This window comes from Pseudomonas sp. TWRC1-2, assembly GCF_049896685.1.
Taxonomy (GTDB): Bacteria; Pseudomonadota; Gammaproteobacteria; order Pseudomonadales; family Pseudomonadaceae; genus Aquipseudomonas.
The window spans coordinates 229,667-460,352 of the sequence record NZ_JAFCUU010000001.1 but is presented as its reverse complement, the minus strand read 5'-3'; the positions used below and the strand labels follow the sequence as shown (position 1 = coordinate 460,352).

Genomic DNA, 230,686 nt, shown 5'->3' with positions numbered 1-230,686 from the left:
ATTGAATGGCGCGCCTGGCCCGACATCGGTAATGCCGAAGACGTGGACTACCTGGCCGCCTGGCAGGCGCCCGACAACCTCATGCAATTACTGCCCAACCTGAAAGTGCTGTTTGCTTTGTCGGCCGGGGTCGACCAACTGGACCTCTCCCGCCTCCCGCCCGGCCTGCCCGTGGTGCGCCTGCTCGACCCGGGCATCACCCGCGGCATGTGCGAATACGCCAGTTGGGCGGTGCTCAGCCTGCACCGCGATATGTTGCGCTACCGCCAGCAGCAAGCAGCGCGCTGCTGGCAGGCACACCTGTTGCAACCGGCCGTGAATCGCAGGGTCGGCGTGATGGGCTTGGGCACCCAGGCCCAGCAGATTCTGGCAACGTTGGCGCCGTTGGGGTTTGCGCTGTCGGGCTGGGCGCGCAGTGCTCATCAGTTGCAAGGTGTGGACTGCTACGCCGGTGAACACCAATTGCCGTCGTTTCTCAGCCAGTGCGATATTCTGTTGTGTGTGCTGCCGTTGACCGAGCAGACCCAAGGCATTCTCGACCGGCAGCTGTTTGCACAGTTACCGCGTGGGGCGGCGCTGATCAACATGGGCCGTGGCGGGCACCTGGTGGAGGAAGACTTGCTGGAGGCATTGGGCAGTGGGCAACTGAGCGGTGCAGTGCTGGATGTGCTGCAGGAGGAACCTGCGCAAGCGGATCATCGATTCTGGGATCACCCGCAGATTGTGCTGACGCCCCATATCGCAGCGATGACCCAGCCGGCGAGTGCGTTTGGGGTGTTGCTGGAGAATATCCGGCGTTATGAACGTGGGGAACAGATGGTGGGTGAGGTGGATCGGCGCAAGGGTTATTGACGCGTGGAGATCCAAATGCGGGAGCACCTGTCTTGATGTGGGAGCCGTCGAGCTTTAGCGAGGCCGCGATAGCGGTGGGTCACGCAACATCGATGTCGATTGTGCCGACGTCATCGCAGCTTCGCTGGGGCTCGGCAGCTGCTACGGTGTCAGTGCCAGGCCGCGCTCCTCCAGCAACCGCACAAAACTGTTCAAGCTCTGCGACGCCGTGCCCCGGCGCCAGATCAACCGAATGCGGGGGGTCAGCCAAAGATATTTCAACTGCCCCCTGCATTCGCGAGCAAGCCCGCTCCCACATTTTCGAGCTTGCTCGCTTTAGATCTGAAGCCTTTGGGCAATCGCCAGCCCGACATCCTGAGTAGAGCCCTTCCCGCCCAGATCTGGCGTCACCACGCCCTCGGCAATGACCGCCTCAATCGCCCGCAAGATCCCGTCATGGGCCGCCCGATACCGCGCCTCCCCATTGCCAAGGAAATCCAGCATCAACGCACCCGACCAGATCATCGCTATGGGATTTGCAATGTTCTGCCCATAAATATCCGGGGCCGAACCGTGCACCGGCTCGAACAACGACGGAAAGCGCCGCTCGGGGTCGAGGTTGGCCGACGGCGCAATACCGATCGTCCCGGCGCACGCCGGCCCGAGGTCGGAGAGGATGTCGCCGAACAGGTTCGATGCCACCACCACATCAAACCGGTCCGGTTGCAGCACAAACCGCGCGCACAGGATGTCGATGTGCTGCTTGTCCCAGCTCACTTCGGGGTAGTTGGCGGCCATCAATGCGGTGCGCTCATCCCAGTAGGGCATGCTGATGGAAATGCCATTGGACTTGGTCGCCGCCGTGAGCTTCTTGCGCGGGCGGGACTGGGCCAGGTCGAAGGCAAACTTGAGGATGCGGTCGACGCCGCGCCGGGTGAATACCGACTCCTGCAGCACGAATTCATGCTCGGTGCCCTCGAACATCTTGCCGCCCACTGACGAATATTCGCCCTCGGTGTTTTCGCGGATCACCACAAAATCGATGTCCCCCGGCTCGCGCCCGGCCAAGGGGCACGGCACCCCAGGGAACAGCCGCACCGGGCGGATGTTCACGTACTGGTCGAAGTCGCGGCGGAACTTGAGCAACGAGCCCCACAGGGAAATATGGTCGGGCACCTTGCCCGGCCAGCCTACGGCGCCGAAGTAAATCGCGTCAAAGCCCTTGAGCTGCTCAAACCAGTCCTCAGGCATCATCTGCCCGTGCTCCAGGTAGTAATCGCAGTGGGCCCAGTCGAGCACCTCGATGCTCAGGTTCAAGCTCCAGAGACTGGCCGCCCGTTCCAGTACCCGCAGCCCTTCGGGCAGCACTTCCTTGCCAATGCCATCGCCGGCAATCGCGGCGATTCTGAATGCCTTGCTCATGGTGCATGCCTCGTGGGAATTCAGTTGAGCCCGCCGATGTGGAAGGCTTTGACTTCAAGGTACTCATCCAGGCCATATTTGCTGCCTTCACGGCCCAGGCCCGATTGTTTGATACCGCCAAACGGCGCCACTTCCATGGAGATGATCCCGGTGTTGAGCCCGACCATGCCGAACTCCAACGCCTCGCCAAAACGCCACGAGCGCTGCAGGTCCTGGGTGAAATAGTAGGCGCCCAGGCCATACGGCGTGGCATTGGCCAGGGCCAGCGCCTCGGCTTCATCCGTAAAGCGCATCAGCGGGGCCACCGGGCCGAAGGTTTCTTCATTGGCAAGCAACATGCCGGCGTGGGCGTCACTCAGCACCGTGGGCTGCACAAACTGGCTGTCACCCGTGGGGATCGCGCCACACAACAGCTTCGCGCCCTGGCTCAGGGCATCGTCGATATGCCGTGCGACCTTGTTCACCGCCGCCGGGTTGATCAGCGGGCCGATGGTCACGCCCTCCTCCAGACCGTTACCGACCTTGAGCTTGCTCACCTCCTCCACCAGGCGCGCGGCGAAACGCGCGTAGATACCGGCCTGTACCAGGATGCGGTTGGCGCACACGCAGGTTTGCCCGGCATTGCGGAACTTGCTGAGCATCACCCCGGCCACGGCCTTCTCCAGGTCGGCGTCGTCGAATACGACAAACGGCGCATTGCCGCCCAGCTCCAGGCTCAGGCGCTTGATGTGCTCGGCGCTCTGGCGCATCAGCAAGCGGCCAACGGCGGTGGAACCGGTAAAGGAGATCTTGCGCACCGCCGGGTTGCCGGTCAGCGCCTCGCCGATGCCGGCAGGCAACCCGGTGATCACGTTGAACACCCCGGCCGGAATGCCGACTCGCTCAGCCAGCACCGCCAGGGCCAATGCCGACAACGGGGTAAGGTCCGACGGCTTGACGATGATCGGGCAACCAGCAGCTAACGCCGGTGCGCATTTGCGGGTGATCATCGCGTTGGGGAAGTTCCACGGCGTAATGGCAGCGCATACGCCCACCGGCTGCTTGAGGGTCAGCAGGCGTCGGTCGCCGCTGGGCGCCGGCATGGTTTCGCCATAGACCCGGCGCGCTTCCTCGGCGAACCATTTGACGAAACCGGCACCGTAGCGAATCTCGCCCTTGGCTTCAGCGAGCGGCTTGCCCTGTTCCCAGGTCATGATCAGCGCCAGGTCATCGAGGTTGTCGAGCATGGCCTGGAACCAACGTTCCAGCAGTGCCGCACGCTCTGCTGCCGGGCGTGCGCGCCAGGCGGGCCAGGCCCTTTCGGCGGCGGCGATGGCGCGGTGGGTATCCACGGCGTCCATGGCCGGCACCCGCGCCAGCAGGTGGCCGGTGGCAGGGTCGTGGATGTCCAGGGTGGCGCCGCTGTCGGCAGCGATCCACTGGCCATCCACATAGGCGAGTTCAGCCAGGAGGCTGGGGTCTTGCAAGCGATTATTGAGCATGGTCGAGTCCTGATCCGAGACACGCTCCAGTCTAGGGAGGTGCCGCGAATCAGGATGCCGAAAGCGCAGCTTAAGCAGCGTCCCGTGCTGAAATTGGCCCCAGGACGGCAGGCTCTGCTAGGCCGTAAGCGAACCCAGCAAACCTTGCAAAAAGCGCTCGCCGGCGTCCATTTGGCTGATCTCGATAAACTCGTCGGGCTTGTGCGCCTGCTCGATCGAACCCGGCCCGCACACCACCACCGGCACATCCAGGCGCTGCTTGAACAGGCCGCCCTCGGTACCGAACGAGACCTTGGAAGTGCCGGTGCCTGGCGCGGCGAATTGCTTGAGAAAACGCACGGCTTCTACACTGGGGTGGGTGTCGAGGCCGGGATACACGTTGACGGTTTCGATTTCGATGGCCGCCACGCTGGACAACTTCTGTGCCTCGCGCACGATCACTTCAGCGCGCTCGCGCATCTGCTCCAGGAATTGCTCCAGATCGTCGGCCGGCAGGTTGCGCACTTCGAAATCCAGGGTGCACAGGTTAGGCACGATATTCAGCGCCTTGCCGCCGACAATCTGCCCCACGTGCACGGTGCTATAGGGCACGTCGTAGTCGCTGTCCTGTGCGCCGTGGTGTTGCAGTTGCTGCTGGCTCTCGCGCAGGGCAGCGATAAAGTCGCACGCCACATGAATCGCATTGACCGAGCGTGGCGCCAGGGACGAATGGGCTTCCTGGCCCCGGCAATACGTGCGGTAAGATCCCTTGCCCTTGTGGCCCAGCACAAACTGCATGTTGGTGGGTTCTCCGATCACGCACAGAAACGGCCGCACCGGTGCCAGGTGCAGCACGTCGAGCAGGCGCCGTACGCCGACGCAACCGATCTCTTCGTCATGGGAAAGGGCCAGTTGCAGCGGGCGGTTCAGGCGGTGGTCGGCGGCATCCAGCATGGCGTCGATGGCCAGGGCGATAAAGCCCTTCATGTCGCAACTGCCGCGCCCATAGATGCGCCCGTTCTGCACGGTGGCGGCGAAGGCGGGAAAGGTCCAGGCCTGCCCCGCTGCCGGTACCACGTCGGTGTGCCCGGACAGCAACACTCCTGGCTGCTCCTTGGGCCCGGTGCTGGCGAACAGGTTGGCCTTCTTGCCGCTCTGGTCTTTGACGATCAGCGACTCGATGCCTTTGGTCAGCAGCAGGTCGCGCACGTAGTCGATCAGGGCCAGGTTGGATTCCGACGACACGGTGTCGAAAGCCATCAGCTGTTTGAGAATCTCGAGAACCCGGGGTTTCATGAGGCTTGGCTCCGTTGCTCGACAGGTGGGGCGAACCGGGTGATGGAGAACGGTTCGATCGGGGTACTGGTGCTCCCGGTGCCAAGCAGTTCGGCCATCACATCGCCGACGCCCGGGCCGAGCTGGAAGCCGTGGCCGCAAAAACCGAAGGCATAAAACAGACCGTCGACGGTGCCGCTGGCGCCCATCACCGGCAGCGAGTCCGGCAGGTAGCCTTCGATGCCGCTCCACACGCGGATGATATTCAGGTTACCCACGCCCGGCAGCAGGCGGCGCATCTGGCTGACTTGGTTGAGGATGCTGCGCGGTTCCACATAGGCACGGCGGTTGAGCATGTCGGGCTTGCTACGGTAACCGCCGCCGATGACGATATTGCCCCGGGGAATCTGACGGAAGTAGATCACTTCTTCCGGGATCTTGGTGTAGACGCCGATCACTGTCGGCAATGCGTAGGGCACCGGCTCGGTCACCGCCATTTGCGGGCCGTGGGTGTCCAGCGGTACCGGTTCACCGAACTGCGCCGAGAGTTTCTGACCCCAGGCGCCGGCGGTGATCAACAGTTGCGCGGCGTGGAACTGGCGACCGTCGGTGGTGGAAACATGAAAGTCAGCGCCGACCTTCTGCACCTCAGCGACTTCAGTGCGTTCTTCAATTTGCGCCCCCAGGCGTCGTGCAGCCCGGGCAAAGGCTGGTGCGGCCAGGCGCGGGTTGGCGTGGCCATCGTGGGGCGCATAGGAGCCGCCCTTGACGTCCGGGCCGAGGAAGCCGAAGCGTTGATGCAGCTCGGCGCCACGATAAATTTTCAGGTCCAGCTGTTCAGCTTCCGGCGCGGTCGCGTAGGCTTCCAGCTCGGCGATTTCATCTTCGCGATAACACACGCGCATGTGGCCACTGGGAATGAACTCCAGGTCATCATCGATCAGTTCCGGCAGGCGCTTCCACAGCGCCCAGGAGCGGTTGGCCAGGGCCAGTTGACCAAGGAAGCGCCCTTGCCGGCGCACGTTGCCGAAGTTGACGCCACTGGCGTACTGGCCGATCTGGTCGCGCTCCAGCAGGATCACCGACAGCCCGCGACGCCGCAGAAAAAACGCGGTGGCCGAGCCCATCACGCCGCCACCGACAATCACTACATCGGCTTTTTGTACACTCATGAAGGCACCTCCTCGGTGATCAGCATCGACAAGGGTTTGACCGGCGCCTGGCCGCGCTGGCGCCCCACCTCCTGGACCTGCACGCCGGCAGCGGCGGCGATCACTTCAGCCCCGGCCTGGGAGCAATAACGCCCCTGGCAACGGCCCATGCCCACGCGGCTGAACGCCTTGGCGCGATTGACCTCGCAGGCGCCCTTCTCCTTCACCGTGCGGCGCAACTCACCGGCACTGATCATCTCGCAGCGGCACACGATGGCGCTGTCTGGCAGGGCCCTGGCCTGTTCACTGGGCCAAGGGAACGCCTGGGCCAGGCCGAGGCGGAACTGGTCCATCACTGCCAAGGCCTGTTGTTGTTCATCACGCAAGCCGGTGTCCACCGGTTGTTGCTGGTCTTCCAGCAGTGCCAACGCCACCAGGCGCCCGGCGTGCTCGGCGGCATCCGCGCCGCGAATCTTCGAACCGTCACCGGCTGCATACACGCCCTTCACCGAGGTGCGTCCGGCGTCATCGGTGGCCAGCCACCATTGGCTGGAGGCTTGATCAAACGCCATGGCGCACCCGGCCAGATCGCCCAATTGCGTCTCGGGGCGCAGGTGATAACCCAGCGCAACGGCGTCCGCCTGCACCGTGACCACCCGCCCACTGCCCGTGGTGAACCGCACGCCCATTACACCCTTGGCGGCGTCACCCATGACTTGCAGCGGCTTGATCCCCAGGTGCACCGCCACCTTGGCACGGTACAGTTGCGCCAGCAGCTTGATCCCGGTGAACAGCACGCCAGGCCGCGCCAACAGTTTGGGCATGGCTTTCAGGCGCAGGCTCAGTGGCGAGGTATCAAGCACGGCCGCCACCTCGGCGCCGGCCTTCACGTATTGGCTGGCAACCAGGTACAGCAACGGCCCGCTGCCCATGAACACCACGCGATGACCGATGGACACGGCCTGGTTTTTCAAGGCGATCTGCGCTCCGCCCAAGCTATAGGTGCCCGCCAGTTGCCAACCCTCGACAGGCATCAAGCGGTCGGTGGCGCCGGTGCACAGGATCAGCGCGTCATACCCCACGGTGGTATGGCGGCCCTGGCTCACGCAGCACAGTTGCCCCGGCGTGAGGTTCCACACCAGGGTGTCGGGGCGGTAGTCAATGGCGCCGCGCAGGCGATCGAAACTCTGGTGCAGGTCCTGGGCCTTGGCGGCCTCGCTGCCGTACAAGGTGGTGTAGTCGCGGGTGAACCCGTCGGGCTGGCGGCGGTAGATCTGGCCACCGTCACGGCGATTTTCATCAATCAGGATCGGCTTGATACCCGCCGCCAACAGGGTTTCGGCGCAGCGCACCCCGGCAGGTCCGGCGCCCACAATAACTACCCGTGCAGTGGCCATGTCGCCTCCGGTTGTGTGGTAACGATGTCCAGCCCGTCACGGACTTCATTGGAGCAGGCACGCAGGCGTTCACCGCTGCGGGTCCATACCCAGCAGTCCTGGCACGCGCCCATCAGGCAGAAACCGGCGCGGCGCCCGCTGTCGAATTCCGACTGGCGCAGCGCATTGCCCTGGGTCAGCAGCGCCACCATCAAGGTGTCGCCCTGCAAGGCCTCGATGGCTGCACCATCCACGGTCAGGCTGACCGTCGGCCGGCCCTGTTCGGCCAACCTCACAAAACGCCCCTTCATGCATAGGCTCCCAAGCTGGTGGTGGTGACGCCGCGCTGGGTATTCAGCAACTGGGCGCTGTCGTGGTGGCAAAGGATTTCACCGCCGTTGTCGAGGGCTCGGCGACTCGGCGCAGTGCGGTTGCACAGGCCGTCGACGCGTACCGGGCAGCGATTGAGGAAGGTGCACAGCTCCGGCACATTGGCCCGCTCGCCAATCGCTGGCAGCGTTTCGCACGTGGTGCCGCAGGTTTCCAGCCAGCCCTGGCGCAACTCGGGCACCGAGTGAATCAGCAGGTCGGTGTAGGGGTGGAACGGTGGCTCGGCAAACGACTGGCGGTTGCCGGCCTGCACCTTGTGGCCGCTGTACATCACCACAATGTCATCGCACAACGCACGCACGGTGGAGATGTCATGGCTGATAAACAGGTACGACACCCCCAGTTGCTGGCGCAGGTCCCGCAGCAGTTCGAGGATCGCCGCGCCCACCACCGTGTCGAGGGCCGAGGTCACTTCATCACACAGGATCAGGTCGGGCTTGGCCGCCAGCGCGCGGGCCAGATTGACCCGCTGCTTTTGCCCGCCGGACAGCTCGTTGGGACGACGTTCAGCCAGGGTGCGCGGCAGGCGCACCAGGTCCAGCAACTCACCGACGCGCGCCTTCAAGGCAGCGCCCTTGAGACCGAAATACATCTTCAGCGGGCGGCTGAGGATGGTCGCCACGCTGTGCATCGGGTTAAGCGCGGTGTCGGCGTTCTGGAACACCATCTGGATCCGCCGGAACTGCTCCGGCGTGCGCTTAGACAGGTGGCCGCCCAGCGGCTGGCCATCGAACGTCAGCCCCCCCAGGGCCGGGGTCAACAGCCCCGCGACCACACGCGCCAAGGTGGACTTGCCGGAGCCCGACTCACCGATCACACCGATGGCCTGGCCACGACGCACGGTCAGGTCGATATCTTCCAGCACCCGAATCGCCGGCATGCCTTGCATGTTCTTGTTGCCGTAGCCGGCGGTGAGGCCGCTGATGGTCAGCAGCGGCACGTCTTCGGCAATCCCGCTGGGCGGGCGGATGGTCGTGTCGGGCCGTGCGGCGGCCAGCAAACTGCGGGTGTATTCGTGGGCAGGGGTCTTGAGCAGCGGCGCGGTGGCGCTCTGTTCGAGGATTTGCCCAGCGTTGAGCACCACGATCTGGTCGGCCATTTGCGCAACCACCGCCAGGTCGTGGGACACATACACCGCCGTGGCGCCACGCTCGCGCACCACGCGTTTGAACGCGCGCAACACATCGATCTGGGTGGTCACGTCCAGGGCCGTGGTCGGCTCGTCGAGTACGACCAGCACCGGGTCGCTGATCAGCGCCATCGCCGCCATCACCCGCTGCAGTTGCCCGCCGGAGACTTGATGCGGGTAACGCCGGCCAATGCGTTCGGGATTGGGCAGGGCCAGGTCGCGAAACAAGCCGATGGCCTTGGCTTCCAGCTCGACCCGGGTGCCCAGGCCATGAATCAACGCGCCTTCCACCACTTGGTCGATGAGTTTCTTGGCCGGGTTGAAAGCCGCTGCGGCGCTTTGGGCGATATAGGACACGCGATTGCCGCGCAGGCCCTGCAGCTGTTTTTCGCTCAAGGCGAGCATGTCGTGTTCACCGACCTGCACCACCCCGCCGGACAGGCGACAGCCACGCCGTGCATAGCCGAGCAACGCCAGGGCGATGGTGGTCTTGCCCGAGCCGGACTCGCCAATCAGCGCCAGCACTTCACCTTTTTCCAGGGAAAAGCTCACGCCTTTGACGATTTCCACCTCGCCGCGCTCGTCTCCGGCAACGACGCGCAGGTCTTCGACGCGAATCAATTGGGTCATTTCAATGGCCTCCCGTGCGTCGACTGCGTCGTGATGACAAGTAATCAATCAGCAGATTCACACCGATGGTCAGCGTGCCAATGGCCAACGCCGGAATGATGATGGCCAGCGCACCCTGATTGAGGCCGCCGATGTTTTCGCGCACCAGCGAGCCGAGGTCGGCGTCTGGCGGTTGTACGCCGAGGCCGAGAAAACTCATGCCGCTGAGCAACAGCACGATGTAGCCGAACCGCAGGCCCAGGTCGGTCAATACCGGGTTGAGCATATTCGGCAGGATTTCCATGCACGCCACGTACAAACGGCCTTCGCCGCGAGTGCGCGCAACCTGCACGTACTCCAGGGCCTCGATATTGACCGCCATGCTGCGGGCGACGCGGAACGCGCCTGGGATATAACTGATAACCGCCGTGCAGATCAGCAGCGTCACTGACGAGCCAAACGCCGAGACCATGATCAGCGCAAGCATTTTGCTTGGGATCGAGATAAAGGCATCCATGATGCGGCTGATGATCTCGTCCAGCCACTTGGGCGAGACCACTGACAACAGCGCACACCCGGTGCCGAAGGTGCTGGCCAACAGCGCCGCCACCAGCGCCAGCCCGACGGTGAATCGCGCGCCGACCAATACCCGGCTGAGCATGTCACGCCCCAGGTAGTCGGTGCCGAACGGATGAGTGAGGCTGAAGCCTTCGAAGATGTTATCGGACACCACTTCACCCACCGGGTGTGGTGCCAGCCAGGGGCCGAACAGCGCCACCAGCAACCAGACGACGCACACAACGGCGCCCACCAGCCCCAACCAGGACGGGCCGCTGGAAACCTTGGCAAGGGCCAGCGCGGAAGACACAGGCTTGGATTTCGCAATGAGCGGGTTCATTGGTTTCTCAGCCTCGGATTGGACAGGATTGCGCACAGGTCGGCGATCAGCACCAACCCCAGGTAGGCCGCGCAGAACAACATGGTGCACGCTTGTACCAGCGCCATGTCACGGTTGGTCACGGCATCGACCATCAAGCTGGCAATGCCGGGATAATTGAAGATGGTTTCGACGATCACCACCCCGCCCAGCAGGTACGACAGGCTGAGGGCGATGGCATTGGCGATCGGCCCGATCGCATTGGGCAGCGCATGGCGCAGCACAATGCGAATGGGGCTGACGCCTTTGAGTCGGGCCATTTCCACGTAGGGGCTGTCGAGTTGATCGATCACGGCGGCGCGGGTCATGCGCGCCATTTGCGCGACGATCACGCAGCACAGCGTCATCACCGGCAAGGCATAGGTACGCATGAATTGCAGCGGTGAGGTGATGTCGCTGGCGTAAGACAGCGCCGACAACCAGCCGAGGTTGACCGCGAAAATCAGCACCGCCAGGGTTGCCACCAGAAACTCCGGCACCGCGACCATCGCCAGGGTAATAAAGCTCAGGCAACTGTCGATGCGCCCGCCACGGCCCATCGCCGAGCCGATACCCAGTACCAGTGCCACCGGCACCGAGACCAGCGCCGTGGCGCCCGCCAGCATCAGGGTGTTGGGCACCCGGCCCGCCATCAGTTCACCCACCGGCATGGCGTTGGACACTGACACGCCCAGGTCGCCGGTGAGCAGGCTCATCAACCAGTGCAAATAACGCAACACACCGGGCTGGTCCAGCCCCAGCTTCAGGCGCAGTGCCGCCACCTGCTCAGGGGTCGCGAACTGGCCGAGGGATTGCTGCGCCGCGTCCCCCGGCAGCACCGCCGTGATCGCAAACACGACCATGGACACAATCAACAAGGTCAGGGCCCCGGCGCCGAAACGCCGGGCGATCAACCACAGTGTATTGCCATTCATCGCACTGCCCTCCTCACGCGTCCAGCCACACCTGCTCGGCAAACATGTAGCCCATGAAACCGCCCAGCGGGTTGGTGCCGTATCCCTTGACGCGCTGGTCCACGCCGTCAATGTTGCTGATGAACACCGGCACGCCGATACCGCAGTGGTCGTGCACCAGGGTCTGCATGTCGCCATACATTTTGGCGCGCTTGGCGTCATCGTTTTCGCCACGGGCCAGCATCAACAGCTGGTCGAACTGATCGTTCTGCCAGCCGGATTCGTTCCACGGCGCCTTGGACTGGAAGAACTGCGAGAACATCACGTCGGCATTCGGCCGAGGGTTGATGTTGCCGAAGCTCAACGGGTGCTTCATCCAGTGGTTGGACCAGTAGCCGTCGCTCGGCAGGCGGTTCACGTCCAGCTTGAGCCCGGCCTGTTTCGCCGATTGCTGCAACAGCACGGCGATGTCCACCGAACCGGTGGCGGCAGGCGATGCCATGACCGGCATGGTGATGCTTTCCATGCCGGCTTTCTTCAGCAGGAACCTGGCTTTTTCCGGGTCGTAGACCGTCTGCGGCAGATCGGCGTTGAAGTAACGCGAACCCGGCGCGATCGGGTGGTCGTTGCCCACCACGGCAAACCCACGGAACACCGCAGACTTGACCTGCTCACGGTCGAGCAGCAGCTTCATGGCCTGGGTGAATTCCGGGCTTTTGCCGGGTAACTGGTCCTGGCGAATGATCAAGTCAGTGTAGTTGCCCGACGGCGCATCCACGACTCGGTGCTTGGTACTCGCGGCGATGCGCGTGGTGGAACGCGGGTTGACCTCGTTGATCATGTGCACGTCGCCCGACAGCAACGCGTTAACCCGCGATGGCTCGTCGGCGATGGCAATGAACTCGATCTCGTCGAGGTACGGCAAGCCCGGTTTCCAGTAGTTCTTGTTGCGCACGGCAATCGAGCGCACACCCGGCTTGAACTCACCGACAGTGAACGGGCCGGTGCCGATGCCTTTGTTGAAGTCGGTGGTGCCCTCGGGAACGATCAACAAGTGCGACACGGCGAGGATCGAAGGCAACTCGGCGTTGGGCGCGCTAAGGCGAATTTGCACCTCGTTAGGCCCGCTGGCCTTGATCTCGGCGAACTGCTCCATCAGCGGCATGACTTTGGAGCCGGTAAGCGGGTCTTTGTGGCGGTTCAGGGAGAACACCACGTCGGCGGCGGTCAGGGCCTTGCCATTGTGAAAGGTCACGTCTTTGCGCAGGGTGATGGTCCACACCGTGGCGTCGGTATTGTCGATGCGCTCAGCCAGTTCCAGTTGCGGCACCAGGTGCTTATCGAAACGGGTCAGGCCGTTGTAGAACATGTAGTGGCGTGCATAGTCGGTGGACAGCGCGCCCTTGGCCGGGTCGAGGGTGTCGGCGGTGGAGCTGGACATGCCGGCCACGCGGATCTTGCCGCCCGGCTTGCCTTTGCCCTCGGTGGCCGCTTCATCGGCGAACAATTTGCCGGCGGCGCCGAACAGGCTGCCCGCACCAGCGGCGGCGACGCCCGCAACGCCGAGCATTTGCAGGGCATTGCGGCGCGACATGCCACGGTTGAGACTTTCGAACACCCGCAGGCTTTCCTGGCCGGAGATGAGCTCGGGTGTGTTTTTGTTGTCAGTCATAGCAAGGCTACCTGTCGATAATCGGAAGAATCGAGTGCTCACGGATGTCCGGAGCGTCCTGGAAACGCAAACGACGGTCACGCAACAACGGCAACTCAGTGCAAATAGTCCTGGAAACGGTAATAGGCGCCCACGAACGGCAGGAACCAGGGTTTGCCGAAATGCCCGGGAATCGCCGGCCATTCCAGTTCACCCCACGGGTTGGCCGCCGCGTTGCCCGCCATGACGTCAGCCATGACCTGGCCCATGTGCACGGACATCTGCACGCCATGGCCGCTATAGCCCATGGAATGGAACACGCCGCCGTGCTGGCCGGCGCGGGGCAGGCGGTCGGACGTCATGTCCACCAGGCCGCCCCAGCAGTAGTCGATCTTCACGTGCGCCAACTGCGGGAACATGTTCAGCATCGCCGCCTGCAGCACCTTGCCGCTCTTGGCGTCGGAGACGCTGTCAGACATGGCAAACCGGGCACGCCCGCCAAACAGCAGGCGGTTGTCCGGGGTCAGGCGAAAATAGTTGCCGATCATGCGGCTGGTCACGTAGGCGCGGCGCAGCGGCAGCAACTGATCGATCAACGCTTGGGACAAGACTTCGGTGACGATGACAAAACTGCCCACCGGCACAATGCGCCGACGGTACCAACCGAGGTCGCCATGCTGGCAGGCGCCGGTGGCCAGCAGCACTTGCCCGGCGTGCAGCGAGCCTTTGGCGGTGTTGACCTGATAGCCACCGGCCTGGGCCTTCCAATCCTTGACGGTAGTGTGCTCGTAGATCATCGCGCCGCGCCGCGCGGCCGCCTCGGCCAGGCCAACCCCGAAGCGACCGACATGCATCTGCACGCCGTTGCGCTGCAGCAAGCCGCCGTGGAACTGGGTCGAGTTGACTTCTGCACGGGTCTGTTCGGCGCTGAGCAACGCGACATCGGCATCCACCTCCTGGCGGATCAGCTCACAGGTGCGGGCCAGGCCTTCGTAATGCAGGGGCTTGGCCGCCAGCTTGAGCTTGCCGTTGCGCACCAGGTCGCAGGCAATCCCTTCCTGCTCGACCAACGAAACGACGGTCTGCACCGCGCTTTCATAGGCCTGGTAATAGGCGCGCGCCTTGGCGGCACCGAGGCTGGCGTGCAGCCCGGCATAATCCTGGGCCACGCCGGTGTTGCATTGGCCACCGTTGCGCCCAGAGGCCTCGCCGATCACACGGCCGGCGTCGAGCACCACCACACTCGCCCCTTTGCTCGCCAACGCACGCGCCGCCGCCAGGCCAGTGAAGCCACCACCTACCACAGCCACATCGACCTGCCCGGGCAAGCTGCCCAGTTGGGCACCGGTGAACGCCGGTGCGGTGTCGAGCCAATAGGATTCACTGCCCATGCTTTACCCCTTGGTGTGCTGTTACAGACCGACCAACGCTGGCAGCCCACCGATATCGGTGATCTGCTGGTAACCGTAAAACGCATTGCCTGGCACTTCGTGGCCACGGGCAACGAACGCTTTGTTTTTGATCTTCATGTCATGGGCCGGCATCAGGTCATAACGGAAGCTGGAAGACACATGCAAGATGTCGTCCGGGCCGCAACCCAGGTTATCGAGCATGAATTCGAAGGCGGCCAGGCGCGGCTTGTAGGCCTGGGCCTGTTCGGCAGTGAATACTTTGTGGAATGGCGCGCCGAGCTTGTCGACGTTGGACATGATCTGGCTGTCGCTGGCATTGGAGAAGATAACCAGGGGAATCTTGTCGGCAATCTTCGACAGGCCGGCCGGCACGTCCGCGTGGGGGCCCCAGGTCGGCACGGCGTCGTAATACAGCTGGCCTTCCTCGCGATACTCGATACCCCAGCGCTTGCAGGTACGGGCCAGGGCGGTCTTGAGAATTTCGTCGTAGGGGCGCCAGTCGCCCATGACCTGGTCGAGGCGGTAGGCCGAGAAGTCCTTGACGAATTGGTCCATCTGCTCAGGGGTGATGCGATCGGCGAAGAGCTCGCGGGTCATGGTGCCCATATGAAAGTTGGTCAGCGTACCGTAGCAGTCGAACGTAATGAATTTGGGACGAAGAAAGCTCATGGAGTGCGGTCCTGAAGTTCGTTGAGTGTGACAAGCGTTCACTGCCCTGGCGGCGGCTCCGCCTCGTTGCAGCACAGGTTCATTACACCACTGTGAAATCAGCATATGCCGTCTAAAAAGACCTTCGCTCAATACAAACCACCGTTTTGGTGGCCGGGCTCAGCAGACTTTGCGGTGCGCGCCAGGCTTGGGCAGGGCCTGTGTTTGTGCGCTTTTAGGGGGCTTTGAGGGGCAGAACGGCTTAAGGACGGGGGTGGGGGCGGCAGAAAGTGTGGCTGGCCGGGATTGCTTGCATGGCCGTGACCACGCTATGGAGATGTACCCGGAAAACACCCTTGGCATTTGCTGCTGCCCCCCTACCCCAATTAAGTAGTAACTGTGGCCGCGCAACACACAGCCCAAGGAATCTGCCGAATATTCCCGACCCACTTGCCAGCCTCTAAAACAGGTGGGATACAAGCATCCTCGTGCTGAACAATACGCTCTATGGAGGCTCGCCATGTCCGCCCTGCCACACCCTGCTTATGTATACCGCCCCATGACCGCGGCCGACCTGCCGGCCGCCCATACCTTGTCGGTGCAACTCAAATGGCCGCACCGCCTGGAAGACTGGGCCATGTTGCAACGTGTCAGCGACGGTTTCGTGGTGATGGATGGCGAGCGCCTGATCGGCAGCGCCTTCACCTGCCCCCAGGGCGACTACGCCACCATCGGTTTGGTGATCGTGAGCAATGACTACCAGGGCCAGGGCATCGGCCGTCGTTTGATGGAAAAAGCCCTCGCCGCCTGTGATGCGCGCACGCCGGTCCTCAACGCCACCCTCGCCGGCGCCCCGCTGTATACCAGCCAGGGGTTCGTCGAATTTGGGCGAGTGCAACAGCATCAGGGCCAGGCGTTGGTGCCCGCCCTGCCGGGACTGGCCGATGGCGAAACCTGCCGCGCCCTGCACGCCGACGACCACCCCAGCCTGCTCGCGCTGGCCAAAGCCGCCAGTGGCCTGGACCGCCGCGAAGTACTGCGCGACCTGCAGGTGGAACACGCGGTGGGCATCGAGCGCGATGGCCAGCTACGCGGCTTCGCCCTGCTGCGGCCGTTTGGTCGTGGGCGCTGCATCGGCCCGGTGGTTGCCGAAAACATCGATCAGGCCAAGCACTTGATCGCGGTACTGCTGGCCCAGGTGCCGGATGCCTTTGTCCGCATCGACATTCCCGTCGCCTGCGGCCTCAGCGACTGGCTCGAAAGCGCCGGGCTGAAGAACATCGACACCGTCGCGCAGATGGCTTTGGGCACGCCGCCCCGGGCCAGCCACGGCGTACACCCCTTTGCCCTGATCACTCAGGCGATCGGCTGACTTTCCTCCCGGAGCATTCCCCATGTCATCTCCCCGTATCCTGCTGTTGGCTCGCGCCGACGGCAGCCGCGTTGCCACGTCTTTCAATACCGGCGCCTTGAGCGCGCTGGACCCCTTCGGCGACACCCGCCAACTCGCCTGGCTGGGCGATGATGGCGTGTCCGCAGGGCTGGTGACATTCAGCGGCGAAGCCGTGATCGAAGGCTTCCCCCACAGCGAAACACTGGTGGTACACGCAGGCCATGTGCTGCTCGGCAGCGCAGACCAGACACTGGAGCTGGGGGTCGGCAGCAGCGCCGTGATCGGTCGTGGCACACGCCTTACAGTGCAGGCGAGCGCAGGCAGCCAATGGGCGTTCTGCGCCGTCGACCAAGCCAATGCTCCGGCGCGCCCGGGCCTGACCTTGCTTGCCCCGCATACCCTGCTCAATCCCTCCGCCGCGCCCGAACCACAGATCCTGATCGGCCCTACCCCGCAGTGCCGCGCGTTCAACCTGTTCGATGATGAGGTCACTGAGCTGCGCATCGGCATCTGGGACTCGACGCCCTACGCCCGCCACGGCCGCCCGCACAAACTGCATGAATTGATGCACCTGCTCGAAGGCAGCGTCACGCTGCAAGACGACGAGGGAGTTGCGGTGACGGTCAACCGTGGCGACACGGTATTCGTGGCCAAAGGTGCGCCGTGTGCCTGGAACAGCACGGTGTATGTACGCAAGGTCTACGCCGTGAAATAAGGCGCAAATCAGGCTTTCAGCGCCTCCTCCATAAACGCCACCAATGCCTGGACGCGCGGGCTGCGAAGCTTTCGCGACGGCACCAGGAGGATGATCGGCGCACTGTCAAAACTCCAGTCTGCCAACACGCGCACCAGGCTGCCGCTGGCAACGGCGTCGCTGACATCCCACTGCGAACGCAACACCAACCCCAAGCCTTGCTCGGCCCATCGCCGGGCAACGCTTCCATCATTGCTCAGCAACGCTGGCTCCACGCGCAGCGTCTTGCGGCCCTGCCCCTTGCGCAGGTGCCAGAGCGTAACGTCCTCATTATTTTCACGAATGCAAATGCAGCGATGGGACGCCAGTTCGTCCGGTGATGACGGTACACCGTGGGCTTGCAGGTAGGCTGGGCTCGCGCATAGCCAACGCTCGTTTGGCGTGAGCGACCGCGCCGTCCACAGGCTGTCGTTGAGATGGCCGATGTGAATCACCGCATCGCTGTCATGACGATCAGGCCAGGGGGTCTCGCGCAGATCCAGGTGCAGGCACAGCTGGGGGTGCATCCTGGCAAAACGCGCCAACAGCGGTGCGATTCGCTGCCGACCATAGCCAAATGGCGCCGCCAACCTCAAGGTGCCCACCAGCGTTTCGTCCTTTTGCCTGAAGGACTCCGGCAGCGCTTCGAGCTGCTCCAGCAGCAGCGCACTTTCTCGCGAGAACCGCTCGCCATCTGCCGTAAGGCTAAGGCGTCGGGCGTCGCGATTGGCCAGGGTCAGCCCCAGGAAGGTCTCCAGTTTACGCAGGCGCATGGAGAGCGCCGGCGGAGTGACGTTCAGGGCTCGGGCCGCAGCGCTCAGTGATTCAGAGCGCGCAAGGGTGACGGCCAGACGCAGGTCTTCGATAGAAATCATTCAATTTTACTTAATGATTGATTAGTCATGATTGAACCACAACTTAAGGACAGCTGAGTAGAGTGCCGCTTGTACCCAGTCACTCGAGTTCCGCCATGTCCATGCAGATTGCCTCCCTAGACACACCTGTCGCACTCATCGACCTTACGCGAATGCAGCACAACATCCAGCGTATGCAAGAGCGCATGGGCACCCTTGGCGTACGTTTGCGCCCGCACATCAAAACCAGCAAGTGCTTGCCGGTGATCCAGGCACAGATTGACGCAGGCGCCAGCGGCGTCACGGTTTCCACCCTCAAAGAGGCCGAGCGTTGTTTCGCCGCAGGCATCAGCGATGTGTTCTACGCCGTTGCCATAGCGCCGGGCAAACTGCCTCAGGCCCTGGCCCTGCGGCGCAGAGGCTGCAACTTGAGTCTGCTCACCGACAGCGTCTCAGGCGCTCGCGCCATCGTCGCGTTCGCACAGCAACATGACGAACGCTTCGACGTATGGATCGAGATCGATTGCGACGGCCATCGCTCAGGCCTGGCCGCGCAAGACCCTGTGCTGATTGAGGTGGCGCACCTGCTCAACGACGGCGGTATGCGCCTGCGGGGGGTGATGACCCACGCGGGCTCCAGTTACGAGCTGGACACCCTCGAAGCCCTGCAGGCGCTGGCCGAACAGGAACGTGCCCTCTGCGTCAGCGCCGCCCGCACCATCCGCGAAGCCGGGCTGGCGTGCGCCGAGGTCAGTATCGGCTCAACCCCCACGGCCCTCTCGGCCCTGAACCTGGACGGTGTCACCGAAGTGAGGGCGGGCGTGTATGTGTTCTTTGACCTGGTGATGCGTAACATTGGCGTGTGTCAGGCCGACGAGTTGGCACTCAGCGTACTGACCACGGTGATCGGCCATCAGCCGGACAAAGGCTGGATCATTACTGACGCCGGCTGGATGGCCATGAGCCGTGACCGTGGCACACAGCGCCAGCGCCAGGACTTCGGTTATGGCCAAGTGTGTACCGAAGCCGGCGACTGGATCGACGGTGCGCTGGTCACGGGCGCCAACCAGGAACATGGCATCGTCACCCTGGGCACCGCCGCCATTGACGACCTTGTTACGCGCTTCCCCATCGGCAGCCGGCTGCGCATCCTCCCCAACCATGCCTGCGCCACCGGCGCGCAGTTCCCGGACTATCACGCCGTGGACGCCAAAGGCGGCGTACACATCTGGAGCCGCCTCCATGGCTGGTAATCAATCAGGTTCGAAAAGCCAGGTGCTGATTATCGGTGGCGGCATCATGGGCGCCTCGTCGGCGTTTTTCCTGCGGCGGCGCGGCTGCTCGGTCACGCTGCTGGAACGCGACCAGATCGGTCAGTACGCCAGCGGTGTGAACTTCGGCAACGTGCGCCGCCAGGGCCGCTACCTGGGGCAACTGGAGCTGGCCAATCGTTCTTGGGCGCTGTGGAAACGCCTGCCCGAGCTGATCGATGACGACCTGGAGTTCATCCCCAGTGGCCACATGCGCGTGTGCTATCGCGAAGATGAAATCGCTGAACTTGAGGCCTACGCCGCCGCGTCGGAAGCCGCGCAACTGGACTTGAAAATCTATCGCGGCGCCGAGCTGCACCGGCGCTTTGTTTTCCTCGGCCCAGAGGTGAAAGGCGGCTCCTATGCGCCTCACGATGGTCACGCCAACCCGCGCCTCGCAGCGCCGGCGTTTGCCCGTGCAGCCCGGCGTCTCGGGGCACGAATCGAGGAAAAGACCGAAGTCGCCGACGTGGAAAAGGTCAATGGTTTATTCCAGGTCACCACCACCGACGGGCAGTTGTTCGTCGCCGAGCAGCTGTTGATTACAGCCGGTGCCTGGGCTGCCCGCTTGTCCGAGCGCTTTGGTGAGCCGGTACCGCTGGAGCCCAACGGCCCGCAGATGTCGGTCACGGAACCGGTGCCCTACGCCTTGCCGACCGTGATCGGTGTGTTCACCAAAATCAAGGAAGAGGTGATCTACTTCCGCCAGATCCCGCGCGGCAACATCATCATCGGCGGCGGCAACCGCTGTACGCCGGACATGATCAACCGACGGGCGTTTTTCAAACCCGAAAGCCTGCTCAACCAGATGCGCCAAATGCGGCGACTGTTACCGGGGGCCGAGAAGCTGAACATCATTCGTGTGTGGAGCGGTATCGAGAGCTACACCCCGGACTCCCTGCCGGTGATGGGCCCGAGCGGCAGCGTGGACGGGTTGTTTTATGCCTTCGGCTTCTGTGGGCACGGCTTCCAGCTCGGCCCGGGCGTGGGGGATGTAATGGCCGAGCTGATCAGCACCGGCAGCACCAGCACCTTGATCAGCCCCTTCGATATCCGGCGGTTTACCCAACCTTCTACGGTGCCTGCAAACGCCCCCACTACAGGAAAACTGATATGAGCCACTCCTACGTTTATCGCACAGTCACCGCCGCCGACATGCCCGCCGCCCACGCACTGTCCGTGCACCTGAAATGGCCTCACCGCGAGGAAGACTGGGCGATGGTGCAGCGCACGTCCGAAGGCTTTGTCGCCGAACATGAGGGTAAGCTGGTGGGCGTGGCGTTCGCCTGCCATCAGGGGGCTTATTCCTCCATCGGTCTGGTGATTGTGAGTGATCAACACCAAGGCAAAGGCATCGGGCGCCAGCTGATGAACCTGTGCCTGGACGCTACGGGCCCGCGTACGCCGATCCTCAACGCAACCGAATCAGGGGCGCCGCTGTACACCAGCCTGGGCTTCGTCGACTTTGCGCACATTCAGCAACATCAGGGCGTACCGCACGCTCCGGCACCAATGCCGTTGACCCGGCATGCGCACTGTCGCGTATTGAGCCTGGCTGATTACCCCACGGTGATCGAACTGGCCAATGCCGGCAGCGGCCTGGACCGCACCCAGGTACTCAACGACCTGCTGTCTACGGCCGAGCACGTGGTCGGCATTGAGGTCGAAGGGCAACTCAATGGTTGCGCCCTGCTCCGCCGATTTGGTCGGGGCCATATCGTGGGTCCTGTCGTTGCACACAATCAGGAACAGGCCCAACAGTTGATCACTCACCTGCTGCGGTTGATCCCGGGTCAGTTCGTGCGCTTCGACATTCCCACCGCCTGCGGATTGGCCGACTGGCTGGAGAGCCTGGGGCTGCCATGCGTCGACAAAGCGCCGCGAATGGTACGGGGTGTGCCCCCGCAATCAAGCGGCGGCATCAACCAGTTTGCGCTGGTGACGCAAGCAATCGGCTAGGTCGCAAAGCCAGCCTGCCAGATTCAGCAGATTATCCCTTGCAGCGTTGAATAACGGCATCTTCGGGCTGAAACCTTTTGCTAGCTTAGCGAGACACCGGGCCTTGCTGTTCGCAGCGCCTATTGCCGCTCCAGGGAGCCAGTTGGATGACCATACACGCTTCGAACAAAACGTCTCAGCAGCTTTATATCGACGGCTGCTGGGTTTCCCCGACCATTGCCACCAGTTTGCCGGTGGTCAACCCGGCCAATGAGGAGGTGGTTGCACAGGTCGCAAGCGGGTCTGCCGAGGATGTGGATCGTGCCGTTGCGGCAGCACGTGCGGCGTTCGCCGGTTGGTCTGCAACGCCCGCGGCGTCCAGGGCGTTGGTGCTTGGGAAAATCCACGAGCTTATCCTTGAGCGCAAAGAGCAGCTTGCACAGGCGCTCTCCTTGGAAATGGGCGCCGCCATCGGCTTCGCTCGGGCAATGCAAGTGCCGTTGGCGGCCGAACACGTTCGGGTCGCTCGTGATTTGCTGTCCAGCTATCGCTTCCAGACGGTGGAAGGCGGTACCGCCATCCAGCGCGAGCCCATAGGCGTCTGCGGTCTTATCACGCCGTGGAACTGGCCGTTGTATCAGATCACCGCCAAAGTCGCCCCGGCCATCGCCGCAGGCTGCACCGTGGTCTTGAAACCCAGCGAACTGTCGCCGCTGAGTGCCCTGCTGTTTGCACAACTGGTGCATGACGCAGGCCTGCCGCCCGGGGTGTTCAACCTCGTCAATGGAAGCGGTGCCCAGGTTGGCGCAGCCATGGCGGCACATCCGGATATCGATATGATCTCAATCACCGGCTCCAACCGCGCAGGCGCGCTGGTTGCCCAAGCGGCAGCCCCTACGGTGAAACGCGTCACCCAGGAACTGGGGGGCAAGTCGCCGAATGTGTTGCTGCCCGACGCCGACTTCGCCAAGGCCGTACCGCTGGGGGTGATGTCCGCGTTTCGCAACGTCGGGCAATCGTGCAGCGCTCCGACCCGCATGATCGTGCCAAAAAACCGTTTGGCCGAGGTCGAGGCCCTGGCGGCGGCGACTGCAAATGCGCTCATCGTTGGCGACCCGCAATCGGAAGACACGCAATTGGGGCCCATCGCCAACGAAGCCCAGTTCAATCGCGTCCAGGCGATGATCCAGGCAGGCCTCGACGAGGGTGCGAAACTGGTGTGCGGTGGGCCTGGGCGTGTGCTGGGTTTTGACAAGGGTTTTTATACCCGCCCCACGGTTTTCTCCGACGTGAACAGCGCCATGCGCATTGCCCAGGAAGAAATCTTCGGCCCGGTGCTGTGCATCATTGCGTATGAGACGGTGGATGAAGCCGTCGCCATCGCCAACGACACGGTATACGGTTTGGGCGCCCACGTTCAGGGCCACGACTTGACGCAGGCACGTGCCGTGGCGTCGCGTATTCGTGCGGGCCAAGTGCACCTGAACTACCCCGCGTGGAATCCGATGGCGCCGTTTGGTGGCTACAAGCGCTCAGGGAATGGTCGGGAGTATGGCGTGCAGGGGTTTGAGGAGTATTTGGAAACCAAAGCTATTATTGGATTTGGTGAATGAGTCATGGGCCTGTGGCGAGGGCTTAATTTTGCAGGCATGGAAAAGCCCAAGCGTTACCGTTTGGGCTAAGTCATTGAGCTATATGGTTGGGACGGAGTGATTCGAACACTCGACCCCTGGCACCCCATACATGGCGTAGGCAGATATGCACCTGGCCAAGGCGGCGATACTCTAAGAGTTGAGATCCTTGGCGCGGCCCAGGTTGCCAAATTCCTGTGCTTCGCACGCAGTGATCGCATAGGGGCCGAAACCGACCAACTCCGATTAGGCTTGTTGCACCTCACCGCTCATGCCGACGTCATTGTTGAAAGCCCGGAGTACTTGGGGAATGGCGAGATTAGCGAACGTACAGGTTTGTCCAAGTCCACGACCAGTCGCCTGACCCAGACGCTTATCCGCAGCGGCATGCTGGTGTACGAGGAAACGGAGATTGCTGACGCCTGCGAAAGCGTGCGACTCCGAGGGTATTGCGCTGCTTCCTGGCAGGCCGAAGTTGTGGCCATTTCCACGCCACTTGGCATACGTAATTATCAGGACCACATATTGAATATCAGCGTATCGACCCCTAAGTCGATTGAAGCAGTGATCGCTCAATATGCCAAACCATTGATGGCGCTGGCTGACAAAATTCGAGCCAGTTTCTTCGATAGCGACGGACGCTAATCACGGGCTGAACAGCCTGGCCAACAAGCCGAATTCAGCCTGCAATAAAAAAGAACGCGGTCAATGGCGGTCGACGGGTGGTGTTCATTTCGCACAAGAAACGGTTCCAGCGGATACTTGAAACGCGAAGGCGCGTTCTCAATACATTTCAACAAAACGGCTTCAACTCAAAAGTCCGCCACCTTACCCCAGGCGGACGTCTGAAAACGGTCTGGGTGATAAGGACGCGGATCAACAATGGGGGTCATACCGCTGACGATATCGGCAATCAGATGACCCGCGCCCGGACCAATACCAAAACCATGCCCGCTGAACCCTGCCGCGATCACCAACCCTGGCAGGCTGGCCATTTCGCCGATACCGGGAACACCGTCCGGCGTACTGTCCACATAGCCGGCCCAGGACGCCTTGATCGACGTTCCTTGCAAAGCCGGCACCAATTGCACCGCGCGCTTGTAAGTCAACGCAACTGTCGAGGCATCAGCGCTTGGATCGAGAATGCGCATTCTCTCCATCGGCGTGGGCTGGTCCAGGCGCCAGCGCTTCAAGCTTTCGTGGCCTGCGTGCCAGCCTTCCAGCCCCCCAAGCGCAAGGTTGCGCCAGCGGCGCTGAAACATCGGCAAGAATTGCGTAGAGAACCCCAGCAACTGCGGAGTGATGTCGACTCGACCTCGTCCGCTGATCGCCAGCGTGTAACCGCCATCGAAGCGGCGGGTCATGGACGCGCCAGCGGTATGCAGCGCACTGGGAATTTCCTGGCTCGGAGCGGTGACCGAAAGAACGGTCTGACGAATCGTCGCTTGCGGGAACCGAATACCGTATTGGCGGCAGAACGACGAAGCCCAGGCGCCGGCGGCAAGCACCGCGAGCCGGGTGCGTATGGTGCCTTTTTCGGTGATCACCGCCGACAATCGACCGCCTTCGGTCTCGACGCCCCGCACGGCGCAATCCTGGTGCACGCTACTGCCCAGTGCCATGATCGCGCATGCGACCGCGGGGGCTGCGCGGGAAGGGTCGGCTATGCCATCGGTGGGCGCAAACACCCCACCCCTCCAAGACGTGCCAGTCGCCCTGCCACGCTCTGCGGCCTGCTCGGCGGTGAGCATCTGGGTTTGCACGTTGACCGTACGCGCAAACTCGCCCCAGCGCGCCCACCCTTCCAGCTCCTCGTCGTTGTTGCTTAGGTAAAGTAAGCCGCACCGCGTAAAACCGGTCTGCTCACCGGTTTGCGCGGCGAATTGCTCCCACAGTTCAAGGCTTTTGGTGGCCATCGGCAACTCACGCGCATCGCGATTCTGCTGACGGCACCAGCCCCAGTTACGGCTTGATTGCTCGGCGCCTATGCGGCCCTTTTCGACCAGGGCGACCTTCATGCCGCGTCTGGCAAGATAATAGGCGGTAAAGGCGCCGATGATACCGCCGCCGATCACGACCACATCAGCCTCTGCCGGCAGATCGGCAGAGGTATGCACGGGAATTAAGGGTGCTGGCATGTTCTAGTTATCCAAATGGGATCAGAAGAGTGACCTGTTGCTAAAGCCCGACCAGTCCGGCCAGCCCGCCGATATCCGGGATCTGGTGGTAGCCGAAGGCTGCATTGGCCGGCTGTTCATGCCCCCGGGCCACGAAGGCTTTGTGCTTGATCTTCATGTCGTGGGCCGACATCAGGTCATAGCGAAAGCTCGATGAAACATGCAGCACGTCCTCCGGCCTGCAGCCCAGGTTATCGAGCATGAACTCGAAAGCCGCCAGACGTGGTTTGTAGGCCTGGGCCTGCTGGGCGGTGAAGACCTTGTGAAACGGTGCGCCGAGCTTGTCGACGTTGGACATGATTTGTTCGTCCATGGCGTTGGAAAAAATCACCAGGGGAATCTTGCCGGCGATTTTCGCCAGACCCGCCGGCACGTCGGGATGCGGTCCCCAGGTCGGCACGGCGTCGTAGTACACCTGGCCTTCGTCGCGGTATTCGATGCCCCAACGCTTGCACGTGCGCGCCAAGGCTATCTTGAGAATCTGGTCATAAGGCAGCCAGTCACCCATGACCTGGTCCAAGCGATAGGCCGCGTAGTCCTTGATGAACTGGTCCATTCGCTCAGCCGGGATGCGATCGGCAAACAGATCGCGCGTCAGGGCTGCGGTTTTGAAGTTGGTCAATGTGCCGTAGCAGTCGAAGGTAATGTACTTGGGGCGAAGAACGCTCATGAATGCGGTCCTTAATCAGTGCTGAGGTCATTACGGCGCAAGCCGCTGTGGGGTGCCGAGCATCCGGCCCTCATGAATTTATTACATCACCATGAGGCCGTGCATAAGCGCTTAAACGCAGGGTTACTTGGTACAAACCACCGTTTTAAAGGCACACCCCAGCAGCTTTATCGAGGCGCCGGGGTGGGCTTTACAACTCGGCAAAAGCGCTTTCCAAGGCGTCCAGCAGCCGACCCGCCTCCCTTGCTGTCCAGATCAAGGGCGGGCGAATTTTCAGAATGCTCGCATCGGGTCCGGTCGCAGAAATGAGCACGCGTTTGTCCCGCAGATGGTTGACCAGGCGCAAAGCGGTCTGCATGTCCGGCGTTTTGCTGGCCCGGTCCTTTACCAGCTCGACCGCGAAGTACATGCCGGTGCCTCGCACGTCGCCAATCTGCTCGTACCGGGCAGCCAGGTCGTTGAGACCCGCCATGATCAGGCTGCCCACACGGTTGGCGTTGGCCATCAACTGCTCTTCGGTAATGACATCCAGCGTCGCCTGAGCGGCCGCGATCGCGACGCTGTTGCCGCCAAACGTATTGAAATAGCGCATGTCGCGACCGAAACTTGCGACCACTTCCGGACGCACCATCAATCCCGCCACTGGGTAGCCGTTGCCCATGGGTTTGCCCATGGTGATGATGTCCGGCACCACCGCGTGGCGTTGATGCCCCCAGAAATGCGTGCCGCTGCGACCAAACCCCGACTGGACCTCATCGGCGATGAACAGGCCTCCCGCCTTGCGCACCACCTCGGCGATCGGCCCGAATACATCGACCGGATCACAGAACAGGCCATCGGACGAAAACAGGCAGTCGGCAATGAACGCCGCGACTCCCCCCCCATGGCGTTGGATATCGCGGATCTGCGCCGCCACTTGGTCGGCCATATAGCGGCCCAGTGCTTCACGTGGGATGCGATAGGAGTCCGGAGCAGGCACCCGGCGCACGAACGGGTCGAGCTTGGCATTGATACCCAGCGACGGCGAAAAGGCTGCCACGGTCGCCGAGTTGCCGTGGTAGGCCTCGGCGGTGACGATGACGCCCGTATTGCCGGTGTGATGCCGTGCAATGCGGATGGCAAGATCGTTGGCTTCCGAACCACTGCAGGTGAACATCAAGTGCCCTTCGGCGGCCATCTCTCCGTCCGCCGTGGCGCGCAGCTGTTCGGCGTAGTCAAGAATGCCGTCCTGCATGTACCGAGTGTGGCTGCACAGCTTATTCATCTGTTCAGTGACCGCAGCGATAACGCGCGGATGGCAATGCCCCAACGACACCACGTTGTTGTAGGCGTCCAGGTACTCGTTGCCGTCCTTATCGTACAGGTAAGCCCCTTCGCCACGCACAACCCCCACCGGCTCGTTGTAGAACAACCGATAGGCGGGCCCCAGCAAATCGATCCGACGCTGAATATGTTCACGTGCAGCAGGGTCCAGGCGATCGGCGTTGGCAGGGTTGAAGCCGTTAGGCATGTCACCACGGACAGCCCGGATATTTGAGTTGCTCATTTAAACCCCCCCTAAGCTATGGATGAATCAGTCGGCGAAGTGCATCAAAAGCGCTGACATCTGTGACGGTGACCGGTTAAGCATCCAATCCAACTGGCCCCATCCCGGCGCGGCATTCCTTAAGATGTAGGCGCTGTTCTGCGGGAAAAGCTGCGAGCGCCAGGTGGTAATCAACGCTCTGGCAACCAGGCGTGCCATGGCCAGGTGCGGGATAAGGGCCAGCTCCTCTGGCGTCAGGTCGGCGACCCGCAGGTAACCTCTGAGCAGATCCTTGGCGGGGGCAAAAATATCGAGGTCCTGGCCGGGTTGCACCGCGAGCAACTGGTTCATCATGGCTGTAGACACATCGATGGCAATAGCGGTCTTGACCGTGTCGCCGAAATCGATGATCGCTCCGACACATTGCGGGCGATGCGCATCGATGACGATGTTCGAGGTATTGAAGTCGTTATGCAGCACTTGTTGTCGGCACCCAGCGATCAAGCCCTCCACCTCGCCAAAGCGTTCGAGTGCCCGCTCCAGCGAGTGCCGGCGCGCGGGCTCGACGACACCGTTGAGCATCGGCTCAAGCATCCGCAGGTGCTGCACATCCCAGCAGACCTTGCGCGATTCTGCCGGGTGGGTAAAGTCGGCAGTGGCCAGCCTCAGGTGCGCAAGCAATTGGCCGATCTGCTCGCGCCCCAGGGAGTTGAGGGTGGTTTTATCCAATGGTGTGCCTGGCATAAAGCTCAGAAGCCTCACCTGCCTTGACTCACCACTTTCAGTTACTACGGTGGTCAGGTACCTGTCGTCCAGTGCGGGGTAAACCCTGGGGATCGGTAACTGAGGCGCCCTGCGCCCAATATGCTGCATCACTTCGATTTGCAGCGAGAGCTCAACGGGCGCTTCCTGCGGGTTGGCGATCTTGAGCACGTAGGATTGGCCGCTTGAACAATCGCAGCGAAACGTATCGTCTTTTTCCGTGGCAAATCGCGTCAACTGCGCGCTGATACCAAACTGCTCCAGCACAATACGCCGGCCTTCCTCAAGCGACACTGGCGTGAAAGGCGCCGCCAAATCTCCCTGTAAGGCGACAAGGCTTTCGCTGGACTCATCTTTCCCAATTACTTGCATTGCCGGACTCCTGGGCGTGGAAAGCCATGCATGGCACGACATCGATGCAAATATATTGTGCTACAATTATTTTAATTGGAAGGAAATATTTCGAGCTTCTGGCTGGATTTCAGGCAAGACATTTAACAAAATCAATAATAATCAATAGCTTATAATGATTTAAAAACTCAAAAAAAACTCAAAAAAAATATAGTTGTTGCACAATTTATAAGGAGGCTAGCGACCTCGCTGGTGAGCGTCACCGCGGGCGTATTAGAATCGCTCGCTCTACCGAGCCCCAACCCTCGTCGTGGTTAACATGATTTTTTCCAGCACGAACATTGAAACATCCCCAGTCAAGCTCTCAGCGGTCGAAGCACTGGCTGCAAAGCTCAAGGCCAGGATCCTGAACGGTGACTTCGAGCCAGGCGAATTCCTGCGAGACGTCAAGATGGCGGATGAGTACGAAGTGGCGCGCAACACGTTTCGCAGCGCAGCACAGCTGCTGGTGTCATTCGGCTTGTTGCTGAAAGTACCTCATCGCGGGTTCTGCATACCCGAGTTCGGCCCGGATGACATCGTCGATATTGCTCGGCTGCGCGGGGTACTGGAAACTGAAGCGGTGCGCATGATTATCCTCAATGGCACGGTTCCAGCTGACGCGCTGGACGCCGTTGAAAGATTGCGCAATGCCGCACCCGACACTCCACGCTCAGACATTGTCACCGCCGATGGTGACTTCCACCGAGCCATCATCCGCGCCAGTGGCAGCGCACGCCTGCAGCGCAGCTATGCCATGCTGGAGAGCGAGATTGAGCTGCTGCTAGTACTGCAACAGCCCTGTTATGAGGACCCCAAGCAAATCGTCGAGGACCATGAGCACTTGATAGCCTGCCTTCGCAGTCGCGACTTCGAAACAGCCCGCACAGCGTTTGTCGAGCATTGGGAGGATTTGAGCGCCAAGCTATTACGTGCACAGTTCGAGCGACGACAATCGCTTTGAACAACAATAAAAGTGCAGAATGTGGCTGGAAGGCTTGATGCAGTACTCAGTGATGATACTGCTGAAGGAGGAGTTCTGCGTGCAGAGCTGGTCAACCAAGCGCGCTTGTCTTCAAGGGAATGGAACCCTCTTTGCTATCGAACAGTCCGCTTCGCCCGAGCAGCTTCCTCACGAGCCCCTTACCCTGCTAACCGACTGAGAGCTCCTGCAACAACCACCTCCATTGAGCAGCTCATTACGGCAACCAGGCCATGCCCATCCACGACAGGACCATGGCTCTGTGAGCCAACCTTCAACAAGCGCCACCCCCTTAAAATGTGGTGGCGGCGCGAAGGATCTATTGATAATTAGGCGCGAAGAGCCAACGCGACCAATTCCTTCATCGGTATCGATGGACGGCCAATCAACGTTGATAAAACACCTCCGTCATCAAACAGCGCTCCGCGGGACGCCGCGGCATCTGCGTCAGCCAGCAGGGCGGCAAGATCAGCAGGAAGCCCAAAATCAACCAGCAATTTTGCGTAGTCCTGCTCAGGAAGATCGTTGTAGACCACAGGCTTGCCGGACTGGCGGGAGACCTCAGCCGCCAGTTCGGCCAGGGTGAAGGCCTGATCGGCTGCCAGCTCATATATTTCGCCTGCATGGCTGCCTTTGGTCAGGACCGCCGCTGCCGCCGCTGCGTAATCTTTACGCGCCGCCGAGGAAAAGCGTCCGTACTTTGCAGAGCCTACGAACGCACCATGCTCAAGTGCAGCAGACAACGCGTATAGGTGGTTTTCAGTGTACCAACCGTTGCGCAGGATGACGGCTGGAAGCCCGGACGCAGTGATCGCTTCTTCAGTTTGTCGGTGTTCTATCGCGAGCTGAGCGGTCGATGAATCGGCGTGTAACATACTGGTGTAAGCCAGCAGTGAAACGCCCGCCTGTTTCGCCGCATCAATGACGGCATGGTGTAAAGGCAGCCGCCCGTTTACTTCGCTAGAGGAAATCAAAATAAGCTTTTCCACTCCCTCAAACGCGCGGGCTAATGTTTCAGGCCTTGCGTAGTCTACCTCGCGCACAATCACTCCGCGTTCAGCCAGGTCTTGTGCCTTCGCAGGATTGCGGACCGCCGCGATAATGCGAGAACCCGGCGCGCTCTTCAAAAGCTGACGAACATCCGGGAATATGTTGACACGCAAGCGCTGGCACAGGCCTCAGAGGGCGTCGCGAGCCCCAAACACTGAGCCCCAGGGACCACCATTAACGGAGGCGACCCGCAAAGGGCTTATATCCTGGTCTTGAGCTTGCCGCCACTCGACGATTACTTGCGCGCACTCCAGTTTAGATTGAACCTCCGTTGCTCAGGTGGACTCCCAACTCTAAATCTAGGAGGAACTCATGAGCCAAACAGCTTTAGTCGTCGGCGCCAGCGGTATCGTTGGCAGCGCCATCACTCAATTACTGATCGACAACAAGTGGCAGGTCGCCGCGCTATCGAGGCACCCGTCGCAATCGCAAGGCGTGATCCCCATCGCGGCAGACCTCCAGGATCCAGCCTCGCTGGAACATGCGCTTGCGGATCTGAAACCTACTCATGTGTTCATCACCACATGGTCGCGGCAAGCCACGGAGGCCGAAAACATTCGCGTCAATGCCGCCATGGTTCGCAACGTGCTGGCCGCCGTTCGACCCGCCAAGAGCGTTGAGCACGTAGCACTGGTTACTGGCCTGAAACACTACCTCGGCCCGTTCGAAGCCTATGGCAAAGGCAGCCTTCCGCAAACACCGTTTCGCGAAGAGCAGGATCGTCTGAATGTCGAGAATTTCTATTACGCCCAGGAGGACGAACTTTTCGCCGCGGCTGAAAAGGACGGCTTCACCTGGAGCGTTCATCGCCCGCATACCGTCACCGGGGTTGCCGTAGGCAACGCGATGAATATGGCGACCACCCTCGCCGTCTACGCCTCGGTTTGCAAACAGACGAATCGCCCTTTTGTATTTCCGGGATCAAGAGTGCAGTGGGACAGCCTCACCGATATGACGGATGCACGGCAGTTGGCGAAACAACAACTGTGGGCGGCCACCACGCCAGCGGCAGCCAACCAGGCATTCAACGTGACTAATGGCGATGTGTTTCGCTGGAAATGGATGTGGGGCCGAATTGCCGAATACTTCGACGTGCCTGCTGCCGATTATCCCGCCTCGCTCTCACCGCTTGAGCAGCAAATGGCTGACGACCAAGCGGTATGGACGCAAATAGTCGCGGAGCACGGCTTGAAGGAAGCTGATATTGGTCGCCTGATATCCCCATGGCATACCGATGCAGACCTTGGTAGACCCATCGAAGTCGTCACTGATATGTCGAAAAGCCGTGCAATGGGCTTCACCGCCTACCAGGCGAGCGATCAAGCGTTTTTCGATGTGTTCGACAAACTCCGCGAGATGCGCTTGATCCCATAGGTCGTGCCACAACGGATAGGCTTAAGGGCATTCGCTTAAGCCTTCTGTTGCACAAACACCAAGCAAAAGCGTGTACCTGCTCCAGTGCTCTCAACGGTTACCCGCCCGCCATGCAATTGCATAATTGAACGGACGATTGCTAACCCCAAGCCACCAGAATCGTCCGGCTGATTGCGTGACGGGTCGCACCGGTAGAAGCGCTCAAACAACCGAGGTAGATGTTGCGCCGAAATCGGCGGGCCTTGGTTGTGCACACTGACTTCGATCCTGTCCTCCCACACCACACTGCTAATCGTCACTGCGCTAGCAGTAGCGCCATAACGCAGCGCGTTGGACAGCAGGTTAGCCAGTGCTCGGCGGACCAGGGCCGGATCAGCACGCACGTGGTCATGGGCCTGATTGATCAGCGTGACGTCACGCTCTTGCGCCACACCTTCAAAATACTCACACAGTTGCTCGACTAGATCGTGCAGGTTGATGAGCTGATCACTCACCGATGCATGCGACTGCTCGTTACGAGCGAGGAACAGCATGCTGTCGATCATTCGCGCCAGACGCTCATATTCTTCCTGATTGGAAACCAGCAGGTTCTGGTAGTCCTCAATTGAACGACCATGCCTGAGCGATTGTTGGGTATGCCCCATCAGGTTAGTGAGCGGGGTACGCATCCCATGGGCGAGATCCTCTGAGAATCGTGAGAGCTGGGCGAAGCCCTCTTCGAGGCGTGCGAGCATTTGATTAAGCGCCTGGCTGAGCACTTGCAGTTCACTGAATTCGTTGAACTCATCCAGCCGCAGATGCAGATGGTGTGCATCAATGGCGGCAGCGCGCTTGGCCAGCAGGCGCACAGGTCGTAAGCCTCGCTGACTGACCCACCCGCCGAGTACAAAAGCCAGCAATGCGCCGACCGACATCGCGAGCCAGAGCTTGAGTCGGTAAGCCCCCAGCATCTGCTCGCGCTCGCTCAACAACTTGCCAGCAATCAGGGTCAAGCCGCGATCACCCTGCATGACATGCTGCCAGGCAAGCCGCACCGCCATCGAAGTGTCACCGTCACCCACCTGAGCCTGGGCTGCAGCCGGTAACCTGGGCAAGCTCATGCTGACGGGGTTGATTTCGATCAGCACCTGGCCTGTGTCATCGATGATCCACAGCAGGTTGTCGCGATTGCCCAGCATGTTTTCGTATAGCTTGGGCCGATTTCTGAGTTGCTCGACGCTGACACTGTCGTTGATCAACGCCTGCATGCGCTCCAGGCGCCCGAGCAGGGCCTGGTCATCGCGCCAGGCGATTTCTCGCTGTAACGACTGATAAAGATAAAAACCAATGGAGCCCAGCAGCAGCGCACTGACCAACGCGAACATGACCGCCAGGCGCAGGCTCAGGGCGCGCGGGAACAGTTTCAGGATTGCACCTCAAGCATGTAGCCGATGCCACGCACTGTCTGTATCAACTTGAGCGGGTAAGGATCGTCAACCTTGGCGCGCAGTCGCCGGATGGCGACGTCGACCACATTGGTATCACTGTCAAAGTTCATCTGCCAGATCTGCGAAGCAATCAACGAGCGCGATAGCACCTCCCCTTCACGGCTGACCAGCAGGTGCAACAGGGCAAACTCCTTGTTGGTCAAGGTGAGGCGCTCTCCCCCGCGCGTAACTTTACGCCGCAACAGATCCAGGCTCAGGTCTGCAACCAGGAACTGCTCGACCTCACGTGGCGGCCCCCTGCGCAGCAGAGTACGTACGCGCGCCAACAACTCGGCATAGGAAAAAGGTTTGACCAGGTAATCATCGGCCCCTGACTCAAGCCCCTTGACCCGATCCTCCACAGAGTCCCTGGCAGTCAGAAAAAGCACCGGGGTTTGCCACTTGCGTCGAATAATCTGCAGCAATTGCCATCCGTTCAGGCCCGGCAGCATGACGTCCAGGATAATCAAGTCGAACTCACTTTCCTGCGCCAGATACTGGCCCTCCAGGCCATCCAGGGCGACTTCCACCACGTAACCCGATTCAGTCAGGGCTTTGTGCAGGTAATCCGCTGTTTTCGCTTCATCTTCTACAACCAGGATACGCATCTTTTCCTCCGGAACTGGCGCATAGGCTAGCGCGCCCGGGCGTTTTGGCACATTACATCTTGGTAATTATCAGGCAATCATTCTGACGGAGTGCACGGGGCATCATGCCTGGCTATGACTCAGCCAGACCAATCAAAGGACAAAGCATGCGTATACGCCTATCGACCTCATTGCTGATGTCACTCGCAATGAACTCAGCGCTCGCCGTTGCAGCCCCGGATCAAGTGCTGCAGCGCAACGACGTGTCACTGGCAATGGCCAATGATTTGCTGAACGCCGCGCTGACAGCCTGTCACGCCGATGGCCGTACAGGTGTTGCTGCCATTGTCGACCGTGGGGGCAATCTGGTCGCCTTGCAGCGTGACGATAACGTGGGCCCACACAATGCATTAGCCGCCCAACGCAAGGCCTATACCGCCCTATCGACCAAGACGCCAACACGACTATTGGCAGAGCGTGCCCGCAGCACCCCCGATGCGGAAAACCTCAACACCCTGCATGAGCTATTGCTGCTGGGCGGCGGCGTGCCGTTGCTGTTTGAAGGGCAAGTCATTGGCGCGATCGGCGTGGCCGGTGCCGGTGGTGCAGCAAACGATGAATGTTGCGCATTGGCCGCTATCAACAAAATCTTACCTACCGTCAAAAACTAAGGACATCATCATGACTGGATTAAAAACGTTCTTCGCGGGCCTTGTATTCAGTGTCGTATCGTCACTGGCGTTAGCGGCAGGAAACCCGCTCAGCGTGCATGTACTCAACTTACAAGATGGTCTGCCCTCCCCTGGCGTCAATGTCACGCTGGAAAAACAGGACGGCGAAAGCTGGAAAATGCTCAACAGCGCCGCGACAAATGAGCAAGGGCGTATTCCCGGGTTGTACCCCGATGGTCAGGCGCTGGAGAAAGGCACCTACCGTGTCACCTTCAAAACCGGGGAGTGGTTCAAAGCGCACAAAGTTGCAAGTTTCTTTCCGGAGGTACCGGTCATTTTTGAGGTAGACGGGACACTTTCGCACTACCACATCCCATTACTGCTCAGCCCCTACGGGTTCTCTACCTACAGAGGCAATTGAGCGTCGACCCGACAGAGAAACAAGGCCGCCCCTTTTCTCATGGGCGGCCTTTCTTTTTGATTATTTTGCATCACCACCCACCTTGATATCGAAGGCGCAGGCGATCCGTTCATGACAGCAAGCATGACCGTACGCAGCACAGCAAAAAAGTTACCTCGCCCAGACAGTGGCCGCCGCTGTGTCGATAGCCGTTGCGCGGTGCCTGCTTCCAACCCCGGCTCAGACGAGCAGCCCACATCGAAAAAAAAGCACACCTGGAACGTTTTGCTTGGTCATGGGCCGACCAAGAGCCTGGATGACCACTCCCTCAGCGGTGCAACGCCTTGGTCCGGCGGCGCAAATACCGCACCAGCGCCGCAAGGGCTACAAGTGCTACCACCCCGATGAAGATTGGCAGGCGATACGGTCTCAGATCGCCAAAAAAATGCTGCAATGCTTCGCCAGCCCAATAGCCGGCGCTGACGAACAGGGTGGCCCAGATCGCCGCACTCAGCACATTGATCAGCGCGAAACGCCAGGGTGCCAGACCGCTTGCACCGATCACCATAGGCCCCACCAAGCGCATTCCGTAGAGAAAGCGCACAGCGAATACAGACGTCATGGGGTAGCGATGGATAAGGCGCTCCACCCGTTGAATGGCAGACTGGTGACGCTTCAGTTTAGGCAGCAGGCGACTCCCGGAATAACGTCCGGTCCAGAACAGTAACTGATCGCCGAGTATGCCGCCCAACGTGGCCCAGCCGATCACATGCAGCCATTGCAGAGTGCCCTGGTGTGCAGCCATACCGCCGAGAAGCAAAACTGTTTCGCCTTCCAGCAGGCAGCCCACGAAGATGACCCAGTAGCCGTAGACGGCAATCAGCGCGTTGAGGTCGAAATGTTCGAACATGGGCATTCCTGGATGCGGTGGAGGCAATGGCGGCATCATTGCATTTGTTTGACCCAGCATTAATGGGCATAAAACAGATCTGTTCCAAGATCGATTCACGCCAATGCTTTAGCAGTCACGTTCGACGCCTTGGCGAGCTGGGTATGCGCCCCGCCGAGCCATACCTCGGTGATTGACCTAAGGTCGGTGGCCAGTTGATCCGAGTGATTGTCTTATCCATTGCGCTGCGTCTTACCAATAAGTAGATACGGGTAGACTTGCAGGCCTATAAGCACTTGGGAATATCAGGTCCTCGCACTGCCAAAGTAGATGCCCTGGGCAGTGCGAGGGAAAGCTGTAGAAGCCCTCTCCTTGCGGCTTAGCGGCGCAAGAGACGGTCAAGTACAAGCAGGGCTATTGCGCCGATGGCCAGTGCAGCAACCGGTTTTTCCTTAACGAACGTAGACACGCTGTCGAGTGCATCGCCATAGGTTTGGGTCAGCTGGCCAGAAGCTTGACGTCCAGCGCCTTCAGCTTGCAGCTTCGAATCACCCATCAGCTTTCCGACCGCGCTCTGCGCCTTGCCGGCCAACTTCTCTGCAACACCTTCTACCTGTTCACTCTTCATATTCATAAACCTTCGTGTCAGTGGGACGCTCAAAAAAACCCACTGCGATGGCGCCACGTTCAACACCATCGCAGCCAAGGGATGCGGACAGAAAAGTTGACCGGTGGTGAAGAGTCGGAGTTCCACTTTTAATGACCACCGCTCGTCAGTGACGCCCCGAACGCGCTCACCCCCCAAGTTGTCCTAGAATGATCTGAATTTCGCCGAGGCGCTAAAAATGATCGACGCAGAACTGCTGAAACTGATGGTTGAAACCTCGGACGATGGCATTGTCATTGCGGAGCAGGAAGGCGATGAGCATATTCTGATCTACGCTAACCCCGCCTTTATGCGCCTTACGGGGTATAGCGCTGACGAAACGCTGTACCAGGACTGCCGCTTCCTGCAGGGTGACGACCGAGACCAGGCGGGCTTGGTCGCGATCCGCGAGGCGATCAAGTCGCATCAGCCCTGCCGGCAGATCATTCGCAACTACCGTAAGGACGGCAGTGCCTTCTGGAATGAGCTATCGATTACTCCCGTGTTTAACAAGGCGGATCAGCTCACCTATTACATCGGCATCCAGAAGGATGTCAGCGTCGAAGTTGCGGCCAGCGAACGCGTGCGCGAACTTGAAGCGCAAGTCGCCAGCTTGAAAGCTCAACTGGATCAATCGCATGGGCTGTCATAGGGCAAGCCAGGTAATGCGCGGTCGGCACCCTCACGGCTGCTCGGGTAGTTGACGATCACGGTGGCGCCGTCCTGGGCCAATTGCTCGGCAATCGCCGCGCCGTTACCCTTGGAAGCGCCGGTCAGAGTCGATCCCGCGCGATGCCGCTACGCGTGCGAAGAATATCGGCCAGCACCGCCAACGCGATTTCCGCCGGGGTTTTGCTGCCCAGGTTCAAACCGATAGGCGCATGGATGCGCGCCAATTCGGTCTCGCCCAACCCGCCAATCCTTCGCAGGCGTTCGAAGCGCTTTTGTGAGGTGCGCATCGAACCCATTACGCCGATGTAAAACGCGTCGGTGCGCACCGCCTCCATCATTGCCAGATCATCAATACGCGGATCATGAGTCAACGCGACCACCGCCGTGTCGCTGTGGCAGCCGCCGTCAGCGATGAACACCGACGGCAGCTGGCGTCGGATCTCGACGTTGTGCAGCACCACGCCTTCGAGCACCTCGTCGCGGGGATCGCACAAAATCACCTCAAACCCCAGGCCCACGGCAAACTCGGCGCAAGCCTGGGCAACACTGGAATAGCCCGCCAGCAACAAACGCTGCGCCGCGCCGACCCGCACACGGACCCGGTCGATCTCGCGCTCGATGCGCGCGCCCTGCTCGCTGTCTGCACACACGCGGCGCGCACCGCTGGCCAGCTCGACTTCGCGGATCAATCGGCGCTCGCCCAGCAACGCGCACTCCAGCTCGCGCAGATGGGCCTGAACCGCGCAGTCCGGCGCAAGCTTCTCCACCAGCACATCAAGCACGCCGCCACAGGGCAGGCTGACTCGCGAGCGCGGGTCCTCGCCTTCGCCGTAACGAACGACGTTGACCGCCTGTTCAAACGCGCCTTCGGCTACCCGCTCAAGAAAGTCTTCCTCAACGCAGCCGCCCGACAGCGAGCCGATCCATTGCCCGCTCACGTTCACTGCCAGCAACGAACCCGGCGCACGGGGCGCCGAGCCGTAGGTGGCGAGCACCGTGCACAGCCAAACCGGCTGGCCGGCCGTCGACCATTCCAGCGCACGGCGAATGACTTGCAGATCCAGATGCTGCATGTCAGTGCGCCTTGTGCTCGGCTGGTGGTGCATCGGCCTGCAGCTTCTGCACGTCGCTGACCGCCAGCTCACTCGACTGACCGCCCCAGCCCTGGCGCAGATAGTTGAGCAGATCGGTCAGCTGTGCCTGATTGAGCTTGTCGGCAAAGCCCGGCATCGGTTGCATGCGTTCGAACCCGGTGAATGTCTGCTCGCCGATGCCGTCCTCGATCACCCGCAACAGGTTGCGCGGATCGTCCAGGCGCAGCGTGGTGTTGCCGCGCATGGCCACGGCGATGTGCGGTTTGCCCTCGCCGTTCGGCGCGTGGCAACCGGCGCACACGTTCAGGTAATCCTGACGACCGCGTTGGGCGCTTGGGCTCATTTTGTCGAGCGGCACTTGGGTCAACACGTTGGCGGCTGGGGCGGGATCGCCGAGCAGGTAAGTGGCCATCGCCGCCAGGTCCGGGTCACTCAGGCCTTGGGTGCTGTTGTGGAACACCGGGAACATCTCGTTGAACATCGTGCCCTGGGCGCTCATGCCGTGCTTGAGGAAGGTGCTCAGGTCCTGTTGATTCCAGCCGCGAGCGGCCAGGTCAGTGGCCAACAGACTTGGCGCCAAATAGCCGTTGAGCAGGCCGCCGGTCAGGCGTTTATCCTGCTGCATGGCGCCAGGCAAGCCGCGTGGGGTGTGGCATTCGCCGCAGTGACCGAGCACTTCGACCATGTATTCACCACGCTTGAAGGTTTCGCTTTTGCCCTCGGCCGGCGCGAGTTTCACGTCTTTGGCGTAGAGCAGGTTCCAGCCCATCAGGCCCAGGCGCACGTTGAACGGGAAACTCAGGCGAGTGACCGGCGCCGCACGTTCAATCGGCTCGACGGTTTTCAGGTACGCATGGATCGCGTCCGAATCTGCGCGCGGCATCAGGTGATAGGAGGTGTACGGCATCGCCGGGTACAGGTTCGCACCATCGCGGCGTTTGCCTTCGGTCAGCGCGGCGAAGAATTCGTCATCGTTGTACAAACCAATGCCGTGCTCTTTGCTCGGGGTGATGTTGGTGCCATAGATGGTGCCGAACGGCGACACAATCGGCAGGCCGCCCGCAAACGGCGCGCCGCCCGGTGCGGTGTGGCAGGCCATGCAGTCAGCGGCGCGGGCGAGGTATTCGCCGCGCTTGACTTGATCATCCGCGTGCGCCAACAACACCGGCGCAGCCAGACCAACCGCCAATGCCAGGCGGGACAGTAGAGGCTTCATGCTTAACCCTCCTTGACCAGGCCGAGATCGGTGAGCACGTTGCGGGTCGCGTTGTAGTAACGCACGTAACCGGTGCAACGGCAGATGTGGTGACCGAGGCTGTCCTCGATGACTTTTTCCAGCTGACTGTTGACGATGGGCTGACGCTGCAGCTTCTCGACCAGTAAGGTCGCGGCATTGACGAAACCCGGTGCGCAGTAGCTGCACTGGAAGGCGAATTCATCGACGAAACGCTGCTGGATCGGGTTCAGCTCAGTGACGTTGCCCTGCTCGTCGCGAGTCGCGTGGCCTTCGATGGTCCGCACTTTTTTGCCTTCAAAATAGTGGGCGCCGGTGATGCAGGTGCGCACTTCTTCGCTGGTGCCGTCCGGGTTGTCGACGATCACCACGCAGGCGTGGCAAATGCCCTGGCCGCAGCCGAGCCGCGAGCCAGTGAGGTTTTTGTATTCGTGCAGGTAGTCGATCATCGGCAGGTCATCAGGGATGTCCACCGGGCCGATGGATTGACCGTTAAGGGTCAGTTGAAACGGACGGTTAGCCATTGAGGGCCTCCTTGATGCGCGCAGAAGTGATAGGCAGGTCGCGGACACGTTTGCCGATGGCGTGGGCCACGGCGTTACCGATAGCGCCGACGATCGGGATCATCACCACTTCTGCGATGCCCTTGGACGGGTCGCTCGGCGACAACGGCGGCAGGATTTCAGCCGTCTGGTTCCACACGGCAACGTGTCGGGCCATCGGCAAGCGGTAGCGGTTGAAGTTCCAGTCACCCTCCCCCGGCCCGCCTTCGTACAGCGGCATCTCTTCCATCAACGCATGGCCGATGCCCATGGCGATCCCGCCTTCGAGCTGCCCCTTGACCAGCTCTTCCACCAGCACCCGACCGCACTCGACCCACGAGTGGTGGTTGAGCACTTGCACTTGCGCGGAGCCCTTGTTCACTTTCAACTCCACCAGCGTCGCAACCGGGCTGTAGTAAGTCACCGCCGCGTTGTTCAACTGGGTGTCCGGGTAGTGGACGTTCTGGCGATCCAGCAGGTGGAAACCGTTGCTGGTCATTTGTGCCCGTTTCGCCTGCGGCGCGCCGTCGCCGTACTTCACCGCCAGACCATCCAGGGGCAGACGCTCGCGCACGCCGTCGATGCTGTACTCGGCCTCGGCCCAGCTCCAGCGGTTGAAGCCGTGCACGGTAGCGCCGGTCACCAGGCCCTTTTCATGGGCGTGTTTGGCCAATTGCTCAAAACTCAGCGGCTGCATGCCGTTGGCGGTGAGTTTGCCGTCGACCCAGTGCGCATCTTCGCGACGCACCACGTACGGGTTAGCCTGGCCGCCGTAAGGGCCCTGGCCCCAGATCTGCAACGCCGCCGGCCACAAGCCGTGGTTGAACAGCACCCGTGACGCTTCACGGGTGGCGTGGCTGAAGTAGTACGCGGAGTTGGTCGCCGACGAGGCCGACGCCAGTTTGCCGACCCAGCGCGGATTGCGCAGAAAACCATCCTGTTCGGCCTGGCTCATGGTGTACGGGTTGCCGCCCGTGATCAGTTGCAACTCTTTCCATTCGGTTTCGCCGGTTTTCACTTGCGTGGCCGGTATGCCGATGAAATCCGCCACCACCAGGGCTTGCGAGGTGGACATGCCGGTGCCGATTTCAATGCCGATATGGCGCAACGTCACGTGCCCTTCGGCGGAGAATTCGATGCTGGCCATCGGCGCCTCGGAACCGGTGCCGAAGTCTTTTTGGCAGATGGCAAAACCGACGCCATACCAGTTATCCGGGTCAGCGGCTTCGCGCGTCTTTTTGATCTGGTCGCGGTTTTTCCAGACATCATGGACAGCCGCCTTGTCGAGAATCTCGTGCAAGCGCAATGCACCGGCCGGCACCGCGCCCTGGGTGTTTTTCATGCCCGACAGCATCGCGTTTTTCTTGCGCAGGTCGATAGCGTCGATACCCAGACGATCAGCGATTTCGTCGACCATCATCTCGGTCGACGCCATGCTTTGCAGGGTGCCGTAACCGCGCATCGAGCCCGCTTCCACCGCGCGCGAATGGTAGGCCGTGACCTGCAGATCGTTCTGCGGCATGTAGTAGATCGACTGCGCTGCCGTGGCGCCAACCGCGGCCACCGAAGGGCTGTAGTTGATGCGCCCGCCGCCATCGACGTTCATCTCGGCGCGAAAAATCTGGAAGCTGTGATCGTTTTTGTCCACCGCCAATTGGTAGCGGATATCGAACGGGTGACGCTTGATGCCGCTTTGAAACTGCTCATAGCGGTCGTTGGCCAGGCGCACCGGCACACCCGCGCCGTACAACGCAGCAAGGGCTGCGTAGTAGACAAAGATGTTGTGGTCCTTGGAGCCGTAACCGACGGTGTAGCCCGGGTGCATGTTCAGATTCGCCAGGCCGAAGCGCGAGGGCGCGATCATCTTCGCGGTTTCGGTGGCGGCTTCCAGCGGGCACTGGGTCGCGACAACAAAGTGCAAGGTCTTGGTGACCGGGTCGTACCAGCCGTTGCCGTTGTCCGGTTCCATCGCGGCCGGCTCAATCGACGGGGTTTTGTAGCGCTCGTCGAACACCAGCCAGTGTTCGGGCGGCGCGTCGATCTGCTGCTTCATCCGGTCGGCGTAAAACAGCCCGCGCTCGGTGAGATTGCCGTGCAGGTCCGGCTGGGAATTCCACACCGGGCGACGGTTTTTCAGCATCGGAAACAGGATCGAATCCTTGAGGCTGGCGAATTCATCTTCGTCCGCCGAGGTCGCACCGCCGACGCGCACATAGCGGAAGCTGCCATACGGATCACGTTCGTAATACGGCGCTGGGGCGCCGTAACGGATCGCTTTGTCGTTGAACTTGAGCTTGGCCTTGGCCTGGCGGAACCGCTCGAAGTCGTTCCAGATCAGGATCGCCACGGGGTGACCGATGAACATCGGCACCTGGCCTTGCGGCAACAGCGGATCCGGCGCGTGCTCTTCCGGGAAGACGATGCCGTCTTTGTCCAGGTCGGCAGCCGTCACGATGCGGTCAGGTTGCAGGTCGGCGCCAAGCCACGACAGATCGTAGCCGGCGTAGATGCGGTCGGCCTTGGTGATTTTCAGCAACATGGCGTGGCCCTGTTGCTGCGGCCAGCCCGGCATGTCTTTGGAACGGATGTCGCGGGCAAAGACTTTGCTGCCACAGACCTTGGACAAGGCGTCGTTACGCGAGCGCGCCTTGCCATTGTTGCCGAGCCATTGCTCGGACGGCACGGTCACGCTGTTTTCCATCAACGCAGCCAGCGCCTGGGTGCTGAGCGGTGTAAGCGTCACGCTCACACCCGCCACCAGCCCGCCCTGAAGGAACGAGCGCCGGGAGATATCACGGTTGGACATGGATCATCCTCTGGGCGGTTATAGGTCCGCCCTTATGGTTATGTTCTGGGGATCTCGGGTCTGGCAGAAGCGCTTTTGCCGGAACAAAAGGCTGTGTGTGGCAGTGCAAAGCTGACCGAAAGGTTAACTTTATAGGTTTATGCGTCAGCCGCAAACAAGCTGTTACAAAAAACTGACAGAGGAATCAAACCAGCGAACCGCGTGCCAACGCGGCCTACAAGATCTTGTAGGTGCCAAGCCTGAACAAGTCCTCTATAAAACCCCGCACTTCCCCCATCCCCCAGGAACTCCCAGCCATGCACATGGAAGAGCACACGCTGAGCGCAATGAGCGACGAGCTCAAACTCAGGCTAGGCCGCTTTCGGCACGAGCAATTTGTCGAGAAACTCGGCTGGCGGCTGCCTGGCCATCCGCACCCGGCGGGTTGTGAATGGGATCAATACGACACCGAGCATGCGCGCTACCTCTTGGCGTTCAACGAGTACTGCGACATGGTTGGCTGCGCGCGTCTGATACCCACCACATTGCCAAACCTGCTGGAAGGTGTTTTCAGCCATACCTGCGCTGGCACGCCGCCCAAGGAGCCTGCCATCTGGGAAATGACACGCTTCACCACCCGTGAACCGCAATTGGCCATGCCGTTGTTCTGGAAAAGCCTGAAGACCGCCAGCCTGGCAGGCGCCGATTTCATTGTCGGCATCGTCAACAGCACGATGGAGCGCTATTACAAAATCAACGGGGTCAACTACGAGCGATTGGGACCGGTCACCGTGCACCAGGACGAAAAAATCCTTGCGATCAAGCTCTCGGCTCACCGTGAACACCATCGAGGCGCCCGCCCGCCTTCAGCCTTCATGCCCGCCGCATTGTTGAAAGACACCGCTTGATACCGGCCGAGTCATCCTTTTGGGAGGGCTCGGCGGCAGTCGATGAACCTCAGATATACCCCAGCGCAACCGCGTAAGACACCGCCTGCACACGGTTGCTGGCGCCGATTTTGCGTTGGATGTTGCGGTGATGGTAATTCACCGTGTCGGTGCACACGCCCATGATCACGCCAATTTCCTCGGAGGTTTTGCCGTCTGCGGTCCAGCGCAGCACATCACACTCCCGTTCGCTGAACTCGACATCCGTATTGAACACACGCGCGTCACTCTCCAGCTCAGAAATTTTCTGGTGGGCCGCCGCGGCAAACGCTTTGGTCACCGGCTTCAAGGCTTCGAACTCCTGAAGGCTGATGACCTTGTCCTTGCGTGCGATGCTCAACACCCCTACCCGGCCCTGGACGTTGAATGAAGGCTGCGCCAGGCCATGGCACAGATTCGAATCGTTGGCCTCGGACCACAGGTCCGGGCACCCCTTGAACAGCTCATTGCTCCACAAAATGGGGGTGGACGAGACTTTGCTGTGTTTCACCGTGGGGTCGATCGCGGCGTAGTTCGCTGCCTGATATCGCGCTATCCAGTCCTTGGGATAATTGCTGTACATATAGGTTTTCGGTCGCATGAACGGCGTCGCACTGCACATGCCGTAGGCGAAAAAATCAAACTGCAGTTCACGTAAAGCCCTCAATGCAACAGCAGTAAACTCCTGCATGTTCATAGTTTGCGCAAAGATACTGTAAAAATAAGCATCCCATCCCAACAGCTGTCCTAATTCCATTTGAACACCACTAGAGTTGGAAACGAGTCGTGAGACTAGACCAACCTGAACTCATGTCAATACACAAAATTCAACGGTTATAGACCACTTCGCAATAGCGAAGGCTTTATTGTGCCTAACCAACTAACTAGCCATAGGCCATTGATAGCCAGGCGATGTTAGCGGGCCATCGTTGCGGCTTGGCCGACGAATGAACCTGCTGATTCATAATAGTGCAACACACTACCCGATGGACCGCATTCGCCCCCTCCATGCCCGAGCCGCTACAAGATCTGGTAGTTCCTGCCGCGAGAAGTGCAGGTGTATAAACAACACGCCTCAGCACGCTCTCAATATACAAAGTTAAACCTGTAAGTGCTGGTGCGCCCAATTAACTAAATATTTACTTGATTTTCGAAAAACCTTAATTCAACTAAGGAGGATACGGCTTATGTCGGCTTCGCTTTGCGCCAGCGGCTTTAATGATCAGCTTGAACTTCGCCGTAAAAACCGCGCCACCGTCGAACAGTACATGCGCACCCATGGCCAAGATCGCCTGCGTCGGCATGAACTGTTCACCCCGGATGGCAGCGGCGGTTCGTGGAACACCGAAACCGGTGAACCCCTGGTATTCAAGGGCCACGCGAAACTTGCCGCCCTTGGCGTGTGGCTGGAACAGTGCTTTCCAGACTGGCAGTTTCACAACGTGCGGGTGTTTGAAACCGACAACCCCAACCACTTCTGGGTCGAAAGTGATGGCCGTGGCAAGACCCTGGTCCCCGGTTACCCGGAAGGGTATTGCGAAAACCATTACATCCATTCCTTCGAATTGGACAACGGCAAGATCAAGCAAAACCGTGAGTTCATGAACCCCTTCGAACAACTGCGCGCCTTGGGCATTCCGGTGCCACGCATCAAGCGTGAAGGTATCCCCGCCTCATAAGCCCTTTCATTATTGGAGAGTGAACATGCCTACTCATGCAGCGCGACAACTAACCGCTGACGACAGCAGCGAACTTCGCCGCAAGAACCGCGCCACGGTCGAGCAATATATGCGCACCAAAGGCCAGGATCGCCTGCGCCGCCATGAACTGTTTACCGAGGACGGGTCGGGTGGTTTGTGGACCACAGACACCGGCGCACCCATTGTAATCAGTGGCAAAGCCAAGTTGGCCGAACATGCTGTTTGGTCACTCAAGTGCTTCCCGGATTGGGAATGGTACAACGTCAACGTATTTGAAACCGACGACCCCAACCATTTTTGGGTCGAGTGCGACGGCCACGGCAAGATCCTCTTTCCAGGTTACCCGGAAGGGTATTACGAGAACCACTTCCTGCACTCCTTCGAGCTGCAAGACGGCAAAGTAAAACGCAATCGCGAGTTCATGAACGTCTTTCAACAACTGCGCGCCCTGGGCATTCCCGTGCCGCAGATCAAGCGTGAAGGCATTCCTACTTAATCCTTAGGGAGAATAATCGCATCATGGAAGACTTACTGAAACGGGTTCTAAGTTGTGAAGCGTTCCAGCAGCCTCAATGGAGCGAGCCCTCACAATTGCATGACGCGCAGGCCTACCTCAGGGACAGCGCATCGCTGATTCGCGTCGAAGACATCCTGGTCCTGCGTGCCACCTTGGCCAGGGTGGCGGCGGGCGAAGCGATGATCATCCAGTCCGGTGACTGCGCCGAGGACATGGATGAAAGTGCTCCCAGCCACGTGGCCCGCAAGGCCGCGGTGCTGGACATCCTGGCCGGTGCGTTCCGGCTGGTCACCCAGCAACCGGTGGTGCGCGTCGGGCGGATTGCCGGGCAGTTCGCCAAGCCGCGTTCCAACAACAGCGAGCGCATCGGCGATGTCGAGTTGCCGGTGTACCGCGGCGACATGGTCAACGGCCGCGAAGCGGTCTGCAACCATCGCCAGCATGATGCACAACGCCTGGTACGAGGCTATCGCGCCGCGCAGGACATCATGCATCACCTGGGCTGGAAGGAACCGGCCAGCAAGGAACAGCTCAGCGGCTCTCCCGCCTGGACCAGCCACGAAATGCTGGTGCTCGACTACGAACTGCCGCAAGTGCGCAAGGACGAACAGGGCCGGGTGTTTCTCGGCTCAACCCACTGGCCGTGGATCGGCGAGCGTACCCGTCAGTTGACGGGTGCTCACGTGGCACTGCTCAGCGAAGTGCTCAACCCGGTGGCCTGCAAGGTCGGCCCGGATATCACCCAGGACCAGTTATTGAGCCTGTGCGAGCGCCTGGACCCACGACGCGAGCCCGGCCGACTGACCCTGATTGCGCGCATGGGCGCCCACAAAGTCGCTGATCGCCTGCCACCGCTGGTTGAAGCGGTGCGCCATGCCGGGCACAAGACCATCTGGCTCAGCGACCCGATGCACGGCAACACCATCATCGCGCCGTGCGGCAACAAGACCCGCATGGTGCAGACCATCACCGAGGAAATCACCGCCTTCAAACATGCCGTGACCTCGGCCGGTGGTGTGGCTGCCGGCCTGCACCTGGAAACCACCCCCGACGACGTCAGCGAGTGCGCCTCCGATGCCGCCGGCCTGAGCCAGGTGGCCAGCCACTACAAAAGCCTGTGCGACCCGCGCCTGACCCCTTGGCAAGCCATCACTGCAGTGATGGCCTGGAAAAACCTGCCCTCCTCCACCCTTGCTTACCTTTGACTGGAGTTTGTCGCCATGACTGGCATTCCATCGATTGCCCCGTACGCCCTGCCTACAGCCCGCGACCTGCCCGTCAACCTCGCGCAGTGGCGCGTCGACCCCGAGCGCGCCGTGCTGTTGGTGCATGACATGCAGCGCTACTTCCTGCGGCCCTTGCCCGATGCCCTGCGTGAAGCCGTCGTGGCTAATTCCGCGCGCATTCGCCAGTGGGCTGTCGACCACGACGTGCCGGTGGCTTACACCGCCCAGCCAGGCAGCATGAGCGAGGCACAGCGCGGGCTGCTCAAGGACTTCTGGGGCCCTGGCATGAAGGCCAGCCCCGCCGACCGCGAGGTGGTCGACGCGCTGACGCCCAAGCCGGGTGACTGGCTGTTGACCAAGTGGCGCTACAGTGCGTTCTTCAACTCCGACCTGCTGGAGCGCATGCACGCCAACGGGCGCGATCAGTTGATCCTGTGCGGGGTGTATGCCCATGTCGGGGTACTGATTTCTACCGTGGATGCCTACTCCAACGATATCCAGCCCTTCCTGGTTGCCGACGCGATTGCTGACTTCAGCAAGGCGCACCACTGGATGGCGATCGAATACGCCGCCAGCCGTTGCGCGATGGTCGTCACCACCGACGAGGTGGTGCTATGAGCCAAGCTGCCGCCCGCCTTATGGAACGCATTCTGCAACCGGTGCCTGAGCCGTTTGCCCTGTTGTATCGTCCGGAATCCAGCGGCCCGGGGCTGCTGGATGTGCTGATTGGGCAGATGTCGCAGCCGCAGGTCCTGGCCGATATCGACTTGCCTGCGCCTTCAATCGGTGCCCCGCGCCTGGATGTACTCGCGCTGATTCCCTACCGCCAGATCGCCGAACGCGGCTTCGAGGCGGTGGACGATGAGTCGCCGCTGCTGGCGATGAACATTACCGAGCAACAATCCATCGGCATTGAACAGTTGCTGGGGTTGCTGCCAAACGTGCCGATCCAGCTCAACGGCGAACGCTTCGACCTCAGCGACGCCCGCTATGCCGAGATCGTCAGCCAGGTGATCGCCAACGAAATCGGCTCTGGGGAAGGCGCCAACTTCGTGATCAAACGCACCTTTATGGCGGAAATCAGCGAGTACGGCCCCGCCAGCGCGCTGTCGTTCTTTCGCCATCTGCTGGAGCGCGAGAAAGGTGTTTACTGGACCTTCATCATTCACACCGGCAGCCGCACCTTCGTGGGTGCCTCGCCCGAGCGGCACATCAGCGTCAAGGATGGGACCGCGGTGATGAACCCCATCAGCGGCACTTACCGCTACCCGCCGGCTGGCCCCTGTCTGACGGACGTCATGGCCTTTTTGGCCGACCGCAAGGAAGCCGATGAGCTGTACATGGTGGTTGATGAAGAGCTGAAAATGATGGCGCGCATTTGTGAAGACGGCGGCCACGTCCTCGGCCCTTACCTCAAGGAAATGACGCATCTGGCCCACACCGAGTACTTCATTGAGGGCAAGACCCGTCGCGACGTGCGCGACATCCTGCGCGAAACCCTGTTCGCCCCGACCGTCACCGGCAGCCCGCTTGAAAGCGCCTGCCGGGTCATCCAGCGCTATGAGCCGCAAGGCCGCGCGTACTACAGCGGCATGGCGGCGCTGATCGGCAGCGATGGCAAAGGTGGACGCTCCCTGGACTCGGCCATCCTGATTCGCACCGCCGACATCGATGACAGCGGCCAGGTACGCATCAGCGTGGGCTCCACCATCGTGCGTCATTCCGAGCCCATGACCGAAGCCGCCGAAAGCCGCGCCAAGGCCGCCGGCCTGATTGCTGCCTTGAAAAACCAGGCGCCCTCGCGCTTTGGCAGCCACCTGCAGGTACGCGCAGCGCTGGCCAGCCGCAATGCCTACGTCTCGGACTTCTGGTTGATGGACAGCCAGCAACGCCAGCAGACCCAGGCCGATTTCAGCGGGCGCCAGGTGCTGATCGTCGATGCCGAAGACACCTTCACCTCGATGATCGCCAAGCAGCTGCGGGCCCTGGGCCTGATAGTCACGGTGTGCAGCTTCAGCGATGAATACAGTTTCGACGGTTACGACCTGGTGATCATGGGCCCAGGCCCCGGCAACCCGAGCGATGTCCAGCTGCCGAAAATCGACCATCTGCACGTGGCCATCCGCTCCTTACTCAGCCAGCAACGGCCATTCCTCGCGGTGTGCCTGAGCCATCAGGTGTTGAGCCTGTGCCTGGGCCTGGAGCTGCAACGCAAGGCCATTCCCAACCAGGGCGTGCAAAAACAGATCGACCTGTTCGGCAACGCCGAGCGGGTGGGTTTCTACAACACCTTTGCCGCCCAGAGTGCCAGTGACCGCCTGGACATCAACGGCATCGGCACCGTCGAGATCAGTCGCGACAGCGAAACCGGCGAGGTGCATGCCCTGCGTGGGCCGTCGTTCGCCTCGATGCAGTTTCATGCCGAGTCGCTGCTCACCCAGGAAGGCCCGCGCATCATCGCCGACCTGCTGCGCCACGCCCTCATCCACACACCGGTCGACAGCAACGTGTCGGCGGCGGGGAGATAACCATGCACAACTACGTGATCATCGACGCCTTCGCCAGCGTCCCGCTGGAAGGCAACCCGGTTGCGGTGTTCTTCGATGCCGATGATTTGCCGGCGCCGCAAATGCAACGCATCGCCCGCGAGATGAACCTGTCGGAAACCACCTTCGTGCTCAAGCCACGCAACGGCGGTGATGCGCTGATCCGGATTTTCACCCCGGTCAACGAACTGCCCTTTGCCGGCCACCCGTTGCTGGGGACGGCCATCGCGCTGGGGGCGCACACCGACAATCACCGGCTGTACCTGGAAACCCAGATGGGCACCATCGCCTTTGAACTGGAACGCCAGAACGGCAGCGTGATCGCCGCCAGCATGGACCAGCCGATACCGACCTGGGCGGCCCTGGGCCGCGATGCCGAATTGCTCAAGGCCCTGGGCATCAGCGATTCGACCTTTCCCATCGAGATCTATCACAACGGCCCACGCCATGTGTTTGTCGGCCTGCCGAGCATCGCCGCCTTGTCGGCCCTGCACCCTGACCACCGTGCGCTGTCGAACTTCCACGACATGGCGATCAACTGTTTCGCCGGCGCCGGGCGGCGCTGGCGCAGCCGCATGTTCTCACCGGCCTACGGCGTGCTCGAGGATGCAGCCACCGGCTCGGCTGCCGGGCCGTTGGCGATTCATCTGGCGCGCCATGGTCAGATCGAGTTCGGCCAGCAGGTGGAGATTTTGCAGGGCGTGGAAATCGGCCGCCCTTCACTGATGTTCGCCAGGGCTGAGGGCCGCGCCGATCAACTGACGCGCGTCGAAGTCTCCGGTAATGGCGTCACCTTCGGGCGGGGGACCATCGTGCTATGAACCTTTCAGTACAAGGCAAGCCGCTGCTGGGTAAAGGCATGTCCGAATCGCTCACCGGCACACTGGATGCACCGTTCCCCGAGTACCAGACACTGCCCGCCGACCCCATGAGCGTGCTGCGCAACTGGCTGGAGCGTGCACGGCGCGTGGGCATCCGCGAACCCAGGGCGTTGGCGCTGGCCACCGCCGACGGCCAGGGCCGGCCCTCGACGCGCATCGTGGTGATCAGTGAGATCAGCGACACGGGGCTGTTGTTCAGCACCCATGCCGGCAGCCAGAAAGGCCGTGAGCTGAGCCAAAACCCGTGGGCGTCGGGCGTGCTGTATTGGCGCGAAACCAGTCAGCAGATCATCCTCAATGGCCAGGCCGTGCGCTTGCCGGACGCCAAGGCGGATGAGGCGTGGCTCAAGCGCCCGTATGCCACGCATCCGATGTCGTCGGTGTCTCGCCAGAGCGAAGAACTGCAGGATGTTCAGGCCATGCGCAACGCCGCTCGCGAACTGGCCGAAGGTCAAGGTCCACTGCCGCGTCCCGAGGGCTATTGTGTGTTTGAGTTGCGCCTTGAATCGCTGGAGTTCTGGGGGAATGGGCAAGAGCGGCTGCATGAGCGGTTGCGCTATGACCGCAGCGATACGGGCTGGAGGGTGCGGCGTTTGCAGCCCTGACTGCACAAAACTATGGACATCGAAGGACGCTGTAGATCTCTGAAACCACCTGCGCCGTGGCGTCCTCGATCGTTGTTTCATTGCGGCATAAAACCCAGCCGTGATCGCTAATCGCGCGCTCGAACGCCTGAGTACACGCGACATGTTCTTCCAGCTTATGCATCACAGTACTGCTCAGCCCGCGCCGTCGTTCGGCTGCTCTGGCCCATGAAATATCAGGGGCGGTGACCACGCCGACATGCAGGTCGGGCACTTGCACGTTTCGATCAATGTTTAACTGCAGGATGTCTGCAAACCCGACGATCCGGCGAAACGCTGCATCAGAAGGGTACCAGCGATCAATCAAGATGATGCTACCGGCTGGCTGTTTGGCCAGTACGTGCCGGGAAATCCAGGCACGGCTATCAGCAAAGCGCTCGCACACCTTCAACTCCAACTCCCGGCTGGGGTTTCTGACGAGAGTGTTAACGAGGGCCATTGTTTCAGCCCTATGGGGATCGCTTTTTTGCTCGCTGAGCCGGATCACCTTTTGCTTGTCTGCCCTCAGCACTTGGGTCACGGCCTCCAAAAGCGTGGTTTTGCCCGTTCCCTTGGGCCCATCGAGAGAAACAAAGAGTGGACGACTCATACTTCACATCATGATTGGTAGCGGTTCATTGGGCGTTGCTCTTCGCTGGAGTCGCCTGGCGCGACGATGCGAATCGAGTGCAGCGCCCATAGGAACAGACATTACTGAAGGCGTCGATCAATGATGCTCCCTGAGCAGAAAAGAACTTCCCCATGCCAACGGCGCCACGCCCAAATGCGTGGCCAGTGTCTGGCCGATATCGGCAAAGCTGCCACGCTCGCCCAGCCAGCCGGCCGCCATGCCTGCCCCGTAAGCCAGGACCGGCACATGCTCACGGGTATGATCGCTGCCCGGACGCGATGGGTCGCAACCGTGGTCGGCGCTGATGATCAGCAACGTCTGCGGGTCCATCAACGCCAATAATTCCGGCAGCCTGCGGTCGAAGGCTTCCAGCGCGGCAGCGTAGCCGGCCAGGTCGCGGCGGTGCCCGTAAAGCATGTCGAAGTCGACGAAATTGGCGAACACCAGGCTGTTGTCTGGCGCTTGCTGGTAGGCCTTGAGCGTGGCATCGAAGAGCGCGTCGTTGCCGTCGGCCTTGTACAACCGGCTGATGCCGCGGTGCGCGAAGATATCGCCGATCTTGCCCACCGCATGCACGCTGCCGCCGGCTTCGCACAGATGATCCAGCAGCGTCGGCGACGGCGGTGGCACGGTGTAGTCGCGGCGATTGCCGGTGCGGCGAAACTCGCCCGCGTGCTCGCCGGTGAACGGCCGGGCAATGACCCTGCCGACCGTGTATTCATCACACAAATCGCGCGCGATTTCACACACCCGGTACAGCTCATCGAGCCCGAAATGGCTTTCATGGGCGGCGATCTGCATCACGCTGTCGGCCGAGGTGTAGCAAATCGGCTGCTGGCTGCGGATGTGTGCTTCGCCCAAGTCGTCCAGCACCGTAGTGCCCGAGGCATGGCAGTTGCCCAGGACACCCGACAACCCTGCCCGCTCAATCAGGTCGGCCAGCAACTTGGGCGGAAAGGACTCGACCGGCCGCTCGAAATACCCCCAGTCGAACAACACCGGCACGCCCATCATTTCCCAATGCCCGGACGGTGTGTCCTTGCCTGAGGATTGTTCGCGCGCATGGCCGTAGGCGCCGACCGGTGCAGCGTCGCCCCAGTGGCCCGGCAACGGTCCGTCACCGCTGGCTGCCGCAGCGGCGCCCAGGCCCAGACGACCCAGATTTGGCAGCCACAGAGGCCCCCGGCGCAGTGGCCCACCGGCCTCACCACGGGCACACGCCTCGGCGATATGGCGCAAGGTGTCGGCGCCGGCATCGCCAAAAACAGCAGCGTCGGCACTGGCGCCGATGCCCAACGAGTCCAGCACCAATACGATGGCTTTGCTCATAGGATGTCCTGGATCAAATCACGTGCGGCCAGGCTTGAACCGCCTAATCGATAGGCTGCGCGCAAAGCGGATGCGCCCTGCTCGGCCTGCTCTGGGTTGCGTGCGTGCACCCAGCCCAGAGGCCGTTGCGCGTTCACCTGTTCACCCACAAAGGCCAACTCGCTGAAACCCACGGACAAATCCAGCACGTCGTCGGGATGACTGCGTCCGCCGCCCAATGCCACCACCGCCAAGCCCACCGCCCGGGTGTCGATGTCGGTAACGCAGCCCTCTTCCTCGGCCCACACCGGCACCGACACGGCGGCCTTGGGTAAATACGCTTCAGGGTCTGCCGTAAAGCCCGGCGGGCCGCCCAGAGCGACGACCATTTGCTCGAAGCGCTGCAAGGCTGCCCCACTCTGCCAGGCCTGGAGTAATTGATCACGGGCCTGGGCGTCATCCCGCGCCAAACCGGCCATCGTCAATGCTTGGGTGGTCAGCGCCAAGGTCACCGCCCACAGGCGCTCACTGCGCACCTCGCCCTTGAGCAAAGCGACTGCTTCGCCAACCTCCAGGGCGTTGCCGGCACTGCGGGCCAGCGGTTGGTTCATGTCGGTGATCAGCGCGCGGGTGTTGACCCCGGCACCATTGGCCACCGCAACGATGCTGGCGGCCAGCTCGCGCGCCTGTTGCGGCTCGGCCATGAAGGCACCGTTGCCGGTTTTCACATCCATGATCAGTACGTCGAGGCCGGCGGCGAGTTTTTTGCCGAGGATCGACGCGGTGATCAGGTCAATTGACTCCACCGACCCGGTCACGTCGCGGATCACATACAAGCGCTTGTCCGCCGGCGCCAGGTTGGCAGTCTGGCCGATGATCGCGCAACCGACGTCGGCCACCACCGCGTGCAGGCGTTCGGGGCTGGGTTGGCAGTCGTAGCCGGGAATGCTCTCGAGCTTGTCCAGGGTGCCGCCGGTATGCCCCAGCCCGCGCCCGGAAATCATCGGCACGTAACAACCGCAGGCCGCCAGTAACGGCGCGAGCAGCAAGCTGATCATGTCGCCGACGCCGCCGGTGGAATGCTTGTCCACGACCGGCCCTGGCAGGTCCCACTTCAGCACTTGGCCGGAGTCGCGCATCGCCTCGGTCAAGGCCAGGCGTTCGCTCACGTCCATGCCCTTGATGAACACCGCCATGGCGAACGCCGCCACCTGCCCATCGCTGAGGCTGGCGTCGGCAATGCCGGCGACAAAGCGTTGAATGTCCATCGCAGCCAGGGCGTGCCCGTCGCGTTTGCGCCGAATCACTTCTTGTGGCAACCACATACTGTGCTCCTTACAGCGAAATGAAAAAGCCGACAATCGCCGCGCTCATCAGGTTGGAAAGCGTGCCGCCGATCATGGCCCGCAAGCCCAGCCGCGCGAGTTCCTCACGGCGTTGTGGGGCGATACCCGTAAGGCCGCCCAGCTGAATGGCTATCGAAGACAGATTGGCGAAGCCGCACAGGGCGAAGGTCACGATCACCTGGGTGTGCACCGACAGCAGCGGCACGCCGGCTTCGGCAGCCTTGGCCGGGGTCAGGTAGTTAGCCAGGTCGGCGTAGGCAACAAACTCGTTGAGCACCAGTTTTTCGCCGATAAAACCGCCGGCCATGACCGCCTCATGCCACGGCACCCCGAGCAGAAACGCGATGGGCGCCAGCACGTACCCGAGAACCAGTTGCAAGGTCAATTGCGGGTAGCCAAACCAGTTGCCCGCCCAGCCCAGTAGCCCGTTGAGCAGCGCAATCAACGCGATAAACGCCAGCAGCATGGCACCCACCGCCAAGGCCAGGCGCAAGCCAACCTGGGCGCCATCGGCGGCGGCGTCGATGATATTGGTGGGGCGATTCTCGGCCTGGCCCAGCTCCTCGATCACCTGTTCGGTGCAGGCGGCTTCGGTTTCCGGCTCCATGAGTTTGGCCATCAGCAAGGCACCCGGCGCCGACATGAAGCACGCCGCGATCAGGTACTTGAGCTCCACGCCCAGCCCGGCATAGCCCAGCAGCACCGAGCCGGCCACTGCGGCGAAACCACCAACCATCACCGCAAACAACTCAGAGCGCGTCAGCTTGGCGATGAAGGGCCGTACCACCAGCGGCACTTCCGACTGGCCGATGAAAATCGCCGAGGTCACCACCATTGACTCGATACGACTGGTGCCCAGCAACAGGCGCAAGGTGCCGCCCACCAGCCGAATGATCCAGCCCATCACACCGATGTAATACAGCACAGAGATAAAGCTGCCGAAGAACACGATCATCGGCAAAACCCGGATGGCGAACACAAACCCGCCACTGCCGAACACTTCAAACATGTGCGGTGAACTCAGGCCGCCGAACAGAAACTCGATGCCTTTGTTAGCGTAAAGCTGCAGCGATGCCACCGCGCCTGACAGCGAGGCGAGCGCCGTCTGGCCCCACGGCACGTAAAGCGCAAAGGCGCCAATCAAGACCTGGATCAAAAACGCGACCGAAACGGTGCGCCAGTTGATCGAGCGTCGTTGATGAGATAAAGCAATAGCAATGAGAATAAGGGTCGCTATTCCGACAAGACTGATCATGCAGGCGTCTCAACAATGGACCACGCGGATGCAGACCCGAAGGCCTGCCCAGGATTAGAAAGCGTCGAAGGCGCCAGGCAGCAATTGCTCCAGGGTCCAGGTGCGCGTGGCGGCCGGGTCACTGCCCTGACAAATCACCACTGCATCCTTGGCCATCAACTCCAGCATCACCTGGCGGCAGGCACCGCAAGGGCTTATCAGTGAAACGTTGGGTGCATAAACAGCCATGGCTTTGAAACTGCGCGGGGCATGGCCCTGGCTGATGGCGCTGAACAACGCGCTGCGCTCGGCACAGCTGGTCAGCCCGTAGGAAATATTCTCCACGTTGCAACCCTGTACCACCTCACCGTCGGCGGTCAGCAATGCCGCGCCCACGGGGAAATGGGAATAAGGCGAGTACGTGCTCTGGGCGGCACGCTTTGCCTGTTCCATCAAACGCTCTTCAATTGTCATGCACAGGGTCATCCCATCTTATTGCGAGCACGTCCAGGGCGGTCGTGACGCTATTGTGGTGTTATTTAAATAACAATTGATGTGAATATTCAATCTTTTTTATGCTCGCGAACAAAGGTAGGCGCCGAAATCCTTGGCTGCCTCACGTGCAAGCGTCTATGAGGTAGACAGGTGTTGTAGCGCTGTTGGCTCGCCAAGATCTAAGGCTAAAGCCCTTTGTTTTCCGATAGCACAGCCTGAATACTGATAAGTTTTAGAGTGAAAAATTTGGGAGCCATCATGGGAATTCAAGTCACGATACTAAAGGGCGTTTGCATCCTGACGATGGGGGCTATAGCGCTCGACGCGTTCGCAGGGGCTTCGGAACAGCGCTATCTGTGTAAGGCGCAAGAAACGCTATTGTTCGGATGCGACTCCGGCCGGAAGATGATCTCGGTGTGCGCGTCGCAGGATTTCTCGGCGACAACAGGCTATGTGCAATACCGATTTGGTACGCCTAGCAACATTGAGTTGAGCTATCCCGAGAAGCTGAGTCCACCCAATGGTCATTTCTGGTTCAGTTCTACCGGCTACTCAGGTGGTGGCGAAGCACATCTGCGCTTCATCAATCACGGGGTAACCTACGCCGTTTTCGACCGCATGGTGCGCACAAACTTTACTCCAGGGGAACCCAACGACCCAGACATGAGCGAGGGAATAGTCGTGCGGCCGCAGGGAAAGAAGGCGACAACTCGACTCTGCACCTATTCCGAAGGCGGCATTCGCGCGCAAGCATACACAACCATCGAACGTGAAGACTTCGACGACGACCTCGTTCCGTAAGCGCGAACGTGGGTGTTTTGTGGCGCGGATGACTTGGGGTTGGGCTTGGAGGTTCTTTAGCAAGGGTTCGGGCAATGAAAACGCTGAAAGGCGTTTTAAAGGCGTTGGACGCGAGAGTGTTCGGCAACCAGGTTACGCAATCCATGCGCGCTAAATAACCTGATTGCCAAACACGAGGGCTGTGTACTTTCACAAGTAATTTTCCCAACCACTAGGTATGCTCCGCGTTTATTGCCGATCACTGACACCGGGATGCCAGCCCAAGCCTCTGCTGCCCAGGCGCAGCTTATGGAGCCGTATCCTCAAGGACGTTTGAACGATGAGTACCCCCGCGCTGGACATCAGCAGCCTCACGCCACTGCCTTATCACCAGCAGGTGGTCGACTACCTGAAAACCAGTGAGCCCGCCGTGTGGAGCTGGGCCTCGTCCCTGGGCGTGCAGCAGGAACATGCCCAGGATGTACGCGCGCAATTGCTGCGCGACACCTACCGCCTGAGCCCCGAGACTCACCCGCAGGCTTACCAGGCCTGTGAGGCAGCATTGCGAAGCTTGCAGATCCAGGCGCCCGCCACGCTCTACCAGGCGGGCGACGGCGCGATGAATGCGAGCCTGTATTACCTTGCCGGTGAGGTGCATGTGGTGTTTTACGGGCCGATCCTTGAACGGCTCGACGCCCAGGAGTTGCTGGCATTGCTGGGGCACGAGCTGGCCCATTACCGTTTATGGTCGGAGCACGACGGCGACTACCTCACTGCCGAGCGCATTCTCAACCACGCGATGGCCGATGTGTATACGCCGCCCAGCCTGGAACAGACCGCACGTTTATATAGCCTGCACACCGAAATCTACGCCGACCGCGGCGCGGCCCTGGTGGCCGGCGGACCCGAAGCGTCCATCACCTCGCTGGTAAAGATTCACACCGGGATTGTCAGCGTCGATGCCGCGAGCTACTTGCAACAGGCGCGCGAGCTGGATGGCAAGGATGCGCAACTATCCCAGGGCGTCTCGCACCCGGAGACTTTCCTGCGTTCCCAAGCGGTAGACAGTTGGTGGCGGCAAGTCCCGGAAACCGACGCCTGGCTGCACCGCCGGCTGCGTGGGCCGTTGTCGCTGACGCGCCTGGACGTGACCGACCAGGTCGAGCTGACCGCCCTCACCCGTGGCTTTATAGCCACCTTTATCAGCGCAGCGGTGTTGCAGTCCGAGGCGGTACTCAATCAGGTACGGGGTTTCTTCCCCGACTGGAAGACCACGCAGACGCCGCTGGACCTGGCCACGCTGAATGCCGAGCGTATCGACGCGAGCATCCATGAATACCTGCACTTCGTCATGCTCGACCTGAGCCTGGTCGACCGTGACCTGCGTGATGAAGCCTTGCTGCATGCCGCGCGCACGGCGAAGAAGCTCGGCAGCGCCGACGACTTTATCAACGTGCTCAAACGCGATATCAAATTACCCAAACGTGAGCTCGACCCGATCGTTCGCGCACTAAAAGCGGAGGTCGACACATGGACCCAATAACCCAACCCGTCACGTTCACGCAATTACTGGCGAGCCACGACGGCGCCGCCGTGCCTATCGACGATGTCTTGTTCCTGGCGCTGCCGCTGCTGCGTCAGGTGGCGCAACTGCATGAATTGGGGCGTGTTGCCCAGCTCAGTTACCTCGATGTACTGCAAGGGCCAGAGCGTACCCTGCAACTGCGCAACCCCGAGGGCGTGCCGCCGCGCCTGGCGCTGGAGGCGATCAAGCAGGTGCAGCCTAACCCTGAGTCGGCGCTGAATATCGTCGGCAAGGTCCGCCTGACCCGCGATTCGCAAACCGGTGTGGCAATTACCGACCTGCAAGTCCAGGAAGATCCGCACCAGGCCATCGACCACCCGGTGTTCCTGACGGACTTGCGCAGTTGGGAACATCAGCTTGGGCATCACGACGAAATCACCGATATTTTCCAACTCGGCCAGTTGCTGGCATGCCTGGCTTGCGGGTTGGATTTTGCCGATATCAACGACCTCAAGACGTTTGCCCGGCACCGGCGCAACCTGTTCCAGCTCAATGGCCGGCTCAACCCGGTGCTGGCCAATGTAATCGTCGAGATGACTGAGCTTAACCGCCATGAGCGCGCCACCGATGTCGGCTCGCTGGCCAAGCGCCTGGAGTCCTGGCGCGAACAGCCGGCGAGCCTGGATGTCGAGCGTGTGCTGGCCGAGGCTGAAGGCCCGGCTTCGCGGCGCACCGTGGTGCTTGAGCATCTGCGCAACCGGCTGTTCGATCTGTCGCGACGCAACCGCCTGCTGCACTTTCGGCCGACCCAGGCGAACGTCAATTTGACCGTGGCCAGCGTGCCACTGGTGATGCGCATCGAAAGCATCCGCCCCGAAGCGTTGTGTACCTGGCAGCCTACCTTCGGTGGTTTTTCCGAGCAGGTACTGAGCGGCAAACCCGTTGGCCTGCAGCAATGGCTGCGGTTTGAAGACCAGACCTGGCTGCAGGCATCGCTGGAACGCCTCATCCAGGAAACCCGCCGCGACCGCGCCGAGTTCGGTTTCAGCAACCTGCGCCTTGTTGTCGCCTTCATGCGCTGGCACAACCTCAAGGACACCCCGGAAGAACGCATTGTCACCCCGTTGCTGTGGCTGCCGGTGGAGCTGAGCCGTAAAAAAGGCGTGCGCGACCAGTTCATGCTGCAGTGCGACGAAACCGAGGCCGAATTCAACCCGGTACTGCGTCATCAGTTGCGTCAGCTTTACGATATCCAGTTGCCGGAAACCGTCGACCTGCAAAAGACCTCGCTGGAAGACATTCACGCCGATATTGCCCGTCAGATCAAACTGACCGAGCCCGGCGTCGAGCTGCGCTTGCAGAGCAAGCCGCAAATCGAACTGATCCACCAGAAGGCCGTGCAGCACCTGCATCACTTCCAGCGCCGTCGCGCTCGTCAGCGCTCGAGTATGCCGTTGGTAAGACCGGATTTCAGCTACGACCGCGAAGACTACCGCCCGCTGGGCCTGCAACTGTTCCAGCAAAAAGTGCTGCCAAGCCAGTTGCCGCTGCGCCTGGCGGTAGGCGGCAAACCTTCGCTGCGCGACCAGCATCCGCAAATGGTCGCCAGCAGCACTGAAAACAGCACCTTCGCCCTGCCCGAGAATCAGGGGCACCGCTACGCCTGGGATATCGACCTGACCCAATTAACACTGGCCAACTTCAACTACCGCAAGATGTCGTTGGTACGCGACTACGCGCAGTTGATCGACGAACCGGCGCAAAACGAAGCGTTTGACCGGATGTTCTCCATTGAGCCGCGAGACGTTGAAGTGCAAGCCCCGGACCCGATTCCGTTGCCCGAACAATGGAACGTGGTGGCCGGCGACGCAACGCAAAATGCCGCCGTCAGCCTGGCCCGCACCGGGCGCAACTTCATCATTCAAGGGCCGCCGGGCACCGGCAAGTCCCAGACCATCACCAACCTGATCGCTGACTACGCCGGTCGCGGCCTGCGGGTGCTGTTCGTGTGCGAAAAGCGCGCGGCGCTGGACGTGGTATTCCACCGCCTGCAGCAAAGTGAATTGGGCGAATTGTGCTGCCTGATTCACGACTCCCAAACTGACAAGAAAGCGTTCGTGGGTAACTTGCGCGAGTGTTATGAGCGCTGGATTGCCGGCGACGCCCAATCAGCGCAACTGCAAGCTCGACGCAGTGCCACACTGGCCACCTTGAGCCAGCAGCTGAGTTTGATCGAGCGCTTCGAACAGGCCATGGCCGCGGTTCCGCAAACCTTGGCGTGCTCGGTGCGCGAGCTGGTGCGTCACCTGATCGAACTGCCTGCGGTGTCTGCAAAACTGCCGCCCGAGGTACTTGAACGCCTGCCCGACTGGCGTCACTGGCAGGCCCACAGTGAGCTGACCAGCCGCGTGTATGAGGCGATCAACGAGCGCTTCGGCCTCGACAGCTTTGCGCGCCATCCTTTCAGCCACCTGGCCTCTAATCTCATCAGCCACGAACACGCGTATGGCCAGCTCAAGGCATTCCTGGATGAAGCCGGCGAGCTGATGGACAGTGTCGAGCAACTGATGGAGTCACCCTCAAGCCTGCTTTCGAGTGACACACCCCTGGCGGATGCGTGCGTGCTGACCCACGCGGCCGAGCAACTGACCAGCGCCAACCTGACCTCGCACCTCGACCTGCTGGAGCCGGGCTCACCCGGCTCCCAGGCGCTGCATGCCGAACAGGCAACGTTGCAGACGCTCACCGTGCGGCAACACAATGCCGGCGAAAACACCCGCCATTGGCGCGACAAACTGGGCCTCCAGGACACCCTGGCCGCCCAGGATCTGGTGCAGCGCCTGGAAGGCTCGCTGCTGCGTTGGCTGCAACCGTCGTGGTGGCGGCTGCGTGGCGAGCTACAACGGCGCTACGACTTCAGTCAGCATGCCATCCGCCCAAATTACCGCAGCGTGCTCGACAACCTGGCCGATGAACACCGCGCCACCGCCGAGTTGCAAGCCGAACAGCAGCGCCTGCAAAGTCGCTACGGCATTCAGGACATCGACCTGTTCGTGCACAACCTGCAAGCCCTGCTGGCGCAACTGAGTGCATCACCGTTATTGCGCCAGTGGCTCGAAAGCCTGCGCGGCAACCCGGACGCCCTGCCCGGTGTGCGCCAGGAAGCTAACCTGCGCCAGCCAGTAGCGCGCCTCGCCCAATTGGTTGCGCAACACTGTGTATTCGAACCGGCGCCGAGCCTGGGCGCGTTGGCCGAATACCTGCGCGACCTGCGTGAAGAACTCGACGAACTGCCCGACACCCTGCCGCTGCTCAACGAGCTGCATCAAGCCGACCCCGCTTGCCTGTTGGCCGTGCAGCAGCACGCCTTGGCGCAACCGGTGCTGGATGGTTTGATTGCCGAGGAAAACCTCACCCGTCTGTATCGCGCCAACCCTCAGCTGTCGCGCTTCGACGGCCCGGCCTTGGGCCTGGCGGCTCGTCAGGTCAGCCAGGCTGAAAGCAGCCTGCTTAAGCACAACGCCCATGTACTCAGCGCCACGCTGCATCAGCGCTTCCTGGAGCATGTGAAGCAATCGGCGATGTCGGTGACCCAGCTTGACGCCCAGGCCCGTGAGTTCAAAAAAGCCTATGCCAAAGGCCGACGCGAACTGGAACATGAGCTGGGCAAGACCATGCGCTATCGCTCCATCCGTGAAATGGCGAGTGGCGACAGCGGCCGGGTGATCAACGACCTCAAGCCTATCTGGCTAATGAGCCCGCTGTCGGTGTCCGACACCCTGCCACTGACCCCGGACTTGTTCGACGTGGTAATTTTCGACGAAGCCAGCCAGATTCCCAGCGAGGAAGCCGTGCCGGCCTTGAGCCGTGCGCAACAGGTGATTGTGGTGGGTGACGAGATGCAACTGCCACCCACCAACTTCTTCTCCAGCGCCGGCGACCAGGACGATAACGAGCTGGTCGCCATGGAAGACGGCGAACAGATTGCAATCAACCTCGACGCCGACAGCTTGCTCAGCCAGGCCGCGCGTAATTTGCCGGCGACCCTGCTGGCCTGGCACTACCGCAGCCGCCATGAAGCGTTGATCAGCTTCTCCAACGCGGCGTTCTATGAAGGCCGGTTGATCACCGTTCCGGACCGTCGTATCGAGCGCCCTGCCCCGGCCCAGGCTGCCCTGGACTCCAAGGACGCGCAGGCAGCGATGCAGGGCGCCGACACCCTGCTCGACAGCCCGATCAGCTTCTTGAAGATGAGCGATGGCGTCTACCTCAGCCGCAGTAACCTGGCCGAAGCGCGGTACATCGCCAACCTGGTGCGTGAACTGCTGCACCGCGAGACCGGCCTGAGCCTTGGCATCGTGGCCTTCTCCGAAGCCCAACAAGGTGCCATCGAGCAAGCCTTGGAGGACTTGGCGGCCAGCGACTCAGCCTTTGCCACCCGCCTTGAGCGTGAGTACGTGCGTGAAGACGCCGGGCAGTTCAATGGTCTGTTCGTCAAGAACCTGGAGAACGTCCAGGGCGATGAACGCGACGTGATTATCCTGAGCATCTGCTACGCGCCAGGCCCGAACGGCAAGATGCTGATGAACTTCGGCCCGATCAACCAGCGCGGCGGGGAAAAACGCCTGAATGTGATCTTCAGCCGCGCGCGCAAACGCATGGCAATCGTCTCCAGCATTGAGGCAGATGCCATCACCAATACCCACAACGACGGTGCCGCCGCGCTGCGCGCGTTCCTGCAGTTTGCTCAAGCCAGCGCCAGCGGGGACGCGCCGCGCTCCCAGGGCATCCTCGCCAACCTCAACCCCGGCGCCAAACAATCCTTTGCCGTCAGCCTGCCCAAGGACAGCCTGCGCAGCGCTATCGCCGCCGCCTTGCGCAAACGCGGGCACACGGTGCAGGAATATGTCGGGCGTTCACAGTTTCGCTGCGACCTGGCGATCAGTGATGCCAGCGGTGAACACTTCAGCCTCGGCGTTTTGCTGGACAGCGATAGCGGGGCGCCGGCTGACGTGCGTGAGCGCTATATCTTCCGCCCGACCGTGTTGCGCACTTTCGGCTGGAAGATCATCGACGTACTCAGCCATGACTGGCTGCGCGACCCGCAAGACGTGCTGAATCGCATCGAAGCGCTGCTGCGTGGCGAAGAAGCGCCCGCGTTGCCAGAGTCGCAACAGGCCGTGACGTTGGAAACGGTTGAGGTCGAACCGCCCCCAGCCACTGAAGCAACCGCCCCACTGCGTGAGTTCACGTTTGGTGAAGGTAACTCCAACAAGTTCTGGCGGATCGGCGTGACGGAATCGGAGGTTGTGGTGAACTTTGGGCGTATCGGCACTAAGGGCCAGACGTTGATCAAGTCACTTGAAAGCCCTGAGCGCGCAGTGCGTGAAGCGCAAAAGCTGATTGCGGAGAAATTGCGCAAGGGCTATCAAGAGCAGGTCGAGGGCGAATAGTCCGGTCCCTCAACCCTCATTTAAGCGCAGATGCCCTCTGGGAAGGGGCTTGCCCGCGAAATCGACGTGTCAGTCAGCATCAATGCTGGCTTGGCCGGCGCCTTCGCGGGCAGGCCGGCTCCCACATTTGCTCCCAGCCAGCGCAGCTAACCGTGGTGTTTGAACCGGGAAATCCCCAGCCCCAAACTCTCCCGCAACGTCGTCCCTTCATACGCCGTGCGATACACCCCACGCGCCTGCAGCAACGGTATGACTTCCTGCGTAAACCGCGCGAACTGCTGCGGATGGCCAATATAGATATTGAACCCATCCACCGCCCGCGCCTGCAGCCACTCCTCCATCTTGCGCGCAACCGTGTCCGCCGTGCCCACAAACGCGCCCGGCCGCAGTTGGCGGCCAAACTCCACAGCCTGGCGCAGCGTGAAACCTTTGTCCCGCGCTTGATCAGCAATGCGTTTGGCATTGGTGAAAAAGCTGCTGCGCGCCGCTTCCAGGCTCTCCTGCGGAAACGGCGCATCGAGGTCGTACTGGCTGAAATCATGCCAGCCGAAATTACGCCCGAACTCCTTCAGCGCCAGCTCGAAACTGTGATCGGCGTGATGGTAGTGCTGCTCGATTTCACGGGCGTGCTCATTGGTGTCGCCCACATAGATCTCGGCGCCGGGCATGACCAGCAATTGCTCCGGGTCGCGACCGTGTTGCGCCGCCCTGCCCTTTATATCGCGGTAAAACGCCTGGCCCTGCTCGATGCTGGCCGCGTGGGTGAAGATCACGTCCGCCGTGGCGGCGCCCAGGTCGCGGCCTTGCTCTGAGTCGCCGGCCTGGAAGATCACCGGCTGGCCTTGCGGCGAGCGTTGGATGTTCAGCGGGCCGACCACCGAAAAGTGCTCGCCCTTGTGGTTCAGGCTGTGCAGTTTGCTGGGGTCAAGGAACTGGCCGGTGGCACGGTCACGCACGAAGGCGTCTTCCTCGTAGGAGTTCCACAGGCCTTGCACCACGTGAACGTGCTCGGCGGCGCGGCTGTAGCGCGTGTCGTAATCGTAATGTTCGTCGCGGCTGTAATTGCCGGCGGTGCCGGCGTCGCCGCTGGTGACCACGTTCCAGCCGGCGCGGCCTTTGCTGATCAGGTCGAGTGAGGCCAGGCGCCGGGCGACGTTATAGGGCGAGTTGTAAGAGGTAGTCAGCGTACCGACCAAGCCCAGATGCCGCGTGCTGACGGCCAGCGCAGAGAGCAGCGTCAGCGGTTCCAGGCGGTTCAGGTAGTGGGACGGCGAGCCCGGCGTGATGAACTGGCTGTCGACGATAAACATCAGGTCGAACAGCGCCGCCTCGGCCTGGCGGGCAATGTCGATGTACCAGTCGACGTTGACGCTGGCGTCGGCCGGCAAGTGCGGGTCCAGCCATAGATTGTGGCGGCCCGGCCCGCCGCAACCCATGGTCAGGGCGCCGAGTTTGAGCTGTCGTTGGGTCATATCAGAAGAGTTCCTTGAAACGTTCACGGCTGGGTCTGGGCGACGGCGGGCTGCAGCGAGGCCGAGAAGGAATCATCGAACAGGCTCGCTGCGGAGTAAGACTTGACCAGGCCAAGGCTGGCGAAGAAGTCCACGGTCTTTTGCGCTTCTACCGGCGACTGGGCCGTGAGCGGTTCGACCGTGGTGCGCGCACGTGCAAACCAGGCGCGGGCGATGTCGGCGTCGGCGCGGGTGCGCTTGGCCCACGCATCGGCATACGCGTCAGCGTTGGCCGGGCTTTGGCGCGCCCAGTCACGGGCTTTTTTCAGGCGCTGGAGGAAGTCACTGATTTGCGCGCGTTTGGCCTCGACAGCCTTGGCGTTGGCGGCAATAAAGCTCTGGGCCGGGATCAAGCCCTCCGCGGTTGCGAGTACCCGCGCCCCTTGGCGTTCCTGTTGCGTGACGTAGGGTTCCCAGGTGGCGATGACGTCAACCGAGCCACCTTCCAGCGCATGGGAAGCGTCGAGTGCGCTGAGGTAGCGCAGCTCGAGTGAGTCGCGCGGGACGCCGGCGTTGTCCAGCGCGGTGAGCAGCAATTGCTGGCTCCAGGAGCCCTTCCAGAGCGCCGCACGTTTGCCGGCAAGGTCGGCCAGGCTGTGAATCGACGAATCTTTTCTGACCAGGATGGCCACGCCGTCAAGGTTTTGCCGGCTGACGGCAATCACCTTGATCGGCGCACCCAATGCGCCCAGGAACAGCACCGGCGCGTCCCCCAGCAAGCCGATATCCAGGCTGTTGGCATTCAGCGCTTCGGCGACCGGCGAGCCTGCAGTGAACTGCTTCCACTCAAGCGTGTACGGCAGGTTTTCCAGCACGCCCGCCGCCTCCATCACGGCTTGGGCGTTGTAGCTTTGGTCGCCCACCACCAGCGTTTGCGCGTTCGCGGTCAGGCACAGCAAGGTGGCGGCCAACCCGGCCGCCAGTGTTGTCAGGTAACGCACGTTCGTCTCCAGATGCCTGGTCAGGCATGCAAGTCGATCCGCGCGTGCGGTCTCGGCAGTGTTCGTAGGGGGTCATACGATGCGGTTATAAATACCGACTGTAAAATACCTATAACGCATAACCTAATTCAAAAATAATGCAACTTAGGCATTTTCAGGCAGCATGCCTTGCACCCGCACATTGCACAGTGCCCTAGGCCACCTACACTGGTTGAAACCCCGACACCCCGCGGCCTTCTCAAGCCGCCCGGACGGACGCACCCGCACGCATCGCTCAACCGTTACAGCCGTTGGCCAACTGATTAATCCGAGTAAATATGAAAGAGCAGCTTCGCCAGCGTGCACCCGCAGTGGTGCCAATCCGCACCCCGTTTCGACATGCCTGTTTGCTGGCGCCGCTGAGCCTGCTGTGCCTCGCCCTCGCCGGCTGTACCGTGGGGCCCGACTTTGCACGGCCCGATGTACCGGCCAATGCCGGCTTTGCAAAGGACCCACTGACGACCACCGCCCAGGCGGACATTGACGCCGGTGGCGCGGCGCAGCGGCTGATCGCCGGGATGGATATTCCCGGGCAATGGTGGACGCTGTTCCGCTCGCCCTCACTCAATGCGCTGGTCGAAGAAGCCCTGCGCGCCAACCCGGACGTCAGCGCCGCGCAAGCGGCACTGCGCCAGGCCAACGAGCTGGTGTACGCCGACCAGGCGTCGCTGTTTCCGTCGGTGAGCGCCAATGTGCAAAAAGCCCGCGAGAAAGTCTCCGGGGTTACCTCGGGCATCCCGGAGTCGCCGATTCTCACAGTGAGTTCGGCGTCGCTGAGCGTTTCCTATGCGCCGGACGTGTTTGGCGGCACGCGCCGGCAAATCGAATCCACCACCGCGCAAGCCGAGTACGAGCGCTTTCAGCTGGAGGCGACTTACCTGACCCTGACCTCCAATGTGGTCAACACCGCGGTCAGCCTGGCGTCGTTGCGTGATCAGGTGGCCGCCACCGAAGAAATCATCACACTGCAGGGCGGTCAGCTCGACCTGCTGCAAGCTCAGCGCCGACTGGGCGCCATCGGCGACAGCGACGTGCTCACGCAGCAAACCGCACTGGCGCAAACCCGCGCGACCTTGCCGCCGCTGCAAAAGCAATTGGCACAGACCCGCAACCAATTGATGGCGTACCTGGGGCGCTTTCCAAACCAGGATCAAGGCGAACGCTTCAATCTGGCCTCGTTGCATCTGCCAGAAGCGCTGCCGGTCAGCCTGCCCTCGGCCATTGTCGGCCAGAGGCCGGATGTACGTTCGGCGCAGGCGCAACTGCATCAAGCCAGCGCCAACATTGGCGTGGCCGTCGCCAATCAGTTGCCGCAATTCAGCATTACCGGGTCGTTGGGTTCCACGGTGGCAAGCGGCACCAAGCTGTTTTCGGCGGGCAGCGGTGTCTGGAGCCTGGCGGGCTCGATTACCCAGCCGATCTTTGACGCCGGCGCACTCGAACACCGCAAACGTGCGGCCGTGGCCGCTTACGACGAGTCGGCGGCGCGCTATCGCGGCACCGTGATTACCGCATTCCAGGACGTGGCCAACGCGCTGCGGGCGCTGGAGGCGGATGCCGATGCGCTGAATCAGCAGGTCGTGGCCGAACACTCCGCACAAGCCAACCTTAACCTGGTGCAAGCCCAGTTCCGCCTAGGCGCGGTGGCGTACATCAACTTGCTCACGGCCCAGCAAACCTACCAAAACACTGTGCTCGCCCGCGTCAAAGCCCAGGCTGCGCGCTACAGCGACACCACGGCGCTGTTCCAGGCATTGGGTGGCGGCTGGTGGAACCGCACGGATGTGGCCCCCGCCACCCAGGGCACGCCGGACCGCTTCGGCCTGCCGTCGTGGCAAGAGATCATGCCGGCTCACAGTAAAGCCGCTCCCGACTTGAATCATTGAAACAGTGAGAACCCCCATGGCTGACGTTCAGACTGCCTCTGCCCTGCCCCCCGAGCCCGGAGTACCGCGCAAGCGTCGCCTGTGGCGGCCGATGCTGATCATGATCGTGGTGGTGCTGGTGATTTTCGCGATCATTGCCGGGGTGAAATTCGTGCAGATTTCAGCGCTGATCGCCCAATCCAAAGCGCCCTTGCCGGCCGCCGTGGTGACGGCCCTGCGGGTGCCGTTCAGTGACTGGCAACCGAGCGTCTCCGCCGTGGGCTCGATGAAGGCGGTGCGCGGTGTGGATGTGACCACTGAAGTCGGCGGCATCGTGCGCACCCTGGGCTTCACGCCCGGGCAAGAGGTGGCGGCCCAGGCGCTGCTGGTGCAGTTGAACGCCGACTCGGACATCGCCCAATTGCATTCCCTGGAGGCGACTGCGGACCTGGCCGGTATCGTGCTCAAGCGCGACAAGGCGCAACTGGCGGTCAACGCCATTTCCCAAGCCCAGGTGGACACCGACACCGCCGACCTCAAGGCCAAACTCGCGGCTGCCGAACAACAGCGCGCGCTGGTGGCGAAAAAAACCATTCGCGCCCCCTTTGCCGGGCGCATCGGCATTACCAGCGTCAACCCCGGCCAATACCTCAACCCCGGCGACAAGATCGCTACGTTGCAGACCTTTGATCCCATCTACATCGATTTCTCGGTGCCGCAGACCCAACTGGAGGCCATTGCCATCGGCCAGGTGGTTTCGGTGACGGCTGACGGCCTGTCAAAGCAGACCTTCACCGGCCGGATCAGCACCATCGACACCCAGTTCGACTCAACCACGCGCAACGTCACCGTCGAGGCGACCGTCGAGAACCCCAAGCAAAGCCTGGTGCCCGGCATGTTCGCCCGTGCGGTAGTCAACTCGGGGACCACCCAGCGCTACCTCACCGTGCCGCAGACGTCAGTGACCTACAACCCTTACGGCACCACGGTGTTCATCGCCACGTCGAGCAAAAACGACAAGGGCGATGAAGTACTCACCGCGCAACAAACCTTCATCAAGACCGGGCCGACCCGCGGCGATCAGGTCGCGATCCTGTCGGGCGTGAAGGAAGGCGATCTGTTGATCACCAGCGGCCAGATGAAGCTCAAGAATGGCTCGCCGGTGAAGGTCGATAACAGTGCCGCGCCGTTGAACGACCCGGCGCCAACGCCCCAAGAACAGTAAAGGTGTCCCATGAAGCTTACCGATACCTTTATTCAGCGACCGGTGTGGGCAGTGGTGGTTTCGCTGTTCATTCTGATCCTGGGGCTGCGCTCGATCTTCGAGTTGCCGGTGAACCAATGGCCGCGCACCGAAAACACGGTGGTCACCATTACCACCGCCTACTACGGCGCGGACGCGTCCACGGTCGCCGGTTTTATCACCCAGCCGCTTGAGTCGGCCATCGCCCAAGCCCAGGGCATCGACTATTTGTCCTCGACCAGCATCACCGGTGTCTCCACCATTACCGCGACATTGCGTTTGAACTACGACGCCAGCAAGGCCCTCACCGAGATCAATACCCAGGTCAATTCGGTGAAGAACCAACTGCCCGCGCAGTCCCAGGAGCCGGTGCTCACCATTGCCGTCGGGCAGACCACCGACGCGATGTACCTGGGGTTCTACAGCGACACGCTGCCCACCAACAACATCACCGATTACCTGGTGCGGGTGGTCAAGCCCAAACTGGATTCGATCCAGGGCGTGCAGACCGCAGAGATTCTCGGCGGGCGCCAATTCGCCCTGCGCGCCTGGCTGGACCCGGACAAGCTGGCCGCGCATAACGTCACGGCGCAGGACGTTTCCACGGCCCTGGCCAACAACAACTACTTGTCTGCCGTGGGCTCGACGCGCGGGCAAACGGTAACGGTCGACCTCACGGCCGGCACCGATCTGCACACGGTGGATGAATTCAAACGACTGGTGATCAAGCAGAAAGGCGACGCCTTGGTGTATCTGGAGGACGTGGCCACCGTCACCCTTGGCGCCGAAAGCTACGACAGCAGCGTGGCGTTTTCCGGCAAGCGCTCGGTGTTCATCGGCATCAAGGCGGCGCCGACCGCCAATATCCTGACCGTCGCCGACAGCGTGCGTGAGGCCTTCCCCGAGCTGCAATCGCAACTGCCTACTGGCGTGCGCGGCGAGATCGTGTACGACTCAACCGAGTTCATCAATACCTCGATTTACGAGGTGGTGAAGACCCTGGTCGAGGCGATGATCATTGTCTCGGTGGTCATCTACCTGTTCCTCGGCTCGTTCCGCGCGGTGATCGTGCCGCTGGTGGCGATCCCGCTGTCGCTGGTCGGGACTTTCTTCATCATGTACCTGCTGGGGTACTCGATTAACCTGCTGACCCTGCTCGCGCTGGTTCTGGCGATTGGCCTGGTGGTGGACGACGCGATTATCGTGGTGGAAAACGTCGACCGGCACATCAAGGAAGAAGGCAAAGGCGTGCTGGAGGCCGCGCTGATCGCGGCGCGGGAACTGGGTGGCCCGATCATCGCGATGACCGTGGTGTTGATCGCCGCGTACGTGCCCATCGGCCTGCGCAGCGGCCTCACCGGTGCGCTGTTCAAGGAGTTCTGTTTCTCGCTGGCGGGCGCCGTGACCGTGTCGGCCGTGGTGGCGTTGACCCTCTCGCCAATGATGACGTCCAAGCTGTTCAAGTCCGGGCAGGAAGAAGGTCGTTTCGCGCGTAAGCTCGACCAGTATTTTGACTGGCTGCGCGGGCGTTACCACCGTGTGTTGTCTGGCGGGTTGAACATCTGGCCGGTGCTGGTGACCTTTGGGTTTGTGCTGTTCCTGCTGGTGGCCGCCAGTGGCATGACCGCCAAAAGTGAACTGTCGCCCACCGAAGACCAGGGGCTGGTGTTCATGCAGATCAAAGGCCCGCCGACGGCCTCGCCCCAGCAGATGGAGCGTATTGCCGACCAGGCCTTCCAGATCGCCAGTAAAGAAACGGAATACGCGCAGATGTTCCAGCTGACCGGGCTGCCCATCCTCAATCAAGGCCTGGGCGGCGTGCTGCTGAAAACCTGGGGCGACCGCACGCGCTCCCAGGCCCAGCTGATACTCGACCTGCAGCAAAAGTGGAATCAGGTGCCGGGCGCCACCATCGCGGCCTTTCCGCTGCCGTCGCTGCCGGGCGCCCAGGGTTTGCCGGTGCAATTTGTGATCACCACCACCGACTCCGTGGAAAACCTCAATGAGGTCGCGCAGGCCGTGATGGCCGAGGCGCAGAAACAGCAGTTGTTCTGGTTTGCCGACATGGACTTGAAACTCGACAAGCCGCAAGCCCGGCTGGTGGTGGACCGGGAGAAGATCGCCGCATTGGGCCTGACTCAGGCCGACGTCGGCGCGGCGCTGTCGGCGGCGTTGGGCGGTAACTATGTGAACTACTTCTCGACCGCCGGCCGCTCCTACAAAGTCATTCCCCAAGTGCTGCAAGTCAACCGCCTCAACCCGGAGCAGATTCTCGATTACTACATTCGCACCCCGTCCGGCTCGATGATCCAGGCACGCACCGTCGCGCATATCGAGACCTCGACACAGCCCGAATCGATCAACCACTTCCAGCAACTCAACTCGGCCACCCTGTCAGGCGTCAGTGGCGTGGCCCAAGGTGAGCTGCTGGGCAAACTCAACACGATCCTGACCAACGTGGCGCCCTCGGGTTACACCTCGGACTTTGCCGGCGAGTCGCGCCAATTCATGCAGGAGTCTGGTGGGTTCTTTGGTTTGCTGATGTTCTCGATTCTGATCGTCTACCTCGCCCTGGCCTTCCAGTTCGAGAGCTTTCGCGACCCGGTGGTGATCCTGTTCTCGGTGCCGCCGGCACTGTTTGGCGCGCTGGCCTTCATCACCATGGGCTACGCGTCGATCAACGTGTACACCCAGGTGGGCCTGGTGACGCTGCTGGGGTTGATCACCAAGCATGGGATCCTGATCGTGCAGTTCGCCAACGAACTGCAACGCGCAGGTCACAGCAAGCGCGAAGCCATAGAAGAGGCCGCCGGCGTGCGTCTGCGCCCGATCCTGATGACCACGGCCGCGATGGTGCTGGGCGTGGTGCCGCTGGTGTGGGCCTCCGGCGCCGGTGCTGCGGGGCGGCACGACATGGGGCTGGTGATCTTCGCCGGGTTGTCGATTGGTACGCTGCTGACGTTGTTCATGGTGCCGGCGATGTATATGTTTATTGGGGAAACGCACCATCAGCAAACACCGCAGACACTCCCAGGCTCAGACTTGAGGACAACATAAACCCAAGCCCGGCAGGTCACACTTGGATTATTTCACCGCGCTGACCGCCTTCGTCGAAGCCGCCGAAGGCAACAACTTCTCGCGCGCCGCCGAGCGGCTCGGCATCAAGGCGTCAACCGTTTCTCGCTACGTGAAGGACCTTGAACAGGACCTGGGCATCGCCCTGTTCAACCGCTCGACGCGCACGCTGCACCTGACCGAGGGCGGCCAGACGTTTCTGCTGCATGCGCGCAGGGTGCTGGATGAGCTTGAACAGGCCAAGGCGGCGACGTCGGCGCTGAACCAGGAGCCTCGTGGGCTGCTCAAGCTCAACTTGCCGCCAGCGTTTGCCCGTCACCATATCCTGCCGCTGTTGAATACGTTTGTGGCTCGCTACCCGCAGATCAAGCTGGAACTGGTATTGGACAATGCCCAAGTCAACCTGATTCATACCGGCGTTGACCTGGCGATTCGCATTGGCGCGCTGGCTGATTCCACGCTCAAGGCGCGCAGGATCTGCGCGGGCAACTACCTGCTGGTGGCCAGTCCGAGCTTTTGCGCTGCGCACCCTGCCCCTTCAACGCCCGCAGAGCTGGCCCGCCTGCCGGCGGTACTGAGTCAGCATGATTTTGCGTTTGCATCCGCTGATGAAGTCGTGCCGCTGGTGCCTCACGACTGTATCCGTATCAACGACCTGGATGCGCAGCTGATCGCGGCGCGCCAGGGCCTGGGATTTGCCCTGTTACCCGACTGGTTGGTGGCGACCAGTATTGACGCGGGCGCGTTACAGGTGTGGCTGCCAGAATGGAACATCCTCGGTGCCGAGCAGGCATTTTCTGTGTGGTTCGTCTATCCACCCAAGAAGATCGTGTCGTCGAAGGTCAGGTGCTTTATCGACTTCATCGTTGAGCAGTTGGGCGACACACCTGATTGGAAGCGCCAGGGCTGTCCGTGCCCAGCCGACCTAAAGGGTGGCTGTTAAACTCGGTCAAATTGTGGGAGCGGGCTTGCTCGCGAATGCGGTCGTTCAGTTAAAAATGAGCTTGCTGACACAGCGCATTCGCGAGCAAGCCCGCTCCTACATTAGGGTCTCATCACATCAGCTAAAGCGAATATCCAGCGCGCGCAGGTACGTTTGCAACCCGGCGTCCTGGATAGGGATCAGGAATGCCTCCTGGTCGGACTCATTGAAGTGCGCGTGCCAGTACCCCGGCGGGGTCACGAACGCCAACCCCGGCGACCAGTCGACGCGTACCGGGTTGCGAATCTGCCCGTCGGCGTCCAGTTCGGTGCCTACCAGCGAGTAGCAGCCCGTGGGGCAGTCGATGATGAAGTCCAGTGCAATCGACTGGTGCCGGTGCGGCTTCTGGATCGAGCCGGGCGGCAGGATGCCGTACATGGCCCACAGCACATGCGTGACGGTTCGGGTCTGTGGAAAGTTGCGGTTACCCAGCAGAATGCTGATACGGCTGCGGTCCTGGGCACGCGGATCATCGGCGGCTTCACGCAGCTTCAGGTTGGCCAGTGCGGCGGGATACAGCGTCGGCGCGAAACGGTCGGTGCTGCGCGTAACCCCCAGGTAGCGCAACAGCGGTTCATCGTGCACGTAGTACAGGCGCGCATCCTGCGAGACGCGGAACCGGGCTGGCAGCAAGCCTGGCAGCGCGATAAAACAACCGGCCGACCATTCGATCTGGTGTTCGCCCTGAACGACGCTGCCCTCTCCGGCGATCACATAAAACACTTGGGAGGTGGCATTGGGGTGCAGCTCCAAGGTGTCATCGGCGTTCAGGCGGATGAAGTTGGCACACAGCCCAGGCCCGGTTGCCGGGCCCTCACAGCCCAGCGCAGCGCTGAGGTCCAGCGCGACCACCCGCGACGGGCCACTGTCATACAGCGAGGCCGGGAAGCTGTGGTAAGGAATTCGGGTAATCAGATTGGCGCTGATCGGGTTGGCTGCCTTGCTGTATTCAAAATACTCGGCATCCACTTGTTCGCGTGGGGCATCAACGCTCAGGTCGGGCTTGAATTCGCTGTTCATGGTTCACCTCAGTCTTGGGCTGGTTTGAAACAACTATAGGCATTGCGCCCATCGCGATTAAGCACTCGGTTGGCACAGCAGTTGTGCAAGATGGGGTGGCTATGCTCCTGGATGGTGCGAAAGGCCTGTCCATCGCCAAAGCGTGAACCGATGATCCATGTGTCAGGCATCTGTCTCATGCTCAAACGTCATAATCCCCCGTTCGTCTGCGTGGTAATCTGGCGCCACCATGAATAGACATTGATCGTCACTTGACGATGACCAGAGCCAGGAAAGAACATGCCAAAGATTTCTCACTCAGCACTGCGCCGCAACTTCCGTGAACTGCTTGCCAAACAAATCTGCGTTGAAACCGCCTCCGTCTTTGACCCCATGTCTGCGCGCATCGCCGCCGACCTGGGTTTCGAAGTCGGTATCCTCGGCGGTTCGGTCGCATCGTTGCAGGTCCTCGCGGCACCCGATTTTGCGTTGATCACACTGAGTGAGTTCGTCGAACAGGCCACCCGCATTGGCCGTGTGGCCCAACTGCCGTTCATCGCCGACGCCGACCACGGTTACGGCAATGCCCTGAACGTGATGCGCACCGTCGAAGAGCTCGAGCGCGCCGGGGTTGCGGCACTGACGATTGAAGACACGCTGTTGCCCGCGCAGTTCGGGCGCAAATCCACCGACCTGATTTCGGTTGAGGAAGGCATCGGCAAGGTCAAGGCCGCCCTTGAAGCGCGGGTCGATCCGCAGCTGTCGATCGTCGCCCGCACCAACGCTGGCGTGTTGCCGACCGAAGACGTCATCGCCCGCACCAAAGCTTATGAAAAAGCCGGCGCCGACGGCATCTGCATGGTGGGCGTCAAAGACTTCGACCACCTTGAGAAGATCGCAGAAAACCTCAGCGTGCCGTTGATGCTGGTGACTTACGGCAACCCGCAGCTCAATGACAGCGAACGCCTGGCTGCGCTGGGTGTGCGCATTGTGGTGGCCGGCCACGGCGCCTACTTTGCGTCGATCAAGGCGACTTACGACAGCCTGCGTGCGCAACGCAAGTTGACCAGCAGCACCTCGAACCTCAGCGCGACTGAACTGACGCATACCTACACGCTGCCGGAAAGCTACGTGGCGTGGGCGGAAGAATTCATGGATGTGAAAGAGTAAGCCTCAGTCAATCGGCGGCCAGTTCCGACTGGCCGCCGACTTCGGTCAGTAATTGGCGTTGGGGTTACCCACGTCCACGTAGCCATTTTTGGGCGCAATGATCACATCCAATGGCGGCGGCGTAACGCCGAAGTCATCGAGCTGATCCTTGAGCCCGGTGTACCACTCTTCCTGCTGTTTCTTGCGCGCATTGTCGGCCTTGATGTCGGCAATGATCGCGTAGATCAAGCCACCGACCGCCGCGATGCCGCCCACGGCACCCGCCAGGGCGCCGGCCGCGCCGCCAATCACGCCGGCCGCTTCTGCAACGCCGGCTGCCACCGTGGTTATGCGCGGCACCACATAGGTGGCGACCTCCACCATGCCGGCCACGGCCGACAGGCCATTAAGCCCCGCGAAGGTGCCCTGGAAGCCGGCGCCGACCTTGTCGCCGCTCTGGGCCGAGTTTTTCGCGGAAATGGCCCCGGTGACCAAGCCCAATACGTTCCCCGCCACGCCGCCCAGGCTCTTGCCGACGTTTTCCACGTCTTTCACGTACTTGGGCGCGTCGAACTTGTAAGTGCCCTGTTGGGTGCGATCGAACTGGTCCTGGACAAACTTGGCGCCACCTTCCAGGAACAGTCCGGCCGCCTGAAACGACTGCCCCACTGTCTGCGCGGTGCTGCCGCCCTTGCCGCTGGCGATGCGCGTACCGATGGCGCCCGCCAACAACACGCCCGACACGCCGTGCATCACCCCCGCCTTGTACGCCGCGCTGACCCCGGCCGGCAGCTTGCCGCCCCAGGTGCTTTGGACTTTTTTGATGGCATCGTCGAACTTGGCGCCGCCGCGCATGGCATCGTCCACCGCCCGAATACCACTGATGATATCGGCGGTCTTCGGTGGGGCCTCACCCGGTGGCGTGAATGCAGCGATGTTGTCGTTGATCACTTGCTCAAGGCGCGGGTCATTGGCGCCGGTAACGCCCAGGCCGCGGTAGAAGTCGTCAATCGACTGGCCTTTAAGCAGGTCTTCGCGCCCCAGCTTGGCGGCGACGTCGTTGAAGCTCGAACTGCCCGCCTGCACGGTCTTGTCGTCAAGTACCGCGTCAAAGATTGCCTTGTTCACACCGGACTGAATCACCGCCTTGTCTGCCGGCACACCGCTGGCGATCAGGTCGTTGATCTGCTTGCCGGAGGTGATGTCCGCGTACTCGGCGTTGACCTTGTCCTTGATGGCTTGCGGGGCGTTTTCCAGGGCTTTCTTGTAGTCCGGCTGTTTGCCCAGGGCCTGGGCGTAGAAGTCCGGGTACTTGATGAAACTCGACAGCGCATCGGTGGTGCTGGCGCCCTTGGCGGCAAACGCGTTTTGCAGCGCGTCGCAACTGGATGAAGCGTCCAGGCGCCGCTCCATCTCGGCTTTCAAGGCTGGGTCGGCGGCGACCATTTTCTGCAGCTGTTCGGTGCCCTGGGTGTTGAGGAACTGCTGCACGTCCGGGTCTTTGCTGAGCGTGTCAATGCGCCCTTGCACATCTTTGATAAAGTCTTCGCGTTGCTGGCCCGGTGACGGGCCGTCGCCTGACCACTCATTGGCCGCATCCGGCCCCTGGTGCGCAAACGCATCGGCACCCGCCTTGTAGTTGGCCAGGCCCGTGGACAGCTGGATGATCGCTGCAGTCTTGTCCGCACCGCTGGCGCTGCTGTTGCCCGTGGCGAAATAGTTAGCGCCCACCTTGGAGGCGTCACCACCGGCCGCCTTCACGGCGTCTTCGGTGGCCTTGGCATTCAAGTCCTTGATCTGGTCATCCGCGCTGTTGCCGTCCAGGCCCTTGAGGTTGTCGTAGCCGTATTTGCCGAAGTCCTGCAGGCGCCCCGCTTCCGTGCCGTGGCGCGCTTCGCCATCCTTGGTGAAGCCGTCGATGCGGCCATTGCCCAGGTTGCCGCCTTCGATGTGCTTGCCGGTCTCGTCGTAGTTCTCGACATAGTTGAGCACCTGCGCGGCACGCCAGGCCGCATCGGCGTCGTGTTCAAAGTCGCCGACACGCTCGCGCAGAGCGTCCTTGACCCCGCTCTGGTTGCCGAGGTTTTTCAGCAACGGGTTGTCTTCGATGATTTGCTCGGCACTGCGGTTGTCGCCCATCGGCCGGCCTTCACCCGGCAAGGGCAGATGGTTGGACGGCGCATCGCCCTTGGGCGGCGTGCTGGGTGGGCTCTGCGGTAGCTCGCCTTTAAGGGTCTCCCAGCCGTACTTGCCGAAATCCTGCAGGCGCCCGGCTTCGGTGCCGTGACGGGCGTCACCGCCTTTGGTAAAGCCGTCAACCTTGCCGTTGCCGGCTTCATTGAGTTCTGGCCGCTTGACGGTGGGCTTGCCGTTTTCGTCGAGTTTTTCGATGTGCTCCAGCACCCGGCTCGCGCGGTAAGCGGCGTCCGGATCGTGCTCAAAGTCGCCAACGCGTTCACGTAATTTGTCTTTCACGCCACTCTGGTTGCCGAGATTCTTGAGCAGCGGGTTGTCGTCGATGATCTGCTGCGCAGTGCGAAAGTCGCCTTGGGGCCGCTTTGTATCGGGGCCGAGGCTGTTGTCGTCGGGCTGATTGTTTAGCGCTTTCGACACCGCTTTATTCCAGTTGGGGTTGTCGCCCGCGTTGGGGGTGCTATCAACCTGACGAAGCTGATTGACTTGCATGGCCTGTCTCCTGATCTGGCGTGGGAGAAAGGATTATTAAAGGGCAAGTGCAACAGTCTTGTTACATGGGCGAAATTGAATAAAGCGCAATCATATAGCCACCACTGAACGGCGGTGGCGCACATGAACTTTTATATAACTAAACATTAAAAAATCCGCCGCAGAGACTGCGGCGGCAAACCAAAGGTTTTTGTCGAAGCAGAGCGGCTAAGACCCTATCAACGCTACACCCGCTCGTGATTAAAAGACGTGAAGTTTAATTAATCGAGTTTAATCCGCCACACCGCTGCAAGCCGCGAAAAATATGATAAAAATCGGCTTCGGCAACCCTGTCGAACACAATAAAAACCGTCACTACGCTCACCTGAAAACATCTGCCCATAACACTGTATGCGCCATAAAAATTGCGATATTTCTGCGCGCGCGTTACTTATTCCGGGGAAGTAAACACCATGATCAAACCCATGATTAGACAGTGCAGCCTGCTCACACTGGCAGTGTGCGCGAGTGTCAGCCAAGTGGCCTTTGCCGAGTCTGTCAGCGACCAGGCCGATTCCAAGGGTTTTATTGACGGCAGCAGCATCACGGGCCTGTTGCGCAACTATTATTTCGACCGCGATCGCCAAAGTGGCAAGGCAGACAACCGCGACTGGACCCAGGGCGCGATGCTCAACTACGCCTCGGGCTTTACCCAAGGCACCATTGGTTTTGGCGTGGACGCCTACGCCTATGGCGCGATGAAGCTCGACGCCACCCACGAGGATGCCGGCACCGGTGACCTGCCGACCGACCGCCATGGCGACCCGGAAAACGGCTATGGCTCCGTCGGCGCCGCGGTGAAAATCAAGGTGTCCAAGACCCAACTGAAGTTCGGTGACATGCAACCCACGGCGCCGGTCTTTGCCACCGGCGGCACGCGGATTCTGCCGCAGACCGCCACCGGGTTTGACCTGACCAGCAGCGAAATCGCCGGGCTGGACCTGGAAGCCGGGCATTTCACCAGCACCAACAGCGGCATGACCAGCAACCATGACCACGATATCTATGCCACCTACGCCAACGTCGCGGCCAACAGTGCGAGTTTCGTCGGCGGCAAATACACCTTCACGCCCTCGCTGAGTGCAACCGTGTACGCCGGTGAACTGGAAGATATCTGGCGCCAGTACTACACCAAACTCAACTACGTATTGCCGTTGGGCCATGACCAGTCGCTGGCGCTGGACGGCAACCTGTACCGCACCCTCGACACCGGCAGCGCCAAGGCCGGGGCCATCAACAACACCACGTATTCGGTGGCGGCGGCCTACTCGTTCCTGGCGGCCCACACGCTGACGCTGTCGTTCCAGAAGGTGCACGGCGACACGCCGTTCGACTACATCGGCACCGGCAACAACGGCGCGGGTGAAGGCGGCGATTCAGTGTTCCTGGCCAACTCGATTCAGTGGGGCGACTTCAACGGCCCGGGCGAGCAGTCCTGGGGCGTGCGTTATGACCTGAACATGGCCAGCTACGGCGTGCCAGGCTTGAGCTTCATGACCCGCTACGTCAACGGCTCCGACATCAACGGCACGCACACGCCGGCCAACAGCGCCTACGTCGGCGACTACGGTGCCGACGGCGACCATCACGAGACGGATGTGGAGGCCAAATACGTGCTGCAAAGCGGCCCGGCGAAAAACCTGTCGCTGCGCGTGCGCGATGCGATGGTTTCGTCAAACGCGGATCAGCGCGACGGCAAATTGAACGAGCTGCGGGTGATCGTCGACTACCCGTTCACTCTGCTGTAACCACCCCAGGCTCCAGCCGTTGGCGCATGCCTGCGCTGGCGGCTGGACCGGCCTGCACCACGCACGCATCCAACGGCACGAGTGTGCCTTCGGCCGTTGCCATCATCGGTTGCACCGGCTTGCCCGTCTCGCGCTCCACCACCTCGACACTGGTGCCCTCTTCGGCATAATGCCGATTGCCCCACGCCACCAGTGCCATCAGCACCATGCGCAAATCCTCGCCCTTGGCCGTCGGCACGTATTCATACCGTGGCGGCCGCTCGCTGTAGGCGCGGCGCTCAAGCATCCCGGCGTCCACCAGGCCATTCAAGCGGCGCGTCAACATGTTCGGCGCGATGCCCAGGCTGCGTGAAAACTCATCGAAGCGACGCAAGCCATGCAATGCATCGCGCATGATCAACATGCTCCACCACTCCCCTATCCGTTCAAGGCTGCGGGCGATGGGGCATTCGTCGCTGACAAGAGACTTGCGTTGCATAAGGGTTCCCAGGTGCCGGTACAAAGTTGTGTGACGCCATGTTACTTTCATCATGATAGTGACGTCCATAGGGTCTGTACCCTCAACGCAACCGGAGTCGATTGATCATGAGTAAACGTATCGTCGTGACAGGCATGGGCGCACTGACGCCGCTGGGCGCCAGCGTGGAATCCACCTGGCAACGCCTGTTGAACGGGCAGTCGGGCATACGCCGTCTGCCTGAAGCATTGATCGGTGACCTCGCCATCAGCATCGGTGGCCAAGTGCAAAGCGTGTTGCAAGACCCTGAGGCCGGGTTTGACCCTGATCGGCTGCTGGCCGCCAAGGAACAGCGCAAGATGGACCGCTTTATCCTCTTCGCCCTTGCGGCGGCCGATGAAGCCTTGAAGCAAGCCGGCTGGGCGCCTCAAACGCCGCAGGCACAGGAACGCACGGCGACCATCATTGCCTCTGGCGTGGGTGGCTTTCCGGCGATTGCCGATGCCGTGCGCACCACAGACAGCAAAGGCCCGCGACGTTTGTCGCCCTTCACCATTCCCTCGTTCCTGAGCAACATGGCGGCCGGGCATGTGTCGATCAACTACGGCTTGAAAGGCCCGTTGGGCGCGCCGGTGACGGCCTGCGCAGCCGGTGTGCAAGCAATTGGGGACGCGGCGCGGATGATCCGTGCCGGGGAAATCGATGTGGCGGTGTGTGGCGGTGCGGAAGCGGCAATTCACCGGGTCAGCCTGGCCGGGTTTGCAGCGGCGCGGGCGTTATCCAGCGACTTCAATGACACGCCAGAACGGGCTTCGCGGCCCTTCGATCAGGCACGTGACGGCTTCGTGATGGGCGAAGGTGCCGGCATCCTGGTCATCGAAGAACTGGAGCATGCCCTGGCACGCGGCGCGCAGCCCATCGCCGAACTGGTGGGTTATGGCACCAGTGCCGATGCCTACCACATGACGGCCGGGCCGGAAGACGGTGATGGCGCGCGGCGGGCGATGACTCAGGCACTGCGTCAGGCAGGCATCGAGGCGGCCCAGGTCCAGTACTTGAACGCCCATGCAACCTCGACGCCGGTGGGTGACAAAGGCGAACTGGCCGCCATCAAGACCGTGTTCGGCGCCCATGGCGGCCCGGCCATCAGCTCAACCAAGTCTGCCACCGGCCACTTACTGGGCGCAGCAGGCGGCATCGAAGCGATCTTCAGCGTGCTTGCCCTGCGCGACCAGGTCGCCCCGGTGACGCTGAACCTGGACAACCCGGACGCGCTGGCCGACGGCCTGGACATGGTGCGCGGTGAAGCGCGGCACATGCCGATTGAATATGCGCTGTCCAACGGCTTCGGCTTCGGTGGCGTGAATGCCAGCGTGCTGTTCCGCCGCTGGGCATAACCCTCGGTTTGCCCCTGCTGTGATTTTCGGGGACCATATGCGCCTTCTGCTATAGCCAACCAGAGGCGCCCATGGCCAACCACGACCTGAGCTACACCCCCGATCCGGATGCCGACTCGATTTCCTCCGACGTCGTCGGTTTCAACGGCATCCTGGTCTCCACCCAGATCCCGACCCGCGCCGATGGCAGCCTCGAACTCGGCGACATCACCCTGCAAAGCGAGTGCACCCTGCAAGCGCTGAAAGTCGCGCTGGAAAAAGCCGGCAGTTCCATGGACCGGGTGATGCACCTGACCATCTACCTCACCGACATGGCTGATCGCGCCGCGTTCAATGAAGTCTATAAGCGCTTTTTCGCCAAACCGTGGCCGGTTCGCGCTGCAGTAGGCGTGGCCGCATTGGCCGTTGAAGGCATGCGCGTGGAAGTCACCGCGATGGCAGCCAAGGCCTGAGTTATCGCTGGCAATACACATCAAGGATTGGCGCGATAGCGTCAGATAGACCGAGGTGCCTGCATCGCAGGCAAGCCAGCTCCCACAGAAAAGCAAAGCAGTGCGGTGCTGGATGCTGAACGCGGTCAACTTGTGGGAGCGGGCTTGCTCGCGAAGGCGGTGCATCAGTCAACTCATGTTTAGCTGACCCACCGCATTCGCGGGCAAGCCCGCACCCACATTTGGATCTCTGTGCATCAGATAGAAGTGTGTTGCTTTGCTTTTGATTTTGATCTGACAGGCCCCGTCAACCACGCTGGCCGAACCTAGGCGAGGCACCGAGTGGTGGGGCAAAGACCTTTTGGTTACTTTTGGCTGGGCCGGCATTCCGGGCGTTTGCCAAAAGTGACCCGCTGTAAGAGCGGAACCACCAGTGGCCGTTACCGCAGCAACGGATATGCTCCCAATCTACCTACCCCCATTCACCCAGCCAGCCCTGCGGTAGGTGCCCACCCAGCATTTCACAGCTACAATGCCCGCCTCAACCGTGACAAGCCTGACTAAAAAAACTATGTCCTTGCCCAAGCATCACCTGGAATTGCTCAGCCCGGCCCGCGATGTCGCCATTGCGCGCGAGGCTATCTTGCATGGCGCCGACGCCATCTACATTGGTGGACCAAGCTTCGGCGCACGCCATAACGCGTGTAACGAGGTGAGCGACATCGCTCAACTGGTCGAATTCGCCCGCCGTTACCACGCCCGCGTGTTCACCACCATCAACACCATCCTGCACGACAACGAACTGGAACCCGCGCGCAAGCTGATCCATCAGCTGTACGACGCCGGTGTCGATGCGTTGATCGTGCAAGACCTGGGCGTGATGGAGCTGGATATTCCGCCCATCGAGCTGCACGCCAGCACCCAGACCGACATCCGCACCCTGGGCCGCGCCAAGTTTCTAGACCAGGCCGGTTTCTCGCAGCTGGTGCTGGCCCGCGAGCTGAACCTGCAGGAAATCCGCGCGATCGCCGATGAAACCGATGCCGCCATCGAGTTCTTCATCCACGGCGCCCTGTGCGTGGCGTTCTCCGGGCAATGCAATATCTCCCACGCGCAGAATGGCCGCAGCGCCAACCGTGGCGATTGCTCCCAGGCCTGCCGCCTGCCGTACACCTTGAAAGATGACCAAGGCCGCGTGGTGGCCTTTGAAAAACACCTGCTGTCGATGAAAGACAACAACCAGAGCGCCAACATCCGCGCGCTGGTCGAAGCCGGTGTGCGTTCGTTCAAGATCGAAGGCCGCTACAAGGACATGGGTTATGTGAAGAACATCACCGCCTATTACCGCCAACGCCTCGACGACGTCCTCGAAGACCGCCCTGACCTGGCGCGCGCTTCCAGCGGCCGTACTGCGCATTTCTTCCTGCCCGACCCGGAAAAAACCTTCCACCGGGGCAGCACCGACTACTTCGTCACCGACCGCAAGATCGACATCGGCGCCTTCGACACGCCCACCTTCACCGGCCTGCCGGTGGGTGTGGTGGAAAAAGCCGGCAAGCGCGACTTGCAGGTAGTCACCCATGAGCCGTTGTCCAACGGCGACGGCCTCAATGTGCTGATCAAGCGCGAAGTCGTGGGTTTTCGCGCTAACATCGCCGAACCCAAAGGCGAGTTCGAAGAAGACGGCGAGAAACGCTACCGCTATCGCGTCGAGCCCAATGAAATGCCGGCCGGCCTGCACCAGTTGCGGCCCAACCATCCGCTGAACCGCAACCTCGACCACAACTGGCAACAAGCCCTGCTCAAGACCTCGGCCGAGCGCCGTATTGGCCTGCAGTGGGTCGCGCGCCTGCGTGAAGACCAGTTGGACGTGACCGCGACCAGCGAAGAAGGCATCAGCGCCAGCGTCACCCTGCCCGGCCCGTTCGGCGTGGCCAACAAGCCGGAACAGGCGCTCGACACCCTGCGCGACCTGCTTGGCCAACTCGGCACCACCGAGTACCACGCCACGCACATCGAACTGGATGCGCCGCAGGCATTCTTCATCCCCAACTCGCAGCTCAAGGCCTTGCGCCGTGAAGTGATCGAGGCGCTGACCGCCGCCCGCGTTGCCGCTCACCCACGAGGTGGACGCAAGGCTGAGACGTCGCCGCCGCCGGTGTACCCGGAAGCGCATTTGTCGTTCCTGGCCAACGTCTACAACCAGAAAGCCCGGGACTTCTACCACCGTCACGGCGTGAAGCTGATCGACGCCGCCTTCGAAGCCCACGAAGAAACCGGCGAAGTGCCGGTGATGATCACCAAGCACTGCCTGCGGTTCTCGTTCAACCTGTGCCCTAAACAGGCCAAGGGCGTGACGGGTGTGAAGACCAAAGTGGCGCCGATGCAGCTGATCCACGGTGATGAAGTGCTGACCCTGAAGTTCGACTGCAAACCGTGCGAGATGCACGTGGTGGGCAAGATCAAGGGCCACATCCTTGGCTTGCCACAGCCGGGCAGCGGCGTGGGCCACTTCAACCCGGAAAACATCATCTTTCAGGGCACGCACTGACCCTTGGGGAGCGGGGCCACCACCAGCCCCGCTGCAACCCCGCTGCCGCCAGCAGAATCGCAACAACCCCCAGCCATTGCAGCCAACCCAGGCGATGCCCGAAGGCGATCCAATCGACAAAAATCGCCGCAATCGGGTAGATAAACGACAGCGCGCCGGTAATGGCGGTCGGCAGTTTCTGGATCGCCCCGTACAGCAACACATACATCAAACCGGTGTGCACCATGCCCAGCGTGACCAGCGCAGCCCAAGCCTGGGTCGCGGCAGGCAAGCTGTGCCAAGGCACTAACGGCGCCAGCAACAGTGCGCCGGTAATCACCTGGATCAACGCCATCAAGTGGGGTGGAACGTCCTTCAAGCGCTTGATGATCAAGGCGGCAATCGCATACAAAAACGCTGCGCCCAACGCCAGAGCAATCCCGGTCAGATAATCCCCGCCAGCGCTTTGCTGTTCGCCATGGGCGGTGACAATCGCCAGCATGCCGAGGAACGCCACGCTCAACCATGCGAGCTTCTGCACGGTGATCTTCTCACCCAGAAACAGCGCCGCCAGCATCACCAACATGAACGGCTGCACGTTGTACACCGCGGTGCTGATGGCAATCGACGCACGTGAATAGGATTCGAACAACAGCAACCAGTTGCCGACGATGGCCACACCGCTGAGCATCGCCAGGCCGAGCTTGGCCCAGGTCAGCAGGTCTCGGCGCAAGTAACCCAACCACGCACACACCAGCAACAGCGTCAGCGCGCCAATCACGCAGCGCCAGAACACCACTTCGATCACCGACACGCCAGACACCAGCACAAACCAGCCGATGGTGCCCGAAATCAGCATGGCGGCGACCATTTCCCACGACCCGCGACGAATAGATGTGTCCACGATGGCGCTCCTCAAGTGAGGCTCAATTATGGCAATCTGCTGATCAGCGCCTCCAGCGACTAAAGTAGGCAAAAACCCTCAATTACCTTTTTAAATTAGGCAGACAGCATGATTGACTCTATCGACCAGCAACTGATCGCCGCCTTGATGGACGACTCGCGCCTGTCGCTCAAGGCGTTGGCAGGTATTACCGGGCTGTCTTCGCCCAGCGTGGGCGAACGTCTGCGCCGTTTGGAGGAGCGCGGCGTGCTGACCCACTACACCGTCGACATCGACCCCAAGCACTTCGGCTATTTGCTACAAGCCATCGTGCGTATCCGCCCGTTGCCCGGCAAATTGCAGGAAGTGGAGCGCCAGATCCAGGCGATTCCCGAGTTCACCGAGTGCGACAAAGTCACCGGTGAGGACTGCTTTATCGCGCGCCTGCACGTGCGCACCATGGACCAGCTCGACACCCTGCTCGACCGGCTTAACGCCTATGCCGAAACCAACACCGCCATCGTCAAGAAAACCCCAGTCAAACGGCGTTTGCCGCCACTGGCCGATTCGTGATTTCGCGTCACTAACGCAGTGACGTAATCGCTATTCTGTCATCGCAGGCCGAACTTTATGCTGGGCTCCACACATTGGAACCCACAGGAGTAAAGCGCATGTACGTAATCACTGGCATCACAGGCAAAGTCGGCGGCGCCCTGGCGCATAACCTCCTCAAGGCAGGCCTGCCGGTTCGCGCCGTCATTCGCGACGCCGGCAAAGCGGCCTATTGGGCCGACCAGGGCTGCGAAATCGCGTTTGCCGCGATGGAAGATGCACAGGCGCTGACCGAAGCGTTCAAGGGCGCGACCGCTGTGTTCATCCTGCCGCCACCGGGCTTCGATCCGCTGCCTGGGTTTCCTGAAGCGCGTGCCGTGATAGTGGCTGTCAGCCAGGCCCTCAAGGCCGCCGCGCCACAAAAAGTCTTGTGCCTGTCGACCATCGGCGCGCAGGCCAAGGAGCTCAACCTGCTGACCCAGCGCACGCTGATGGAGCAGGCGTTGAGCGCCCTGGACATCCCCGTAACCTTCCTGCGCCCAGGCTGGTTCATGGAAAACGCCGCCTACGACGTCAGCAGTGCGCGTGACACCGGCGTGATCCACAGCTTCCTGCAACCGCTCGACAAACGCGTGCCGATGGTTGCCACGGCCGACATTGGTACACTCGCCGCGCAGTTGTTACAGCAAGACTGGGCCGGCCACCGCGTAGTCGAACTGGAAAGCCAGTGGGTCAGCCCGAACGACATCGCCCAGACCCTGGCGCAAGTGCTCGGCCGTGACGTGCGCGCCGAGGTGGTTGAGCGCGATACCTGGGAACCGTTGCTGCGCGCCCAAGGCGCACACAACCCGCTGCCGCGCATGCGCATGGTCGATGGCTTCAACGAAGGCTGGATCTGTTTCGAGCACGATCAGGTGCTCAAGGGCACAACCTCCCTGCTCACGGTGTTGCGCGGGCTGGCAGATAAAACCGCGGAGGCGAATGCCTGATGAACCTGCCTGAATTGGGTTTCGGTACCTTCCGTATGCCCGGCGATGACTGCCGGGCAGTGGTTGAAAGTGCCCTGGCGCTGGGTTACCGGCATATCGACACCGCCGCCCTGTACGACAACGAAGCCGCTGTGGGCCAGGCGATCAAACACTCGGGCATCCCCCGCGACGAAGTGTTCCTGACCACCAAGGTGTGGCATGACCAGTTGGCGCCGGCCGCGCTGCAAAAAGCCTTTGAGCTGAGCCTCGGCAGGCTGGCGGTGGACTACGTCGATCTGTTCATGGTGCATTGGCCGGCTGCCGACATGGACCTGCCCGGCGTGATGAACGCTTTGTTGGCCCTGCGCGACAGTGGCCGCGTGAAGCACATCGGTGTGTGCAACTTCAACATGCCGATGCTGCGCGAGGCGATCGATGTGCTGGGCACGCCGATTGCCGCGGTACAGGTGGAATACCACCCGTTCCTCGACCAGAGCCGCCTGCTCAATTACCTGCGCGGCAAACGCATCCCGATGGTTGCGTATGCACCGTTGGCACAGGGTCGCGCGGCCACTGACCCGGTATTGACACAGATCGGCGCCAAGCACGGCGCCAGCGCAGCGCAAGTCGCCCTGGCCTGGTTACGCCAACAAGGCGTGGCGGCGATTCCCAAAGCCCAGCGCCCGCAAAGCCAGCAAGCCAACCTCGATTCGCTGCACGTCACACTCGATGAGCAGGATATGCAAGCCATCGCGCGCCTGCCCAAAGACCAACGCTTTGTGCAGCCGCCGTTTGCACCGCAGTGGGATGCGCTGTAAGCCGATGGACTGTTGTCGTCAGTGGGCTTTCTGTGGCGAGCGGTCTGGTTGTGGCGAGCGGGCTTGCCCCGCGTTGGGGCGCGAAGCGGCCCCGAAACCTGACGACTCAATTCACCTGGAAAAGCGCGGTGACGGGTTTGGGGCTGCTGCGCAGCCCAACGCGGGGCAAGCCCGCTCGCCACAGTAAGCCCGCTCGCCACAACAGCCCCGCTATCCACAACAAGCCCGTGCCCACTGGAAATATGGAGACACCGAACTCAACACGGTCAATTCACCGGCGCTGCTAGCGTCACAGCTTCTTATCCATGCAAGGAGCAACGGATTGTCTCGTCAGCCCAACTCTCACCGGTTACGCCGCGGTCGCTACTCAGAATCAGGGCGTGCTTATTTGGTTACCGTCGTGGTGCATCAGCGCCAACCCTTGTTCAACAGTTTTGAGCTGGGACGATTATTGGTAGCAGAATTCAAACGAACCCACGACGCGGGCCAGGTCAACTCACTGGCGTGGGTGATCATGCCGGATCACTTTCATTGGTTGTTCGACCTGCATAACTCGACCCTGCCCGATGTGATGCGCCAGACCAAGTCGCGCAGTACGCTGAGTATCAATCGAGCCCGAGGCAGCCGGGAAAGGTTCTGGCAGCGCGGCTATCACGACCATGCTGTTCGGGCCGAGGAAGACGCAAGGAAAATAGCGCGCTACGTGATCGCCAATCCTCTACGAGCCGGGCTGGTCGAGCATATTGGCGATTATCCGTTGTGGGACGCGGCGTGGTTGTGACGCTGCAGATTCGCTTGGCAAGCGGGTTTCCTGGGGTGAACGGGCTTCCCGTGGCGAGCGGGCTTGTTGTGGCGAGCGGGCTTGCCCCGCGTTGGGGCGCGAAGCGGCCCCGAAACCTGACGACTCAATCCATCTGGAAAAACGCGGTGACGGGTTTGGGGCTGCTTCGCAGCCCAACGCGGGGCAAGCCCGCTCGCCACAGTAAGCCCGCTCGCCACAACAGCCCCGCTATCCACAACAAGCCTGATCAGTCGTGCAGCGCCTTCGCCGCCACCAGCAACCCTTGGAATTTGCGATAACGCGCCTCCAACACCGGCTGTTGCATCACGTCCGGCCAATACCGCGCCTTGACCGGCAGGCCCGCTTGCAACAACGACGCGCCCTGCCCGATCGCCACAAACCCCAGCTTCGCCGCCCCAATACACGCGCTCAATTCGCTGCCCTGCAAGGTAAAGACCTCGCGCTGCAGGATGTTCGCCAACAACTGCGCCCAGTACTCGCTGCGCGCGCCGCCGCCCACCAGGGCGCAGGCGCCGACGCTGGCGCCGGCCGATTGCACGGCGCGCAAGGCATCGAGCAAGCCAAACCCCACGCCTTCCATCACGGCGTAACCGAGCATCGCCGGGGTGCAATCGTGGCCCAGGTTCATGAAGCCGCCGCGCAGCAATGGGTCGTTATGCGGCGTGCGTTCACCGGCCAGATAGGGCAAAAACAGGGGTGTGTCCAACGGTACCGGCTGCCCCATCGGCAACTGCGCCTGCACCTGGTCCAGCAGCGTTTGTTCGTCCGGCATACCGGTCAGGCGCGTCACCCAGCGCAAGCAACTGGCACCGGCCAGCATGGCGCCCATCGTGTACCAGCGATCAGGCAGCGCGTGGCAGAAGCTGTGCACGGAGCTGGCCGGGTTGCCGGCGGCGTGATCGGTGATAGCGACGATGGCCGCGCTGGTGCCCAGGGTGATGAAACCGTCGCCGGCATTGATTGCGCCGATGCCGACGGCCGCCACCGGGTTATCGCCGCCGCCACCGGCAATCACCACGCCGGGCGACAAACCCAGCCCGCTTGCCGTCGCGTAACCCGCCGGCGCACCGCCTTCCACCAACCTGGGCATCTGTGCAGGCGCAAGCCCCGTGGCACCCAGCATCGGCGCGAACCATTCGCGCTGCGCCACGTCCAGCCACAGTGTGCCGGCCGCATCGGACATCTCGCTGATGCGCTCGCCACTCAGGCGTAAACGCAGGTAATCCTTGGGCGAGAGCACGCAGTCAATAGCCTTGAACACCTCGGGTTCATGCTGTTGCAGCCACAGCAGTTTCGGCGCGGTCAGCCCGGCCATCGGCAGGCTGCCAGTGACTTCGGCGAAGCCGGGCCCGAGTTGGTCAGCTTCGGCGACAGCACGCGAGTCGTCCCACAGGATCGCCGGGTACAACACGCGGTCGTCATCCCCAAGCAACACAGCGCCGTGCATCTGCCCCGACAACCCGATGCACACCACGCGACTGAAAGCCGCATGCGCACGCAATTGCTCAAGCGCCTGCAAACAGGCCTGCCACCAGTCTTGCGGGGCCTGTTCGGACCAGCCGCTGTGACGTCGCGAAACACTCAAGCGCACACCGGCGTGGGCCAGCACGGCGCCGTCGACGTCCATCAGGATCGCCTTGAGTTCGGAGGTGCCCAGATCAATACCGAGGGAAACAGGACTGCTCATACGTGGGTCATTCCAATCAAATACAGCCACATGAATTACGGTATTGCAGGCTCGGCGCCAGGCGTACGCTTTGTACCGGCGCGGCCGGCGAGGCCATGCGTTGTAGCAGCATCTGTACAGCGCGTACGCCCAGCTCCTTGACCGGTTGAGCGATCAAGGTCAGGCGCGGCACGAAAAAATCCGCCCAGTCAAAATCATCAAAACCCACCAGCGCGATCTGCCCTGGCACCTCAATCTGCGCGTCACGCAGGGCATGCATGGCGCCCAGTGTCATCAGGTTATTGCCCGCCATGATCGCCGTAGGCGGCGCGCTCAGGGCCAGCAACTGCGCAGTCGCGGCGCGCGCCGGCTGACTGTTGGAGCCACCGTTGACCAGTAGCTGCGGGTCGAACGCCACGCCTGCCGCCTGCAACGCGGCCCGATAACCTGCCACGCGCTCATCGGTAGTGCCCAGCCCCGCGCGCCCGGCAATAAAGCCGATACGGCGGTGCCCGTGTTCAATCAAATGCGCGACCAGGGCCTGGGTGGACTGGGTATTCTCCACCCCGATCTGGTCAAACTGCGTACTCATCATGCGGTCCACCAGCACCGTGGGCATTTCATTTGCCTGCAAATACTTAAGGGCCCTGGAATCGGTGGACGGGGCCAGCAAAATCCCGTCAACCCGCCGATGATGCAACGCCGTGACCACCCGCAGCTCCTGCTCCGGGTCGTCGTGGGGGTCGACAAACAGCATCATGTAGCCGTGCTTGGCGCACTCGGTTTCAATCGCGTGCACGGTTTCACTGAAGTAATGGTTGGACAGCGCCGAGATCGCCACGCCAATCGTGCTGGTGCTGGAACGGGCCAGCGAGCGCGCCAGGGTATTGGGGATGTAGCCCAAGTCCTGAATTGCGCGCTGCACCGCTTGCACCGTGGCTTCGCTGACTTTGCGGGTGCCGTTCAACACGTGGGACACGGTCGACGTCGACACCCCCGCCCTGCTTGCCACGTCATCCATGGTGACCACGACGCGTTCCCCTTTGCTCAATGACTCAATGTTTACTCGACCAACCGCTGTACGTAGCCACGTTGTCGCGGGTGATCAGTTTTGGCGTGAGCAGGGTAACCGCTGCGGCCGGGGCCTTGTCATTGAGAATGTCGTTGCCCACATTCACCGCTGTTTGCGCCATGGCCCAAGGGTCCTGGCTGGCCGAAGCCTGGATTTGAGTGTCGGTCTTCAGCGCATTTTCGATGTCTGGCGCGCCGTCAACCGAAGTGATGAGGATGCCGCTGCGTTTAAGCTGCTTGGCCGCCAGGTCGCTGCCGATGGCTTGCGGGTCGTTGATCGCGAACAGGCCGTCGATTTTCGGGAAGCGCGTGAGGTAACCCTGCATCACGTTCAGGCCACCTTCGCGCGAGCCTTTGCCGTCCTGGTCATCGGACAGCACCTTGATGTCCGGCGCACCGGCCAATGCAGCCTTGCAGCCTTTGACGCGGTCGGTCACGGCGGTAACTTGCGGGCCATTCTGGATGATCACATTGCCCTTGCCCGCAAGCTTGTCCACCAGGAACTGGCACGCCAGTTTGCCGGCTTCGACGTTGTCGGTTTGCACCGTGGCGTTTACGCCCTTGGCGTCCACATCCACCGCCACCACGACAATGCCGGCATCCCGGGCTTTCTTGATGGCCGAGGCCATGGCCGATGGGTCGACGGCGTTGAGCAGGATCAGGTCGACCTTGGACGAAATGAAGTTGTCGATCTGCGAGAACTGCTTGCTCAGGTCATAGTCGGCCGACACCGACGTCACTTTGACGTTGGGGTTCAGCTCTTTGGCCCGCGCCGTGGCGCCATCGGCCAGGGTCACAAAATACGGGTTGCCGAGCGAGCCCATGCTGATGCCGAGGGCCTTGAGTTCGCGGGCTTCTACGGTGTGGGAGATCAGGGCAGCCAAGGCCATAACAGGAAAGAGGCGTTTGAAGTTCATGCGGGACTCTCTTGTGATTGTTGTTGGAGTGAAATCAGGTCCGTGCACCGGACTGGCGATAGCGATCCAGCGCCACCGCGCCGATGATCACAATGCCCTTGATGATGTACTGCCAGATATCCGACACACCCAGCAGCACCAGGCCGTTGGTGAGCACCGCGATAATCAGCGCACCGATCAGCGTGCCGCCGATGGTGCCGACGCCGCCGGTAAAACTGGTGCCGCCGAGGATCACCGCAGCAATCGCGTCCAGCTCATAGGATTGCCCCAGTTGCAGGCCATTGGCGGCGAACAGGCGCGAGGCGCTCATCACCGCGCCCAGCCCGGCCAGTGCACCGGACATGGCGTAGACGAACAGCAGCACTTTCCACACCTTGATCCCCGACAAGCGCGCCGCTTCCGGGTTGCCGCCGACGGAGTAGATCTGCACGCCCATGACGGTGCGGCGCAGGATGAACCATGACAGCGCCACCACCGCGACGGCAATGATCACCAGCCACGGCACGCCCAGCACCGAGTCATTGCCGATAAACGCAAACGGCAAGTCGGGGTTGAACACGGTTTTGTCATCTGCCAGCAACCGCGCCAGGCCGCGCATGGCGGTCAGTGCGCCGAGGGTGACGATAAACGGCGGCAGGCGCATGAAGGCGATCAGCCCGCCGTTGACCAGGCCCAGCAACAGACCGAAACCGATGCCGGCAGCAATCCCGAACATGCCGAACTGTGGCGACATTGAGGCCTGCAACGCGACCACGGCGGACGCCGCGAGAATTGCGCCGACGGACAAGTCGATGCCCGCCGTCAGAATCACAAAGGTCATGCCCGCCGCCAGCACCACATTCACCGAAGCCTGCTGGGTGATGATCGACAGGTTCTGCACGGTGAGGAAGTTTTCACTGGCCAGGGCAAACCCGACCAGCAGCAATATCAGCACCGGCAGCATGCCGACCGTGCGCATCAGCTCGCGAACGCGTTCCGCTTTACCGACGGGCGCAAGGGCAAGTGTGTGGTTGTTTGAATCAGCCATGGGCAGCCACCTGATCGCCACCGGTGGCGAGGTCAATAATACGTTCCTGGGAAATGACGTGGCCGGATGCCCCGCCGACTTCGGCCACCAACTGGCCTTCGCGCATGATCAACACGCGGTCGCATGTGCCGATGATTTCCGGCAATTCACTGGAGATCACCACAATGCCAACACCGGCCAGCGCCAGTTGATTGATGATGCGGTAGATCTCGGACTTGGAGCCGATGTCCACGCCCCGTGTCGGCTCGTCGAGGATCAGCACATGCGGCTTGACCTCCAGCAGCCGCGCCAACAGCACTTTCTGCTGATTGCCGCCGCTCAAGGCGCCGACATTGACCTTGCCCGACGCCACCCGGATTGACAGCGACTTGATCGCGTCATTTGAACGCTGGGCAGCATGGCCGCGATCCAGCACGCCACCGGCATGCGCGTCCGGCACACAGGCGCAGACGTTGATGTTGTCGGCCACGCTCATGTCGAGGAACAGGCCCTGGGCCTTGCGGTCCTCGGTGAGGTACACCACGCCGGCGCGGATCGCGTCAGCCGGGTTACGCAGTTGGGTCACGGTCTTGCCCACCACTTCAAGTGTGCCGCTGGTGCGCGGGTCGGCCGCAAAGATCAGCCGCGCCAGCTCCGTGCGCCCTGCCCCGACCAGCCCGGCAATCCCCAATACCTCGCCGGCGTGCAGGTCGAAACTGCACTGGCGCACGCGCTTGCCATCGGCCATGTCACGCACGCGCATCACCACGTTGCCGGGGTTATAGGCGGCGTGTTCCTTCTTGTAGAACCCGGAAAGATCGCGGCCGACCATCATTTTCACCAACACCTCGGCCGACAGCGCCTCGCGCGTCAGCTCGCCGATGTACTGGCCGTCGCGCAGCACCGAGACGCGGTCCGACAACTCATAGATCTCGGCCATGCGGTGGCTGATGTAGATAATCGCCAGGCCCTGGCTGCGCAGCTGTTTGATCAAGGCAAACAGGCGGTCGGTCTCACGCGATGACAGCGGCGTGGTCGGCTCGTCCATCACCAGGATCCTGGCGTGGGCATGCAGCGCACGGGCGATTTCCACCAGCTGGCGCTCGGCAATCGACAAGCTGCTCACCGGGGTGGTGGGTTTGAACTCGGCGCCCAGGCGTTGCAGCACCTCGACGCAGCCGGCTTGCATGCCCTTGCGGTCGATGGTCCAGCCGCGCCGCAGTTCGCGGCCCAGGTAGATATTCTCGGCCACGCTCAGGTTGGGGCACAGGCTCAGTTCCTGGTAAATCACGGCGATGCCGAGGGTCTTGGCGGTGGCGGGGTCGAAGGTGGCAACGGGCTGGCCGTCGATGCGGATTTCACCGCCGGGATCGGCCTGGTAGGCGCCGGAGAGGATTTTCATCAGGGTGGATTTGCCGGCCCCGTTCTCCCCCATCAACGCGTGGATTTCACCGGGGTAGACCTTCAGGCCGACATTCTTGAGCACGCGCAAACCGCTGAAGGTTTTGCTGATGCCCTGCATCTCAAGCAAGGGTTCAAGGCTCATGGATGAGCTCCTGGAATTATTATTTTTGTAGTCGAGTGCTGCCGACTCTAGTCCAGTTACATTTCCTTACGCAAGCGCTTGCGCGCGCCGTTTATCGATTGATTAAACGTTTCACCAAGCCCACAAGCGCGAAACCCGCACGCCGCCGGCGTGCATGACATGAAATTTATACGCCAGCGGAATAAAACCCTGCCCCGTCCGTTCTGCCAGCAGTCATTGGAAGAAATCAGGATGCGTCATGACCTCCAACGCAGGCGTTGTCGTTTACATCTGGTATTCCAAATGGCGGCTGAACGCGGTCAACTTGTGGGAGCGGGCTTGCCCGCGAAGGCGGTGTGCCAGTGACACATGAGCTGGCTGACCCACCGCATTCGCAGGCAAGCCAGCTCCCACAGAAAAGCAAAGCACTGCGGTACTGGCAGCTGAACTCGGTCAACTTGTGGGAGCGGGCTTGCTCGCGAAGGCGGTGTGCCAGTGACACATGAGCTGGCTGACCCACCGCATTCGCAGGCAAGCCAGCTCCCACAAAAAAGCAAAGCACTGCGGTACTGGCGGGCTGCACTCGGTCAACTTGTGGGAGCTGGCTTGCCCGCGAAGGCGGTGGGCCAGTGATACATGAGTTGGCTGACCCACCGCCTTCGCAGGCAAGCCAGCTCCCACATTTGGATCTCTGTGCATCAGGTAGATGGGCTTCGTTTGTACTCGGTTAAAGGTGGGAGCTGGCTTGCCTGCGATGGCATCTACTGTGTGTCACTGATAGACCGAGGTGCCTGCATCGCAGGCAAGCCAGCTCCCACAGAAAGGCAAAGCACTGCGGTACTGGCTGGCTGCACTCGGTCAACTTGTGGGAGCGCGCTTGCTCGCGAAGGCGGTGTGCCAGTGACACATGAGCTCACTGACCCACCGCTTTCGCGGGCAAGCCCGCTCCCACATTTGGAGCTTTGTGCATCAGATAGACGTGTGTTGCTGTGCTCCGGCATACCGGGCGTTTGCCAAAGGTGACCCGCTGTAAGAGCGCAACCGCCAGCTGCCCTGAGCGCAGCAACGGATATGCCCCCGCCCACCAATCCCTCCAAAACCCGCCAAGTCAAAGCTGCCAAGCATCAAAACGCCATAATCTCTGCTATCGTCCAAAGACCTCATCTCCTCCTCGTCGCCCTCGTGCGATCTCAGTGAGCATGCTCTGCGCCATCGGCTATCAACGTTGGCGGGCCTGAAGTTCATGGAACGCCACCGCGATGGATAAAAACCCAACCGAACGACCCCTCGAACCGCAATCGCGGGCCGAAAAAATCGTCGAATTCAAACGCCAGAAAACCCTGCTCAAGACCGGCGCCCTGCAAGACGCGATCTTCAACAGCGCGTATTTTTCAAGCATCGCCACCGACGAAAAAGGCGTGATCCAGATCTTCAACGTCGGCGCCGAACGCATGCTCGGCTACGCCGCCGACGACGTGCTGAACCGCATTACCCCCGCCGACATTTCCGACCCCGCCGAACTCATCACCCGCGCCGCCGCCCTCAGCCTGGAGCTCGACACACCGATCACGCCAGGCTTCGAAGCCCTGGTGTTCAAAGCCTCGCGCGGCATCGAAGACATTTACGAGCTGACCTACATCCGCAAGGACGGCAGTCGCCTGTCGGCCATGGTCTCGGTGACGGCCCTGCGCAACCGCCACGACACCATCATCGGCTACTTGCTGATCGGCACCGACAACACCGCGCGCAAGCAGGAAGAAGCCGAGCGCAAAGGCTTCGAACGCGCCCTGGAAGAAAAGAACCTGGAACTGGAACACGCCAACCACATGAAGTCCGAGTTCCTCGCCACCATGTCCCACGAGTTGCGCACGCCGCTGAACGCGGTGATCGGCTTTTCCGAGGCGCTCAAGGATGGCCTGGTCGGCGACATGAGTGAGGTGCAGCGTGAATACATCGGCGATATCTTCACCAGCGGCCAGCACCTGCTGTCGCTGATCAACGACATTCTCGACCTGTCCAAGGTCGAGGCCGGGATGATGGACCTGGAGCTTGAGGCCGTGGAGCTCGCCGGCTTGCTGGCCAACAGCCTGTTGATCGTGCGCGAAAAAGCCGCCTTGCAACGCATCCAGTTGAAACTGGAAAGCGACGGCGATTTCGGCACCCTGGAACTGGACCTGCGCAAAACCAAGCAGATCATCTACAACCTGCTGGCCAATGCGGTGAAGTTCAGCGAACACGGCGCCTCCGTGACCCTGGCGGTGCGCGAGGTCAGTCGCGCTCAGGTCGGGCAGATCCCTGGCGACTGGCCGACCCACGGCTTCGCCCTGCAACCCAGCCCCCACGCGCAGTTCCTGGAACTGATCGTCAGCGACACCGGCATCGGCATTGCCAAGGACGACATGAGCAAGCTCTTCAAGGCGTTCAGCCAGATCGACAGCAGCCTGGCGCGTAAATTTGAAGGCACGGGTTTGGGGCTGGCGATGGTCAAGCAATTGACCGACCTGCATGGCGGCAGCGTCGCCGTCGCCAGCCGCGTGGGCCTGGGCACCCGCTTTGTGGTGTGGCTGCCACTGCACCGCGCCCCGGAGGCAGCATGGCCGAAATCCTGATCGTCGAAGACAACGAGGCGAACATGCGCCTGGCTCGGTTGCTGCTGGTCAATGCCGGTCACAGCGTGTTGTGGGCGGCGGATGCAGAAACCGGGCTGACGCTGGCGCGGGAAAAACAGCCGGCGCTGATCCTGATGGATATCCAGTTGCCTGGCATGGATGGCCTCGCCGCCACCCGACTGCTCAAGCAAGACCCCGGCACCGCGCACATTCCGGTGATCGCCCTGACCGCCATGGCCATGAAGGAAGACCGCGAAAAAACCCGACTGGCCGGCTGCGACGCCTACATCATCAAGCCGCTGCGCTACAAAGAGCTTTACCAGACCATCGACACCTTGCTGCAACAACACATCAGCCCACTCCTATGAGTCCTCTCCATGGCCAGCCAACCCGCAACGCTATTGATCGTTGATGATGAACCCCATGTTCGCAAGCTGCTGGAAACCCTGCTGCAACACGAGGGCTACCAGACCTTGAGTGCCGGCAGCGGTGAGGAAGCCTTGCAGTTGGTGGCGCAGCAACCGCCCGACCTGATCCTGCTGGACATCATGATGCCGGGCATGGATGGCTACGAGGTGGCCAGCCACTTGAAGGGCGACGAAGCCACGGCGAGTATCCCGATCATCATGTTGTCGGCCCTCAGCGAGCCCGGCGCGCGCGTCACCGGGCTGCAAACCGGCGCCGAGGAGTTCATCAGCAAACCGGTGGAGCGTGTCGAGTTGTGGCTGCGGGTGCGCAACCTGCTGCGGCTCAAGGCGCGCGGCGATCATTTGAAAGTCCACAACCTGATGCTCGAACAGCAACTGCAGCAGCAAACGGGAGAGCCGGCGGGCATGAGCGTGCACGACCTGGCACGCCAGGATCTGGAAAACGCCCTGCGCCTGGCGGTCGAAACCAATGCATTCAGCGTGCATTACCAACCCAAGGTCGAGCTGGCCGGCGGCCAGATATGCGCACTCGAAGCCTTGCTGCGCTGGGAGCGGCCAGGCTATGGCGCGGTTTCACCGGCGGTATTTGTGCCGATACTCGAGAGCCTGGGCCTGATCGTGCCGGTCGGGCGCTGGGTGATTGACACGGTTTGCCAGCAAATCGCCGTGTGGCAACGCGGTCTGATTGGCGCCATAGAGGTTTCAGTCAACGTTTCCGGTCATCAGTTGATCGAGGGCGACCTGATTGCCGATATCGAACGCACCTTGAGGCAACATGGGGTTGCGCCGCACTGGCTGGAGGTCGAACTGACCGAAGGCTCATTGATGGAAAACACCCAGCACACCATTGCCAGCCTGCAACGGCTGCGCACGATGGGCGTGAAAATTTCCATCGATGACTTCGGCACCGGCTATTCAAGCCTGGCGTATCTGCGCCGGTTTCCCATCGACACGTTGAAGATCGACATCGCGTTTATTCGCGAAGTCACCACCAACCCGCAAGACGCGGCCATCACCCGCACGATCATTGAACTGGCCCATAGCCTGAGCCTGCAAGTGGTCGCCGAAGGTGTCGAAACCCAGGATCAGCTGGCGTTTTTGAAGGCCGCCGGCTGTGATCAGATTCAAGGGTACTTGTTCAGCCGGCCATTGCCCGCAGCCACGCTGGAACGCCTGCTACTGGAGCGAATGCCGCGGATCTGAAATCTCGTCGCGCAAACACTCGATCAGCCCGCGGTGTGTCGAACTCAATCGCCCCGCGCCACTGACCAGCGAGTTCGAGATCAAACAGGGCGGCGACCTTCATATCGACTATTCAACTGTGTGGCAGAGGCTGATTTGATTTCCAACTGACGGCCACGTTTCCTATGCTGCGAGGGTCACTCACTTTCCGTACAGGTGCCGCATGCCCCTTGAGAACACCCCTCGCCCACTCTGGTTGACCTTTGATTGCTACGGCACGCTGATCCAGTGGGATGAAGGCTTGCGCGCCGCGATCGATAAAATCCTCGACGAAAAAGGTGATCATCAGGTCGACCGGGATACCTTGCTCAGCGCCTACGATCATCACGAACACACGCATATCTGCGCCAGCCCGCACCTGGACCGCGTGCCTGAGCTGTTCAAGTCCGTGGGTTGGTGAGGCCTGTCGAAAATCACCTGACGCGCTGCGATCCCACTGTGGGAGCGGGCTTGCCCGCGAATGCGCAGTGTCATTCACCGAATAGGTCGGCTGATACGCCCTCTTCGCGAGCAAGCCCGCTCCCACATGGAGGGGCGTGTACAGGCAGCATTTCAGGGGTCCAGCACCAGGCCGGCGTCGGCGGCTGACTGCACCGGGCTCTTTTGCCACTGCGCCAGGTTGCTCGCCGGTCTTTCCATGGCCAGTGAGTGGTGGAAAGCGCGGTTGAAGTTCTGCCCGGTGGCGTCGTGAAAGCGCCCCAGCAGTCGACCCTGACGAAATTGGCCGATGCCGAACGGATTCGCCTGTGGCACAACAGTAACAGTGCCGCGCAGCCGTCCTTGAGCCTGTAAGGGGTGTCAGCCGCTGATGTAGCCGAACGGACACCCCTGACAACTGAGCACGAAGGTTGAAATGAGGGGTAAAGATTATCGCCGCCAGGCGCCGGAATCGCTGCACGCAATACTGCCACAAGGGGATGCCACGCCACTGTGCCGTGGCGTATTCCCCTGCCCAGGTGACAGACTTTATGACGCGTATTTCCACCCCCCACGCTGCGCACATGCAGCCAACGCAGGTTCCTGACAGCCGCGATGCGCCGCCCAGGCTCACCGCTGAGCCCGGCGCGCCCATTCAGCCAGCCATTGAAGGCACCCGGGCCCACGGTGATCGTGAGCTGGCGGCTCAGTACGGCGCCGCACTGCGCGGTATAACCGGCGTAGCCGCCCGCGATGCTGACCAGAAAATCTGGCCCATTCCCCCGCATTCAACCTTCGGCCAATGGTGGGCGCAGCTGGCCAACGCCTTGCGATCACCGGATGTGGCCCAGTGGGTCAATGACCAGGGCATAGACAGCCACTCGATCAGCCTGAACCCGACGTCCGGGCGGATTTACTTCACGCTCAAGCGCCGCCTGGATCCCGCGCAGACGCTGCACACGCTGGGGCTCGACGACAGACACTGGGGCGCCATCAGCGGCCCGGTTCTGCAGGCGGCACGTATCATTGCAGCCGGCCAGGCGGATGCAACCTTCACCCTGCCGGGCGCTACAAACGAGCACATCGCGCCCTTGGCACTGGTGGGCAATTTTTATCAAGAACCGCCCCACCTTTCGGGCACAGCCCTAAAGCAGCGTGCCGACGCACTCAGCCGCGAGCGCCGCTTCGCCGGGCTCGACCCCGTGGCCTTCCCGGGCTTGATCGAATCGCGCAGCGAAAGTGCCCTGCAAAACCAGAAATCCGTAGTTGACGATACGCATGCACAGCACCAGGCCGCAGCGTCGTTGCGGTACTTGTCAGCGCAGTTGAAAGACGGCACGCGATCAAATGCCGACATCGCCGATGAGTTACAGGCAAACACCCTTCAACTGGGCACCGACAGCACCTACCGCAGCGATCACACGCAGACGTGGGCCGAGGTCAGCCTCAAGCAGTTCCTGGAAGATAACGGCTGGGATCTGCCGACCTGCCGCGAGGACATGGACAACCTTGCCCAAGCGATCACCACACCACCGCCCCTTGCGCCGACGCACGGGAACCTTGGCGGTGCGCTGAGCTGGCGGCACCCCCTGGATCAGCGCAACCAGCGACTGTTGAGTACCGCCTTGTACGCAGGCGGCTTGGGCGACATTGATGTGCGCCCGTTTAACAATGTTCTGGAGTACCTGCTCGACAACAGGCCCCTCACGCCCTCAGCGCTGAGCCAGCCGCGACGCTTACTCGACGAGTTGCTCAATACGCCCAGAGGCAAGGCACTGGGCGAGGCCATCCAGGCCAGCTTCGAGGCACGGTCGATCAAGGGCAGTGCCACCGATTGGCTGCTGGCGGCATTGAACGTGGAGCGTGTCAGCGGGACCGATCCGTTTGGCGCTGCGCGACCAGACACACCACTGAGCATCGAAGGTTACACGCTGTTCTGCGCTGAAAACGCCGGCAAGTCCGCGTCTACCATCATCAGGGAGTTGGAAGAACACCTGGTGACCACCGGCCGAGCGTCCTCTCCGGCCACCGCCACAGTGCTGACTCACCTTTTGCTTGCCAGCCGGGCGCCGGCGCTTCTGGTCAAGGACATCCCCGATCAGGTGGCCGTGGGCACCCACAGCTGGGTCAGCTTTGCCACGGCGGTCGCGCGCATCGAGGCAAAAGCGCCAGGGGCAACAGCGGCGATGAGCTATGCGCGCGTCATGCTGGAGGCCAGCATTGCCCCCGTGACCGATGACGAGCGCCGCATTGAATATGCCGCCCAGCATGAAGCGATCAAGGACTGGGCCGTTGGCAATGGCATGCATTACCCGAGCACCGATGCGGCCATGGCTCAGGTGCGTCAGCGATTCAGTGCCCAGGTCAGTGAGTTGAAAGAGGCCGCCGAAACGCAAATCGGCGAGATGCCGACCACAAAAGCCCTGGCGCTGGCGCAACTGAAACTCGCCTTGCCGTCAATGGCCCCGAACCTGTTTGAAGAAAAATGCATCACCTCGCAGCCCGCCAGCCGGCACTTTCCGGGGCCTTACTCGCTGCTGGATCTGTTTATCGACGGCAGAGCCCTGCTCGGCGCTCCCGACTCGTCCGACGATTGGGGCCGGGCCGGTCGCGCTGTGGTCAGCGCGGTGACGTTGGGCAACGTCTCTTTGCCCACCGATGGCGCGCCGGGGGCTTGGGTAGCGTCATCGAATGCGATCAACATCAACGCTGCTTTGGCAACGCTTAAAGACCTGCCGCGTCCGCAGGATGCGTTTGATCAAGCGTTTGCGTCCTACGCCAGCCGCGTAAAAAAGACCACCGCTGCGCAGCTCAAGCACTTGATAGCCAGGCTGCCGCTGCAAGACCGACAAAACCTGGAATTCGGCAAAATAAGCGTGCGCAAGGAAATTGAATACAGCCGAGATGATCGCCGCGTTGCAGAAGGAGTGCTGCTGGTCGAGACCCAGCGCAATGGCACGACCATGACCTATGCAGTCGACCGCCTCAAGGGCACGGTGACCCGGCGGCCGGGCCAGACCTACAACGAGTACCCACCGGCTGGCGGTTGGTATCCGTCACCCGGCAAACGCTACGATGCCGTAAAGCCTGCGGGTGAATACTCATCGGCGCTGCTGGATGAGCGCCAAGGTGCGCAGACCGTGCCTGATAGCTTCGCCAGTGACCGAACCCGGTACATCGCCGATGCGCTGATCGAAGACATCAACCTGCCTGCGGTGCACCGCAGCGCCAAAGGCGTGACGACCTTCGACACTGAAGTGCCGACCTATAAGGTGGTTGAGGAAGTAGCGCTGAATCTGATCCCGTTCAGGTCAGCCATCAAGCATTTCATCGACGGCAACGTGAAGGACGGTGCCGTCGATCTGGCCTTCGATATCTTTGGTTTCGCGGTGGGCCTGGGGGCTGCGGCCAAGGGCGCGAAAGGCGCACTGGCCGGCGCTTCGGCCATTTCCAAACTCGGCCAGACGTTCAAGATCGTCGGGCGCGCGGCGGTCGGCTCGCTCAACCCCCTGAGCGGGGTGGATGACCTGGCTCGCGGCGTCGCCAATGGCGTACGCAGCTGGACCGGCGCCGCTTATAAAGGCCTCAAGCACCTGCGCGGGTCTTACCGCAGTGTCAACCTGCTCGAGTTGGCGAAAAAGCCCGATATCGCGCAAGGCACCTTCAGGGCCTCTCACCGTGCGCAGAGCACCCCAGCGCTGGCGACATTCGATGAGGCAACCCAAAACTGGTACGCCTTTGATCCGCGCACGAAACAGGCGTACGGCAAAGCGCTGGACAACTTTGTCGTCGAAAGCCCCACATCAAACGACGCCAGCAGCCTGCACGCCCTCGGCGGCGATGACCTGGTGAAGATCGCCGAACGGCAACAGGGCCTGGCGGCAAACGGCACGTTCAAGGTCGGGCAACAGACCGTCGAAGGTCATGCCGTGCTGTTCCAGGGTCACTGGCATCAATACGACGCGGTGAAAAAATACCCCTTTGGCCCCCCGCTCAAAGACTTCACGCCCAAGCGCCTGGTGGCCAGTGGCGAGACCCGCACACTGGATGCCAACCTGCGCGGTTATGAAGCCAGACACATAGCCCCCGACGCGCTTTCGACCAAGGGCTTGCAGGGCAACGTGTACGTAGGCCGCAGTAAAAAAGAATATGTAAGGGTCGACGGCACACTCTATGAGTCACGGTTGAAGGCGGGCCAGCGAGTCATCCGGCACCCCAATGGCACGCGGCCAGAGATCGCTATCAGGGACCTCGGCGCGTCCGGCTGGGAACCCACCTCCAGGTCCGCCCGGCTGCTGGGTGGCACCCATGACACACCCACGCCCTGGAAGTTTGGCGACAGCACTTACGTGGTGCCGATGGATGACATCCAAGTCGTCGAACATGCAGCAACGCCATTCAGGCTCAATCACAAAGGCGCCGAACGCAGTGTCATCTTCGACAGCTCGGTCGGTGCGTGGAAAGAGACCACGCTCGCCACCGGTATCGATGACACACCCGCGAGGTATTTCTGGCGAAGTGGCAAGGGCAAGTGGCAACGGGGAACGCTTGATGAGTTCAGTAAAGCTAGAAAAGCCGACGCGCATCAGTACACCTTTATTGATGTCACGCCGCCGTCGGTGCTGAAGGTGCCAAACGAGGTGAAACCGCTGCCCAAGGCGCTGCACTATTTTTGGGCCGGCCAGGAAATACCGTCGCACCTGGCCGACAACATCGCCAGGAACGCCACTCAAGCGCCCGGCTACACCTCCATCCTTCACGTCGATGCCGACAGCCCGGCGGTGTTTCAACGCATAAAAACCACGCTGCAGAGCAAGGCTCCCGGCGTGAAGGTGCTGAACCTGCATGAGGACGAAGTCTTCAAGCAGCTCAAGCGCGGCGAAATGTACGACTACTTTCGGCAGGGGCAAGGCAAAAACCTGGCGGCCGCCTCGGACGTTGCGCGTTATCCCATCATGAACAAGCACGGCGGTGTGTATCTGGACACCGATGACGTCATTCAGAAAAACATCGGCACCGACGCATTGCTCGCCGGCGCTCACGATGTTCTGCTCGGCGCGCCGGTCGTGCATAGCCTGACCGACTACACGCCGTTCTATAACACCAGTAACTTCGCGACACGCCCTGGCAACCCGGTCATCGAAGCGATGATCACGCAGATGAACCAACGCTTTAAGGCCAACAAAGCGTACTTCGCGGCCAACCGCCCCACTGCCACGAAAACCGCCGATGGCCGGGTGCACTACACGCCCGAATTCACCGCGTATGAACGCAAGATATTCGAGACCGCTGGCCCGAATCTATTCAATGACATCCTCAAGTCGAACCGGCCCGACCTGTACGACCTGGGTTTGGATGGATTAGCCAAAGAGTCCAAGCTGGTCGACGGCAGCCTCGTCTCGTCCGGGCCTATCGTCGACATTGAAAACGACGTGCTTGGCGTCTACGCCAGCAAAGGGCTTGCGCCACCGGATCACCTGCGTGAGCAGATACAAAAAATCAAACACCACCACTACCCGCTGCGCTACCGGTTCCACATCAGCATCGGCGCCGATCATTCGTGGATCAACACCTGACCCAACAACTTTGAACCAGTACCGGGTCGTGGTCCTCCAACGGCTACAAACCACGGCCACGGTGCACGTTCGATGACTTTTATTCTTTGGTTGGCCGTACTCGGCGCGGTATTGCTGACCCTCGCCCTCACCTCCTCCTACCTGCGCTGGATGCCGGTGACAACCTCGGCAGTCTGCCTGTTGCTGGGCATCGCCATCGGCCCGCTGGGCATGGACCTGCTGCAGATGGACATCAAGGCCTCCGCACGCTGGATGGAGCACTTAACCGAAGTGGCAGTGCTGTTTTCGCTGTTCGTCAGCGGCCTGAAGCTGCGCCTGCCCTTGCGGCATCGCACCTGGCGTATTGCGTTTGGCATGGCTGGCCCGGTGATGTTGCTGACTATCCTGGGCAGCGGCCTCGCGCTGCATTACCTGTTCGACCTTTCCTGGGGCGTTTCGCTGTTGGTCGGTGCCATTCTCGCGCCCACCGACCCGGTACTGGCCGGCCTGGTTCAGGTCAACAATGCGCAGGACTATGACGCGCTGCGTTTTGGTCTGTCGGGCGAGGCCGGCCTGAACGATGGCACGGCGTTTCCGTTTGTGATCTTTGCGCTGTTATTCATGCAGCACGGCGGCTTTGACGGTGACTGGCTGGGCGGTTGGGCGCTGAAAAACCTGCTGTGGGCCGTACCGGCCGGGTTGCTGATCGGCTACTGGATGGGCCGGGGCATTGGCCGCGTGACCTTGTGGATGCGCATCACCAACGAAGACAGCACCTTGTCACCCAACGATTACCTGACGCTGGCGTTGATCGCCCTGGCCTACGTGGCAGCCGAGGCCGTGGGCGGCTACGGCTTTTTGTCGGTGCTCGCCGCCGGGCTCGGCTTGCGCCAGGCAGAGTTCAGGTCCACGGGCAATTCGCAGACGCCCTCCGAGCACTTGGCATTACCGGTGGTGGGCCATCTGGAAGTCGAACCTGCGCGCGCGCTCCAAGGTGATGTCAGTGAACTGCAAGACACGCAGATCGCCGCCGGTGTGATGATGGGCGACATGTTGTCGTTCGGCAGCCTGGTGGAGCGCTCGATGGAGGTTTTCCTGGTGACGTTGCTGGGGATCATTCTGGTCAGTCATTGGGACTGGCGCGCGCTGCCGGTGGCGGCGCTGTTGTTTTGCGTGATCCGGCCGGCGAGTGTGCTGGCGGTGCCTTGGGGCAGCCTGATCGACTATCGGCAGCGCGGTTTGATGGGCTGGTTCGGTATCCGCGGGATCGGCAGCATCTACTACCTGTTTTATGCGCTCAACCACGGCTTGATCGGCACCAGCAGTGCGGTGGCGGTGAACCTTACGGTGTCGGTGATCGCCTTGAGCATCGTCGTTCATGGCCTGAGTACCCAGCCGATGCTGGTCTGGTATGAACGACGTGCCAAGGTGAAAGCTCAAAAAATTGCAGCTCAGTCCTGATTTTCGGTATGACCGACATCGGCCGCGTCATCCAGATCGTTCAGCGGCACTTCTGCGTCATCCATCAATGAACCCGGGTCTTCGTTGCCCGGGTCATTAAGTTCTTCGTCGTCTAGATCTGACATGACCGTCTCCTCTAACCGCCTTGGGTATCGATATCGGCATCCGTCTCAGGCTTGGCTTCGGGCTCAGGCTTGAAGTCGGGGCTGTAGTCGTTTTCCTTGGCTTTTGGGTCGCTGGCAGGTTTTGGGTCTTTCGGCGCGTCGGCGGCAGTGCCGGGGGCCGGCTCTCCACCATCGATGGCCGGGTCGTTGCGGTTGCTGACTTGCGGATCATTGCTTGTGTTCATGGGGTCACCTCTTCGCAGTTTCGGAAAACACATCCTGCGTAAAGGTAAGGTCCCGCGCAGGACGATGAAGTTCCGACGATTTAAGCCGCGTGCTCAAGACACAGGGTTGTCGATCTGGATGTAGAACGCGTAGACGCCCAGCAATAGCCAGAACACCATGAACAGCCATGGCGCGCGCATGGAGAACAGCAGCGACTTGCGATAGCCCTTGTGCGACGACTCGGTTTCACAAAACAGCGGCGAATCGTCATAGGCCAAGCCCATTACCGGCTCGCTGCGCAGCAATTCACTTTGTTTGTAGTGCCAGTGGTCGATGATTTCGTACGCGGCGCGGATCCCCGGCCAGGCATTCAGCGAACTGAGCACCCCCAGGGAGGCCAGGAACACCGGCACGATCAAGGTGAAAAACTTGCCCCATTCCGGGTTCAGGTTGCCCATGCCGGAGACAAAGGCGATGACCAGGAACGATTGCGCCGTCAGGTAGGCGTCGGTGCGGTTGGCCAGGATGGAGGTTTCGTACTGGATTTCGCGGCGATAGAAGTCAAGGCGGTCCTTGGGCGAACCAAAAATCTTGGCGTTATGTTCACTGTGATCGTCCAGCGCTGCTTCGGGAGTGTTCGGGGAGATGATTCTGGGCACGACGGTGCTCCACAAGGTTGCGAGTCTCGTTAGAAGAATCGGGGAGCAGTGAAGTTCAAGTTTGTTCATGCACCATTGTGGAACACGCCCTGCACCCTTGTAGTGAGCGGGCTTGCCCCGCGTTGCAGTGCGCAGCGCTGCTGCGTTTTCCTGGGGGCCGCTGCGCAGCCCCACGCGGGGCAAGCCCGCTCGCCACAATGCGCTCCGCTGTCACCATCAGCCGGCTCCCGCAGGATTAAATCAACACAAGCCTCAGTTCCGGCACACGCATTGCTTTATCCATTCATCTGCCCGGATTCAGGAGCATTCGTTACCCCCCGACCCAGAGCCGACCCCATAAGAAAGTAAGGACCAGGCCTGTTGGCACGATCAGCCACGGGCTCATAAAAAAATGCGTTTTTTAAAGCGGCAGTGCCACCCAAGCATCCCTGGGCACTGACAAGGTACTGGAATGGCTCGATCTTTCTTTGATGAAATGAATGACGCACAGGGCGTGTGCCGTGCGCATTATCAGGATTTCTCCCGCTGGCTGGCCAACACGCCGCCTGAACTGCTGGCGCAAAGGCGCCGCGAAGCCGATTTGCTGTTCCACCGCGCCGGCATCACCTTCACCCTCTACGGCGACGAGCAGGACACCGAGCGCCTGATCCCCTTCGATATCATTCCGCGCAGCATCCCCGCCACTGAATGGAGCGTGATCGAACGCGGCTGTATCCAGCGAGTCAATGCGCTGAACATGTTCCTGGCTGACATCTATCACGACCAACGCATCATCAAGGCCGGGATCATTCCCGCCGAGCAGGTGCTGGGCAACGAGGGTTATCAGAAGGCGATGGTCGGGCTGGACCTGCACCGCGACATCTATTCGCATATTTCCGGGGTTGACCTGGTGCGCGACGGCGACGGCACCTATTACGTGCTCGAAGACAACCTGCGCACCCCTAGCGGCGTGAGCTACATGCTCGAAGACCGCAAGATGATGATGCGCCTGTTCCCGGAAGTGTTCGCCAAGCAGCGCATCGCGCCGGTGGACCACTACCCCAACCTGCTGCTCAAGACCCTGAAAAGCTCCAGCCGCCTCGACAACCCCAACGTGGTGGTATTGACGCCTGGGCGCTTCAACAGCGCCTTTTTCGAACACGCCTTCCTCGCCCGAGAAATGGGCGTGGAACTGGTCGAAGGCGCCGACCTGTTCGTGCACGACCTCAAGGTGTTCATGCGCACCACCGACGGGCCGAAGCCGGTGGATGTGATTTACCGGCGTATCGACGACGCTTTCCTCGACCCCAAGGCCTTCAACCCCGATTCGATGCTCGGCGTGCCGGGGCTGGTCGCCGCCTATTGCGCCGGCAATGTGGTGCTGGCCAATGCGATTGGCACCGGCGTGGCCGATGACAAGTCGGTTTACCCGTACGTGCCGGAGATGATCCGCTTTTATCTGGATGAAGAGCCGATCCTGCAAAACGTGCCGACCTTCCAGTGCCGCAAGCCGGATGAACTGTCCCACGTGCTCGCCCACTTGCCGGAACTGGTGGTCAAGGAAACCCAGGGCTCGGGCGGCTACGGCATGCTGGTCGGCCCGGCCTCCACCGCCGCCGAAATCGAGGATTTCCGCCAACGCATCAAGGCACGCCCCCACGCCTACATCGCCCAACCGACCCTGAGCCTGTCCACCTGCCCCACCTTCGTCGAAAACGGCATTGCGCCGCGGCATATCGACCTGCGCCCGTTCGTGCTCTCGGGCAAGGAAACCCGCCTGGTGCCCGGCGGCCTGACCCGCGTGGCATTGAAGGAAGGCTCGTTGATCGTCAACTCGTCGCAAGGCGGCGGAACCAAGGACACCTGGGTGGTGGAGGGCTGAGTATGTTGAGTAGAACCGCCGCAGATCTGTACTGGATGTCGCGTTACCTGGAGCGTGCCGAAAACCTGGCGCGCATGCTCGAAGTCAGTTACTCGCTGTCGCTGATGCCCCAGGCCGGGCGCAGCGATGGGCTGGACGAACTGGCGATGGCGTTGCTCAGCAGCGGCACCCTGGAAAGTTACCTGGAGCGTCACAAACAACTGGACGCGACGCTCATGCTGCACTTCTTCGCCCTCGACGAAGAAAACCCCGCCAGCATCTACAACTGCCTGCGTGCCGCCCGGGGCAACGCCCACGCGGTACGCGGGCGCATTACCGCCGACATGTGGGAAAACCTCAACGCCACCTGGCTGGAAATGCGCAGCATCGCCGCCGGTGGCCTGGCGCGCCACGGCATCAGCCACTTCTGTGACTGGGTCAAACAGCGTTCGCACCTGTTCCGCGGCGCGACGTCCGGCACCATCATGCGCAATGACGCGTACCGGTTTATCCGCCTGGGCACCTTCGTCGAGCGCGCGGACAACACCTTGCGCTTGCTGGACGCGCGCTACGAAATGTTTGGCGAGGAGTCGGAAGAAGTCAGCGACTTGTCGGCGCGCGGCTACTACCAATGGAGCGCCCTGCTGCGGGCGTTGTCGTCGTTTGAGGCCTACACCGAGCTGTACCCGAATGCCTTGAATGCGCGCTCGGTGTCGGAGTTGCTGCTGCTGCGCAGTGATGTGCCGCGCTCGTTGCACGCGTGTATCGAGGAGTTGAGCCATATCCTCGCGGACTTGCCCGGCAGTTATGGGCGCACGGCGCAGCGCCTGGCGGCGGAATTCGAGGCGCGCCTGCGCTATACCGGGATCGACGAAATTCTGGAGGACGGCTTGCACAGCCGCCTGACGGACTTTATCGACACGGTGCGTGAGCTGGCACGGGCGATTCATAGCTCGTACCTGGAAGTGGTGTGAGTTGCGGTCACTTAACTGTCAGTTCGGGTGATTGACCCTGCTCAGGTGCCGCTCTTATGTTGGGCAGGTGAAAGGCCTTCCCATCCCAAGAACAGGTACCGCGCATGTCCGAACTGACACTGACCCCCGCCGCCGCCCAGACGTTGCAACGCTGGCACGCGATGCTGGCCGGGCGCGATCTGCAATCGCTGCCCGAGCTGCTGGCGCCTGATGCCGTCTTCCGCTCCCCGATGGCCCACACGCCCTACCCTGGCGCGCCCGTGGTGTCGATGATTCTGAACACCGTGATCACGGTGTTTGAAGACTTTAAATACCACCGTGAACTGGCCACGGCCGACGGGCTCAGTGTGGTGCTGGAGTTCAGCGCGCGGGTGGGCGACAAGCAACTCAAGGGAATTGACCTGATTCGTTTTAATGAGTTGGGGCAAATCGTTGAGTTTGAAGTGATGGTGCGGCCGCTGAGCGGGTTGCAGGCGTTGGGTGAAGAAATGGGGCGGCGGTTGGCGCCTTATCTGGCAAAAACCAAAGGTTAAAACTGTGGGAGCGGGCTTGCCCGCGATAGCGGTGGTTCAGTTGCATGGGTGGTGACTGAGCGGACGCCATCGCGGGCAAGCCCGCTCCCACATGGGTTTTGTGTTGGTTATTGGTTTTTTACCAGTACGGGTTCTGCGCGGTATTGGTCCGGGAACAGCTTTTTCAGCTGCGCCACTTTCGGCAGGTCGTTGATCACGATGTAGGGGTAGGACGGGTTCTCGGTGAGGAAGTCCTGATGATAGGACTCGGCCGGGTAAAACGCCTTGCCCATCTCCACTTTGGTCACGATCGGCTTGTCGAAGGCCTTGGCGGTGTCGAGCTGTGCGATGTAGGCCAGGGCGACTTTTTGCTGCTCGGCATTCTGCGCGAAAATCTCCGAGCGGTACTGGGTGCCACTGTCCGGGCCCTGGCGGTTGAGTTCGGTGGGGTTGTGGGCCACCGAGAAGTAGATCTGCAGCAGCTTGCCGTAGCTGACCTTGCTCGGATCGTAGGTCACCGACACCGACTCGGCGTGGCCGGTGTCGCCCTCGCTGACCGACTCGTATTGCGCCGTGTTGGCGGCGCCGCCGTCATAGCCGGACACGGCATTTTTCACGCCTTGTACATGCTGGAACACGCCTTGCACGCCCCAGAAGCAGCCACCGGCGAACACCGCGGTTTGCAGGTTGCCAGACTCGGCGGGCAGGTCGAGCGTGGGCGGCGCGATCATCACCGCGTCATCGGCGGCGCCGAAAGAAAAGGCCGAGCTTTGGCCGACGAAGGTGGCGAAGGCCAGTGCGGGTAAAATGTTGAGAAGCCTCATAAAACTCACTCCAGAGCGCGGTCGAGTGTGGGAGCTGGCTTGCCTGCTCCCACATTGATTGGGTTTTCACTTGAAGATTGATGGGTCAGCCGAAGGTGAAGGCATATGCCGCCACGTGCGGGTCGAGAAATTCGATGCTGAAGGTGCGGTCCTGAACGGCGCCGGGCTGGCGTACTAGCTGATAAAGGCGTTGCTCGGTCACCGTGCCGCTGCCATCGGGCGCCACATCCGTGCCGTGGGCATCGCCCGGCGCTTGGCCGTCAATCCTCACCTTGAAACGCACCGGTTTGCCATCGGCACCCGGGCCCAAAACCAGGTGCAGGTCACGGGCATGGAAGCGGTAGACGATGCGCCCGCCAGCCTGGTCAAGGGTGGCTTGCTGGCCGCCGACATTCCATGGGCCTTCCAGGGTCCAGTTGTTCAGCGCCAGGGTGCCGGCTGCCGGGTAATTCACCACGGTGTCGGTGCCCAGGGTGCCAGTGGTGACGAAGTTTTGCGCACGCTGGAAGCCCAGGTAGGTTTCCGGCGATTGCACCTCGTTCATATCCGGCGCTTGCTGCACGCCCTTGGCGTCGGCTTCGATCAAGCCACCGGCGACGTGGGTTGCGCCGGCCTCACGCAGCAGTTGCTGAATGACGCGTTCGGACTCGGCGTAATCGCCTTCACCAAAGTGGTGATAGCGAATCTGGCCCTTGGCATCGGCAAAATAGTGCGCCGGCCAGTACTGGTTGTTGAAGGCGCGCCAGATTTTATAGTTGTTGTCGATCGCCACCGGGTAGGTGATGCCCAGATCCTTCATGGCCTTGGTGACGTTGCTCACGTCGCGCTCAAAGGCGAATTCCGGGGCGTGTACGCCAATCACCACCAGGCCCTGGTCGTGGTATTTCGCGGCCCAGGCTTTGATGTAGGGCAAGCTGCGCAGGCAATTGATGCAGGAGTAGGTCCAGAAGTCCACCAGCACCACCTTGCCTTTGAGCGCTTCGGCGCTCAGTGGCGGGCTGTTGAGCCATTGCACCGCGCCGTCCAGCGCCGGCAACGCGCCTTCGATGGGCAGCGAATCGCTGTGGTTGGCCGCCGCCATCATGGCTCCGCCAGCCATCATCGCGCCGCTCTTCTGTTCGGGCTTGGCGCTGAGCGTGTCCACCAGGCGTTGTTCCAGGCCGCCGGTGGAGGCTGTCGACAAACGCGACAGCACGCCGGTGTCCAGGCCCAGCGCGATGGCGGCCACGCCGGCCAACATCAGCGCGCCCAGACCGCGGCGCAACCATTCGCCGGCGCCGAGCGACTTTTTCATCAGGCCAAAGACTTTACCGCCGACCAGCAGCGCCAGCGCCAGTGACGTCGCAGCACCGGCGGCGTAGGCCAGCAACAGCAAGGTCGTGCCGATGCTGGCGCCCTGCAGCGCCGCGCCGGTCAGTACCAACCCGAGGATGGGCCCGGCGCAGGGTGCCCAGAGCAAACCGGTGGCCACGCCGATCAGGAACGAGGCGCCCGGACGCGGTTTGGCGTCGGCCCCAGCGGCTTCGGACAGGCGACTGCCGGCGGCTACCAGTGGCCGCGTCAGGCGTTCCGACAGTTGCGGCAGCAACAGCGTGAGTCCGAACAGGGCAACGCACAGCAACGCGAGCCAGCGCCCGTATTGATTGACTTGCACCACCCAGCCGCCGCCCACTGCCGCCAGCGAGGCCACCAGGGCGAACGTCACCGCCATCCCCGCTAACAGCGGCAAGCCACTGCGCATAAACGGCTGCCCGGTGCGAGCGAAGACAAAAGGCAGAACAGGCAGGATGCACGGACTGACAATGGTCAGCACGCCGCCCAGATACGCGAGAACCAGAAGCCACATGGGTTCGTCCCTTATAAGTATTGATAAGCATCGGCTTAAGCCGCCGTGAACGTCATGGCCGCGCCATTCATGCAATAGCGCAGGCCGGTGGGCGCAGGGCCATCGTCGAAGACGTGCCCTTGGTGGCCACCACAGCGGCGGCAGTGAATTTCCTTGCGCACCACGCCGAAGGAGGTGTCGACGTGGCTGGCGACCGCGTTGTCCAGTGGCTGCCAGAAGCTTGGCCAGCCGGTGTGGCTGTCGAATTTGGTGGCCGAGGAGAACAGCGGCAGCGCGCAGCCGGCGCAGGCGAAAGTGCCCGTGCGGTGCTCGTCGTTGAGTGGGCTGGTGTAAGGCCGTTCGGTGCCCTCCTCGCGCAGAATGTCGAATTGCTCGGCGCTGAGCAGGCTGCGCCACTGAGCCTCGGTGTGGTTGACCTCGAAGGTTTCGGCGGCTTCGGCGTCGGTGACCAGGTTGAGCTGTTTGAGCAGGCCGCCGGCCAGGACGGCGACACCCAGGCCGCCGGTGGCGAGGAGTATTTGTCGGCGTGAATACATGGGATTTTCCTCATTGATGGCTGGCGCTGATCGTGTGGCTGCAGGGTTGGTGTGGCGAGCGGGCTTGCCCCGCGTTGGCGTGCGTAGCGCTCCCGGTTTTTTTGGGGCCGCTGCGCAGGCCGACGCGGGGCAAGCCCGCTCGCCACGGGGATCTGGCTCGCCATAAAAGCCTGTCTTGTCGTAACCGGCGCCTTTGCATTGAGGTGATCCTGGGCCATGGGCGGTCGCGAAATCCTCACGCAGAGTTAAACAATTCGTGATAACTACACTGTTGCAAAACCCGCACAATGCGCGGACTACAAGTGAAGGTTTCTAAAGGTTTCCAGCATGGATCAGCCCAAACGTGTCCTGGTGGTCGAGGACGACGCCCATATCGCCAACTTGATCTGCCTGCACCTGCGCGACGAGCAGTTTGAGGTGGTGCACAGCGCCGATGGCAACGAAGGTTTGCGCCTGCTCGAACAGGGCGGCTGGGATGCGTTGATCCTCGACTTGATGCTGCCCGGCGTCGACGGCCTGGAAATCTGCCGGCGTGCCCGCGCCATGACGCGCTACACCCCGATCATCATCACCAGCGCGCGCTCCAGCGAGTTGCACCGCATCCTTGGGCTGGAGCTGGGCGCCGACGACTACCTGGCCAAGCCGTTTTCGATGCCCGAGCTGGTCGCACGGGTCAAGGCACTACTGCGCCGCGTGGATGCAATGGCGCGCAACTTGAAGATGGACGCCGGCAGCCTTGACCTCGGCCAGCTGTTCATCAACCCGCTGACCCGCGATGCGACCCTGCAAGGCCAGCGCCTGGACCTCACGCCGCGCGAGTTCGACCTGCTGTATTTCTTCGCCCGCCAGCCGGGCAAGGTGTTTTCGCGCATGGACCTGCTCAACGCGGTGTGGGGCTACAGCCACGAAGGCTATGAACACACCGTGAACACGCACATCAACCGCCTGCGCGCCAAAGTCGAAACCGACCCGGCCAACCCGGTGCTCATCCTCACGGTGTGGGGCCGGGGCTACAAGTTTGCCGAGAGTGCGTCATGAAACTGACCCTGACCCAGCGCCTGTCGGTGGTGTTCGCCGTGCTGCTGGTGATTTGCAGCGGCACCTCGGCATGGCTGCAGGTGCGCTCCAACCGCATGCATGAACTGGAAGTGGTGCAAGGCCTGTCGCGCGACCTGGCGGCGCATATTGCCCGCGACACTCAACTGATGGACGCCGACGGCCTCAAGCCCGAGGCGGTGCGCAACCTGTTCAGCCAGTTGATGCTGGTCAACCCGAGTGTCGAGGTGTACTTGCTCGATAATGACGGGCGTGTGGTCGGGAATGCCGCGCCCAGCGGGCATTTGCTGCGCGACAAGGTCGACCTCGCACCGGTGCGCCGATTCCTCAGCGGCGCGATGCTGCCGATCCTCGGCGATGACCCGCGCAGTGTCGATGGGCGCAAGGTATTCAGCGCGGCGCCGCTCAAGGCCAGCGGCCAGCAAACCGGCTTTCTGTACGTGGTGCTGTTGGGCGAGGCCCATGATGTGTACGACGCCAAAGACGCGACCGGCATGGCGCTGAAGATTGCCTTGTGGTCCATCGGCCTGGTCGCCCTGCTCTGCCTGTTGGCCGGCTTGATCGCCTTTGCCTGGATCACCCGACCGCTGCGCCAACTCACCGACAAGGTGGGCCGGTTCGACATCAACGGCGCCCCTAAACCTGCGCAAATCAACACCCCCGAACTCGACAGCGGCGATGAAATCGCAGTACTCGACCATGCCTTCGTGCAAATGGAAAACCGCCTGGGCGAACAATGGCGCGCCATCACCCATCAGGACCAGGAACGCCGCGAAATGGTCGCGAACATCTCCCATGACCTGCGCACGCCGTTGGCGTCGCTGCACGGCTACCTGGAAACCCTGTCCCTCAAGGACGCCAGCCTCAGCCCCGACGAGCGCCGCCGTTACCTGGGCATCGCCCTCGACCAAAGCCGCAAGGTGGGCGGGTTGGCCCAGTCACTGCTGGAGCTGGTGCGCCTGGAACATGGTTTTGTGCAGCCGGTGATCGAAGGCTTTTCCCTGCCGGACCTGGTGCAAGACATCTTCCAGAAATTCGCACTCACCGCCGAAGCCCGCTCCATTACCCTCACCGCCACGCTGCCGCCACAGGTGCCAACGGTGCTGGCCGACCTGGGCCTGATCGAACGTGTGCTGACCAACCTGCTGGACAACGCCTTGCGGCACACCCCGGTAAACGGTGAAGTCGAAGTGATCCTGGCACCCGAGGCTACTTGTGTGGCGGTGACCGTCAGCGACAGCGGCCCGGGCATCGACGCGCAGCTGCGCGAAGGCTTGTTCCTGCGCGCGTTCACCATCGGCGGCGCACGCCGCGATGGCGGCCTGGGCCTGCGCATCGTGCACCGCATCCTGCAATTGCACGGGCGCAGCATCCAACTGGTGGAGCGCCCAGGCCATGGGGCGACCTTCAGGTTCTCGCTAGAAACGCGAGCATCAGCGCGTTGACCCGCTCGGCCTGTTCGTTCTGGATCCAGTGACCGCAGTTGGCCAACACCTGCTGGTGCAGGTTGGGCACTGCGTCGGGCATGCGCTTGAGGGTGTGGGCTTCAAACACGCCGACCGGATCACGGTCGCCAATCAGGAATAATGTGGGTTGCAGCACGGGCTGGCCGGCGAGGAACTCGGTGCGCTGCCAGTTGCGCTCAAAGTTGCGATACCAGTTCAGCGGGCCACGAAAACCGCGCTTGCGGAAGGTTTGCACGTAAACGTCCAAGTCCGCTTGGGTACACCACGTCGGCAATGCGCCGGGGGCCGAGACGCCGTCGAACAGGGTGGCGTTGGCTGGCTTTTTCTGCAGGAACACGTCCTGATCCTGCATGAACAGCCGCAACGTGCGCTCGATGTCGGCATCCAGTTCCCGCTCGGCTACGCCCGGTGCCTGGAAATACAGGATGTAGTTGAAGCGCTCGGCGTACAGCTCGCGCATGATCTCGATCACCGGGCGCCGCGCACGTCCTGCAAACGGCACGGACATCGTGATCAAGCGGGCGACCCGCGCAGGCTCCAGTAACGCCAGATGCCAGGCCACCACGGCGCCCCAGTCGTGGCCGACCATCACCACCTGTTGATGGCCGAAATGGTCCATGGCCTGCTGAATATCGGCGCACAAGGTCAGTAACTCGTAATCGGCGACCTCGGCAGGCGAACTCGATTCGCCGTAGCCGCGCATGTCGGGCGCGAACACCCGATACCCGGCGCCGGCCAGCGCGCGAATCTGCTCGCGCCAGGAGTGCCAGCACTCCGGAAACCCGTGCAGCAGCCAGATCGGCTGGCCGTGCACGGGCCCGGCGATGTGGACGCTCAACTCAATACCGTTGACCTGAACCTTGTCATGCTGGATATCGCTCATCACTGGCTTCCTTGTGATCGATGGTGTGAAGGTTATGGAGGGAGCGCTCGCGGTATTCGCGTGGGGTGCACTTCATCTGACGCTTGAATACGCTGCTGAAGGCGCTGTCCGACTGGTACCCCAACGCCTGGCCGATGCTGGACACACTGCTGCCGGAGGTGTTCAAGGCCTTTATCGCCAAGTGCATGCGCCAGCGGGTCAGGTACTCCTGAGGGGCCATCCCGACCTGCTGCTTGAAGCGCAACGCAAACGTCGAACGGGACTGACTGGCGATGCGGGCCATGTCGCTCAAGGTCCAACGCCGCGCCGGTTCGGCGTGCACTTGCGCAAGTACCGGTGCCAGCCGAGGATCGGTCAATGCCGCCAACCAGCCTTGAGTGCTGGCACCCAGGGAAGATTGATAGAGCCGCAGGATTTGCACCAGCATCATTTGCGCCAAATGCTCGGTCATCAATGCCGCGCCGAGTCTTGGGCCGGCATATTCCAGGGCCAGCCGCTCCAGGCACCAGCGCAATACGCCGGCCTGTTCGGACCTGGCGCTGATACGCACCACTGGCGGCAACCCATCGAGCAACAAACGCGCATCATCGCCGTAGGTGAACAGCCCACCAATCAGAAACAAATCCTGCGCGTCGCCCACGCGGGCGATGCCGCCCACCGCCTCGCGGTAAACGTCGCGCGCGTCAACGCCCTCCCGTGCAAGGTTGCTGGACAATCTCCACGGACGGTTGTGTGTCAGTAAAAAACAATCGCCCTCGCTCAAAGCGATGGGCACCGGCTCGCCCTCCACTTCCAGCCAACAGTTGCCCGCCACCACGGCATTGAACTTGATGCCCTGCGGCGCCGGAAAATTCACCGCCCACGTGCCGCCGGCCCTTAAGCCCGCGAACAACGTGCGGTGGCTTTTCAAGCGGGCCAATACCTCGGAGAGAGTATCCATAATAAAAATCTCCGGACGATCGCGATAGAAACACAGACTTTAGGGCATTCCGCGTCCGACCGCCGAAGAAGAACATAGCCCTACCCCAAATGGAGAACGGCTATGACGCACAAACAAGCCCCCCTCAACAGTGGTTTTGGTGCCAGTACCACCGCGCTGCAAGCGTTGGCCGCTAAAAACTTGCGCGGTATGACCGCCATCGTCACCGGCGGTTACTCCGGAATTGGTCTGGAAACCACTCGCGCACTTGCAAGTGCCGGAGCACGGGTGATCGTCACTGCGCGTGACGCGCAAAAGGCGCAGCGCAATCTGCACGGCATACAAGGCGTTGAATCGGTGCACCCCGGCGAAATCCTTACTGACCTGGTTCGGCATCTGGACAACAAGGACTTGGCGTTCGTCGGCGCGCTGGATGAACACGGCACTGCGCGCGCGGCCAGCCATTACAAAAGCCCCGCACAAGGCGCCGCGACGCTGGTGTGGTGTGGCGTCAGCCCGCAACTTGAAGAAATGGGCGGCCTGTATTGCGAGGACTGTGAAGTCGCCACACCCACCAAAGATCACACCCAGCGCAGCGGCATTCACGCCTGGGCATCGATCCGCAGCAAGCCGAAAAACGCTGGGCGCTGAGTGAACAACTGAGCGGCATCACGCTTGAGTGACGGGCGCCCACCAGCGCGGCAATAATTGGCGAACCCGCGCTTCGCCAAAGCGGTCGTCAATCAACATCACCACGCCCTCATCCTGCTGGCTGCGAATCACGCGCCCCGCCGCCTGCACCACTTTCTGAATGCCGGGGTACAGGTAGGTGTAGTCGTAACCGGAGCCGAAAATCGACGCCATGCGCGCTTTCATCTGTTCGTTGATCGGGTTCAGTTGCGGCAAACCCAAGGTGGCGATGAAGGCGCCAATCAAGCGTGCGCCGGGCAAATCAATGCCTTCGCCAAACGCACCGCCCAGCACGGCAAAGCCGATGCCCTGGCTGTGCTGGGTAAACTGGTTGAGAAAACCCTGCCGTTCGGCCTCGGCCATGCCGCGTGACTGCAACCACAGCGCCACCTGCGGGTGACGCTCGGCCATTAACTGCGCCACCTGTTGCAGGTAATCGAAGCTTGAGAAAAACGCCAGGTAGTTGCCGGGCCGTTGCGCGAATTGCCCGGCGATGAGCTCCACGATCGGTGCCAGCGAGGCTTGGCGGTGCACAAACCGCGTGGAAATCGCATCGACGATACGCACCTGCAATTGCTCGGCCTTGAACGGCGATTCCACGTCGATCCACGCAGTATCCGCCGGCAGGCCGAGCAGGTCGGCGTAATAGTGGCGTGGGCTCAGGGTCGCGGAAAACAGCACGCTGCTGCGCGCGGCGGTCAGCCTGGGCCGAATGAATTCGGCCGGCACCACATTGCGCAGGCACAGGGTTGAAGCACTGCGCTTGCCACCGAACTGACGTTTGCTGATATCAAAGATGAAGTGTTCGTTGAACAGTTCGGCGACTTTGGCAAATTGCAGCGCTTCGAAATAAAACGCCTGCAGCTCGCCGCTGAGGGCCTCGGGGTGATCGTTGAAGTAGTCGCCCATGGCGCTGGTGCAGAGGCTCAGGGCCTGCAGCAGTTTTTCGGGTTTGCTGGAGTAGGCCTGGTATGGCGCGAGCTGGTCCTTGTGCAGGGCGTTCCATTCGCGGTTCAGGCGTTGCAAGGGTTTCTTCAGCGGCTCGGGTGCGCTGTCGCGCAGGGTCTTGAGGCTGTATTGGTCAAGGCTGGCGCTGTACATCGAACGCGCACGCTCCACCAGGTTGTGGGCTTCGTCCACCAGCACGGCGGCGCGCCATTGGTTCAACTGGGCCAGGCCGAACAGCATGGCGCCAAAGTCGAAATAGTAGTTGTAGTCAGCCACCACCAGGTCGGTCCAGCGCGCCATTTCCTGGCTCAGGTAATACGGGCAAACATCATGGGCCAGCGCCACGTCGCGCAGGTTGCGCTGGTCCAGCAGGCGCACCCTGGACGCGGCCGTGCGCGCGGCCGGCAGGCGATCGTAAAAGCCTTTGGCCAAGGGGCAGGAATCGCCATGGCAGGCTTTGTCCAGGTGTTCGCAGGCCTTGTCCCGCGCCACCAGTTCGAGCACGCGTAGCGGCAAATCGGGGCTGCTGTCGTAGAGGACTTGGGCGGCGTCCAGGGCCAGCTTGCGGCCCGGCGTCTTGGCGGTGAGGAAGAACACCTTGTCCAGATGCTGTGGCGCCAGGGCCTTGAGCAGCGGAAAGATCGTGCCGACGGTTTTGCCGATGCCAGTGGGCGCTTGCGCCATCAGGCAACGGCCGGTACTCACGGCTTTGTAGACCGATTCTGCCAGGGCGCGCTGGCCGGGGCGAAAGTCAGCGTGGGGGAACGCCAGGCGCTGGGCGGCGCTGTTGCGCGCGTCGCGGTGCTGCATTTCCTGTTGGGCCCAGCCCAGGAACAACGCGCACTGCTGGTTGAAGAACAGTTCAAGGTCGGCCGCTGCAAAGCGCTGGTTGAGCAGGGTTTCGCCCTCGCCGACGATGTCGAAGTACACCAGTGCCAGGTCGATTTCACCAAGGCCAAGCTTCTGGCACATCAACCAGCCGTATACCTTGACCTGCGCCCAATGCAATTGACGGTGGTTGGCGGGCTGGGCGTCGAGGTCGCCGCGATAGGTTTTCACTTCTTCCAGGCGATTGCTGTCCGGGTCGTAGCCGTCCGCCCTGCCCCGTACTTTGAGCTGTTGGTATTCGCCTTCCAGCGCGACTTCGTTCTGGTAGTGCGCGCTGCGCCGCGACGCCACGGTGCGGTGGCCGACGATACCTTCCTGGGCGCTGGGCGACGGCGTGAAGCGCAGGTCGAGGTCGCCGACCTTGGCCGTGAATTCACACAGCGCGCGCACCGCGACGCTGTAGCTCAAGCCGACTGCGCCCAGCGCACATAGCAGACAGTCACCGGCATCTGATACTCGCCACAGAACTCCAGCCAGCGCAGCTGGTTATCCTGCAGCCGGTCGCCGGGGCCCTTGACCTCGATCATGCGGTAAGTCTTCTGGGCGGGCCAGAACTGGATCAGGTCCGGCATGCCGGCGCGGTTGGCGCGGATGTCCAGCAGCAAGCGTTCAAACCAGTAGCGCAGGTGTTCGGCGGGCAAGCAGTCCAGTGCTTGCTGCAGCAGGTCTTCGCTGAGCAGGTTCCAGAACACGAATGGCGACTGGATGCCCCATTTGTCGACGTAACGCTGGCGGATGGTGGCCTTGTAACGCTCATCGCCAAGCTGCTCGAAACACGCCGCAAACAACGGCGCGCGGCGCTGATGGAAATCTTCACTGTGCAAGTCCACCGGCCCGCGCTGGAACGGGTGGAAAAACGAGCCGGGTAATGGTGCAAAAATCGCCTCCCAGCACAACAGACCGAACAGGGAGTTGATCAGGCCATTCTCGACGTAATGCACCGGCGCGTCGGGCTCGCTGAGGTGCGCCTGCACGCAGTACTCCACCGACATCAGCGGCTGCGGCACCTCCAACGCCAGGTCCAGACGCGTGACGGGCCGCGGCTTGGCCTTGGGCAGCGCCGGCTCCCCCAGCTTGCGGCGCAGGCGTGGCAGCACGCGCAGCAGGTGTTGCTGTTCGGCGGCGCTTTCCGGAGCCTGTTGCGCGGCGCACGCCAGGGCCATGGCTTGCGGATAGTCCTCCTGGCGCTCCAGCACGCGAATCAGGCGTGACCGGGCGCCGGGATAGGCGCATTGGCGGTAAATGCGTTGCGCCAGGTCGAGTTCGGCGCTGCGTTCGCAGTACTGGCCGATCTGGAACAACAGCTTGGCGCGACGCTTTTCCAGCCACGGGTTATCGGTGCACAGCGTAGCGATTTGCGCGAGTACGCCGTCCAGTGCCTCCCCCGCTTCAAAGGCCTGCTGGCATTGATGCAGAAATAGAAAACCGACGACGTCGTCACGGGTGCGCAGGCCGCGGGACTCGGCGCAGAACTCGACTTTTTCGTAGGTGTAGATGCCAAGGTCGGCCAGCACGAACTCTGACCAGTCCTGGTGCAGATTGCCAAAGAACATCAGACGCAAGCGGTCGCACAGGTCCATCACGGTGAGGCTGTACAGTGCATCGCTCAGGTCCGGGCACCACTGGGCAAAGCTGCGCTGCTGCGTAAAATGCTGCGTCAGTGATGCCAGCCAGTCGGTTTTCTTGGCTTTGGGTTGATCAATCCAGGGTTTGAAGGCAGCGAGGACTTCACTTTTTTGCAGCACGGCGAACAGCTCTTCAACGCACAGCGCGCCTTGATCATCGACCCAACCCTGCTCAATCAACGCCAGGGCGGCCGAGCGTGTGCAACCAATCTCAAGGTAATTGAGCTTGCTTGCGCGAAAATGCATGCCCTTGCGCATGACCATGCGCACCAACAGCGCCTGTGACGCTTGCGGCAACCTGTCAAATTGCTGAATGAAATGCTGTTCGTCCGCATCAAGCAAATCCGCATAGCGCTGCATCAGCCACTGCAGGACTTGGCGGAAGTTATGCAAGTAATACAAGGGATTTTCGAGGGGGTTGGCCATGTCGAGCGCTGATCAAATACTGGTTATGCATACAGAGTGCCGTCGCGAACCCGTTGTTGCAATCGGTAATAGATAAATGGCGCACGCAACTTTTCTAATAAAAAGGATCAGATAGCTCAGTTGATGGCGTAACATTTACGGCCCGCCCCCATAGGCAGCGGGACTTTTCAGGGTTAAAGGTAAGGGTTATGAACATGAAGAATTTGGGTCTGCCGCTGGTTGCACTCACTTTTCTGCTATTGGCCGGTTGCTCAACGCAAACCGTGGTGACATTGCAAAATGGTACGCAGTATTTGACCAAGGACAGTCCTAAAACCAAGACGGCCGACGGCTTCTACGAGTTCACCGACATCGCTGGCAAGCATGTGCGCGTCAAGGCCGATGACGTAGCGACGGTACGCAAGGAAAACTGATAAAAAAAGCCCCGCAGATGCGGGGCTTTTTGTTGCAGGTTCAGTACCGATAGTACGGGTGGTAATACGGGTGATAGTAGGGATGGTAATAGTACGAGTGGTAGTACGGCCGGTAGTAGCATGGGCCCGGATAGGCCGGGTACACCGCACACCCGCCCAATCCCAGCAGTACCAAGGCGCATAGCAGCAATCGAAGTCGGGACATGCTCAGCTCCTCATATGACGCGCGAAACATCTCGCAGGTGCTGATTAAACGCGTGAGGCGCGCGTAATCCGTCGCAAGGCTGCGCCGCTGATCAATGAAGATTTATTTACCGAAGGATTTCCCCCGCCTGGGCGTTTAACCGATAAGCCGCTTTTATTTTCAAACGCGGCACAACGGAGGAACGACGGCCATGGCACTCATGTCCCGCACGGTACGCGCTCTTTTGCTGATTCCCCTGACCCTGGCGGCCTTGGCCTGCGCGCCAGCGTTTGCCGACACCATCATCATTCGCCAGCCACCGCGGGTGATCGTGGTGCAACCACCTCCACCGGTCTATTACGGGCATTGGGGCTATGCGCCACGCCCTTACTACTACCCGCATCACTATTACGGCTATGGCTATGGCTACCCCCACCGGCCCTATTGGGGCGGTGGCTGGCGGGGGCAGCACTGGCGCTGATCGGTTGCGCGAGTAATCAGCCGATCACTACACCATCCGTCCACAGCCCGCCATGCCCCACGCCGACCAGCGTCACCGAGTCGGTCCCAAACGTGAGCACCGTATCGGCGCCGACCACCTTCGCGTGGTCACGCAGGTCGGTGCTCCCTTCCACGTCCTTGAACACCAGTTTGTCGGTGGGCTGGTAGCCAATCACGCGGTCATTGCCAAAGTGGCCGCTGAACAAAAAGGTGTTGTGCCCGCTGTCGTCACGGATCGTGTCATTGCCTTTGCCACCCTCGATAAAGTCCGCCCCCTTGCCGCCCTGGATCAGGTCGTTGCCGTCGCTGCCGATGATGAACGTGTTGCCCTTGTGCGGCTCGGCATTGCGGTTGAGGTCCTGCACCCAGGTATTGGCCCGCGCCGGGTCGGACAGGTTGGCAACAATCACCGTGGAGTCACGGGTCATCTGCTCGTAGAAGCCGGACTCGAGGATGCGCGTCATGCCATCGCCGTACGCCGTCGGCAAATGCGAGACCCAGGTGGGCAGGTTGACGATGGAAAACGGCATCACATTCCACAGCGTCGAGGCGTAGTGGTCGTTGAAGCTGACGATGTTATCGGTGGTGGACTCGTGGGGTTTGTCGTGCACGCCCAGCGACGACAGGTTAAACGACGAGCCGTCCAGCGCACGGAACACCGGGTCGTTTTCGTAACCAATATTGAGCACCTTGTCGCCGGCACTCTGGGTCGGCGAGGCATAGGCGACATAGTTGGCGTCCTTGTAGAACCCCGCCCATTTGTTGTTGCTCAAGTCCGCCATGCTGTTGACCGCCAGCCCGCCCAGGCTGTGGCCGCTGACCACCACGTCCTTGCCGGTCAGGCCATGGGCACCGGCGTAGTCGGCAACATTCTTGAGCAAGCCGCCGAAGGCTTCGCCGGCGTAGTTTTTCGCGTAATCCTTGGGCCCCAGGGCCGCGAGCAGATCGCTGATCAAGTCGCCGATCGAGTCGCTGATCAAGGTTTCCCGTGGCCCCGAGGTGCCACGAAAACCGATGCCGATTTCGAGCAGTTTGCCGGCGTCGTCGTATTTGCCGAGTACCTCGACTTGGGCCGTGGTGTAGCCGGCTTTTTCCCCAAAGAAGGTGCCACGCGCATCGACCTTGCCGGCGTAGCCCAGGGCACTGGCGCTGATCGGTGTCCAACCGGCTTTCTGCACCGCCTCCAGGGCGGCTTTTTCCGAATCCGGGTTCCACGGGATGCCAGGGATCACGCCCTGGGAATCCGTGCTGCCGAGCAGCGCACCGACCAGCGTGGCCGGTAAACCCAAGCCTAACCCGTTGTGCTGGTAGCCCACGGCAAAGCCGTTATCCAGGTTGTGATAGGAATACAACGTGATCGCCATGGCATCGGCGAACAACGTTTTGGAACCCTCGGTGCCAAGGTTTTTATAGTCAAAGATACCCATGGTAGTGCCTCTCTGTTGTTGGATTTGTAGAGAAAGCGAAAACACTTTTCAGCGGTGGGCCAGGTGTCAGGTGGGAGCTGGCGTGCTCCCACCTGACCCTGGCCCGCATGCAAAGGTGATGAAAGCTTTAGAACGCCCAGTCGAGGCTCAACCCCACCCCGTGCACTTTGTCCTTGCTGGCCAGCAGGCCGTTGTAGTCAACGTTCACCCGCGCCTCTTTGCTCAAGGCCAGGCTCACCCGCGCGCCCACCAGCGCGGCATCGCGCACCATCGGCGCGCTTTCCACCGCGAACGACGGGCTGCCCGACGCGAACGCCAGGTGCTGCTCGGAATCAGTGCTGCTCAGGTTGTGCTGCCAGCCCAGGGTGCCGGACACCTCAAGTTGCTGGTGATCGTTCACATTGAAGGTCTTCAATGCACGCATGCCCAGGGTGCTCAACACCACATCGCGGCGGTCGTCGTGGCCTTTGAGCGCGGCGGCATCGCCTTTTTCGGTAAAGCCATCGGTGTCCAGGTGCACGTAAGCCAGGTTGGCGAACGGCTCCAGGGCCAGCGGTTGCAGATTGACGCGGTAAGCCGCTTCGCCAAACACCTGCGTGCTGCTCGCGTCCACTTTGACTTTCTGCTTGCCGGCCACATCGCCGTACTGCAGGTCGCGCTTCACATCGGCGCGATGCCAGCTGTAGGTCGCTCCCCCGCTCAGGCGCAAGGCACCGATCTCATGCCCGGCATAGGCGCCAAAGTGGTAGCTGTCGACCGAGGCACGTGAGTGGGTGTCGTTGCCCATGTTCAACGAGGTGTCGCTGTAACCGGCGACCAAACCGATACGGGTCGCCTCGTCCAACGCACCGTCAACGCCCACAAGCATGCCGCCCAGCGAAGTGGTGTAGCCCGCCGTGTCGCTGCGGCTGTCGGTTTTGCCCCAGGCGCCCAGGGCCTTGACCCACACGTTGCCACGGCTGTCGAGGGTTTCGCTGGTGGCGCCCATCTCGCCATTGCGCAGGCGCTCGCCCACCGCTTCACGCACGTAGCGGCTGTCGTTGACCAGCGCGCTCTGCAACGCCGGGTAGATTTCGCCGGACAGTTGCTGGAACGCGCCTTGCGCCGAGGCCGCGGTCGGCGCCAGCAACAGGCTTTCATACACCGCGTTGCCGGCGCCCAACTGGTCTGCCGCCGCGGCGACAGCACGCTGGTTGGGCGTAACGGCCACACTGGCGAAGCTGTTGGTACGCGCTACATCCAACTGCACACCGTTGGCGGCATAGTTCAACGTGCCACCGATAAACAGGTAGTTGGGCATTACCGCACCGAAGCTACCGGTAACCCCACCCGCGGCTTGCAGGATGGTGTACTGGCGACCGATCAGGCTCTGGGCCTGCGCGTTTGTCAGCAGTGTCGGGCTGTTTTCCAGGGCCAGGGTCACGGTGCCGCCATTGAGCGTGGCCGTGCCACCGGCGACGATGCGATCGCTGCTGGTCGGCGACAACTCGACCGCGTAGGTCGAGCCCGCGTCGAAGGTGACATTGCCGGCCACATTCAAGGTGCCGATGGAATTACCCGGCGCCACGGTGCCGCCGCTTTTGGCAGACAGCGAGCCGATATGCCCCGAGCCACCGACCACGCCGCTCTGGCTGACGGTGACGTCGGAGGTGACCGAGCCATTGATCGCCAGCAAGCCCTGATTGACCAGGGTCGGGCCGCTGTAGGTGTTGTTGCCGGTCAGCACCAGCGCGCCGATGCCCTGCTTGGTCAGGCCGCCGTGACCGGAGATGTTGTTGCTCCACACGTCCAGCCCGCAGTGCACGTCCGTGCACAGGCGCTGGGTCGGTTTGCCGGCATCCACCACGGCGCCGATCCCTGGCAAATCCGCCACGAACTGCCCGCTGCCGTACGCGCCGTCGATGCGAAACTCGGCCGGGATATCTTCGCCGGTGATGAACATCCCCGGGCCGTTGACCGCCTTGCCCAGGTTGATCATGCCCCAGCCGTACAGCGCGTCGATGCCCGGCGCGCCGAGGTCGGTGGCGGTGGTTTTCAGCACGGTGGAGACCTGATCGCCGCTCATGTACGGGAAGCGTTCCATCAACACCGCCGCAGCGCCGGCCACGTGGGGCGCGGCCATGGAAGTGCCATTTTTATTGGCCCAGTCGGTGGTGAGGTTTGAAAGGTCGGTGCCGTTGATGATCGAGCTGAAGATCTTGGTGCCCGGCGCCGACACGCAAAAGCTTGCCGCATACCCGCAGCGCGACGAGAACGTACTGATCACATAAGGATCAGCGCTGGCGGTGTCCGGGTTTTGCTGCAAGGCCGCCACCGACAGCCAGTTTGGCGCAATGTCCGGCACGAAGTAGGCCAGGCCCGACATCGCATCCGGGTTGTTGCGGTTGTAGTCGTTACCGGCGGCAAAGATGGTCAGCACGCCGCTGCGGGCCGCGTCGATTGCGCCTTGATAAGCTCCGCCGGCAAGCGTGCCGAGGATCGGCCGGATAACGTTGAACTGCGCCTGCGCTTCATTGACCGTGAAGTTGGGGAATGCCGGATCGCGGCCGCCCTTGGCGTACTGGTCACCGATGCCGATGCCCCAGCTGTTGTTGATGATGCGCGCGCCATTGGCGACCAGCCCATCCCAACCGGCCTTGTACACCGCGCCGTCGTTGCCGAGGATGATCCCGTCTTCCGGGCCCGGGTCGCCGTTTTCGGCGCTGAGGATTTGCGCATTGAACGCCACGCCATGCATCGGCCCACCATCGCGGTTACCCGCAGCAATGCCACCGACGTGGGTGCCGTGGTTGCCCAGCTTGCCGTTGGAGTCCTTGGAGGGCGTGCCGTCATAACGGAACGCATCGCCCGCCTTCACCGGAATGTAGGGGTCGGTGTATTGGCGAATGCCTTCGGTGACAATGGTCACCACCTTGCCGGGGCTGTCGAATTCCGGGTGCTGCGCGTACACCGGCTGGTCGAAGATCCCCAGTTTGACGCCTTTGCCGGTGTAGCCCGCGGCGTAGGCAGCATCTGCATGCACCGCGCCCAGGCCCCAGTCGGCCTTGAATTCATTGCTGCGCCAACTGGCCGCGTCGCCCAGCTTGCCCGCTTCCACATAGGGTGCGGCCTGGGCGGTTCCCAGGCTTGCCAGGCAGCACAGCAACGCGCCGTATGGCACGCAGCTCAAGGCCTTGAGCGGGTAGCCCGGGCCGGTGTGAGTGGCGGTGATTAACCCTGACTTGCGTTTGTTCACGGTGACCTTCCTTAGTTTTCTTATTGCCGGTATGTGAATCACTTTTCTTCAGCGCCGCCTATCTAATGCGGGCGCTGGCTTGCCAGCTCCCACCGTTTTTGACCTGCGGTGTTCTCTAGAACTGCCAGTTGAGGCTCAGCCCCACGCCCTGGGTTTTCTCGCGGCCACCCAACTGGCCGTTGTAATCCAGGTTGACCCGTGTGGTCGGGCTCAACGCCAGGCTGGCCTGCACGCCCACCAGCGCCGCGTCACGTAGCAACGGCGAACTGCGCACGGCAAATGACGGCCCGCCGGCAACAAACGCCAAGTGTTCTTCGGATTCCACCGCCGTGAGGCTGTGCTGCCAGCCCAGCGAACCGGACAGTTCCAGCTGCTGATGGTCATTCAATGGCAAGGTTTTCAACGCGCGCAGGCCCAGGGTGCTGAGCACCGCATCACGCCGATCACTGCCACGCTCCAGGGCCGCGGCGTCGCCTTTTTCGTGGAATGAGTCACTGTCCAGGTGCACGTACGCCAGGTTGGCGAACGGCTCCAGCGCCAGCGGTTGCAGGTGAATGCGGTACGCCGCCTCGGTAAACAGCTGCGCCGTGCGCGCATCCAGCTTGGTCTTTTGCTTGCCGCTGACGTCGCCGTATTGCAGGTCGCGTTTCACATCACCGCGATGCCAGCTGTAGGCACCGCCGACGCTCACGCGCCAGTCACCCAGTTCACGCCCGGCATACGCACCGAAGTGGTAACTGTCGATGGACGCCGATGAGTGCGTGCCACTGCCCAGGCTCAAGGCGCTGTCGCTGTAGCCTGCGACCACACCCACGCGGGTCTGCTCGTCCAACGCACCGTCCACACCGGCCAGCAAGCCACCGATCGAGGTGGTCGAGCCCGCGGTTTCGCTGCGGCTGTCAGCCTTGCCCCAGGCGCCGAGCGCCTTGAGCCACAGGTTACTTTCGCCGTTCACCGGTACATGGCGCAGCCGCTCACCCACAGCATCACGCAGTTGCAGGCTGTCGTTGATCAGCATCGCGCCAATCGCTGGGTAGACCTCGCCGGACAGTTGCTGCAAGCCTTGCCGAGCGGTTGCAACGGAATCGGACTGCAACAGGCTTTCATACACCGGGTTGCCCGCGCCCAGTTGCTCGGCAGCGGCGGCGACAGCGCGCTGGTTACGGTTGACGGCGACGCTGGCAAAGGTCGCTCCGTTGCGCCCCACGTCCAGTTGCACGCCGTTGGCCGCGTAGTCGAGGGTGCCGCCAAGGAACAGGTAGTTGGGCAGCACTTGACCAAACTGCCCCTGGATGCCGCCCGCTGCCTGCAGGATGGTGTATTGGCGGCCGATCAGGCTTTGCACCTGGCTCTGGCTCAGCAACGTCGGGCTGTTTTCCAGCGCCAGGGTGACGGTGCCGCCGCCCAGTACGGCGTTGCCACCGGCGACAATGCGGTCGCTGGTGGTCGGGGTCAGTTCCACGGCATAGGTGGAACCCGCCCCCAGGTTCACATCGCCCGCCACCTGCAAGGTGCCGACCGAATTGCCCGGTGCCACGGTACCGCCGCTGTTCACCGCCAACGCGCCGATGCGCCCGGAGCCGCCGAGGGTGCCGCTGTCGTTCACGGTCACGGCCGAGGTCAGCGAGCCGTTTACCGCCAGCAGGCCGCCATTGACGCTGGTCGCGCCGCGGTAGGTGCTGTCGCCGCTGAGCAGCAAACTGCCGGCGCCGGATTTGATCAGGCTGCCTTCATACACGCGGTTCGCGGCGGCTTGATCACGGGCGGTGCCGACCGCGTAGTCGGTCTGGTCCTGCTGGCTGGCAGTTGCGCCCACACCGTTTTGCCAGCCCTTGTCGATCAGGGTTTGCTGCCAGGCTGCGTGCTCGGCGCGGTCTTCGGCCTGGCGCTGGAGCAACGCCTGGTCGGTGATGCCGTTGCTCCACACATCGCCCTGCCCGGCCGCCAGGTTGACGTTCATCGAACCGAGCAATTGCCCCGGCCCGTGCATCGCCCGGCCCAGGTCCGGCACGCCCCAGCCTACGGTGGTATTGGGGGCCTGGGTAATCGAGCCGTCGAGTTGCGTGGCGGTGGTCAACAGCACCTGCAACGCCTGCTCGTTGTTCAAGTACGGGTAGCGTTCCATCACCAGCGCCAAGGCGCCGGTGGCGTGCGGCGCCGACATCGACGTGCCGGACTTCACCCCATAACCGCCGCCGGGAACGGTGCTGTTGATCAGCGCGCCCGGGGTGGAAATGCACCAGTACTTGGCGATGCCGCACTTGTTGTATTTCTGGTTATTCGCCTTGTCCAGGCCCGACACCGCCAGCCAGTGGCCTTCCAGTTCCGGCTGGAAGTACGGCAGCGCCGAACGCACGCTGGCATTCGCGTAACCACTGTTGCCGGCGCTGAACACATTGATCACGCCGGCCTTGGCCACATCCGCTGCCGCATCCAGCCAGGTGCCCTGGTTGTAATGCTGGGCGTAGGCGGCGTGCAGGCCGTCGAGGGTCTGGTAGCTGACGTCCGGCGGCTGGCTGCCCCAGCTGTTATTGATGGCGCGCACGCCGGAATCCACCAACGCGGTGTACACCGCCTTGAAGTATTTGGGGTCAGGGGTGGGGCCAAACAGGAAGCTGTCGTTGGCGTTGGTGTTGCCCACATAGACTTGCGCGTTGTACGCCACGCCATGCATGCCCACGCCATCACGCGCCGCGCCCATGGTGCCGGTGACGTGGGTGCCGTGGGAGTCGTTGTTGGGGTTGAGCGCGCCGGTGGTGCTGAACGCGCTGCCATTGACGTATGTGCCGGTGGCCGTGACCGGGTGGAAGCGGTCTTTGGAGGCTTCCGGGTGATCGGTATCGAACCCGGAGTCCAGCGCGCCGATTTTTACCCCGCTGCCGCTGATCCCGGCGGCGTAGGCCTCATTCGCCTTCATACGGTCCAGGCCCCAGTCACTCTGGAACTCGGCCGAACGCCAGCTGGCGGGGTTACCCGGTAAACCGGTCTCGGTGTATTGCGCCTGTGCCGCAACGGACAACAAGAGCAAGGAACCTGCGGTAAAGGGTTTGAAGCGTGATGAATCGGTGATCATCTAAACCATCCTTATTGTTTTTATAACTGCTCATTTCACCGGGCCGAACGCCTCATCGACTTTCGCCAGGTCGGTATCGCGCAAGTTGCCCGCGTAGTAGTGCAATTTGGTCCAGGCCATCAAATAGTCGTAACGCGCCTGGGCCAGGTCGCGACGGGTGCTGTACAGCTGCTGCTCGGCGTTCAACGCGTCGAGGTTGACCCGCTCGCCGCCGAGGATGCTCTGCTTGGTCGACACCACCAGCGCCTCGGCCGAGGTCAGGGCCTTTTGATACGCGCGCAATTTGCTTACCCCGGACAGGCACGCGCTGAACTGGCGGCGCAGCTCTATCAGGGTTTCGCGCGTCTTGCCTTCCAGCTCGTACTCGGCCTGCTCCATGCCGCGACTGGCTTGGCGGGTGGCGGCCGAAATACCGCCACCGGCGTACAGCGGCACGCTGACTTCAATGCCGATGGTGTTGGTGTCGTAGCGCTGGTTGTAGGTGTTGCCGCTGTCGGACTCCTGTTTGCGCGAGCTGGCATACGCGGTGATCTTGGGCAGGTGCCCGGCGCGGTTGCGCTCCACTTCATAGCGCGCCACTTCCACGGCCTGGCGCTGGGAAGCGAGGGTCGGGTTATTGGTGATCGCCAGTTCATGCCAGGTGTCGTAGTTGGCCGGCGTCAGGGTGAAGGCGGCAAAACTTTGGTTCAGCGGCGCCAAATCCTGGATGTTGACGCTCTGCACACCGATCAACGCGCCCAACTCCCTCAGCGACGCGTCCTGCTCATCCAGCGCCTGGATCTCTTCGGCAGTGGCCAGTTCATAACGCGATTCGGCTTCGAGGATGTCGGTACGCGTGCCTTCGCCCTGCTGGAACAGGTGCTGGTTTTGCTGGAACTGCTGCTCGAAGGCCTTCTTTTTGGCGCGGGCGATGTCGATCTGGTCCTGGGCAAACAAGGCCTGGGTGTAATAGCTCAGCACCCGCACCAGCAGCGCCTGGCTCTTGTCGCGAAAGCTTTCATCGGCGAACAACGACTGGGCCACGCCCTTGCGGTAGTTGGCATAGGCTTCGTAGTCGAACAAAGGCTGTTGCAGGCTGAAGGTCGAGCCATAACTGTTGTAGTTGCGGTCGTCGCGGTAGTTACCGCCGCGCCCGTCCGGCAGGTGCGCCTCAGAGTTGTTGCGGCCCTTGTTGTAGTTGTACGACAGCTTCGGCAGCAGCCCGGCGCGGCCGATGGTGCGGTTTTCCAGGCCGGCGTCGCGCTCCTTGATCGCGCCGAGAAACACCGGATCGTTGCGCAAGGCTTGCTCATACACATCAAACGGGCCCATGGCAGCCTGGGCAGAGCCACACATCAACAGCAGTGAAATGAACACAGGTTTCATGCTCATTCCTCGGTCAACGCGGAGCCGGCGCGATCCAGCAGCGGCTTGAACAGGTAATTGAGCAACGAGCGCTCGCCGGTGCGCACGAACATCTCGGCAGGCATGCCCGGCTTGATCACCAGGCCATGGAGTTTTTCCAGTGCGGCCTCGCTCACCGTGGTGCGCAGCACGTAGTACGGCTGGCCGGTTTTTTCATCAAGCATCTGGTCGGCGGAAATCAGGCTGACTTCGCCCGGCACGCGCGGGGTGCGGCTCTGGTTGAAGGCGGTGAACAGGATATCCACCGGCAAGTGCGTGCCGACCTTGTCCACCAGGTTCACCGGCAAACGCCCTTCGACTTCCAGGCGTGTGCCCTGGGGCACGATTTCCAGCAGGGTTTCACCGGCACGCACCACGGCGCCTTCGGTGTGCACGCTGAGGTTGACCGCAATGCCATCGGCCGGAGCGTTGATTTCACTGTGCTGCAGGTCGAAGCCGGCCGAGGTGAGCTGCTGCTCCAGGGTCAGGCTGCGCAGTTGGGCGTCGGCCAGTTGGCTGCGCACTTCCTTTTGATATTCCTCGCTGTGCTGTTGCAACTTGAGCCGTGATTCAAGAATGCCCTGCTCCACGCGGCCGCTTTCGCCGGCGTTCTGCGCCAGGTCCTGTTGTACCTGGGACAGTTGGCGCTGGTAATCGAGCAAGCGATTGCGCGGGATATAGCCGTTGTCGGCCAAGGGTTGCAGGTTGGCCAGTTGGTCGCGCAGGGATTGGGCCTGGGCGGACAAGTCGCTGCGGGCACGGCGCATGCCATTGAGTTGCGAAGTGGCACCGTCGATATTCGCGCGAATCCCGGCTTGCTCACGGGAAAACGCCTCGCGGCGGCTGCTGAACAGTTGGCGTTGGCCTTCCAGCACCAGGGCCAGCGCCGGATCGGGGTTGGCGCTCAACTCGGCCGGAAAGGTGATGCTGGAGCGGTTATCGCGCTCGCTCTGCCAGCGCGCCACGCTGGCCCAGGCCATGCGGTACTGGGCTTGCAGGGATTGCACGTCGGCCTGGTTCTGGGTCTGGTCGAGGCGAAACAGCGGCTGGCCCTGTTTGACCACCTCGCCCTCCTTCACCAGAATCCGGCTGACCACGCCGGGGCTGAAGGTTTGCACGGCTTTGCGCTTGCCCGACACCACCACCGTGCCTTGCACCGGGATGCCTTGGTCCAGAGGCGCCAGGCTGGCCCAGAGAAAGAAGCCGCCGGCGCCGACGATGGTCAGCAGCCAACCCATTTTTACGAAAAAACCGGCATCACGTTGCTCAAATGTAAGGCTGCTCATGCGCCTGGATTCCTTCCGGCTTGGTACTGACGGCTGAGGCTCACGCCGGCCTTTTCTCGTGGTGCTTCCTGCTGCTGGCCCGACAAGGCGCGCAGCACTTCCTGGCTGGGGCCGAAGGCCTGCAAACGGCCTTCGTTGAGCACCAGCAACTTATCGGCCTGGGCCAACGCCGAGGACCGGTGCGTCACCAGCACCACGCTGCTGCCCTGGGCTTTCATCTGCACGATGGCACTGGCCAGCGCGGCTTCGCCGACGGTGTCGAGGTTGGAGTTGGGTTCATCCAGCACGATCAAGCGCGGCCCGCCGTAGAGCGCGCGGGCCAGGGCCACGCGTTGTTTCTGGCCACCGGACAGGCCGCCGCCGTTGTCGCCCAGCACCGTGTCGTAACCCTGTGGCAGGCGCAGGATCAGCTCATGCACACCGGCTTGTTGCGCGGCCTGCACCACCCGTTCCGGGTCGGCGTCGCGAAACCGTGCAATGTTGTCGGCGATGCTGCCGCTGAACAGTTCGATGTCCTGGGGCAAGTAACCGATATGGGGGCCGAGGTCGTCGCGGTCCCAACGATGAATATCGGCGCCGTCCAGGCGCACCGTGCCGGCCAGGGTTGGCCACACCCCCACCAGCACGCGGGCCAGGGTGGATTTGCCCGAACCCGACGCGCCGAGCACGCCAAGCACTTCGCCCGCACCGAGGTTGAAGCTGACCTGATGCAGGGTCGGCACGCGCCGCCCGGGCGGGCCCGCGCTGACTTGTTCGAAACTGACCTGGCCGTTGGGCGCCGGCAGCGCCATGTGTTCGACTTCCGGCGGAAATTCGCGCAGCAATTCGTCAAGCCGCTGGTAAGCCAACTTGGCCGAACTCCACTGCTTCCACACCGCAATCAGTTGGTCGATGGGGCTGAGCACGCGGCCCATGAGGATGGAACCGGCGATCATCATCCCGGCCGTCATGTCGCCCTTGATCACCAGAAAGGCGCCCAAGCCCAGCACCAGTGATTGCAGGCACAGACGAAAGGACTTGCTCAGCGAGGTGATCACCGAGCCGGTGTCGCTGGCCTTGTTCTGATAGCCAAGAAATTGCGAATGCACCGCGAACCAGCGCTTGCGCAACGCGCCGAGCATGCCCATGGCCTGGATCGTCTCGGCGTTGTGCAAGTGGCTGGTGGCCAACTGGGTCGATTGCTGGGAAAACGCGCCCGCCTCGCCCAGCGGTTTTTTGGTCAGGTATTCATTCAGGCACGCCAGCGCGATCAGCAGTACCGCGCCCGCCGTTGCCAGCACGCCAAGCCACACGTTGAAGAGGAAAATCACGAACAGGTAGATGGGAAACCACGGTGCATCAAAGAACGCGAACAGCGCAGGCCCCGTGATGAATTGGCGGATCACGGTCAGGTCGCCAAGGGATTGCCCGGCGTGCCCCTGACCGCGCTGCAGGTTGCGTTCAAAGGCGGCTTTGTAGACGCGCAAGTTGAAGCGCCGCTCCAACTGGCTGCCGATCCGGATCACGATAAAACTGCGAACGACTTCCAGCGTGCCGATAAACGCAAAGAAGCCGACGACCATCACCGTCAACATCACCAGGGTGGTTTCATTCTGGGAGGACAACACACGGTCGTACACTTGCAGCATGTAAATCGACGGCACCAGCATCAACAGGTTAATCAATGCGGTAAAACAGCCGATGCTGATCAAAATACTCTTGTATTCACCCAACGCCCTGAATAAGGGCGCAACCGCATGGGACTTCGCCATATCTTCTGATCTTCCCTGAAGCGAATTACGCGCACTAGTTGCCCAGGCCCCACAGTAGGGCGGCCAACTATTAAAATCGGGTTATAAGCTTATAACTGTTAATTAAGGTGTTCGTTGCAGGACAACTTCGGGAATTGAAGGCGTCTGCCCTTTATATTCGCCGTCTTTTTCACGGTTCAAATGGATAATGCCGGTGCCCTGGGCGTTCATCAGCCAGATGCCGTCCGGGGTCGGCAACCAGGTCAGCGGCTTATCGCCCAGCCATTGCGCGGCGCACGCCACATCACCGGCCAGCGCGTTAGGCTGGTCCAACAGGTCCAACGCGCAGACTTGATCCTGCTGGTGCAACTGCCAGTGGCCGGCCAACTGGGCGGTGGTGGGTAAAACAAGACTGCTAGCCATTGCGTGGGCTCCTGCCGACACGAACAACACCTGTGAAGCACAGGCGATCAAATGAGAAAAACGCGGCATGTGCTGCTCCATCATAGAGCGCGGCGCCGGAGCGCCGCGCGCTTTACATCACGCTACGATGTCGCTGACCGCAGCCTGGCCAACGGTGGTGACGAGGAAATCCGCCACGCCGTGCCCGGAGAAGTCCACGGCCAAGGTGCCCAGGTTGGTACCCGAGGCATAGCTGAGTACAGCATCGCCGGCATGCCCGGTAAATGCGTTGACGAAGCTCAAGCCTGCACCTTTGGTGATACCGGACAGGTCGATCTTGTCCGAACCCGAGGTGAAGTCGAAGATCTTGTCAGCAGCACCCGGCTTGGAATCGGAACTGGCACCGTATACGAAGGTATCGTTGCCGGCGCCGCCCCACAGTTGGTCCGCACCGCCACCGCCGTAGATGATGTCGTTGCCGGCACCGCCCTTGATGAGGTTGGCTGCGTTGTTACCAATGATCAGGTCGTTGCCCGAACCGCCGAAGGCGTTCTCGACCGTGACGCCCTTGGCGATGGACACGTTGCCCACCAGGCCGCCAACGTCGGAGAACGAGGCCTCATTGAGGTTGATCTTCTGGTTTTGGGTGAAACCGGAGAAGTCCAGGGTGTCGTTGCCACCACCGTCCCATACCGAGAACACCAGCTTGTCGGCATTGGAAGTAGCGCTGTAGAAATCACGCCCGGTGTTGGAGTTGAAACCGTAGGTGGTGTCGCCGGCGCGGGTGCTGTAGTTGGCACCGTAGAGCTTCTGGATCGCGGCAATGTCGTCGATCAGCGGGCCTGAAGCGTAAGCTTCGACGCCGCCCTTGGTGAAGTTCTGGTTGGTGTTGCTTTCGCTCCAGTAACTCATGACGCTGTAGCCACGCGTGTCCTGTCCATAGTCCGCGTCTTTGTACGAAGGGTTGCCGGTCCCGGCGTTGTAGTCGCCAGGGTGAGCCAGGCCCAGGGTATGGCCGATTTCGTGGGTCAGGGTCTGCCGGCCGTAGTTGTTCACGTCCGGGGTCTTGTTCGGCGTGTAGCTGCTGTTGGTCAGGTACCACGAGGTGCCGTCGTAGCCTGCGCCGGTGCCGGGCAGGTAAGCGAAGGCAGCCGCGCCATCCTGACCACCGCTGTAGTTGCCGAAGGTCATGTGCGTGTCACCGCCCGAGGCGCTTTCGGTAAAGCTCACGTTGGCGACATCCGACCAGGATTGCATGGCCAATACGGCCTGTGCTTTCTGCTGGGCGTTGAACTGGCTGAACCCGGAGATCCCATGTTTGTTCAGGGTGGCCGAGGAAGCCGAGGTGAGGAAGGTGTAGGTCAGATCGATCTTGCCGTTGTGATTCACATCCTTGTACGAGGCGCCATCGCGCAGCAGGTGGTCCGCTGCCTGGTCCACGGAAAAGGACGGTTTGCCATTCACCGTGAGGTTGCCGCCACGGTCATACAGATGGCTGAAGCTATCGATTTGCGAGTAAGCAGTGCTGGCTTGCGCGGCAGAAACAATAGCTTTGTCTTTTACTTTTGACATAAACGTACTTCCTTGTTTGCAAGTGCATCAGTCTTTGGTCGATAGGAACCCCGCGGGCGAGATCGTCCTATCACTCGCCTCTTTTGAAGGCGTATCGAAACTGACACAACTTGAAATCTTTCGTCTACAAATATTTCCGCGATGAAAATGTGACGTGGATTCAAGTTAAGGAAGTCGCAGGCAGTGTTTATTGGGGACAACTGCGTTTGCGCAAAAGCTCCGGCCCGAGTGGTATTTAAATATTAAATAGCAGTAAAGCCGCTCAACTTGAGCGGCGCACTTGAATAATGGATCCAATATATTGTCACGGTGTCATTGGCGACATTAAAGAGCCACTACTTAGATAATTAATTAGACTTGTCCCCTATTACGGGGACACGCTCCAACCGCACTTGTTTAGTGCGGTCAATAAGGTCTCGTCCGCCAGGCCGGGCACCCTGACGCCGTCCTCGGTGGTCATGTCCTCGCCGGCCAGCATGGCGTTGATGATCGCCTCCTCCACCGCCTCCGCCGCTGCGCTGAACAACGGCGAAATATGGTCGTTGTTGAGCATCTGCAACGCGCTGCTCAGCGGCAGGTTCTTGCGCCCGTAATCGGCCGGTGGCAGCTCGTGGTTGCCGGTGGCGAATGCCAGGAACAGGTCGCCGCTGGAGTCCTCGGTGCCGCCGCCCGTGCGTGCAATGCCGATCGACGCGCGTTGCGCCAGACGCCGGCACTGATGCGGCAGTAAAGGCGCGTCGGTGGCGATGATCACCACGATGGAGCCCATGCCTGGCGTGCCGCGCGCGGCGAAGGGGGATGCAATGCCCTGCAAGTGACGGCCAACCGGGTAACCGTCCACCCGCAGCTCCTGGCGCTTGCCATGGTTGGCCTGCACCAGCGCGCCGACGGTCCAGCCGCCCTCCTCAGCCGGCAAGCGCCGCGAGGCGGTGCCGATGCCGCCCTTGAACTCATGGCAGATCATCCCGGTGCCGCCGCCCACTGCGCCTTCCTGCACCGCGCCGCCTTGGGCGCTATCCAGCGCCTCGCGCACATGCTCGGGCTTGACGTGCTGGCCCCAGATGTCATTGAGCAGCCCGTCGTAGGTTTCCATTACCACCGGCATGCACCAATACACCGCCGGGTCCGCCAGACGCTCACGCTCCAGGGCAATCAAGGCGTCACGCACCACGCCGATGCTGTGAGTGTTGGTGATGGCCACGGGCGTGGTCAGCAATCCCGCTTCGCTGATCCATTCAAGGCCGGTGGCATCGCCATTGCCGTTGAGTACGTGATACCCGGCGAAGCACGGCTGGTGCCGCGCCTCGCCTTCGCGCGGCTGGATCACGGTGACACCGGTACGCACTTGTTTGCCGTCGATACACGCCTTGAGCGTACTGTGGCCGACCCGAACGCCCGGCACATCGGTGATGGCATTCAATTCGCCGGGCGTGCCCAGCCCCAACGTAATGCCCAATTGACGTGCACGCATACCCACTCCTTACAATTTTTGATACGCCGGACTCAACCGGCCACTGATGCAATAAAAAATGACCGACAGCGCGAGCAAGCCGATGATGATCATGATGTCGCGCACCGACGCCGCGTAGATCAAGGTCACCAGCAGGTAACCTGCGCCCAGCACGGCCAACACCGCCGGCAGCGGCCATAACGGCATGCGATAAGGATGCTCGCGATCACGCAGCAGCACCCGGCTCATCAGCGCGCACAAGGCCACCGCCAGGTACACCAATATGATCAGTAACACGCTGAAGGATGTGAGGTCCGCCAGGTTGGAGCTGAAACTCAACAGCGCCGACGGGATGGCCAGGAACAAGGTTGCCAGCCACGGCGAATCCCAGCGCGGGTGAATGCGCGTGAACAGTGTGTTGATGCGCGGCGTCCACAGCGCATCGCGGCCGCTGCTGAACACCACGCGGCCGATCTGGATGACGATGGCGACAATCGCGTTGAACACTGAGAGGAAGATCCCCGCACTGACCAGCCGCGACAGCGTTTCATTGCCGTGGCTGGTCAGCAGGTAGCCGATCGGGTCCGGGCTGCTGATCATCGCACTCAACGACGGCGCGCCGATCAACAGCGCGGTGATGGGCACCAGTTCGATCACCACCACCAGCCCCAGTGACCACAGCACCGCCTTGTGCACGCCTTTGCCGCCACACTTCATGTCTTCAGCCAACAACACGGCGGGGCCGTAACCGTTGTACGAAAACAAGCCGATACCGACCGCGCCGATCACCAAGCCCCACGGCGCCAGGTGCAGCACGCCGTTTTCGACGATTTGCGGCTGGAACAACACGCTGGCCGGCTGCACCGGGTTGCCGAAGCCGATGCACACAATCACCAGCAACGCGGCGATTTCCAGCAGCAGGCAGGTGCCGGTGATCCAGGCGTTGAGCTTGATATTGAGGATGCCCAGCGCGTAGCTGCACACCACGATGACCAGGGCGACGGTTTGCGAATCGAACTGCGTGCCCAGGGCATTGTTCAGGTAGGTCGCCGCGCCAGTGGCCAACACCGGTGGGATAAACAGCAGCATCACCAGCACGGTCAGGAAGGTCGCGTAGCCGGCCATGCCGCCAAACACCCGCTTGGCGTAGACGTATTCGCCACCGGCACTGTTGTGCGCGCGGCCCAGCTCCGCGTAGCAGAAGGCGAACATCAAGGCGAGCAAGCCGGCCATCACAAACGCCAGGAACACACCACTGCCCGCTTGCTGGATGGCAAACGGGGCAATCACAAACACGGAACTGGCCGGCGTCACCGCAGAAACGGTGATGGCGACCACATCGAACACGCTCAGCGTGGGTTTGAGCACGCCGTCTGGTGCGGGGGAAGCACTCATATCGTTATCCTCTGTCGTTGTTTTTGATGTGAGGCAGAAACGAAAGGTCTGGCGTTTGCGGGATATGTTTCCCACTGGATGGTCGAGAAAGTAAACGCTGCGTGTAGGCAGGCCAATTCCCCTATTGGCGTACTCCCCTTGACGGTACGCGCTAAAAGCCGAACCCTTGGCCGATATTTTGAGGGTGGGAGCCTGTGAGATGAGCCTGTTCAGAGAGGTCGGCATGCACGCAGGCCTGGGCCGCACCGTCGCGCATATCGGCACCGAGCGGTTCTGGAAGCAGCTGGTGCTGTTGCTGCACCAATGCCTGCCGTTCGATAACGCGCTGGCGATTTTCTATCCTGCCGACGGCCCGCCCCAGGCCCTGGAAGAATACGACGCCCAGCCCAGCAGTAAACCGGCGTCGATGCTGGTGTACCTCAATGGCCTGTACTTGCTCGACCCGTTTTACCAGGCCTGCCGCGAGGGTTATGCCAGTGGTGTGTATCGCCTGGAGGAAGTCGCGCCGGATCATTTCCGCCAGAGTGAATACTTCCTCAACTACTTCCACGACAACGTGCTCGAGGACGAGGTGCAGTTCATCCTGCAAGTGCCGGGTACGGGGACCTTGTCGTTATCGCTGGGCATGCAGCGGCGGTTCAGCGTTGAGGAAACCGGGTTGATGACGATGCTGGCAGCCTGGGTGTTGCCGTTGATGCACCAGCATTGGCAGCAAAGTACCCAACGCGCGCCGGCGATGGACAGCCAGATCCGGGATGCGCTGAGCCATTTCGGCAGTGGTGTGCTCTCGGAGCGGGAGCTGGAAGTGGCGCGCCTGGTGCTGCGCGGGTTCTCGTCCAAGGCCATGGCCGAACGCCTGAAGATCTCGCCGGACACCGTGAAGGTGCACCGGCGACACCTGTACGCAAAGCTGGATATCTCGTCACAGCCGGAGCTGTTTTCGCTATTTATCCAGTCGCTGGGGCACGATTTGGAACACCCCTGACTGCATGCGCGGTTGTGATGAGCCGGGTTGTTGTGGCTGGCAGGGTTACTGTGGTGAGCGGGGTTACTGTGGTGGGCAGGCTTGTTGTGGCGAGCGGGCTTGCTGTGGCGAGCGGGCTTGCCCCGCGTTGGGGCGCGAAGCGGCCCCCAGTTGGGATGAATGTGGTGTATCAGGCAGTCCTCAGCGGCAGGTTTTGGGGCCGCTTCGCAGCCCAACGCGGGGCAAGCCCGCTCGCCACAACAAGCCCGCTCGACACAGGGAGCCCGCTTCTCACAACAGGGCCTCACCACAGCAGCTAAGCCTATCGCCCGGTACGAATGGTGTTCCACACCCGCGTACGAACCCGGTCGATGTTCAGCGGCATCGCCTCCAGTGCAAACAGCTTGCCCATCATTTCCGGGCTCGGGTACACCTTGGTGTCGGCTTTGATCGCCGGGTCCACCAGGCTGTCGGCGGCGGCGTTGCCGTTGGCGTAGTGCACGTAGTTGGTGATGCTGGCCATCACTTCCGGGCGCAGCAGGTAGTTCATGAACGCATAGCCGGCCTTTTCGTCAGGCGCGTCGGCCGGCATGGCGACCATGTCGAACCAGATGGCGGCGCCTTCTTTGGGAATGTTGTAGCCGATGTTCACGCCGTTCTTGGCTTCCTTGGCACGGCTTTCGGCTTGCAGGATGTCGCCGGAGAAGCCGACGGCCACGCAGATGTCGCCATTGGCCAGGTCAGCGGTGTACTTCGATGAGTGGAAATACGCCACGTACGGCCGCACTTTCATCAGCAGGTCTTCAGCCTTCTTGTAATCCTCGGGCTTTTTGCTGTGGTGCGGCAGGCCCAGGTAGTTAAGCGCCGCCGGCAGCAGTTCCGGGCCGTTGTCGAGGATCGCCACGCCGCATTTTTGCAGCTTGGCCATATTCTCCGGCTTGAAGATCAGGTCCCAGGAATCCACCGGGGCGTTGTCGCCCAGCACGGCCTTGACCTTGTCGATGTTGTAGCCGATGCCCGTGCTGCCCCACAGGTACGGGAAGCCGTGCTGGTTGCCCGGGTCGTTGTTTTCCAGGGCCTTGAGCAGCACCGGGTTGAGGTTTTTCCAGTTCGGCAACTGGCTCTTGTCGAGCTTTTTGAGGGCGCCGCCCTGGATTTGCCGGGCCATGAAGTGGTTGGACGGAAACACCACGTCATACCCGGATTTGCCGGTCATCAACTTGCCGTCGAGGGTTTCGTTGCTGTCGTACACGTCGTAAGTGAAACCGATGCCGGTTTCTTGCTGGAAGTGCTTGGTGGTGTCCGGCGCGATGTAGTCCGACCAGTTGTAGATCTTCACCGTCTCGGCGGCCTGGCTGATAGTGGCCACCAACATCAAGGGCAACAGGGCAATGGCTTTCATGGTTCGATTTCCTGGCGGTTTTAGGGCTGTTTTTATGGCAGGCGATCAAGGATCAAAGCGTTACAGAATCAATACATAGGTCTTGCGCACGGTTTCCTGGATATCCCAGACTCCGGTGCTGTTGGCCGGCAACATCAGTGCATCACCGGCTTGTAGGTGGACGACTTCACCGTTATCGGGCGTGAAGGTGCAGCGGCCCTGGATAAAGTGGCAAAACTCCTGGGACTTGATCTGCCGACGCCAGCGCCCTGGCGTGCACGCCCAGATGCCGGTTTCGACGCCGTCGCTGCGTTCCACACTTAAGGTCGAGGCCACGGCGACGGGTTCGCCCAAGGGCACGGCCACCGGTGACGAGTCCGGCAAGTGGGCATTCAGCGTGTCTTTGAATTGAGTGATGCTCATGGGTTTTCCCGTGTGAGTGAAACGTCTTAGTGCATGAAGCCTTCCATGAACCCGGCCACGCCGGTCGCCAACTTGCGGCGCCAAGGCGCGGTATTGGGGTTGGCCAATACCTGGTCTTCATGGACGAAACTGCGAATGATCGCGTTGTAGCCCAGCCAGCGGCACGGCTCGGGCTCCCAGGCCTTGAGCGCGTCCAGGCCACGTTCGCGAATCACCCAAGGCTGGGTGGTCAGCGGCGTATCGAGGCCCAGGATCAAGTCAGCCAGGGTGCGGCCACCCAGGTTGCTGGCGCCTACGCCCTCCCCGCCGTAACCACCGGACAGCGCGATGCCGGTCTTGTGGTCACACAGCATGTGCGGTCGGAAGTTACGTGACATGCCGAGGTTGCCGCCCCACGAGTGGGTAATCCGAACCTTCTTCAGCTGCGGGAAAAGTTCGCCAAACAGGTAGCGACGCAGTTCCACTTCGCTGTCGGTCAGGTCGAAGTTGTGGCGCAATTTACCGGCGAACTGGTAACCGCCCCGCGCGCCGAACACCAGGCGGTTGTCGGCCGAACGCTGGCCGTAAGTGACCTGGCGGCTGCTTTCGCCGAATGCCTGGCCGTGGCTCAAGCCGATTTCATCCCAGGTGCTGGCGGGCAGCGGCTCGGTGGCGACAATCAGGCTCTGTACCGGCAACTGATAGCGACCCAGCGGCGGCAGCGTGGTGGCATAGCCCTCCACCGCCGGCACCACCCAAGCGGCCCGCACTCCCGCCTTGGCGGTGCGCAGGCTGCCGGACTGCCAATGGGTGACCGGGCTGTTTTCGTAGAGGGTGACGCCCATGCTCTCCACGACGCGCGCCAGGCCACGCACCAGTTTGGCCGGGTTGATCGTCGCCACATGCGGCGCGTAGATGCCGCCATAGGGTTTGGCGATACGGATCTGTTCGGCCAGCTGTTGCGGGCTCAGCCAGCGGTAATCGTCTGCTGTCAGGCCTTGGGCGTAGAGTTTTTCGAGGTAGCGGCGCAGGCTGCCTTCCTGCTCGGGGTAGCGCGCGGCGCAGTACAGCGCGCCGCCCTTGCGGTAGTCACAGTCGATGCCCTCACGGGCCAGCACCCGTGCCACTTCATCGGGAATGCCGTGCAGCAGGTCAAAGGAGGCGCGGCGTTGTTGCGGGTCAAGCCCGGCGAGCAGGCGATCTTCGCCGAGCAAATTGCCCATCAGCCAGCCGCCGTTGCGGCCAGAGGCGCCAAAACCTGCGGTTTGCGCTTCGATAATTGCAATTTTCAGCTCGGGTGCCTGGCGTTTCAGGTAATAGGCCGTCCACAGGCCTGTGTAGCCGGCACCGATGATGGCCACGTTGACGTCCAGGTCATGCTCCAAGGCCGGCCGCGCCAGCAGCGGGTCGTCCAACTGGTCCATCCATAAACTGATATTGCGCCATGCCGGCATGCCAAGCTCCCCTACCTCGTTTCGATAGGCTGGATCCTAGAGCGCGGTGTTATGGGCTGTCTTGCGCGCGTGCACGCAGAGAAATTTGTTTGACGTAGGCCTTGGGCGACTGGCCGGTGTGCTGACGAAAGGCACTGTAGAACGCCGACAGTGAATTGAAACCGGCGGCGAACGCCAGGTCATCGACTTTTATCGGCGGTACGGCGTTATCCAGCGCGGCCAGCAAGTGTTGAAGCCGGGCCTGGTTGACGTAGCGGTAGAAGCTCTGCCCCAGCACCTGGTTCAACAGGTAGGAAATCTGATTGCGACTGTAGCCGCATTCCTTGGCAACCCGTTGCAGGTCCAGTTCCGGGTCCAGGTAGGGCTGCTTGAGTTCGAAATAGTGTTGCAGGTCATTGGCCATGTGCCCCAATTGCTGGGGCGACAAACCCAGGCGGCTGACCGTGGGGCGCATGGCCTGGGTCGGCTGTTCGTGCACCAGTGACGCGTATTCGTTGACCCGCCAGATCAGCCCGTCACGCACAGTGATGGCCTCGCTGGTGCGAAACGACACCAGGCCCTGGCCGCCCCGCAAGGTGATGCGGTACTGGATGAACGCGGTGTCGCCGTCGGCACGAATGCGGTCGGTGTGCTCAATGGCTTCGTCGGCGCCGCGCGGCATGCTGGCTTGCAGGTAGTCACGCAGTTCGGCGTAGCCGATGACGCGGTTCTGGAAGAAGTCGTGGTACTGGATGTCCGGATGGTAATAGGACATCACGCCATCCAGATCGCGATGGCGCCAGCACAGGTGGTGACGCAGCACCAGATCGCCCGTGGCTTGGGTGTGTTGGCAATCATCGTCCGGAGCGGTCTGCGGCATGGGCGGCTCGGTTGCGGGTAAACCCTGGAGAGTGCCGAATTTCAGGGCAGCCTTCAATGGTCAATTGGCGCTTCTGAATAATGGCCTTTTGCCTAGTTTGTAGTAGGAGATGACCCACATCAAGGTATTGAAAAAGAACTGCCCAACGGGCCTAAAAAAGTCACCTTGCGCTTGCGAACGGGTGCTATTTTGAACTTCTTCGATGCCCTGACCAGTGACGGTCATGGCCCCTGCCGCGAGCTAAAGGAAGCGCTCAATGAAGAAGGTGGGCAACATGAATAAAGTGACATTTCCCAACGCTTGCCAGCTGATGCGCTGGCATTTTCATCCGATGGGGTTTGAGGGCAGCATGGACGCCCCCGGCAGCATGGTCGCCCGCCTGTTTGATCGCAGCAGCGGCGAAACGTTGATCGCGATTGCCGGCATTCCCTGTGCCACCGTGATGAATGCCGCCGATGTAGAGCGCATCATCGAAGCCGTCGAAGCTGAGCTGGAGTGTTTTGTGCCGCCGCTGTCCTTGCGGGCCTGACCTCAGGTTATCAGGCGACGTATAGCTCATGTGGGAACGGCTGGCGCCTTCCCACATCACGTTGCACTCACTGGCCGCGCTGATCGTCAAAAAACGCTTTCTTGCCATCTACCCGTTCCGAAGCCCTGGGCACATTCACGCCCTGGCCCTCCGGCTTTTCCACGTACCAATAGCAATGGCTTACCGCTCGGGTGATACCGACATAGGCCAGGCGCAGCACTTCGTCTTTTTGGGCAGCGTCATACGGCTCGCTGTCACCGTCCTCGCCCAGGCCAGCCATGCGGTAGACCTGATTCTTGTAGGGCGAGCTGGTCACATGCTGACAATCACCCAGCAGAAATACCGCATCGGCCTGTAGCCCTTTGGCGCTGTGATAAGTCAGTTGTCTCAGCCTGCGGTCCGGTAACGGCAAGCTAGAATCAGCATTAACTACAGACTGAATATGCTCCTGAATCAATAACTTATCGATACTTTTTCGATAAAGCATTAACACCGATTCGCCTCTTTGGTAGTGCGTCAACAACTGCCGGGCCAACGCAGCGTCGTCGCGCTCAAGCACCGTCACGGGTACCAACGCCTTGGGTTCGCCACTGGCCTTGGCTTTTTTGCCGGGGATTGCCGGGGCGGCGCGCACAATATGCTCGGCGGCGTCGATGATGTGCTGGTGGCTGCGGTAGTTCTCACTCAGCATCACGCGGGTGGTGCTCGGCGACGGGAATTCGGTGTTGAACGCCATGAAGTATTGGGGTGAACTGCCGCGCCAGCCATAAATCGACTGCCAGTCATCGCCCACACACAGCAAGGATGAACGCTGTGCGCCGCGGCCTACGTGCATCGCCGGGCCGCGAGCGCGGATTTCGCGCAGGCTGGCGCGAATCCACGACACGATCTGCGGTGACACGTCCTGAAACTCGTCGATCATCAAGTGCGACATCGGCCGTAGCAACGGATCGCTGAGCAGCTTGAGATTTTCCGGGGTATTTTCGCCGAACAGCGAAAACATCCGGTTGTAGGTCATGATCGGCGGCGATTGATCGAGCAGGTGATCTTCCAGGGCTTTCCAGAAGATGCTCAGGGCTTCAAAAAACAACCGGTCGGGATCGTCCTTGGCAAAGCTCATCTGGCCCACGGCAGTCGGCACGTCCAGGCCGAGGTTCTCGATGAACCCGGCAGCCATGACAAAGCTGTCCAGCAGTGGCGCCGAGGCGAGTTCACCTTTGACCTTGTAATCGAAGCCCGGCCCTGCGGTAGCATCGCCGGCCAAGCTGCTTAATAGACGCTTGGAAGATTCATAACTATCTAGCCAAATCATAGGCTTACGACAGAAAGCTTGAAAAAGGGTGCGCTTTACTACCCACTCGGCGCGCACCGAAAGCTTCGAATTTGGCCGACTGATCTGGGCGTTTTCGCGTGAATCGAAGCCCAGCATTACCCAGGCGTCCAGCTGCGGAATATAGCCGTGACAGTGAAACTGCGCGCCATTGATCTCAAAGGTCTGACGGCTCGGCTCAATGCCCTTGATCGGCCAGGCGCCCGCACGAAACCACAGGTCTTCGATGACATCGCAAAGTTCTTCATCACGCTTGGCGGCCAGCTCGGTCACGGCGATACGCTTTTGCACATCCGGATGATCACGCTCCAGCTCCTTGAGCTGCAGGCCATGACGGGCCAAGGGTGCAATCAGCTCACGGAAACGCTCGTGCCGGCCGTGCAGCTGGTGGTAGCAGGCATTCATCTGTTGGCGTTGGGCATCGCCGATGCGCAGGTCGAATGGGTTGCTGTCCGCGTCCTCGACACCACTGCTGAGGTTCTCGAACGCCTGCAGCCGTTCAAAGCCAGGCAAGCTGCGTACCATCGGCAGGATGCGTGAGTGGAAGGTACGCACCACGGCCTGGGCTTCTTTGCTGCCAAGGGGTTGGCCCCACAGGCTGAGAATTTCCATGAGCTTGTTGATGAAGTCCTTGCGCGATTCGCGGGTGAAGGTCACCACGGTCATCGAGCTCAGTTCAAAGCCCAGATAATGGGTGAGCAACAGGATCCGCAGCACCAGAGAGGTGGACTTACCAGCACCGGCACCGGCGATCACCGACGTCGAAGGCGTGTCGCTGAAGATCATTTTCCATTGCGCACTGCTCGGCTGTGCATGGGCCGGCAGTAAACGCGTCACATCCGCCTTCATGCGCTTCTTCACGTCGGCGCTGAGCGGCAGCCGCCAGTCGTCGAACAGGCTGTCATCCACACCTGGCGCCTTGTGCTCATCGGGACGGAAGTCACGGATCAGCAATACCTGACGGCCCTCTTCTATTCCGTCAGCCTTGCCTTCGCGATAGCCATATTCCACACCGGCTTCGTGCCCGCTGCGAAATCCGTCAGCCTGGCCGTGCAGCCAGGAAAACCGATGCTGCGCACGTAAACGCGTCAGGCCGTGGCCAAACAAGCGGGCGGCCAGCCGTTTCAGCAGCGGCATTTCTGCCAGAGGTCGAAGCTCAGGGGGCAAATCAGGCGTTTGTTGCGGCACGCGGACTCCAGCGATGAGGTTGGTTTTGGCGAAGGCGCCATGGTCGCCGGAATCGGCGCTCAGTTCCAGCCAATTGCTTTGACGTCATGCGGTTAGGCGATGAAGTGAAAGTTGAAACGCCTGCAACCAATCGAATAATTGGATGAGAATACGGCAATTTTTACGCTTTTTATCGATCATGCACTGGCGGATCATGGCCTCCATCAACAGGAGACCCTCATGCTCGAACTTCGACCTTTCAACACGCTGGGCGGCGCCCATCATGGCTGGCTTGACGCCCATCACCACTTTTCATTCGCCCAATACCACGACCCCAAGCGCATGCACTGGGGCAACCTGCGGGTATGGAACGACGACATTATCGCGCCGGGCACGGGTTTCCCGCAGCACCCGCACCGCGACATGGAAATCATCACCTACGTGCGCGAAGGCGCGATCAGCCACGCCGACAACCTGGGCAACAAGGGCCGTACCGAGGCCGGCGATGTGCAGGTGATGAGTGCCGGCACCGGGATCGCCCACAGCGAATACAACCTGGAGGCCACGCCGACCAAAATTTTCCAGATCTGGATTATCCCAAACGAGGCCGGCCTGCCGCCTTCGTGGGGCGCCAAACCCTTTCCCCAGGGAGATCGCGAGGGCTTTGTGACCCTGGCCAGCGGCAAGGCCGGTGACAGCGAAAGCCTGCGCATCCGCGCTGATGCGCGTCTGGTGGCGGCCAACCTGAAAGCGGGAGAAAGTGCCGAGTATCGACTGGACAGCGGGCGCCGCGCGTACCTGGTGCCGGCGACGGGCGTGATTGAAGTCAATGGCTTGCGTGCGCAAGCTCGAGACGGCGTGGCGGTTGAGGATGAGCAACTGTTGCGGGTGACAGCGATTGAGGACAGCGAGATCGTACTGGTCGATCTGGCTTGAAGTGACGTTCGTTAACCTGAAAACATGGGAGGGAACAACCCCCTCCCACATCGGGTATGGCGTGATTACTGACTGATTGCGCCGTCGACCAGCACCTGCGCTTCTTCCACCAGTTGCTTGAGGTGATCCTCGCCCACAAAGCTCTCGGCGTAGATCTTGTAGATGTCCTCGGTGCCCGATGGGCGCGCGGCAAACCAGCCGTTTTCGGTCATCACCTTCAAACCGCCAATCGCCTGGTTGTTGCCCGGCGCATGGCTGAGGATCTGCTGGATGCTTTCCCCGGCCAATTGCGTGGACGTGACCTGTTCCGGCGACAGCTTGCCCAGCAAGGCTTTCTGCGCCGGGGTGGCCTTGGCGTCGACGCGGATCGCGAAGGGCTCGCCCAATGCGTCGGTCAGGCCACGGTAGATCTGGCTTGGGTCCTGGCCTTTGCGCGAGGTCATTTCTGCCGCCAGCAGGGCCGGAATCAAGCCATCCTTGTCGGTGCTCCACACCGTGCCGTCCTTGCGCAGGAACGAGGCACCGGCGCTCTCTTCGCCGCCGAAACCCAGGGAGCCTTCAAACAGGCCATCGGCAAACCATTTGAAGCCAACGGGCACTTCGTACAGACGACGGCCAATACGCGCGGCCACGCGGTCGATCAAGCCACTGCTGACCACGGTCTTGCCCACGGCGGCATCGGCGCGCCAGTCCGGGCGGTTCTGGAACAGGTAATCGATAGAGACGGCCAGATAATTGTTCGGCGCCAGCAGGCCGCCGGACGGCGTGACGATGCCGTGGCGATCGTGGTCTGGGTCGCACGCGAAGGCCACGTCGAACCGCTCCTTGAGGCCGATCAAGCCTTGCATCGCATAGCTGGAGGACGGGTCCATACGGATCTGGCCGTCCCAGTCGACGCTCATGAAGCGGAAGGTGGAATCGACTTCAGTGTTCACCACGTCCAGGTTCAAGCGGTAATGCTCGGCAATCGCCGACCAGTAGCGCACCCCTGCGCCGCCCAGCGGATCAACGCCCAGGCGCAAATCGGCGCTGCGGATGGCGTCCATGTCGATCACGTTGACCAGATCGGCCACGTAGCTGTTGAGGTAATCATGGCGGTGCGTGGTATCGGCCTTGAGCGCCTGGGCGTGGGTGATGCGCTTGACCCCGGCGAGTTTGTTGGCCAGCAGTTCGTTGGCCTTGGCTTCGATCCACTTGGTGACGTGAGTATCGGCTGGGCCACCATTGGGCGGGTTGTACTTGTAGCCGCCGCTTTGCGGCGGGTTGTGCGACGGCGTGATCACGATGCCGTCGGCCAGGCCCGTGGTGCGGCCGCGGTTATAGCAGAGGATGGCGTGGGAAATTGCCGGGGTCGGCGTGTATTCATCGCCCTCGGCCAGCATCACGTGCACGCCATTGGCCGCCAGGACTTCCAGCGCACTGGCACCGGCCGGTGTCGACAGCGCATGAGTGTCCAGGCCGACGAACAAAGGACCATTGATACCTTGGGCTTCGCGATACAGGCAGATGGCCTGGCTGATGGCGAGCACGTGCCACTCGTTGAAGCTCAGCTCAAACGAGCTGCCGCGGTGGCCGGAGGTGCCAAAAGCCACGCGCTGGGTGGAGATCGCTGCATCAGGCTGGCCTGTGTAGTAGGCCGTGACCAGTCGCGGGATATCCACCAGCAACTGAGCTGGCGCCGGCTTGCCCGCAAAAGGACTGATAGTCATGCATGAACCTCGAAAAGAAGGATTTGGAAAAAACGACAGTTTACTGAGAGTTGGACTACTACGCGACGGTATCGATCCTACAAAACTCAGAGAAATTTCACGCATCTAGCCTGTTTGTGCCTGCCGCAGGGCATCAGCCAGTGCCACCAGCGCAACTTCCAGGTTGGGCTGCCCATGAAAGGTATGGCTCAAACGCATGTGCTGATGGTGCAGGCCGCCGACACTGAACAACTCGCCGGGCGCCACCACCACCTGCCGGGCCAGCAAATACTGGAACACCTGGCGCATATCCACCGCCTGGGTCGAACCCAACCAGAAGGTCGCGCCGCCGGCAGGCATCCGATAAGTCACTTGATCGCCCAAATGCTGCTCGAGCAGCTGGCTCATTGCCCCGGCTTGCTCGCGCAGCAACTGACGCAGGGTGCGCAGGTGCTGATCAATCTGCCCGCTCTGATACAGGCGGGCAATCGCGCGTTGACGAATTGACGACAACCGGAACGAGCGCAGCAGAAACTGGCGCTGCAATTGGCTGCTCATGTGCCGGGACAGCACGTAGCCATAAGGCGCTTCTGGGCCGAGAATTTTCTCGAAGGCGGAAAACACCATCAGCCGCTCCGGGTTCACCAGATCGCGCAAGGCCGTGTGGGGTGGTTTGAAACTCAATTCCCCGCACGTATCGTTCTCCAACAGCCAGCACCCATGCTGGTCGAGCAATTGCGCCACCTTGAGGCGATCGCGCAACGCCATCGCCACGCCGGAGGGCTGGCTGACCGTCGATGACAGCAGCACCAGGCTCACGCGCTCGTCGCGCAGCAGGCCTTCAAGCGACACCAGGTCGAGGCTGCCGTCGTGCGCCCAGGGCAATTCGAGCAGGCGGATGCCGGCATCCTGCAGCAGGCGCAGGATCAGCCAGTCGCAGGGCGACTCGATAATCACCGTAGAACCGGGCAGGCCAAGCACCTCAATGAGGATATCAAGCACCCCGCGCAGGTCGGCACCGATATACACGTCGTCGGCGTGCCAGCAGCGCGTCGGCGACGAGGTGTAACGCGCCGCCAGCGCTGCGCGCAGCTCCCACACCCCACATGGCTGGGACCAGGGCTGCAAGTGGTGCGGGTACTGGCGCACCAGCTCCCGCTCCAGGCGCAACAGTGTGCTGTCCAGCGACGCCAACAAGGCAGGCTCATCGCCACTGAGCACGACCATGCCCGGGCGTCGCGCGGCCACATAGAGGCGCTCGAGCAAATCCCCGCTTGGCCACGTCGAGGTGCTGCCGGCAAGCGGCCAGGCGTAATAGCCTGATTTGGCCACTGAGTACACCCTTCCCTCTTTCTCCAGCAGCGAGTAAGCGTACTGGATGGTGGAGATGGACACGTTCAGGCGTTGGGATAACTGGCGTAGAGACGGCAGCTTCACCCGGCTATCGCTGCTGACCTCATCAATCAGGTTGATCATGTAGCGATACACCGCCTGATAGGCGAAATCCGCCTGCCGCACGCCACGCAGGGTCATCGCCCGGACAGCTGCAAGGCCATGTCGGCATTGGGCGTCGACCGTTCCTGACGGCAACCGCGAGCGGTACTGCCAGGGCCGCCCGGCATTGGCCGCTTGCGGTACAGATGCTGGAGCAACGGCAGCGGCAGCCCGCTGGCGTCGGTGACCCATTGCTGCAACATCTCGGCAGCGGGCTTGCCCTGCAGCACTTTGTGCAGTTCCGGCAGCGCCACCAGCATGCCCGAGTGGCACTGGCGCAAATAACCTTCCAGCCGCTCACCGTGGTGGATAAAGGGCGAAAACAGCAGACAGATCAACTGACCCTCATCCAGGCCGAAAAACTGCTGGGCGTGCTGGGCCGACACGGCGCGTCCTTCGCGGCTGACAGTTTGGGTGATCAATGCTTCGCACACCTGTCGACGACGTAGGTAATTCGCTGCCTGCAGCATGAACCCTTCGACGCCCGCTTCGTAATCCAGCGCCCTCAGGCTCTCGGCTTGCAGGCCGCGCAGGTGCGCCATCAGCATTGGGTTGGCAAAGGTCGGATGACTCAGATGAAAGCCCAATGGGTCCGGGTTATAGGCCATGAACTCGGTCAGCAACGGCGCGCAACCGCGGTCAATGCCATCCAGCAGGTCGGCGATACCGATGTACGCGAGGTGGCGGTGGCCACCCGGGCTGGTGTCGCTCTTCGCCACATAGTGCTCACCGTACAAGTCGCGATAAATGTCGTCACTCCACTGATCCATGCGCGCGAACAGCCCATTGAGCGTCGCGGGCCTGCCCGCAGGAACCTGAACGCCCGCGGCCTGGGCGGTCTTTTTCAGCCAGGCGAGCAACTGGCCCTGCTTGCGCGCGCAATCGCCGCTGACCAATGCATGCACGCCACCGTCCCAGGCGGTGACGCGCTGGTAGAAGTCGCCCAGGGCCAGATAGGTCTCGTTGCACAGTGTTGCGCGAACGTCACCGGAAGACAGATGCCCCATCATCAGCATGTTGCGCTGGCTGACCTCGCGCCCAGTGGCGGAGGCCGGGCGCTGGTGGTTGAAAGGCAGCACCTGGTGATTTTCCACCATCAGCAGTTCAACCCGTGGGTCGTCGTGAAAAAACAACTGGCTGTAGCCGCGGTGAAGCGTGTCGAGCGTGCCTTGGGTCATGCCGCTGTGACGCAAGGTGGCCACCCGCAGCTGGAACGTCCTGGGGGCGCGGCCGGCAATGCTCAATTGCGCGGCACGCAACAGCGCCAGGGTGTAGCTGCTCACTTCACCGCCGCCATGGGCCACCAGCACCTTGTAATCGCCCACCTGCTCCATACCGCCAGCGGCAACGACAATCCGCTGTATCAACAACTGAAGTGCTGTACGTTCTGCACGATTGAAGTGCCCGATGAGCCGTTGCAGTACTTGCTGGTAAACATAATTCATAGCTTGTTCGTGAATAGCGCTCATAGCTCTACTACCTGAGTTGAAATATCAGTTTCAAGCAACTACCGAGACGCACTGCCCGGTCTATTGCATCTGTAAGAAGGGTGCCCGCGCTACCGTGTTCGCGATAAATAAACACTAGCACTCTGCAATTAACCGACATGGAATATGCACCGGCGCATCGTTGGAGCATCCATTGCGCCAACAGGCCGTGCGTGAGGCGTCCAGGCCGTCAATGCGGCAATCCTAGGAATGCTCCGACGGCCCCCTACACTCATTTATCCTTGAACTAGAAGATGAATCTGACACATAAAAATCTTCTAACTTTGACCTCCGCTGGTTTATCGATTGAGGCTCGCCTGGAAAGTACCCGCTTCCTCGGGTCCAGGCAGTTGCTGCATTATCGTGGGTAGTTGCAGGGACTGCCTGCTGGGGTATCAGAGTATCAATCATTACTCGGTCCTTGAGTTGAACGTGAAGACTCAATTATCAGGACTGGAATAATGATTAACAGATACAGAAGCCGGTCGAAAACCAGTTCAGATAATTATCCGTTGCCGCGTAAATAGCGCGCACACAAAGACGCCGCGCTGAAAATCAGGGCGGCGGCAGGGGCAAAGGTATCGTTTACAGGACCGACAGACGCTCGCGCGTTTCATGCAACGCGCGGGTTAAGCCCTGCTAAATGGCGCATTTGTCTCATACGCCCAGGGCTCGGATGACTCATTTGCGAATATTCCTACACCTCAAACAGCTTCAACCTGCAACGCAACGCGTTCGCGACACGGGCATTCGTCCATATAGCGGTGGGCTTCCACGAACTGATTGAACGGAAACACCGTCGTTTTCAACGGCACCAGTACGCGGTCGGCCGTCAGTTGGTTGATATCACGCAGCGCACGCTGCAAGGCCACCTGGTCCTGAATGATGCCCAGCTCCGGCTTGCCGGTGAAGTTGCCGATGCAATGCACAAAGAACTGAATGTTCTTCTGAAACGCTGCGCACGCCGGAAACGGTGTCTGGTTGCCGCCTTGCAGGCCATACAGCACCAGGCTGCCACGCGGTGCCAGTACGTCCCCGAGCAACGACATCTGCGGGCCGCCCAAGCCATCGAACACCACGTCAACGCCGCGGTTGTCGGTGAACTTGTTGACCTGCATGAGCAAGTCCTGTTCTTCGGTGACAATCACCTTTTCTGCCCCCAGCGACAGCAGGTACTCACGCTCCGCGCTGTCTTTGGTCGCGGCAATCACCCGCACACCCAGGGCTTTGCCCAATTGTACGAACGAGGGGCCGGCGCAGTGGCTGGCGTCGGTCACCAGGGCAAACTGGCCGGGTTTGACCCGCGCCAGGTCCACATAGGCAAAGTACGCAATCAGCAGCGGCGTGTAGTGCACGCTGGCTTCAATCGGGCTCAATACGTCCGGATAACGGGTCAAGGCCGAACGGGGCAGGACGATCTGTTCGCCATACACCGGGTAATCATTGGGGCTCTCGGCCGGAAAACTGGCCACTTTATCGCCCACCGCCAAGTCATCCACGCCGTCGCCGAGGGCTACAACCACCCCGGCCATCTCGTGGCCAAGGCCCGAAGGCAGACGTGCATGGGAAGACGCCAGGTTCTGGCGCCACAAAATGTCATACCAGCTGATGCCAATCGCGTCGACACGCACCTGCACTTCGCCCGGTGCGGGCAGCGCGGCTACATGCTCTTCGCACTTGAGCACCTCGGCCGGACCAAACTTGTGAAAACGGATCGTGCGGGACATCGCAAACCTCGTCAAAGTAACCTCTAATGCCATGAACTCTATCTGGGCTTTCCAGGTAAGACCACCGGTCGCCGTTAATAGTCGACATGCCTGCCATTGATTCCGCAACTGAGGAATGGACCCCAGATCTTGTAGGAAAACTCAATTAGCCGGTGCAGAGTACCAGCCTTTCCCCGTAAGATTCATGCCGGTCATTGTTTACATGTGGCCGCTCTCGTCAAGCTCGCTGACTCTTCCAGGACACAAGATGAACCGTAACGACCTGCGTCGTGTCGACCTTAACCTCTTGATCGTATTCGAAACCTTGATGCATGAGCGCAGTGTGACCCGTGCCGCCGAGAAGTTGTTCCTTGGCCAGCCGGCCATCAGTGCGGCGTTGTCGCGCCTGCGTGGACTGTTCGATGACCCGCTGTTTGTGCGCACCGGGCGCAGCATGGAGCCGTCCGCCCGCGCTGTAGAGATTTTCGCCCTGCTCTCCCCGGCCCTGGACTCGATTTCCACCGCCGTGAGCCGCGCCGCCGAGTTCGACCCGGCCACCAGCACGGCCGTGTTCCGCATCGGTTTGTCGGACGATGTCGAATTCGCCCTGCTCCCCCAGTTGCTCAAACGCCTGCGCGCCGAAGCGCCGGGCATCGTGCTGGTGGTGCGCCGGGTCAATTACATCCTGATGCCGGGTCTGCTGGCCTCCGGCGAAATTTCCATCGGCGTAAGCTACACCGCCGACCTGCCGGCCAACGCCAAGCGCAAGGTCCTGCGCCGCAGCCTGCCGAAACTGCTGCGCGCCGACAGCGTGCCCGGCTCGCTGAGCCTGGATGACTTTTGCGCCCGCCCTCACGCTCTGGTGTCATTCGCCGGCGACCTGAGCGGGTTTATTGATGAAGAGCTGGAAAAACTCGACCGCAAACGCCACGTGGTCCTAGCCGTGCCGCAGTTCAACGGCCTGGGCACATTGCTGGCCGGTACCGATATCCTGGCCACCGTGCCGGACTACGCCGCCGAGGCACTGACCTCAGCGGGCGGTTTGCGCGCAGAAGACCCGCCGTTGCCCGTACGCTCGTTCGAATTGCACATGGCCTGGCGTGGCTCGCAGGACAACGATCCGGGAGAGCGCTGGTTGCGCTCGCGGATTCAGATGTTTTTTGGCGATCCCGATAGCCTCTGATAACAACCTGCAACCCCCTCAACCAACCAACGCCACCTTGCGCGCCACTGCCCATGGCGCCATCAGGCGTTGCGGGGTCTGGCACGTCTTGCGTTTGAACACGAAATTGCGGCACTTCTCGGCGAACTGTTGGCGGTTGTGCACCATGTCTTGCTGCATGTGTGCCAGTTCGTGTTCGCGACAGCGTTCCACCTGATCCAGGTCCATCGTTGCCTTGCGTGCGCGCGCCAGCACGTAGTGCTCATCGTCGAGCGCGCGGGTCGCCTGTTGCATAAGCCATAGGCCAAATGCCTGTGGGCACCGTGGGCCGATGGCCTGAACCATGCCGTAGTGCCGGGCCTGGTCGGCACTGATCGGCAGGCATTCTTGCGTGAGCCGCTGCGCCACTTCGCTGCCGACGGCACGTGGCAGGCTGTAGGTCCAGTACTCGGAGCCATACAAACCCATGGTTTTGTAATGTGGGTTGAGCACCACGCCCTCACGGGCAAAAACGATGTCGGCCGCCAGCGCCAACATCACGCCGCCGGCTCCGGCACTGCCGGTCAGGCCGCTGACCACCAACTGCCGGGCCGTGAGCAGCTCCTTGCAAACATCGTCGATGGCCTGGATGTTGGCCCAGGCTTCCAGCCCAGGCACCGTGGCGGCCTGAATCACATTGAGGTGCACGCCGTTGGAAAAGCTGCCACGCCCGCCCTTGATCAACAGCACCTGGGTGTCTCGCGCCTTGGCCCAACGCAGTGCAGCCACCAGACGCTGGCATTGCTCGGTGCTCATGGCGCCGTTGTAGAACTCAAACGTCAGTTCGCCGACAGGCCCTGACTCTCGGTAGCGAATCGGTTGATAGGCCTGCTCATTCCACGTTTGGCTGGCGAGGGTGCTGTCCAGCACGGGAATGCCTGCGAGTTTTTCGGCCAGCACGTGACGGGCCGGCAACTTGAAGGTTTCCTCACCGGGCTGGGCTTTGCGTTTGAGCGAGCCGATCCACAGGCTGTGATCGCCGGCCGCCACCAGCACCGCGTCGTCCTGTACTGCCAGAATGTCGCCCGGCGTGCCGTGGCGTGAGTCCAGGTGCGCGTCGTACACGTAATACTGCCCGCCCCTGATGCTTGCCAGCACACCGGGCTGGCCATCAGCGGCGTCGATGTTGCGTTTGATGAAGCGTGCGCAATCGAACCAACTGAAGCTGCGGTCAGCCTGGGTCATGTTGGGCCGCAATCGCCCGATGACGTTGGGCTGCGTGTAATCAAGCGGCGCCGGGACGAAGCCCCGGGCGAATTTTGCCACCACGTCGCGGATGCAATCGATGGCTGCGTCACTCACCAGGCCGTTGTACAGCTCGGATTTGCGCACGTCGGCCGGCATGTCGAATTCACGCGTCGACCAGATCGGCCCGGCGTCCATTTCCTCCACCGCCTGCAGGGCGGTCACGCCCCAGCGGCTGACCTGCCGGGTGATGGCCCAGTCCAGCGCACTGGCGCCGCGGTCGCCGACGATCCCCGGATGGATGATCACGACCGGGCGTTCCGGGTTGCTCCACAGCTGCTGTGGCACACGGTCCTTCAGAAACGGGCAGATCACCACATCGGCGCCTGACGCCTCAACCTGCTCGCACACCGTGGCGGCATCGGTGAACAGCACCACGCTGGGCGCGTGACCCGCCTGGCGCAAGTCCAGCCAGGCGCGTTGGGTCAAACCGTTGAACGCCGACGATAACAACAGGATCTTCAATGACCGCATAGCTGACTCTTCCTTGAGAATACGCGACCCGAGGCACTCATTGAGCCCTCCCTGGCCTTTGATGGAAGCATAAGGTTAGAGGCGCTGCCAGGCAGGTCACCTGATCAGGATCAATCTTGTGTCAGCCAATCGCGCATTCGTGGCCATCCGCAAAGCCACTGGTCATTCGAGCGCACTCAACCCGGCGATCAGCGCCTCCAGCACCACGCGAACCTTGGGCTGGTTTTGCCGGCTTTTGACCCAGGCCAGGGTGACCTCAAACCCCGGCGTCGCCAGTTGCGGCAGTACCTCGACCAACGCGCCGTCCTGCAACTGCTGCTTGACCAGCCAGGATGGCAACTGGACGATACCGCAGCCCGCCAACGCGGCCATCACCAGCCCTTCGCCATTGCCCACCACCAGCTGCGGCGTGAGTGGCCTGTGCAGCGTGATGCCGTCTTCGCCGGTGTAGCGCCAAGGGCTGATGCGTCCATCCACCCAGCCATAGGCAATGCACTGGTGCTGCTCCAGGTCGCGGTCGGACAACGGCGTGCCATGGCGAGCCAGGTACGCCGGCGATGCACAAAACACGTGCCACTCACGCGTCACCAGCCGATGCTCCACCGTGTGCGGCCAGGCGTGGCCGTCACCAATGCGCAGTGCAATGTCCACGCCCTCCTTGAACGGGTCGAGATGGCCGTCAGAGAAGGAAATATGCGGCACCACCAACGGGTGCGCCTGCAGCCACGGCAGCAGCACCGGGAGTACCTGCACGCGCCCATATGGGCCTGGCAAGTCGATGCGCACGCGCCCGCGAGGCTCGGTGTTTTCGGCTTGCAGCGACAGCTCGGCGTCTTCCAGATCGGCCAGCACCCCCGTACAGGTACGCAGAAACGCGGCACCGGCATCGGTCAACGCCAACGTGCGCGTGGTCCGCTGGAACAGTCGTGCGCCCAGGCGCTTTTCCAGCCTGGCGATGCCTTTACTCACGGCAGACGCCGTCAGGTTCATTTTCTCCGCGGCCGCTGTGAAGCTGCCGTACTGCGCGACGCAGACGAACACATCGATACCCTTCAAGCGCTCGGAGGAAAACATACGCGTGCCTTATTCATGAATTCAGTTCGTGCGTTTTGATAAAAAGCATCCTAAATCAGAATTCAGATCAACAGTAAGCTGCGTCGATCCGGACGAGCGACTTGCCACGCTTGCACCTTATAAATGGACGATGAGGCTCGAATGCTCGCCACGCTTAAAAAATATCCCGCCACCCTCAATCTGCTGCTGTGCGCTTCATTGGTGTTAACCCTCGCCCGGGCCATTACGCTGCCCTACCTGGTGATTTATTTGTCCGGCCACTTTGGCTTGAGCATTGCCGATGTCGGCCTGGTGATCGGCAGCACGCTGATCATCGGCTCACTGCTGAGCCTGTATGGCGGCTTCCTGGTCGATAGCCTGTCTAGTTACCGGCTCATCCTTACGGCCTGCGCCGTCTTCACGGCAGGTTTTCTCGGCGCCTTCATCGCGTCCGGTCTCGGGCTGTTTTATGCGTGCCTGGTGGCAATCAACCTGGCCTATGCGGTCATTGATATCGCGGTGAAAGCCGGGTTTGCCAGCCTGCTCCCACTTGATCAGCGCAGTGAGGTGTTTTCGATCAAGTACACGCTGACCAATATTGGCTACGCCGTCGGGCCGTTCCTCGGTGCCGGCGCGGCCGCGCTGGACATCAGCCTGCCGTTCCTGCTGTCGGCGGGACTGGGAACCGGCTATTTTTTTGTCTACTTCGTGTGGGGCGACAGAGGCCTGGCAACGGCCGAGGCAAGCCGGCAAACCACTCCATTTTTGGCCGTCGGCAAACTGCTGCTGCGCGATTACCGCCTGGTGTGCTTTACCTTGGGCGGGGTGCTGAGCGCGGTGGTCTTCGGCCAGTTCACCGCCTACCTCTCGCAATACCTGATAGTCACCAGCAACCCGCAGACGGCCTACCGCATTATCAGCGCCGTCGTGGCGACCAACGCCCTGATGGTTATCTGCCTGCAATACAGCCTCGGCAAACGGATTACCCACAAGCACCTGAACCTGTGGCTGGCCGCTGGGCTGAGCCTGTTCATCGTCGGGCTGGGCGGTTTTGCGCTGTCGAGCACGCTGACGGTGTGGGTGATCGCCATGGCCATCTTCACCGTGGGTGAAATCATCGTATTCCCGGCTGAATACATGTTTATCGACACCATTGCGCCGAATCACCTGCGAGGCATGTATTACGCCGCGCAAAACCTCAGCAACGTCGGCGCAGCGTTAGGCCCGGTGCTGTGTGGCGTGATGCTGACGACACAACCGGCTCACCACATGTTTTACATGCTGGCGCTGTTCATCATTGCCGGCGGAGCGCTCTACGGATTAGGCGTGCACCTGTCAGTTGAGGCAAAGCCTGAGGCGGTGACGTGAGCGCACATTGAGTGCCTGGACAGACTATCAGCGCCGGCAGCCACCGTGACAGCGTCACCGCCAAGGGCAAAACCGGCCCGCCAGCCGCCTGCACCACGCGACGCTCAACCTGGCGCCTCAACCCGCAACGCTCTCCCGCCTGCCCTGGCGCGACAGGTTCAACGCCACCAGCAGCGCCAGTACGGCCATGACCATTCCCGCAAGAAACCCGCCGCTATACCCCGCCTGCGCGGTCAAGCCAACCAGCAAGGTCGAGGACAGCATCTCGCCCAAATCCCGCGTGCTTTGCACGGCCGTCATGTCTGTCCCCGCCTGATCGCTTTGGGCGGCGAAGGCCATGGAGGCGGTCATGATCACCACAGAGGTCGCACCGGTGGCAAACGAACCCAGGCCTACCGCCAGCCAGATCAGCCCGGTTTGCGTGGCGAGCATGCCGGTGGCTTGCAACAGCCAGGTCAACGCAGCCATACCGGCCATGCCGACCGCCAGAATGAACGTCGGCCACAACCCCAGCACACGGATCAGCCAGGCGCCGCCGCCACAGCCGAGGACGACGGTGACCATGCCGCCGCTCATGCCCAGTTGGCCGATGGCCTGCAACGACCAGCCGGCGTCATTCAAGAACAGTTTGGACAAGCCGAAACCGGACACCGAGGTCATCGCTGACAACAGCGCCAGCAGCACCAGCGCCGCCGCCTTCGGCCGCTTGATAAACCGCCACAGCGAGGCATGCGCCACGTCCGGTTGTGTGTCTTTGGCGGGGGCCACGTGCAGCCAGCCGACGCACACCAGGCTCAGTAACGGCACCAGAGCCAGCAGGCTGAACGCCGTGGTCTGCCCCAGAGCCCCGCTGAGCAACAAGGTGCCGGCGCCGCCGACGAAAAAGCCGACCATGGTGCCGCCGACTTGAATGGCGTTGATCCGCGCGAGCATGTTGTCAGTGAAGTACTCGGCGGCCATGCCGTCGGTGGCGATGTCCTGCGTGGCGCTGGCCAGCGAGGCGACAATCAACAGGCCCACGGCCACGCCTGCGGTGGCCACGCTCAGGCCGATGCTCGCCAGGGTGACGATGCACAGCAAGACCAGCACCTGCATCGGTATGATCCAGCTGCGCCGCCGCCCCAGTCGCGGGCTCCAGTGGTTATCCACCTGGGGCGCCCAGATGAATTTGATCACCCACGGCAAGCCCACCAACGGCAGGAAGGCCAGCGCATGGAGTGCAGCGCCGTCATGGCGCAGCAGGGTCGGCATGGCGTCCATCGCAATGCCGAAGCAAATGCCCTGGGACAGGTACAGCAGTGCGAAGGTCAGCACCATGCGCCAGTGTTTCAACAGTTCCAGCATCACAACTCTCCCATCAGGCAACGTTGGCGGCGGCAGCCCGTGCCGCACGCGTAAAAGAAATCAACCGGCGCAATGCCCACAAGGCACTCGCACCGCACAGCAACAACACCAGGTCGATGGGCCACAGCGGCAGACCGCCCTGCCTCACACTCCCCACCATGTGCACCCCGCCCGCAGCGACAAAGGCCAGGCCCGCCACCGCCAACAAAAGGTGCAGCGGTTGACGGCGCGGCGGCATCACGCACGCCAGCAACAGGCTGGCGAGCCAACTGCCCCAGAACCACCCCGCCAACGCGCCGCTGCCCAGCGCCCCCGCGCACAGCAACACGGCGGTGGCCGTCAGCAACCCGCCGCCACCGCCGACCACCAGGCGCAACAGCACCTGCCAACCGGCGCCCGCCTTGAGGCGCCTGCGTTCCAGCCACAGGTACAAGCCGCTGAGCACCAGCACCGCCGCCGCCAACGCCATGGCGAAATGCACGGCACGCAGCAGCGGCCCGCCATAGGGCACCCAGCGGTAATCGGCAAAGTGCAGCGGCTGCACCGCGATGAACGCCTGCAACCACAGGCCGCGGCCACTGGCACTGCGGGTGCCCACAGCCACGCCGTCAGCGCCTGCGTAGGCATGGCGTTCAAACACCGCGGTGCTGGGCAACCCTTGCTGGATGCCGCTGACTTCAACCCAGGCACCCGGTTCGCCCCAGCGGTGCAAGGCGAGGTTTTGCGCCAGGAACCCGGGATGGGCAGCGGCGTCCTCGCGCAACAGCTGATCGAGATCGACCCGAGCCGCACTTGCCTGCGCGCTGACCTGCGGCGGCGCGCCCAGCAAGTGCATGAAGGCCTGCTGCGGCGCGCCTGGAAACGCCTGCCCCGCCAGGCCCAGCGTGCCGAGCGCGCCAAGGCCCGACAGCGCGCCGGTCACGCCGAACAGCAGCAACCACGGCCCGCACCACCGCCCGATCAGGCTGTGCAGGTCATGGGCAAACACCCGCGCTCCACGGTCCCGGCGCAAGCGTTTGAGGTCTTGCAGACGCCCACTGTGCAACGCGCTGCCGGCCCAGATCATCAGCAACAACACCACGCCCAGCAGGCTGATCAGCACCCGTCCGGGGAAGCCGATGAACAGGCTTTTGTGCAGATTGAACAGGATGTCGGCCGCATCGCCCGACGCGACCGCACGGCCGCTGGTCGGGTCCAGCGCGACGCTGCAGTCGCCGGGCGAAGCGCACAGCTCGACCACCGAGTGGTGGCTGTCGGGCAAACGAATGCGCAATTCGTCCAGCGCCAGGCCCTTTTCACGCGCGACCTCCAGCCATTGCTCCACCGCCATCGCCGGCTTATGGCTCAGTGCTGAAGGCCCGCGAAACCAGGCGCGCAAGTCTTCATGGGCCATGCTCCACGCGCCGGTCAGCAGGATGCCAAACAGCACCACGCCAAACACCGCGCCCATCCCGGCATGTACGCGCTGCACCAGCGCCCTCGGGGCTCCCATCAGTTTCATGACCAGGTTCCATCCCATAGCAGCCAGGGCGTAAACAGCAGCAGCCAGGCGCTGGAGCGATACACCACACGCGGCCGATCCGGCGCCAGCAGCGACCACAGCAGCACCGTCACCAGAAAGCCCAGCCCCAGGAACACCCCGGCACACAGCCGTTCCAGGCCGTCGCCCCACGGATAATGCCGCGCCAGCAGCACCGCCAGTTGCAGGCTGCTGAGCACACTGCCGGCCAACGCCAGGCCGATGCGCAACGGCCAGGCGCCGAGCATCAGAACGTACCTCGCAAGGTCATGTTGAGGCTGCGCGGTTCGCCGTAGCGGTTGTTCCAATTGACGTTGGACAGGCTCTGGTAGTACTTGCGATCGGCCAGGTTGTTGCCGTTCACCGCGGCCGTCCAATGCTCGTCGATGCGATAAGCGACGCGCGCGTTGAGCAAGGCATAGCCGCCCTGCTCCAGGGTCACTGCGCCGGATTGCGTGGCGTAATCACTTTGCGCCTGCACGCCGGCGCCGACGCTCCAGCGATGTTCTTGCCATGGCAGTTGGTATTCGGTCCAGACCCGCGCCATGTGGCGCGGGGTGAATTCGGCGTAGCGTTCGCCCGAGGCATTGCTGGTGTCCTTGAGGTATTCGGTGGTGGTGTAGGTGTAGCCAGCGGAGACGTTCCACTCAGGCGTGATGTAGCCGGTGCTTTCCAGCTCGAAGCCCTGGCTGCGCACTTTGCCGCCGCTGATGTAATAGGTGTTCGGCCCGGCGCCGGGGTGTTCGGGATCGACCTGCGGGTTGTTTTCAAGATCGATGCGGAACACCGCCAATGACACATTCAAGCGGCCATCGGCCAACTCGCCCTTGACGCCGGTTTCGTAGGTCTTGCCCTCGACCGGCTTGAGCAGATCGCCGCTCCAGGTTTGCCCGGTTTGCGGCTGGTAGACCTCGGCGTAGCTGGCGTACCACGACCAGTTCTGCGCAAAGTCCCAGATCAGGCCGCCATACGGGGTGATTTCCCGACCGGGCTTGAAGTGGCTGGTCGGCGCGTCCTGGTCCCACCAATTGGCACGGCCGCCGATCACCAGCGTCAACGGGTCGAGCAGTTTGTAGCGGGTCAGCGCGTAAACGCCTTTGGAGGTGGTGGTGGTCGAGCCCGGCGAGGTGTAGGCGCTGATCCCGGGTTTGGGCACGCTGCTCGGGTCCCAGCGATAGACATTCACCGGCACATTCAACGGCGTGGTGAACTGAGCGCTGTGCTGTTCGGTTTCGCCCTGGCTGTAATTGCTGCCCAGCAGCAATTCATGGCTGCGGCCGAACAACGCGTAAGGCCCATCGACCGACGCATCCACGCTCTTCTGAGTGCTGTTGAAGGTATACGCCGCGCCCATCAAGTGCCCGCCATCGCCGGTGAGCGGGTCGATGGCGCCGTACGCACCGGCATAACGCAGGCTGGAGTCAGCGTCCTGGTATTCGGCGGCGACTTTGGCTTTCCAGTCGTGATCAAGTTGCTGCTCAAGGGCGCCGAACACCCGGCGCGTGGTCCACTTGAAGCGGTCCCAGTCCACGTCCAGGTAGGTGGAACGCGGCAGGTGCAGGCTGGAGCCGTCCTTGGCCATCGGCACGCCGGCCATATTGGTCACCTGGTCGATGGTCTGATACTGCGCGCCCAGCGTCAGCAGCGTGTCGGGGCTCAGGTCGAACTCGGTGACACCGTAGAGCAACTGCGTGTCTTGTTTGCCGACGTCGTAGAAGTAGTCGCGGTCTTCATAAGCGGCCACCACTCGGCCACGCACGTTGCCCGATTGCGTCAACGGCCCGCCCACATCGACCTCGCCGCGGTAGCGGTCCCAACTGCCAGCGCTGAGGGTGGTGCTGGCGGTAAATTGCTTTTGCGGGCGTTTGCGCACCAGGTTGACCGTGGCCGCCGGGTTGCCGCTGCCGTGGAGCAGACCGTTGGCGCCGCGCAGGATTTCGACGCGCTCGTACACCGCCATGTCCTGGGGCGAACCGGCGGTTTCGCCGAGCATCGCCGGCACACCGTCCAGCTCGAACGCGTTGATCTTGAAGCCGCGCACGTAATAGGCAGTCGTCAGCAGCTGGAAGGGTTGCACCGTCACACCGGTGGCTTGCTGCATCACTTCGTCGAGGCTGAACAGGTTCTGCTGCTCAATGCGCTCGTGGTCGATCACGCTCACCGACTGCGGGGTTTCCCGCAGCGTGAGTGGCAGCTTGCCCAGGGTGGTCACGCCCGGCGGGGTCACATCGCCGGAGGTGTCGTCGCCGGCAATCTCGATACTGTCCAACTGCACGGCGGCACGCGCCGGCGCCAGCGGGCTCAGGCCCAGTACCAGCGCGATCCCCACGTGTGCCCCGTTACGCTTGAAGCCCCGCCCAACCTTTGTTGCTCCCCGGTGTGACATTGCTGCGCCCCATTCGATAATAATTCGCATTAGTATCGTTTAAACGAGCGGGCCGACTTTTCGATTTAGGGACTTTTTCAATGGCTGCCCGGCACTCATTCACCTCGGTGCTGCTCAACAAAATGCGCATACCACGGGTGTGTGGCCAGCAAATGCTCATGGCTGCCGCAGCCGCTGACACTGCCGCCTTCCAGCACCAGGATCTGGTCGGCATCGCGCACCAGCGTCGGGTTGTGCGACACCAACACCAAGGTGCGCCTGCCGTGCAGCGCCTGCAGGCTGCGATTGACCCGTGCCTCGCTGCGCGCATCGAGGCTGGCGGTGGGTTCATCCAGCAGCAGGACCGGCGCCTGTGACAGCAACGCACGCGCCAGGCCAACCCGTTGCCGTTGGCCGCCGGACAGCAATGCCCCGCCCGGCCCCACTTCACTGTGCCAACCCTCCGGCAGGCGGCTGAGGACGTCGTCCAGTGCAGCGTCCCGGGCGGCTTGCTGCAATTGCGCGGGCGTGGCGTGCGGCCGCGCCATGCTCACGTTCCACAGCAGGCTGCCGGCGAACAGGCCGCTGTCCTGGAACACCTGGGTCACGTGCTGGGCCAGGGTGTGTTCGCTTATCTGGCGGATGTCCACCTGGCCGAGGCGCACTTGCCCGGTCTGCGGGTCCATGCCGCGGCCCAGCAAGGCCAGCAAGGTGCTTTTGCCCGCCCCCGAGGGCCCGACGATTGCCGTGAACGTGCCCGCCGCGCAATGCACATCGAGGTCCTTGAGCAGGTGCTCGCCCGCTTCGCCGAAGCTGTTCAGGCGCTGCCCTTCCAGGCTCGCATCCTGCGGTTGCTCACCGGGTTGCGGGCTGTGCAACGTCGGCGCCGCCAACACCGCCAAGACTTGCGAGAGCGCCTGCCAGGCCATGCGCAGGGCCTGGTCCAGATACGCCAATTGCGACAGCGGCTCGATAAAGCGCACCAGCAGCACCAGCACCGCCACCAGCAGCGCGCCGGATAAATGCCCCGCGGCCACCGCCAGCACGCCGCCTGACAGCACCAGCGCAAACACCATCTGCACCGCAGCGGCAAACCCGAGGCCGGCGGGCAACCCACGGCGATTGAGCTTGCGCGTCGCCTGGTGCTGCTCATGCAGCGCCTCGCGCAGGGCCCGTTGGCCCAGGCTGGCGTCGCCGGCACTGCGGATCAACGCCTGTTGCTGCGCGAACGCCTGCAGCAGTCGCGCGGCGTGGCGGTCCACGGCCTGACGCTGTTGCTCAAGATCCAGGCTGCGCCGCCCGGCCCAACGTAAAAGGCCGAACAGCGGCAGGTACGCCAGCGCCAACACCAGCGCCACACGCGGCTCGATGAAGAACAGTCCCAGCACCACCACCGTTGGCGTCACCAGTGCGGTGACCAACGGTGCCAGCAGGTGCGCGGGAATGCCCATGCTGTTGAACACCGGCCCGCTCACCAGCCCTTCCAGTTGGCCTCGACGGGTCAGCGGCAGTCGCGGCAAGTGTTGCACCAACTGCCAGACCAGGCCCGCAGCCAACCCGGCACCGGCCAGATAACCACGGCGCTGCGCGACGTAACTGACGCCCGCCTGCAGCAGCGTCAACCCCAGCAGCACCAGCACGCTCGACTGCAGGTTTTGGTGATCGAACCAGGCCAATATCAACGGCACCAGCACCAAGCCCGCCAAGCCATCGAGGACGGCGGCCAGCAGCATCCACACCAAGGCGCCGCGCAGCGCGCGCCGGGCGAGGTCGGGCAAATGACGCAACAGCGAAACAACACTCATGACACAGGCTCCAGTTGATCGGCGTTCGAGGTTTGCTCGTTCCAGAGCTGTCGGTAGAGGCCGTCCATGGCCAACAGGTCCGCATGGCGCCCGCGTTGCACGATGCGCCCGTCACTGAGCACCAGAATCTGCTCGGCATGGCGGATTGTTTCCAGGCGATGGGCAATGATCAGCCGCGTACGCCCGGCCGCGTCGTTGTGCAGGGCGGCGCGCAGTGCGCGCTCGGTGTGCGGGTCGGTGGCGGACGTGGGTTCATCCAGCAACATGATGGGCGCAGGCGACAGCAGCGCCCGCGCAATCGCCAGGCGCTGTAACTCGCCACCGGACAAGCGCACGTCTTCGTCCACCACACTGGCGTAGCCCTTGGGCAACCCCATGATCCAGGCGTCCAGGCAAGCGGCCTTGGCAGCGCGGCGAACCTGCGCGTGACTGGCGTCGGGTTGATACAACGCGATGTTCTGCGCCAGCGACAGGCGCAACGCACCCGCGTGCTGGAACACCAACGCCAGATGCTGTTGCAGCGCACGGCTGGCGATCTGCCGAACATCCACCCCGCCCACGCGGACTTGCCCGCTGTCCACGTCCATAAAGCGTGCGATCAACCCGGCCAGGGTGCTTTTACCCGCACCCGACGGCCCGACCAGCGCGGTCGTGGTGCCGGGTTCCAGGCGCAACGTAATCGAGTTGAGGACCGGCACGTCACCGTGGGAGAAATTCACCTCAAGCATCTCCACGCTGGCATCCCTGGGCGATTGCGGCGCCTCGGGCTCGGCCAGCGGTGGCGTGGTCAAAACGGCCTGCAAACGCCGGGCACTTTCGCCTGCCGAGTTCAGCGCATCAAAACCGTGCCCCATCGCCAGCACCGGCGCCGCCATGGCACGCACCAACAATAAAAAGCCGCAGACTTGCACAGCTGCCACGTCAGCCACCCCGATCAACAACGCGCCAAGCACCACCCAGGCCAACAGCCACGGCGCGCTCAGCAGCACCTGGATCAACGCCGCCAAGTGTCCTGCACGGCTCACCCAGTGGCGGAAGCGCTGATCAAACTGCTGCACCGCCTCCTGCACACGGCGATGAATACCCGCATCCGGAAATTGCCGGACCAGACCGAGGTTGCTTGCAAACTGGCTGTAGTCGCTGAACAGGCGCTGGATCGCGCCGTTTCGCTGCGCCACCGCTTCGCGGTAATGCGCCGAGCCCAGACGCCAATAACCCAGCGCCCCCAACGCCAGCGGCAGCAAGCACCAGAGCGCCAGACCGCTGTTGCTCCACAGCAGATACCCGAAGGTCGCCAGGGGGATCAGCAACAGGTTGACCAAGTCGGTCGGCGCATGCCCAACCAACTGATGCAGCGCCCGCACATCCTGCTCGGCATAACGGGTCACGCCATCCGGCCCCAGCCGTGCGAACCAGCCCAGCGGCAGCCGCTGCAGATGCTCGGCGAGGCGCACGCGCAGGCGGTCGCAGAGGTCGGCATCCACCTGATGAGTGAGGTGCAGCGCCAGGGTCTGGCCACACAACCACACGGCAGATGCCACTACCGCCAGCACCACCCAGGCCATGGCCGACGCCGCCAGCGGCGGCGCCTGGCGCAGGCTGTCGGCCAAGTGCGCCAGCGCGATCAGTGGCAGCAGCGAACAGATCCCGGCGACCGCCTGCAACGCGACCGCCAGGTATAAGCGCCCACGAAACGGGCGCAGGATTTCGCGCAGAGGGCTCATCGAATGCACTCCAGCGCCTGGGCCAGGTTGGCCGCGGGCAACGCCTGCGCCGGCTGCTGCGGAAAACCGATAGCTGCCGTCACCTGCTGCCACAGCCCGACCACTTCCAGGCTGCGCTGTTGCAGACGCGCCAGGCCAACACCGGTGATCAAAGGTTGCAGCGCGCTGGCGGCGGCGGCCGGCCAGAGCCTGCGGTAAACCTGCGCCCAATCCGGCGCGGCGGCCTCCAGCACTTCGGCGCAGGGCAACGGCTGGCCGGCCAGCGGGCCGAACAGGTCAAATACCCCCTCGGCGTCATCCTGCGGCGCGCGCACGGCGGGCATCCACAGCAGCGGCCCGTGGGGCGACGCCAGTAACAGCGTGCCGCTGTCGGTGGCGATGCTCAGGCGCAGCAACATCTGCATGCGCCCGTCATCATTGGCGGCCAGTTCGTTGAGCACGCGCAGCGAAACCGGCACCTGCGCCATCACCAGGCTGATATCGCGCCAGGCCGAGAGTGCCGGCGCCACACAGTCCACGGACCATGGCCCCACCGACTCCAGCAGCGCCGCCAACACGTCCAGCGTCGCGTAGCTGACTTGCACTGCGCAGCTGGCCTCGATATGCCGAATGCCCTGCTGGCGATGCAGCTGCCGCGCCAGTTCGATAAAGCGCGCCACGCACGGCAGCTGCGGGTAAAAACTGTTGAGCAGGCAACGCCGTTGCAGGCGGTTCGCCGTGCGCAGCACCTCGTGCAGTTCCTGGGGCAACAGCGGATGCTCGATCAACACATGCATGCCGCGCTCCATCAGCGCTTGTGCCACGGCCGGGCCCTGCTCTCCCCGTGCGGCACCGCCCACCGCGACGCACGCCAGGCGCGTGTCGGTCGGCACTTGTTCAAGGGCGTCGAAACTCGGCACTTCCAGATACCGCGCCAGCGCTTGGGATCGCCGACTGCCCTGCCCCAGCACGCCGACCAGCTCCAAGTGCTCGGCGGCGGCAACCCCAGCCGCATAGAACTGGCCGAAGCGCGAGCCCACCACCAGGGTTTTCAACGCGAACGTCATGGGTGTTCCTCCAGCAAATAACGACTCAGCCCGGCGTTCAGGCATTCAAAGTGATTGCCGCGCAGCGTATGTATCGTCAACGGTGCGAGCGACGCCGCCTGCCACCAGGCCTGCAAGCTGGCGTGGTGATCGGGGATCATCGGGTTGGCAACACTGGGCACAAACAGGCGGATGGCGCCCACATACGGCGCGCCGTCGCTGTAGTGACTGGCGTGAACGGAATGCACAAACACGCGATACAGCTGCTCATCGGCCATGCCTTGCGCCGCCGCGAGCACGCGGGCCTTGAGCAAGCCCACATCCAGGTTCAGCCCCGCCGGGGCTTGCAGTTGTTCGGCAGACGGCAAGCCGAGCGCCGCACCGTCCAGCCCGAGGGTGGCGGCGAAGCTGTAGAGCATCAGCACTTCATCGTCGACCAGATACGGAATGCGGTAGCTGGACACAATGTCCACTTGGCGCACCTCAGCGCCCAGTTGCAGCAAAGCCTTGGCCAGCTCCAGGGTCACCAGCCCGCCGGAGCAGTAACCGAGCAGATCGAAGCTGCGCCGGCCGCTGTCCCACAGCGCCTGGGCGTAGCGCTTGCCCAAGGTCGCGTTGACATGCTCGGCAGGCAGGCGCAGATAGTCGTCGCTGTCGTGCACCGCCAGCCCCAGCAACGGGCCGCTACCGGCCAGTTCAGCGATCAACGCGCGGTACGGCAACAAGGTGCCGAGCCCTTCATGCACCAGCACACGTGCGGTGCCTTCGCCGCCGACCAACTCCGTCAACGCGTCCACACGCAGGCGCCCACCCAGCGGCGCCCGGCGCGTATCCGGCACTGGCGCCGCCGTCGTCGCCGTCGGCGCTTCACTGCTCGATTCACTGCGCAAACGCTGGGCCAGGCCTTGCGGGGTCGGCTGGCTCAGCGCCCACCGCAACAAACGGTCGAAGGGTTGTGCCTGCGCCAACGGTTCCTGTTCGCGCAGCCCCGCGATCAACTGGGCGATGAGCAGCGAGTCGCCGCCGGCCGCAAAGAAATCCTGATCCGGAGACAGACCACTGCAATCAAGCACCCGCTCCCAGTGCGTGATCAAGCGCTGCACCAGTTCATCGGCGACATCGACCTTCGCGCGCTGCACCGGGCGCAGTTGCCGTTGCTCGGCCTGGGTGATGAGGGCGCGGCGGTCGATCTTGCCATTGGCCGTGACCGGCAACCGGTCGAGCACCCGCACCTGCGCCGGCACCATGTAACGCGGCACCCGCTCGGCGATAAATGCCAGCAAGGTGTCTGCACTGAGCAATGGGCGGTCGGTTTTCACGCGGGCGACCAGCACGTCGTAGCCCAACAGCTTCAACACGCTGTCGGCGGGCGCCAGCGACTCAGCCTGATCGCCGGCCTCGCTGTTCAACCACGCCAGCCACTGGGCGGTGTGCACGAACAGTTGCCCATTGGTCGCGCGCACATCCTCGGGCGTCTCCATCATCAGGCTTTGGCTGATGCTGATTTCGCGGTGTTCACGCGTCAGTTCCTGAATCACCAGCCACGCATCGGCCTGCAGCAGTTGGCGTAAACCGGCCAACAGGCGCGGTGTGTCGAGGGCATTGTTCAATGCACCGGAACTGAGCAGCAGGTCCAGGGACCCGGCCGGCAACCCTTGTTCACAGGCGGGTTTGTTCATGTCGAACGGCATGAAACGCACCCACGGATACGCAGCAAAACGCTCGCGGGCCGCGTTGAGGAAGTAGCTCGACACGTCGGAAAACACGTAGTCGATCTGCACCCCGGCCGCCACCCACGGTGCCAGCGCCGGAATAATCAGCGCACTCGCCGCACCGGTGCCGGCGCCCACTTCGAGGATGCGCCAGCGCCGCTGGCCCTGACGCGCGACAATCGCGCTCACCGCCTCGGCCATCGCCCGGTGCAATACCTGGGCGTGTTGGCCGCGGCTGTACATGGCCTCGGCAATGTGCGCCGAACCCTGCGGGAACATCAGGCTGGCCGGGCTCAGGCGTCCGTCGAGTTGCTCGGCCAGGCGGGTCGCGCTGCCGCGCAGGTAATCCACCAAGGCTGCCGGCCACAGAGCGGCCGGTGCCAGCCGGGCGAACTGCGCCCACGCCTGCGCTTGATCGAAAACAGCGACCTGACAGCGCCAGCCATCACCGTCGGTTTGCAGATAGCCGCTCTCGACCAGCAGCGTCAGCCAATGTCGCAACAGGCGATGCTGGCCGGGTTGAAGCTTCAACGCCTGGCACAGCGACGCAAATGCCAGGTGCTGGCCTGGCAGCAGCAAACCGCTGCCCGCCAGCCAGTGCAGCAGCGAAGCGTCCGCCGCGCGGTCCAGCGCGAGCAATGCCGCCTCGATGTCGACACGCGGGCCGAAATCGGCTTGCTCAAGGGTGTGGCGCGCCGGGCGCAGGACCTCGTGCAGCTCATCGCGCAGCTGCGGCGCAGGCGCGCCGGTGTGCAGGGTGACAAAGCTGCACAACGAGCGCTCGTGACGCTCGCCCAGCAACACCGTGGTACTCGCGGTAATCTGCGGATGGGCCAGCCAACCGGCGTCGATTTCAGCCAGCTCGATGCGGTGGCCGCGAATCTTCACCTGATCGTCCTGGCGGCCAAGAAACTCGATCAGGCCATCGCCATTGAGGTAGCGCCCCTGGTCGCCGGTGCGATACAGGCGGCGCCCGCTGGCATGCGTGATAAAACGTTCGGCGCTGCGTTGCGGGTCTTCGGCGTAGCCCAGGGCCAGGCCAAGGCCGCCGATATGGATCTCGCCGCGCACGCCCACCGGGCATTGACGGCCGAGGGTGTCGAGCACTTCCAGGGTCTGGTGTTTCAGGGCGCGCCCGTAAGGAATGCTTGGCAAGACGGTGTCCGCCGGGCGAATGCGATGCTCCACCGACCAGATCGCCGCTTCGGTGGCGCCGCCCAGGCTGAACAGTTGGCTGTCGGGCCAGCGCTGCCACCAACGGGTGGGCAACGTGGTGGGAATCCAGTCCCCCGACCACATGACACACCGCGGCCCGGGAATTGTTGCCGGCTCGGTCTCCAGGTAATCCACCAGCATCTGCCCTTGTGCCGGCACCGAGTTCCACAGGGTGATGCCGTGCTCCTGCATCAATTGCGCCCAGTGCGAAGGGTCGGCGCCGCGTTCCGGATCAGGCAGGACCACGTGCGCACCGACGGCCGTGACGCCGAAAAAGTCGTACACCGACAGGTCGAAACTCAACTCGGCCAGGCCCAGCACGCAGTCGTCGGCGTTCACCGCGTAGCGCTGGTTGATATCGTCAAGGGTGTTGACCACCGCGCCGTGGCTGAGCATCACGCCCTTGGGCGTGCCCGTGGAGCCCGAGGTGTAGATGATGTAGGCCAGCGCCTCGGCCGCCACCCCTACCGGCTCGCAGGTTGGCCAACGCGGGTCGGGCCGGAGGCTGTCGATGGCGATGCACGGCAGCTCAAGCGTGTCCGGCAATGCCTGTGCGTGCAGGGTGATCACGGCGTCAATGCCAGCGTCGCGCAGGATCGCTTCACGGCGCAGGGCGGGCTGGCGAATGTCCACCGGCACATAGGCCGCGCCCATCTGGGTAATGCCCATGACCGCCATCAGTTGCCAGGCACTTTTGGGCAGCATCACCGCCACCCGCGCCCCGCGCTCGACCCCGAGCGCTTCCAGGGTCTCGCGCACGGCCGCAGCGTGTTGGGCCACCTGGCGGTAGCTGTAGCGGCCGTCGCGATCGCTGATCACCGTGGCATCGGGTGTGCGCACGGCCTGTTGAGCGAAGCCGGCGGCGATGTTGCGGGCCGGGGCGCAGGCCTCGATCTGCGGGGTTGCCGCTTGCGCGGGCAACACGATGTCGCCACGCGCCTGCCACAGCTGCGGGTCCGCGGCCAGACGTTGCAGCAGGTCGACATAGGCCTCGAACATCTGCGCGGCCATGCCGTCCGGCAGCACACCCACGCGCACGTCCCAGCCAATCTGCAAGCCGCCGTACTGGTCGCTGACCTGGCAGTCGATCCACACCTGCGGAGTCTGGCTGATCATGTAGCTGGGCGGCTGCAACAGTCGCCCGGCATCGCCGAGCAAGCGTTCGACGCTGCCGATGCCACTGGTGAACACCACCGGCATCAGGTCGGCGCCACGCCCCTGCACCCGCGCCAGCTCGCGCAATACGTCAACGCCGGTGAAGCGGCTGTGGTCGAGGTCGTCAAACAGCTGCGCACCGATACGCCGCGCGCGCTGCACAAAACTTGCGCCCTCGGCGCCGTGCACGGCGAGCAGGCTCAGGGCGGTGAAATCACCGATCACCTGGCCCAGTTGCGGATGCAGGTTCGGGCGGTTGAGCACCGTGAGGTTCAGGCAAAAGTCCGGGCTTTGGCTCCAGCGGCCGATCACTTCGGCAAATGCGGCCAGGGTCACGCCCGCGGCACTCAGACGTTGGGCGCTGGCGAGGGAACACAGGGTGTTCCATTGCTCGGTACCGAGCACGCCGTGGTGGTGAATAAAGCGCGTCGAGCCCAGGCCCGCGTGCTCGCTCAACGGCAGGTCCGGGCGGCCGGGCAGGCTGTCCAGGCGTGCCAGCCACCAGGTTTTGTCGGCGTGCCAGGCGGCGCGGGTGCGCGCGTGTTGTTCGTGCTGCAAATAGTCGCGAAACGTCGCCTCCAGCACCGGCCAATGGCGCGTCGGTTCAAGGTAACGCTGGGTCCATTCCACCAGCAACAGTTGCAGGCTGGCGTAATCAAGCAAGGTGAAATCCACCGAACAATGCACTATCGCCTGCTCGCGACCCAGGCTCACTTCGGGCAGCAGGATCGGCCATTGATCAAGCGCGTGGCAGGCATGGTCCAGGCGTGTACGCAGCGCTTGCAGGTGCGCTTCGAAGGCCTCTGGGCTGGCCTGGCGCAGGTCATGCACCGGCAATGATTGCCACGCGACCTGGGCCTGTACGCATTGACGGCTGTTGTCTTGCACCACCGCGCGCAGCATCGGGTGGCGTTGCACCAGCGCGTTCCAGGCCTGGGTCAGTTGATCGGTATCGACATTCGCCGGCCATGGGTATTCGACGTACAAGTGGCACGCATTGCCGCCGTAGTCGAACGCCGGGTTGCGCCCCAGTACGTAGGCGCCCTGCACCGCGCTCAGGGCGAACGGTTGCAGCGCCTGTTCCGGCTGCGCCTGCCAGTCCTGCGGCGAGAGATGCACCATCAAGGCCTCACGCTGGGCGCGAATACGCTCGGCCAAGGCTGAGTCCAGCGCGCCTTCGGGGGCGCGAAAATGCAGCTTGCCCGCAGTGGCCCAGAGTTCAATCTGACGCTCACGGCAGAGGTGCAGCAAATCATCCAGGCTCATAACACGCCCTCCTCGATGGCCACATCATCACTGCGCAGCAGCAGCGCGGCCATGCCGGCCAGGGTCGGTTGCAGATAAAAGTCGCCCATGCGCAGGCCCACGCCCACCTGTTCACGCACGCTGGCCAGCAAGCGAGTTGCCAGCAGGCTGTCGCCACCAAGGCTGAAAAAACTCGCGTGGGCGCTGTGCACCGGCCGCCCCAGGATGGCTTCCCAGCAGGCCGCCAGTGGCAACAGGTCGGTGCTCAATGCGGCGTCTTCGTGGCGGGCAGGCTGGCGGCGTTGCCACGCGTCGCCGAGGTTGGCCTGCAGGCGCGTACGGTCGACTTTGCCGTTGGCATTCAGGGCAAAACGCGGCACGCACCACAGGTGTTCCGGGCGCATCGCCTGGGGCAAACGCTGTTGCAGCCAGTGGTTGAGGCTTTCGCAGGTCAAACCCTCGCCTGCTGCCTGCGCACTCACCAGCACCATCGCGGGGTTTTGCCACAGGCATGCCAGATGGCTGAAGCCGCTCTGGCCGAGCCGTTGCGTCAGCGCTTGAGCGTCCGGCAATACCGGCTCACGCGAATCCAACAATGCCGCACTGACCAGCCGCAATGGCGAGTCGCGCAGCAGGTCTGCCAATAGCAGCTGGCCGTGCGGTTTGAGCAATGCCTGCGCCAGGTTCAAGCCATCGGCCGGCTGGGCGTAGCTGTGCAGCGCCGCGAAGCTGATCACCACGTCGTACTGCGACCAGTGCTCAGCAGGCAATACGCCGTCCACCACCTGCTGGCTCGCCACGCGCTGGCGCTGGCCGGCAGCGGCCGCCAGCAGGCCGGCGCTGGTGTCGAACACGGTCAGTTGCAGGTCGCGTGAGCGTGCATGGTTCAGCCATTGGTCCAGCAATTGCCCACCGCGCACATCCAGTACCGCCACCTTCAGCGGTGTGGCGTGCTGCTGGAGGGCCCGGCTCATGGCGTCCAGCACCTGGCGACCGGCTGGCAGGTTCAAGGCCATGGCCTGAGGCGCCAGCAGCGGGTCGAACAGCACCTGCGCGGCGCCGTCTTCACTGCGCAACAGCACCTGCAATGCGCCGACCATGCGGTGCAGGTCGGCTTCGCGCCAACCCAGCTGCGCCACTGCATCGCTCAGGCTGATGGACTCGACGTAGCCAGCGAGCCACGCGCGCCAGGTGTCGAGCAGCGCACTGGGCGGCGGGTCTTGCAGCAGGCGTTGCAGCAGCTCAGCAGTGACGCGGTGTTCGGCTGCCAGGCTGTCATCCAGCATCGACTGCGCGGGCAGCGCTTGAACCGGCACACAGCCGGCGTTGATCACCACCGCCGCGCCAAGGCTACCGTGCACCACGGCGGCACAGGCGCTGTCGATCAGCGGATGCGCCGTGAGCGCGGCTTCGATCTCGCCCAACTCGATACGCTGCCCGCGCACTTTGACCTGCTGGTCCATGCGCCCAAGAAACTCAATGGTGCCGTCGCTCCAGAAGCGCCCGCGATCGCCGGTGTAATACCAGCGTCCGCGCGCATCACTGCGAAAACGCTGGGCGGTGAGCACCGGGTCATTGCGATAACCACGGGCCAGGCTTGCGCCGCCAATCAGCAGTTGCCCGATCACCTGGTCCGGCACATCACGCCCGGCGGCGTCCACTACGCGGTAGGCCTGGCCGGCCAAAGGCTTGCCATAAGGAATCGACGGCCAATGCTCGGGCACTTCATCGATGGGTTGCAGGTTCGACCAGATACCCGCCTCGGTCGCGCCGCCCAGGCCGTACACCCGGCACTGCGGTGTGGCGTGGCGGCGCAGGCGTGCGGCAAGGTCCAGGGCGATCCAGTCGCCTGACAGCAACACCGCCCGCAGGCTCTGGTAGTGACAGTGTTGCGTGCCGATGCTCAAGGCCATCTCCAGCAATGCCGGGGCCGAGTTCCACAGGCTTACGCGGTGCTCGCTGATCAGGTGCGCCCAGCGCAGCGCATCGCGGGTTTCCTCAGGCGGCAGTAACACCAGGCGCGCGCCCTGCCCCAGCACGCCAAACAGGTCATAGACCGAGAGATCGAAATCCAGCGCCGACACGGCCAGCAGGCAGTCGTGCGGCGTGACGTGCAATTCGGCCTGCACCGCGTCAATCGTGTTCAGCGCCGCCGCGTGGCTGACTTCAACCCCCTTGGGAATGCCGGTGGAACCGGAGGTGTAGATCACGTACGCGCTGGCCTGTGGCGCGGTCTTTTTCGCGGTGGCCAAGGGCGCGCATTGCGCCAGCCGAGCCGGGTCAAGCCACTGCAATGAACTGCCCGCGGGCGGTTGATCGGCAATCACGCGGGTAATCCCCGCCGCCGACTCGATCAGGCTACGCCGTGCGGGCGGTTGCGCGGTGTCCACCGGCACGTAGCAACCGCCGGCCGCCAGCACGCCGAACACGGCGGCAATCTGCCGAGGTCCGCGCGGCAGGCACACTTCAACGGCTTCGCCCTGGCGCATGCCCGCGTCGAGCAAACCGGCTGCCACGCGCAGGGCGTGCTCGGCCAGCTCTTGATACGTCCAGCGTTGCGCACCACAGATCAGCGCCACCGCGTCGGGTTGTGCGGCGCTTTGGCGGAAAAAGTCATCAAGCAAGCCACGCCCCTGGGCCAGCGGCGGCAGGCTGTTCTGCCGGTCGCGCCGCGCCTGTTGCGCCAGCGGCAACAGCACCGGCTGCGGCTGATTCCAGTCGCTGTCGGCGAGGCGCTGCACCAGTTCGATGTAGGCGGTGAACATGGCCGCCAGCACGCCGTCGGGGAAAAGCTCGGTGAGGCTGTCCCAGGCCAGCAGCACACCGTCTTCGACCCGATACAGCTGGTGGTCCAACCACACCTGGGGGGTTTGCGAGAGCATGTCATGCAGGTCGCCGAACACCTCGCGAAAACTCTGCGGTACAAAGCTCGAATCACTCAGGTTGCAGGAAAACACCACCGGCGCCGAACGGGGGTGCCCTTGGCGACGGGCCTCACGCAGCACTTCCAACGCGGGAAACGCTGCGTGGTCGATGGTGGCGTGCAGGTCGCGCTGGAACCGCCGGGCGCCTTCGGCAAACGCTGACTGCGGCGCGTCTTCGCAGGCCACCAGCAGCAAGGTGGTGAAGTCGGCAATCACCTGGTCGACGGCGTGCTGGTCATCGTGGCGGTCGAACAACGGCACGTTGAGCAAAAAATTCGGCTGTTCGCTCCAGCGCGCCAAGACCGCATTGAACGCCGTGGCGAAGACGCTGGGCAAGGTCAGGCCGTGGGCGGTCGCCTGGCGTTGCAGACGTTCGGCTTCCGCCGGGCTGAGCACAAACGCCTGACGGCTGAAGCGTGGTGCGCGGATCGACTCCGGCGCACGGGCCAATGGCAATGCCGGGCCATCGGGCAACTGTGCCAGGCGCTGGCACCAATGTTCGCGGTCGCGCTCATACGCCTCGGCGCGCCGCTGGCGGCGCCGGCTCAGGTAATCGGCAAAGTGCAGTGTGGGCGGCGGCGCCAGCGCGGCCGGTGCCTGGTAGGCCTCACCCAGCTGCGCCATCAACAAGCGCAGGCTTTCCACGTCCACGGCCAACAGGTCGACACTCAGCCATACGCGGTCACGGCCGTCCGGCAACTGCACCAGGCCGACCAGCATCACCTGCCCCGCCTCCACCGCCAGGCACTCATGCGAGCGCCAATCACGCAGCGCCTGCCAGGCCTGGTGTGCGGCGGCTGGCGCATGGTCGCGCCAGGGTTGGTGATCGAACACCGGCAACGCTGGCGCCGCCAGAATCCGCTGCCGACCGTCATTGAAACTTGCCCGCAACATCGGGTGCCGCGCCTGCACACACTTGACCGCCGCTTCCAGGCGCTGCGGATCAATGCCCTGGCAATCGAACTCCAGCCACGCGTGGCAACTGATATTGCCCAGTACCTCGTCCGGCCCGCGCCCCAGCCAGTACGCCTGTTGCACGGCGCTCAGTTCAAAGCTGTCATCCGGCGCTGCCAACGGCGCAGCATCGGTTACCCGGTGGTGCGGCACCTGGCCCTGCAACAATTCCAGCCACGCCGCCAGGCAGGGTTGTGCGCTGAGTTGGGCAAAGTCGATGTGCAAGCCGTGACTGCGCAAACGTTCCTGCAGGTACATCAGGCGGATGGAATCGAGCCCGCAGCCGAGGAGGTTTTCCTCATCGCCCAGGTTGTGGATGTCTGCCGTGGTGGCGCCCAGCAACTGGGCGAGGTGTTCGATCAGCCATGTGCGCAGTGAGGGGGTGTCTGCTGTTGTCAGCTCGCTCATGAAAAGCTTCCTGTGACCCGTCTGGATAAAGTCCCTGGCTCACCAAGATGGAAGCCATTCTCAATTGGAACTCTATCGCAAGCAGGTTTTCAGAAAGCGCTCAGGGCTTTAGATGCACGGGCCTTTTCATTCGATTCAGAGACACCGACCCACGCTCAACGGATCTCGCTGGGTGATACGCCGTAGCGTTTACGAAAGGCAATCGAGAAATGCGCCGGGCTGAACCCCACGCCGTAAGCGACGGTGGAGACGTTGCTTTCCTCGTCGCTGAGCATGCGGTGGGCTTCGCTGAGGCGATGCTCGTGCAGGTAGCCGAACACACTGGTGCCAAACACCTTGCGAAAGCCCGCGGTGAGTTTGCGCGGGCTCATGCCCACATGGCTGGCCAGGGCGTTCAGGCTCGGCGGCTCCAGCAACGAGCGCACCAGGCGATCGCGTGCGGCGTGGACACGCTCCACGTCAGAGGAGGTAATGCGCAGCTTTTGTTCCGGCTGACCCCGTTCACCGAGCAAAAATTGCGCGCTCAGGGCAGTCAGCTCCAGCGCTTTGCCACCCAGGTACAACGAACGGCTCGGGCCCTGCATCGGGCACGTCGCAATCTGTGTGGCAAGCGCCTGCATCGCGCGTGGCGCCGGGCGCACCATCATGTACGGGTCGCCGCCACCACTGGTCAACAACTTGCGCGGGGCCATGCCGAGGTGGCGGTCGAGGGATTCCAGGTCCAGTTGCACGATGGTGTAGCGCAGCGGCGTGGAGGTGCCGTAGATCTGCGACGAGGTGAACTCGCCGTCATTGACGATGGTGCACAGGCTGGGCCCCTTGATCGATTGCTCGCTGTGCCCGGGAATGCGGCACGACAACTCACCGCTCTGCACCAGGATCAATTTGAGGCCGCGCTCCAACGGGTCTTCCACCCAGTTTTCGCTCTGTGACCACAGCGTGCCGGTGACCAACGTCATGTGCGGTTCCAGGTAGACCGTGCCGGGTTGGTTGCCCTTGGGTTCGGCCTGCGTCTCTTGGTGGCTGGGAGCGATGATCGTAATAGTCATTGGGTTTTCCCTTGATCCTTTAAGGCCATTACGCGGGGCCTGACCTGAGTGAGGAGGAGGCTTTTAAACCGTAAACCTCCCTGTTTAAAGCCGCTGTGTATTTCATCTAATGAAAAAGTCACAGGTCCGAAAGCCTTGGCGTTGAGAAGCTGCCGGCGAAAGACAATGATAATAGATCTCATTTGGACATTTGTAGCCAATTATTTCTACAAATAGGGGATTCCATGTCATTGCACACCTGCGCACGCGATTCAGACACCGTTGACGATGCGCCAGACTGGCCCGCCGCGTTCGCCGAACGCTACCGGCAGGCCGGTTACTGGCAAGACCAAACGTTCGCCCAGGCGCTGGAGGCGGTGGCTGCACGCACCCCATCGGCGATTGCCATCACCGACGGCCCGTTGCATCTGAACTACCGCAGCCTGGCGGACCGTTGCCGGCGCCTGGCTGGCGGATTGCGTGCGCTGGGGGTGGCAGCTGGCGATAACGTGGTGGTGCACTTGCCCAACGGCAGCGCGTTTATCGAAGTGTGCTTTGCGCTGTTCCGCCTCGGCGCCCGGCCGATCCTCGCCCTGCCCGCCCATCGTCAGCACGAGATCGGCGGTTTTTGCAGGTTTGCCCAGGCCACGGCCTACATCGGCTGCGCCGAACTGGACGGCTTCGACTGCCGTGAAATGGCGCGCCAGTTGGCCGCCCAGAGCATGCATTTGCGCCACGTGGTGATCGACGGTGACGCGCAGGCGTTCATTGCCTTGAGTACGCTGTATCACCACGAGCCGCTGGAGCAGGACGCCGGTCGCCCTGACGCCGTGGCGTGTTTCCAGCTGTCGGGCGGCACCACCGGCACGCCCAAGCTGATCCCGCGCCGCCACGCCGAATACCTCTATAACGTGCGCGCCAGCAGCGAGGTGTGCGGCCTGGACGCGCACACGGTGTACCTCACCGCGCTGCCCATGGCGCACAACTTCACGCTGTGTTGCCCGGGCGTCATCGGCACCCTGCTGGCCGGTGGGCGCGTGGTGTGTACGCGTCGCTGCGACCCCGAAAGCTGCTTCGCGCTGATCAGCGAGCAACGCGTCACCGTCACCGCGCTGGTGCCGCCGCTGGCGATGTTATGGCTGGACGCCCAGGCCCAGCGCCAAGCCGACCTGTCGAGCCTGCGCCTGCTGCAAGTCGGCGGCGCGAAGCTGCTCGGCAGCGCAGCGGCACGTGTCACGCCGGCCCTGGGCTGCACCTTGCAACAAGTGCTGGGCATGGCCGAGGGCTTGCTGTGTTTTACCCGCCTGGACGATCACCCCGATCACCTGCTGCATACCCAGGGCCGCCCGCTGAGCGCCGATGATGAAATTCGGATTGTCGATGAACACGGCCAAGCGGTGCCCGACGGCGAGGTCGGCGAGCTGCAGGTGCGCGGGCCATACACCATTCGTGGCTATTACCGCCTGCCCGAGCACAATGCCAAGGCGTTCACCGCCGACGGTTTTTATTGCAGCGGTGATCGGGTCCGGCGCACCACCGAGGGTTATCTGGTGGTTGAAGGTCGCGACAAGGACCAGATCAACCGTGGCGGCGAAAAGGTCGCCGCCGAAGAAGTCGAAAACCTGCTGATCAGTCATCCGCAGGTGCACGACGCTGCGTTGGTGGCGATGCCGGATGCGGTGCTGGGCGAATCCACCTGTGCGTTTATCGTCGCCCGCGACCCGGCGCCGTCGGCGTTTGCGCTCAAGCAGCACTTGCGTGGCCAGGGCCTGGCCGCGTTCAAGGTGCCGGACCGCATCGAATTCATCGCGCAGTTCCCGCACACCGGCGTGGGCAAAGTCAGCCGCAAGGACCTGCGCGAACGCCTGCGCCAGGCCTGGTTGCAGAGCGCCGCGTCGTGAGCCGCTGGGTCCGCGCCTACCGCCTGACACCCATGCCGCGCTGGCGCCTGGTGTGTTTTGCGCATGCCGGGGGCAGTGCGAGTTTCTTTCGTGACTGGGTCAACGCCCTGCCCGCCGACATCGACCTGTTGGCCATCCAGTACCCGGGCCGCGAAGACCGTTTCAGCGAGCCGTGCCTGACTGACATGCAGCGCCTGGCCGACGGCGCCGCCCATGCCTTGCAGGGTTACGCCGACCGGCCACTGGCGTTGTTCGGTCACAGCCTGGGTGCGGTGGTGGCGTATGAAGTGGCCGCACGCCTGGAGCAACGCGCAATCGCTGTCGACCACCTGTTCGTGTCCGCCCATCCGGCGCCACACCGCCAGCGCGGCGGGCACCTGCACCGGGGGCCGGATGCGGCGTTGCTCGACGACGTGCGGCGCTTGTCCGAGCGGCCCAACCCATTGCTGGACGACCCGGCCCTGTGCGAACTGTTCCTGCCGGGCCTGCGCGGTGACTACCGCGTGGTTGAAACCTATACCTGCGCGCAACCGCAGCCGCTCAACAGCCGCATCACGGTGTTCTACCCCGAGCAAGACCCGGAGATCGAGCGGGATGAAGCCCATGCCTGGCAAGCCGCCAGTCACCAGCCACTGCACCTGCAGCGCTGGCCCGGCGGCCACTTTTACCTGATCGAGCAACGCCAGGCACTCATCGACGCTATCGCCGCGACGCTGCTGACCCTATCGCCCGCCCTGAAGGAAACCTGTTGATGAAAACACCCGACGCCTGTGATGGCCTGCCGGACATCCGTCACGCCATCGATTCACTGGACCACCAGATCATCGAACTCATGCGTCAACGCATGGCTTACGTCAAAGCCGCTGCACGTTTCAAACCGAGCGAAAGCAGCATTGCCGCGCCTGAACGCGTGGCCCAGATGCTCCCGCAACGCCGCGAATGGGCCGAGCAAGCCGGGCTGGACCCGCACTTCATGGAAACCCTGTTCGCCCAGATCATCCACTGGTACATCGGCCAGCAAGTGCTGCATTGGCGCGCAACGAGAACACCGGCATGAGCGCCTTTACGCAGCTGGAGGGCCATGCCGCCGGCCTGACCGAAGTGTTCGAATGCGCTCGCCAGCGTGCTATCGAACACGGCAAACCCGTGCTGGCCAGTTACGCGCTGAACATCACCGCGCTGGACCTGCTGGCGCTGTTCGAACGTGTCGACGAGCCGCACGCCGAGTGCCTGTTCTGGCGCGCGCCGGAAGATGACAAAAGTCTGTTCGGCTGGGGCGTGGCGGCTGAACTCATCGGCGCCGGTGCTCAACGTTTTGCCACGGTGGATGCGCAATGGCGGGACTGGCTCGAAGGCGCCGTGGTCCACGGCCCATTGGCGCCGACGGTGTGCGGCGGCTTTCGGTTTGATCATCAGGTCAAGGCCAGCCCTGCGTGGCAGGGTTTTGGCGATGCTTCGCTGCTGTTGATGACGCTGTTGCTGGTGCGCGACGGCGATGCCTGCTGGCTGCTGTGCCAACAACGGGTGGCGGCTGACGATGTGGCGCAGCGCTGCTGCGAGCACGTGTTGAATCAATGGAACGCGCTGATGGACCGCTACGCGTCCGGCCCACGCCCCACGGCGGCGCCCCACCACACCCGTGACCAGTGCCTGCCGCGCGCGTGCTGGGAAAGCAAAATCGCCCACGCCCTCGACGTATTGCGCGACACCCCATTGCAAAAGGTGGTGCTGGCGCGGGAAGTGCTCAGTGAGTTTTCCCGGCCTATCAATGCCGGCCGCACCCTGGCGACCCTCGCCAGCAATGACCCCGGCGCTTATTTGTTTGCCTTTCGCCGACACCAGGCGTGCTTCATCGGCGCGTCTCCCGAGCGCCTGGTCAAGCTGCACAATGGCCACCTGCAAACCCTGGCGCTGGCGGGCACCACCCGCCGCGACCCCAACCCTGAGCACGACACGCAACTGGCGCACGCGCTGCTCGCCTGCGAAAAGAACCAGCACGAACACGCGGTGGTGGTGCAGATCATCCAGCGCGACCTTGCGCCGTGGGTGGCCCCGTTGCAGGTTCCGCCCGCGCCGCATATCAAGCGCCTCAGCCGCGTGCAACACCTGGCCACGCTGATCGAAGGGCCGCTGCACCCGCGGCGCAGTTTGCTGGATATGGTTGCGCTCCTGCACCCGACACCCGCGGTCGGTGGCCATGAACGCCAACAGGCGCTGGAGCATATCCGCCAATTCGAGGGCTTTGATCGTGGCTGGTACGCGGCGCCGCTGGGTTGGCTGGACGCGCATGGCAATGGCGAATTCATCGTCGGCCTGCGCAGCGCCCTGTTGAAGGGCAACCAGGCTCGCCTGTTTGCGGGGTGCGGGATCGTGGAGCACTCCGACCCTGCCTGCGAATACGACGAAACCTGCATCAAACTGGCCGGCATGCGTGCGGCGCTGCAACGCTGACTGCGCGTTCGGAGCTTGAATCAAGACCTGTGCAGGCCTACCCTGCACACGGAAAACTCACCCTTCGAGTCAGGAAGACCTTACATGTGGGACGGCAGCGTTACTTTTGGCGATTCATGGGCCGGTTACATCGGTCGCGCGGATCAGAACTCTGCCCATTCCCATGTCGCCATTCAGCTGTGCATCGGCGTGCACCAACCGGTCACCCTGGAATTGCCCGGCCAGTTGATCCGCGCGGCGGGAGTGATCATCGGCCCCAACGTCGAACACCGCGCCGTGGCCGACAGTCATCCGGTGGCGTTTGTGTACGTCAATCCGGACACACCACTGGGCCGTGCACTCAACGCATTGCTGCAAGACAATGGCATCGCCCTGGCCAGTGACGAACTGCTGGAGTGCTTTCGCCGTACCACGTCCCTGCCCCAGTTTGTCGACGCGCTCGCGCGTTTGCTGGCGATTACGCCGCCCATCGACCAACGCCTCTATAAAGCCTTGAACATCCTGCGCCTGGACCGCGACGGTCCCGGTTCCGTCAGCCGCGCCGCCAATGCGGTCGGCCTGTCCAGCCCGCGCCTGCGGTGTGTGGCGACGCACCAGATGGGCGTTTCCCTGTCCCAATGGATCATCTGGAACAAACTCGAGCGCGCCTCCAAATCCCTGGCCGGCGGCGCCAGCTTGTCGGACGCCGCCGCCGATGGCGGGTTCTCCGACCAGGCGCACCTGGCGCGCATGATGCGCCGCATGATCGGCATGACCCCGCTCACGGCGGCCAAGGTTTTGCGCAAGACAAGCGTTTCGTTCAAGACGCGGTGATATCAAAAGGCCAATATCGATCGCATCTTATTCGCGAAAACGTTAAGCGCTGACAGCCTTCCCCCAACGCACGTCAGCGCCACCGAAAGTGGATACAAGAGTGTTCGCCAGGGGCACGTGTGCCTGGGATTCGGCGGAACGCACCGTTAATTCTTTCGATGAGTCCGCAGGAAGCGTCCTACATGTCAGAACAGCAAAAATTAACCGTCCTTCTCACAGGAGGCTCGGGCGTACTCGGCGAGTCACTGATCGACTGCCTGGCAGAGGATTTCAACCTGGTCTGCCTTGCGCGCAAAAGCCGCATCCGCCACCCGCAGGTGCAAGTGCTCAGCGGTGATATCTGCCGCCCCCGGCTGGGGCTGGCTGCCGAGGATTATGAAGCGCTGCTGCAGCGCGTCGACTGGGTCATTCACGCCGCAGCGGTCACCCGCATGGATGGCGACATCGACCAGATCTTTTCGGTCAATTACCTGGGTACCGAAAACGTCGTGCGCTTTGTGCAGCAAGCCAAGGTGCCGCTCTACCACATCAGCACCGCCTTCACCCACCCATGTGACTACTACGAAGGCGTGCAGGCCGAGACACCGTACGAAGTCGCCAAGCGCCAGGCCGAGACGCTGGTGCGTTCTTCCGGTATCGACGTGTCGATTTTTCGCCCGTCAATCATCATCGGCAATTCCGACACCGGGCACATGCCCAACTTCCAGGGTTTTCACATGACCATGGGGCTGATGATGTCCGGCGTGCTGCCTATCGTGCCCTGCCCGCCTGCCGGCTACATCGACCTGATTGCCCGCGACGTGGCGGCGCAGGCGATTGCCAACGCCTTGCACCGGCGCTTGATCGGCGCGGACTACTTCCTCACCAGCGGCCCACAGGCGCTGGACCTCACCGGCCTGCTGGACCTGATGTGCGAGTCCATGCAAGCCCAGGCGCAACCGTTCACACGGCCTCGCTGCATGGCGCCGGACATCTATGAGCGCCTGATCCGGCCGGTGTTTCTGCCGGCACTGACCGGTGCCGTCCAGGCGGCACTGGGCCGCGCCAACCAGCTGTGCCGCTATGCCTGCCTGCGCACGCCGCTGCCCACTTCGTTGCCCGAGTTGCTCGGTGAGCCGGCCTTCGGTGCACGCGACGTCAGCCGCGAATTGTTGCTGTCACTCAATCACTTGGCCCCCAAGCTCGGCGCCTTGACGCGGATGCTCAAACAGCCGGTTCCACCTGTCGCAGAGGCATCCGTGGCATGAACTCGCACCTGACAGAACTGGAACCCGCCGCCGACGCCGAACAGATTGACCAGTATTTTCGCCAGCATGTGAACTCGGGCTACGCACGCCTCGCGTCCTTGATGAACCTGCCGATCGAACACTCAAGCCAGGGCGTCTACATCTATGACAGCCAAGGCCGCCAATACCTGGATGCCGGCGGCTATGGGGTGTTTTTCCTCGGCCACGGCCATCCGGTTGTCGTGGATGCCGTGACCCGCCAACTGCAGCAAAACGCGCTGGCCAGCAAGCTGTTGCTCAACCCGCAACAAGCCTTGGCCGCGCAAGCGCTGGCAGCGCGTTGCCCGGGCAACCTGGACTATGTGTTCTTTTGCAATTCGGGCGCCGAAGCCACCGAAGCCGGCCTGAAACTCGCCCGGCTTAACGGCTGCCGTCGCACGCTGTCGACGCTCGGCGGTTTCCACGGCAAGACCCTCGGCGCGCTGGCCGTCACCGGCCGTGAAAGCTACCGCGAACCGTTCAGTGGCCTGCTCAGCGAAAGCGCATTCGTGCCGTTCGGCGACAGCGCCGCGCTGGAACAGCAACTGCTCGCCTCGCCGGAAAAAGCCTGCGTGATTCTCGAGCCGATCCAGGCCGAAGCCGGCGTGATCCTGCCGCCACCGGGTTACCTGACGCGGGTACGCGAGCTGTGTGACCAGTACGGCGCCGTGCTGATCATCGACGAAATCCAGTCCGGGCTGGGCCGTACCGGCCATTGGTGGGCGTGCGATCAGGAACAGGTGGTGCCCGACATCATGCTGGTCGGCAAAAGCCTGTCCGGCGGCTGCGTGCCGGTCAGCGCCATGGTCGCCAGCGCGGCCATTTATGCGCCGTTCAACCGCAACCCCACGGTGCACACCTCGACCTTTGGCGCCAACCCGCTGGCCATGGCGGCCGTGCAGGCCACGCTGCAGGTGATGGTGCAAGAAGACCTGGTGGCGCGGGCACGGCTGCTGGGCCAGGACCTGCACGCACGTTTCAGCGCGCTGTTGCAGCGCATGGGCCTGGCCGAGCGCGTCACGCTGCGCAGTGCCGGCTTGCTGCTGGGCTTTGAGTTCAGCGACGCCTCGATCGCCGCGAACATGGTCATGGCCCTGATCGAGCAGCACATCATCGTGTGCCACTCGCTCAATGACCACCGTGTCGTGCGGCTTACACCGTCGCCGCTGCTCACCGCCCAGGACTGCAACTGGTTGATCGAGGGATTCGCCCAGGCGCTCACCACCTCTGTCTCACCCCTTTGATCTTTGGAGTTACCCCATGCAAGAAGTCAATGTCCAGGCACATATCCCCCATGCCTGCGCTGATGAAGTCTTCGCCGTGATCAGCGACTTCAGCCACTACGTCGAGCTGTGCGACTCGGTACGCAATATCACCATCAACAAGGTCAGCGACGACGTGTCGTTCACCTCCTGGGAGGTCAACTTCCACAGCGGCATTCTCAAGTGGCAGGAGCGCGACACGTTCAACGCCCAGACCCGCGAGATTCACTTTGAGCAAATGGCCGGCGATGTCGATCACTTCTCGGGCACCTGGCAAGTCCTGCCCGATGGCAAGGACGCGATTATCACCTTCACCTCGCGCTTTGACCTGGGCCTGCCGATGCTCGCCGACATGCTCGACCCCGTCGCGCAGAAGGCCATTCGCGAAAACATCCACTCGATCATCACCGGCCTGTTCCCGGCGAGCTACCTGAAGGCCTGAGCCATGTCACTGTCATTGTTAAACCGCTCGCGCGCCTTGCTTGACCGCTACGCCCCGGAATTTGACGCGCGCCTGGCGGCCCTCGCCGAACGCGAGGCGCCCGAGAGCAGTGTCATTGCCCTGTTCAAGCAACACGGTCCGGTCGGGCTGCTGGTCAACCGCGCCGCCGGTGGGCTGGGTGCAGGCATTCTCGATGCCGTGCATGTGCAGATCGCCCTGGGCGCGCGTTCGCCCTCGCTGGCGGTGGCCAGCACCATGCACCAGTTTTCGGTGGCGAGCCTGTTGGCGCTCACCCAAAACGGGGGCGGCGCCGAAGGTCTGTTGCTGGCGGCCGTTGCACAGAACCGTTTGTTGCTGTCCTCGGGGTTTGCCGAGGGCAACTCGGGCGCGGGCATCCTCGACTCGAACATGCAGGCCGTGCACACCCCCGAGGGCGTGTTGCTCAGTGGCAGCAAAAAGCCCTGCTGCCTCGGCCGCTCGATGGACTTGCTCACCGCCAGCTATACCCGCCAGACCCCACAGGGCGAAGAGCTGATGGTGGCGTTGATTCCCGCCAACGCGCCAGGCATCAGCCGCGCGCCGTTCTGGCAGAACAGCGCGCTGGCCGCTGCCGAAAGCATTGAGGTACGCCTCAATGAAGTGCTGGTGCCCGAACGCATGCTGTTTTCCGCCGGCTACAAGCACCTGTTGGGCGACGTGCAAACCGTCGGTTTCATCTGGTTCGAACTGTTGATTTGCGCGTCCTACGTGGGTGCCTGCGCCGGCCTGATCGAGACGGTGACCGACGCAGGACGCTGGACCGCGCATCACCGCGTGGACCTGGCGGCCAACCTGCAATTGGCAATCAGCGCGCTGGAAGGCGCGGCGCTGGATATCGAGCGCAACCCCCAGGACCTGCCGAACGTGCTGGCCCGTCTGCTGCTGGTGCGTTATGGCATCGAGCAGCTGCTGACCGAGCTGTCGGACCAGGCCCACGCGATGCTCGGCGGCATGGCATTTATCACCAGCAACCAGAGTTCGAATGGGTTGATGGCCTGCCGCGGTCTGCAATTTCACCCGCCGGCGAAGATCTCGATGGCGAGCAACCTCGACACCTATTTGTCCCACTCAACCTTCAGCATCGCCGGAGCGCACCCATGAACCTGCTCGGAAAAATCATCGTCATCAGCGGCTGCGCGCGTGGCCTGGGCCAAGCCGCCGCCCGCAAACTCAAGCAACAAGGCGCCACGGTGATTGGCCTGGACATTCTGGCGCCGCAGGAGCCGGAACTGCTGGACGGGTTTTATCAGGTCGACCTGTGCGACCGCCGCGCGCTGGCGTCGGTGATCGGCGCCATCTCCACCGATTTCGGCGACATCGACATCCTGGTCAATAACGCCGGCACGCTGACCCTGGAACGCGGTGAAACCGGCGTCACCGACGAAGTCATCCGCGCAGTGGATGTCAACCTGTTCGCACCGTGGCAGTTGGTGGCCGGGTTCTTGCCGGGGCTGCTGCGCAAACGCGGCAAAGTGGTCAACGTATCCTCGCTGTTCGCCCTGGTGAATGCGCCTTATGTGGCCGCGTACGCCGCCAGCAAACGCGCGTTGAGCGCCTACTCGGACGTGCTGCGCATGCAGTATCGCGGGCAGCTGGATGTGGTCACGGTGTACCCGGGGTTCATCGACACGGCGATTCACTTGCCGGCCCAGCGGGTGGGGCTGTCGGTCAAGCGCCTGGTGACCTTCAAGCGGGGTGACAAGACCCTGCTGTCTCTGGAAGAAAAACTCGATGCAGCCTCTGACGGCCTGGTGCGCGCCTGCCGCACAAACGGCTTGCGCAATCGCGGGCTGACCTTCATGGGCACGCTGGCCATGTACACCGCGCGCATCGCGCCAAGTGTGGTCGACGCCTTTATCGCCATGCGCCTGCGCACGCTCACACGCGGCGGGCACCTGGCGCTCAAACCTGAACTGATCGAGTAACGCCTCGCCAATGGCCAGACAACTGCACCCCAAGCCCCAGGTCCGTCTCGACCGCGCCTTGTTCAAGGCGCGCACGGGCGAGTCGCTGCTGATCATCGCTTACGCGGTGTGCCTGTACCTGCTGCCCCTTGCCCTGTTTGTGTGGGTGGCAAACACGGCGCCCACCGTGTGGGTGCTGCTGTGTTCGCCCTTGCTGGTCGTGGCCGGGTACGGATTGTTTCTGCAAGCGATCCTTGGGCATGAAGGCTTCCACTTCAACCTGAGCGGTAACCCGATGCACAGCTGCTACCTGGGCATTCTTACCAGTTCGCTGCTGCCGGGGTTCTGCGTGACCGGTTACTTCGTCGACCATTGGCAACATCATCGCTACAGCAACAGCGCAAAAGACCCGGACTACCGGCACTTCTCGCGCTATCGCACGCTGGCAAGCCGCATCGCGCTGTCGCGTTTGCTCGCAACCTCGAACTACCTGCACGCCACCGTGCGCCTGGCGTTCGGCCCACTGAGCAGCCCTTCGCCGCTGCCCTTGAGCGCGGCGCAGGTGCAACGGCTGGCGCGCTGCAACATCGCCTGCCAAGTGGGCTGGTTGTGCGTGTACGCCGTGGCGCTGTGGCAGATCGACGGGTTGCTGCTGGGGTTTTGCGCGAGCCTGGCGGTGGCGTTTCTGGTGTCGGCCTTCAATGCCTATCAGGAACATGCGTTCAGCGAAGGCGATGAACCACCGCCTGCGCGCTCGCGCACCTCGCGGCTGTGCACCTGGCTGCACGCCGGCGCGAACTTTCACCTGGAGCATCACTTTTATCCTGCGGTGCCGTGCTGGCGACTGCCAAAAGTGCACCGCCAACTGCTGGACGCGGGCTGGTACACAGACCGGCAGTACTTGCTGGAAAAGCACTTCGTCGCGTCCTTCAAGTACGCCACCAGCCGCCACCCCTACCGTGGAGACACGGTAAACGACTGAACACTCACCCAAACATTCCGAATGGATTTTCCCGCCTGAAGACTCAGGCTGCAGGAGCATGTATGCCTTTTGATATCGACAGCCACATCGAAACCGAACGCGAGCAGTTATTCAGCCACCCGCTGTTCGCCACTATCCGCACGGTTGAAGACGTGCGCACGCTGATGGAATTCCACGTATTCGCCGTGTGGGATTTCATGACCTTGCTCAAGCGCATCCAGCGCGACCTCACCTGCGTCGAGTTGCCGTGGGTGCCGCCGGTGCACATCACCGCCGCGCGATTGATCAATGAAATCGTGGTGGGCGAAGAAACCGACGAACACCCGGACGGCGGCTTTATCAGCCACCTGGACCTGTACCTCACGGCCATGGATGAAATCGGCGCCGACAGTTCAGTGTTCCGGCGTTTCCTCGCTGCCATCCAGGCCCAGGTGCCGCTGGCCAAGGCGCTCAGCGACCGCGATATTCCGCTGGCCGCCAAAGTGTTCATGTGCCAGACCCTCGATGTCGCGCAGCACGGCTCGACCGAAGCCGTGCTGGCGTACTTCTTCTTTGGCCGTGAAGACATCATCCCCGACATGTTCGGCCGCCTGCTGTCGCAATGGTCGGTGAGTGAAACCGAGGTGCCGATGCTCACGTATTACCTCAAGCGCCACATCGAAATGGACGGCGACGATCACGGCCCGGCGGCCAAGCGCATCATCGCTGAAATCGTCACCACGCCCGCGCAACACCAGCACATGATCGAAAGCGCCAAGACCGCGATCAACTCGCGCATCGACCTGTGGGATGGCGTGCATCACTTCCTCCAGGAAAAAGCGCAACGCGCCACGGACCGCCCTGTGCGTCAGGTTGAACACAGCGTCTGAGCCTCGCATGAACACAGGGAGTAGGACATGACCAAAGGCAAGCTTATAAAAATGACACTGTGCGTCGCCGTGGTGGGTGGGTTGCTGCTGCTCGGCTGGCAGCGCTGGCAGTATTCCAGCGCCTACGTGAGCACCGACAACGCGGAACTCGACGGCGTGATCATCCCGGTGCGGGCCAAGCTGTCGGGTGTGGTGATGAGCGTGCCGGTGATGGATAACGTCACCGTGCAAAGCGGTGACCTGCTGTTTCAGATACGCGACAGCGAATATCAATACCAGGTGCAGCAGCGCGAAGCACAGTGGCAAGCCTTGCTCGCCGCTGCCGGACGCAGCGGCAGCCCGGGTGCCCTGGACAGCCAGATTCTCGGCGCAGTTGCCATGCGCCAGGCCGCACAAGCGGCGCTGGCACAGTCCAGCGCCAACCTGGAGCAGGCGCGCAACGACTACCAGCGTGCCCGGCGCCTGGGCGCCCAGGGTGTGCTGAGCATTCAGGACCTGGAACTGGCCAAGGCGCGTTTCGACGCGTTGAGCCATGCCCAGGAAGCGGCCCGCAGCAATGCCCAGGCCGCCGCGCAAAGCACGCTGGCCAACAAGGCCGAACTCAAGGTGCAGGACTATCGGATCGCGGCGGCGCAAGCCGAACTCGAGCAAGCCCGCATCAAGTTGCATGACGCCCGCCAGACTGCGCCGGTGCGCAGTATTGTCTCGAAAAAAGAGGTGGAACCCGGCCAGTTCGTGGTCGCCGGCCAGAAGCTCTTGAGCCTGATTGCCACCGACCCGCTATGGATCACCGCCAACTTCAAGGAAACCCAAGTCGGCCGCGTACGCGTCGGCCAACACGCCAAGGTCACGGTGGACGCGTTTCCCGGCCACGCCTTCGACGGCGTGGTCGAAAGCCTGGCACCGGCGACCGGGGCGAAGTTCTCGCTGCTGCCCCAGGAAAACGCCACGGGCAACTTCACCAAGGTGGTACAGCGCGTCCAGGTGCGGATCGCGCTCAAAGACGTGCCGGATGACTACAAGGGCTTGTTGAGCCCCGGCATGAGCGCCTTCGTCGAAGTCGCCACGCCACACAACGCCAGCCAAACGCTATGAGGTCGCCGTACCTGATTGCGTTCACCGTGACGCTGGTGTCGATGATGGAGTTGCTGGACGTCACCATCGTCAACGTCGCGATTCCCAGCCTGATGGGCACCTATGGGGCGTCGGTCGATGAAATCTCGTGGGTCTCCACCGGCTACGTGGTGGCCAACGTGGTGATTCTGCCGGTCAGCGGCTGGCTGTCCGCCTGGTTCGGGCGGCGCCGATATTACCTGGTCTCCACCGCCGTGTTTGTGCTGGCGTCGGTAGGCTGCGCGTTCTCCGCTGAGCTGTGGCAACTGGTGGCATTTCGCGTGCTGCAGGGGTTGGCGGGCGGCGGCTTGCTGGGGATTTCCCAGGCGATCATCTATGACGTGTTCCCCAAGGAAAAGGTCAGCAGCGGCATGGCGCTGTACGGCGTCGGCGTAATGATGGGGCCGACCCTTGGGCCGACGGTCGGTGGTTACCTGATCGACACCTTGTCATGGCACTGGATCTTCCTGATCAACGTGCCCATCGGCGCCGTGGCCCTGTTGCTGTGCTGGCTGTGTATCGGCGATTCGGCCAACGAGCAAAAACCCAGCAGTGTCGACTACAGCGGCTTCTGCCTGTTGGCGCTGGGGGTCGGCAGTTTGCAGATCCTGCTCGAGCGCGGCGAGCATTGGGACTGGCTGGAATCCAACTGGACGGTGGCCTGCCTGTTGCTCAGCAGCTTCAGCCTGGTGGGGTTTTTCTGGTGGGAACGGCGCGCGGTCAACCCGATCGTCAACGTCGCGCTGTTTCAGAACCGCGAGTTCCTGATGGGCTGCATCTGCGCATTTTGCGTGGGCTTCGGGCTGTACAGCACCTTGTTTATGGTGCCGCTGTTTCTGCAGACGTTGCTGGCGCAAAGCGCGTACCAGAGCGGGCTGGTGATTTTCCCCGGGGCGGTGGCCAGCGCCATCAGTACCTTGGTGATCGGCAAGCTGTCCCAGGAAAACAAGATCGACGAACGCGTGTTCGTGACCTTGGGCATCGTCATGTACTGCTACGCGATGTTCCTGCACACCCAGTTCACCCTCGACAGCAACCCGGACACGCTGTACTGGCCGCTGGTGATCCGCGGGCTGGGCCTGGGCATGATCTTCGTGCCGCTGACCAACCTGGCCATGCGCCGCCTGCCGTTGACGCTGATCTCCGGCGCCTCGGGCGTATTGAACCTGATGCGCCAACTGGGCGGCAGCGTCGGCATCGCCATCGCTGCAACGCTGCTCACACGGTTTTCGTGGGAGCGCTATCGCCTGCTCTCCGAGCACGTGACCGAATCCAGCCTGATCGCCAATGGCTGGGGCGGCGTGGAATCCAACCCGCTGTTCCTTTCGCTCAGCCTTGCCAGCCATCAACAGGCCCTGGCCCTGATGCCTTACCTGCAAGCGCGTGAACAAGCGCAAATGCTGGCCTTCAGCATGCTGTTCGGCACCTTGGGCGCCGTTATGGCCATCGGCATTCCCATGGTGCTGATGATGCGCAGAAGCACCCTCAGCCGATAATTTTTTTGTGGAGCACCTACCCTTGCGTATTCCAGGGCTGCATCTAAAACACCTCACCCTGCTCACCTGCCTGTGCGGGCTTGCCCTCGCCGGCTGCCCGGCCTCCGCGTCGGCAGAGGACTTGTACCAGCTGTATCAAAAAGCGCTGAGCCACGACATGAAGTTCGCCGCCGCGCAGGCCCAGCAACTGGCCACGGCGGAAAAAGAACCGCAAAGCCGCGCCAACCTGCTGCCGGACCTGTCCGTCACGGGCGGCGCCGCCTGGGTCGATGCCGAGGATTCCAACGATTACCACCGCAACCGCAACAACACCAATGCTTACGCCGTGGTGCTCACTCAGCCGCTGTTGCACTGGCAGAACGTGATCGCCCACGACCAAAGCAAACTGCTGATCAGCGCCAGCGAAGTGCAGACCGAACAGGCACGCCAGGACCTGATGCTGCGCGTGGCCCGCGCCTATTTTGAGGTGTTGCTCAACCAGGAGCTGTTGAACACCCGCACACAACAACTGCAAACCTTGCAGGAGAGCCAGGACCGCACACGGCGCTTACTGGCCGACGGCGCCGCTACCGCCAATGCGCTCGAACAGGTGCAGGCCAAGTACGACCAGGCCTTCGCCGAGCAGATTGCCGCACGCGGCGCGCTGGACATCGCTACCGAAACGCTCACCCAGTTGACCGCCGCCCAGGCGCGACCGTGGTCGGGCAAGGAGCCGCCATTCAGCGCCCCGGTGCCTGCGGCCATCGGTGAATGGGCAACTACCGCGCAACAAGGCAACCTCGCCGTGCAGCGCGCGCAGATCACCCAGCGCCTGGCCGAAATGGACATCGACAAGGAACAGGCCGGCCACTTGCCGACCCTCGACCTGATCGCCGCCCACGGCCGCTTTGCCTCGGTGGGCGGCGATGTGTACGACGTCACGCTGCCGGAAAACCGCTATAACCAGACCGTGGTCGGGGTCAAGTTGAGCGTGCCGCTTTACGGCGGTGGCCGTACCAGCAGCCGCGTGCGCGAAGCCCATGCGCTGCAAAGCAAGGCTCTGGATGAGGTCGAAGACGCGCGCCGCAACGCCGGGTTGATGGCGCGCCAGGCATACCTGCAAGTTACCAGCGGCATGAGCCAATACCAGGCGCTCAAGCAGGCGCTCAAGTCCAGCCAGGTTAACCTGGCGTCGGTCACCCACGGTTTTGAAGCCGGCTCACGCATCAACACCGACGTGCTGGATGCGCAGCAGAAAGTCACCGACACCCAGCAGCGTCTGGCTCAGCAGCGCTACAGCATCTTGCTGGCCCAATTGAACCTGCTGGCCTCCACCGGCAACCTGAGCGAGGTGCGTTTGCGCGAAGTCAGCCGCCTGCTGGACTGAAAAACCGCGCGGGCGTTCCTTGCAGCCCGCGCAACAGTCTTTTGTCATCACTCCTATTGATAGCTTCCTAACGAAACCCGCATCCTAGAGGGCTAATCTCGCGCTTATATCATTCCGAATGATAGTTACCTTTGCTTCATTCGATTCGTGACATAGCACCTCGCCGCGCATGATCCGCCCATCTCAAATACATTGGCGGATGCACTTCATGGAACAGTCACTCAAACATTTGCGCTTCCCCTTGGCGATTTTGGCCGTGGTGGTGATGAGCGCGTGCGGCAAGACCCCAGAACAAGCGGCCGCCATGCCTCCTGCGAAAGTCAGTGTGGCCAAGGTGCTCGAACAACCGGTCAACGAGTGGGACGAATTCACCGGTCGCCTGGAAGCCCCGGAAACCGTGCAGATTCGTCCGCGCGTGTCCGGCCAGATCGACCAGGTGGCCTTCACCGAAGGCGCCCTGGTGAAAAAGGGCGACTTGCTGTTCCAGATCGACCCGCGTCCGTTCCAGGCTGAAGTGCGCCGCCTCGAAGCCCAGCTTGCCCAAACCAAAGCCGCCGCCACCCGTAGCGATAACGAAGCGCAACGTGGCGACCGCCTGCGTCAGAGCAATGCGATCTCCGCCGAACTGGCCGACTCGCGCACCACCGCCGCCCAGGAAGCCCGCGCCGCAGTGGCCGGGATTCAGGCGCAGCTGGACCTGGCCAAGTTGAACCTGAGCTTTACCCGCGTGACCGCACCGATCAGCGGGCGTGTCAGCCGTGCCGAAATCACCGCCGGCAACCTGGTGACCGCCGACGTCACCGCGCTGACCAGCGTGGTCTCCACCGACAAGGTCTACGCCTACTTCGACGCCGATGAGCGCGTGTACCTCAAGTACACCCAGCTGGCGCGCGAAGGCCGCCGTGGCGCCACCACTCCGGTGTACCTGGGCCTGTCCAACGAAACCGGCAACCCGCACCTGGGCCAGATGAACTTCGTCGACAACCAGGTCAACCCGGCCACCGGCACCATCCGTGGTCGCGCCGTGTTCGATAACAGCAAAGGCGAATACACCCCGGGCCTGTATGCACGCTTGAAGCTGGTCGGCAGCGGCACTTACTCCGCCGTGCTGATCAACGACGAAGCCGTCGGCACTGACCTTGGCAAGAAATTCGTGTTGGTGATGGACGGCGACAAGCCGGCGTATCGCTCGGTGGAACTGGGGCCGAAGATCGAAGGCCTGCGCATCGTGCGCAGCGGTTTGAACAAGGACGACACCATCGTCGTGAAGGGCCTGCAGCGCATTCGTCCGGGCTCGCCTGTGCAACCTGAAACGATCCCGATGGCCAGCAAGGAAACCCTCGCCGCCTTGGCACAACAACGACAAGCGCTTGAAGCCAGCAACCTGGAACAAGTGGCGCCGGATAAAGCCGCGCCAAAAGTTGCCAGCGTCGCGACTCCACGCGGTTAAGGGATACAACTCAAGATGAATTTTTCCAAGTTCTTCATTTCGCGGCCGATCTTCGCAGCGGTGCTGTCGCTGTTGATCCTGATCGCCGGCGCGATCTCGCTGTTCCAGCTGCCGATCAGCGAATACCCGGAAGTGGTACCGCCGACCGTCGTGGTACGCGCCAACTTCCCGGGCGCCAACCCTAAAGTCATCGGTGAAACCGTGGCCGCTCCGCTGGAGCAAGCCATCACCGGCGTCGAGAACATGCTGTACATGTCCTCGCAGTCGACCGCCGACGGCAAACTGACCCTGACCATCACTTTCGCCCTGGGCACCGACCTGGACAACGCGCAGGTGCAGGTGCAGAACCGTGTGACACGCACTCAGCCAAAACTGCCTGAGGAAGTCACGCGCATCGGTATCACCGTAGACAAGGCGTCGCCCGACCTGACCATGGTGGTGCACATCACCTCCCCGGATCAGCGCTACAACATGCTCTACCTGTCCAACTACGCGATCCTGAACATCAAGGATGAGTTGGCGCGGCTGGGCGGCGTGGGCGATGTGCAGTTGTTCGGCATGGGCGACTACTCGCTGCGTGTATGGCTGGACCCGAACAAGACCGCCTCGCGCAACCTGACCGCCACCGATGTGGTCACGGCCATTCGCGAGCAGAACCGCCAGGTGGCGGCCGGTGCATTGGGCGCGCAACCCGCGCCCAATGACACCAGCTTCCAACTGTCGGTCAACACCCAGGGCCGCCTGGTCACTGAGGAAGAGTTCGAAAATATCGTGATTCGTGCCGGTGCCAACGGCGAAATCACGCGTTTGAAAGACATCGCGCGGGTTGAGCTGGGTTCCAGCCAGTACGCCCTGCGTTCGTTGATCGACAACCAACCGGCCGTGGCGATCCCGATCTTCCAGCGCCCGGGCTCCAACGCCATCGACATCTCCAATGAAGTGCGCGCCAAGATGGCGGAGCTCAAGCAGAGCTTCCCGGAAGGCATGGATTATCGCATCGCCTATGACCCGACGGTCTTCGTGCGCGGCTCTATCGAGGCGGTGGTTCATACCCTGTTTGAAGCACTGATCCTGGTGGTGCTGGTGGTGATCCTGTTCCTGCAAACCTGGCGCGCGTCGATCATTCCGTTGGTGGCAGTGCCGGTTTCGTTGATCGGTACCTTTGCGGTGATGCACCTGTTTGGCTTCTCGCTCAATGCGCTGTCGCTGTTCGGACTGGTGTTGGCGATTGGTATCGTGGTGGACGACGCCATCGTGGTGGTGGAAAACGTCGAGCGGAACATCGAGCTTGGACTGGAACCGTTCCCGGCCACTGAAAAAGCCATGAGCGAAGTGACCGGCCCGATCATCGCCACCGCGTTGGTGCTGTGTGCGGTGTTCATCCCGGCGGCGTTTATCAGCGGCTTGACCGGGCAGTTCTACAAGCAGTTCGCCTTGACCATTGCGATTTCGACGGTGATCTCGGCGTTCAACTCGCTGACCTTGTCCCCGGCCCTGGCTGCCGTCTTGCTCAAGGGTCATAACGCCCCCAAGGACCGTTTTTCCAAGGCGCTCGACAAGGTGTTCGGCGGCTGGTTGTTCCGTCCGTTCAACCGGTTCTTCGAGAAAGCCAGCCATGGCTACGTCGGCACCGTACGCCGGGTGATTCGCGGCAGCGGTATTGCACTGTTCCTGTACGCCGGGCTGATGGTGCTGACCTGGTTGGGTTTCGCCCATACGCCCACCGGTTTCGTACCGGCCCAGGACAAGCAGTACTTGGTGGCCTTCGCGCAATTGCCGGACGCCGCGAGCCTGGACCGCACCGAAGATGTGATCAAGCGCATGTCGGACATCGCCATGAAGCAGCCGGGCGTGGAAAGCGCCATCGCCTTCCCTGGCCTGTCGATCAACGGTTTTACCAACAGCCCGAACAACGGCATCGTGTTCGTGACCTTGAAGCCGTTCGATGAGCGTAAAGACCCGAGCCTGTCGGCCGGCGCGATTGCCGGTGCACTGAACGGCAAGTACAGCAGCATCGAAGAAGCCTACATGGCGATCTTCCCACCGCCGCCGGTACAGGGCTTGGGCACGATTGGCGGGTTCCGCCTGCAGATCGAGGACCGTGGCAACCTGGGTTACGACGAGCTGTACAAAGAAGTGCAGAACGTCATCACCAAAAGCCGTGGCGTGCCTGAGTTGTTCGGCCTGTTCACCAGCTACACGGTCAACGTGCCGCAGGTCGATGCCGCCATCGACCGCGAAAAGGCCAAGACCCACGGCGTGGCCGTCAGCGACATCTTCGACACCCTGCAGATCTACCTGGGTTCGCTGTATGCCAACGACTTCAACCGCTTCGGGCGTACGTACCAGGTCAACGTGCAGGCTGAGCAACAGTTCCGCCAGGATGAAGACCAGATCGGCCAGCTGAAAGTGCGTAACAACAAGGGCGAGATGATCCCGCTGGCGACCTTTATCAAGGTCAGCGACACCTCGGGCCCGGACCGCGTGATGCACTACAACGGCTTTATCACCGCGGAAATCAACGGCAACGCCGCACCGGGCTACAGCTCCGGCCAGGCCCAGGCCGCGATTGAAAAACTGTTGAAAGAGGAACTGCCCAACGGCATGACCTACGAGTGGACTGACCTGACGTATCAGCAAATCCTCTCGGGCAACACCGCGCTGTTCGTGTTCCCGCTCTGCGTACTGCTGGCGTTCCTGGTACTGGCCGCCCAATACGAAAGCTGGAGCCTGCCACTGGCGGTGATCCTGATCGTACCGATGACGCTGCTGTCGGCCATTACCGGGGTAATCATCTCGGGCGGCGACAACAACATCTTCACCCAGATTGGCTTGATCGTACTGGTGGGCCTGGCGTGTAAGAACGCGATTCTGATCGTCGAATTCGCCAAGGATAAACAGGCCGAGGGGCTCGACCCACTGGCTGCGGTACTGGAAGCCTGCCGCTTGCGTCTGCGGCCGATCCTGATGACCTCGTTCGCGTTCATCATGGGCGTGGTGCCCCTGGTGTTGTCCAGCGGTGCCGGTGCCGAGATGCGTCATGCCATGGGCGTGGCGGTGTTCTCCGGGATGATCGGCGTGACCTTCTTCGGTCTGTTGCTGACGCCAGTGTTCTACGTACTGATCCGTCGCTATGTGGAGCGCCAGGACGCGCGCAAAGCGGCCAAGGCCTTGAAGCTGGAGACACAGCAATGAGCGTGAAAGTCTTTCTACCGAGCTTGCTGGTGCTGGCGCTGAGCGCCTGTGCCGTGGGCCCGGACTACAAAACCGAGAAGCTGGAGGCGGCCAACATCACGGCCGCCGCCGACACCAAAAGTTATGACCACGCCAAGTACGAAGGTATCTGGTGGCAGCAGTTCGACGACCCGACCCTCGACCAACTGGTGACCCAGTCGTTGAGCGGTAACCGCGACTTGCGCGTAGCCTTTGCCCGTCTGCGCGCGGCCCGCGCCATTCGTGATGACGCGGCCAACGACATCATGCCGGTGGTCACCAGCCGTGCCAGCAGCGACGTGGGCAAAGGCCAGATCCCGGGCCAGACCACCAAGCGCGTCAACAGCGAGCGCTACGACCTGGGCCTGGACATGGCCTGGGAAGTGGATTTGTTCGGCCGCATCCGCCGTAACCTGGAAGCCAGCGATGCTGACCAGCAGGTTGCCGAAGCCGACCTGTACCAACTGCAAGTCACCATGATTGCCGAGCTGGTGGACGCCTACGGTCAACTGCGCGGTGCGCAATTGCGTGAACGCATCGCCCTGGACAACCTGAAGAACCAGCAGGAATCGCGCACCATTACCGTCAGCCTGCGCGATGCCGGCGTGGGTGATCAGCTCGACGTGGAGCGTGCCGACGCACGCCTGGCGGCCGTTGAAGCCAGCGTGCCGCAACTGCAGGCCGAGCAAGTGCGCGAGCGCAACCGCATCGCCACCCTCCTCGGCCAGCGCCCCGACAAGCTGAGCGTGGACCTGAGCCCCAAAGACCTGCCGGCGATTGCCAAGGCGCTGCCCATCGGCGACCCGGGGCAACTGCTGCAGCGTCGCCCGGACATCCTCAGTGCCGAACGCAAACTGGCGGCCGCCACCGCGCGTATCGGCGTGGCCAAGGCCGACCTGTTCCCACGGGTCAGCCTCAGCGGCTTCCTCGGCTTCACGGCCGGGCGCGGTTCGCAGATCGGGTCCGCCGCAGCGAATGCCTGGTCGCTTGGCCCAAGCATCACCTGGGCGGCGTTTGACCTGGGCAGCGTGCGAGCGCGGTTGCGCGGCGCGAACGCCGAGGCCGATGGCGCCCTGGCAACCTATGAGCAACAAGTGCTGCTGGCGTTGGAAGAATCGGAAAATGCTTTCAGTGATTACGGCAAACGCCAGCAGCGCCTGGTCTCGCTGATCCGTCAGAGTGAATCAAGTCGCGCGGCGGCCGACCTTGCGGCGATCCGCTACCGCGAAGGCACGGTGGATTTCCTGGTGCTGCTTGACGCGCAACGTGAGCGCCTGGCCGCTGAAGACTCCCAGGCCCAGGCCGAAGTGGACTTGTATCGCGGGATTGTCGCGATCTACAAGGCCCTCGGTGGTGGCTGGCAGCCGGACACGGTGGTCGCCAGCAGCAAATGATGTAAAGCGCTCCTTTGGTTGGTCGCATCCAGCCAATTTTTAGCCCCACGCCCCCTTCGGTCGTGGGGCTTTTTTTATGCCTGAGTCGCCAGGGTTAACGCCAAGGTTGTGCTTCAATTTTTCACAGTGATGACGTCACAAGGAAACAGAACCCTGCAGTTTCATGGCGTGTTTGCTACACGGCGCTGCTTGACCCTGTGGCCTGTAAGCAAGCAATGGCGGACAACGGCTGCACCGCCGACGATCAACGCTGCGCACAGTGTGTGGGGCCAGGCGCCTCTTGAGCCGGCGTCAGCGTGCGAGGACCATCGCGAAGTAGCCAAACACCGTCAGCAAAATGCCCGACACCGCATACGCCACAGGAAAACCGATCCAGGGCACGCTGCTGTCGATTTCCTTGGCGGCCTCACGCGCCGGTCCGGAGTGGCTACGCGCGCCCGCCACGCCGCCCATCAGGATCGCCGGGTTGATCTTGAACACATGAAACCCCACCGCCCAGACGATAAACGGCGGAACGGTGCAGGCGACAAAGCCGAGCACAACGACCTTCAACGCGATGATCGGGCTGATTTGTGAAACCAGGTTGGCGCCAGCGTTCACTCCCACGATCGCGACAAAGAAAATCAGCCCCATGTCTTCAAGAATGTTGCGGGCGGCGTTGGGTGTATTACCAAAAAAGCGCACGCGCGACACCAGTGACGAGACGATAATCCCCGACACCAGCAAGCCGCCCGCGTTGCCCAGGCCCACCGCTGCACCGAACGCCGGCACTTGGATCAGACCGATCAGCAACCCCAGCACCATGCCCAGTGACAGCATCAGCAGATCGGTCGCGGTACTCGGCCGCCCCGCCTTGCCGAGTAACGCCGTGGCTTTGTCGATGGCGGTACGCAAGCCGATCAGGTGCATCACATCCAGGCGTTGCAGGCGTGTTTCCAGCCCCAGAGGAATGGGCGCGCCGCCGCGTTCGATGCCCACCAGCTGCACCTGCCCGGCAATCGATGACTGGCTGAACTGCTTGAGCTGCTTGCCGATCGCATCACGGTGGGTCACCAGAATCACCGCCTCATCCAGCGGGATGTTGAGCGCCCGGGCGTCCGGCACTTCCGGCCCGATCAGGCCCATGTGATCGGTCAGCGCGTCGAGGCTGCCGCCCAGGGCAATGATATCGCCCAGTTGCAGCACCAGTGCGGGATCGGCGCCGAGCAACTGATCGCCGCGCTCGACATTCTCAATCTGGTACAGCGCAAATTGCTGGCGGAACTGCGCGATGGTCTGCCCCGCCCATTCACTGTTCACCAATCGGTACGCGCGCAAGTCGAAAGGCCGATAGCCACTGAGCCCGGCGTCATCGACATTGGGCACGCCGTGTTCGACTTCATACGCCTTGGCCGCTGCGCGTGCATCCACCCCCCACCAGCGCGGCAGGTATTTGCAGATCAGGATGATGCCGACCGTGCCCCAGATGTAGGTGATGCCATAGGACAACGCGATCATGGCCGTCGCCGCGGCGACCGTGGTGCCCGGCGGCAGCGGGACGACGCCGGAGGTAAGGGCTTGCTCCGCCGAGCCGATGGCCGCAGACATGGTTTGTGAACCGGCAAGAATACCGCCAGCGGCGCCCACCGGCAGCGACAAGAGCTTCACACCCAGCACCACGATGCCCAGGCCGAGGAACGACGACAGTATCGCCAGCAAGGTGAATTTCAGCCCATCGCCCTTGAGGCTATTGATAAACGAGGGCCCCACGCGCAGCCCGACGCCGTACATGAACAGGTAATAAAACAGGCTCTTGGTGAAGTTATCGAGCTCGAAATGCACACCGTAGTAAGACGCCCAGGTCGCAATGGCGCACCCAATGACGATGGCCCCGGCCACCGCCCCCAAGCCATACCCCTTGATGGTGCCGCGCCCGACCCAGACGGACAGGCCGACCACCAGAAACAGCAAAATATAGGGGTTGTCGTGCAAGAAACTGAAGATGGCAGTCACGATAATTCGCACCTGGCAAGGCAAACACTTAAGGCACCGAGCCTCAAGGCCCGGTGAGCGTGAGGTGTGTCAGGCCAGGTTGGGGGTGTCTGCCGGGATCACCGGATCGGCGATCGCGCCGTGGCTGAAACTCGGCCCGGCGTCGGAATTGGCCACCGGGTTTTTCTGCAGATACTCGATAGCCTTGCGCAGGTCATCAAGCAACAGCGCCACCAGGTCGCGGCTCACGCCATGGCGGACCAGGATGCGTTGCACCACGATGTTCTGGCGGTCTGAAGGCAGTGGGTAGGACGCGATCTGCCACCCGCGCATGCGCACGCGCTCGGACAGGTCATACAGGCTGAAGCCATGGTCGATGCCGTCCTTGAGCTTGTAGCAGACCGCCGGCAGCCCGTCTTTGCCGTCATACACCAACTCCAGCGGGGCACACTTGGCGATTTGCGCGGCCAGCCACTGCGCCGTGTCGGAACAGGCTTGTTGAATACGCGTATAGCCATCGCGCCCCAGCCGCAGGAAGTTGTAGTACTGGGCAATGATCTCACCGCCTGGCCGGCTGAAATTCAGCGCGAAGGTCGCCATGTTGCCGCCCAGATAGTCGACGTAGAAGATCAATTCTTCCGGCAAATCTTCGGTAGAGCGCCAAATCACCCAGCCCACGCCAAGCGGCGCCAGCCCGTATTTGTGGCCCGAGGCGTTGATCGACTTGACCCGTTCGATCACAAAATCCCATTGCAGCGTTTGCTGGATGAACGGGGCGATAAACCCGCCACTCGCCGCATCAACATGTATCGGGATGTCCAGGCCGAGGTCGCGCTGCATCGCGTCCAGCTCGGCGGCCAGCGCGGCCACGGGTTCGTAGATACCGGTGAAGGTCACACCCAGGGTCGCGACCACGCCGATGGTGTTCTCGTCGCAATACTCCCGCAGGTCGGCCGGCAGCAGGCCCAAGGCGTCACCGCGCAAGGGCACTTCACGAATTTCCACGTCAAAATAGCGGGCGAATTTTTTCCAGCAGATCTGCACCGGCCCGCACACGAAGTTCGGTTTGTCAGTCGGCAGGCCCGCGGCTTCGCGACGTTTTTTCCAGCTCCACTTCAGGGCCAGGCCGCCAAGCATGGCCGCTTCGCTAGACCCTGTGGTCGAACAGCCCACGGTTTGCCAGGATTTGGGCGCGTGCCAGAGGTCGGCAATGATGTGCACGCAGCGATTTTCAATCTCGGCGGTTTGCGGGTACTCGTCCTTGTCGATCATGTTTTTGTCGAGGGCGTCGGCCATCAACTGCTTCACTTCGGGCTCGACCCACGTGGTGCAGAAGGTCGCCAGGTTCTGCCGCGAGTTACCGTCCAGCAGCAGTTCATCGCGCACCAGGTTGTAGGCCGCCGACGGCGTGGTCGAGTGATTCGGCAAACGGTACTTGGGCAAGGTGTGCTGGGACGAACCGCTCGAATACACGTCTTCGATGGCTTGGTCTTGGGTTTCTACGGTTTTGTGAAGTGCCATGAAATCCTGCTCTTGAATGAGGGAAATGGCGTAGACGTTGATCGCGACAAGTGCCGATCAGGCTGCGTCAGGAAACAAGCGATGGAACGATTGCGCCGACTATTACACGGACACGGGCGCCGGAGAGTGACCTGGATCATTGAAGCTGCGGGTAACTGCTCGCACAGGCCCGGCAGCGTTCCAATCACCTATTGGCTCAATGCTTCGTTCAATATCAAGCTGCGGTAATGCCCGGGGTTGGACCCGGACCACTTGCGAAACGCCTTGTAGAACGAACTGGTGTCGGCAAACCCCAGGCGCCCGGCGATTTCGGCGAAGCTGACCTGTGGCTCTGCCAGCCAGACGATCGCCAGTTCCTTGCGCACGCTATCCTTGAGCCCTTGATAAGTCTGGCCCTCATCTGCCAGACGGCGGCGCAGGGTCGAGGCGGAAATACACAGACTGGCCGCTAGGCCGTCGGTTTCCGGCCACAGATCGGGCGACATCTGGCGTAGATCGTGCTTGATGCGCGTGGCCAGGCTATCCGGGTCGCGGTACTTGACCAATATGTTGGCCGGCGCATGGGCAAGAAAGCGCTTGAGTTCTTCCGGGCTGCGCTTGATCGGCACGTCCAGGCAGTCTGCAGAAAAGATCATGCGCGTACGCGGCCGATCAAAACGCAGGTTCTCAGAAAACATCACCCGGTAATCGTCGTAAAAGTCCGGTTGTGGGCAGCGCAGCTCAATCGCAAGGATCGGGATGCGCCGGCCGGCCAGCCAACAGGCGACGCCGTGCACAATCATCCAATAGGTGAAGTAGGTAAACGCGCGTTTGGGCGCAGGCTCAGCCAACACGATTTCCGCCAGGCTTTGTTGGTGCACCAATTGCGCGGGCATCTGCTCAAGCATCAGCGACAGAAAGCCCAGCCCGGTTTGCAGGGCCGCGCCCAGATTGGGTTGCGCCATGGCGGCGCGGCACAGGAACGCCAGGCTGCCGGACTTGAGCTTGCGCGGGTCCATTCCAAAAAATTCATCATCCGTGCGCCGCGCCAGCAAGCGCCACAGGCGTGCATAGGCCGTGGCGGGCACGCGGGCGTCGGACTGGTCGAGCAACGCCGGGTCTATCCCAACCTTGCTCAACGCCTCCACCGTGGCCGCGCCGGGCGCGCAGCTTTGCAGCAAGGCTTCGCGCACAAGATGGATAGAGATGGTGTCTTTTTCCGCCATGGGAATCGGGCTATTCAATGCTGCAAAAGATGGGGTGCATCATAAGGGCGGTTGCGATTCGCCACCACCGTTCAGCCGCAGTTCAGCAAAGCGCAATATTCCCTGTTTAGTAATGAGTATCATTATGTTACAAATTAGCATCCTATCCAGTCATGATGCGGTGCCGAATGCTCGTTCCCTTTCTAATCATGCTGCGCGAAGGCATTGAAGCAGCATTGATCGTTGGCATCATCGCCAGTTACCTGCAACAGACCGGCCGCGGCCAGTGGATGCCCGCGGTATGGATCGGCGTGTTTCTCGCCGCTGCCCTGGCGCTGCTGGTCGGCGGCGGCCTGGAACTGGTCAGCGCCGAATTCCCGCAAAAACAACAGGAATTGTTCGAAGGTGTGGTCGGCCTGGTGGCCGTCGGCATTCTCAGCTCCATGGTGTTCTGGATGCGCAAAGTAGCGCGCTCCATCAAGCATTCCCTGCACGAATCCCTCGACCACGCCCTGGCCGGCTCCAAGCATCAGGTGATCGCGCTGATCGCCATGGTGTTTTTCGCCGTGGCCCGTGAAGGCCTGGAGACGGTGTTCTTCCTGCTCGCGGTGTTCCAGCAGAGCGAAGGCCCGGGCGCGCCGATTGGCGCCCTGCTCGGCCTGATCCTGGCGATCATCGTCGGTTTCCTGATCTACACCGGCAGCATGCGCTTGAACCTGGGTGCGTTCTTCCGCTGGACCGGCTTGTTCATCCTGGTGGTCGCCGCCGGCATTCTCGCCAACTCGGTACAAGCCCTGCACGAGGCCGGGGTGTGGAACCACTGGCAAACCGTCTTGTTCGATTTCAGCGCGACACTGCCGATGGATGGCCCATTGGGCTCGGTGCTGGCCGGGATGTTCGGCTATCAGGACGCACCGACCATCAGCACCCTGGGCGCGTATCTGATTTACCTGGTGGTGGCGCTGGTGATGTTCTTCCTGCCGTCCGCCCCACCCAGGCCTGTCGCTAACACCTCTTCCGTTTCCAGCCAGTAAGGACCGTCTCTTGTCCAACCCAACCCCTCAACCGGCTTTGCCTTCCCGCGCCCTGCGCTGGGCGGTGGCCGGCTCGGTGGTCGTGATGATCGGCGCCGGTGCGCTGTTCTATTACGCCTCGCAATTGGCCGCCGCCAAACGTCAGACCAACCACAATGAAATCGCGGTGACCATCCATGGCCACGCTTGCGAACCCAACGCGTTGACCGTGCCCGCCGGGCACGCGAGCTTTCGCATCATCAACCGCTCCGACCGCGCGGTGGAATGGGAAATCCTCGACGGCGTGCTGGTGATCGAGGAGCGCGAAAATATCGCCCCTGGCCTGAGCCAGGTGATCAACGCCAACCTGCTGCCCGGCGACTATGCAATCACCTGCGGGCTGTTGAGCAACCCGCGCGGCACGTTGCACGTGACGCCGACGGCTGAGTCCGACGCCCAGGCCAAGGCCAAGCCGTCGATGGTGGCGTTTATCGGCCCGCTGTCGGAGTTCCGCGTGTACCTGAGCGGCCAGGGCAGTGCGCTGGTCAAGGCCGTTACGGCGCTGCAACAGGCCATTGAAGCCGGTGACCTGGCTCAGGCGCAGGCCCTCTATGTGCCGGCCCGTGAGGCCTACCAGCGCCTGGCGCCGGCTTCGCAACGCCTGGCCGAGTTGGATAACGCCATCAACGCACGCGCCGACTACTTTGAAAAGCGCGAGCAAGACCCGGCGTTCAGCGGCTTCCATCGCCTCGAATACAGCCTGTTCCAGCAGCACAGCCTTGAGGGCCTGGCCCCGATTGCGCAACGCCTGGTCACCGACGTCACCACGCTCAAGCAACAACTGCTGGCCCAATCGCTGCCACCGGAACAACTGGTGAGCATTGTGGTGCGCAACCTCAACAGCCTGGCGGATGTACGCGCCGCCAGCGGTGAAGAGGAACGCTACAGCCATATCGACGTGAACGGGTTTGCCGCCAACCTGGAAGCGGCCCACAAGGTGGTGGAGCTGATGCGCCCGTTGTTGACCAAATCCGCAGCGGACCTGCTGCCGAAAATCGACAGTGCCCTCGCCGCCTTCGATACCGAGCTCAATGGTTTGAAAGTCGACGGCCAGTACCGCCGCTACGACAGCGTCACCGCCGATCAGCGCAAGCAGATCGCCGACAAGGCCAAGGCTCTGGCCGCTGTACTCGATGGAATCGACCCCGCCCTTGGCCTTTCCGGCCTGCAGTGAAGACGAACTAACAGATGAGTGATTCAGAACAGTTTTGCCCGCAACGTCGCCGTGTCCTGCTGGGCATGGCGGCCACCGGCGCCGCGATTGCCGGCAGCAGCTTGAGCTGCCCGGCCATGGCGGCGGCTGCGGCCGAGCAAGTCACCACTGCACCGCGCAGTGACAAGACGCAGGACCACCACGATTTTTTCGGCAAGCACCAGAGCGGCATCGTCACCCCACGCCCGGCCTGCGGCATGCTGGTGGCGTTTGACGTACTGGCCAGTGATCGCGAAGACTTGGAGCGTCTGTTTCGCACATTGAACGAGCGCATCAGCTTCCTGATGACCGGCGGCACCGTGCCGCAAGTCGACCCGAAACTGCCGCCTACCGATTCCGGCATTCTGGGCCCGGTGGTCACGCCGGATAACCTGACCATCACCGTATCCGTCGGCGAGTCGCTGTTCGATGAGCGCTTCGGCCTCACCGCCGTCAAACCCAAGCGCCTGAGCCGCATGGTCGGCTTCCCCAACGACGCATTGGAGCCGGCGCAGTGCCACGGTGACCTGAGCCTGCAATTCAGCTCAAACACCCCGGACACCAATATCCACGCCCTGCGCGACATCGTCAAAAACCTGCCGGACCTGCTGCTGGTGCGCTGGAAACAGGAAGGCAGCGTGCCGCCGCAAGCGCCGGCCAAACCCGGCGAGCCTGCGCAGAGCGCGCGTAATTTTCTCGGTTTCCGTGACGGTTCGGCCAACCCGAACTCCAACGACGACAAGGCCATGGACCAGATTGTCTGGGTGCAGCCCGGCAGCGACGAGCCCGCCTGGGCCGCCAACGGCAGCTACCAGGCCGTGCGCATCATCCGCAATTTCGTCGAGCGCTGGGACCGTACCCCGCTGCAAGAGCAGGAAAGCATTATCGGGCGCATCAAACCCACCGGCGCGCCCATGGATGGCGACAAGGAAAGCCAGGTTCCCGACTACAGCAAGGACCCGGAAGGCAAGCTGACCAAGCTCGATGCCCACATCCGCCTGGCCAACCCGCGCACCCCGCAGACTCAGGCCAACCTGATCCTGCGTCGGCCGTTCAACTACTCCAACGGCGTCAACAAAAACGGTCAGCTGGACATGGGGCTGTTGTTCATCTGCTACCAGGCTGACCTGGAGAAAGGCTTCATCAGCGTGCAAACCCGGCTCAACGGCGAGCCTCTGGAGGAATACCTCAAGCCGGTCGGCGGCGGGTACTTCTTCACCTTGCCGGGGGTCACAGGGCCCAAGGATTTCATCGGGCGCACGCTACTCGCTGCAACGCACCCTCAAACCACTGCCAACACCTAAAACAAACCAGAGCGGAAAAACGTCCCATGAAGAAGTCGACTATCGCGTTGTCGTTGTTAATGACCCTCTCACCGCTGGCAGCATTCGCCGCTACCGCGCCACTGGACCTGGTAGGCCCGGTGTCGGACTACAAGATCTACGTCACCGAAGAAATCGGTGAGCTGGTCACCCAGACCAAGGCGTTCACCGACGCCATCAACAAGGGCGACCTGGCCACCGCCCAGAAGCTCTACGCCCCGACCCGTGTTCACTATGAGTCCATCGAGCCGATCGCCGAGCTGTTCAGCGACCTCGACGCCTCCATCGACTCGCGCGTTGACGACCACGAAAAAGGCGTGACCGCCGAAGACTTCACCGGCTTCCACCGCATCGAGTACGTGCTGTTCTCCGAGAAGACCACCAAAGGCCTCGAAGCGCTGACCGCCAAACTCAACACTGACGTCAACGACCTGAAAACCCGGGTTGACGGCCTGACCTTCCCACCTGAGAAAGTCGTCGGCGGTGCTGCTGCCCTGCTGGAAGAAGTGGCCGCCACCAAGATTTCCGGTGAGGAAGATCGTTACAGCCACACCGACCTGTATGACTTCCAGGGCAACATCGACGGCGCGAAGAAAATCGTCGACCTGTTCCGCGGCCAGATCGAGAAGCAAGACAAGGTCTTCCTGACCAAAGTCGACAAGAACTTCGCTGCCGTGGACAAAATCCTGGCCAAGTACAAAACCAAGGATGGCGGCTTTGAAACCTACGACAAAGTGAAGGAAAACGACCGCAAGGCCTTGGTGGGCCCAGTCAACACCTTGGCTGAAGACCTGTCGACCCTGCGCGGCAAGCTCGGCCTGAACTGATAAAAAGCCCCAGGCCCTGCACTCGCGCAAGTGCAGGGCCTGGGACTGCTTCAGCCTGGTGTCGGGTTTGACCGCTTAGACGGCCATTGGGGTTGTCGATTTGAAGTCAGCCAATGGCGTGGCATCCGCCCTCCCCGTTTTTGGATTGATCGCATACCAGAAGCCATTGACCGCTGGCGCGATAACGGCGATTCCCTGGCTGGTTCCAGCCACGCCCGTCGGCGTAGGCGCGGGTGCAGGATCCCACCCTCCCGCCAACCAGTAAGCCCTCAACTTCTCCTCAACGGTTAACAAGTGTGGCGCTGTCTTGCCCAGCATCGAAGCGCTGGGGGCCAGATGCGACAATTTGAACAGGCCCTTGATGGCGGCATTTACCAGTTGCGCATAACCGTCCGCCGGATTCATCACCGCACTGGGCATGCAGCATTGCTGAGCGCGTCAATGAATGGCCGGATCGAGGCGTTACGAGGAATGGGCTGGTCGTTGATGTCGCCAGTCATCAACCAGTAAATGAGGGCTTGTTGCCGTTTTCCATCCGCTCTGCGTGCGTCGATGTCCTGCGGAAAGCCTCGGCCTGCGCGCTCTGCTTCGGCCGAATGGCCAGTACTTGCCGGTGAGTTTTCGCGCTTGTAGCGCAGTGCGGCCTGTTCAAACCTGGCTTGCGTCAGTTGCCCGTCCAGCCGGCGTGGCGCGCCTGCCAGTGACGCATGTTCAGCGTTGCGGGAACTGTCCTGAGGGGTGGGTGCGGCCGGGCCGGAATCAGGCCCGGCTGCTGCTCTACGCCATGAGGGTTCACAAGATGCGATAAAGCAACCGCTCGATGCGCACGCGGCTGACCCGTCGCAGGAACTTGCCAACAGCCGGCGGATAGTCCACCAGGGTCTGCAGCTGTTGATACCCTTCGATGCGCGTGGTGTGCTGGAAAATCTGCGCCAGTTCGGTACGCCGCGGCTCCAGCCACTGGCCGCGCGGGTCATCGATGAGCAAGGCGTTTTCCAGATCGAGTCGGAACGCCCGTGGGTTCAGATTGTTGCCGGTGAGCAAGGTGTAGCGCTGGTCAACCCACATGCCCTTGAGGTGATAGGTGTTGTCGCCGTCGCGCCACAGGTGCAGGTTCAACTGGCCGCTGTCGATCGTCGGCTGATGGCGTTTGGCGAAGCGGCGCAGGCTGATTTCATACAAATAAGGCAACGCCGCGATCACCTTGAACGGCTCGCTGGGCGGGATGTAGAAGTCGTTGGCGGTTTTGTCGCCAACAATGATGTCGATCTTGACCCCGCGCGCCAGGGCGCGATTGATTTCCCGGGTCACCGGCAGTGGCAGGTTGAAATACGGCGTGCAGATAGTCAGCTGATGCTGGGCACTGGCGATCAACTCGAGGATCACGCGGTTCAAAGGGTTGTTCTTGCCGACGCCCAGCAGCGGGCTTACCAGCATGTGGCCGTTGGGCAACAGCCCGGCAGTGGTGTCATACGCCGCATGCTTGAGGCGGCTGCGCAAGTCGCCGATATCGTTGCGCAGGCTGCGGGTGGTGGGCGGGTTCGGCAGGTCCAGGCGATGCACGGCCTTGGAGGCAATCAAGCCGTGCTCCAGCAAATGCTGCATCGAGTCGGCCAGCGCCTGGCTGTGGATCAGGTGGTAGCGGTCAAAACGGTACTTGTCGAACTTGTGCAGGTACACGTTATTCAAGCTGGCGCCGCTGTAGAGCACGCTGTCGTCGATCACAAAGCCCTTGAGGTGCAGCACGCCGAACAGTTCACGGGTCTGCACCGGCACCCCGTACACCGGCACTTCGCTGGCGTGGCGTTGGGTCATGGCCTGGTACCAGGCACTGTTGCCGGGTTGCTTGCCTGCGCCAATCAGGCCGCGCTGGGCGCGCAGCGAGTCAACCACCACCACAATGTCCAGCGTTGGCCGTGCAGCCTTGGCGGCGTGCAAGGCATCGTAGATCTCCTGGCCGGCTTCATCCTGCTGCAAGTAGAGCGCGACGATGTAGATGCGCCGCGTGGCCTGGGGGATTTTCTCCAGCAGGCAACGGCGAAACGCATCGGCGCCGGACAGCACGTCGATCGACTCGGGAGACAGTGGGAAACCACGCAGTTTTGGCAACAGGGAGCGTTTGAAGAACGACGGCATAAGGCTCGCAATGGGTCGAATCCGAAGAGGCCCCGAGCTTACACCATGGGGCAGCTCAGGTCTCGTCGCCCGCGATGGAAAAAAGTTAATTGACCATGGAGAACGATCGTTCTACTGTGCACGGCATGAATGAATCAATCAGCAATGACACCCGCGATATTATCCTCGATGTTACCGAGAAGTTGATCTATCGCCATGGCATCGCCGCCACCGGCATGGACTTGCTGGTGAAAACCGCGGGCGTCTCGCGCAAAAGTATTTACCGGTACTTCGCCAATAAAGATGAGTTGGTGATTGCCGCCCTGCACCGCCGCGATGAGCGCTGGATGCAGTGGCTGCGCAGCGAAGTCGAACGCAGTGAAGGCAGTGGAGAACGCCTGCTGGCGCTGTTCGACGCCCTCAAGGCGTGGTTTGGCTCGGCAGACTTTCGCGGGTGCGCCTTCATCAACACCAGTGGTGAAACCGGCGACCCGCACGACCCGGTGCGCTTGCTGGCCAAGGCGCATAAACGCAAACTCTTCGATTACGCACTGCAACTGTGCAAAGCACATGGCACCCCCGACCCTGAACAGCAGGCCGCGCAACTGCTGATCTTGATCGACGGCGCCATTACCGTTGCCCTGGTGATGGGTGATTCAACAGCTGCTGATAATGCGCAATGCATGGCGCGAACGTTATTGCAACTTTGAACGCATCAACTGCGCAACTTTCGATAGGCCTCATTGTTTTCAGGAGCTGCCCCATGTCATCCAAGGCACCGTCATCCGACGCAGAAGTTCGCCCGCCACTGCCACCGTTTACCCGCGAGTCGGCCATCGAAAAGGTTCGCCTGGCCGAAGACGGTTGGAATTCCCGCGACCCGCACCGCGTGTCGCTGGCCTACACACTGGACACGCAATGGCGCAATCGCGCTGAATTTGCGCACAACCGCGAAGAGGCCAAGGGTTTTCTGACCCGCAAGTGGGCCAAGGAGCTGGACTATCGGCTGATCAAGGAATTGTGGGCCTTCACCGGTAACCGTATCGCCGTGCGCTATGCCTACGAATGGCACGACGATTCCGGCAACTGGTTCCGCTCCTACGGCAATGAGAACTGGGAGTTCGACGAGAACGGTCTAATGGCCAACCGCTTTGCATGCATCAATGACCTGCCGATCAAGGCCAGCGAACGCAAGTTTCACTGGCCGCTGGGCCGGCGCCCGGATGATCATCCGGGGCTGTCCGACCTCGGGCTTTAAGCCGGTTGCAATGCAAAATGTGGGAGCGGGCAACCCCGCTCTCGCATTCAGTCCTGGTTCAGGCCGACCCGATACAGCACACCGTTATCCTCATCAGTCAGCACATACAGAAACCCATCCGGCCCCTGCCGCACATCGCGGATGCGCGCTTTCAAACCTGCGAGCAAACGCTCTTCATGGATCACCTTGTCGCCGTCGAACTGCAGGCGGATCAACTCCTGGCTGGCCAAAGCGCCAATGAACAAGTTGTGCTGCCACGCCTTGAAGCGGTCGGCGTCATAAAACGCCATGCCACTGATCCCCGGTGATTTCTCCCAGACGTGATGAGGCGCCACGGTGCCTTCCACCGTCTTGCCCTTGGCCTCGGGAATCGGTGTCAGCGAATAATTGATGCCGTGGGTCGCCAATGGCCAACCGTAATTCTTGCCGCGCTCGATGATGTTGATTTCATCACCACCGCGTGGCCCGTGTTCGTTTTCCCAGATGGTGCCACTCCAGGGATTCATCGCCAGCCCTTGCGGGTTGCGCTGGCCGTAGGACCAGATTTCGGGGCGTACGCCCTGCTGACCAACAAAGGGGTTGTCCTCCGGCACGCGGCCGTCCGGGAAGATCCGCACCACCTTGCCTTGCAGTTTGTCCAGGTCCTGGGCGGTCGGGCGATCATTGTTTTCACCCAGGGTCACGAACAGGTAGCCATCGCGGTCGAAGGCCAACCGCGAGCCAAAGTGATTGCCGGTGGACAGCTTGGGCTCCTGGCGCAGGATCACGTTGAAATCCTTCAGGCCGCTCAGGTCATCAGCCAAGCGCCCGCGTCCGACGGCGGTGCCGGCCTTGCCACCCTCGCCGCCGCCTTCGGCGTACGACAGGTAGACCATGCGGTCCTGCTTGAAGTCCGGCGACAGCACCACATCCAGCAAACCGCCCTGCCCTTTGGCCCACACTTGGGGCACGCCGGTCAACGGTGCAGAAAGCTTGCCGTCGGGGCTGACAAAACGCAGATGACCTGGGCGTTCGGTCACCAGAAAGCCTTGCTTGTCCGGCAGAAACGCCACTGCCCAGGGATGGTCGAGGCCTTTGACGATGGGGGTCGCGGTGATGCTGCCTTGTTCGCTCGGGAATTGCTGGGCATCGGCGGCGTAAACCGCAGCCAGTGGCAGCAGCGTGGTTGCGCAAATAGCGGCTAGAAGGGTTTTGCGTAGCAACATAAGACGGAGTCCTTACCGGCGATTGCCGTTGGCGTCATAGGTGGGGGCTTTGGTGTCGGTCGTGGGACGGCTCGGGGCGGCCTCACGCTTGGGATAGCGATTGCCAATGCCGCCGTTTTGCACGGTGGGTGCGGGGCTGGTCGGCCCGGTCTGAATCCCGCGTGTCGCCGGCGCATTGGGCTGGGTGCCCTGCATGCTGTTGGGGTTGGCCCGATGAATAGGGCTGTTGTTGGAGTCGTAGCTGCCAGGCAGGTTTTGCGCCTGGGCCAATGGCGTAAGCGCCAGGCCCAACGCCAGTACTGCAAGGTGACGCACACAGCTGTTCATGACAAAGCCTCTCTGGGGCAGTGGTACGTGCTTTCGATAACACGCTACGCCTTGGGTTCGGCTTTCGACACTAAATAGTTTCTCATCAGGTGTAACACAATCTGTCCGCGCATCTGCTCGCCGAAACTTTTCCCGGCGCCTGTGAGTCACCAGAACACAGTCTCTTCTCAAGGAATTGCAGGCATGCCAAGGGCAATCTGGAAAGGCGCGATCAGCTTCGGCTTGGTCCACATCCCGGTATCACTGGTCTCAGCCACGTCTTCCCAAGGCGTTGATTTTGACTGGCTGGACAAACGCAGCATGGACCCGGTGGGCTACAAACGCATCAACAAGACCACCGGCAAGGAAGTCACCAAAGAGAACATCGTCAAGGGCGTGGCGTTCGAGAAAGGCCGCTACGTGGTGCTCAGCGAGGACGAAATTCGCTCGGCGCACCCCAAGTCGACCCAGACCATCGAAATCATCGCCTTTGTCGCCAGCGACCAGATCCCGCTGCAAAACATCGACACGCCCTACTTCCTGGCCCCGGACAAACGCGGCGGCAAGGTCTACGCACTGCTGCGCGAAACCCTGAAAAAAACCGGCAAGGTCGCCCTGGCCAATGTGGTGCTGCACACCAAGCAGCACCTGGCGGCGTTAATGCCGCTGGAATCGGCGCTGGTGCTGGTGATGCTGCGGTGGCCTGCCGAGGTGCGCAGCCTGGACGAACTGGAACTGGGCAGCGACGTCACCAAGCCGAGCCTGGCCAAAGGCGAGCTGGACATGGCCAAACGCCTGGTGGAGGACATGAGCGCCGACTGGCAGCCCGACGAATACCGCGACAGTTTCCAGGACAAAATCATGGCGCTGGTGGCGAAGAAGGCCAAGGCCGGCAAGATCGAAGATGTGGAAAGCCAGGAAGGCAGCGAGGAGCGCAAATCGGCGGATGTCATCGACCTCACCGAACTGCTCAAGCGCAGCCTGGCCGGCAAGCCCGCCGCCAAGCCCGCAACAAAAAAGCCTGCCGCGAAGAAATCCGCCAAAAAGGCCTCTTGAGCCCGCCCTTTGCTGGAGAACGACATGGCAAAGCCCCTGAGCGAATACAACCGCAAACGTGATTTCGGGATTACCGCCGAGCCAGCCGGCAGTGCGCCCCCGGGCAAACGCAAAGCCTCGGCGCTGTCGTTCGTGATTCAAAAACACGACGCGCGCAACCTGCACTATGACTTTCGCCTGGAGCTCGATGGCGTGCTCAAAAGCTGGGCGGTGCCCAAAGGCCCCAGCCTGGACCCCACCCAGAAACGCCTGGCGGTGCACGTTGAAGATCACCCGCTCAGCTATGGCAATTTCGAGGGCAACATTCCGGCGGGGCAATACGGCGCGGGCGATGTGATCGTGTGGGACCGCGGTGTCTGGCAGCCCCATGAAGACCCGCACAAGGCCTACGCGGCCGGCAAACTCAAGTTCACCTTGGTCGGCGAAAAACTCTCCGGCGACTGGGCCCTGGTGCGCACCCGTCTCAAAGGCAGCGGCGACAAGCAACAGTGGCTGCTGATCAAGGAAAAGGACCAGCAGGCGCGCCCCTCCAATGACTACGACATCGTCGAGGCCGAGCCCAAAAGCGTGCTCAGCGACGCCTCGGTCGGCAAATCCAGGCCGCCGGCGAAACGCCAGAAAGCCGCGGCCGCTAAAAAAGCCCCCGTCGCCAAACGCGCCGAGGCATTGCCCGAGCAATTTGCCCCGCAGTTGGCGACTCTGGTCGATCGCGCGCCCGAAGGTGACTGGCAATACGAAATCAAGTTCGACGGCTACCGCATGCTGGCGCGCATTCGCGACGGTGAAGTGCGTCTGTTCACCCGCAACGGCAATGACTGGACCGACCGCCTGCCGCGTCAGGTCAAAGCGCTGCAAACCCTCAAGCTCAAGGACAGCTGGCTCGACGGTGAAGTGGTCAGCCTCAATGGCGAGGGGTTGCCGGACTTCCAGGCGCTGCAAAATGCCTTCGACATCGGCCGCAGCCTGGACATCGTGTATTACCTGTTCGACGCGCCCTTTCTCGACGGCCAGGATCAGCGCAGCGCACCGGTACAAGAGCGCCGCGCTGCGCTCAAAGCCGCGCTGTCCGCAAGCCGCAGCAAACTGCTGCGGTTCTCCGAAGCCTTCGCCGCCAACCAGCGCGACATTTTCGAGAGCGCCTGCGACCTGGCGCTGGAGGGCGTGATCGGCAAGCGCGTCGGCAGCCCATATGTGTCGAGCCGCAATGCCGACTGGATCAAACTCAAATGCCGTTTGCGCCAGGAGTTCGTGATCATCGGTTACACGCGGCCTCAGGGCTCGCGCAGTGGCTTTGGCGCGCTGTTGCTGGCTGTCAATGACGATTCCGGGCTGGTCTATGCCGGGCGTGTCGGTACCGGGTTTGATCAGGCATCGTTGAAGGCTATCTATGCACAGCTCACGCCCCTGGAACGCAAGACCTCGCCGCTGCACAAGCCGCTGACCAGCGCCCAGGCGCGCGGCGTGCACTGGGTGGAACCGCAGTTGGTTGGCGAGGTGAATTTTGCCGAGTGGACCCGCGAAGGCGTAGTGCGCCAAGCATCATTTATTGCGTTGCGCACCGACAAGCCGGTGGCGCAGATCATTCACGAGTTACCGCGCAAAGCCACGTCCGTCACCAAGGCGGCCCCCAAGGCCAAAAAGGTCAGCAGCGGCGTGACCATCACGCACCCTGACCGGGTGATCGACAAGCAGAGCGGTACGCAAAAACAGCAATTGGCCGACTTCTATCAAGGCATCAGCGCATGGATTCTGCCGTTTCTGCAGCACCGCCCGGTGTCGCTGCTGCGCGCTCCCGAAGGAATTGAGGGCGAGCAGTTCTTCCAAAAGCATTCCGAGCGCCTGGCTATTCCGAATATCAAACAGTTGGACCCGGCACTGGACCCCGGTCATGCGCGCCTGCTGGAGATCGACACCGCCGACGCCCTGATCGGCGCCGTGCAAATGGGCACCGTCGAATTGCACACCTGGGGCGCGACTGTCGACAAAATCGAAGCGCCTGACCTGTTCGTGCTCGACCTTGACCCGGACCCGGCACTGCCGTGGAAAGCCATGCTGGAAGCGGCGCAACTCACGTTGTCGGTTCTGGATGAGATTGGGCTGCAAGCGTTTGTCAAAACCAGCGGCGGTAAAGGCTTGCACCTGGTGGTGCCGCTGGCGCGCCGGGACGGCTGGGACAGCGTCAAAGCCTTCGCCAAGGCCATCGCGCAGTTCATGGCAGCGCAGTTGCCGGAACGGTTTACCGCGACGTCGGGCCCAAAAAACCGCATCGGCAAGATCTTTATCGACTACCTGCGTAATGCACGCGGCGCGAGTACGGTGGCCGCTTATTCGGTGCGCGCACGGCCTGGCCTGCCGGTATCGGTACCGGTGAGTCGAGAGGAGTTGAATGGTTTGCGCGGCGCCCAGCAGTGGACCGTCGCCAACCTGCATGAACGCTTGGATAAACTCAAAGCCGACCCGTGGGCCGGCTACGCCAATCGGCAGAAGATTACGAAGAAGATGTGGGACAAACTGGGCGCGAAACCACCCGCGTGATTCGCGCCCGGGCGGGTTTCAGATAAGGATAAAGATCAACGCCAGGCCGGCGAAGATCGCCCACTTTTCCAAGTAATAGCGTGCGCGATTGCGCTTTTTCAGCTCTTTACCGCGCAGGCGAATCTTGTACAGGCGGGTGAACGCGCGGTTCAGGCCGCCGGTCTTGTCGCCATCATCATTGGGCGAACCGGCGGCCGCCATCACGTTGCGGCTGAACCAACGGTTGAACGCCGCGGCCCAGCGGTATTTCATCGGCCGCTCAATGTCGCAGAACAAGATGATGCGGTTCTGCTGCGTGGTGTTTTCCGCGTAATGAATGTAGGTCTCATCAAACATTACTGGCTCGCCGTCGCGCCAGTAATAGCTTTCGCCGTCCACGTTGATGTAGCAGCCAGGATCGTTAGGCGTGTCCAGACCCAGGTGATAGCGGTAGGAGCCGGCGTACGGGTCGCGGTGGCGCACCAGCTTGGAGCCAGGCGGCAACTCGGCGAACATCGCTGCCTTGATCGAGCCAATGCTCTGCACCAGCTCGGTGGTGCGCGGGCACAGCTTCATCGCCGACGGGTGGCTGTCGCCGTACCACTTGAGGTAGAAACGCTTCCAGCCCGACTTGAAGAACGAGTTGAAACCGACATCGTTGTACTGCTCGGAACGCTTGATCTCGCCCATGCGCATCAGGTTCTGGCCTTCCTGGCGGATTTCTTGCCAGTGCTCTTGCAACGGGCTCAGGTCGGGAAAATCGCCGGGCGACAAAAAGGGACGGCTTGGCTGCTTGGAAAACAGGTAAAGGAAGCAGTTGATCGGCGCAAGGAACGTCGAGTGATCGCTAAGCTGGCGGCCCAACTTGTGTCGCACCCGGCCACGCAGATGGACATACGCAATGGAGGCAACGTAGAGAGCAACAATGATGAGTTTCAAGGGATTCGTCACACGTCAGAAGAGAACAGGCTGCTCCTGCGTGCCCACAACGGCCGAGGATGGATAAGCAGCACCTGAAATCACGATTACACATAGGCGACTGGACGGGTTGGTTACAATCCGGACCAAGGCCATTGGCCGTTATTTAGCCACAGTTTGTAACCAAAGGTTAACTAAGAATTGTGAAAAGCTGTCCACAGACAGGCTCAAAGCCAGCGTGGGCCAGCATTGACGCTGGCCCATTGACAGTCGCGCTTATGGCAGCGGCTGATCGTCCGTAGGCTCACGGCGTGGGCGGCGGTCGGTCTCTTGGGTCACGTACGGTTCAGCATTGCGATGCGTCAGCACGAAGTGACGGATCAATGCAGCCAGCACGCCTAGGAATAACCCCACGACCAGGCTCACCGCGACAATCAGCGATTTTTTCGGCTTGATCGAGGTCAGCGGCTCCTGAGCGCGACGGTCGATGGAAACCAGCTTCAGGTTGCTCATGTCGATGTTGAGGCCTTTCAAGCGGGCGATTTCGGCCCGCAGCGGCTCAACGTCTTGCAGGAAGATGTCCTCATTCCCACGCTTTCGCAGGACTTCAACTTCACGGTTGGTCTCAAGTAATTGCAGCTCTTTGCCAATTTCCGCGATTCGGCTATTGGTGAAGTCATCGCTGGTACGCTGTAGCAATGCGGTTCGCTCGGCTTCCAGAGCCTCGGTGCCGAGGAAATACAACGGAATCTTCTGGTTGTTGATCTCGGTGCGTACCACCTGGCTGGAACCAGCTCCTACGGTGTCGGCCATGGACGACGGCGTTGTAGGCTTTTTGATGCCCATGGATTTGGCGATCGAGATCGCTTCAGCCAATTCCGCCAAGCGATTGGTGCGCTCCATTTTCATCTGCAGGCGCAGCCCGCTGAGCTCATCCTGCAAGCGGGCGCGCTTGACCCGGTCAACTTCAAGCAGCGTGGCGATCTTCGATTCCTTTCCGGTATCATAGTTGGCGCGCGCCGCGTCAATCTTGCCTTTGAGCTCGGTCAAACGGTTATTGACGATGACCTTGAGGTCGGCGCCGACCTGCTCACGCTCCGCTGCAACGGCATAGTCGACAAACCCGTTGAGGATCGCGACTCCGTCTACACCCGCTGGGTATTGCATCTCCAGACGCACATAACTGCTCAACGAATCGGACTTCTTCGGGTCTGGCAGGATCAGGTTGATCGAGTTGCGGTTGAAGTCTTCAAAGCTCTGCTCAAGGCTTTGCCCTGGCTTCTGAAAGGCCCTGAACAGTTCTTCGTGGCTTTTGAAGAAACCCAGGCGGGCCCCATAGGAATCCATTTGGGCGCCGACCTTTTCCAGCGCATCGGCGGGTGGCAGCTTATAGATTTCGGAGCGGTTCAACGCGTCTAGTTCATTGATGGCTGCCGGGCGCAGCACACTGCTGACCTCATATGTCTTGGAAGCGAGCATTGCATAACCCGTCCCCAGTATTCCCGCCAGAATCGCACAACCCACTACCAGTTTTTTTTGCCGCCAAATGACTTGAAACAATTCAAACAAATCAATTTCATCTGGCGTTGCAGGCGAATTGAGCGGAGAAGTTCGATTCAAAATAAAAACACCTAAAAAAGACATCAAAAAGCCATCACCCCATTCAATCCGAACATAGGTTCGAATGACGGAGAGACCAGAGACAACGCCATGGCACAGTGACCAATGACACTCAGACCACACACTAATGCGAAAAATCCTACGCAATTATAGATTGTTTCTATTTCATGTCGATGACTATGCAGGGCCCTTGTGAATGTATGTCAGAGAATGTCACAAGCGTAGTCAATAGTTCAGTAAATCTGTGCCCGCTAGCGAGCAAACCCTTTTAGGTACATTTAGGTCACCACGCGGTTACAATTCGCGCCGTTAAAACGTTCGGCACTTAAGGTGCTCACCCCTCAATCCAGCCCCTGCAACAAGGAATGTGCATGCACTCTTTCTCAGATCCGGACTATCAAACTCTTCAAGGCGCTTGGGAGCAGACCGCCCTCGAAGACAGTGGCGTGCTCAACCCTGCCGACGCGCATAGCGCGCCGGGAGCAATCACGACGATTGCCGGGGACACGTTCGAAGTGAAGACGACCGAGGGCGAGGTATTGCTTGCGGGCCGGTTTACGCTGGACAGCAGCACTTCGCCCAAAAGCATCACCTGGGTCGATGCCATCGGCGAAGATGCCGGCAAGCCACTGCCCGCCAGCTATCGCCTGGACGGTGATGATTTTGTGTTTATCGCCGCCGATGCGGGCATGCCAAGGCCAACGGTATTCAGCACGAAACCAGGGCAAACCATGCGCACTTTTGTGCGCAAAGGCTGATCGGCCGCCATCCGAACTTGCGACATGGTTTTCACACGGCCTTCACTTTCCGGCCTATAGGGTGAGGCCTACCTACTCCAGTGAATCACTTGGCCCGCCTCTCCTCGCGGGCTTTTTTTTGCGCGTGGGAAAACCGCTCAGGCGCAGCGCTTGGTGGCGGTCAGGGTGAAACACAGCGGCAATTGGGCCGGCTGATGGGCGTACTGCTCGTAGAGTTCTTCGCGGTTGCAGTGCGGGTATTCCTGCAGGTGCTCGATCTGCAGCTGCGCCGCTATTGCGCCACTCACCACGCTCCCCAGGGTATGCACGTACCAATAGGACGTCGGACCGGCAACCTCGCCCTGCCCTTCGTAGACAATCGACTGCTGCAGCACGAACGGATCGCGCTGAAAATATGAACTCACCGGCAGCAGTGGATTGGCAGCCCTCGGGTCAAACACCTCCAGAAACGGATGAGTTTCGTAGACCACCAGCGTGCCGCCGGGCTTGAGTGCACTCGCCACATGTCGCATGAACAGCGCCACATCGGGCATCCAGTTGAGTACGCCAATGGTCACCAGGGCGAGGTCGAAACGCCCCAGCAGAGGTTCGGGCAGGTGATGGATATCGGCTTCAATGAACTCGGGGTCATGCGGCGACACCTCGGCCAATTCCCACGCCTGTTGCAGAAACGCCTGTGATTGGTCGACGCCCACCACACGGCGGGCACCCAGGCCGAACAGTGACAGGCTTTCACGCCCGTTGTTACAGCCCAACTGCACCACATCTTTGCCAGCAACGCCGACGTCTTGCAGCAACGCTGTGATCGTTGGATCCAGGCACGAAAAGTCCGCCCGGGCGACCGACTCCAGCAGCGTCTTCCAAGTGGCGGTGTCTTTGTGCAGCCTGGCGGAGGCATCCCAGGCATCCTTGTTACGAGCAATCGCCTGTTGGGCTGAGGGCATCTCCATTTGCATCTCCAGATCGTCATGACAGCGGGCTTCGGAAAATAAGGCAATTGCCCATCAGATAAAACCCTTTCGGGCGACGAAACTTCTATTTGAGCCCGTAGGTCTTTAGCCCAATGAGTGTCCATCCCCTGAACACCCTTAGCGAAGACAGCGCCGTGGCCAATCACTCCGACCTGCGTAATACCCTGTCCCTGGACGGCCTGAATTTCTTTCTGGCCGATGTACGTGACGGGCTCGGGCCCTACCTGGCGATTTACTTGCTGGCAGTGCACAAATGGGAGCCCGCCAGCATCGGCGTGGTCATGACCCTGGCGGGTATCGCGGCCTTGATCACTCAGGGCCCGGCGGGCGCACTGATCGACCGCACGCGCAGCAAGCGCGCAGTGATCGCAGTGGCCGCCATCCTTGTCACCGTCAGTTGCCTGCTGCTGCCGTTTGTCAGCGCGTTCAGCTGGGTGGCATTGACTCAGGCGGCCAGTGCCGTAGCCGCCTCCGTATTCGCGCCGGCGATTTCGGCAATTTCCTTAGGCATCACCGGGCCGCGCGCCTTTACCCGCCGCACCGGGCGCAATGAAACCTTCAACCACGCCGGCAATGCCGTGGCGGCCCTGCTGGCGGGTGGCCTGGCTTATTGGTTCGGCCCGGTGGTGGTGTTTTACTTGATGGCCTTTATGGCCGTGGCCAGTGTCGTGGCGGTCAGTTGCGTCTCGGCGTCGGCGATTGACCACGAAGTCGCCCGGGGCTTTGATCCCGCACACAGCAGCGATCATGAGCAACCCTCCGGCGTGAAGGTGCTGCTGAGCAATCGCCCGCTGCTGCTGTTCGCCATCTGCTGCGCGCTGTTTCACCTGGCGAACGCCGCGATGCTGCCGCTGGTCAGCCAGAAGCTCTCGCAGATCAACCTGCAAATGGCCACGCCGCTGACCTCGGCCTGCATCGTCGCCGCGCAGCTGGTCATGGTGCCGATGGCCTGGCTGGTGGGCATTAAAGCTGACGTGTGGGGGCGTAAACCGTTGTTGCTGGCCGGTTTCCTGATTTTGCCGCTGCGTGGCGTGCTGTATACGCTGTCGAGCGACCCGTATTGGCTGGTGGGCGTGCAGATGCTCGACGGCATCGGCGCAGGGATTTTCGGCGCGCTGTTCCCGGTGATCGTCAAGGACCTGACCCAGGGCACGGGTCGGTTCAACGTCAGCCTTGGCGCGCTGTCCACGGTGTTTGGCCTGGGCGCGGCACTGAGCAGCAGCCTGGCCGGTTTCGTGGTGCAACAGGCCGGCTACAACGCGGCCTTCCTGACGCTGGCGGGCGTTGCGGCCGCCGCCCTGGCTTTGTTATGGCTGGCAATGCCGGAGACATTGACGAAACCATCGCTCGCGCGCATTACAACTGTCGCCTGACATATGCGACAATGCGCGCCAAATTCCAACACACATCCAAAATTTTCTGCTCAGCGACCGGGTTTCGCGCCTTGATGTCGCTGTTGACGCATGCCTGAAGGCTCCTGCCGCCACGCTCGCAACCCATTGATAGGTAAAGTAATTGATCTCCACAGCTAACATCACCATGCAGTTCGGCGCCAAGCCGCTCTTCGAGAATGTCTCGGTCAAATTCGGCGCCGGCAACCGTTATGGTTTGATCGGTGCCAACGGTTGCGGCAAGTCGACCTTCATGAAAATCCTTGGCGGCGACCTGGATCCGTCCGGCGGCCAGGTCATGCTCGAGCCGAACGTACGCCTGGGTAAACTGCGCCAGGACCAGTTCGCCTACGAAGAATTCACCGTGCTCGACACCGTGATCATGGGTCACGAAGAACTGTGGAAGGTCAAGGCTGAGCGCGACCGCATCTACTCGCTGCCGGAAATGAGCGAAGACGACGGCATGGCCGTGGCCGAGCTGGAAACCGAATTTGCCGAAATGGACGGCTACACCGCCGAATCCCGCGCCGGCGAGCTGCTGCTGGGCCTGGGCATTCCATTGGAGCAACACTTCGGCCCGATGAGCGAAGTGTCGCCAGGCTGGAAACTGCGCGTATTGCTGGCCCAGGCGCTGTTCTCCGATCCTGAAGTGCTGTTGCTCGACGAACCGACCAACCACTTGGACATCAACACCATCCGCTGGCTGGAAAACATCCTGACCCAGCGCTCCAGCCTGATGATCATCATCTCTCACGACCGTCACTTCCTGAACAGCGTGTGCACCCACATGGCTGACCTGGACTACGGCGAGCTGCGCCTGTTCCCGGGCAACTACGACGAGTACATGACCGTGGCGACCCAGTCCCGCGAGCAACTGCTGTCGGACAACGCCAAGAAGAAAGCCCAGATTTCCGAGCTGCAATCGTTCGTCAGCCGCTTCTCGGCCAACGCCTCGAAAGCCAAGCAGGCCACTTCCCGCGCCAAAGCGATCGACAAGATCCAGCTGGCCGAGGTCAAGCCTTCGAGCCGCGTGAGCCCGTTCATCCGTTTCGATCAGAACAAGAAGCTGCACCGCCAGGCGGTAATGGTCGAAAAAATGGCCAAGGGTTTCGACGGCAAGCCGCTGTTCAAAGACTTCAGCTTCCAGGTTGAAGCGGGCGAGCGTGTTGCGATCATCGGCCCGAACGGTATCGGCAAGACCACCCTGCTGCGCACCCTGGTCAATGAATTGACCCCGGACGCCGGCAGCATCAAGTGGACCGACGCCGCCGAGCTGGGCTACTACGCTCAGGATCACGCGCACGACTTCGAAGACGACGTCACCCTGTTCGACTGGATGGGTCAGTGGACGCAAGGCGAGCAAATGATTCGCGGCACCTTGGGCCGCATGCTGTTCTCCAACGACGAGATCCTCAAGTCGGTCAAGGTGATTTCCGGTGGTGAGCAAGGCCGCATGTTGTTCGGCAAGCTGATTCTGCAAAAGCCGAACGTGCTGATCATGGACGAACCGACCAACCACTTGGACATGGAATCCATCGAAGCGCTGAACCTGGCGCTGGAAAACTACCCGGGCACGCTGATCTTCGTCAGCCACGACCGTGAGTTCGTATCGTCCCTGGCCACCCGCATCATCGAGCTGAGCGCCAACGGCGTGATCGACTTCAGCGGCACCTACGACGACTACCTGCGCAGCCAAGGCGTGGTGTTCTAAGTAACGCCACTGTAGTGAGCTGGCTTGCCCTGTGAGCTGGCTTGTTGTGACGAGCAGGCTTACCCTGCGTTGGGCTGCGAAGCGGCCCTAAAATCAGACACCGCGTTCTGCCAGGCAGAACGCGGTGTTTTTTATTGGGGCTGCTGCGCAGCCCAACGCAGGGCAAGCCTGCTCGCCACAAGCAGCCCGCTCACCATAATAAACCCAGCCATCAAACAAACTAGTTAGCCTGCTTCCTTTTCCGCCAAGCCCTTGCCATCATGCCGTCACCGCCCGCCCGCGAACGAGTGACCATGCCTGCCACCGCCCCCAGTTCACTGTCGATCACCCTGCAGATCGTCTCCATCGTCTTCTACACCTTCATCGCCTTTATCTGCATCGGCCTGCCGATCGCGGTGATCCCGGGTTATGTGCATGAAAACCTGGGTTTTAGCGCGGTGGTGGCCGGGGTCACCATCGGTTCGCAGTACCTGGCCACCCTGCTCAGCCGGCCGATGGCTGGGCGCATGTCCGACAATGTCGGCACCAAGCGGGCGATTGTGCTGGGCCTGGCCGGTATTCTGGTCAGCGGTGTGCTGACGTTTTTTGCGACGCTGGTCGAGAGCCTGCCCGCGCTGAGCCTGGGCATCCTGATCGTCGGCCGGCTGTTGCTTGGCGTGGCTCAAGGGTTGATAGGCGTGGGCACCATCAGTTGGTGCATGGGCGCGGTGGGCGTTGAACACACGGCGCGCTCGATTTCGTGGAATGGCATTGCCTCCTACGGCGCCATTGCGATTGGCGCGCCGCTGGGGGTGGTGATGGTGGCGGATTATGGCTACACCAGCCTTGGCATCGCTTTGACGGTGCTGGCGGCGCTGGGTCTGGTGCTGATCCGCAATAAGCCTTCGGTGCCCGTGGTACGCGGCGAACGACTGCCCTTCTGGGCGGTGTTCGGGCGCATTGCGCCATTTGGCACCAGCCTGTGCCTGGCGTCGATTGGCTACGGCACGCTGACCACCTTTATTACCCTGTATTACCTC

The 230,686-nt window shown here is 62.0% G+C and carries 180 protein-coding genes and 2 pseudogenes (2 of these 182 cut by a window edge); 86 read left to right on the top strand and 96 right to left on the bottom strand.

Features of this window, described 5'->3' with window-relative positions:
- A protein-coding gene (locus tag ACP7B3_RS01960; protein ID WP_426177516.1) for a 2-hydroxyacid dehydrogenase crosses the window boundary here: on the top strand, positions 1–852 show its 3' portion. The gene continues 75 nt to the left of window position 1, outside the view; the window shows 852 of its 927 coding nt (coding positions 76–927); its start codon lies beyond the left edge, outside the window; it ends in the stop codon at positions 850–852.
- Positions 853–1,167: 315 nt separating this feature from the next.
- On the opposite strand, the gene ACP7B3_RS01955 is transcribed toward ACP7B3_RS01960, so the two are convergent.
- The 12 genes from ACP7B3_RS01955 to ACP7B3_RS01900 all read right to left on the bottom strand — a co-directional run bounded on the left by ACP7B3_RS01955 (position 1,168) and on the right by ACP7B3_RS01900 (position 15,205).
- Positions 1,168–2,253 carry a tartrate dehydrogenase gene (locus ACP7B3_RS01955; RefSeq protein ID WP_426177514.1) on the bottom strand — a complete coding sequence of 362 codons (1,086 nt, stop codon included), beginning with the start codon at positions 2,251–2,253 and terminating at the stop codon, positions 1,168–1,170.
- 20 nt (positions 2,254–2,273) lie between these two features.
- Positions 2,274–3,734 carry an NAD-dependent succinate-semialdehyde dehydrogenase gene (locus ACP7B3_RS01950; RefSeq protein WP_426177512.1) on the bottom strand — a complete coding sequence of 487 codons (1,461 nt, stop codon included), beginning with the start codon at positions 3,732–3,734 and terminating at the stop codon, positions 2,274–2,276.
- 117 nt (positions 3,735–3,851) lie between these two features.
- Complete coding sequence (gene argE, locus ACP7B3_RS01945; protein WP_426177510.1) at positions 3,852–5,009, bottom strand: acetylornithine deacetylase; 1,158 nt, start codon at positions 5,007–5,009, stop codon at positions 3,852–3,854.
- The gene (locus tag ACP7B3_RS01940; protein WP_369302867.1) at positions 5,006–6,160 is read right to left on the bottom strand and encodes an NAD(P)/FAD-dependent oxidoreductase; all 1,155 of its coding nucleotides are present in this window, start codon (positions 6,158–6,160) and stop codon (positions 5,006–5,008) included. The genes argE and ACP7B3_RS01940 overlap by 4 nt, the downstream gene beginning before the upstream one ends.
- Positions 6,157–7,536: an FAD-dependent oxidoreductase gene (locus ACP7B3_RS01935; RefSeq protein ID WP_426177508.1), complete on the bottom strand. Its 1,380-nt coding sequence runs from the start codon at positions 7,534–7,536 to the stop codon at positions 6,157–6,159. The genes ACP7B3_RS01940 and ACP7B3_RS01935 overlap by 4 nt, the downstream gene beginning before the upstream one ends.
- A complete protein-coding gene (locus tag ACP7B3_RS01930) occupies positions 7,518–7,826 on the bottom strand; it encodes a (2Fe-2S)-binding protein (RefSeq protein ID WP_076014590.1) in 309 nt (102 codons plus the stop codon). Before ACP7B3_RS01930 ends, ACP7B3_RS01935 begins: the two co-directional genes overlap by 19 nt.
- The gene (locus tag ACP7B3_RS01925; RefSeq protein WP_426177506.1) at positions 7,823–9,664 is read right to left on the bottom strand and encodes an ABC transporter ATP-binding protein; all 1,842 of its coding nucleotides are present in this window, start codon (positions 9,662–9,664) and stop codon (positions 7,823–7,825) included. The genes ACP7B3_RS01930 and ACP7B3_RS01925 overlap by 4 nt, the downstream gene beginning before the upstream one ends.
- Before the next feature lies 1 nt (position 9,665).
- Entirely contained in the window at positions 9,666–10,541 is an 876-nt protein-coding gene (locus ACP7B3_RS01920) for an ABC transporter permease (protein WP_426177504.1), read from the bottom strand.
- Positions 10,538–11,494: an ABC transporter permease gene (locus ACP7B3_RS01915; protein ID WP_426177502.1), complete on the bottom strand. Its 957-nt coding sequence runs from the start codon at positions 11,492–11,494 to the stop codon at positions 10,538–10,540. The genes ACP7B3_RS01920 and ACP7B3_RS01915 overlap by 4 nt, the downstream gene beginning before the upstream one ends.
- A 13-nt stretch (positions 11,495–11,507) precedes the next feature.
- Positions 11,508–13,145 (bottom strand): ABC transporter substrate-binding protein, encoded by a 1,638-nt coding sequence (locus tag ACP7B3_RS01910; protein ID WP_145160741.1) that lies wholly within the window; start codon positions 13,143–13,145, stop codon positions 11,508–11,510.
- 95 nt (positions 13,146–13,240) lie between these two features.
- Complete coding sequence (locus ACP7B3_RS01905) at positions 13,241–14,515, bottom strand: NAD(P)/FAD-dependent oxidoreductase (RefSeq protein ID WP_262209550.1); 1,275 nt, start codon at positions 14,513–14,515, stop codon at positions 13,241–13,243.
- A gap of 21 nt (positions 14,516–14,536) precedes the next feature.
- Positions 14,537–15,205, bottom strand: coding sequence for a haloacid dehalogenase type II (locus tag ACP7B3_RS01900; RefSeq protein WP_017478856.1), 669 nt, complete (start codon positions 15,203–15,205; stop codon positions 14,537–14,539).
- A gap of 499 nt (positions 15,206–15,704) precedes the next feature.
- On the opposite strand from ACP7B3_RS01900, the gene ACP7B3_RS01895 reads away from it, so the two are divergent.
- Together ACP7B3_RS01895 and ACP7B3_RS01890 are read left to right on the top strand one after the other, a co-directional pair.
- Entirely contained in the window at positions 15,705–16,556 is an 852-nt protein-coding gene (locus ACP7B3_RS01895) for a GNAT family N-acetyltransferase (RefSeq protein WP_426177499.1), read from the top strand.
- A gap of 22 nt (positions 16,557–16,578) precedes the next feature.
- The gene (locus ACP7B3_RS01890) at positions 16,579–17,292 is read left to right on the top strand and encodes a cupin domain-containing protein (RefSeq protein WP_426177497.1); all 714 of its coding nucleotides are present in this window, start codon (positions 16,579–16,581) and stop codon (positions 17,290–17,292) included.
- Positions 17,293–17,300: 8 nt separating this feature from the next.
- Here ACP7B3_RS01890 and ACP7B3_RS01885 read toward each other — a convergent pair whose 3' ends face one another.
- Positions 17,301–18,185, bottom strand: coding sequence for a LysR family transcriptional regulator (locus tag ACP7B3_RS01885; RefSeq protein ID WP_426177495.1), 885 nt, complete (start codon positions 18,183–18,185; stop codon positions 17,301–17,303).
- Positions 18,186–18,280: 95 nt separating this feature from the next.
- Between ACP7B3_RS01885 and ACP7B3_RS01880 the strand changes: the two genes are divergently transcribed.
- The 5 genes from ACP7B3_RS01880 to ACP7B3_RS01860 all read left to right on the top strand — a co-directional run bounded on the left by ACP7B3_RS01880 (position 18,281) and on the right by ACP7B3_RS01860 (position 23,688).
- Entirely contained in the window at positions 18,281–19,417 is a 1,137-nt protein-coding gene (locus tag ACP7B3_RS01880) for a DSD1 family PLP-dependent enzyme (protein ID WP_145160731.1), read from the top strand.
- On the top strand, positions 19,407–20,591 hold the full coding sequence (locus ACP7B3_RS01875) for an NAD(P)/FAD-dependent oxidoreductase (RefSeq protein WP_426177493.1): 1,185 nt from the start codon (positions 19,407–19,409) through the stop codon (positions 20,589–20,591). Before ACP7B3_RS01880 ends, ACP7B3_RS01875 begins: the two co-directional genes overlap by 11 nt.
- A complete protein-coding gene (locus ACP7B3_RS01870; protein ID WP_145160727.1) occupies positions 20,588–21,433 on the top strand; it encodes a GNAT family N-acetyltransferase in 846 nt (281 codons plus the stop codon). Before ACP7B3_RS01875 ends, ACP7B3_RS01870 begins: the two co-directional genes overlap by 4 nt.
- 146 nt (positions 21,434–21,579) lie before the next feature.
- Positions 21,580–23,025, top strand: a complete 1,446-nt coding sequence (locus tag ACP7B3_RS01865) for an aldehyde dehydrogenase family protein (RefSeq protein WP_242196682.1) — start codon at positions 21,580–21,582, stop codon at positions 23,023–23,025.
- 270 nt (positions 23,026–23,295) lie between these two features.
- Positions 23,296–23,688 (top strand): helix-turn-helix domain-containing protein, encoded by a 393-nt coding sequence (locus tag ACP7B3_RS01860; RefSeq protein WP_426177490.1) that lies wholly within the window; start codon positions 23,296–23,298, stop codon positions 23,686–23,688.
- Between the two features lie 167 nt (positions 23,689–23,855).
- On the opposite strand, the gene ACP7B3_RS01855 is transcribed toward ACP7B3_RS01860, so the two are convergent.
- The 4 genes from ACP7B3_RS01855 to ACP7B3_RS01840 all read right to left on the bottom strand — a co-directional run bounded on the left by ACP7B3_RS01855 (position 23,856) and on the right by ACP7B3_RS01840 (position 28,591).
- Positions 23,856–25,181: an NAD(P)/FAD-dependent oxidoreductase gene (locus ACP7B3_RS01855; RefSeq protein ID WP_145160723.1), complete on the bottom strand. Its 1,326-nt coding sequence runs from the start codon at positions 25,179–25,181 to the stop codon at positions 23,856–23,858.
- 40 nt (positions 25,182–25,221) lie between these two features.
- Positions 25,222–25,890 (bottom strand): haloacid dehalogenase type II, encoded by a 669-nt coding sequence (locus tag ACP7B3_RS01850; RefSeq protein WP_145160721.1) that lies wholly within the window; start codon positions 25,888–25,890, stop codon positions 25,222–25,224.
- A gap of 190 nt (positions 25,891–26,080) precedes the next feature.
- Complete coding sequence (locus ACP7B3_RS01845) at positions 26,081–27,436, bottom strand: aspartate aminotransferase family protein (protein ID WP_369302858.1); 1,356 nt, start codon at positions 27,434–27,436, stop codon at positions 26,081–26,083.
- Between the two features lie 27 nt (positions 27,437–27,463).
- Positions 27,464–28,591, bottom strand: coding sequence for a phosphotransferase (locus tag ACP7B3_RS01840; protein ID WP_242196694.1), 1,128 nt, complete (start codon positions 28,589–28,591; stop codon positions 27,464–27,466).
- 256 nt (positions 28,592–28,847) lie between these two features.
- On the opposite strand from ACP7B3_RS01840, the gene ACP7B3_RS01835 reads away from it, so the two are divergent.
- Positions 28,848–29,531, top strand: coding sequence for a GntR family transcriptional regulator (locus ACP7B3_RS01835; RefSeq protein ID WP_145160716.1), 684 nt, complete (start codon positions 28,848–28,850; stop codon positions 29,529–29,531).
- A 347-nt stretch (positions 29,532–29,878) separates the two neighbouring features.
- On the opposite strand, the gene ACP7B3_RS01830 is transcribed toward ACP7B3_RS01835, so the two are convergent.
- Entirely contained in the window at positions 29,879–30,712 is an 834-nt protein-coding gene (locus ACP7B3_RS01830) for an NAD(P)H-binding protein (RefSeq protein WP_426177487.1), read from the bottom strand.
- 199 nt (positions 30,713–30,911) lie between these two features.
- On the opposite strand from ACP7B3_RS01830, the gene ACP7B3_RS01825 reads away from it, so the two are divergent.
- Positions 30,912–31,973 (top strand): SDR family oxidoreductase, encoded by a 1,062-nt coding sequence (locus ACP7B3_RS01825; RefSeq protein WP_145160711.1) that lies wholly within the window; start codon positions 30,912–30,914, stop codon positions 31,971–31,973.
- Positions 31,974–32,008: 35 nt separating this feature from the next.
- On the opposite strand, the gene ACP7B3_RS01820 is transcribed toward ACP7B3_RS01825, so the two are convergent.
- Entirely contained in the window at positions 32,009–33,379 is a 1,371-nt protein-coding gene (locus tag ACP7B3_RS01820; RefSeq protein ID WP_426178090.1) for a heavy metal sensor histidine kinase, read from the bottom strand.
- Positions 33,376–34,047 carry a heavy metal response regulator transcription factor gene (locus ACP7B3_RS01815; protein ID WP_145160707.1) on the bottom strand — a complete coding sequence of 224 codons (672 nt, stop codon included), beginning with the start codon at positions 34,045–34,047 and terminating at the stop codon, positions 33,376–33,378. Before ACP7B3_RS01815 ends, ACP7B3_RS01820 begins: the two co-directional genes overlap by 4 nt.
- Before the next feature lie 146 nt (positions 34,048–34,193).
- Here ACP7B3_RS01815 and ACP7B3_RS01810 point away from each other — a divergent pair, with 146 nt between their 5' ends.
- Positions 34,194–34,697 carry a GlcG/HbpS family heme-binding protein gene (locus tag ACP7B3_RS01810; protein ID WP_426178088.1) on the top strand — a complete coding sequence of 168 codons (504 nt, stop codon included), beginning with the start codon at positions 34,194–34,196 and terminating at the stop codon, positions 34,695–34,697.
- A gap of 10 nt (positions 34,698–34,707) precedes the next feature.
- Positions 34,708–35,118 carry a hydroxyisourate hydrolase gene (uraH, locus tag ACP7B3_RS01805; protein WP_404488274.1) on the top strand — a complete coding sequence of 137 codons (411 nt, stop codon included), beginning with the start codon at positions 34,708–34,710 and terminating at the stop codon, positions 35,116–35,118.
- A gap of 307 nt (positions 35,119–35,425) precedes the next feature.
- Here the strand turns inward: uraH and ACP7B3_RS01800 are convergent, their stop codons facing one another.
- Positions 35,426–36,007, bottom strand: a complete 582-nt coding sequence (locus tag ACP7B3_RS01800; RefSeq protein ID WP_145160704.1) for a DedA family protein — start codon at positions 36,005–36,007, stop codon at positions 35,426–35,428.
- A 358-nt stretch (positions 36,008–36,365) separates the two neighbouring features.
- A complete protein-coding gene (locus ACP7B3_RS01795) occupies positions 36,366–36,614 on the bottom strand; it encodes a CsbD family protein (RefSeq protein ID WP_145160703.1) in 249 nt (82 codons plus the stop codon).
- A gap of 217 nt (positions 36,615–36,831) precedes the next feature.
- Here ACP7B3_RS01795 and ACP7B3_RS01790 point away from each other — a divergent pair, with 217 nt between their 5' ends.
- Positions 36,832–37,284 carry a PAS domain-containing protein gene (locus ACP7B3_RS01790; RefSeq protein ID WP_426177483.1) on the top strand — a complete coding sequence of 151 codons (453 nt, stop codon included), beginning with the start codon at positions 36,832–36,834 and terminating at the stop codon, positions 37,282–37,284.
- 121 nt (positions 37,285–37,405) lie between these two features.
- Here ACP7B3_RS01790 and ACP7B3_RS01785 read toward each other — a convergent pair whose 3' ends face one another.
- From ACP7B3_RS01785 to ACP7B3_RS01770, 4 genes are read right to left on the bottom strand one after another with little or no spacing between them, the layout of a single operon-like run.
- Positions 37,406–38,377, bottom strand: a complete 972-nt coding sequence (locus ACP7B3_RS01785; protein ID WP_426177481.1) for an XdhC family protein — start codon at positions 38,375–38,377, stop codon at positions 37,406–37,408.
- 1 nt (position 38,378) lies between these two features.
- Positions 38,379–39,614, bottom strand: coding sequence for a c-type cytochrome (locus ACP7B3_RS01780; RefSeq protein WP_426177479.1), 1,236 nt, complete (start codon positions 39,612–39,614; stop codon positions 38,379–38,381).
- Positions 39,615–39,616: 2 nt separating this feature from the next.
- Positions 39,617–40,156, bottom strand: coding sequence for a (2Fe-2S)-binding protein (locus tag ACP7B3_RS01775; RefSeq protein ID WP_145160695.1), 540 nt, complete (start codon positions 40,154–40,156; stop codon positions 39,617–39,619).
- Entirely contained in the window at positions 40,149–42,980 is a 2,832-nt protein-coding gene (locus ACP7B3_RS01770) for a xanthine dehydrogenase family protein molybdopterin-binding subunit (protein WP_426177477.1), read from the bottom strand. Before ACP7B3_RS01770 ends, ACP7B3_RS01775 begins: the two co-directional genes overlap by 8 nt.
- 296 nt (positions 42,981–43,276) lie before the next feature.
- Between ACP7B3_RS01770 and ACP7B3_RS01765 the strand changes: the two genes are divergently transcribed.
- On the top strand, positions 43,277–43,867 hold the full coding sequence (locus ACP7B3_RS01765) for an acyl-homoserine-lactone synthase (RefSeq protein ID WP_426177475.1): 591 nt from the start codon (positions 43,277–43,279) through the stop codon (positions 43,865–43,867).
- Between the two features lie 49 nt (positions 43,868–43,916).
- Here ACP7B3_RS01765 and ACP7B3_RS01760 read toward each other — a convergent pair whose 3' ends face one another.
- Entirely contained in the window at positions 43,917–44,576 is a 660-nt protein-coding gene (locus ACP7B3_RS01760; RefSeq protein ID WP_426177473.1) for an autoinducer binding domain-containing protein, read from the bottom strand.
- 496 nt (positions 44,577–45,072) lie between these two features.
- Here ACP7B3_RS01760 and ACP7B3_RS01755 point away from each other — a divergent pair, with 496 nt between their 5' ends.
- The 7 genes from ACP7B3_RS01755 to phzG are packed head-to-tail and all read left to right on the top strand — an operon-like array spanning position 45,073 to position 51,360.
- Positions 45,073–45,564, top strand: coding sequence for a PhzA/PhzB family protein (locus ACP7B3_RS01755; RefSeq protein ID WP_426177471.1), 492 nt, complete (start codon positions 45,073–45,075; stop codon positions 45,562–45,564).
- A 25-nt stretch (positions 45,565–45,589) separates the two neighbouring features.
- A complete protein-coding gene (locus ACP7B3_RS01750) occupies positions 45,590–46,081 on the top strand; it encodes a PhzA/PhzB family protein (RefSeq protein ID WP_242196730.1) in 492 nt (163 codons plus the stop codon).
- Between the two features lie 23 nt (positions 46,082–46,104).
- Positions 46,105–47,307 carry a 3-deoxy-7-phosphoheptulonate synthase gene (locus ACP7B3_RS01745; protein WP_426177469.1) on the top strand — a complete coding sequence of 401 codons (1,203 nt, stop codon included), beginning with the start codon at positions 46,105–46,107 and terminating at the stop codon, positions 47,305–47,307.
- A 15-nt stretch (positions 47,308–47,322) separates the two neighbouring features.
- Entirely contained in the window at positions 47,323–47,946 is a 624-nt protein-coding gene (locus ACP7B3_RS01740) for an isochorismatase family protein (protein WP_242196738.1), read from the top strand.
- Positions 47,947–47,966: 20 nt separating this feature from the next.
- Complete coding sequence (locus ACP7B3_RS01735; RefSeq protein ID WP_426178086.1) at positions 47,967–49,856, top strand: anthranilate synthase family protein; 1,890 nt, start codon at positions 47,967–47,969, stop codon at positions 49,854–49,856.
- Between the two features lie 2 nt (positions 49,857–49,858).
- Entirely contained in the window at positions 49,859–50,695 is an 837-nt protein-coding gene (locus ACP7B3_RS01730) for a PhzF family phenazine biosynthesis protein (protein WP_426177467.1), read from the top strand.
- Positions 50,692–51,360, top strand: coding sequence for a phenazine biosynthesis FMN-dependent oxidase PhzG (gene phzG, locus ACP7B3_RS01725; protein ID WP_416363502.1), 669 nt, complete (start codon positions 50,692–50,694; stop codon positions 51,358–51,360). Before ACP7B3_RS01730 ends, phzG begins: the two co-directional genes overlap by 4 nt.
- A gap of 10 nt (positions 51,361–51,370) precedes the next feature.
- Here the strand turns inward: phzG and ACP7B3_RS01720 are convergent, their stop codons facing one another.
- The 5 genes from ACP7B3_RS01720 to ACP7B3_RS01700 all read right to left on the bottom strand — a co-directional run bounded on the left by ACP7B3_RS01720 (position 51,371) and on the right by ACP7B3_RS01700 (position 56,371).
- A complete protein-coding gene (locus ACP7B3_RS01720; protein WP_426177465.1) occupies positions 51,371–51,988 on the bottom strand; it encodes a dTMP kinase in 618 nt (205 codons plus the stop codon).
- Positions 51,989–52,105: 117 nt separating this feature from the next.
- Complete coding sequence (locus ACP7B3_RS01715) at positions 52,106–53,338, bottom strand: phosphopentomutase (protein WP_426177463.1); 1,233 nt, start codon at positions 53,336–53,338, stop codon at positions 52,106–52,108.
- Positions 53,335–54,642 carry a thymidine phosphorylase gene (gene deoA / locus ACP7B3_RS01710; protein ID WP_426177461.1) on the bottom strand — a complete coding sequence of 436 codons (1,308 nt, stop codon included), beginning with the start codon at positions 54,640–54,642 and terminating at the stop codon, positions 53,335–53,337. Before deoA ends, ACP7B3_RS01715 begins: the two co-directional genes overlap by 4 nt.
- 10 nt (positions 54,643–54,652) lie before the next feature.
- Entirely contained in the window at positions 54,653–55,918 is a 1,266-nt protein-coding gene (locus ACP7B3_RS01705; RefSeq protein ID WP_262209505.1) for a NupC/NupG family nucleoside CNT transporter, read from the bottom strand.
- Positions 55,919–55,972: 54 nt separating this feature from the next.
- On the bottom strand, positions 55,973–56,371 hold the full coding sequence (locus ACP7B3_RS01700; RefSeq protein ID WP_426177459.1) for a cytidine deaminase: 399 nt from the start codon (positions 56,369–56,371) through the stop codon (positions 55,973–55,975).
- A gap of 279 nt (positions 56,372–56,650) precedes the next feature.
- Here ACP7B3_RS01700 and ACP7B3_RS01695 point away from each other — a divergent pair, with 279 nt between their 5' ends.
- From ACP7B3_RS01695 to ACP7B3_RS01685, 3 genes are all read left to right on the top strand, one after another.
- Positions 56,651–57,193, top strand: coding sequence for a hypothetical protein (locus ACP7B3_RS01695; protein ID WP_426177457.1), 543 nt, complete (start codon positions 56,651–56,653; stop codon positions 57,191–57,193).
- Between the two features lie 319 nt (positions 57,194–57,512).
- On the top strand, positions 57,513–58,715 hold the full coding sequence (locus tag ACP7B3_RS01690; protein ID WP_426177455.1) for a M48 family metalloprotease: 1,203 nt from the start codon (positions 57,513–57,515) through the stop codon (positions 58,713–58,715).
- Positions 58,703–64,150 carry a WGR domain-containing protein gene (locus ACP7B3_RS01685; RefSeq protein WP_426177453.1) on the top strand — a complete coding sequence of 1,816 codons (5,448 nt, stop codon included), beginning with the start codon at positions 58,703–58,705 and terminating at the stop codon, positions 64,148–64,150. The genes ACP7B3_RS01690 and ACP7B3_RS01685 overlap by 13 nt, the downstream gene beginning before the upstream one ends.
- Before the next feature lie 146 nt (positions 64,151–64,296).
- Here the strand turns inward: ACP7B3_RS01685 and ACP7B3_RS01680 are convergent, their stop codons facing one another.
- Positions 64,297–65,622 carry an LLM class flavin-dependent oxidoreductase gene (locus tag ACP7B3_RS01680; protein WP_426177451.1) on the bottom strand — a complete coding sequence of 442 codons (1,326 nt, stop codon included), beginning with the start codon at positions 65,620–65,622 and terminating at the stop codon, positions 64,297–64,299.
- Positions 65,623–65,645: 23 nt separating this feature from the next.
- Positions 65,646–66,602 (bottom strand): ABC transporter substrate-binding protein, encoded by a 957-nt coding sequence (locus tag ACP7B3_RS01675; RefSeq protein WP_426177449.1) that lies wholly within the window; start codon positions 66,600–66,602, stop codon positions 65,646–65,648.
- Positions 66,603–66,919: 317 nt separating this feature from the next.
- On the opposite strand from ACP7B3_RS01675, the gene ACP7B3_RS01670 reads away from it, so the two are divergent.
- From ACP7B3_RS01670 to ACP7B3_RS01655, 4 genes are all read left to right on the top strand, one after another.
- The gene (locus tag ACP7B3_RS01670) at positions 66,920–68,527 is read left to right on the top strand and encodes an efflux transporter outer membrane subunit (protein ID WP_426177447.1); all 1,608 of its coding nucleotides are present in this window, start codon (positions 66,920–66,922) and stop codon (positions 68,525–68,527) included.
- 91 nt (positions 68,528–68,618) lie between these two features.
- Positions 68,619–69,731: an efflux RND transporter periplasmic adaptor subunit gene (locus ACP7B3_RS01665; RefSeq protein ID WP_426178084.1), complete on the top strand. Its 1,113-nt coding sequence runs from the start codon at positions 68,619–68,621 to the stop codon at positions 69,729–69,731.
- Positions 69,732–69,740: 9 nt separating this feature from the next.
- Positions 69,741–72,806 (top strand): efflux RND transporter permease subunit, encoded by a 3,066-nt coding sequence (locus ACP7B3_RS01660; protein ID WP_426177445.1) that lies wholly within the window; start codon positions 69,741–69,743, stop codon positions 72,804–72,806.
- 22 nt (positions 72,807–72,828) lie between these two features.
- On the top strand, positions 72,829–73,767 hold the full coding sequence (locus tag ACP7B3_RS01655; RefSeq protein WP_262209497.1) for a LysR family transcriptional regulator: 939 nt from the start codon (positions 72,829–72,831) through the stop codon (positions 73,765–73,767).
- A 117-nt stretch (positions 73,768–73,884) separates the two neighbouring features.
- On the opposite strand, the gene ACP7B3_RS01650 is transcribed toward ACP7B3_RS01655, so the two are convergent.
- Positions 73,885–74,826: a cupin gene (locus ACP7B3_RS01650; RefSeq protein ID WP_426177442.1), complete on the bottom strand. Its 942-nt coding sequence runs from the start codon at positions 74,824–74,826 to the stop codon at positions 73,885–73,887.
- Positions 74,827–75,105: 279 nt separating this feature from the next.
- Between ACP7B3_RS01650 and ACP7B3_RS01645 the strand changes: the two genes are divergently transcribed.
- Positions 75,106–75,975: an isocitrate lyase/PEP mutase family protein gene (locus ACP7B3_RS01645; RefSeq protein WP_242196795.1), complete on the top strand. Its 870-nt coding sequence runs from the start codon at positions 75,106–75,108 to the stop codon at positions 75,973–75,975.
- Between the two features lie 45 nt (positions 75,976–76,020).
- Here the strand turns inward: ACP7B3_RS01645 and ACP7B3_RS01640 are convergent, their stop codons facing one another.
- Positions 76,021–78,639 (bottom strand): hypothetical protein, encoded by a 2,619-nt coding sequence (locus ACP7B3_RS01640; protein ID WP_426177440.1) that lies wholly within the window; start codon positions 78,637–78,639, stop codon positions 76,021–76,023.
- A 464-nt stretch (positions 78,640–79,103) separates the two neighbouring features.
- On the opposite strand from ACP7B3_RS01640, the gene ACP7B3_RS01635 reads away from it, so the two are divergent.
- Positions 79,104–80,426, top strand: coding sequence for an OprD family porin (locus ACP7B3_RS01635; RefSeq protein WP_426177438.1), 1,323 nt, complete (start codon positions 79,104–79,106; stop codon positions 80,424–80,426).
- Here the strand turns inward: ACP7B3_RS01635 and ACP7B3_RS01630 are convergent.
- Complete coding sequence (locus tag ACP7B3_RS01630; protein WP_145160638.1) at positions 80,413–80,904, bottom strand: winged helix-turn-helix transcriptional regulator; 492 nt, start codon at positions 80,902–80,904, stop codon at positions 80,413–80,415. The genes ACP7B3_RS01635 and ACP7B3_RS01630 overlap by 14 nt on opposite strands.
- Before the next feature lie 107 nt (positions 80,905–81,011).
- On the opposite strand from ACP7B3_RS01630, the gene fabF reads away from it, so the two are divergent.
- The 3 genes from fabF (at position 81,012) to ACP7B3_RS01615 (ending at position 85,262) form a co-directional block, all read left to right on the top strand.
- A complete protein-coding gene (fabF, locus tag ACP7B3_RS01625; protein WP_145160636.1) occupies positions 81,012–82,280 on the top strand; it encodes a beta-ketoacyl-ACP synthase II in 1,269 nt (422 codons plus the stop codon).
- A 71-nt stretch (positions 82,281–82,351) separates the two neighbouring features.
- A complete protein-coding gene (locus ACP7B3_RS01620) occupies positions 82,352–82,732 on the top strand; it encodes a RidA family protein (protein WP_145160633.1) in 381 nt (126 codons plus the stop codon).
- Positions 82,733–83,282: 550 nt separating this feature from the next.
- Complete coding sequence (locus tag ACP7B3_RS01615) at positions 83,283–85,262, top strand: peptidase U32 family protein (RefSeq protein ID WP_369302197.1); 1,980 nt, start codon at positions 83,283–83,285, stop codon at positions 85,260–85,262.
- On the opposite strand, the gene ACP7B3_RS01610 is transcribed toward ACP7B3_RS01615, so the two are convergent.
- Positions 85,240–86,145, bottom strand: a complete 906-nt coding sequence (locus ACP7B3_RS01610; protein WP_404488229.1) for a DMT family transporter — start codon at positions 86,143–86,145, stop codon at positions 85,240–85,242. The genes ACP7B3_RS01615 and ACP7B3_RS01610 overlap by 23 nt on opposite strands.
- Before the next feature lie 108 nt (positions 86,146–86,253).
- Between ACP7B3_RS01610 and ACP7B3_RS01605 the strand changes: the two genes are divergently transcribed.
- The 4 genes from ACP7B3_RS01605 (at position 86,254) to ACP7B3_RS01590 (ending at position 89,243) form a co-directional block, all read left to right on the top strand.
- The gene (locus ACP7B3_RS01605; protein WP_145160627.1) at positions 86,254–86,697 is read left to right on the top strand and encodes an Lrp/AsnC family transcriptional regulator; all 444 of its coding nucleotides are present in this window, start codon (positions 86,254–86,256) and stop codon (positions 86,695–86,697) included.
- A 98-nt stretch (positions 86,698–86,795) separates the two neighbouring features.
- The gene (locus tag ACP7B3_RS01600; RefSeq protein WP_426177434.1) at positions 86,796–87,665 is read left to right on the top strand and encodes an NmrA family NAD(P)-binding protein; all 870 of its coding nucleotides are present in this window, start codon (positions 86,796–86,798) and stop codon (positions 87,663–87,665) included.
- Positions 87,665–88,462: an aldo/keto reductase gene (locus ACP7B3_RS01595; protein WP_426177432.1), complete on the top strand. Its 798-nt coding sequence runs from the start codon at positions 87,665–87,667 to the stop codon at positions 88,460–88,462. Before ACP7B3_RS01600 ends, ACP7B3_RS01595 begins: the two co-directional genes overlap by 1 nt.
- A 322-nt stretch (positions 88,463–88,784) precedes the next feature.
- A complete protein-coding gene (locus ACP7B3_RS01590; protein WP_426177430.1) occupies positions 88,785–89,243 on the top strand; it encodes an REP-associated tyrosine transposase in 459 nt (152 codons plus the stop codon).
- 247 nt (positions 89,244–89,490) lie between these two features.
- Here ACP7B3_RS01590 and xylB read toward each other — a convergent pair whose 3' ends face one another.
- The 5 genes from xylB to ACP7B3_RS01565 are packed head-to-tail and all read right to left on the bottom strand — an operon-like array spanning position 89,491 to position 95,470.
- Complete coding sequence (gene xylB / locus ACP7B3_RS01585; RefSeq protein WP_426177428.1) at positions 89,491–90,951, bottom strand: xylulokinase; 1,461 nt, start codon at positions 90,949–90,951, stop codon at positions 89,491–89,493.
- A 16-nt stretch (positions 90,952–90,967) separates the two neighbouring features.
- Entirely contained in the window at positions 90,968–91,960 is a 993-nt protein-coding gene (locus ACP7B3_RS01580; protein ID WP_145160617.1) for a LacI family DNA-binding transcriptional regulator, read from the bottom strand.
- A 25-nt stretch (positions 91,961–91,985) separates the two neighbouring features.
- Complete coding sequence (locus ACP7B3_RS01575; protein ID WP_369302203.1) at positions 91,986–92,918, bottom strand: ABC transporter substrate-binding protein; 933 nt, start codon at positions 92,916–92,918, stop codon at positions 91,986–91,988.
- A 34-nt stretch (positions 92,919–92,952) separates the two neighbouring features.
- Entirely contained in the window at positions 92,953–93,945 is a 993-nt protein-coding gene (locus ACP7B3_RS01570; protein ID WP_242196827.1) for an ABC transporter permease subunit, read from the bottom strand.
- Positions 93,938–95,470, bottom strand: coding sequence for a sugar ABC transporter ATP-binding protein (locus ACP7B3_RS01565; RefSeq protein WP_416363517.1), 1,533 nt, complete (start codon positions 95,468–95,470; stop codon positions 93,938–93,940). Before ACP7B3_RS01565 ends, ACP7B3_RS01570 begins: the two co-directional genes overlap by 8 nt.
- A 1,238-nt stretch (positions 95,471–96,708) precedes the next feature.
- Here ACP7B3_RS01565 and ACP7B3_RS01560 point away from each other — a divergent pair.
- From ACP7B3_RS01560 to ACP7B3_RS01545, 4 genes and pseudogenes are all read left to right on the top strand, one after another.
- Positions 96,709–98,058 (top strand): sensor histidine kinase, encoded by a 1,350-nt coding sequence (locus ACP7B3_RS01560; protein WP_426177424.1) that lies wholly within the window; start codon positions 96,709–96,711, stop codon positions 98,056–98,058.
- Complete coding sequence (locus ACP7B3_RS01555; RefSeq protein WP_145160607.1) at positions 98,043–98,426, top strand: response regulator; 384 nt, start codon at positions 98,043–98,045, stop codon at positions 98,424–98,426. Before ACP7B3_RS01560 ends, ACP7B3_RS01555 begins: the two co-directional genes overlap by 16 nt.
- 9 nt (positions 98,427–98,435) lie before the next feature.
- On the top strand, positions 98,436–99,689 hold the full coding sequence (locus tag ACP7B3_RS01550) for an EAL domain-containing response regulator (protein ID WP_426177422.1): 1,254 nt from the start codon (positions 98,436–98,438) through the stop codon (positions 99,687–99,689).
- Between the two features lie 202 nt (positions 99,690–99,891).
- Positions 99,892–100,086 (top strand): annotated as a pseudogene (locus ACP7B3_RS01545) (haloacid dehalogenase type II); the annotation flags it as partial.
- A 200-nt stretch (positions 100,087–100,286) separates the two neighbouring features.
- Here ACP7B3_RS01545 and ACP7B3_RS01540 read toward each other — a convergent pair.
- A pseudogene (locus ACP7B3_RS01540) lies at positions 100,287–100,517 on the bottom strand (succinylglutamate desuccinylase); the annotation flags it as partial.
- Between the two features lie 179 nt (positions 100,518–100,696).
- On the opposite strand from ACP7B3_RS01540, the gene ACP7B3_RS01535 reads away from it, so the two are divergent.
- Entirely contained in the window at positions 100,697–105,721 is a 5,025-nt protein-coding gene (locus tag ACP7B3_RS01535) for a glycosyltransferase (protein ID WP_426177420.1), read from the top strand.
- Between the two features lie 72 nt (positions 105,722–105,793).
- Entirely contained in the window at positions 105,794–107,161 is a 1,368-nt protein-coding gene (locus ACP7B3_RS01530; RefSeq protein WP_426177418.1) for a cation:proton antiporter, read from the top strand.
- Here the strand turns inward: ACP7B3_RS01530 and ACP7B3_RS01525 are convergent.
- From ACP7B3_RS01525 to ACP7B3_RS01515, 3 genes are all read right to left on the bottom strand, one after another.
- Complete coding sequence (locus tag ACP7B3_RS01525) at positions 107,152–107,286, bottom strand: hypothetical protein (protein ID WP_277933608.1); 135 nt, start codon at positions 107,284–107,286, stop codon at positions 107,152–107,154. The two genes, ACP7B3_RS01530 and ACP7B3_RS01525, sit on opposite strands and share 10 nt — an antisense overlap.
- 11 nt (positions 107,287–107,297) lie before the next feature.
- On the bottom strand, positions 107,298–107,510 hold the full coding sequence (locus ACP7B3_RS01520; protein WP_145160599.1) for a hypothetical protein: 213 nt from the start codon (positions 107,508–107,510) through the stop codon (positions 107,298–107,300).
- Between the two features lie 93 nt (positions 107,511–107,603).
- A complete protein-coding gene (locus tag ACP7B3_RS01515) occupies positions 107,604–108,149 on the bottom strand; it encodes a hypothetical protein (RefSeq protein ID WP_145160597.1) in 546 nt (181 codons plus the stop codon).
- Positions 108,150–108,600: 451 nt separating this feature from the next.
- Between ACP7B3_RS01515 and ACP7B3_RS01510 the strand changes: the two genes are divergently transcribed.
- The 3 genes from ACP7B3_RS01510 to ACP7B3_RS01500 all read left to right on the top strand — a co-directional run bounded on the left by ACP7B3_RS01510 (position 108,601) and on the right by ACP7B3_RS01500 (position 111,496).
- Positions 108,601–110,010 carry a circularly permuted type 2 ATP-grasp protein gene (locus ACP7B3_RS01510; RefSeq protein ID WP_242196845.1) on the top strand — a complete coding sequence of 470 codons (1,410 nt, stop codon included), beginning with the start codon at positions 108,601–108,603 and terminating at the stop codon, positions 110,008–110,010.
- Positions 110,011–110,012: 2 nt separating this feature from the next.
- Entirely contained in the window at positions 110,013–110,963 is a 951-nt protein-coding gene (locus tag ACP7B3_RS01505) for an alpha-E domain-containing protein (protein ID WP_145160593.1), read from the top strand.
- 104 nt (positions 110,964–111,067) lie between these two features.
- A complete protein-coding gene (locus tag ACP7B3_RS01500) occupies positions 111,068–111,496 on the top strand; it encodes a nuclear transport factor 2 family protein (protein ID WP_119740554.1) in 429 nt (142 codons plus the stop codon).
- A 107-nt stretch (positions 111,497–111,603) separates the two neighbouring features.
- Here ACP7B3_RS01500 and msrA read toward each other — a convergent pair whose 3' ends face one another.
- The 3 genes from msrA to msrB form a co-directional block, all read right to left on the bottom strand.
- On the bottom strand, positions 111,604–112,299 hold the full coding sequence (gene msrA / locus ACP7B3_RS01495; RefSeq protein WP_426177414.1) for a peptide-methionine (S)-S-oxide reductase MsrA: 696 nt from the start codon (positions 112,297–112,299) through the stop codon (positions 111,604–111,606).
- Between the two features lie 85 nt (positions 112,300–112,384).
- On the bottom strand, positions 112,385–114,145 hold the full coding sequence (locus ACP7B3_RS01490; protein ID WP_426177412.1) for a cytochrome c biogenesis protein DipZ: 1,761 nt from the start codon (positions 114,143–114,145) through the stop codon (positions 112,385–112,387).
- Between the two features lie 35 nt (positions 114,146–114,180).
- Complete coding sequence (gene msrB, locus ACP7B3_RS01485; protein ID WP_119740560.1) at positions 114,181–114,681, bottom strand: peptide-methionine (R)-S-oxide reductase MsrB; 501 nt, start codon at positions 114,679–114,681, stop codon at positions 114,181–114,183.
- A 327-nt stretch (positions 114,682–115,008) separates the two neighbouring features.
- On the opposite strand from msrB, the gene ACP7B3_RS01480 reads away from it, so the two are divergent.
- Both ACP7B3_RS01480 and ACP7B3_RS01475 read left to right on the top strand, forming a co-directional pair.
- Complete coding sequence (locus ACP7B3_RS01480) at positions 115,009–115,719, top strand: response regulator transcription factor (protein WP_426177410.1); 711 nt, start codon at positions 115,009–115,011, stop codon at positions 115,717–115,719.
- Complete coding sequence (locus ACP7B3_RS01475; protein WP_426177408.1) at positions 115,716–117,182, top strand: sensor histidine kinase; 1,467 nt, start codon at positions 115,716–115,718, stop codon at positions 117,180–117,182. Before ACP7B3_RS01480 ends, ACP7B3_RS01475 begins: the two co-directional genes overlap by 4 nt.
- Here ACP7B3_RS01475 and ACP7B3_RS01470 read toward each other — a convergent pair.
- The gene (locus tag ACP7B3_RS01470) at positions 117,145–118,086 is read right to left on the bottom strand and encodes an alpha/beta fold hydrolase (protein ID WP_426177406.1); all 942 of its coding nucleotides are present in this window, start codon (positions 118,084–118,086) and stop codon (positions 117,145–117,147) included. The genes ACP7B3_RS01475 and ACP7B3_RS01470 overlap by 38 nt on opposite strands.
- On the bottom strand, positions 118,067–119,026 hold the full coding sequence (locus ACP7B3_RS01465) for a cupin domain-containing protein (RefSeq protein WP_426177404.1): 960 nt from the start codon (positions 119,024–119,026) through the stop codon (positions 118,067–118,069). Before ACP7B3_RS01465 ends, ACP7B3_RS01470 begins: the two co-directional genes overlap by 20 nt.
- A 102-nt stretch (positions 119,027–119,128) precedes the next feature.
- On the opposite strand from ACP7B3_RS01465, the gene ACP7B3_RS01460 reads away from it, so the two are divergent.
- Entirely contained in the window at positions 119,129–119,656 is a 528-nt protein-coding gene (locus ACP7B3_RS01460) for an SDR family NAD(P)-dependent oxidoreductase (RefSeq protein ID WP_426177402.1), read from the top strand.
- Between the two features lie 18 nt (positions 119,657–119,674).
- Here ACP7B3_RS01460 and ACP7B3_RS01455 read toward each other — a convergent pair whose 3' ends face one another.
- Positions 119,675–121,939 (bottom strand): ATP-dependent DNA helicase, encoded by a 2,265-nt coding sequence (locus ACP7B3_RS01455; protein WP_426177400.1) that lies wholly within the window; start codon positions 121,937–121,939, stop codon positions 119,675–119,677.
- Positions 121,936–123,582 carry a VRR-NUC domain-containing protein gene (locus ACP7B3_RS01450; RefSeq protein ID WP_426177398.1) on the bottom strand — a complete coding sequence of 549 codons (1,647 nt, stop codon included), beginning with the start codon at positions 123,580–123,582 and terminating at the stop codon, positions 121,936–121,938. Before ACP7B3_RS01450 ends, ACP7B3_RS01455 begins: the two co-directional genes overlap by 4 nt.
- A 188-nt stretch (positions 123,583–123,770) precedes the next feature.
- Here ACP7B3_RS01450 and ACP7B3_RS01445 point away from each other — a divergent pair, with 188 nt between their 5' ends.
- Positions 123,771–123,995: a YgdI/YgdR family lipoprotein gene (locus ACP7B3_RS01445; protein ID WP_145160571.1), complete on the top strand. Its 225-nt coding sequence runs from the start codon at positions 123,771–123,773 to the stop codon at positions 123,993–123,995.
- A gap of 40 nt (positions 123,996–124,035) precedes the next feature.
- On the opposite strand, the gene ACP7B3_RS01440 is transcribed toward ACP7B3_RS01445, so the two are convergent.
- Positions 124,036–124,200: a hypothetical protein gene (locus ACP7B3_RS01440; RefSeq protein WP_426177396.1), complete on the bottom strand. Its 165-nt coding sequence runs from the start codon at positions 124,198–124,200 to the stop codon at positions 124,036–124,038.
- 190 nt (positions 124,201–124,390) lie between these two features.
- On the opposite strand from ACP7B3_RS01440, the gene ACP7B3_RS01435 reads away from it, so the two are divergent.
- Positions 124,391–124,660: a hypothetical protein gene (locus ACP7B3_RS01435; RefSeq protein ID WP_426177394.1), complete on the top strand. Its 270-nt coding sequence runs from the start codon at positions 124,391–124,393 to the stop codon at positions 124,658–124,660.
- Positions 124,661–124,676: 16 nt separating this feature from the next.
- On the opposite strand, the gene ACP7B3_RS01430 is transcribed toward ACP7B3_RS01435, so the two are convergent.
- The 10 genes from ACP7B3_RS01430 to ACP7B3_RS01385 form a co-directional block, all read right to left on the bottom strand.
- The gene (locus ACP7B3_RS01430) at positions 124,677–126,107 is read right to left on the bottom strand and encodes a polyurethane esterase (protein WP_426177392.1); all 1,431 of its coding nucleotides are present in this window, start codon (positions 126,105–126,107) and stop codon (positions 124,677–124,679) included.
- 127 nt (positions 126,108–126,234) lie between these two features.
- Entirely contained in the window at positions 126,235–129,342 is a 3,108-nt protein-coding gene (locus ACP7B3_RS01425) for an autotransporter domain-containing protein (RefSeq protein WP_426177390.1), read from the bottom strand.
- Between the two features lie 115 nt (positions 129,343–129,457).
- Complete coding sequence (locus ACP7B3_RS01420; protein WP_426177388.1) at positions 129,458–132,415, bottom strand: autotransporter domain-containing protein; 2,958 nt, start codon at positions 132,413–132,415, stop codon at positions 129,458–129,460.
- 30 nt (positions 132,416–132,445) lie between these two features.
- Positions 132,446–133,780, bottom strand: coding sequence for a TolC family outer membrane protein (locus ACP7B3_RS01415; protein ID WP_145160562.1), 1,335 nt, complete (start codon positions 133,778–133,780; stop codon positions 132,446–132,448).
- Between the two features lie 2 nt (positions 133,781–133,782).
- Positions 133,783–135,084 (bottom strand): HlyD family type I secretion periplasmic adaptor subunit, encoded by a 1,302-nt coding sequence (locus ACP7B3_RS01410; RefSeq protein ID WP_106578107.1) that lies wholly within the window; start codon positions 135,082–135,084, stop codon positions 133,783–133,785.
- Entirely contained in the window at positions 135,081–136,835 is a 1,755-nt protein-coding gene (locus tag ACP7B3_RS01405) for a type I secretion system permease/ATPase (protein WP_426177385.1), read from the bottom strand. The genes ACP7B3_RS01410 and ACP7B3_RS01405 overlap by 4 nt, the downstream gene beginning before the upstream one ends.
- A gap of 102 nt (positions 136,836–136,937) precedes the next feature.
- Complete coding sequence (locus tag ACP7B3_RS01400) at positions 136,938–137,306, bottom strand: protease inhibitor Inh/omp19 family protein (protein WP_106578105.1); 369 nt, start codon at positions 137,304–137,306, stop codon at positions 136,938–136,940.
- Positions 137,307–137,354: 48 nt separating this feature from the next.
- Positions 137,355–138,788 (bottom strand): serralysin family metalloprotease, encoded by a 1,434-nt coding sequence (locus ACP7B3_RS01395; RefSeq protein WP_106578104.1) that lies wholly within the window; start codon positions 138,786–138,788, stop codon positions 137,355–137,357.
- A gap of 367 nt (positions 138,789–139,155) precedes the next feature.
- Positions 139,156–140,259, bottom strand: a complete 1,104-nt coding sequence (locus ACP7B3_RS01390) for a P1 family peptidase (protein ID WP_426177383.1) — start codon at positions 140,257–140,259, stop codon at positions 139,156–139,158.
- Positions 140,260–140,268: 9 nt separating this feature from the next.
- On the bottom strand, positions 140,269–141,633 hold the full coding sequence (locus ACP7B3_RS01385; RefSeq protein ID WP_262206715.1) for an APC family permease: 1,365 nt from the start codon (positions 141,631–141,633) through the stop codon (positions 140,269–140,271).
- A gap of 199 nt (positions 141,634–141,832) precedes the next feature.
- Here ACP7B3_RS01385 and ACP7B3_RS01380 point away from each other — a divergent pair, with 199 nt between their 5' ends.
- Positions 141,833–142,618, top strand: coding sequence for a helix-turn-helix transcriptional regulator (locus ACP7B3_RS01380; RefSeq protein WP_145160552.1), 786 nt, complete (start codon positions 141,833–141,835; stop codon positions 142,616–142,618).
- Positions 142,619–142,919: 301 nt separating this feature from the next.
- Here the strand turns inward: ACP7B3_RS01380 and ACP7B3_RS01375 are convergent, their stop codons facing one another.
- Genes ACP7B3_RS01375 through ACP7B3_RS01360 form a run of 4 tightly spaced genes read right to left on the bottom strand, consistent with a single transcriptional unit; the run spans position 142,920 to position 146,693 of the window.
- A complete protein-coding gene (locus ACP7B3_RS01375) occupies positions 142,920–143,999 on the bottom strand; it encodes a polyamine ABC transporter substrate-binding protein (RefSeq protein WP_242196897.1) in 1,080 nt (359 codons plus the stop codon).
- Positions 144,000–144,059: 60 nt separating this feature from the next.
- Positions 144,060–144,401 carry a cupin domain-containing protein gene (locus ACP7B3_RS01370; RefSeq protein WP_426177380.1) on the bottom strand — a complete coding sequence of 114 codons (342 nt, stop codon included), beginning with the start codon at positions 144,399–144,401 and terminating at the stop codon, positions 144,060–144,062.
- Between the two features lie 26 nt (positions 144,402–144,427).
- Entirely contained in the window at positions 144,428–145,834 is a 1,407-nt protein-coding gene (locus tag ACP7B3_RS01365; RefSeq protein WP_426177378.1) for an NAD(P)/FAD-dependent oxidoreductase, read from the bottom strand.
- Positions 145,835–145,883: 49 nt separating this feature from the next.
- A complete protein-coding gene (locus ACP7B3_RS01360; RefSeq protein WP_426177376.1) occupies positions 145,884–146,693 on the bottom strand; it encodes a helix-turn-helix domain-containing protein in 810 nt (269 codons plus the stop codon).
- A gap of 256 nt (positions 146,694–146,949) precedes the next feature.
- Between ACP7B3_RS01360 and ACP7B3_RS01355 the strand changes: the two genes are divergently transcribed.
- Positions 146,950–147,222 carry a DUF1652 domain-containing protein gene (locus ACP7B3_RS01355; protein ID WP_145160542.1) on the top strand — a complete coding sequence of 91 codons (273 nt, stop codon included), beginning with the start codon at positions 146,950–146,952 and terminating at the stop codon, positions 147,220–147,222.
- A gap of 67 nt (positions 147,223–147,289) precedes the next feature.
- On the opposite strand, the gene ACP7B3_RS01350 is transcribed toward ACP7B3_RS01355, so the two are convergent.
- Entirely contained in the window at positions 147,290–149,740 is a 2,451-nt protein-coding gene (locus tag ACP7B3_RS01350; RefSeq protein WP_426177374.1) for a UvrD-helicase domain-containing protein, read from the bottom strand.
- Between the two features lie 219 nt (positions 149,741–149,959).
- Between ACP7B3_RS01350 and ACP7B3_RS01345 the strand changes: the two genes are divergently transcribed.
- Positions 149,960–150,655, top strand: a complete 696-nt coding sequence (locus tag ACP7B3_RS01345) for a pirin family protein (protein WP_369302226.1) — start codon at positions 149,960–149,962, stop codon at positions 150,653–150,655.
- 65 nt (positions 150,656–150,720) lie between these two features.
- Here the strand turns inward: ACP7B3_RS01345 and pgm are convergent, their stop codons facing one another.
- The 4 genes from pgm to ACP7B3_RS01325 all read right to left on the bottom strand — a co-directional run bounded on the left by pgm (position 150,721) and on the right by ACP7B3_RS01325 (position 157,051).
- A complete protein-coding gene (gene pgm, locus ACP7B3_RS01340; RefSeq protein ID WP_426177372.1) occupies positions 150,721–152,364 on the bottom strand; it encodes a phosphoglucomutase (alpha-D-glucose-1,6-bisphosphate-dependent) in 1,644 nt (547 codons plus the stop codon).
- A gap of 105 nt (positions 152,365–152,469) precedes the next feature.
- Positions 152,470–153,876 (bottom strand): PLP-dependent aminotransferase family protein, encoded by a 1,407-nt coding sequence (locus ACP7B3_RS01335; RefSeq protein ID WP_426177370.1) that lies wholly within the window; start codon positions 153,874–153,876, stop codon positions 152,470–152,472.
- Complete coding sequence (locus ACP7B3_RS01330) at positions 153,873–155,306, bottom strand: hypothetical protein (RefSeq protein WP_426177368.1); 1,434 nt, start codon at positions 155,304–155,306, stop codon at positions 153,873–153,875. The genes ACP7B3_RS01335 and ACP7B3_RS01330 overlap by 4 nt, the downstream gene beginning before the upstream one ends.
- Positions 155,307–156,028: 722 nt before the next feature.
- A complete protein-coding gene (locus tag ACP7B3_RS01325; RefSeq protein ID WP_106578091.1) occupies positions 156,029–157,051 on the bottom strand; it encodes a zinc-dependent alcohol dehydrogenase family protein in 1,023 nt (340 codons plus the stop codon).
- Positions 157,052–157,298: 247 nt separating this feature from the next.
- Between ACP7B3_RS01325 and ACP7B3_RS01320 the strand changes: the two genes are divergently transcribed.
- The gene (locus tag ACP7B3_RS01320) at positions 157,299–158,213 is read left to right on the top strand and encodes a LysR substrate-binding domain-containing protein (RefSeq protein ID WP_028616088.1); all 915 of its coding nucleotides are present in this window, start codon (positions 157,299–157,301) and stop codon (positions 158,211–158,213) included.
- A gap of 18 nt (positions 158,214–158,231) precedes the next feature.
- On the opposite strand, the gene ACP7B3_RS01315 is transcribed toward ACP7B3_RS01320, so the two are convergent.
- Both ACP7B3_RS01315 and ACP7B3_RS01310 read right to left on the bottom strand, forming a co-directional pair.
- The gene (locus ACP7B3_RS01315) at positions 158,232–159,950 is read right to left on the bottom strand and encodes a hydrogenase maturation protein (protein ID WP_426177366.1); all 1,719 of its coding nucleotides are present in this window, start codon (positions 159,948–159,950) and stop codon (positions 158,232–158,234) included.
- A 162-nt stretch (positions 159,951–160,112) separates the two neighbouring features.
- Complete coding sequence (locus ACP7B3_RS01310) at positions 160,113–161,024, bottom strand: LysR family transcriptional regulator (RefSeq protein ID WP_426177365.1); 912 nt, start codon at positions 161,022–161,024, stop codon at positions 160,113–160,115.
- A gap of 141 nt (positions 161,025–161,165) precedes the next feature.
- On the opposite strand from ACP7B3_RS01310, the gene ACP7B3_RS01305 reads away from it, so the two are divergent.
- The gene (locus tag ACP7B3_RS01305) at positions 161,166–162,371 is read left to right on the top strand and encodes an MFS transporter (protein WP_262206668.1); all 1,206 of its coding nucleotides are present in this window, start codon (positions 161,166–161,168) and stop codon (positions 162,369–162,371) included.
- Between the two features lie 117 nt (positions 162,372–162,488).
- On the opposite strand, the gene ACP7B3_RS01300 is transcribed toward ACP7B3_RS01305, so the two are convergent.
- The 10 genes from ACP7B3_RS01300 to ACP7B3_RS01255 form a co-directional block, all read right to left on the bottom strand.
- On the bottom strand, positions 162,489–163,715 hold the full coding sequence (locus ACP7B3_RS01300) for a RhtX/FptX family siderophore transporter (protein ID WP_426177363.1): 1,227 nt from the start codon (positions 163,713–163,715) through the stop codon (positions 162,489–162,491).
- Between the two features lie 13 nt (positions 163,716–163,728).
- Positions 163,729–165,216 (bottom strand): PepSY-associated TM helix domain-containing protein, encoded by a 1,488-nt coding sequence (locus tag ACP7B3_RS01295; RefSeq protein ID WP_426177361.1) that lies wholly within the window; start codon positions 165,214–165,216, stop codon positions 163,729–163,731.
- Complete coding sequence (locus ACP7B3_RS01290; protein ID WP_404488163.1) at positions 165,213–165,482, bottom strand: hypothetical protein; 270 nt, start codon at positions 165,480–165,482, stop codon at positions 165,213–165,215. The genes ACP7B3_RS01295 and ACP7B3_RS01290 overlap by 4 nt, the downstream gene beginning before the upstream one ends.
- On the bottom strand, positions 165,482–167,557 hold the full coding sequence (locus ACP7B3_RS01285) for a TonB-dependent siderophore receptor (RefSeq protein ID WP_404488407.1): 2,076 nt from the start codon (positions 167,555–167,557) through the stop codon (positions 165,482–165,484). Before ACP7B3_RS01285 ends, ACP7B3_RS01290 begins: the two co-directional genes overlap by 1 nt.
- A 158-nt stretch (positions 167,558–167,715) precedes the next feature.
- A complete protein-coding gene (locus tag ACP7B3_RS01280) occupies positions 167,716–169,404 on the bottom strand; it encodes an ABC transporter ATP-binding protein (RefSeq protein ID WP_426177358.1) in 1,689 nt (562 codons plus the stop codon).
- Positions 169,401–171,128, bottom strand: a complete 1,728-nt coding sequence (locus ACP7B3_RS01275) for an ABC transporter ATP-binding protein (protein ID WP_426177356.1) — start codon at positions 171,126–171,128, stop codon at positions 169,401–169,403. The genes ACP7B3_RS01280 and ACP7B3_RS01275 overlap by 4 nt, the downstream gene beginning before the upstream one ends.
- Positions 171,125–172,174 (bottom strand): Gfo/Idh/MocA family oxidoreductase, encoded by a 1,050-nt coding sequence (locus ACP7B3_RS01270; RefSeq protein WP_426177354.1) that lies wholly within the window; start codon positions 172,172–172,174, stop codon positions 171,125–171,127. Before ACP7B3_RS01270 ends, ACP7B3_RS01275 begins: the two co-directional genes overlap by 4 nt.
- Entirely contained in the window at positions 172,171–177,501 is a 5,331-nt protein-coding gene (locus tag ACP7B3_RS01265) for an amino acid adenylation domain-containing protein (RefSeq protein ID WP_426177352.1), read from the bottom strand. The genes ACP7B3_RS01270 and ACP7B3_RS01265 overlap by 4 nt, the downstream gene beginning before the upstream one ends.
- Complete coding sequence (locus tag ACP7B3_RS01260; protein ID WP_426177350.1) at positions 177,498–181,766, bottom strand: amino acid adenylation domain-containing protein; 4,269 nt, start codon at positions 181,764–181,766, stop codon at positions 177,498–177,500. Before ACP7B3_RS01260 ends, ACP7B3_RS01265 begins: the two co-directional genes overlap by 4 nt.
- Before the next feature lie 155 nt (positions 181,767–181,921).
- Entirely contained in the window at positions 181,922–182,815 is an 894-nt protein-coding gene (locus ACP7B3_RS01255) for a helix-turn-helix transcriptional regulator (RefSeq protein ID WP_145160513.1), read from the bottom strand.
- Between the two features lie 224 nt (positions 182,816–183,039).
- On the opposite strand from ACP7B3_RS01255, the gene ACP7B3_RS01250 reads away from it, so the two are divergent.
- The 18 genes from ACP7B3_RS01250 to ACP7B3_RS01165 all read left to right on the top strand — a co-directional run bounded on the left by ACP7B3_RS01250 (position 183,040) and on the right by ACP7B3_RS01165 (position 204,754).
- Positions 183,040–184,695: a (2,3-dihydroxybenzoyl)adenylate synthase gene (locus ACP7B3_RS01250; RefSeq protein WP_426177348.1), complete on the top strand. Its 1,656-nt coding sequence runs from the start codon at positions 183,040–183,042 to the stop codon at positions 184,693–184,695.
- On the top strand, positions 184,692–185,447 hold the full coding sequence (locus tag ACP7B3_RS01245; RefSeq protein ID WP_306098876.1) for a thioesterase II family protein: 756 nt from the start codon (positions 184,692–184,694) through the stop codon (positions 185,445–185,447). Before ACP7B3_RS01250 ends, ACP7B3_RS01245 begins: the two co-directional genes overlap by 4 nt.
- Positions 185,447–185,752, top strand: coding sequence for an isochorismate lyase (locus tag ACP7B3_RS01240; protein WP_145160509.1), 306 nt, complete (start codon positions 185,447–185,449; stop codon positions 185,750–185,752). The genes ACP7B3_RS01245 and ACP7B3_RS01240 overlap by 1 nt, the downstream gene beginning before the upstream one ends.
- The gene (locus ACP7B3_RS01235) at positions 185,749–187,146 is read left to right on the top strand and encodes an isochorismate synthase (protein WP_426177345.1); all 1,398 of its coding nucleotides are present in this window, start codon (positions 185,749–185,751) and stop codon (positions 187,144–187,146) included. Before ACP7B3_RS01240 ends, ACP7B3_RS01235 begins: the two co-directional genes overlap by 4 nt.
- A gap of 84 nt (positions 187,147–187,230) precedes the next feature.
- Positions 187,231–187,959, top strand: coding sequence for a helix-turn-helix domain-containing protein (locus ACP7B3_RS01230; protein ID WP_145160505.1), 729 nt, complete (start codon positions 187,231–187,233; stop codon positions 187,957–187,959).
- 182 nt (positions 187,960–188,141) lie between these two features.
- On the top strand, positions 188,142–189,206 hold the full coding sequence (locus ACP7B3_RS01225; protein ID WP_145160503.1) for an SDR family oxidoreductase: 1,065 nt from the start codon (positions 188,142–188,144) through the stop codon (positions 189,204–189,206).
- Entirely contained in the window at positions 189,203–190,468 is a 1,266-nt protein-coding gene (locus ACP7B3_RS01220) for an aspartate aminotransferase family protein (protein ID WP_426177342.1), read from the top strand. The genes ACP7B3_RS01225 and ACP7B3_RS01220 overlap by 4 nt, the downstream gene beginning before the upstream one ends.
- 16 nt (positions 190,469–190,484) lie before the next feature.
- A complete protein-coding gene (locus ACP7B3_RS01215) occupies positions 190,485–190,928 on the top strand; it encodes a type II toxin-antitoxin system RatA family toxin (protein WP_145160499.1) in 444 nt (147 codons plus the stop codon).
- A gap of 3 nt (positions 190,929–190,931) precedes the next feature.
- Positions 190,932–192,068 (top strand): acyl-CoA dehydrogenase, encoded by a 1,137-nt coding sequence (locus ACP7B3_RS01210; RefSeq protein ID WP_426177340.1) that lies wholly within the window; start codon positions 190,932–190,934, stop codon positions 192,066–192,068.
- Positions 192,065–192,892: an SDR family NAD(P)-dependent oxidoreductase gene (locus ACP7B3_RS01205; protein WP_426177338.1), complete on the top strand. Its 828-nt coding sequence runs from the start codon at positions 192,065–192,067 to the stop codon at positions 192,890–192,892. Before ACP7B3_RS01210 ends, ACP7B3_RS01205 begins: the two co-directional genes overlap by 4 nt.
- 10 nt (positions 192,893–192,902) lie before the next feature.
- Positions 192,903–193,853 (top strand): fatty acid desaturase family protein, encoded by a 951-nt coding sequence (locus tag ACP7B3_RS01200; protein ID WP_426177336.1) that lies wholly within the window; start codon positions 192,903–192,905, stop codon positions 193,851–193,853.
- A gap of 62 nt (positions 193,854–193,915) precedes the next feature.
- Complete coding sequence (locus tag ACP7B3_RS01195; RefSeq protein WP_242196963.1) at positions 193,916–194,722, top strand: DUF3050 domain-containing protein; 807 nt, start codon at positions 193,916–193,918, stop codon at positions 194,720–194,722.
- A gap of 27 nt (positions 194,723–194,749) precedes the next feature.
- Positions 194,750–195,817: an HlyD family secretion protein gene (locus tag ACP7B3_RS01190; RefSeq protein WP_426177334.1), complete on the top strand. Its 1,068-nt coding sequence runs from the start codon at positions 194,750–194,752 to the stop codon at positions 195,815–195,817.
- Positions 195,814–197,331, top strand: a complete 1,518-nt coding sequence (locus tag ACP7B3_RS01185; RefSeq protein ID WP_404488137.1) for a DHA2 family efflux MFS transporter permease subunit — start codon at positions 195,814–195,816, stop codon at positions 197,329–197,331. Before ACP7B3_RS01190 ends, ACP7B3_RS01185 begins: the two co-directional genes overlap by 4 nt.
- Before the next feature lie 22 nt (positions 197,332–197,353).
- Positions 197,354–198,697: a TolC family outer membrane protein gene (locus ACP7B3_RS01180; RefSeq protein ID WP_426177332.1), complete on the top strand. Its 1,344-nt coding sequence runs from the start codon at positions 197,354–197,356 to the stop codon at positions 198,695–198,697.
- Between the two features lie 208 nt (positions 198,698–198,905).
- Positions 198,906–200,147, top strand: coding sequence for a multidrug efflux RND transporter periplasmic adaptor subunit MexE (gene mexE / locus ACP7B3_RS01175; protein ID WP_145160484.1), 1,242 nt, complete (start codon positions 198,906–198,908; stop codon positions 200,145–200,147).
- A gap of 15 nt (positions 200,148–200,162) precedes the next feature.
- A complete protein-coding gene (locus ACP7B3_RS01170) occupies positions 200,163–203,342 on the top strand; it encodes an efflux RND transporter permease subunit (RefSeq protein WP_145160482.1) in 3,180 nt (1,059 codons plus the stop codon).
- Positions 203,339–204,754 carry an efflux transporter outer membrane subunit gene (locus ACP7B3_RS01165; protein ID WP_145160480.1) on the top strand — a complete coding sequence of 472 codons (1,416 nt, stop codon included), beginning with the start codon at positions 203,339–203,341 and terminating at the stop codon, positions 204,752–204,754. The genes ACP7B3_RS01170 and ACP7B3_RS01165 overlap by 4 nt, the downstream gene beginning before the upstream one ends.
- Positions 204,755–205,045: 291 nt before the next feature.
- Here the strand turns inward: ACP7B3_RS01165 and ACP7B3_RS01160 are convergent, their stop codons facing one another.
- From ACP7B3_RS01160 to ACP7B3_RS01150, 3 genes are all read right to left on the bottom strand, one after another.
- The gene (locus ACP7B3_RS01160) at positions 205,046–206,746 is read right to left on the bottom strand and encodes an aspartate:alanine exchanger family transporter (RefSeq protein ID WP_145160478.1); all 1,701 of its coding nucleotides are present in this window, start codon (positions 206,744–206,746) and stop codon (positions 205,046–205,048) included.
- A gap of 69 nt (positions 206,747–206,815) precedes the next feature.
- The gene (locus ACP7B3_RS01155; RefSeq protein WP_426177328.1) at positions 206,816–208,246 is read right to left on the bottom strand and encodes a glutamate decarboxylase; all 1,431 of its coding nucleotides are present in this window, start codon (positions 208,244–208,246) and stop codon (positions 206,816–206,818) included.
- Positions 208,247–208,434: 188 nt separating this feature from the next.
- The gene (locus ACP7B3_RS01150; protein ID WP_145160473.1) at positions 208,435–209,451 is read right to left on the bottom strand and encodes an AraC family transcriptional regulator; all 1,017 of its coding nucleotides are present in this window, start codon (positions 209,449–209,451) and stop codon (positions 208,435–208,437) included.
- A gap of 167 nt (positions 209,452–209,618) precedes the next feature.
- On the opposite strand from ACP7B3_RS01150, the gene efeU reads away from it, so the two are divergent.
- Genes efeU through efeO (ACP7B3_RS01130) form a run of 4 tightly spaced genes read left to right on the top strand, consistent with a single transcriptional unit; the run spans position 209,619 to position 213,844 of the window.
- A complete protein-coding gene (gene efeU, locus ACP7B3_RS01145; RefSeq protein ID WP_145160471.1) occupies positions 209,619–210,464 on the top strand; it encodes an iron uptake transporter permease EfeU in 846 nt (281 codons plus the stop codon).
- Positions 210,465–210,474: 10 nt separating this feature from the next.
- Complete coding sequence (gene efeO / locus ACP7B3_RS01140) at positions 210,475–211,677, top strand: iron uptake system protein EfeO (protein ID WP_145160469.1); 1,203 nt, start codon at positions 210,475–210,477, stop codon at positions 211,675–211,677.
- 14 nt (positions 211,678–211,691) lie between these two features.
- Positions 211,692–212,999 carry an iron uptake transporter deferrochelatase/peroxidase subunit gene (efeB, locus tag ACP7B3_RS01135; RefSeq protein ID WP_145160467.1) on the top strand — a complete coding sequence of 436 codons (1,308 nt, stop codon included), beginning with the start codon at positions 211,692–211,694 and terminating at the stop codon, positions 212,997–212,999.
- 26 nt (positions 213,000–213,025) lie between these two features.
- Entirely contained in the window at positions 213,026–213,844 is an 819-nt protein-coding gene (gene efeO / locus ACP7B3_RS01130; RefSeq protein ID WP_145160465.1) for an iron uptake system protein EfeO, read from the top strand.
- 75 nt (positions 213,845–213,919) lie between these two features.
- On the opposite strand, the gene ACP7B3_RS01125 is transcribed toward efeO (ACP7B3_RS01130), so the two are convergent.
- Positions 213,920–214,264: a hypothetical protein gene (locus tag ACP7B3_RS01125; RefSeq protein ID WP_426177324.1), complete on the bottom strand. Its 345-nt coding sequence runs from the start codon at positions 214,262–214,264 to the stop codon at positions 213,920–213,922.
- A gap of 372 nt (positions 214,265–214,636) precedes the next feature.
- The gene (gene pssA / locus ACP7B3_RS01120) at positions 214,637–215,980 is read right to left on the bottom strand and encodes a CDP-diacylglycerol--serine O-phosphatidyltransferase (RefSeq protein ID WP_426177322.1); all 1,344 of its coding nucleotides are present in this window, start codon (positions 215,978–215,980) and stop codon (positions 214,637–214,639) included.
- 125 nt (positions 215,981–216,105) lie between these two features.
- Here pssA and ACP7B3_RS01115 point away from each other — a divergent pair, with 125 nt between their 5' ends.
- Together ACP7B3_RS01115 and ACP7B3_RS01110 are read left to right on the top strand one after the other, a co-directional pair.
- Complete coding sequence (locus tag ACP7B3_RS01115) at positions 216,106–216,669, top strand: TetR/AcrR family transcriptional regulator (RefSeq protein ID WP_145160461.1); 564 nt, start codon at positions 216,106–216,108, stop codon at positions 216,667–216,669.
- Positions 216,670–216,722: 53 nt separating this feature from the next.
- Positions 216,723–217,217 (top strand): DUF1348 family protein, encoded by a 495-nt coding sequence (locus ACP7B3_RS01110; protein WP_369302254.1) that lies wholly within the window; start codon positions 216,723–216,725, stop codon positions 217,215–217,217.
- Positions 217,218–217,264: 47 nt separating this feature from the next.
- Here ACP7B3_RS01110 and ACP7B3_RS01105 read toward each other — a convergent pair whose 3' ends face one another.
- Both ACP7B3_RS01105 and ACP7B3_RS01100 read right to left on the bottom strand, forming a co-directional pair.
- The gene (locus tag ACP7B3_RS01105; protein ID WP_426177320.1) at positions 217,265–218,422 is read right to left on the bottom strand and encodes a PQQ-dependent sugar dehydrogenase; all 1,158 of its coding nucleotides are present in this window, start codon (positions 218,420–218,422) and stop codon (positions 217,265–217,267) included.
- A 12-nt stretch (positions 218,423–218,434) separates the two neighbouring features.
- On the bottom strand, positions 218,435–218,749 hold the full coding sequence (locus ACP7B3_RS01100) for a hypothetical protein (protein ID WP_242197002.1): 315 nt from the start codon (positions 218,747–218,749) through the stop codon (positions 218,435–218,437).
- A gap of 183 nt (positions 218,750–218,932) precedes the next feature.
- On the opposite strand from ACP7B3_RS01100, the gene ACP7B3_RS01095 reads away from it, so the two are divergent.
- Complete coding sequence (locus ACP7B3_RS01095) at positions 218,933–219,784, top strand: Ku protein (protein ID WP_262206642.1); 852 nt, start codon at positions 218,933–218,935, stop codon at positions 219,782–219,784.
- Between the two features lie 24 nt (positions 219,785–219,808).
- Entirely contained in the window at positions 219,809–222,319 is a 2,511-nt protein-coding gene (gene ligD, locus ACP7B3_RS01090) for a DNA ligase D (RefSeq protein WP_426177317.1), read from the top strand.
- A gap of 18 nt (positions 222,320–222,337) precedes the next feature.
- On the opposite strand, the gene lpxO is transcribed toward ligD, so the two are convergent.
- Positions 222,338–223,237 carry a lipid A hydroxylase LpxO gene (gene lpxO, locus ACP7B3_RS01085; RefSeq protein ID WP_145160448.1) on the bottom strand — a complete coding sequence of 300 codons (900 nt, stop codon included), beginning with the start codon at positions 223,235–223,237 and terminating at the stop codon, positions 222,338–222,340.
- Between the two features lie 255 nt (positions 223,238–223,492).
- Positions 223,493–224,836: a Wzz/FepE/Etk N-terminal domain-containing protein gene (locus ACP7B3_RS01080; RefSeq protein ID WP_426178082.1), complete on the bottom strand. Its 1,344-nt coding sequence runs from the start codon at positions 224,834–224,836 to the stop codon at positions 223,493–223,495.
- A 371-nt stretch (positions 224,837–225,207) separates the two neighbouring features.
- On the opposite strand from ACP7B3_RS01080, the gene ACP7B3_RS01075 reads away from it, so the two are divergent.
- Complete coding sequence (locus tag ACP7B3_RS01075) at positions 225,208–225,594, top strand: TIGR03067 domain-containing protein (RefSeq protein ID WP_426177315.1); 387 nt, start codon at positions 225,208–225,210, stop codon at positions 225,592–225,594.
- Between the two features lie 137 nt (positions 225,595–225,731).
- Here ACP7B3_RS01075 and ACP7B3_RS01070 read toward each other — a convergent pair whose 3' ends face one another.
- Positions 225,732–226,544 (bottom strand): class I SAM-dependent methyltransferase, encoded by an 813-nt coding sequence (locus tag ACP7B3_RS01070; protein WP_426177313.1) that lies wholly within the window; start codon positions 226,542–226,544, stop codon positions 225,732–225,734.
- A 155-nt stretch (positions 226,545–226,699) separates the two neighbouring features.
- Between ACP7B3_RS01070 and ACP7B3_RS01065 the strand changes: the two genes are divergently transcribed.
- The 3 genes from ACP7B3_RS01065 to ACP7B3_RS01055 all read left to right on the top strand — a co-directional run.
- Positions 226,700–227,938 carry an MFS transporter gene (locus ACP7B3_RS01065; protein ID WP_242197904.1) on the top strand — a complete coding sequence of 413 codons (1,239 nt, stop codon included), beginning with the start codon at positions 226,700–226,702 and terminating at the stop codon, positions 227,936–227,938.
- A gap of 142 nt (positions 227,939–228,080) precedes the next feature.
- A complete protein-coding gene (locus ACP7B3_RS01060) occupies positions 228,081–229,667 on the top strand; it encodes an ABC-F family ATPase (RefSeq protein WP_106577981.1) in 1,587 nt (528 codons plus the stop codon).
- Positions 229,668–229,960: 293 nt separating this feature from the next.
- Positions 229,961–230,686: the 5' portion of an MFS transporter gene (locus tag ACP7B3_RS01055; RefSeq protein ID WP_145160442.1), read on the top strand. The gene runs 450 nt beyond the window's last position; the window shows 726 of its 1,176 coding nt (coding positions 1–726); its start codon is at positions 229,961–229,963; its stop codon lies off the right edge, out of view.

Coding starts and splice junctions, on each gene's coding strand:
- ACP7B3_RS01165 (WP_145160480.1), top strand. CDS start 203,339: ATGAGCGTGAAAGTCTTTCTACCGAGCTTGCTGGTGCTGGCGCTGAGC.
- ACP7B3_RS01640 (WP_426177440.1), bottom strand. CDS start 78,639: ATGCAAGTCAATCAGCTTCGTCAGGTTGATAGCACCCCCAACGCGGGC.
- pgm (WP_426177372.1), bottom strand. CDS start 152,364: ATGACTATCAGTCCTTTTGCGGGCAAGCCGGCGCCAGCTCAGTTGCTG.
- uraH (WP_404488274.1), top strand. CDS start 34,708: ATGACTGGATTAAAAACGTTCTTCGCGGGCCTTGTATTCAGTGTCGTA.
- ACP7B3_RS01155 (WP_426177328.1), bottom strand. CDS start 208,246: ATGGCACTTCACAAAACCGTAGAAACCCAAGACCAAGCCATCGAAGAC.
- ACP7B3_RS01095 (WP_262206642.1), top strand. CDS start 218,933: ATGCCAAGGGCAATCTGGAAAGGCGCGATCAGCTTCGGCTTGGTCCAC.
- ACP7B3_RS01125 (WP_426177324.1), bottom strand. CDS start 214,264: ATGCCCAGTGCGGTGATGAATCCGGCGGACGGTTATGCGCAACTGGTA.
- ACP7B3_RS01730 (WP_426177467.1), top strand. CDS start 49,859: ATGCACAACTACGTGATCATCGACGCCTTCGCCAGCGTCCCGCTGGAA.
- efeB (WP_145160467.1), top strand. CDS start 211,692: ATGAGTGATTCAGAACAGTTTTGCCCGCAACGTCGCCGTGTCCTGCTG.
- ACP7B3_RS01560 (WP_426177424.1), top strand. CDS start 96,709: ATGGATAAAAACCCAACCGAACGACCCCTCGAACCGCAATCGCGGGCC.
- ACP7B3_RS01275 (WP_426177356.1), bottom strand. CDS start 171,128: ATGAGCCCTCTGCGCGAAATCCTGCGCCCGTTTCGTGGGCGCTTATAC.
- ACP7B3_RS01680 (WP_426177451.1), bottom strand. CDS start 65,622: ATGACCCAACGACAGCTCAAACTCGGCGCCCTGACCATGGGTTGCGGC.
- ACP7B3_RS01460 (WP_426177402.1), top strand. CDS start 119,129: ATGACGCACAAACAAGCCCCCCTCAACAGTGGTTTTGGTGCCAGTACC.
- ACP7B3_RS01105 (WP_426177320.1), bottom strand. CDS start 218,422: ATGTTGCTACGCAAAACCCTTCTAGCCGCTATTTGCGCAACCACGCTG.
- ACP7B3_RS01265 (WP_426177352.1), bottom strand. CDS start 177,501: ATGAGCCTGGATGATTTGCTGCACCTCTGCCGTGAGCGTCAGATTGAA.
- ACP7B3_RS01920 (WP_426177504.1), bottom strand. CDS start 10,541: ATGAACCCGCTCATTGCGAAATCCAAGCCTGTGTCTTCCGCGCTGGCC.
- ACP7B3_RS01445 (WP_145160571.1), top strand. CDS start 123,771: ATGAACATGAAGAATTTGGGTCTGCCGCTGGTTGCACTCACTTTTCTG.
- ACP7B3_RS01895 (WP_426177499.1), top strand. CDS start 15,705: ATGTCCGCCCTGCCACACCCTGCTTATGTATACCGCCCCATGACCGCG.
- ACP7B3_RS01690 (WP_426177455.1), top strand. CDS start 57,513: ATGAGTACCCCCGCGCTGGACATCAGCAGCCTCACGCCACTGCCTTAT.
- ACP7B3_RS01620 (WP_145160633.1), top strand. CDS start 82,352: ATGGCCAACCACGACCTGAGCTACACCCCCGATCCGGATGCCGACTCG.
- ACP7B3_RS01925 (WP_426177506.1), bottom strand. CDS start 9,664: ATGACCCAATTGATTCGCGTCGAAGACCTGCGCGTCGTTGCCGGAGAC.
- ACP7B3_RS01605 (WP_145160627.1), top strand. CDS start 86,254: ATGATTGACTCTATCGACCAGCAACTGATCGCCGCCTTGATGGACGAC.
- ACP7B3_RS01235 (WP_426177345.1), top strand. CDS start 185,749: ATGAGCGCCTTTACGCAGCTGGAGGGCCATGCCGCCGGCCTGACCGAA.
- ACP7B3_RS01615 (WP_369302197.1), top strand. CDS start 83,283: ATGTCCTTGCCCAAGCATCACCTGGAATTGCTCAGCCCGGCCCGCGAT.
- ACP7B3_RS01915 (WP_426177502.1), bottom strand. CDS start 11,494: ATGAATGGCAATACACTGTGGTTGATCGCCCGGCGTTTCGGCGCCGGG.
- ACP7B3_RS01355 (WP_145160542.1), top strand. CDS start 146,950: ATGAAGAAGGTGGGCAACATGAATAAAGTGACATTTCCCAACGCTTGC.
- efeO (WP_145160465.1), top strand. CDS start 213,026: ATGAAGAAGTCGACTATCGCGTTGTCGTTGTTAATGACCCTCTCACCG.
- ACP7B3_RS01150 (WP_145160473.1), bottom strand. CDS start 209,451: ATGGCGGAAAAAGACACCATCTCTATCCATCTTGTGCGCGAAGCCTTG.
- ACP7B3_RS01430 (WP_426177392.1), bottom strand. CDS start 126,107: ATGGGTATCTTTGACTATAAAAACCTTGGCACCGAGGGTTCCAAAACG.
- ACP7B3_RS01450 (WP_426177398.1), bottom strand. CDS start 123,582: ATGGCCAACCCCCTCGAAAATCCCTTGTATTACTTGCATAACTTCCGC.
- ACP7B3_RS01570 (WP_242196827.1), bottom strand. CDS start 93,945: ATGGCTGATTCAAACAACCACACACTTGCCCTTGCGCCCGTCGGTAAA.
- ACP7B3_RS01855 (WP_145160723.1), bottom strand. CDS start 25,181: ATGCCAGCACCCTTAATTCCCGTGCATACCTCTGCCGATCTGCCGGCA.
- ACP7B3_RS01900 (WP_017478856.1), bottom strand. CDS start 15,205: ATGAGCTTTCTTCGTCCCAAATTCATTACGTTCGACTGCTACGGTACG.
- ACP7B3_RS01790 (WP_426177483.1), top strand. CDS start 36,832: ATGATCGACGCAGAACTGCTGAAACTGATGGTTGAAACCTCGGACGAT.
- ACP7B3_RS01875 (WP_426177493.1), top strand. CDS start 19,407: ATGGCTGGTAATCAATCAGGTTCGAAAAGCCAGGTGCTGATTATCGGT.
- ACP7B3_RS01400 (WP_106578105.1), bottom strand. CDS start 137,306: ATGCCGCGTTTTTCTCATTTGATCGCCTGTGCTTCACAGGTGTTGTTC.
- ACP7B3_RS01885 (WP_426177495.1), bottom strand. CDS start 18,185: ATGATTTCTATCGAAGACCTGCGTCTGGCCGTCACCCTTGCGCGCTCT.
- ACP7B3_RS01670 (WP_426177447.1), top strand. CDS start 66,920: ATGAAAGAGCAGCTTCGCCAGCGTGCACCCGCAGTGGTGCCAATCCGC.
- phzG (WP_416363502.1), top strand. CDS start 50,692: ATGAACCTTTCAGTACAAGGCAAGCCGCTGCTGGGTAAAGGCATGTCC.
- ACP7B3_RS01475 (WP_426177408.1), top strand. CDS start 115,716: ATGAAACTGACCCTGACCCAGCGCCTGTCGGTGGTGTTCGCCGTGCTG.
- ACP7B3_RS01775 (WP_145160695.1), bottom strand. CDS start 40,156: ATGGCTAACCGTCCGTTTCAACTGACCCTTAACGGTCAATCCATCGGC.
- msrB (WP_119740560.1), bottom strand. CDS start 114,681: ATGTATTCACGCCGACAAATACTCCTCGCCACCGGCGGCCTGGGTGTC.
- ACP7B3_RS01490 (WP_426177412.1), bottom strand. CDS start 114,145: ATGTGGCTTCTGGTTCTCGCGTATCTGGGCGGCGTGCTGACCATTGTC.
- ACP7B3_RS01170 (WP_145160482.1), top strand. CDS start 200,163: ATGAATTTTTCCAAGTTCTTCATTTCGCGGCCGATCTTCGCAGCGGTG.
- ACP7B3_RS01840 (WP_242196694.1), bottom strand. CDS start 28,591: ATGTCGTGCCATGCATGGCTTTCCACGCCCAGGAGTCCGGCAATGCAA.
- ACP7B3_RS01650 (WP_426177442.1), bottom strand. CDS start 74,826: ATGAACAGCGAATTCAAGCCCGACCTGAGCGTTGATGCCCCACGCGAA.
- ACP7B3_RS01905 (WP_262209550.1), bottom strand. CDS start 14,515: ATGGGCAGTGAATCCTATTGGCTCGACACCGCACCGGCGTTCACCGGT.
- ACP7B3_RS01420 (WP_426177388.1), bottom strand. CDS start 132,415: ATGATCACCGATTCATCACGCTTCAAACCCTTTACCGCAGGTTCCTTG.
- ACP7B3_RS01330 (WP_426177368.1), bottom strand. CDS start 155,306: ATGAGCGCTATTCACGAACAAGCTATGAATTATGTTTACCAGCAAGTA.
- ACP7B3_RS01565 (WP_416363517.1), bottom strand. CDS start 95,470: ATGAGCCTTGAACCCTTGCTTGAGATGCAGGGCATCAGCAAAACCTTC.
- ACP7B3_RS01280 (WP_426177358.1), bottom strand. CDS start 169,404: ATGAGTGTTGTTTCGCTGTTGCGTCATTTGCCCGACCTCGCCCGGCGC.
- ACP7B3_RS01740 (WP_242196738.1), top strand. CDS start 47,323: ATGACTGGCATTCCATCGATTGCCCCGTACGCCCTGCCTACAGCCCGC.
- ACP7B3_RS01695 (WP_426177457.1), top strand. CDS start 56,651: ATGGGAATTCAAGTCACGATACTAAAGGGCGTTTGCATCCTGACGATG.
- ACP7B3_RS01115 (WP_145160461.1), top strand. CDS start 216,106: ATGAATGAATCAATCAGCAATGACACCCGCGATATTATCCTCGATGTT.
- ACP7B3_RS01520 (WP_145160599.1), bottom strand. CDS start 107,510: ATGAACACAAGCAATGATCCGCAAGTCAGCAACCGCAACGACCCGGCC.
- ACP7B3_RS01505 (WP_145160593.1), top strand. CDS start 110,013: ATGTTGAGTAGAACCGCCGCAGATCTGTACTGGATGTCGCGTTACCTG.
- mexE (WP_145160484.1), top strand. CDS start 198,906: ATGGAACAGTCACTCAAACATTTGCGCTTCCCCTTGGCGATTTTGGCC.
- ACP7B3_RS01850 (WP_145160721.1), bottom strand. CDS start 25,890: ATGAGCGTTCTTCGCCCCAAGTACATTACCTTCGACTGCTACGGCACA.
- ACP7B3_RS01100 (WP_242197002.1), bottom strand. CDS start 218,749: ATGAACAGCTGTGTGCGTCACCTTGCAGTACTGGCGTTGGGCCTGGCG.
- ACP7B3_RS01845 (WP_369302858.1), bottom strand. CDS start 27,436: ATGAGCAACTCAAATATCCGGGCTGTCCGTGGTGACATGCCTAACGGC.
- ACP7B3_RS01760 (WP_426177473.1), bottom strand. CDS start 44,576: ATGCAGGAGTTTACTGCTGTTGCATTGAGGGCTTTACGTGAACTGCAG.
- ACP7B3_RS01385 (WP_262206715.1), bottom strand. CDS start 141,633: ATGAGTGCTTCCCCCGCACCAGACGGCGTGCTCAAACCCACGCTGAGC.
- ACP7B3_RS01305 (WP_262206668.1), top strand. CDS start 161,166: ATGCTCGCCACGCTTAAAAAATATCCCGCCACCCTCAATCTGCTGCTG.
- ACP7B3_RS01685 (WP_426177453.1), top strand. CDS start 58,703: ATGGACCCAATAACCCAACCCGTCACGTTCACGCAATTACTGGCGAGC.
- ACP7B3_RS01315 (WP_426177366.1), bottom strand. CDS start 159,950: ATGCGGTCATTGAAGATCCTGTTGTTATCGTCGGCGTTCAACGGTTTG.
- ACP7B3_RS01335 (WP_426177370.1), bottom strand. CDS start 153,876: ATGACCCTGCGTGGCGTGCGGCAGGCGGATTTCGCCTATCAGGCGGTG.
- ACP7B3_RS01370 (WP_426177380.1), bottom strand. CDS start 144,401: ATGAGCATCACTCAATTCAAAGACACGCTGAATGCCCACTTGCCGGAC.
- ACP7B3_RS01320 (WP_028616088.1), top strand. CDS start 157,299: ATGAACCGTAACGACCTGCGTCGTGTCGACCTTAACCTCTTGATCGTA.
- ACP7B3_RS01390 (WP_426177383.1), bottom strand. CDS start 140,259: ATGCGTGCACGTCAATTGGGCATTACGTTGGGGCTGGGCACGCCCGGC.
- ACP7B3_RS01070 (WP_426177313.1), bottom strand. CDS start 226,544: ATGGAGATGCCCTCAGCCCAACAGGCGATTGCTCGTAACAAGGATGCC.
- ACP7B3_RS01780 (WP_426177479.1), bottom strand. CDS start 39,614: ATGAAGCCTCTACTGTCCCGCCTGGCATTGGCGGTTGGTCTGGCTGCG.
- ACP7B3_RS01880 (WP_145160731.1), top strand. CDS start 18,281: ATGTCCATGCAGATTGCCTCCCTAGACACACCTGTCGCACTCATCGAC.
- ACP7B3_RS01890 (WP_426177497.1), top strand. CDS start 16,579: ATGTCATCTCCCCGTATCCTGCTGTTGGCTCGCGCCGACGGCAGCCGC.
- ACP7B3_RS01185 (WP_404488137.1), top strand. CDS start 195,814: ATGAGGTCGCCGTACCTGATTGCGTTCACCGTGACGCTGGTGTCGATG.
- ACP7B3_RS01300 (WP_426177363.1), bottom strand. CDS start 163,715: ATGCTGGAACTGTTGAAACACTGGCGCATGGTGCTGACCTTCGCACTG.
- ACP7B3_RS01910 (WP_145160741.1), bottom strand. CDS start 13,145: ATGACTGACAACAAAAACACACCCGAGCTCATCTCCGGCCAGGAAAGC.
- pssA (WP_426177322.1), bottom strand. CDS start 215,980: ATGCCGTCGTTCTTCAAACGCTCCCTGTTGCCAAAACTGCGTGGTTTC.
- ACP7B3_RS01200 (WP_426177336.1), top strand. CDS start 192,903: ATGGCCAGACAACTGCACCCCAAGCCCCAGGTCCGTCTCGACCGCGCC.
- ACP7B3_RS01950 (WP_426177512.1), bottom strand. CDS start 3,734: ATGCTCAATAATCGCTTGCAAGACCCCAGCCTCCTGGCTGAACTCGCC.
- ACP7B3_RS01480 (WP_426177410.1), top strand. CDS start 115,009: ATGGATCAGCCCAAACGTGTCCTGGTGGTCGAGGACGACGCCCATATC.
- ACP7B3_RS01575 (WP_369302203.1), bottom strand. CDS start 92,918: ATGAACTTCAAACGCCTCTTTCCTGTTATGGCCTTGGCTGCCCTGATC.
- ACP7B3_RS01075 (WP_426177315.1), top strand. CDS start 225,208: ATGCACTCTTTCTCAGATCCGGACTATCAAACTCTTCAAGGCGCTTGG.
- ACP7B3_RS01930 (WP_076014590.1), bottom strand. CDS start 7,826: ATGAAGGGGCGTTTTGTGAGGTTGGCCGAACAGGGCCGGCCGACGGTC.
- ACP7B3_RS01635 (WP_426177438.1), top strand. CDS start 79,104: ATGATTAGACAGTGCAGCCTGCTCACACTGGCAGTGTGCGCGAGTGTC.
- argE (WP_426177510.1), bottom strand. CDS start 5,009: ATGAAACCCCGGGTTCTCGAGATTCTCAAACAGCTGATGGCTTTCGAC.
- ACP7B3_RS01240 (WP_145160509.1), top strand. CDS start 185,447: ATGAAAACACCCGACGCCTGTGATGGCCTGCCGGACATCCGTCACGCC.
- ACP7B3_RS01270 (WP_426177354.1), bottom strand. CDS start 172,174: ATGACGTTCGCGTTGAAAACCCTGGTGGTGGGCTCGCGCTTCGGCCAG.
- ACP7B3_RS01325 (WP_106578091.1), bottom strand. CDS start 157,051: ATGTCCCGCACGATCCGTTTTCACAAGTTTGGTCCGGCCGAGGTGCTC.
- ACP7B3_RS01230 (WP_145160505.1), top strand. CDS start 187,231: ATGTGGGACGGCAGCGTTACTTTTGGCGATTCATGGGCCGGTTACATC.
- ACP7B3_RS01255 (WP_145160513.1), bottom strand. CDS start 182,815: ATGACTATTACGATCATCGCTCCCAGCCACCAAGAGACGCAGGCCGAA.
- ACP7B3_RS01665 (WP_426178084.1), top strand. CDS start 68,619: ATGCTGATCATGATCGTGGTGGTGCTGGTGATTTTCGCGATCATTGCC.
- ACP7B3_RS01815 (WP_145160707.1), bottom strand. CDS start 34,047: ATGCGTATCCTGGTTGTAGAAGATGAAGCGAAAACAGCGGATTACCTG.
- ACP7B3_RS01220 (WP_426177342.1), top strand. CDS start 189,203: ATGAACTCGCACCTGACAGAACTGGAACCCGCCGCCGACGCCGAACAG.
- ACP7B3_RS01955 (WP_426177514.1), bottom strand. CDS start 2,253: ATGAGCAAGGCATTCAGAATCGCCGCGATTGCCGGCGATGGCATTGGC.
- ACP7B3_RS01415 (WP_145160562.1), bottom strand. CDS start 133,780: ATGAAACCTGTGTTCATTTCACTGCTGTTGATGTGTGGCTCTGCCCAG.
- ACP7B3_RS01595 (WP_426177432.1), top strand. CDS start 87,665: ATGAACCTGCCTGAATTGGGTTTCGGTACCTTCCGTATGCCCGGCGAT.
- ACP7B3_RS01645 (WP_242196795.1), top strand. CDS start 75,106: ATGCCAAAGATTTCTCACTCAGCACTGCGCCGCAACTTCCGTGAACTG.
- ACP7B3_RS01250 (WP_426177348.1), top strand. CDS start 183,040: ATGTCATTGCACACCTGCGCACGCGATTCAGACACCGTTGACGATGCG.
- ACP7B3_RS01550 (WP_426177422.1), top strand. CDS start 98,436: ATGGCCAGCCAACCCGCAACGCTATTGATCGTTGATGATGAACCCCAT.
- ACP7B3_RS01660 (WP_426177445.1), top strand. CDS start 69,741: ATGAAGCTTACCGATACCTTTATTCAGCGACCGGTGTGGGCAGTGGTG.
- ACP7B3_RS01770 (WP_426177477.1), bottom strand. CDS start 42,980: ATGTCCAACCGTGATATCTCCCGGCGCTCGTTCCTTCAGGGCGGGCTG.
- ACP7B3_RS01260 (WP_426177350.1), bottom strand. CDS start 181,766: ATGAGCGAGCTGACAACAGCAGACACCCCCTCACTGCGCACATGGCTG.
- ACP7B3_RS01935 (WP_426177508.1), bottom strand. CDS start 7,536: ATGGCCACTGCACGGGTAGTTATTGTGGGCGCCGGACCTGCCGGGGTG.
- efeU (WP_145160471.1), top strand. CDS start 209,619: ATGCTCGTTCCCTTTCTAATCATGCTGCGCGAAGGCATTGAAGCAGCA.
- ACP7B3_RS01465 (WP_426177404.1), bottom strand. CDS start 119,026: ATGGATACTCTCTCCGAGGTATTGGCCCGCTTGAAAAGCCACCGCACG.
- ACP7B3_RS01290 (WP_404488163.1), bottom strand. CDS start 165,482: ATGCTCGGCGCCTGGCCGTTGCGCATCGGCCTGGCGTTGGCCGGCAGT.
- ACP7B3_RS01435 (WP_426177394.1), top strand. CDS start 124,391: ATGGCACTCATGTCCCGCACGGTACGCGCTCTTTTGCTGATTCCCCTG.
- msrA (WP_426177414.1), bottom strand. CDS start 112,299: ATGAGGCTTCTCAACATTTTACCCGCACTGGCCTTCGCCACCTTCGTC.
- ACP7B3_RS01535 (WP_426177420.1), top strand. CDS start 100,697: ATGACGCGTATTTCCACCCCCCACGCTGCGCACATGCAGCCAACGCAG.
- ACP7B3_RS01785 (WP_426177481.1), bottom strand. CDS start 38,377: ATGCAGCATCTGGATCTGCAAGTCATTCGCCGTGCGCTGGAATGGTCG.
- ACP7B3_RS01190 (WP_426177334.1), top strand. CDS start 194,750: ATGACCAAAGGCAAGCTTATAAAAATGACACTGTGCGTCGCCGTGGTG.
- ACP7B3_RS01700 (WP_426177459.1), bottom strand. CDS start 56,371: ATGACAATTGAAGAGCGTTTGATGGAACAGGCAAAGCGTGCCGCCCAG.
- ACP7B3_RS01365 (WP_426177378.1), bottom strand. CDS start 145,834: ATGCCGGCATGGCGCAATATCAGTTTATGGATGGACCAGTTGGACGAC.
- ACP7B3_RS01870 (WP_145160727.1), top strand. CDS start 20,588: ATGAGCCACTCCTACGTTTATCGCACAGTCACCGCCGCCGACATGCCC.
- ACP7B3_RS01720 (WP_426177465.1), bottom strand. CDS start 51,988: ATGAGTCGTCCACTCTTTGTTTCTCTCGATGGGCCCAAGGGAACGGGC.
- ACP7B3_RS01800 (WP_145160704.1), bottom strand. CDS start 36,007: ATGTTCGAACATTTCGACCTCAACGCGCTGATTGCCGTCTACGGCTAC.
- ACP7B3_RS01215 (WP_145160499.1), top strand. CDS start 190,485: ATGCAAGAAGTCAATGTCCAGGCACATATCCCCCATGCCTGCGCTGAT.
- ACP7B3_RS01940 (WP_369302867.1), bottom strand. CDS start 6,160: ATGAGTGTACAAAAAGCCGATGTAGTGATTGTCGGTGGCGGCGTGATG.
- ACP7B3_RS01345 (WP_369302226.1), top strand. CDS start 149,960: ATGCTCGAACTTCGACCTTTCAACACGCTGGGCGGCGCCCATCATGGC.
- ACP7B3_RS01225 (WP_145160503.1), top strand. CDS start 188,142: ATGTCAGAACAGCAAAAATTAACCGTCCTTCTCACAGGAGGCTCGGGC.
- ACP7B3_RS01630 (WP_145160638.1), bottom strand. CDS start 80,904: ATGCAACGCAAGTCTCTTGTCAGCGACGAATGCCCCATCGCCCGCAGC.
- ACP7B3_RS01865 (WP_242196682.1), top strand. CDS start 21,580: ATGACCATACACGCTTCGAACAAAACGTCTCAGCAGCTTTATATCGAC.
- deoA (WP_426177461.1), bottom strand. CDS start 54,642: ATGTGGTTGCCACAAGAAGTGATTCGGCGCAAACGCGACGGGCACGCC.
- ACP7B3_RS01500 (WP_119740554.1), top strand. CDS start 111,068: ATGTCCGAACTGACACTGACCCCCGCCGCCGCCCAGACGTTGCAACGC.
- ACP7B3_RS01360 (WP_426177376.1), bottom strand. CDS start 146,693: ATGCCGCAGACCGCTCCGGACGATGATTGCCAACACACCCAAGCCACG.
- ACP7B3_RS01295 (WP_426177361.1), bottom strand. CDS start 165,216: ATGAAACTGATGGGAGCCCCGAGGGCGCTGGTGCAGCGCGTACATGCC.
- ACP7B3_RS01380 (WP_145160552.1), top strand. CDS start 141,833: ATGAGCCTGTTCAGAGAGGTCGGCATGCACGCAGGCCTGGGCCGCACC.
- xylB (WP_426177428.1), bottom strand. CDS start 90,951: ATGAGCAGTCCTGTTTCCCTCGGTATTGATCTGGGCACCTCCGAACTC.
- ACP7B3_RS01110 (WP_369302254.1), top strand. CDS start 216,723: ATGTCATCCAAGGCACCGTCATCCGACGCAGAAGTTCGCCCGCCACTG.
- ACP7B3_RS01395 (WP_106578104.1), bottom strand. CDS start 138,788: ATGTCAAAAGTAAAAGACAAAGCTATTGTTTCTGCCGCGCAAGCCAGC.
- ACP7B3_RS01525 (WP_277933608.1), bottom strand. CDS start 107,286: ATGTCAGATCTAGACGACGAAGAACTTAATGACCCGGGCAACGAAGAC.
- ACP7B3_RS01735 (WP_426178086.1), top strand. CDS start 47,967: ATGGAACGCATTCTGCAACCGGTGCCTGAGCCGTTTGCCCTGTTGTAT.
- ACP7B3_RS01825 (WP_145160711.1), top strand. CDS start 30,912: ATGAGCCAAACAGCTTTAGTCGTCGGCGCCAGCGGTATCGTTGGCAGC.
- ACP7B3_RS01195 (WP_242196963.1), top strand. CDS start 193,916: ATGCCTTTTGATATCGACAGCCACATCGAAACCGAACGCGAGCAGTTA.
- ACP7B3_RS01405 (WP_426177385.1), bottom strand. CDS start 136,835: ATGGCGAAGTCCCATGCGGTTGCGCCCTTATTCAGGGCGTTGGGTGAA.
- ligD (WP_426177317.1), top strand. CDS start 219,809: ATGGCAAAGCCCCTGAGCGAATACAACCGCAAACGTGATTTCGGGATT.
- ACP7B3_RS01750 (WP_242196730.1), top strand. CDS start 45,590: ATGCCTACTCATGCAGCGCGACAACTAACCGCTGACGACAGCAGCGAA.
- ACP7B3_RS01530 (WP_426177418.1), top strand. CDS start 105,794: ATGACTTTTATTCTTTGGTTGGCCGTACTCGGCGCGGTATTGCTGACC.
- ACP7B3_RS01810 (WP_426178088.1), top strand. CDS start 34,194: ATGCGTATACGCCTATCGACCTCATTGCTGATGTCACTCGCAATGAAC.
- ACP7B3_RS01715 (WP_426177463.1), bottom strand. CDS start 53,338: ATGAGCAAAGCCATCGTATTGGTGCTGGACTCGTTGGGCATCGGCGCC.
- ACP7B3_RS01600 (WP_426177434.1), top strand. CDS start 86,796: ATGTACGTAATCACTGGCATCACAGGCAAAGTCGGCGGCGCCCTGGCG.
- ACP7B3_RS01210 (WP_426177340.1), top strand. CDS start 190,932: ATGTCACTGTCATTGTTAAACCGCTCGCGCGCCTTGCTTGACCGCTAC.
- ACP7B3_RS01205 (WP_426177338.1), top strand. CDS start 192,065: ATGAACCTGCTCGGAAAAATCATCGTCATCAGCGGCTGCGCGCGTGGC.
- fabF (WP_145160636.1), top strand. CDS start 81,012: ATGAGTAAACGTATCGTCGTGACAGGCATGGGCGCACTGACGCCGCTG.
- ACP7B3_RS01555 (WP_145160607.1), top strand. CDS start 98,043: ATGGCCGAAATCCTGATCGTCGAAGACAACGAGGCGAACATGCGCCTG.
- ACP7B3_RS01310 (WP_426177365.1), bottom strand. CDS start 161,024: ATGTTTTCCTCCGAGCGCTTGAAGGGTATCGATGTGTTCGTCTGCGTC.
- ACP7B3_RS01745 (WP_426177469.1), top strand. CDS start 46,105: ATGGAAGACTTACTGAAACGGGTTCTAAGTTGTGAAGCGTTCCAGCAG.
- ACP7B3_RS01510 (WP_242196845.1), top strand. CDS start 108,601: ATGGCTCGATCTTTCTTTGATGAAATGAATGACGCACAGGGCGTGTGC.
- ACP7B3_RS01705 (WP_262209505.1), bottom strand. CDS start 55,918: ATGATCAGTCTTGTCGGAATAGCGACCCTTATTCTCATTGCTATTGCT.
- ACP7B3_RS01765 (WP_426177475.1), top strand. CDS start 43,277: ATGCACATGGAAGAGCACACGCTGAGCGCAATGAGCGACGAGCTCAAA.
- ACP7B3_RS01410 (WP_106578107.1), bottom strand. CDS start 135,084: ATGAGCAGCCTTACATTTGAGCAACGTGATGCCGGTTTTTTCGTAAAA.
- ACP7B3_RS01440 (WP_426177396.1), bottom strand. CDS start 124,200: ATGTCCCGACTTCGATTGCTGCTATGCGCCTTGGTACTGCTGGGATTG.
- ACP7B3_RS01755 (WP_426177471.1), top strand. CDS start 45,073: ATGTCGGCTTCGCTTTGCGCCAGCGGCTTTAATGATCAGCTTGAACTT.
- ACP7B3_RS01795 (WP_145160703.1), bottom strand. CDS start 36,614: ATGAAGAGTGAACAGGTAGAAGGTGTTGCAGAGAAGTTGGCCGGCAAG.
- ACP7B3_RS01835 (WP_145160716.1), top strand. CDS start 28,848: ATGATTTTTTCCAGCACGAACATTGAAACATCCCCAGTCAAGCTCTCA.
- ACP7B3_RS01375 (WP_242196897.1), bottom strand. CDS start 143,999: ATGAAAGCCATTGCCCTGTTGCCCTTGATGTTGGTGGCCACTATCAGC.
- ACP7B3_RS01470 (WP_426177406.1), bottom strand. CDS start 118,086: ATGAGCGATATCCAGCATGACAAGGTTCAGGTCAACGGTATTGAGTTG.